Source organism: Gimesia sp., assembly GCF_040219335.1.
Taxonomy (GTDB): domain Bacteria; phylum Planctomycetota; class Planctomycetia; order Planctomycetales; family Planctomycetaceae; genus Gimesia.
The window spans coordinates 57,672-288,357 of the sequence record NZ_JAVJSQ010000005.1; the positions used below are offsets into that span (position 1 = coordinate 57,672).

The window sequence follows — 230,686 nt, forward strand, 5'->3', positions numbered from 1 at the left end:
TATTATACCTGTTAACCGAAACAGAGGTTCTAGTCTGGGCTATGACTCTTGAGAGCAGAGCTTGTTGGCAGTGATCTGCATCTAAAATGCACCGCATCACAGGTTGTCTTTTGTAAATTGTTAACAATATATTGTCAAATAAAAAGCTGGTACGTAATTCACTTTCAAAGAATTCAATGTTGGAATGTGTAAATAAAAATATATATGGCAATATGTATATTTTGGTCGTGCGTGAATGACAAATCAGGTCAGATTAGAGAATCGCAACCCAGGCGAGAGTCGATGTCTATAAATTTAGACACTATGACGGAAGTTGAGAAAAGTGTTTATATTATTGTATTTACGTTGGGAAAATTATTGATCCCAGAGGGTATTTGATTCGTTATTGACAGATAGGAGCGGTTTGTGTTCAAATAAACTTGTAGGGTTCGTAAGAACAGTTTTCTGCTTATTTCAGAAAAACCTTCCAATTTTCTGATCATTTTCAGGAAGATTGTCCGGTTACATTCCTATATGACTGTAGAGGGTGTTATTCATTTTTGTGAAAACAAAATGAACTAATCACGAAAGACACGGGCTCACTTGCTTACTAAGCACACATTGTAGGGGACTAGTGCCTGCTTCCTATCTTGTGTTGTGAGCTCGTGTTTTTCTATTTCGTGACGCTTACACTTCCCCAGCCGTTTTAGAGAACGCTCAATAGAGAATATTCTCCGGCGTCTGAACATGTCCGCAGTGCACTGAGGGGAGCATCAATATTTCACCATTTTCACGCTTGAGCTGCGCGCACCAGGCCCAGTCATGGGCAGGAGAATCTCGGTAGTGGCTACGCCAGTATTTAGGCGTGCGATCTTTCCAGTACATCAGGCAACCTGTACCACAATAGTCGACCGACGTGATTTTGTCGCCCAGTTCTTTAAAAGCTTTGACGATATGTTCTTCATCAAAATAACCGCCGACAAACTGTGACTCGACATGCCGACTGCGGTAGCAGCCTGAGACTGCATTCGGCGGAATCCAGCCTGTCATCAGGTTTTCCGATAGCTCTTTTCCAGCTTCGAGCGGGACCAGAATGTCGTCTTCTATGATCCAGTGGATCTCGCCTTGCATTTCTGCTTTGAGTCGATTGCAGGCATGGGCCATGAACTGGGCCACTTTGTTTCTTCTGTCCCGTTCAGTTGTGTAGTGATATTTAACAGGGTGTGGTACGACTCTGATTGATTCAAAAATATTGAGATAGCGGTAGGCTTCTCTTCTGATTTGTTCGAGTGTTCGCGGGTCGTTGGAGTTGTCCAGGAGAACCAGTTCAACCGGCTCCTGTGTGTTGATCAGTTTGACTGCCTGGGAAACCGCCGATATCCACTGGGGAAAGTAGTCGACCAGACGCCCGCTGATGATCGACCCGACACTGAGTCGGGTGCAGATCTGTCTCATGCGGGGGAGCATCGATTCCTGGCGTTCCTCTTTTTTGGTTTGAATGTTGGCAGACCAGGATCCGGGGTGTTGGCGGTAGAGCAGCACAGCCTGACTTTTCGCTGGTGTACCCAGGCGAGCACCGCGGAGGGCCAGGTCCCAGTCCCACATGGTGTTGATTTTATTGCGCCAGCCGCCTGCGGTTTCGAACGCGTGGCGATTCCATAAAGCAGAGGTGTTCACAAAATTTCGTAACCACAGACGTCCTTCGTCCCATTCCGGAGCATCCCAGAATGTTGAAAAATTGCCAAACGCTTCGGCCGAACCGTATACGAAGGGAGTTTGGGGAGTAATGGTGTCCAGATGCTTCTGGACATAGTCTGTCTGCAGAACGTCATCACCATCCAGGAACAACAGGTAATCACCTTTAGCAAATGAGGCTCCGCGATTCCGTGCGTCACAAACTCCTCGGTGAAACTGCGAGCGAATCACCTTCAGCCCCTGATCCTGGTATCGACTGGCAATTTTGAGGGAGTTATCAAAACTGCAGTCGTCAACATAGATGACTTCACATTCCACACTTTGATTCAATGCAGACTCGATTGCTTCTGCCAGAAATGGTCCATTGTTCCGCGCTGCGATTACGATACTGACCAGACTCTGTTCCGGATTTGCCTGGAATTTTGTCTGATTTTCCAATTGTTCCACGCGCGCAGATTTTGGCCAGACTGCATTACCTACCATTGATTTAGCCCTTTTGAATAAGAATCTGAATACACAAACCAGATTGAAGTATTCAGAAGGGGACCGGAGGGTCAAGATAAAGATTCCGGTTTAAAAGGCCAGATGGTGATCTTGTATAAGGTGGTGCTGCAAGGAGTTTACAGCTGAACAAGGTGGTTTCAGAGATGGAAGTTTAGTATGAAAGGACAGTCGCATTATGCAAACTGTCTTTTATTTCCTGAAAACCAGCTTCCGTGACCTTCGACTGTTTCAGGTGAAGCTTATCCATGCTGTGCAGTTGTTTGAGTGCAGGTACCGAGGCGTCAGAAGTGTTGGTGTCTTCCAGGTTCAACCAGTTCAGAGCGGGATTGGTTTTAAGAAACTGCAGGCCTTCATCGGAAACGTTCAGGCGAGCCAGGTTGACCGATAACAGATTATGGAGATCGCCGAGATGCTGCACACCCTGGTCTGTCAATTTGGGGTTTTTGTGAATTGAGAGATTGGTAAGATTTTTCAGGCTGCTGACAACTGCCAGATCAGCATCCGTAATTCCTGTGCTATGCAGGTCCAGTTTCATTAGAGAGAGCATACCTTCCAGTGGCTGCAGCGATCCGGCAGTGATCCGGCAATTGAACAAGTTTAGCTCTTCCAGTCTAGAGAGACCTTTGAGGGGAGCCAGCAGTTCGGGAGTGATCGACTGGGGTTTGAAATCAATTCGTATGATTGAAAAATCGCGATTGGGGAGCGACTCAATCTGATTGATGGGGCTGTTTTCACCTGAGATCCAAAGCTCGCAGCGATGATTCAGGAACCAGACTGCAGCTTTTCTTTCCAGTTCCGCATTAATCGCAGGTAGAAGCACTGGAGCGATACCGGCAGTTTGGGGAGTCTGGTTGTCCGCCGTTGTGGGGGGGACTTCGGGTTTATTGAGCCAGATCAGTGCACCAGCCACTCCCAGTGCACAGGCGATGAAAATGGATGAACTAGCCATTCTCTTTCGAACAGGTGCGGATTCTCCCAACTGTCTGTATTGAGTGGTTGCCGTTTGCTGCAGTGCTTCGATTGCAGGGGAGAGCCTTGCATTTGTGCATAATTGTTTCAGTTCCTGAGACTCTGTGAACCGGGTTTCCGAGGATTCGCTGAGTGGTAGCTCCGATCGCTGATACAGAAAGTGATCGAGGATCTCCACAACTTCTGCCATTGTCTGAATCCGCTCTTCCGGATCTTTTTTCATCATGGACTGAAAAAGATCTTCAATTTCAGGGGGTATGTTCGGAATGGGAACTCGCAGATGTGGTGGTGGGGTCTCGCGATGAGCAATAATCGTTTCGAGTTGTGATGTCTTCTTGAACGGGGGCCGGCCAGTAAGCATCTGATAGAAAGCGCAGCCCAGGCTGTAAATGTCTGCACGCTGGTCAATATTTTTGACGTTTTGTGCCTGCTCCGGGGCCATGTAATAGACACTGCCCATGATGCAGTTGCTGTCGGTCAGATCGCTGCATTCCCCCTGCTTCAGTCCGGCCAGTCCGAGGTCAAGAATCTTAACCTGACCGTCGGAGGTCAGAAACAGATTGGAGGGCTTGATATCTCTGTGGATCAGTTGATGGTTGTGGATGTACTGCAGACCATTTGCCACCTGCCTCAGGATGTAACAGGCGGATGAGAGAGGGATCTTTTTTTCCGCATTCAGGATGGATTTAACATCGTGGCCGTCCAGGTACTCCATCACCAGAAAGCAGGTCCCGTCGATCTCTCCCGCATCGGTAGCTTTGACAATATTGGCGTGGTCCAGGCTGCCGATCACTTCCATTTCCCGGTAAAATCGTTGAACCTGGGTCTCGTCATCGACGCGATTATTCAGGATCAGTTTTACAACGACCTGTTTTTTGAGATGGGAATGTGACGCACGGTAGACGGCTCCCATGCCTCCTTTCCCAATCTGTTCAATGAGATTGTAATTCCCAATGGTTCTGATGGGGGTTTCATCCGGCAGGGGTAATGTCGATGTCGCATTGGCAGCCGGCTGGTCCGATGCCTTGTTGCTGCCACTTCCCGATTGATGAATGGAAGAAAATGTAGAGCGAAAAAGTTTGTCTATCCGTTCGTCGGTAAATGCGTGTTTCTCTGCGGGCTCATCCTGGGTCTGTTGTCGATGACAGTTATGCCAGACTTTGAGCTCATCGTCTTCTGACTGGATCTCAATTCGTTTCTGGCAACTGCCACACTCGTTGAGGTGCTCAGAATAGCGCTGTAAATCTTCGCCATTCAGGTCATGTACCAGGTATTGGTGGATTTGATTATCCGAGAGGCAATTTTCCATGAAGAACTCAAGATCTGCTTACTTCTGGAATACGACGCTATCAAAGGAAAGACGTTTGATTTCCTCTTTCAGTTTCTGTTGAACCAGGAATTTGGCTTTATAAATCCAGTTCGAATCAACATCCAATTCTACCGCTGCTGCTTTGGTAGGGGAATCCTGAATCCAGGTGAGTTCAAAAGCACGCCAGGTTTTCTCGTCAAATTGCGGGCGAATCGTCTGCAATGCGGTTTCATAGATATGGCTGCAGAATTCATCAGACCAGACACCATCAATTTCGCCGGGGTGCTTGTTAATGAACTCTTCCAGTTCACTTTTTCCCGTCTGGTGTTGAACCCGCTGGTTCTTTTTCCAGAACCGGCAAATTTCATGGTAAGTGACCGTGCCCAGCCACGATCGAAAACGGCCCAGCTTTCTGTTGTACTCGAATGAGTTCAGGGATGTGCTGATCTGGCGAAAGACCTCCTGACAAACATCCTCGGCATCGGCGTCATTCAGCCGTTTTTTTCGGCAGTAATTGTAGATCAGGGGGCCGTAGATTTTTACAAACTCCCGCCATGCCTCCGCATCCGTATGCAGGCGGACACGATTCAGGAGCGTGATATGTGTCGAAGGCCATTCAGTGCCGTAGTTCATTTGATGGCGTTCCTTACCGATCACCTTACAACCTCAGCAATATCAGAGGCTAAACGCTGATTGCAATCGATTGGTCATTGCAGGAAGTCAACTAAGTTCAGGAAGGCTGAAGTATTAGAGATACATTATTCAATGTACTCAAACTGCTTAAGGAATGGAATAAAATTATCCAGTAGTAATCAGACAATCCAGTATTATCTGGAGTTCATAAAAATCTCTGAATATGATCGCCAGAACTGGCGCATACCTTCCCCTGTTAATATTACTACCTTTAAAAAAGAGATCTGATTCAGAGAATTCAGATTATTGGCAAAAAAGTCAAAACTTGTGCAGGCATCGGCTATGCATAGCTTGCTAAGCAAGTACGGAACTCCTGACTCCCACATTGTTTAGGGGGGGAGGACCGTTTCGAGATGTGAGAACAAATCTGACCAGGCCCGAATGTTAAGTCAGGAGATTTGACATTGCCTGGAAAGTGACGGCAGCTTTACAATACGAACCGCAAAGCAGGTCAATTGAATTCTAATTGGCGGGAACCAGCGAGGTCCGTGCCTTTTCGAGAAGCCGGGACAGTTCATTCAGTTCATTTTTACTTAAATGACCGATCAATTTGCGGTGCAATTCGAGATCCGGTTCATCAATCTGCTTGAGCAGTTTGAGTGCTTTCGGTGTGATTTCAATATAAACCACACGCCGGTCTTCCGTGCAGCGTTTGCGTTTGACCAGATCCTGAGCCTGCAGGCGATCCAGTAACCCGGTGATGGCGGGAACGACCTGTACCATTCGACTGGCAATTTCCAGTGAAGGCATGGGTTTACCTTCTCCGCGTAGAATGCGTAAAACATTATACTGAGAAGGGGTTAAGCCAAATTCCCGGAACAGCTTACCGAACTGGTTATGAAAAATATCGCTGGTTCGCAGGATATTTAAAATGGCTGCCTGTTCCAGGGAATCGAAAGGTTGCTTCTTTTTTAGCTCTTCTTGCAGATTGCTTTGCGCCATTTTTAGCCCTGATGTATGAGATGGAATCCGGCCATTTTATGGGTAAGTATTTGAGGCGTCAATAGCCTCTTATCGACTATCATTGATCTTATTCCAGTTAGAATTTCTCTAATCAAATTCCTGATTCTTCTAAAGCAATGATGAGATGAAGCAGATTCCTTCTAGTGTTGTGCCTTCAGTCGAAACTCAGTCGGAGTACAGCCCTCATGCTGTTTGATGATCACACTCAGGTAGGCGGCACTGGAGAATCCAGACATGGCTGCAATCTGTTCGAGCGTGAAATCAGTGTCAATCAGCAATTGTCTGGCGCGCCGGAGACGTTCTTCCGCGATGATCTGGTGCGGCGTTTTTCCCACCAGTCTGGTAAAGCGACGTTCCAGAGAACGCCGTGCCAGATTGACGTGGCGGGCAATCAGTGAAACACTGATTTTTCCACACGCATTGTGCCTGATAAATTCGAGTGCTGCTGCGATTGCGGGGTCATCGACGGCGATGGTATCAGTGGAGCGGCGGGGAATCAGCAGGCGGGGAGGAACCAGGATAGTTGAATCTGCGGTCTGTTCTCCTTTCATCAGGCGATCAAGCAGCGCTGCAGCCTGGTAACCAACGGCTTTCGCCTGATGGGCGATACTCGTCAGCGGAGGATCGACTGCCTCACAGAAGACATCGTCGTCGTCAACACCCACGACAGCTACCTGTTCCGGTACCGCGATGTTACGCCGGCGACAGGCATCCAGGACACAGAGCGCGCGCAGATCGTGAGCGGCCATCAGGCCGACAGGCTTGGGAAGCGATTCCAGCCAGTCGCCCAGGTCCTCTTGTCCTCCGTTCCAGCTTTCTACGAATCTCCTGCGGGAAAGCGGGGAGTAAATTTCACAACTGGCACCCTGTTGCGCTGCCTGTTCAGCGAATGCCTGTTGCCGACGAAGAGACCAGTTGGCCCGTTCAACACCCACAAAGGCAAAATTTCTGAGATGCCGATCCTGTAAATGTTCGAATGCAATCCGGGCCAGAGCTGTATCATCAGAGTAAACGCCGGGCAGACCCAGGTTGGGGATCTGCTGCAGAGTGTCGACTACGGGGACATTGGCTGCTGACAGTCGCTCTGCCATCTGACGGGAACGGACGCGGGCAATGATGCCATCTCCCTCCCAGCCATTCAGCCAGTCGGGTAAAGACGTCTCCGGTCCCCATTCATCAATGTAGACTGACCAGGGGCCATGGGTGCGTGAATAGCTCGAGATTCCCTGCAGAATTTCTCTGCCGAATGTTTTTGATGTTTCTATGAATATCGCCACCTGGGGGGCGGTACGGTTCTGCATTACTGAATTCCGGTGTCGCAAAATTGAAAGTGAATGACGCATCACTGGATTGATTACGCCTCTCTGCCGAGGTTACACTGAAGTGATTATTCGATAATAAAGATTTTTAAAAAATGAGAACAGCCTGGAATCACTGGAATTGATTCAATCAAAATCAATACCTGCGCTTGTCATCCAGACTGTTTTCCAGAACAGGACCCCAGCTCATGCACGCCTTTCGCCTCTTAACGACGGCAGTGGTCTTCAGTATTTCTTTTTCAATCGGTCACGCTGAAAAAACGAAAACATTTTCAGTGGGGATCGCCAAAGTCGATATCACTCCTGAGTATCCGGTCCCCTTAAGTGGTTATGCCGCTCGAGGATCGAAGCCGATCAATCAGGTGGAACAGCATTTATGGGCACGCGCCGTTGCTGTTGAGGATCAACAGGGTAAGCCACGTGTGCTGATCACTGTGGATAACTGTGGCGTTCCCGCTGAGTTGACGAAACAGGTTGTCGCGAATCTGAAAGATAAATATGAAATGACGCCATCCGGCGTTGTGATCTGTTCGACACACACCCATTCGGCCCCTATGCTAACTGACGTACTGCCGAACCTGTTCACGAAAGATCTGACCAAAGAGGAGCAGGCAGTGATTGCCCGCTATACTCAGGAGTTGGCTGAGAAACTGACTGAGGTTGCAAAGCAGGCGATTCAGGATTCCCGTCCCGCCCACCTGGAATGGGGAACTGGAACAGCCACCTTCGCCAAAAACCGCAGACAGATTACCGGGCCCGTCGATTACGAGGTGCCGATTCTGGTCGTGAAAAGTCCGGAGGATAAGCGTCGCGCGATTCTGGTGAGCTATGCCTGTCACTGTACTACATTAGGACCGGTCCCATTCATGTCGGGGGACTGGGCCGGATGTGCTGTCGAAGGGATCGAAACCGATTTCCCGGGGTGCATGGCAATGGTGGCCATTGGTTGTGGAGCCGATCAGAATCCCAAAGTCCGTGGTGACGATCAGGGAGCTGCCCGGGTGAATGGGCGGGGACTCGCCGATGGTGTCAAGCAGCGGTTGAAGACGAGTCTGACACCGATTACCGGCAGCCTGACCACACACAGCCAGGAAGTGAAGCTCCCGTTGGCGACTCTGCCGACAGAGGAAGAGTGGAAATCGCTGGCACAAAAGCCTGGGATCACGGGCTACCACGCTCAGAAAAATCTGAAACGACTGGCACAGGGCGAGGCTTTAATTGACGAGATCGACTATCCGGTGAAATCCTGGGTGTTCGGCGACGACCTGGCAATGGTGTTTCTTGGTGGAGAGGTGGTCGTCGATTACTCACTGGCGATCAAGAGTAAGTATGGAGAGAAAGTCTGGGTCTCTTCTTATGCGAATGATGTTCCCTGTTACATTCCGTCCGAACGCGTCCTGCAAGAAGGAGGCTACGAGGGGCGGAATGCGATGGTCTGGTATGACAAGCCGGGTCCGTTTGCACCGGGACTGGAAGGGAAAATACTCAAGACTGTGGCCGCTCAGATTCCCGCTGACTATAAGCCTGCGGAAGATGTCAGCCGAACAGGTGGGAAACGACCTCTGACTCCGGAAGAATCGATTTCCCGGATGAATTACGCAGATGACCTGCAGGTCGATGTGGTGGCCGCCGAGCCGCTGGTAGTCGATCCGGTGGCAGTGGAGTTCGGACCGGATGGAAAACTGTGGGTGGTAGAAATGCGAGACTATCCACAGGGGATGGACGGCAATCTCAAACCGGGGGGTGTGGTCAAATTTCTGGAAGACCTCGATCAGGACGGGACCTACGATAAATCAACTGTGTTTCTGGAGGGGCTGCCGTTTCCCACCGGGCTGATGGTCTGGAAGAACGGGCTGCTGGTCTGTACTGCTCCCGATGTGATTTATGCGGAAGACACTGATGGCGACGGGAAAGCAGACATCAACCGCAAGGTGCTCACCGGTTTTGCAACCCACAACTATCAGGCACGAGTCAACAGTCTGGCACCGGGCCTGGATAACTGGGTCTATGCTTCCGGGGGGCTTTTTGGCGGGATCATCAAATCGTTCAACGGTCAGACCGTTAATGTAACCAACCGTGATTTTCGCTTTCATCCTGAGACGGGAGAACTGGAGCCGGTCAGTGGACGAACCCAGCAGGGGCGTGTCCGCGATGACTGGGGAGACTGGTTTGGTTGTCGGAATGGCAGTCTGTGTGTGCATTATCCCGTGGATGAAGCTTACTATCGTAAAAATCCGTATGTGGTTTCACCGCCGGCTGAAGTGGCCGTGCCCCGCGGTGATGACGCCAGTCAGTTGTATCCGGTCGGGGAACTGGTTCAGTTTCACCTCAGTGGACAACGCGGCCGACCGACGTCTGCCTGTGGACTGGGGCTCTATCGCGATGTCGCACTGGGCGATCCCTTTTATGAAAATGCGTTTGTCTGTGAGCCAGTAAATCAACTGGTGCATCGTCGCGTTTTGAAACCTGAGGGAGTGACATTCGCCGGCTACCGGGCGAAAGAAGAGCAGGGACGTGAATTTCTGACATCGACCGATAACTGGTTTCGTCCCGTTCAAATGCGAACGGCTCCCGATGGCTCGCTGTATATCGTCGACATGTACCGTTATCTGATTGAGCATCCTAAATTTCTCTCCCCGGAGTCCGTACAGAAACTGAATGTCCGCGCGGGGGAGACACGGGGGCGGATCTATCGTGTGACACGCAAGGGGCAACAGCTTAAATCCATTCCGGATCTGAAGCAGCTCAGTGCTGCGAAGGTCGCAGGTTTGATGGAAAGCAAGAATGGTACTCTGCGTGATATGGTGCAGCAGGAACTTCGCTTACGCGGAGATCAGAGTGCTGTTCCTGTCTTGAAACAGATCGCAGCAAAGGCCGAGTTTCCTGCCTCACGCCTGCAGGCATTGTGCACACTGGATGCGTTACAGGGACTTGATCCGGAATTGTTACAACCGCGGATTAGCGATGCTCATCCGGGAGTTCGCCGCGAAGCGATTCGACTGTCGGAACCGTTTTTGAATAAATCGTCTCCGCTGGCTGAAGCGGTACTGGCACAGGCGAAGCGGGAGCAGGATCCGTCTGTGATTCTGCAACTGGCTTACTCTCTTGGTGATTTAAAAGGCGATGCCGCGACGGCAGCGTTATTAAAATTGATGCAGCAGCATGCCGACAGTGTTTATATTCGCTCTGCAGTACTGACGAGTTTTGAACCGAGCCGGCTGGCATCCGCAATCGCATCACTTTTGCCTCAGGTGACAGCCAATCCGAAGATGCTGCCGGTACTCAATGCACTGACCGATATGGCAATCGCTTCGAAACACCCCAAGGTGTTGAATGACCTGGCTGTCCATCTGACCGCGCATGCTGCCGAAAGTCAGCAGATTCCGAGTTGGGAATGGAACCTGCTTGCTCAGTTACTGCAGTCGCCTCAGGTGAAACAGCAGGGCCATTCGGATGCATTTCAGGAACAGATCTCGGCTTTGAGTCTGCGTGCCCGTGAGCTGGTATCTGATGGCGATCAGTCCCCGGAGGAACGGGTAAACTCCCTGAAGTTTGTATTAAGCCTGAAACAGAATCAGAAGGACCTCGAATTTGTTGCCGATCTGCTCTCTCCGCAGACACCATTGAAGCTGCAGATTGCTGCATTGAGAAACCTGATCGCCACCCAGAATCCAGAGGCTCTGGAACTGGTGTTTGAAAACTGGAAGCAGTTCACGCCTTCTATTCAGGCAGAAGTTCTGAATCAGTTACTCCTGCGGGAATCGACGACTCAGGCACTGCTGAAACAGGTTGAACAGAAGCAGGTGCAACCGGCCCAGATTGATCTGACGAATCAACAGCGATTGCTCGAGCATAAGAATTCCAAGATTAAAAAGCATGCCCAGAAACTGTTTTCCGCGGCCAGTAGTGCCAGTCGGGAACAGGTGCTGAAGCAGTATCAGTCGGTTGATCTAAAACAGGGAAACCTGGAACGAGGGCGGCAGGTCTTTGAAAAGCAGTGTGCCAGCTGTCATCGCCTGGATGGCAAAGGACATGTGGTCGGTCCTGACCTGGCGGCGCTGACGGATCAATCCAAGTCATTTTTGCTGACCTCGATTCTGGATCCGAATAAAGCTGTCGATGGTCGTTATGCTTCCTATCTGGCGGTAACGGAAGATGGAAAACTTAATACGGGGATTCTGGTTTCTGAGCAAAGCAACAGTATCACGCTGAAAGCGCAGCAGGGAAAAGTGCTGACGATTCTGAGAGCCCAGATTGACGAGTTGATCAATTCAGGCAAGTCACTTATGCCCGAGGGACTGGAACGGGAAATTCCTCCCGCAGCAATGGCGGATCTAATTGTCTATCTCCAGGAACACAGTGCCCCCGTGAGCTACAAGTACGCGGGAGCGGTGACCCCGGATGCCAGTTATCCCGATGATGCACAGAAGCCGAAGCTGGTCGATCGGATGAACGGAACTCCCAAATTCAACGACGGCCAATGGGTCGGGTTCCGCTTCGCTGGCGAGCAGCCGCAGCCGCGAATTGAACTGGATCTGGGGAAAAAGATGCCTCTGCAGTCATTGCGGATCGTGTATGGCGTCAATCATGAACCGGGATCAATTCATGCTCCGCGATCAGTGCGGGTTTCCTTCAGCAACAACGGGCGTGAGTTTGGTAATCCGGTACAGTTTTCGGATTTCGATAACCACCCGGATGGACTGGGGCTGTATGAAATTGATCGACGCGTGATCGAAATCACGTTCCCGAAACAACGGGGGCGGTTCGTACGCATCGATTTTCAAAGTGCGGGTCGCTGGCTGTTTCTTTCCGAAATCTCGCTGGCCAGCACCGCTACCAGCGATCAGTATCAGGCGGTATCCGTTACACCCGGTGCTGCAGAACAGGCTGCACCTGAAGTCGATCCGGTGGCCCGAATCAAGTCTCTGGTGGCGGATGTTAAAGTCGGTACCCCCGATGAATATCGCAACATTCCCGATATCTGGAGACAGGCGATTGCTGCCGGAAAACGAAATCAGGCGGATGAACTGCATCGGTTGCTGGCTGCTTCACTGCCGGACTTCGGGCAGTCGCTGGAGTGCTGGCAGGCCGTGGTGATAGGCGGCGGTGTAATCAACGGGATCACCATCGCCGGCGACTGGCCACGAACGAAAATCGAAAACATTCTCAAAGCTACTCCTCCGCTGGAAGTTCGTTGGAAGCAGTCGCTGCATGCTGCAGTCAAGATGGCCGATGATCCCAAAATCAAATCGGGTACCCGCTATGATGCACTGCGCATGGTGGCCATGCTCGACTACGAGAAATGTCAGCAGCAGTTGAAACGTTACCTGATGGATGCGAAGCAGGCCGAATTGCAGATGGGAGCCGTCAGTGGGCTGGGCGACATCAATACCCCGGAAGCGGCTCAGGATCTGATCACCGCGCTGCCGAAATTGACTCCGCGGAATCAGAAACTTGCGGTCGAGGCTCTCGTCAGAACAGAGGCCCGCACGTTGATGCTACTGCAGGCGCTGGAGAAAAAAGAGCTGACTGCCAAACTGGTGGATGCCGCAGTTCAGCAGCAGCTGAAAATGTCAGATAATACCGAGATTCAGAAACGGGCACAGACCGTCTTTCCCTGACGGTCTGTGAAAGGGGCTCTTTACTTCGACAGTAAGACGTCGAGGATACCACGACAGAAATCAGGGAGGTCACCGGGGCGACGACTGCAGACAAAGTGTCGGTCCACGACAACCGATGCGTCTTCCCAGATAGCGCCGGCATTGACGAGGTCGTCTTTGATTCCGGGAGAACCGGTGACTTTGACACCCTGATAGATGCCAGCAGAGATCGGCATCCAGCCACCGTGGCAGATGGCTGCGATCAGTTTTTCGCTTTCATGGAATTCCTGCAGGAGTGAAAGTACCTTTTCATAGCGGCGGAGCTTATCGGGCATCCAGCCGCCGGCACAGATCACCCCCTGGTAATCGCTGGACGAAATGCTCTCAATGGTGGCTTCCGATTCTGCCGGATAGCCATGCTTACCCAGGTAGGTCTGATTGGCTTCCAGTCCCGCCATGGTTGTCTCTGCGCCCGCTTCTTCGAGACGGAGCTTCGGGTACCAGAGTTCGAGGTCTTCGTAGTCCGCTCCTACGAACAGTAGAAACTTCTGTCCGGCGAGGGGGAGTGAATCAGTCATGTAATATCCTTTAAGGTTTTGAGGTTAATATTAAAAATGAGGTTGGCTATCTCATGCGGCCGGCCAGAAGAATCCGAAAATGAGTCCGACGATAACCGCATACAGAATCGATTCGATGATATGTCCAGTGATACGATTGTGGAACCAGATCGCATGCTGCACGATAGCAGAGAGAAACGTCAGTAACGCAGCCAGGGCGAAAAAGCGAAAGACGACTGCGAATTCTGCACCCGGCGAGAGCACCAGCGTCGCGAGGCAGGCCAGCGCAAAGCTGATTACGAGAAAGTAAAGAAACGTCAGCCCCAGGTTTCGACCCATATTGACTTTATCAAACAGGGTGATAATTCCACGGGGCCCCTGTTCCCACTTCTGCTGGTAGGATTCGCTTTTCATCTCTTCGGGAGTTTTGCAGCCAGGGAACATGTAGCTGCCCCGGGGCAGGTTCAGACCACGCAACGCATCAAGGAACTCGTCTTCCTGTTCGATCTTAATCCAGTCTGATCGATGCAACTGGAAGACCATCCAGGACAGAAAGCTGGCAAAAAACAGTGCAACGGCAGATAACAGGACAGGTATCAGCAGACTTGCTACCATGTGTTCAACTCCCGAATGTTACAGGAAAAGAGATGCTGGATCGATTCGGTCTCATGATAAAAATTCAGGACCGGCATTCCTAGTACCTCAACGAAGATTCGTAGCCACATTAATGAAGATCATCAGAAAGGATCAGCATGTCTCAATTCATTGAACGCCCCGTCGTTGTAGAAGCCGCCGGTAATAAGCCCAAGCAGATTGAAGAGTTTGTAGGGAGAGTGAATACGGGAGATGACGCAATCAGCATCGCCCGTATGGTTTCTCCCGGTGGCTGGGTTGAACCGGCTCAGACACCCGATTTTCGGGAAATGACCGTGGTTTTGAAAGGCGCGCTGCAGGTTGAGACGCGTGAGGGAGTCTTTGTAGTGAAAGCAGGACAGGGGATTGTACTGGAGCCCGGCGAGTGGGTTCGTTACAGTACACCTGGCGCGGAAGGAGCCGAATATATCGCGGTTTGCACGCCCGCTTTTTCGCCCGATACCGTCCATCGCGACGAGGTGTCCTGAAACATTTAGAGCAAAGCAGGAGTTAAGCTGATGCAGTCAGGCTCGAATACTATTCAGGAACTGGTACCGCTGCTGTTTGTCGAAGATATCACGCATTCCGTCTCCTTTTATCGGGATCAACTCGGTTTCGAGATGACGCTGAACTGGGAACCGGAGGGGAAACTGTCCTGGTGCCGGCTGGAACGGGACGGCGTGGCTCTGATGCTGCAACTGGCTTGCCCGGATGAAGACGGGACCACTGAGGAACGGAGCAAAGGGATCGGTTTCTTCTTTCTGTGTGAAGATGCACATGCCATGTATGAGGAACTGCGTGGCAAGGGGCTGGAACTGGATCCGCCCAAAGTCGCTTTCTACGGAATGAACCAGCTGTTTCTGAAAGATCCCGATGGTTATGAGCTCTGTTTTCAGAATCCGGTTCCTGAAAGAATGGCAGAATAAATCGAACACCGTGTGAAATCAGGAGTAGTTACTCACGCTCAAACAGATTCGTCAGCCAGACCACCTGGTAAGGTTTGAGAGTCAGTTCTGCTCTGAGGTTGGAATAAATTTCGCCGCTGATCAAGTCGATCCAGGAATCGGTGCCGATCAGGTTGATCTCTGAGAGTGGCAGGATCTGTTCGGTATTTGACACATTGTTCAGCGCGAAAATACTCTGCTGTCGATCCATACTCTGTCGCCAGAAAGCAAAGACGGCATCCCCCAGATGTAAAGTGAACTGGGTCGCGTTGGGATGGAACGCGGGCTGACGTCTGCGAACCTGAAGTAGATGGCAGAGTCCCTGGAAGACATGGGCGTGTGAGAAATTTTCATCGGCCAGAACCGCCTGTAATTGTTCATAGTCCCAGCGGTGCCGGTTGATGGAGCGGTTGTGCCCCGTGCGTTCGACGCCCTCCTGGTCGTTATGGGTCCCCAGAAAGCTGTGAATGTAAAGGGCAGGAATGCCTTCCAGTGCAATCATGATGGCATGCGCACAGAGGAAGCGGGGGATCTGCCATTCATCTTCTCCGTCGAGTGTGCCTTTCATGGCGTCAAACAGAGAGATGTTGATCTCGTAAGGTCGCATGCCTCCTCCCGGAAGGGAGCGCATTGAAATGCGACCGCCGAACTGCTCCATCATGGTGACCATCTGGTTGATCTCTTCATCGTCCATCAGGCCTTCTGCCGGTCGCAGGCCGATTCCATCGTGAGAGGCGATGAAGTTCAGATAAGTCGTACCATGCAGTGCAGGGGGCATACTCATCATCCAGGTCTTCAGATGCTGACAGCTGCCACAGAGCATGGCGTTGACCAGCAGTGGGGGCAGTGAGAAATTATAGATGGCATGGGCTTCGTTCGAGTTTCCGAAATAAGCCAGATTTTCGCGATTGGGAATATTGGTTTCGGTGAGAATCATGGCCTGGGGGGAGACAAACTGGATCAGGGTTCTCAGCAGGCGGACGATTTCATGGGTTTCCGGCAGGCTGAGGCAGGTGGTTCCTGCGACTTTCCAGATGAACGCGATCGCATCGAGGCGAAAGATCTGCACGCCATGATCCAGATAGAGTTTGACAATCTTCACCACTTCTTTGAGTAGCAGGGGCTCTGCGAAGTTCAGGTCAATCTGATCGTGACTGAAGGTGCACCAGACGTATCGAGGTCCTTCCGGCGTATCGATGCGCTGCAGCAGTTCATTAGTGCGGGGGCGAACGACATCAGCCAGGTCGTCGTCCGGACTGGCGCAGAAGAAAAAGTCCCTGCCAGGAAATTCGCCACGCTTAAACTGTTGAAACCATTCGCTCTGACTCGAACAATGATTGATGACCAGGTCCGACATTAACTCGAATTTCTCCGCGATGGCATTGATGTCTTCCCAGTCACCGAGGCTGGGATTTACCTGATGATAATCGATCACCGAAAAACCATCGTCCGAGCTATACGGAAAGAAGGGGAGAATATGAATGCCATTGATTGTATTGCTGAGATATTTGTCCGAGAAATGGAGCAGAGTCTGCAAGGGAGGCTCGTTTTCTGCCAGCAGACTGTCGCCGTAAGTGATCATGACGACGTTCCGCTGGTCCCAGTGATTCTGATGCGTTTCCGGTGTCTGACATTGCCCGTCCGGGCACATGATGTCGATTAGATCCTGGGCAAACGCTGCATGGTCCAACTCGGGATAAATGATCTTGAGATGGTTCTCGACCATGAAACGGTATTCACTGATGGCAGAGTGCGCGACAGGTTCAGTCATCGGTTCAGGCAAACTCCCGGTAATCATCGTCGACGGCGGTACACAAACGGGTAAAGATGTCGGGAACCGCGCTCTGAACGCGGTTCCAACTGGGGATAAACGGCGTTTCCATGGGGTTATCCAGGAAGTGGATCCCCGCTTTTAACACATTTTCTGCAAACAGCTCAACGGCTTTTTCCTCGTTATGAACATCCAGTGCGAGTCCATTGATGATGGCATCGTTGCGGTAGGTCTCAATAAAGTCCAGCGCGATCCGGTAGTAGGTTGCCTTGATGGAACGGAAGGTTTCCGTGGAGAAGACCACGCCATTGGTGGCAAGTTTGCGGAAGATCCCTTTCGAAATATCGATGGACATTTTAGAAAGCCCCGCCTGCGCGTCATCGACCGAGAGTTGCTGATGTTTGTGATCATAGCGGTCAGCGATATCAACCTGGCACAAGCGGTTTGTCGAGTAGTTACGTTTGACTTCCGAGAGGACACCGATTTCCAGCCCCCAGTCACTGGGAATACGAATGTCGTTGATCACATCGGTACGGAACGAGAACTCCCCGGCCAGCGGGTATCGGTAACTGTCGAGATATTCAAGATAATCCAGCGAGCCCAGAATTTTCTTCAAAGCGCGGAGCAGGGGAGTCACCAGCAGCCGGGTAACGCGACCATTCATTTTGTTTTCCGCCACGCGGGCATAATAGCCTTTGCAGAACTGGTAGTTGAAGCTCGGGTTGGCGACGGGATAGATCAGGCGTGCGAGCATGCTGCGATCATAGGTCAGAATATCGCAGTCGTGCAGTGCGACAGATGACGCATTCCCCTGTGCGAGGACATACCCGAGGCAGAACCAGACGTTGCAGCCTTTTCCGAGTTCGTTGGGTGCCAGTCCCTGGTTCTGCAGCAGCGTGTTGACTTCCTGAAGGCGGGGGCCGTCATTCCAGAGAATGCGATGTTTCTGAGGCAGGCGGCTGAAGAACTGGATCGCATGTTTGTATTGATTTTCGTCGGCCCGATCGAGGCCAATCACAATTTCCTGCAGATAATTAACCTGTGCGAGTTCCGTGACTATTTTATCGAGGGCCGGTCCTTCCAGTTCGCTGTAGAGACAGGGAAGTACCAGGCTCATCGGGCGGACTTCTGAAAACTGGAGCAGTTCCGCCTCCATCTCTTCCAGCGATCGGGAAGAGAGATTATGCAGGGTCGTAATAATTCCGTTTTGGTAGAAGTCTCCCATACCAGATCTCCATGATCAATGTTTGAGCGCAACAACACGGGATGATCAGATTTGTTCGTCATCCAGTATTTGGGTCAACGCAGTGGCCCAGCCTTGTGGACCGGTTTCGTCAGTGATTATGACCGCAGACTGCTGTTCAAGATCAGGAGGTTCATGATGGGAAGAGCGCACAATGACCGCGATGTCTGCTGTTTTCAGCATGGCCACATCATTCTGACTGTCACCCAGCGCCACAAATCGAGGCACACGTTGATCAGCCGATGCAAACCAGTTGCGAAACCATTGCAGACATTTTCCTTTGTCACACGCACCAATCACATGCACAAACCGGCCGCCACGCAGCAGCCGTAGACCATGATTGGCAATCAGTGCTTCAAACTTACGCAATTGATGTGCCGAGTCCTGCCAAATCAGGGGTTCGGAGAATTCACGGGTCATAGCCCGTCGGGCTGCACTTTCCGATAATCCCGTATATTCAATGACTTCAGCGACTTCCATATCTGCAAATCCGGTAAACAGGAATTTTTCCTCGGTCCGGAATTTTTGAATCAAAGTCAGAATTTCGGTGCGTGCTGCCCCCAGAATGTGCACCTGGTCTCCTGAATTTTGAGCAGAGTTCTCCGTCAGGAAGTCCGTAGGCAGATAAATCGCTGATCCATTTTCCACAACATAGGGATCTGAATTTTCCAGTTCATTACGCAAACTCATCAGCTCCGCTGCCGTTTTGCTGGTATTGAGCATCAGTGGAATTCCCGATGCCTTGAGACGTTCCATCACAGGGATCGCGGGTGCATAGGAATAGGTGTCGTGATCCAACAGGGTGCCGTCCAGGTCAGTCATGATGACCAGAGGCGGAGTTTGAGTGGGTTGATGGGGAGTATGAGCGTGCATAACTAGTGAATGATTCAAAAAGACAGGTGTAAGAGTTCAAGGGGGAGCGCAATGATCACGAAAAATCATCGTTCACGATCATAGCAGGATTAGTATAGTCAAACAAACTGGCTGAATTTGCAGGGAGTTCGTTCCACAAAAGTCTTCCTCTCTTCTACTGAGTTTTCAGAGTGATTCGGAGTTGCTACACTGAAATGAGTAATTACTTTAAGAAGTTCACAAATTCGCAAGCTAATCTTTCTAGTGGTGATCGCTCATGCTGAGATCGTTAATAACGTTCGGACTCGTACTGATTTTCCTTTCGTCTCCCTTCGTTGCAGGGGCCGCTGAACCGGCCAGTCAAGATTTACAGGAGCCCTGGCAGTCGCAGTACACAAAGGAAAACGCGACCGGCAAGCATGTGCTGGGGTTATGGACCTTTGATGGGAAAAAGCCCGGCGCAGATCTTTCAGGACATAAACTGGACGCCACTTTTGATGGGGCTGAGATTGAACCACAGGGACGGTTCGGAGCCGCGATGCGTTCCTTTCCCGGTTTTCCTGTGATTGACAAGCGTCACTGGGCAATGGTGCCGGACTCGCCGCATCTCTCGCCACGCGGTGCCTTCACCCTGGAGATGTGGATCAAGCCTGAAAAAGATATCGAGAAAGCTGCGACTGCCTATCTGCTGGATAAGAAATATGTGAGTGACACCGATTACCAGCTGGTATTTACTTCGGCAGGTCGTACTGGCTCGCGTACTTTAAAGGCAGTTCTGGGGTTCGGCAACAAATCTGAGACCTGGTTTTCGAACCCAATGCAGCTCGAGCCCGAGACCTGGTATCACGTAGTCTTTCAGTACAATGGCGCGGGACGTGGTCGGTTTCTGATTAACGGGATTCCCTGGGGGGAAAAGACCGTCAATGATGTCGGAGCGGTTGCAGCCGGTTCCCGCTATCTGACGATTGGCGATCGAACCGGAAGTAATTACGGTGGCTTTCCGGGTCTGATCGATCAGGTGCGGATCAGTGAAGGGGAACTGGAATTTCGTCCCGTCCGTTTCGAACGCATTTCAGAGCGGTCCTGTTTTGTCCGCATGGAACCCGAACGGACACTCGATTTTGAAGTTACGAATCTGCAGCGAAAGCTCTTGCCGGAAGCGACAGTCACCTGGACTCTCAACGGACTGGTGCAGGGGACATCGACTTTAAAAAATCTGGAACCGGGGCAACCCCGCAAGGTTTCCTTCCCCTTAAATACCGCTTTACGGCCTGATAAATATGAACTGAAAGCAGAATTGAAGACAGCAAAGACGACGGGTACAACAGCCGAAGCTTCGTTTCCCATTCAGATCGTCTCCCGTCCTCTGCCAGACCGATTCCCGGTCGTAATGTGGGGAGCCGGGATCAATGAAATTGATCGACTGAAAGAAATTGGTTTCACGCATGCGGCTGGTGTGCGGGCGAATTATTCGAAGATCTGGCAGGCTGGTAAGCCGATACTGGCCGATGACAAAGAACAGGTCCAGACCCTGCGTGAAGGATTGGATCGAGGGTTGGCAAACGGGGTTTCCTTTTATGCAGGACTCTCTCCCGGAGCCTGGTTGCGGAGCCAGGAGAAATTACAACGTGTCAGCCGGGAGGGGACGCACCATGACAGCCGGGAAGATATCTGCCCGTTGTTTCCAGAGATCAAAGAGTTCTGTTACAACGTGGGCGTTTCGGTTGCCGAAACTTACGGAGATTATCCTGCCTACGATTCAGCGCTGTTGCATACCGAGGTTCGCGGACATTCGCGCCCCTGTTTTCACGAGCATGACAAGGCAGCATTCCGTAAATATGCCGGGATTGATATTCCCGCCGAAGCGGGACCGCCACGTGGTGTGGATTATAAAAAACTGAAAGGCTTCCCGTCGGACCGGGTCATCAAAGACGACAATCCGCTGTATGTCTATTACAAGTGGCACTGGAAGACCGGAGATGGCTGGAACGAGTTGAACAGCGATCTGGAGCGGGGACTGAACTCGACCGACGACAAGATCTGGACCTGGTACGATCCCGCGATGCGGGTAGCGAGTGTGTTTGGTTCAGGGGGGACTGTCGATTATCTCTCGCACTGGACTTATACCTATCCCGATCCGATTCGCATTAACGTGGTGCTGGATGAACTGTTCGCCATGGCCCGTGGTTCCAGCAAGCATCAGGATGTGATGAAGATGACACAGATCATCTGGTATCGTTCACAGACCGCCCCACAGCCGAAGAAGACCGACAAAGACACTCCGCCTTTGGCGAGTTGGGAGCGGGAGCAGCCGGACGCACCCTTTATTACGATCGCCCCGATGCAGTTACGCGAGGCGTTCTGGGCCAAGATTTCGCGTCCGATCAAAGGCATCATGTATCATGGCTGGCAGTCACTGGTACCCACCGAGTCGACCAGCGGTTATCGTTATACCAATCCTCAGACGCAGCATGAACTCAAACGGTTGATTCATGATGTGGTACAGCCTCTGGGACCTGCACTGAAGCAGATTCCCGCTCCCCGTAATGACATTGCATACTATGAAAGTTTTGCCGCCCAGGTCTTTGCGCGACGGGGAACGTATGGCTGGAACGGTTACTGGCTGGGTGATGCCCATCAGATGCTGCAGTGGGCTGGATTACAGACCGATGTGGTCTTCGACGAATCGATTCAACGGAATGGACTGGATCAATATAAAGTATTGTTCATGATGGATTGTGATGTCGTGACCGAATCCATTCTAAAGGAGATCAAAGCCTTCCAGCAGCGGGGAGGCATCGTGGTTGCCGACGAGCATGTCGCTCCAGGAGTAAAGCCGGACCTGGTCATCACTTCCTACAGAAGGACCGGAAATGCGGAGCAGGACAAACAGGAACTGCAGAAGAAAGCATCGGAACTGCGTCAGTCCCTCGCTGGTAAATACGAGCGGTACCTGGATTCGTCGAATCCGGACGTGATTCCTTACTGTCGTCGAGGTAAGGCTGCGGACTACCTGTTTGTGGTCAATGATCGACGTGAGTTTGGCGACTATGTGGGCCAGCATGGACGCGTTATGGAAAACGGTTTGCCTGCCGAGTCAACGCTGACTCTGAATCGCCCCTCCGGTCACATGTATGACCTGGTACGTCACCAGCCGGTGTCTGTGAAGCAGAAAACTGGTAAGCAGACAGCAGCCATTCAACTGGCACCGGGAGCCGGAGGAATTTACCTGGTAACCGATCAGCCTGTTTCTGGTGTGACCGTGAAGGTGCCTGAAAAACTCAAACGGGGTGAAAGTGGCACCGTATCCCTCAGTGTCGTCGACCCGCAGGGGCAGCAGGTGTCGGCAGTGATCCCGGTCGAGGTTTCGATCGAAGATGCCGAGGGACGCCTGGCCGAGTTTTCCGGTTACCGGGCTTTGGTCGACGGGAAACAGGATTTCCAGATTCAGATTGCTCCCAATGACAAAGCTGGAATCTGGTGTGTCCGCGTCAAAGAACTGGCCTCGGGAAAGAGCACCTCTACCTTTTTCCGGGTGAGCGATGACTATTCAGCTGTGAAACCGCACGGGCGGAATATCAAAGGCTTCAATCCAGAACAGCCCGCCGGCTAAGCTCAGCCTGAAAAGGCAGGGAGCATTGGTGTCATGCCTCCCTGCCACACTCCTTTCTTATAGAACATTCTGTTCCCTGAAATACGGGCGGACAGGTTCTCTGCTGCGCCGATTCACAGGTATTCCCTCGATTCAGAGCCTTTCTGAAAATTAGTTTTCTTGATGTAACTCACATTTCGAATTCACGAAACATTAATCTGAAAAATTATTTGTGTGCTTTACCCCTCGCTCGTCGGGGCTTTTTTTTTGCGAATTTCTGTGAGTGTATTTTCTTCATTTGCTCACAGATTCTTAATAAATCAGCTCTAAGATGGCTTCCAAATCTGATGTGATTTCAAACGCGTCAGGTTTAGTTTTCCGCGGGAAGTTGTCTTTGGTCGAGTGGACTGCAAGTCGCTTTCTCCTTCCTCACAAAACTGTTTCGGTGCACTGAAATGGCTTTGGTGTAAATTCCATATGTCACAAGTTACCTCGACAACATATTTACCAGAGGCAGTTTCAGAGTCTTCTGCAGCTGTGACGGGCCAGTTCCGTGAATCGTTGCGATCCGCCTGGCTGGTCGATCCTAAATATGATCTGTTGTTTCTCGTTAACCTGGGCTGGCCTCTGCTCGTACTGCTGCAGTGGTGGGGCGGACTGGAAATTCAGAGCGGGATCAGCTTCTGGCAGGTCTATTTCATTACAACGCCGCACCGCTGGATTACGCCGGCTTTGCTGTTCATGGAACGCGATCGCCTGGAAGCGAATCGCAACAAATACATCCTCATCACCGTCTGTCTGCTGACGATCCCGCTGGCGGTCAAGATTTCCACCGGAGCGCTGACCTGCCTGTTGACCATTGATTATATCTGGAACGCGTGGCACTTCGCTGCTCAGCATCATGGGATCTACAGCATCTATGGTCGGAAGACGGGGGGGATATCTCCTCGACGGTCGCGTATCGATAAATGGCTGATGCGGAGTTTTCTGCTGTATGTCACGTTGCGGATCGCCAGTTGGGCTTCTTGGGGCAGTTCGACACCGGGGTGGGGAATCCTCGATTCTCTGTTTGCGACAATCCCGATCGGAATGATGTTGCGTGAATTCTGGCAGTTGCGGGCCCAGACTGTGGGCCGCTGTCTGTATTTTACGAGTGTGATGACGCTTTACCTGGCAATGCTGGGGGCAGTGGTGGCCCGAAGTCCCATGATGCTGCTGGTGTTGACCACGGCCTCTGCTCTGTTTCATTCGATTGAATATCTGGCGATCGTCAGTTGGGCCGTTGACCGGACGAACCAATCTGGAATATCAACGACCGAGCTGTTTAAACGACTCATGCCTCGCTGGGGAATGATTCTGGCGGTCTTCATAGTCATTCTGGGGATGGGGGCCTGGCTGATGCAGACCCATCTGATGGAACTCTGGCTGACCGCAAACCTGATCATGGCCTTTCTGCATTATGCCTATGATGGTCTGATCTGGAAATCACGGAAGGCGGGAACTGCATGAATGCACGTCAGTCCAAGCCACAGAATCTGAATGAGAATTCCATGTCTGATCTGATCAAATATAACTCCGTTCCCGACAGAACTGTTCCGATAGTCGCAGGGCTGTTTATTGCCTGTCTGGCAGGTTGGTGGGCACAGAGCATCCGCAACTCAGGTGGACTGAGCCTGCCTTATGCACGGGCCGACATCACGATTGTCAACTTTCTCTGTATGCTGCCACTGGCGATTGTGGTGACAGAGTGGATGCAGGGCGTACTCAAATACCACAGTCCGGGGCTCTTTAAGATTGTGAACCTGATCGTGCTGACCGGGACCGCCGGGATTCTCGTTTTTCTCTTCAGCAGCAGCCATGTCAGCGTAGCGCTTAGTGAATACGATGCCTGGGAATCATTTATTCTGAGGCCCGTGATCGCATTCTGGCTGATTCTGTCGTTGATCCTGCTGGCAGGCAGGTTCTTCCGGACGGAAGTCCCGCAAGGTTCCGTGCGGGCGGGCAAACTCGTGTGGAGCACGGTCTGTTTGACGGCATTGTTGGTTCCCGTGTTTTATATTCAGTCCCGCGTGGATGAAATGGTGCAACAGGTAGACGAATATCTGGGCAGCGGTCGACTGGGTGATGCCCGGCAGGTTGTACGCGAGGTCTGCATTCTTTCTCCCTGGGGCAAGATTGGAGGACAGCCTGCTGACGATGTAGCACGCGACCTGGATCATGACTGCTTTGGTGTAGAGCGTAGCCTGGCATACATGAACCAGCAGACATCCCACAATGAAGAGTCGACCTACCATCGTGCCCGGTTGCTGGCCATCCTCGGGGAGGATCAGGCAGCCATTGATCTACTGTTACCCTGGTATGACAAATCCACGGTCAGCCCGCTGACCAGCCAGTTGCTCGGCAACCTCTATCAGCAGCAGCATCATTGGGCCGAAAGTCAGCAGGCATATCGCCGGGCATTACAGGCGTGGCAAAAGTTACCAGCTTCCGAACAGCAGCAGGCAGGCATCGTAGCCGCCTGGAAAGGGATTGCATTTGCTGAACGAAAACGAGGGAACTATGAAGCAGCAGAAACTGCGTATCTATCGGCGTTGTCGCTGGCTCCCACAGCGGACCAGCACTTTCTTCTCGCGCAATATTACGAAGATACGCAACAGACAGCGAAAGCACGAGAATACGCTCATCAGGCGATGGCACTTGATGCGACTCGCTACGGGCAGTCTGGGCAGAAACTGATTACCTCGTTGCAGCAGCAACACTTTGGCTGTCTGCAGGTCTGGCGGAATGGAGAGTTTTAACCAGAGTTACTTCTGAAAATCCAAAAACTAATTTATTACTGAATCCAATCGATTCAGTGCAGTCTGATTTGAGATCGTTTGAGATGTTTTACAGAGTCCGGAAACAGACCCGGTGCTGAGATTATGTTCTTATTGTTCTCAAAATTTTCTTTATTTAAGTAAGAAGGAGAGTCTTACAATGCAACTTCAACAATCGCAGAAACAGTCGAGTCAGCACTGTCGTCGCGGTTTCACCCTCATCGAACTGCTGGTGGTGATTGCGATCATTGCCATCCTGATTGCTCTGTTGCTCCCAGCGGTACAGCAGGCACGTGAGGCAGCCCGGCGGTCTCAGTGCAAAAATAACCTGAAGCAGTATGGACTGGCGTTGCACAATCACCTGGATACCCACGGTGCCTTTCCACCAGGTTATGTCTGTTTTGACGAATCTGGAAATCGCTGGCAGACGGGGGGGTGGCAGAACGGTCAAAACGAATTCGGATTTCACTGGCTGGTCATGCTGCTGCCTTACATGGAGCAACCCGGTTTGTGGGATCAGATTACCACTTGTGCGGATGACCGAAAAGGAACCACACATAATCCCTGGGATCACTGTGAAGCGCTCGCTCCAGCACATGTGGGACGGGAGCGTTTGCCTTCGTTTAGTCACTGTCCTTCAACGCCCAAGGACAGAACACAATTCAGTGATGGAAGTTATGGACTCGAAGCCTTGGCCAAGGGAAACAGTTATGCTGCCAGTTGGGGTAGCGGAAATATGCTTTCCTGGGAAAGCCGCAGTACAAAAGGGGCATTCGGATGTTTCTTCACAGATCAAAATAATGTGAACAGTTCGGGTGACTTCTTTCAGCATGGTACTGGTATGACTGACAGTGATTTCAAGGATGGTATGAGTAATACCGTCGCTGTCAGTGAGGTCCTGGGGGCGGAAGGATCCAGCACTGATATTCGTGGTGTCTGGCTTTCACCTGCCATGGGGGCCACGATATTTTCAGCCTTTAATAATCCCAACGCACGTGTAAATGATATCATCGCTGCTTGTGATACGAGCATTTCCGTTACAGGAAGTCCTCATATGAATTGTACTGAGGATCGGTCGACACCTGATGTTTATGCTGCTGCTCGAAGCTATCATACTGGTGGTGTGAACGCTTTGATGGCGGATGGAGCAGTGCGATTCGTCAGCGACAATGTTGACAATGCCAATATCTGGCGACCATTGAATACACTTCGCAATGGTGAAACGATTGGTGATTTTTAATTAACGTGAGCTTCAGAGTACGCCGCAGGCATCCGGTGCCTGTGGCGTTCTTATTTTTAAAGAGAAGATCGATAAGAGAGTCAAACATGAAATACTGGATTGTATGTCTAATGGTTGTTGTACTGACTGGTTGTGGTGGAGAGGAAGACACCTCGATCACGGTGGAACAGGAAGTCTATGCCAACGTTGTGGCCCTGGGCGATGCCAGTGGTGATGAAGCAATGTTTCAGGCAGCATTTGTCTCTGGAGCGGTACCGGAAAACCGTCAGGATTACGGAAAATATGCTTATGAGGTTGATGGAACTGCAGAAATCAACGGTGATCAAGCTACAGTACCTGTGAAAATCATTGGAGGAATTTTTTCCTCGCAGGGCGGTGACAGCTCATCGAAAAAGAAAACTGATGAAAAGTCGGAAACGAAAATGACCTGGAAACTGCAGCGTGAAGGGGAAGAGTGGAAACTCAAAGAAGCGCCCCTGCCAGGTTAAGCAATCGCTGTGACGCGTTACTTTCGACGGCAAAGCCATCTCGATTTTTCGGGGCACTGGTCGGGGTACTGACCATGCTGATGCTGTTCCCGGGCTGTTCTGACAGTGGTCAGCCCGGGAAGCAGGCATCCAGACGCACATCACAGGTAGATTCTCAAGAAGAAGACCAACCGGTTAGCCTGCCTCCAGCAGAGTCCTGGCAGCGTTTTATTGCTACCAACTTCGCCGGCGATCAGGCGTGTGCGAAATGCCATCGTAAAGAGTATGACGCGCATCAGCGTTCCGGTCATTCTCATACTGCGATCAAGATGGCAGAGAGTCCTCTGGCGAAACGTCTGGCGGAGATCGGTTCTTATCAGGATTCCCGTCGTGATCAGAAGTGGTCCTTCGAGCTGGATCAGGGAAAATTTCTGGTTAAAGATGAGACCCATCCCACCATGCCTGCACTGGCAGTGACCTGGCTGTTAGGCTCGGGGGCGCATGCTCAGACCGCGATTGCCGTTGAAGCACGCCGCAGACAGGGAGTGGAACTCCGCTGGTCCTGGCTGGCCAGTCAAAACGGACCGGGACTGACTCCGGATCACGAACAGTACGATCAATTCAATCGCAACAGTATCGAATGTTTTGGACGTCCGATGAATGCGGCCGACGTACTGGCCTGCCTGGGATGCCATATGACAGTGGGGCCTCCGCCCGGAGCACCGCTGAGAACTGAGTTTTTTTTACCCAATGTCGGGTGTGAACGCTGTCATGGACCGCGGCAGAAGCATGTCGAACTGGCGCAGCAGGGACGGGGAAATGAAATCAAACCGCTGATCAATTACCGCAACGCGGAAGAGTACATCGCAGCTTGCGCAGAGTGTCATCGCGATGCCAGCGATCTGACCGGGCAGGAGCAGCCGCATGAACTGGTACGGTTCCAGCCTTACGGTCTGAAGCAGAGTGCCTGTTATCTGAAATCTGAAGGCAAACTGTCGTGCGCAAATTGTCATGATCCACACGATGCGACATCACATGATCGGGCGTTGTACCGCAAACAGTGTCAGTCCTGTCACCAGGCAACAGAGTCCAGCATCTGCCCGATCCAGCCCCAGGGAGATTGTATCGAGTGCCACATGCCGGCAGTCGAATGGACCGCTGGCATTAAGTTCCATGATCACTGGATTCGGAAGCCGGAAAATCGCTCCCAGGCTGAATAAGTTCAACCAATGATATCTTTCCGATGGGAGACGTAGTCCCAGACGACGTAGCGGTCGAGGTCGCGGCCGGCGGTGAAGAAGACGCGGCCCTGGGTGGCTTCGGCCAGGCGGTGGGCGAACTGGATGTCTTCACTGGACTGGGACCAACTGGGAATCAGGAAAATATTGATTGTGATACCCTCGCGATGGCAGAGGTAGGCTTCCCGCATGGTAGCTGATTCGGTCTGCGGATCAGGTGGGTAGAGCAGGTAGAGCTGTTCCCCTTCGAAGTGCGCGGTGGGCAGGCCGTCGGTGATCAGAATGATCTGTTTGTTGGGCGTGTCCTGTAATGCCAGGAAGTTCCGCGAAAGCTGCAGGCCGTGTTGGATGTTGGTGAAGTGCGGCGGGATAATCGACTCGCTGATCTTCTCATCGCTCATGTCGACCTTCAGACGGACGACGGGATCGAAAATAGTAACCGGTTTGGGCATCATCTCGGCGATTTCACCGACCGTGCGCGGCTTGGCGAACGTGTACATCTCGATGAATTGCAGATAGTCACCCGGGAATTCCCCGTGGATCAATGCTTCGAGTGCCAGTCCCATCTGCTTGACGTTGACGTACTGGCCTTCGTAGCGCATGGAGCCGCTCATGTCCATGAGCACGGTAGTCGCGCACTTGGGCGTATTGCGTGTTTTATGGATGACCAGATCGTCTGATTTCAGGCGGATTGGGAGCCCCGGTCCGTCTCTGAGAATGGCATTGGTGAAGGACTGGGTGATGTCCATGTTAGAGACCGAATCACCAAATTCGTAGGGTTTGGTGCTGGGCATTTCTACCGCACCTTCGCCAACCACAGGACCCGTATGGCGGCCGGTACGAGAGGCCTGCAGATCGCTGAAGATTCGTTCCAGGATACGGCTTTGAAATAGGCGATAGGCTTTGGGGGTCAGGCGGAATTGCCCTTTTGAGAATTCCAGTCCCTGTTGATCAGCCATCTCACGCAGCATGTCGCGGACCTGTTTCTGGATCGCTTCCAGCGTTTCCATGTCGCCGGGCTGTGTGAATTCGGAGAGGGCCTCCATGTCGATGATCGCGATCTGGGCCGTCTCGCGGGCTTCTTCCAGCTGTTTCAGTAATTCATCGATCTTTTCGAGTTCAGCTTTGATCTCGAGGGCTTCCGGAATTGTCAGCGAGGTCCGTCCGGTGAAATGGTAGTTGGCGGCGAGTTCGTCGATTTCGTACTTGTTGCCCAGCCGGTCCACCAACTGGACCAGTCCCTTGGAGAAGGGGCTCTGGTCGTCATTGATTCGGTACCAGAGTCGTTCCAGATCGTAGATCTGTTCTTCCCGAACTGCCTGTCGATAGTAGTCTTTGTACTTCCGCGGCGGTTGGATCTGTTTCGCGTAATCGTGATAACTGCGGCGGACTTTCTTACGGACGCCGTCGGTTTCGTAGGTTTCGAGGATTTTACGTTTCCGTTCCTCCAGCATGGCCAGCAGGGCATCAAGACTCGGCCCGAGGCCGGCAATCTGGCTGGGATCGAGGCGAATGGCGCGGGCCAGTTCTTCCTCGGTCAGTTCCCGCATCGATCCATAATACATCATGTGATTCAACGCGGGGGATACCAGGTCCGGGGGCGGCTGCATCGGGTCGGGGATGCGTTTAGGATCATACTTCTGGTAAGTATGAATAATACCGCCGGTCAGTCGTTTGTCTGTCATAGTCGTGTCTCGATCTCTCTGACGAGAGCCAGGGGCTGATCAGGTCTCATAAGTGATGCGGCCATGATCCTGCGAACGCGAAATTTTACTGTTGGCGTAGAGTCCTGCGAGAATAAACTCAATGCAGGACGCGCGGACGGCTTCATCTCCCGAGGCATTGACCTCAAACGCTTTGTCCCAGATCGGGGGAACGCGTTTCAGACGTTCTGCGTACTGGGAAGAGGGAAGCATGTCACCCACTTCGATTTTAATTCCCTGGGAAAAGATCTCACTGATCTCCGCGAGGCCATGTTCGACGATGTATTCCTGAAAGACATCCTGGATGGCCTGGGCAATGATGGAATCGAGCACCTGACGCTCCGACATCTGGTTGGCGCCCATCAGGTCGAGTTCCAGTTTCCCCAGTGAGGATGAGTAGAGGTGGCCCAGATCGCTGATGCGGGGTACAGCCGGCTTTTCATTGAGCACCGCACCCCGGCGGCGGGCGGAAGCGATCATCATCCGATAGTTGGCAATACTGAAGCGTGCACTCACGCCGGAATCGTGGTCGACATATTTTGAGGCGCGGGCAGCGACGGAGATCTGTTCGATAATTTCACGCATGAAGTAGGGAACGACCACGGGGACATCTCCCTCCAGATCGACATTGGCTTCCTGTTCCATGATTTCAATTCCCAGGCTGCGTTCCCGGGGATAATGAGTATGAACAACCGAGCCGATACGGTCCTTCAACTGGGGTATGACTTTCCCACTGCGGTTGAAGGTCGAGGGGTTAGATGAGAACAGAATCAGCATGTCGAGGTCGAAGCGAATGGGATAGCCGCGGATCTGCACATCCCGTTCTTCGAGGATGTTAAACAGGCCGACCTGGACCAGTTCATCGAGTTCAGGTAGTTCGTTCATGGCAAAAATGCCCCGGTGCATGCGGGGGATCAGGCCGAAGTGCAGTGCACTTTCTGCAGACATGCTTTCTCCATGTGCCAGTTTAGCGGGATCAATTTCGCCGATCACGTCAGCAAACTTGGTACCGGGGGCCAGACGTTCTGCATAGCGGTCTTCACGCGACCACCAGGCAATGGGCACATCGTGATCCGGGGTATTCGCCAGAAATTTACGTCCGATACTGGTGATGGGTTGATAAGGATCGTCGTGCACAGGCGACTCAGGCAGATCGAGATAGGGGATCTCAGGGTCCAGAAACCGGACCAGTTGTCGCATGATGCGGCTTTTAGCCTGACCCTTTTCACCCAGAAAGAGCATGTCATGCTCAGAGAGCAGGGCCAGAACGATGTCGGGGATGACAGTATCATCATAGCCGACAATGCCGGGGAACAGTTCCTCCCCCTGTTGCAGGACCTGCATCAGGTTGTCGTATATTTCTCGTTTTACTGTTTTACTTTTCCAGCCGCTTTCGCGGAGTTCCGCCAGATTGGTGGGACGACTCATGTAGAAATCTCGTTATGTTTTGAGGCTGAATGCGGTTTGAGGGATGCGCTGCTTTGATGTTAGTGAGTTTTGAAATCAGCCTGGTGTGTTGGCAATGAACTGGCCGTTTCAAGCTCTCACTCAATCATAGACAAAATTAGCGTTCAGACTATAGTGTGTTTGTTCACTTTTGCAGTTTCCGGGTAAGTCGATGGATTCTTGTCAGGATTCTCCCGACAGGGCTGCGTTTTCAATCGGGGTCAGCGAGGCGATAATCCGGGCAACGGTTCCCTGTCCTCGTGTGGACTCGAGACGGAATTTTCCGTTGATGAGTGAGAGCCGGAATTCAATATTGCTCAGGCCAATGCCGCTGGCATCGGAAATCTGGTGATCGAGCTGTTCTGTATCGAAGCCTACTCCCTGATCGGAGACGACAATCTCAATTTTGTTCTCAGGCAGCAGGCTCATGCAGACACGTGCTTCGGTGGTTTCAGAATGCTTGACGACGTTAAACAGCAGTTCGCGAATGCATTCATATAAGGCGACTTTGATTGTATCTTGTTGTGGTTCCGCCTGGCGGTCGAGGTCGAGTATGACGTTCAGGTTGTAGCGTTCCTGCATGTTGTGTGACAGCCATTCCAGTGCAGTGACCAGGCCTTCTTCGTGCAGAACGACCGGGTTGAGTTCCGCGGTCAGGGAACGTGTGATTTCAATTCCCTGGTTGAGCAGTTCATCGGCGCGGGTTAAAGTCTGGCGGATGAATTCATCAGTAGTGTCATTTTTCGCGATATCCAGGTGGATGCGGACTCCTACGAGAACCTGCTGGAGGTGGTCATGGAGGATGTCTGCCAGTTGTCGTCGTTCCTGCTGGGCTGCGACGGCGACGGCTCGGGTTAGATCGGCCTGTTTCTGTTCCGCCTGTTTCCGTTCACTGATATCCCCAATGATCCCGGCGAAGAGGCCGAACTGGGGCAGGTCTGTAACGGAGATCTCGATGGGAAACAGGCTGCCGTCACGTCGTCGCGCCATCAGTTCCCGACGCGAACCAATGATCGAGGCCTGTCCTGTTTCCAGGTAACGGGTGAGATACCGGTCATGCACAGCCCGGATGGCATCGGGAGTGAGCACGCTGACGTTCTGGTTGATGATTTCATGTGCCTGGTAGCCAAACATTTTTTCTGCAGCCGGGTTGAACGATTGAATCAGACCGCTGCGATTGATGGTGATGACCGCCTCGATGGCGGTTTCCACGATCGCTTTGAGTTCCGCCTGGGTCTGCAGGAGTTCGCTGGAAACACTTTGACTCTGCAGGATCCTTTTAATCGAGGACCGAAACAGATCCGGATCGATGGGTTTGACAAAATAATCGGCGACACCGGTACGAAAGGCGAGAATCATGTTTTCGATGCGGGTCCGGGAAGTGATGACCAGCAGCTCGGCTGACGGGGCCAGTTGTTTTAATCGGGGGAGCACTTCTTCGATGCTGCCATCAGGCAGGTCGTGTTCCAGTATGATCAGAAAATAATCCGACCACCGTTTACGGTCGAAGAGTTGAGCTACTGTCTCTGCTATATCAACCGGATAACCGTCTTCTGCAAGAATCTGCAGCAGACTGTCGCGGGATGAGGGATCGGGTTCGACCAGCAGAATCGGCGATCCCTGGGGCTGGAGAGCGGCTCCTGCTGACATGCTGGATTCCTGTTTCAAGGGGCCTCCTGTTCGGTATCAAACTCTATTCTACGGTAACCGTTCCCCAGATGTGTGTAAAGAATCTGTGAAGAAGATTGCATGTGCATTTAACGACCTGGGGGTTTCCCCCAGCCCAGAATGGTCAGTTTTCCGATTACCGCTGATTACAGAGTTTTGTAATGTACCCGCTACAGGATGTGTTATGCTCTGGCTCGTTTCGTCCTGGCGAGTGGGGAGAACAAGAAAAACAGTCAGCCATCGGGCCTGAACCTGACTGATTTCGCTTTTCTCTGAGAGTCTCAGGCAGGGATGTGAGTAACTAAGGAAATTCGTGCCTTTGTCACACTCTCTTGAGAGGAAAGATATTATGCGAACGACAGGTAGTTGGCCACAGCCGGCTGATTTGACGCAACGGTCACGCTTTCACAACAATCCGGAAATGACGGAGCGAGTCGAATACGACCTGAGCGAGATTGCCGGACTGGAGAATCAGCAGATTCAAAAGATGAGTCATCAGGAACTGGAAGGAGTTGTTAGCGCAACACGCTCGATGGTCCTGAATATACGCTGTCCCAACCGACTGTCTCATTTTGATCAGTCTACTCTTAAACGACTGGTTTATCTGGCCCGTTACTGCTGCCAGAACCAGCGCGCCCGTACTCCATTTTCAGGGAATGAAAGCCATGCTTGTCTTAACACGCAAAAAAAATGAAGAGATTTGTATCAATGATGATATCGTGTTGACTGTGCTGCGGATTCAAGGAGGGAAAGTCAGGATCGGGATTAAATGCCCTGAGAAAATTCCAATTCGCCGCAGTGAAGTGCAGGTGGAAATGCTGGGTGAAGTTGAATGTCTGTTAGAAGAGCACCTGGTAACGGCTGAGCACCTGGTTGTCTGAAGTCCGAGGTGGTTCAGTTTCAGGACAGTGTAGCTTACGCAATATTACTGAAGATCATGATGCTGCTCGGACGAATTAGAGCCGGGCGAGATCAGTTATAAAACCTTCTCTGCAGGAGCATGAACATGGCGACTTCACCGGAATTAAAAGGGACAGCGATGCGGGCGGATCAGTCGGTTCCAGAGTTGAGCAAATTCCCGGGCAGGGCTCCTTTCGGGAACCTGAGAAGCGAGCTGGAGAATCTGCTGAAATTGATGTCCGGCGAGAGAGGAGATGCTACTGCTGGTTTTAATGCCGCCCTGGACATTTCGGAAACGGAAGATGCTGTCGAAGTTCGCATGGACGTGCCGGGTATCGAGCCTGATGAAATCGAAGTGGAAGTCGCTGGAGAGCGGTTAAGAATTACAGGCGAGCGGAAAGCGGAGAAAGAAGAAACAGGCAAGACCTGGCATCGGGTGGAACGTTCTGTCGGCAGTTTTGCACGATCGATTCAGCTACCCTGTGAAGTCGAAAGCGAGCATATAGAAGCACACTGTGATCAGGGCGTGTTAACGATCATGTTGCCTAAATCACAATTTAATAAGCCACGTAAAATTCAGGTGAAACCCAAATCCTGAAGTGAATCCATAATACGTTCCAGGACTCAATCGACAAACTAAGGAGGGCAGCGTGAAACTGCAGGGAGATATAAAATCAGAATTGTTTTCCCATTCGGATCATCAACTCGTAGCACAGGTGAAACGTGTTCTGCAGTCTTCGGGCTATGCTCCCCTGGCTAAAGTCAGGGTGTTCGCTGAGGAAGGGAAAGTCTGTCTCGAAGGAGAAGTCCCGACCTATTTCATGAAACAACTGGCCCAGACACGTGTACTGCCAATTGAGGGCGTCAGACGACTGACGAATGAACTCAGTGTGGACCGCCAGTACCACCATTTTATCTGAGCAATCTCAGCGGAGCCTCTGCCTGCTCCGCCAGGCAGGCATCAGTCACTTTGTAAGCTCCTGACTTCACCCGGGAGTTTGTAGCGTGACTGTTTTCATTTAATGCGAGACCACTGTCAGATCTCACTGCAGCGTCTCTGGTCAGAGCTGTAGAAGCTCAAAGAGGGGAGCCTGGGGCAGAGAGAGCAGAAACAGGAATCGCAGCTCTTTATCGGCCTGTTCAATTTCCAGTGAATCGTGCATGGCAGGCCCCTGTTCGACAGGTAGCAGAGCCGCTTTCCAGTCGACTTTCCCGGGTTCATAATGGAAGAGGTTTTCATATCCCAGTTCGCCGAGTCGTTGCAGAGCCTGGCTGGCGATCGGACATTCAAAGTTCATTCCATAAATGACGATGGTTTGTGATTTGTCCGGGCAAAGTGCAGATACTTCACTGTCAAAACGATGGTCGAACGGTGCATTGATGGCTCCCCTGAGGTGATAATCCCGGTAAGAATCCTGGGGTAGTACATCCAGAAGCAGCAAGCGGGGGCAAGATGCCAATAGTTGCTGAAGATCATTTCTACCAATCGTGGTCATGGCCTGCATTCTTTACTCTTGAAAACTCTCTTGGCGGTTGAGCTCATGCTGAGATGGCAATGCGCTCGGACCCTTAGTTATCTTCGGACTGTGATTATTTTAATCCAGGCCCGGGCTGTCGTGCTATCAGGCAATCAGAGGGATATGTCTGGGGGGAACTTCCGACGCTGCCATCAGGAATTACCCCAGGCAGATTTCCCGAAGATCTGCAACAACAAGGGGAAGTGAAAGTAAAGACGCCTGTATCTGCAGAAAAATTCTGCCTGTCGTGGAAGAACTATTTCTTTTCCAGAACCCATTGAATCGCATTGCGGATCAATTCCGTAGCATTATCGAGATTCAGCTTGTGTTTGATATTTTCCCGATAGGTTTCGACGGTTTTGGGGCTCAGGTTCAGTTTTTCGGCGATCTGGCGTGTCGTTTCTCCCAGGCCGATCTGTTCGAACACTTCCAGTTCGCGATCTGATAGCGTTTCTATGGGAGACTCTTCGCTGTAATTCTCTGATCCGATGGAACGGCAGATCATGCGTTCCGTAATTTCGGAACTGAGAAAGACTTTTCCCGAGAGAACCCGGTGGATGGCGGTGACCAGTTGTTCGGGCGCCTGCTGCTTATTGACAAAGCCCAGGGCACCGGCTCGGATACAGCGTTCGGCAAACAGGTTTTCGTCATGCATGGAGACGGCGAGCATTTTGATTTGCTTGAACTGAGCCTTGATGTCTTTGATGAGCTCCAGCCCGCTGCCATCTTTCAGGGAAATATCGACGATCACCAGATCGGGTGGATCATTCATAATCTGATTCAGGGCGACGGATTTACTGTCAGCCTCAGCACAGACCTGCAGATTAACTTCACGTTCGATCAAGCGGGAGTAGCCCTCCCTGACAATCGGATGATCATCCACAATCATGATCCGGGTTTTTGACTGAGTCGTATTTTCCATTCAGAGGCCCCTGATTCCCAGTTGGCTGACCAGAAAACCGTCTGCGACAGGTTGTGGAACCGTTCGTTTTCAATACAGACGATCTGGTGTCAGACATAAATTATACAATCTCGAAAACTGCTTCGATAGATCATCCCTGGTTTCTATCCTGCGATTTCGTTGTCTGCTAAAATGGCTGATACTACTACTTTTTCGTACAGTCCCGTGCATCAGTCGTGAAAATATTCTGAATATAGCTTTATCGCGGCGAGAGAAGGCGAGGCATCCGATTTGAGTTTACTCAGGTTTTCAGTCCGAAGAGAAAGCAAGGCTGATGAGTGTCTACCAGGAACTGGGAGTGGAACCGATCATCAATGCCTGTGGCAGTGTGACCCGACTGGGGGGCGCGCCAATGCCCGCAGAGGTGCTTAAGGCGTTTCACCAGGGGGCACAAGAGTGGGTGCCGTTGGAACAGCTACAGGCCGCTGCGTCTAAAAAGATTGCCGCCCAGACCGGAACCGAAGCGGGACTGGTGACCTCCGGTGCCGCGGGCGCTTTGACGCTGGGGACCGCGGCGATTCTGGCAGGGCACGATCTCAGGCGGATAGAACAGCTGCCTCACTGTGATGAATTTCCTCATGAATTCATCATCGCACGGGAACAGCGCAGTGGCTACGATCATGCGATTCGGGCGGCAGGAGCCCGGCTGGTCGAGGTTGGTTTCAATGAGATCGTTTCGAATGCGGGAGTCCGGCGGACAGAGGCCTGGGAATATGCAGCGGCGATTACAGAGCGGACTGCGGGCATCGTCTATGTGCATGCAGCGGACTCTGCGCCGGGGTTGAGTGAAGTGGTCCAGGTGGCGCACGAACATGGATTGCCCGTAATCGTTGATGCCGCCGGGGAACTGCCGCCGCGAGAGAATCTGCGGGAGATCGCGGCGACCGGAGCCGACCTTGTCGCCTTCAGTGGGGGAAAGGCGATTCGCGGACCACAGTCCACTGGGCTATTGTGTGGTAAACGCGACCCGATCTCTTCTGCGGCTCTACAGATGCTGGACATGGACGATCATTATGAACTCTGGTCGCCGGCGGAAGGGCTGATTGATGGCTCCCAACTGAAAGGTCTGCCACGGCATGGGATTGGCAGAGCGCTCAAGGTCTCTAAGGAAGAGATTATCGCAGTCCTGACGGCCCTCGATCTATTTGCCTCCGGGGCGTACGACGCGCAGAACCTGGAATATCGCAGCTGGTTAGAAAAAGTGGCAGAGGAAGTAGAGATAGCCGATGTTCGTGCTTCGTGTTACCTGGTGATTCCGGAAAACCCACAGCGCTGGCCGATCCTGGAAATTCAGGTGGAGGACAGTGATGCCTTTGAGGTCTGCCGCAAGTTACGCGAAGGAAAGCCGCCGATTTACGTCGGACACGCGCGTCTGCACGAAGGAATTCTGACGATCAATCCGTTGTGCCTGCAGGCTGAGCAGGTCAGCGTTCTGGCCCGGAGACTGTGCGAAGAACTGACATAAGATGAGGGGTAAATTCACTCATGTCTTCTGGTTCGCATACGGCCAGCGGACTGCTTCGTAGTCGATGGCCAGTTGCGGTGTTTCTATGCGTTTGCCCCCTGCTGCCAGACTATGCATGACCGTGTCCAGAATCCCGGTGGTGAGCAGTGTACGCTCGACCGGGTAAGCGGGCTGGCCTGTGTGAATCATGTGCTCAATGGCCTTCAGCAGGTAAGCGAAGTGCCCGAACGGGGGATCCAGTTCAAGCTTGATCCAGGTGGCCCGCGGCTGGTTCTCACCCTTCAATTTGATGGCGACAGCATAGTGCCGCCCGAGTCGGTTGACCATCGCGACGGTACTTTTTAACCCATCCTGATGTTCCAGGAAGTAGAAGGCACTGTCGTCTTTGAGAATCTCCTCCCACTTGCCTTTCGCGACATTAGGAATCACGGCCAGGGCGGCTTTAAGCATTTCGCGATTCCATTTTCCTGCCTGTTCAGCTTCCCAGATCTGTTTGCCCTGTGCGGTTTCGACTGCAGTGACGCCGGTAGAGCCCTGACGATGTTCGATCAGGCACTGCTGTGCTTCCAGGGCGTGAAAGCCGTGCGCTTCGAAATTACCGCGGCCGATCGTCAGTACCGATTCGATTTCGCAATTTTCCGGGAGCGTCAGTGTAGGGTGTCGCCAGGCGACCGGCAGTGAGGAGCCTGCCATCAGGGGAAAGTCCATCCTGCGCGACGTGTCGACCATGGCTTTCGCATCCTGCCAGCGATAGCCGAGATGCTTGTCGTTGTAGACAGGGACCGATTTACCGCACTTTTTGAACGTGGCGGTGGTTGCGTCGAAGAACTGCTTACGGGGATACATGTGCTGTTTCGTGGTGGGGGTGTAAGGGTAGTCACCATGCTCGCCAACGATTAAGACCCCCGCTACCTGTACCTGCTTTGTCCCCAGTGTGATTGCTTCCTCGATCGTGTTTGTGATGGGAAATCCATATTTCCGTGACAGGGCGCGACTCATGTCTCGCTGGGGAACCTGATCGGTATAAAGGGCCGCCAGTTTTAGATCGGGGCCCGGACCTCCCTGTTGCTGGAATCCTTCCAGGATTTTGCCTACCAGGACATCGGCGTGTGAGTTGGGCGTGTATTCGGTCACAATGGCTGCGACTGGCAACTGCGGGCGTGATTTCGTTTCCGCAGCGAAGGTATTATCTGAGAGGAGCAGGGGGAGTGATGTTGCTGATGCCTGTTGCAGCCAGACACGGCGATTCATGAGAGTCATGGCGGACCTCCTGAAATCTGGTTTGCAGAGGGTGGATCACTCTGAGGCGGAGTGATGGGGATGGATCAAGGATGGTTTATATTAACTATGGCGGATTCACTACAGGTATGCAAGGTCAGTCGAGAAATCCAAGTGCCTTATGTTGTCGTGTCTGACGTTTCTAAAGCAACAGTGTCTGAAAACGTACAGTGACTCACAGTCACTGGCTTCTGGAGTAATATCCCCGGGTTTTCGTTTCGTATGCGGGGTGCTAAAATAGCAGTATGAACAGTCAAAAAATGATCCAGAGTCTGGAAGAGCTTGAGTTTGATAACCAGTTTACACGTGCGCTGCCCGCGGACCCTGAGTCGAAGAATTTTCGCAGGCAGGTGAGCGAGGCCTGTTATTCGCGAGTGTCTCCCACCAGCGTCCGGGAGCCGCAGCTTGTGGCTCATTCACGAGAGATGGCTGAGGTCCTGGGGCTTTCGCCAGAAGCGGTTGAGTCGCCGGAATTTGCTCAGGTCTTTGCCGGGAATAAGCTGCTGCAGGGAATGGACCCGTTTGCCATGTGTTACGGCGGACACCAGTTCGGTAACTGGGCCGGTCAGTTGGGGGATGGACGAGCGATTAATCTGGGTGAGGTGGTCAACCTGCAGGGGGAGCACTGGACGCTGCAACTGAAAGGAGCGGGCCCGACTCCCTATTCCCGCATGGCAGATGGGCTGGCGGTGCTGAGGTCATCGGTGCGCGAGTTTCTGTGCAGCGAAGCCATGCATCACCTGGGAGTGCCTACCACGCGGGCACTCAGCCTGGTACTCACCGGCGAAGAGGTACAGCGGGACATGTTTTATGACGGCAATCCCCAGATGGAGCCCGGGGCGGTGGTCTGTCGCGTCGCGCCATCCTTTCTACGGTTCGGCAATTACCAGTTATTTGCCGCACGAGGCGAAATAGAGACGCTGAAAAAACTGGTGGACTATACGATTCAAACCGATTTCCCCGGTCTCGGAGATCCGGGACGAGATACTTACCTGGCCTGGTTTGAGGAAGTCTGCCGCCGGACCGCGGATATGATCATTCACTGGATGCGCGTCGGTTTCGTACATGGCGTGATGAACACAGATAACATGTCGGTCCTGGGGTTGACCATCGATTACGGCCCATATGGCTGGCTGGAAGACTTCGATCCAAACTGGACGCCGAATACCACCGATGCTTCAGGCCGGCGCTATCGCTTCGGTAACCAGCCGCAGATTGCACTATGGAACCTGGTGCAGTTTGCGAATGCACTCTATCCACTGATCGAAGAAGTCGAACCGCTGCAAGAGGCTTTGGATCAATATGCTGACCGCTTCCAGGCAGGTTGGCAGCAGATGATGGTTGAGAAACTCGGGCTGACTTCGTTTCAGGCCGACGATGATGTGCCGTTGATCGAATCCTTGCAGGAAGTCCTGCAACTGGTGGAAACCGACATGACGATTTTCTTCCGTAAACTGGCACTGTTGGAGACAGACGCGGATCTGGACGATGAGACGCTGCTCGCTCCACTTCGGGATGCTTATTATGCTTCCGAAAAAGTAACCGGCGACATTCAGAAGCAAATCTGCGACTGGTTGCGGCGTTATCAAAATCGCCTGCAACAGGATGGAACCGAATCAGCAGAACGCCGTATACGGATGAATCAGATCAATCCGAAGTATGTGTTACGGAATTACCTCGCACAGCTGGCCATCGACAAAGCCGAAGAGGGGGATTTCTCTCTGGTCAATGAATTACTGGATGTGTTGCGTCATCCATATGATGAACAGCCCGGTCGCGAACTGTTTGCGGAGAAACGACCGGAGTGGGCGCGGAATCGTCCCGGCTGTTCGATGCTGTCCTGCAGTTCCTGATCGCTCAGGCGTTTTCGCCTTTTACTACCGGGGGAAGTGACTCGCCCACAGGAACGAATTTCATCGAGATGGAATTCACGCAGTGCCGGGTATTTTTGTCGGTCATTCGCTCGCCGAGGAAGACGTGTCCCAGGTGCCCCCCGCAGTTATGGCAGACGATTTCGGTACGCATGCCATCGGGGTCGGGGAAGCGATCGACGGCGTCGGGCAGTTCCTCATCGAAACTCGGCCAGCCGCAGTGGCTCTCGAATTTATCGGCACTCTGGTAGAGTGGGGCGTTGCAGCGTCGGCAGATGAAGGTGCCTTCCGCTTTGAGATCGGTGTATTCTCCCACAAACGGACGTTCCGTCCCCTTGTGCAGAATGACGTATTCTTCTTCGGGAGTCAGTTTATTATATGCGGGTTCAGAAGACATGAGATCCTTCCTGTCTGATGATAGCTGGTCAAAGTCGTGTCAGCAGAGCGGCGATTGAGATAAAATGGAATTTATACCGTTCGGGATTGTCTGCCAGTAGTTGTTCAATTCGCTGATATATTTTATCGACGATCTGTTCTGCAACCAACTCTGCAGGCAAGGCTGCTGCCAGTACGGGCTCTGTAAATGCCCGCAGGAAGCCGGTATAGCTTTTCGCCCAGGCTTTGCGATCTCCCGTACGAGCGAATTCGTCATTAAACGGGACCGGGGCATCGATGTCGGCGAGGTGTTCTATCCGAAATGCAGATGACAGCTCCGGTACCTGTTCGATGGGGGCGGCCAGTTCCTGTGTGCTGCGATAGTAGGCCGGGAACAGAAAGTCTTCGTAGAACGTCTTTGGTAACAGATCAGCTTCCACGAAATCAAGCAGGGCGTCACTCAGCACATCGCAGATCCCATGACCTGTAGAGTGGTTCTCATTACGTCCGAAGACCTGTACCAGCAGTTTACCACCGGGGACCAGTTCTGCAGCCCGGGCAGCATAAAACTCACACAGATCTTGATGCGCCTGTTGCTGGAAAGGCTGCAGTTCCTCAAGGGTGACCGAGACTCCCTCTCGAGACGCGCGAGGATTAGGTTGCATTGCCAGAACGAAGTGAGGAAGTCGCTCTTGCGGCTTAGTGTCAAAAAAGCCGATGGCATTGAACGTGGTTGCCACGTGCAGATTGCGAGGCGGCACCAGCCTGCCGAAAGCTGAGCCACCTATGGCTGCGGTATAGACATCGGGGGCGGTGAGGGCTGGGTTCTGTTCGGGAAACAGATTCAGGAACAGCTGGTTGAAGTCATTGGTGGGTAGATCATCGAACAGGGCCCAGACGGGAAGGTCTGTGTGTTGTCGTAAGGCAGCCACAATTCGGTTCATCGTGTAAATGGCGTTCGCGCCTTCCGAGGATCCGATATCGAGTATGTTCCAACTGGACTGGCTTTCCGCAGGGGTGGGCAGGTCGGCGATCGCCGCTTCCAGCCAGGGGAGAAACGAATCCGAAGCGGAACGCTGTTCGCGAGAGTTGGCATCATAATAGCCGCCCCCTTTCATTCCGGTTGTCGCTGGCATCGGCTGATCTCCTGGCTGAGGGGATGATTGTGAAACTCAGAATGGTCCTTTCAGTTTATCTCAGGCAGAATTCAGAATCCATCGCCAGCCGGCCGGTATTGGGATGATTAACTGAGACCTAAATCATTTCCCCCGTAGTGACTTTCGGGGCTGGAAGTGTACAGAATTGAAAATGTGAATGATGTTTAAAAAGGGGCTCTCAGTCTTCGAAACAAAAGATTTTTTTGACGATTGAGAGTCGGAATGGTAAATTATTCACTATGACAGCGAGTATTCTTATTTCATTTCTCTTTGATTGGTCGCGCTGAAAAAACAGGAGTTGCCTACGGAACATCAATCAATCCAGTAACAGGGCGATCGCCTTTCTGCAGTTCGTTCGCCCGCTAAAGGAGTTTTTATGAACAGAAAACAGACAAGCCTTGTGGTCGATGGTGCATTAGAAGAGATTTCCGCACTGGAATATATTCTGCTTGGCGACTTATTGGATTTACTGGATGAAGCAGATGGCGATGCCGCCGCCTGGAAATGGATCTCGAAAGTGCTCGACACGCTTTTGTCCGCGATGCCTCGCGAATTCGAGTTACAGGACGAAGGTGGCTACCTGGAAGAGGTACTGGAAGAACAGCCGAACTGGCAGGGGCAGGTCAGAGACCTTTACCGGGAACGCTGTGAGCTCCTGCGGAAGCTGAATCAGCTGCGGACCCGGATGCGTGATTCTCAGCCTTTGCAGAAAATGCAACAGATCGCCAGTGAATTGCGCGATGAACTACGCGACTGGATTACCAGCTACATCGCTCACCAGCGACACGAACGCCGGATTGTTCAGGACGCGTTCAACAGCGATTTCGGTGTTGGCGATTGAGTAAGGGACCGCTATTCTGCATTTTCCTCAAGTAATTTGCAGGACGAAGAGCGTTGCCAGGATAACGACAGGCAGGAACAGAGCTCCGGCGATGGCGATCCCCATACCGGAGTATCGTTCCGGTGTCAGGCGTATGTCGCGCGCCGCCAGTCCAGCGCAGACGATGCTCAGAAAGCCGATGATGGCAAACCACGCGTACGTGAATGACTCTCCGCGCGGAGCCAGCGGAGTGAAGATCAGCAGCAATCCTGCGACAGGCAGGAGCAAGGCGGTCATCGCTAACGGGTGTCGTCTACTCTGCGTAGTTTTTAGTAGTGAATCTGCAGCAGCTGTCGTTTCATCCCTGTCTCGATAAGCAGTGGGATCATCCAGTTCGGCAATAATCGCACTGATGTCCTGTCTCTCAGGTTGAGTCCCTGTGCGTTCCCAGGCCATCTCCAGAACCTGGGCTTCGACTTCATCACATATATTTTGGCGTTCAGAACGCGAGATTCCAGTTTCCGCCAGTACCTGTTCGATTGCGTCCAGGTACTCATCCAGTGGACTGCGAACTTCATCGGGCAGCTTGGACTGTGTGTGATTCATTCCGGTTCTCCTTCAGCTAATTGACTGACGGCGTTTCCCATTAACTGCCACTGACTCAGCATCGACTGTAGACGTTTCTGACCGGTCGCCGTGAGTTTGTAATAACGGCGGGGTGGTCCCGAGGGGGATGGGGCCGCACGGACACTGACAAACTTTTCGCGCTTCAAGCGGGCCAGGAGCGGATAGACGGTCGATTCGGTGAGTGCCAGTCCTTCAATGTGGTTAATCCGCTGCAGCAACTCGTAACCGTAGGCTTCTCCCTGGCGGAGCGCTGCCAGAACTGTCAGTTCCGTAACCCCTTTCCGTAACTGGCTCATCCAACTCTGCATACTGATTCTTCCTGAACAGGACTACCTTCTAATCAGGTATATCATAATGCGATGTAGTGGTGTGTCAAGAAATATTCTTGAGTGGCACTGGAAAAGTGAGTTCAGAGGATGAAGTGAGCGGAATTCAGTTAACCGAAATCATAGACGAAGACTTCGATTCCGGCGGCGCAGAGGGTTTGCTGGATCAGGGGTTCGATCTGATTCCACTTGCCGCCGGCCAGTCCGCAGCCGATGCGGGGCATGTGGACCGAGGCGGAGAGTTCTCCCGCTTTGTCAGCGACTGTCGCCAGGCACTGTTCAATGGCTGGATAGCGGACCGGGGGACCTTTACTGCCTGTCTTCATGCCGCGCTGACCGATCATGTTGGCGATCCAGATGTATTTCTCGACATTCACAAACTGCACTTCGCCCAAACCGAAACTGTTCTTGGCGCGTTCACGGTACCACAGGCGGTATTCGGCTTCTGGTTCCGGCCAGCGTTTACTGATTGCCAGTACGAAGCCTTTACCCCAACCGCCCAGATCATTGCAGATGTGGGCAATGATCTTGTTGCCCTTCGATTGCGGCTGGGTGGCATCTCCCTGCAGGTAAGTGATTTTGGTCACGGTTTCGATTTCTGGTCACAGATGGTGCCGGGCAGGTCGATGTTATACTTTTTGAGCAGCTTCGCATATTCTCCGCTCTGACAGAGTTTCTGCAGGCCGGCGTTGAAGGCATCCCGCACGGAGGGCTCTTCGAAGTTCGCTTTGAAATACGTGGTCTGCGGGAAAATGGCATGGTATTCGACTTCGTCCAGCTTGTGGCCGGTGGCCTGACTGATGGCGTTGAAGATCGCTTTGTCGATGACGATGACGACGGCTTTATCTTCCCAGAACTGTTTGACCTGCTGACCCTGATCGGCGACTTCGACATAGTTCTTTCGCTGGGGGGCGTCCGGTGAGAACATTTTTTCGAATTCCGGACCGAGTTCGCGGTACGCATCCTGCCAGGTGAGAACTTTGTGATCGGCCAGATCGGCGACCTTTTCGATTTTAAGTTTCGCTGATTTTTTCGTGATCGCGGCGTTGGTGAAGTCGATGAAATTATCTGAGTAGAAAATGCCTTCCACGTCTTTGAACTGCTGTACGCCCAAAGCGAGGTCGGCCTGATCTTCGGCGACCGCGGCCTGCAGTTTCGCGTAGGGCATCTGAATGAAGTTGAGCTTGTAGTCGGGCAGCGCCTGGGTGGCGATATCGACCTCGATGCCTATTGTGGCGTTCTTCATCACGTAGGGAGCGATGTCTGTGCTGATGGCGACGTTCAACTGCTGTTTTTCTGAGCCGGCATCTGGCTCAGGAATGATTTCGGTCTCCGCGGTGATACCTGGTTCTTCTGCCTGGGGCGCAGGCGTTGATTTTTGACAGGCGGTCAGGCACATCGCGAGCAGCGTCAAACCAGCGGCAGTAGACAGTCGGCATCCATTCATCTTTGTTTCTCCTGAGTGAAGGGGGATTTTGCTGGAGTATAATGCGTCATGACCGTTCACTCAACAGGCAGTTATCTGACTCTGGGATTCCCTTCAAATCTGTTCGCCCAGAAAGACGGGTTCGCGGTGGTAGCCGGTCATGACCTGGTAGTAGTGTGAGGCGGGTTGCAGGAGCAGGTAGACAGAGGGCTGTTCCCGCTGGTCGTGGATCAGGACGCCCTGGAGGCCTTCGCGGATCAGAAACCAGACACCCCGCTCAAGTCCGAAGTTGGCCAGGATTTCGACCGGCTCCGGGTGATACTGGGCCCAGGCGCCCGACTGGAGCGTGGCGACATCGCACCACCAAGCAAGGGGGGCGCTGCTGTTACGCTGACGATTGCCCCAGGGGAGGATGTGCAGTTCCCCCTGGTAAAAGACGGGGAGCAGTGGCTGGCGGTGTCGTTGCAGGAACAGGATTTCCTTGTCGGCGGTTTCCGAACGCTGAATGACACGTTCTTCCAGTTGAAAGCGGCGGATCAGTTTGCGGGGGATTTCGCGCCAGGCCAGGGTGATTGCAGTACACATCAGAAGCACATCTTTCCTGAAATGTCACAGATGTCATAGTTGTGAGTCGTGTCGTGGTAGATTTCATGCAGGGGCAGTGTTTCGGCACTGCGGATCGCGAAGCGGCCCAGTTTCTGGTTGATGTTGCGTTTGATCTGATCCAGGGGACTCTGGGCGTCTTCGAAGAAGAGCGATTTTTGAATCCGGTCCCGCCAGACCAGGTTTTCAGCGATGATGTGCATGTGGCTGACGAGGTGCTCTTGCGGGGCGGCGGCCAGCATGGGCATTACGGCGTCATAAATGGTGCGAAAGGAGGCGGAGGGGACGGCCAGCGGCGTGCGTCCGAGCCAGAGCGCGGTCTTGTTGGCGTCGATCTGCAGGCTGATGTGCCGGGCGTAGACACGGTGATGGTCGAGGGCTTCAATCAGGCGTTCAATATTCCGCACGGCCCAGGCGCGGATGCGTTCGGGATCGCTGGTCTTGCCGCCACAGGAACCGCCGCGGGCAATTGCTTTGTGGGGAGGCCGACTGGTCTGGATCGGCGTGACGGAGTCGCCACGCAACTCCCACCAGAGGGCTTCACCTTTGATGGTCAGCAGATCGCGGATCAGCAGCCGGTCTGCCTGGTGGAAATCCCAGCAGGTGTGAATGTTGCGGTCCTGCAATTTGCGTTCGCTCCGCCGGCCGATGCCACAGAGTTCGCCGACCGGTTGGGAGCGCAGGAAGACTTCGCAATTCTCCCTGTCGACGATGCGCACGCCGAATGGTTTGGCGGCATCGCTGCCCAGTTTGGCCAGAGCCCGGGAAGGGGCAATGCCGATAGAAACGGGGACGCCCACTTCATCCTGGACGAGCGTCTGCAGGGCCCGGGTGGCTTCCTGCAGGGGGAGTTGAAAGTAGCGCTGAAGTTCGCCGGCGTCGAAAAACATTTCGTCGATGCTGTAGTATTCGACGCGGGGACTGACCATTTTGAGCAGGTCCAGCAGGCGACGGGAGATGACTTCGTACCAGCGGAAATCCCGTTTGACAAAGACGGCGTGGGGACAGAGTTTCTTGGCTTCCCAGATGGGGTGCCCGGTCTTAACGCCGTAGGATTTGAGTTCATAGCTCTTGGCGATGACGCAGGCTCCCTGGTTGCCCAGGACGCCACAGGGAACGCCGCGCAGTGTGTAAGATCTTACTCTTTCACAGCTTACGTAGAAGCAGTCCGAATCAATATGTCCAATCAAAGTCGTGCCCATGCGGGCATGGTATCAGAGCTTTCATGGAATACTACTGAACAGTATTTTGGATTTGCCAGGCCGGGGCCGGAGCTCAGCCATGATGGGATTCAAAGGTTTCCGCAGACGCCAGATTCCAGAGTTTGCTGTAAACGGGGTAAGGGCAGTCCTCGAGCAGCTCTCCCGGTTTGAGGAAGTCGAAGGCTTCATAATAGGAGAGAACTTCGGTCCGTTTCGGGCGGAGATAGATGTGCCAGGGTCGTAATTCGTTGGGATGGTCCAGGCCGGCAGCCGCGATGACTTCGGTCAGGGCTTCCATCGTATTGTGATGGAAATTGTAGGCACGTTCGCTCTTATCCGGTACGACGAGTGCCCGCTGGCGTCCCTTGTCCTGGGTGGCGACGCCGACCGGACATTCGTTGGTGTGGCAGGCCTGTGCCTGAATACAGCCGACGGACATCATGAAACCGCGGGCGGAGTTGCACCAGTCAGCACCGATGGCCAGGCAGCGGGCCAGTGTGAAAGCGGAACTGACTTTGCCAGCGGCAGCGATTTTGATTTTATCGCGGAGATTGCAGCCGACGAGGGCATTGTGCACGAAAATCAGCCCGGTCTTTAAGGGCATACCCATGTTATCGGAAAATTCCAGCGGGGCGGCCCCGGTGCCCCCTTCGCCGCCATCAACGGTGATGAAATCGGGCAGGATACCGGTCTGCATCATGGCTTTGCAGATAGCGAGGAATTCACTGGGATGTCCGATACAGAGTTTGAAGCCGACCGGCTTCCCTCCGGAGAGTTCCCTTAACTGCGCGATGTATTCACACAGGCCGATAGGCGTTGAATAAGTGGAGTGGCCGGGAGGTGAGATACAGTCTTCCCCCATGGGAACTTTACGGGTCGAGGCGATCTCGGGGGTGATTTTGGCAGCGGGGAGCACGCCCCCATGACCGGGTTTGGCACCCTGCGAGATTTTAATCTCAATCATTTTGATGGTTTCATGAGCCGCCTGTTCCTGGAACAGATCGGGGTTGAAGGTGCCGTCATGATTCCGGCAGCCGAAATATCCGGTTCCGATCTGCCAGACAAGGTCGCCGCCCGGCTTCAGGTGATACGGGCTCACGCCCCCTTCGCCGGTGCAGTGGTAGAAATTCCCTTTTTTGGCGCCCGCGTTCAGAGCCATAATTGCATTCGCGGAAAGGGCGCCGAAGCTCATAGCAGAGATATTCAGAATGGAGCAGGAGTAAGGCTGCTTACACTCCGGTCCACCGACGGTCGTGCGAAACAGTTCTTTGGAACGGGGACGCGGCGCCATGGAGTGATTGAGCCACTCGTATTCATCACCGTAGACGTCGAGTTCGGTGCCGAATGGTTTGAGACCATCGATGTTTTTGGAGCGTTCGTAAATCAGGGAGCGATCATCGTTGTTGAAAGGACGGCCATCGATATTGCTTTCGATAAAGTACTGGTGTATTTCCGGTCGGATCATTTCGAACAGGAACCGCAGGTGTGCCATGATCGGATAGTTGCGGGTGATGCTGTGTCGGGTCTGGACCAGGTCCCAGACTCCCAGCAGGGAGAGGGGCGCCAGAACGAGCAGCGGCCAGAAAAACCAGTCATCAACGGCGAGGCCCAGAATAAAAAACAGCAGGGTCAGCAGCACAGACAGGATGAAAGCCGAGTATCTCATGTGATTGACCAGTCAGAAACGAGAACAGTGGTGTCGAAATATTGATGAATGCAATCCGCGGCTGATCAGGGAGAGTCCCCGTTCAGGATGGGTTGATCCTGGTCTACTCCCCGGGTTAACAGGAAATCTACAATCAGGTGGAGCTCATCGGAGCTGATAGAGCTGGCAAACGCCGGCATGTTATGCCCACCGTTGTTGATGCGAATGATCAAATCATCGCGGGTGAGCAGCTTGCCGATTTCGGTGAGCTCGGGACCTCGATGACCGCCGTATCCACTGATGTCATGACAGTACAGACAGCCTTTGATATGCATCAGCTTCGCCCCTTCCATCAGAGGGCCCTGATCGGTGCCGACAACGGAAGCCGGCAATTCCTTCACGCCGAAATCGGGTGACCAGGGCTTTTTGTAACCGTAAATGGTAAGTACCAGAAAAGCCACCGAACCGAAGATCACGGTTCCCCCGGCCCAGGGACGTTTGGAAGGTGCCCGGTGTCCTTTGTTGGAGATCATGGGCAGGAAGAACAGTCCCAGGAAACCGAGAATCGGCACACCGAGAATGACCCAGGTTTCCAGTTTAGGCGGCAGAAGCGAGAGCACGGCGAAGTACCAGAGGAAGTACCAGTCGGGGAGTGGGTTCGCGTTGATACTGCTCGGGTTTGGTGGCGGATCGAGTGTCGGCGGACCGAGAAACAGGGAGCAGCCCAGGATGATACCCACGATGATGGTGGAGAAGATCATGTCCCGCCACATGGCGTCCGGCCAGAACGGAACCCCGGTTTTGTTGATGCGTTCTTCGTACTTTTCTTTATAGGTTTCCGGGTCGACCGGATCGTTGGCATCAGGCATTTCAGAGATGCCGTGCCGCATGATCAGCAGCATGTGCAGGCCGATGCCCGCGAAAATAATCGCCGGCATGATAAACACGTGCATGGCGAAGAAGCGGGTAATGGTCGAGCCACCTACCGTTTCTCCGCCCATGATGAAGTGTGCGATTGTAGGGCCGATGATGGGGGTTCTGCCTGCCATTTCTGCGGCCACGGTGACGGACCAGACCCCGTTGGCGTCCCAGCGGAGCAACTGTCCGGTGAAGGCCATGCCCAGCACGACAAACAGCAGGACCACGCCACTCATCCAGTTCATTTCCCGGGGATACTTGTAGGTGGCGTGCATATAGACCTGGATCATATGAATGACGGCCAGCATGACCATCGCGGAGGCACCGTAATAGTGCATGCCGCGCAAGAGGTTGCCCAGGGGAGCGGTGTTGGTGATATAGACGAGGCTTTCGTAAGTTTTTTCACCACCGGGAACATAGGCCATCGCCAGGCAGACCCCGGTGAAAACCTGCACCATGAACGCGCAGAGCGTTGCACTCCCGAAGATATACCACCAGCGGGCACTATCAGGGACCAGATGCACCATGAGCGGCACAATGTAATCGGAATACCCGATTCGATTGTCGATCCAGTTCCAGGTTCGCATCAGAGGATTCTTGCTCATTCAGCCGGCTACTCGCTTTTCAAAGGTGATTTCAAGTAATTTTGGTCAGCGTCAATGGTGTCGGCCCGGATTCAATTTCGACCTGACCATTATTGATGCGAACATTCAGTCGCTGCAGAGGCTCTGGTGGAGGACCAGCGGCGACGGTCCCGTCTTCGTAATACACGCCTCCGTGACAGGGGCACATAAACAGCCGGGGATCATCGACCCATCTGACGGGGCAACCCAGGTGCCGACAGTTAATCGAAAAGGCGATGAACTCGGTTTCACTGGCACGACGGATCCAGGCACCTTCTTTGGCCGTGATGCCTGCCCAGGGGACGGAAGAACTGTCCTCATACTGTACCAGCACAAACCCGCCGACTTTGAAGTCTTCCAGCTTGCCGACTTTCCGCCATTTCTGTTTGGGTTTGCGGAACACCGGTGCGAGTACGAAACCAATGCCGGGCAAAGCGATGATGACACCGATGACTGCAGAGAGGGCAATCGACAGCCGGGCCAGAAAGGTTCTGCGCTGTTGTTGCTGACAGCAGGGTGTTTCGTTTGTGGGCTGATCGCTGGTCAAGGTGTTTTACTCCATGTAGTGCGGATCTCATGCATCCAGGCCCAGATGGCGCCAAACATCATCAGGCCTCCGATCAGGGACATACTCCAGTGAGTGAGAATTCCCCAGAAGGCAAACATGATTCCCATGGACAACGCGGCAGGGGCATAGGTCGGTCGCAGTTCCGGTTCTTCCGTTTCGGTTTCTGTTTCCGCGGTTGTAGTCTCGTTCATCGATGTGCCTCCCTCAAGGAGCCTGTTGTGTCAGGTGCTGCCATAGGTTCCATGTCTGCATACCAGCGTCTGAGTGTGACCATGATGGCTGTCACATAGAGCGAGCAGGGGGGAACCCACATCAGCAGGCCACCCAGTTTCTGGTCGGTGGCTGGCGTCAGTCCCTGGTCGTAGAGCATGCTCAAAATTCCGATGCGATCGACGGGGTTGGCGAAGGCCGGGCAGACCGAGATGACGGTAAACGTGATATAGATTCCCAGGAGCGTACATCCCAGGCAAGCTGAGAACAGGTACAGGACAGCCTGTGCCGAGGGAAGATGAAAGCGTTTTACGGGAGAGAAGATGGGCCACCAGAATGCCAGACCGGCCAGCAGAAAAGTGGCGTCGCGGACAATTCCCAGTGAGTAGCTCTCAGTTGATGCACTGCAGAAAGAGGGGATGTGCCAGAACCACATCACACCCAGGCCACTGAGCCAGCCCAGAAAAGGTACCGAGAGCACATGGCCGATGCGGTTGAGTAGCGGATTCTGGAACAGGGTTTCCATCGCAGAGGATGGGAGACTGAGCAGGAGCAGTAGCGGAACAATCAGCAGCAGGGCCAGATGCTGGATGACATGTGCGCTGAACAGGTAACCGTCTGAAAGCACGCCGATCGGAGAGACATAGGCCAGTGCCAGCGTGAGCAGCGCCAGGGCAAAGCAGGCGATCTGTTTGCCTGACTGTCCGCCCAGGCAGACGAGGTACAGGCCGGTCAGGGCCAGTATCAGTAGCCAGATCGGCGAGTTCCATTTCCATAATTCGCTTGTCAGATCGAAGTATGAACTCATTGGAGAAGTCCCAGATAAATAATTCCAAAGACGGCAATCCAGACGACATCGACGAAATGCCAATAGACGCCGACGGCGGCGAACACGTTTGATTTCCGGGCCGTCAGGCTGCCTTTCAGGCCCAGGATCAGCATCACGATCAGGGCGATCACACCAGCAGTCACGTGGATACCATGGAAGCCGGTGACAGTGAAAAATGTGGCTGAAAACAGGTCGGTATTGATGGTGATGTTATCCATCAGGAGCCCCGTGTATTCCCAGGCCTGACCACAGAGGAAGGTGATGCCCAGCAGAATCGTCAGTCCCAGGGAGATATTGAATGCTTTCTGCATCCCTCGTTTGAGAAACCGCTCTGCAATCCAGAAGGTGACACTGCTGGAAATCAGGAACAGGCTGAAGATGCCCGTTCGCTTGACGTTCAGGACGGCAGAGGTGACTTCCTCTTCCGCACTGCGGGTATTGAAAACCACATAGGCGACCAGCAGCAGCAGGAAGAAGACCGCTTCCGAAGCGATAAATGCCCAGGCGGCGATCTTGGGAAGATTGCCGCGGCGGCCTTTGTCTTCGGGAGTGGTTTCTACTTTCCAGTCTGCACTTTCGGGATGATTCAGATCCCAGACGGGACGCCGGCTTTTAATTTCGGGAACTGTTTCGAAGTTCTCTGTGGGCGGAGGGGACGTGGTCGCCCATTCGAGGGTAAAGGCATCCCAGGGATTGTCGCCGGCGATTTTACCGCGCTTGAGACTCACGGCGATATTCCAGAGTAACACCAGCGTACCGACGGCCATGAAGACCGCTCCCAGGGAAGCGACGCCATTCAGCAGTGCCCAGCCGGGATTGTCTGCATAGGTATAAACACGACGGGGCATGCCCATCATGCCCAGGAAGTGCTGAACCATGAAGGTCATGTTGAACCCGATGACCCAGAGCCAGAACTGGGTGAGCCCCAGTCGCTCGTTGAGCATCCGGCCGGTCATTTTGGGGAACCAGTAATAGGTGGCAGAGAACAGGGCGAATACGAGGCCGCCAATCAATACGTAATGAAAGTGTGCGACGACGAAGTAGGTGTCGGTGAGCTGCCAGTCGATGGGGACCGCAGCGAACATGATGCCGGTCAATCCTCCGATCACAAACTGCAGCAGAAACGCGACAGCAAAGTGCAGCGATGTATTGAAATTGATTTCCCCGCCCCAGAGGGTGGCTGTCCAGTTAAAGACTTTAATGCCGGTGGGGATCGCGATGAGCAGCGAACCGACGGCAAAAAAGATGTCTGCATACATACCCAGGCCGACAGCGAACATGTGGTGCGCCCAGACCCCATATCCGAGGAGGACGATGGCCACAGAGGAAGCAGCGACGAAGGTATAACCATAGATGGGTTTGCGGGAGAAGACGGGGATGACTTCGCTGATCATACCGAAGCCGGGCAGAATCAGAATGTAGACTTCGGGGTGACCGAAGATCCAGAAGTAATGCTGCCAGAGTACCGCGGAACCGCCGCGACTGGGATCGAAGAAGGCAGATCCCAGCCAGCGATCGATGAGAAGCATGGCCAGGGCCGAGTTCAGTGCCGGCAGTGCGAGGATGATCAGGATCACCTGCATGAGCATCATCCAGACAAACAACGGGACCCGCTGCAGGCTCATGCCGGGCGCACGGAGGCTGATAATCGTGGCGAAGATGTTGATCGCCCCCGAAACGGAGCCAATGCCCATGAGTAGCAGGCCGATGATCCAGTAGTCAACTCCCTGCAGAGAACTGTAGGCTTTGGTGGAGAGGGGAACGTAGTTGAACCAGCCGGCGTTAGGGGCGGAACCCGTCAGAAAACTGAAGTGCAGCAGGGCCGCTCCGAAGAAAAAGATCCAGAAGCCGAACGAGTTCAGGCGTGGAAAGGCGACATCGCGGGCACCGATCATCAGGGGCACAAAATAATTGGCAAACCCTGTCAATACGGGCATGCCCACCAGGAAGACCATGGTGGTGCCATGCATCGTGAATAACTGGTTGAACATTTTCGGCCCAAGAAACGTGTTATTGGGCAGCGCAAGCTGAATTCGCATCAACAGGGCTTCGAAACCGCCGATCCCCAGGTAGAACACGGCAGTCAGGATGTACATGATGCCGATTTTTTTATGGTCTAGCGTACTGACCCAGTCGAGCAGCCGCGTGTAGTTCGCGGGGGACTCAAGGCTGGTATAGTCGGCTTGTTCAACAGATCCTGTCGTCACTTGAGTGTCTCCAGGTAGGCTACGAGTTGTTTAAGATTCTTTTCACTGAGCTTGAAGTTCGGCATTTTACAGCCGGGTTTGACCGCCTGGGGGTTTTTGAGCCAGAGGGTCAGGTTCTCAGTGGAGTTGGTCAGAACGCCTGAACCAATTTCGCTGCGCGTCGCAAAATGAGTCAGGTCGGGGCCGATCATCGCCTGGGCTGAGGTACCTGCGATCTTATGACACCGCGGACACGTTGCTTTGAAAAAGTATTCTCGACCAGCCGTGGCCAGGGGGGAGATCAGCGTTGTCGCTTCGGGTTTCTTTTGTTGTCCGGCGATCCACTTCTGGTATTCTTCTTCGCTCTCACCGATGACTAAGAAGTTCATCCAGGCATGCTGGGCACCACAGTATTCGGAGCAGCGGCCCTGGTAAGTGCCCGGCTTGCTGGCCTGGAGCCAGAGGTAGTTGTCACGTCCGGGGATGGCGTCAATCTTAGGGCCGAGCTGCGGGACCCAGAAGCTGTGGATTACGTCATCCGAGTTGATGCGGATGCGAAATTTCCGTTTGGGATCGGCAGGGATGTGAATTTCATTCGCGGAGATCACGCCCGCTTTGGGATACTCGACCTCCCACCACCACTGGTGTCCGGTGATAATCAGTTCGACATCCTGAACTTCCTCGGCGTTGTCTGCGCTCTGTGGTTTTACATCAGGTATGGCGTTGAGGGTGATGACCAGGTTCGCACTGATGGCGACCAGCCAGAGTACAATAATAACCGGGCCGATGACCCAGGCGATTTCTGCTTTTTCACTGCCAAAATTCTGATCGGGAAGCGTCTGGCGGCGGCGGCCTTTTGAAATGGCAATCAGGATCAGCCCAGTCACGATCGCAAAGATGACGGCACTGATCAATAAGACCTGAAGAAACAAGTTGTTGATTGCCTCTGCCTGTGGCGACGCGGGGTCAAGAACAGGAATCACAGAGTTCATAAACAATGCCTGGAATCTGATATGCTAAAGATGTCTGCTGCGTGATGAGGAGCGGCTAAGTCAGGTTGATGACTTAGTATAGTTCAATAGTGTGATTAATGAATGCGAATTGATCAATTTCTATTCTGAAAAAAAACGGAACTGCGGCCAAATCAAAGCTCGTGGAACCCAGACGGGCTATCTTATCCCAAGTGAAACAGGCAATGTTTAACGTTTCTTTATTTTTCTCTCCATCGTAATGAATACACGGTCGACTTTAACGTATCAGAGTTTTCGCAGGTTAGATTTCCTGTCGCTGTTAAAGATTCTCGGGTTCAATAAATGCAGATGCGATGATGTTTGAAAGCTGTACCAGTCGCCAGGGAGCACGCGAGCGGATCGCTGTTGTAAGTAGAACAGCAAAGCCGTCACGACGACGATCCATCCAGACCATGGTACCTGTCGCGCCGGTATGTCCGAAGACGCTGCGGTCGAGCAGGTTGCCCCAACTGCCACTCTGACCCGGATGATTTAATCTCCAGCCGAGCCCCCATGGTTGCGAGCGGCGGATTGATTCGGGCAGATCGGGATAGTCATCCAGGCGATTGGTCGTGGCCATCTCGACCATGGAGCGGGAGAGTAGTTGTGTTCCCTGGACCTCACCATAATTGAGCATGCACTGACAGATGACTGCCATATCTGCGGGAGAAGCGAACATACCTCCCCAGGGGACACCGAGATCCTGCCAGTATTTGCTGTTCCAGCCGAAATGAGAGCCAGCCTGGTACTCGGGCGTTTCGACCCGCACCAGTCGCTCACGGGGAAAATCGCCCCGTCCGAGCCAGGTGCTGTTGAGGCCCAGCGGTTTGATAATTTCATCGCGAACGTGCTGAGCGATGGTTTTGCGCGTGAGTCTCTGCACAATTTCAGCCACGATTAATGTACCCATGCTCTGATAGCTGAGTCCGGTGCCCGCAGGCTGGAACAGGGGAACCGTGTCATTGATGGCCCCGTTGATAAATTTATCCAGGGGGGCCAGTGACTGGCGGAGTTCCACATTGTTCGACAGCATATCAGGCATTCCCGAAGTGTGTGTGAACAGATGGTGGACCAGAATTGATTCTTTATGGTGCGCTGCGAAATCGGGGATGTAATGCGTGACTGGATTGGAGAGAACCAACTGGCCACGTTCCACGAGACGCAGGGCACTCATATAAACGACGGGTTTGGTAATCGATGCGAGCAGAAACATTCCATCCTGGCGAATCGGTTCTGCTTTTCTTTCCGGCCCCTGTTTGCCGAAGAACCTTGGTTCGACCATTTTTCCATGCCGACCGACGACAATGGCAGCGCCGGGAATATCGCCGGCGTCCGTCCATTCTGTCAGCAGTTGATGCGCCAGTTTGAGCCGTTCCGGATCCAGGTTCAGTTCCCGGGGTTCGGCGGTGGGGAGTGCAGTCATCAGCAGGTTCCTCTGAAAGCAGGGGGCGGGATTGACTCGAGCCAGCCAGTTCACGATGATCGATATTAGAGTCAGCGTCAAGTGAGAGAGGGGGCTGACTACTCTGAAGGCTCGCAATCTGATGAATTCACTTACTGAGGTTGACTGAACGATGAACCGGTGTCTGTCTATATTGTGTCTATGTTGTGTGCTGTTCTGGAACCTCACTGTGCAGGCCGCAGAATTGCCGGACAAGGATGGCACGGTGACTATCGCGACACAGGAATGGCCGTTTCAGCCGGGGCCGCGTGAAGTCAAAGTCTACATTTACTATCCCGGTAAAAGTCTGCAGCAGGTGAATAAAGAGACGGGGCTGATTCTCAACCTGCATAACTGGGGTGGGACGAATACTTCTGGAGCCGGCAATCCGAGTGTGCTGACTAAAGAACTCAATGTGATTGCGATCTCCGTGGACTATCTGCAGAGTGGTTCGTGGAAAGACCAGTCGGGAACTCCTTACGATTTCGGTTACCTGCAGGCCATCGATGCACTGCGAGCACTGGCGTTTGTCCTTCAGGGATTACAGGACAAGCAGATTCCGTTCAACGACAAGCGGATCTATGCGACCGGGGGATCGGGGGGCGGGAATGTCACCCTGATGTGTAATAAATTCGCACCGCATACTTTTACCGGCGTGGTTGATATCTGTGGCATGCCCCGGTTGAGTGATGACATCGCATACAATCTGCCCGGGGGGAGCAGCCTGAATGCCCGCTACAGCAAGGATCCGCATTCTCCCGACTACCTGACGCCCGGCGGCCAGGAGATTCGTTATCTGGGGAATCCACATCATCTGAAACTGATGAAAGCCCGGGGACATGAAACGAAAATTCTGATCATCCATGGCACCGGGGATACCACCTGCCCGTATGCAGACGCGCGGGACATGTTTCAGAATATGAAAGCAGCCGGCCTGGACGTTTCCGCGAAGTTTGTGACGGAGAACGATCTGGATGGCAAGATTTTCAAATCGATCGGGCATTCACTCGGCGATCGCACGCAGATGATTGTGCAACTGGGAGGAGAGTTTATCATCCCGGGACGACCCCAGTATCGATTGCGAAGTTCACCAACCGACTTTGAGCTGAAACAGGATGTGGTCTATCCCACGTCCGACGGTCGCTACGTGATTTCCTGGCAGAAGGGGATTCCTGAAGTTCGCTTCGAAGCCCAGTAGGTTCTCACCGTTGATGTGAGCCGAAAATGATCAGTCGGCTTCTCCCGGTTTGAAATCGATCAGGGCTTTGGGGGGCAGGGCCACGCGCAGGGCATTCAGTACGGCCAGAACGTCAATCACTTCCTGGCTGATCGCACCTGCAACCGGTGGGAGATAACCGGCGGCTGCCAGCAACATGCCCAGCATGCTCAACGCCATGCCGCCGATGGCACTCTGCAGGGCGATGCGACGCATGCGACGACTTATGTGCAGGAATTCGTCGATCTTCTGCAGCGAGCTGTCCATCACAATCACATCTGCAGCTTCCGTGGTGACATCGCTGTTCTGTCCGAAAGCGACGCCTACAGTTGCAGCGACGAGTGCCGGCGCGTCATTGATGCCGTCCCCCACGAAGATGGTATTCGCCTGGGCTGTTTCCTGGTTGACGATTTCGAGTTTCTGCTCGGGGCTCTGACTGAAATAGACCTCTTGAATTCCGACCTGTTCGGCCAGGTAGCGCACCTCCGATTCCCGGTCTCCTGAGACCAGCATGGTCCTGCCGAAGTGGTGCTTGGGGGAGAGGTGATTGATAAAGGAGAGGCCATCGGTGCGGGGCGTATCCCGAAACCGGTAGAGCCCCGCATATTGATTGTCGATCAGAATCACACATTCCAGCCCGCCGACCTGTTCGGGGAGCTGTGATTCCAGATCGGGGTATTGCTGAAGCAGTTTTTTGCGACTGGTGATCTCGACACTGTGGCCGTTGACCGTGCCTTTGAGGCCCTGTCCGGGAGGCTCGCTGATTTCGGTTGCCTCATGCACGACGGCCCGGGCCTCCTGCATGGCATCCAGAATGGCCTGGGAGAGCGGGTGTTTGGAAAAACGCTCGATACTGCCCACCAGGGAGAGGACTTCATCCGCATTCATGTTAGGCGCATAGATTTGTTCGGTGAGTTGCGGTTCGCCGTAGGTCAATGTGCCTGTTTTATCGAAGATGATCGTCCGACAGGTGTCTGCGGTCTCGAGGGATGTTGGATCCCGGACAATGATTGCCCGGCGTGCTGCCAGGGAGATTGAACCGATAATCGCGACCGGAATGGCAATCAACAGCGGGCAGGGGGTGGCAACAACCATCACCGCCAGGAAGCGGACCGGGTCGCCGGTCAACACCCAGGCTACGATGCCAATCAGAACCGCCAGCGGTGTGTACCAGGCTCCCAGTCGATCTGCCAGTCGTCGCATCCGGGGGCGGTGCTGTTCGGATGCCTGCATGACCTCCATGATTTTGGCATACCGCGAATCGATGGCCCGTTTCTCTGCGCGAACAATCAGGGCCGCTTCTCCATTGATTGCCCCGGAGAGGACCTGCGATCCCGGCGTCTTGGACATCATGTAGGGTTCCCCGGTGAGGTAAGATTCATCCATGACGCCGTGCCCTTCGAGCACGGTTCCGTCGATGGGACAGGTCTCATGGGGGAAGATCACGATCATATCGTTGATCTGAATCTGATCGAGAGCGATGTCGTCGATGCGGGAATCGGTTTTGCGATGTGCGATGGACGGCATGCGCCGGCTGAGAGCCTGGAGGACGGACGAGGCACTACGGACCGCGTAGGCTTCGAGGGCCTCACCTCCCGAGAGCATCAGCACCACCAGGGAACCGGCCAGGTACTCTCCCAGAATGACTGACACCACGATCGAGATCCCGGCCAGCAGGTCAGATCCGAATTCGCGATGGACCATTTTGACCAGCAGGCCCCAGACCAGAGGCGTGCCTCCCAGCAGCAGGACCGACCAGAGAGGGAGGTTCTGGGTTGTTTCCGGAACATTCCAGCCATAGCGCAGACAGAGGTAGACCACGATCATCAGAATCGTGAACAGCGCGATAACGGTTTCCAGTGATTTCCAGAGTGATGATCTCGAAGAGACAGAGGGGGAGTCTGACACTGAGGACCCTTTGATCTGTGATGAAGAATGCCCGCACAGCTCGGCGGATGTTGTGCTGCCAGTCAGCATGCATTATAGCAGCTCAGTGCGAGGCGGTCCTCTGAGTATCAGGGAAAAGTATGCTGGAAAGTCGAGGTTAAGGCAAAACCGTCGAGCTTCAGGCGATGACCATTTGTGCGATCAGTCCAAAGACAAAGCCGAGGACAGCGCCCAGGGAAGGTGCCCAGCGGCGTTCGAGTTTGGCCTGGGGGGCAATATCCTGAAATGTCAGATACAGAATACCACCGGCGGCGAAGAGCATGATCAGGCCGACCATTCGCGGAATGAGTGCCAGCAGATAGTATCCAATCAATCCCGAGATGGGGCCGAGCAGGACCAGTAGACAGAAACCAGGCAGAATGTATTTTTTCGTCATGGTGGTAGTACTGTTGAGTTCGCGAAAGGCATTAAAGCCTTCCGGCAGATTCTGCAGTCCGATGAGGATCGCCAGCAGGAGTCCGACGGATTCTCCATTGGTCGCGAAGGAAGCCCCCAATGCCAGGGATTCGGGAACAAAGTCGAGCAGCATCGCGATTAACTGAGAGGCTGAGTTTTTGTGAGTCGCCAGAATGCGGTCGACAACCATGAAGCAGACGCCGCCAAATAGAATCGCCGACGCTGCGATCAGGGGGGGCTGCTCGGAAATGCCCTCTGGTACGAGGACCAGGGCGACAGCCGCCAGCAGGACGCCTCCACCGAAGGCGATGATGGAGTGTCGAAATTCGACTTCCAGCCAGCGGGGATGAATCCGTTCGATCAGCGCGAGGAACCCCCCGATGGGAATCGTGATCCCGGCCAGAGTCGTTAATACAATCACTTCCAGTACGCCGCTCAAGGGCAGTCCTCGTGATGACCGTTCCGTGAAACGTTGAGGGAAAACAGATCAGATACCAGACAAGTGGCTGGCGTCTGAAACGTAGGCTATAGACTATACGGTTTCACGGTCATAAATCAACCAGATCATTCACAAGAAGGAAGATGTTCTTTACTGATGTGCTGACAAAAAAACAGCCCGGCTGAGAAACCGGGCTGTCGAATTTAATAGACTATGCTACATCAGCCTTATTCAGGCAGACGTCCGGACTCTACTTTCGGGAAGGGGCCGGTGCAGGCTTTCATGAAGGCGACCAGGTCTTTTTTGTCCTGGGCCGACAGGTTCAGTTTTTTGACCTTGTCACTCAACCAGGGGTTAGGTGTGCCCCCTTTGTTGTAGTGTTCCACGACTTCTTCCAGCGTCTCCAGCGATCCATCATGCATGTAAGGTGCACTTTGTTCGACGTTGCGAATCGTGGGAGTTTTGAAGGCACCTTTGTCTTTTTCCTGTTTGGTGACTTCGTAGCGACCGAGGTCCGGTTTATCTGCATCCATGCCGACGCCCAGGTTGTGGTATTTTTCATCGGCCAGGTTCGGACCCAGGTGACAGGCGGCGCAGTTGACTTCTTCGCTGAAGAACAGTTTCATACCGCGTTTGGCACTGTCTGACATGGGATGTTTTTTTGTCATCGCCAGGGCCGCTTCGTACTCTTCCTTGAAGTCTTCCAGATCTTCCTTATCAAGTTTGAGGAATGGTTTGAGCTGTTCCTGATAATCGAAGGGAGTCGGTCCGGTCACCACGGCACGTTCGAAAGCCGCGATTGCTTTACCGACATTGTCAATGTTGACGCCGTCTTTGAAGATTTTCTTGAACTGCATCTGGTAGCCGGGAATCTTCTTGATTGTTTTGACGGCGGTCTCGTGTGTGTTACCCATTTCGATCGGGTTAGCAATCGGACCGACGGCCTGTTCTTCCAGAGTGGCGGCGCGTCCATCCCAGAACTGAGGACCACTCAGAATCCGGTTGTAGCTGATGGGCGAGTTGCGGCCCCCTTCCTGATCCCGGATACCGATGCCGAACTGTGTGTGTCGTCCCCAGCCTTCATCGGGATGATGGCAGCTGGCACAGCTGATGGTGTTATCGGACGAGAGACGCTTGTCGAAATAGAGCTGGCGACCCAGTTCAACTTTGGCGCGGGTCAATGGGTTTTCAGTGAGGCCCTGAATTTGAGCCTGACCGGCACTGAGGCCGAGGGGGAGCGTGACTTCCAGAATCTGGTGATTCTCGGGATTGTCGAGCCATTCTTTGATTTCGGCTTTGGTTAACGGTCCTTTGCCGGGAATTCCCAAGGTGAGTTCATCTGTACCCAACTGCACTTTGTTTGATTTTTTTTCGGCAGCCTGTGCTGTTCCCGTCTGTGTGCAGGTCAGTCCTGCCAGCAGGGCAGTCGCCATGCTGATTTTAAGCAGGAGCGGGTAGCTTCGGTGTTCCGATACGTTCATTCGAGTCTCTTCCTTTCCGGGGGCATCCCGGTGATTTAAGTATAACCAGTAAAACGAAAGGGGCTGTTAAGGTATCTCGACGGCATCCTGATCATGACGCAGTCGGTGATTGAGACAGTAATATTGGTTGAGGAATGTTTCAGGTGGGGAAACACTTTTACATCATATATATAAAATTGTACGCATGCATGCAGGGGTTTTCAATTTGGAACCTGTCAGACGGGGAGGGTTTTGTGGAATTGATTTTTTTCTGAAAGTCATTTCAGTTCAGCTGACTTCTGCCGGACTCGTCTGCAGCAGGACCATTTCCCGGTATTTGCCATCAGTCTCCATGAGTGTCTCGTGTGTGCCGGTTTCGATGATGCGTCCCCCCTCAAAGACGACGATCCGATTCGCGTGGGTAATCGTGCTCAGGCGGTGGGCGATCACAAAACAGGTGCGATTTTGCATCAATGTGGCGAGACTGTCCTGAATCAGGCGTTCGCTTTCTGTATCCAGGTTACTGGTCGCTTCATCAAGAATTAACAGACGGGGATCCGCCAGAATCGCACGCGCGATGGCCAGACGCTGTCGTTGTCCGCCGCTCAGTTTGACACCCCGCTCACCAATGAGGGTCTGATAACCTTGTGGCAGTTGCCGGATAAATTCATCGGCATTCGCGACTTCCGCAGCGTGTTGGATTTCGGACAACTCCGCATGCCGATTGCCGTAACCGATATTTTCTGCAACGGAGCCATCAAACAGAAAGACGTCCTGTTCAACGACGCCGATCAGGTGCCGGTAGCTTTCTACATCGAGGTCTTTCAGATCCTGGCCATCGAGCTGCACCTGGCCCGATGTTGGATCGTAAAATCGGGCGACCAGATTGCAGAAGGTGGTTTTGCCCGCCCCACTGGGACCCACCAGTGCGATGGTTTCTCCGGGGGCGATATCAATCGAAATTTCCTCCAGGGCATATTGCAGTGAGCCGGGATATTGAAAATTCACATCCTGGAAAGTGACGCGGCCTTCCACCTCGCCCCGACTGATTTTTCTGGCGGTGGCTGATTCCATTTCGCGAGGCTCTTCGAGTAGATCGAGTACGCGATCCAGTCCAGAGAGGCTGTTCTGGAACTGGGCGGCACTTTGTGCAAGCATGGCCAGCGGACCGAGCAGCATCAGCAGGTAGGCCAGAAACATCACCAGATCGCCCAGGGTGAGTTCTCCCTGCAGCACCTGCCAGCCGCCGTAGAGGAGCAGGCAGGCCGAAGCGATCGGGATCAGGGTTTCCCAGACAATTTCAATCAGTCGCGACCACCACCAGGCGTAAAGTTCCTGGCGACCCATCAGGTGGTTGCCGCGCAGCACACGTGTGGTTTCAGATCGCTGTCGCCCGAAGGCACGCACGACGCGCATGCCACCAAAGGATTCGGTTGCCAGAGCATCGACGGCGACGCGCTGCTGGCGGACTTTACGGTGTTGCGGACGAATCCGACTGATCCAGGTACGATGTGTGAGGTAGACCAGCGGTACCAGAAACAGGGCGCCCAGTAACAGGCGCCAGTCGACCCAGGCGAGAATGATCAGGCTCCCCAGTAACTGGATGATGGCGCGACAGGGATTGTAAAGCATGCCGAAGACCAGTTCGCCGACACTGCCGGCATCTTCGCGGAGAATGCTGGTCGCACCACCTGACTTGAGTTCCTGAACGCGGTGCAGGGGGAGGCGGACTGCGTGCGCAAAGACGAGTTTGCGGACCTTCATTTGAATCAACTTGGTGATGCGGGTTGCATGCCAGCGTCCCCAGATCTGCAGCGCGATACGCACCATGGAAATCAGAATCACACCAACAGTGATTGTGACCAGCAGAGGCCAGGGTTTATGTGGGATCCACGAGGGGAGATCAACGGGCAGCGGTTTCTGATCGAGGACATAGTCGACCACGAATTTTGTGGCCGCAGGTGGGATTAACGCGAGCAGGGTTGCAATCGTCAATGTACCCAATGACAAAAGTACTGAGGCACGGTAGTTTTTCAGCAGTCCCAGAAAGCTGCGGACCAGATCCCAGGAGGAACGGTCACGGTTGGACGCCTGTTTCTGCAGGGCCTTGATCTGGGTTTCACGAAATTCCGTTTTATATTCTTCAAACTGCTGGCGACTGGTACGCGAATGTGTAGTCATGAATGCTCTTTAAGGGAAACGATCGCTGGAACGAAATCGCATTTCCGGAGAGGGTTATTGAGTGATAATTGCGGGTATCTATTATTATAGAGAGTTTTGACGGGGAACAAGCCATTATTCCAGTAGATTCGCGTACACTTGGATATGGAAAGGCTCGAATTCAATCGGACGGGGACGAACTGGCGGGGATCAGTAGTGTGGAGTCGTCAGTGTGTTATTTCCCGACCTGCAGCAGATCAGTGTTTGATCTGCAACAGGACAGGAGTGAGAACATTCGCAGGCTCAGTTGGTCTTTTTAGGTTTGTCATCGGTCAGCGGGAAATCGATGGTGTTGGGTTTGTCTGGTTCGACTTTGACCACAAGACCGGAGTTTTCGAGATCGCCGTACCATTCTGGAATGACAGACACGGGACCGGCATTGCCGTTGACGGCGTCTTCCGGTAGGCCGGAACCCCCTTCGCTGGTCATGGCGGTGATCATGACTTTGTATTCGCCGGGGATCACGCCATCCGATTCATCGAAGGTTCCCATGAAATAGTTGCCATCGCGGTCGATATTACCCTGTGCGGGTGGACCGCCACCGACGGGAATAAAGACCAGCGAGCCGATATGCAGCGGCTCTCCATTATAACTGACGCTGCCTGTGACCGGGGAACGCGCCGGATGGCCATCTCCACAACCCCAGACGGAGATCAGCAGGACTAACATGACGGCTTGAACGAAACGATTGCGAAATATTCTAAAGTTGAAAGGTACAGGTCTGGTGATCATCTGAAATACCCTGGTAGTAAAGTGAGGTGTGGTAGGCGTTGAATGAAACCAATTCCGGTCATGGTAAATTTCTCCCGGAAAGAACAGACGCCCTTTTCGGGAGAAAACCATTTCAGGTGGTTAGATCACCATTCACCAAGGACTTCACCATTGGCTCTGGTGCCGAGTCCTTTGAACAGTGCGAGATCGATATTCTGACTGATGAAGTGGACGGAGCCGTCACCCATCAGGAAGTGTGCTCCACCAACGTGGTAGCTGGTGTAAGGGGTGTGGTTGGTACCAAAACTTCCACGGTAGTTAATGGGGAACTGGATGTTCTTGCTGTCCAGCATCAGTCGTCTGGTGTCGGTGTACCAGTACATGCCCCAGGTCCAGGGTTGGATGCCGCCCCAGCCGGCTTTCATCGAAGCTGACCAGCCGTAGGAAGAGGACGATTCCCCCAGCAGAATCGTGTTGGTAGTCCCGTCTATGACATCGCGGAATCTGGTTTTGCTCTGTGGGAAAATCAGACCGGTATTGGCCCAGCGGTAGTTATTCGAGTCTGAAGGGTTGGTGACATCTTCAACACGACCGGCACAGGCGCGGTAGTGCAGGGCTCCGTGACTCACAATCCAGGGAAGGGTTGAATTCACGATATCGGGAGATCGATTGCCCAAGGCAGATGAAGGGCAGGCGAAAACGGGAATGGGTCCCCAGATTTCGTTCCGGCCATTATGCGGTGCGGTATCGATTCGCCAGGGAGCGAGTTCACTGATCGGGTTGGGGGAGAAGGCTTCCATGGCGTGCAGCCGGGTCGCCTCGTCAATGTAGGGGAAAATTTTAGGGGCCCAGCCCATATGGTAACCACCGCCCGGATAGGTGGGAGTGGGATGGCTGCCGTTGGGTAAGCAGCCGAAGGTGTCGTGGTAGTTGTGGAAGGCCAATCCCAGTTGCTTGAGATTGTTTTTGCACTGAGATCTGCGAGCCGCTTCCCGTGCCTGCTGAACAGCTGGTAAGAGTAAAGCAATCAAGATTGCGATAATTGCGATGACGACCAGAAGTTCAATTAATGTGAATGCTTTGCGTCTTAAGTGGGTGCCCATTGTTCATTTCCTTTAAAAAATATGATAAACGGAAATCGATTGATTGAGCGGCTGAATGTATTTAAGAGCGCGAGATAAAGGAGAGTTATTTAAGTAAATATCACTAATTAATAATAATTGAGTTAGTCTATGTGTCAATCTTTTTTCCCATGAGCAGAGGCAGCAGAGCGAGGGGGGAAGTGCATTTTTCAGGATGCCTTGAGGAAAACTGATCAGTTTGTACTGATGTTTTTTTCACTAGATCGAAGAATCAGAATTTCGTTGACAGACGATCCGTATTCTGAAGTGACAGAAGATGGTTTCTCTGGACCTGAGGGTGGGGCGTAAGTACCATGAATGAAGCCGAAGGGATTCCATCCGGCTGCCTCCGTTCAATCTCCTGCCTGAATCTCAATCTGCATTGATTATCATGCCTGGTTTCTTCAAATTTCTCATCGCGCTTTCAGCTTTTTTTCTGATGGGCACAGTCTGCCTTGCGGAAGATGAGGTGAATTTCAGCCGTGATGTGCTGCCGATCCTTTCGGATCGTTGTTTTCACTGTCATGGTCCCGATCCCACACATCGCGAAGCCGGTCTCAGGCTGGATCTGCGTGAAGCGGCAATTGAAGATCGAGACGGTACGACTGCGGTCGTTCCCGGGAAACCGGAGCAAAGCGAGTTACTGGCACGGATCAGTACTGATGATCAAGACCTGCTGATGCCGCCCGTGGACTCGCACCGCAAGCCGTTGACGAAGTCGCAGGTGGAGACGATCCGCAAGTGGATTGAACAGGGGGCGCAGTGGGGGCAGCACTGGTCGTTTGAGCCGCCCGCGAAGGCGAAATTCAGCGCGGAAGAAACAAAGCAGCATCCGGTCGATGTGCTGGTACAGCGGAAGCTGGCTGCGGAGGGTCTCACGCTCTCCCCGACTGCGGCAAAGCGAACTTTGATCCGTCGGGTCTCGTTTGATCTGACAGGGCTGCCTCCCACGCCGGCCGAAGTCGACGCGTTTGTGAATGATGATTCGCCGGAAGCGTATGCGAAACTGGTAGATCGTCTGCTGAAATCAAAGCATTACGGCGAGCGGATGGCGATGTGGTGGCTGGACCTGGCCCGCTATTCGGATACGGATGGGTTTCAACAGGATGCGACCCGCACGAACTGGCCCTGGCGAGACTGGGTAGTGCAGTCGTTCAATGAGAACAAGCCCTTCGATCAGTTTACGGTCGAGCAGTTTGCCGGCGATCTGCTGCCGAAGTCGACTCCCGAGCAGCAACTGGCGACCTGCTTTCATCGGAATCACATGACCAATGGTGAAGGGGGCCGCGACCCGGAAGAGTCGCGAATCGATTATGTCATCGACCGGGTAAATACTACGGGGACCGTCTGGCTGGGGCTGACGCTGGGCTGTTGCCAGTGTCATTCGCACAAATTCGATCCCATTTCGCAGGCCGATTATTACAGCCTGTTCGCCTTCTTCAACAGTATTGACGAGGACGGCAAAGCGGGGAGTCGGGCAAAGCCTTATCTGAAGTATAAATCACCGCTGGTGGAGCGGGCGATTAAAGAGGCGGAGCAGGTCGTGCAGGACCGGAAGCCGCTGGAAGCCGCGGCCCGCAAACAGGCGGAAGTAGAGTTCGAACCTTGGCTGGCGGAGCAGATCCAAAAAGTCAAACAACAGGATTTTCAGGCCTGGTATCAGCCGCAGATTATCGGGCTGGGTTCGGTGGAAGGCACTGTGTTGAAACAGGAAGCCGAGGGGGTTATCCAGACGAGCGGGCCCGTCCTGCGCCAGGATGACTATCGGCTGACTGCATCAACGAAGTTGCCCCGCATTACCGGTCTGCGGCTGGAAGTCTTTCCGCATCCATCGCACACGGATGGAAAATTATCCCGGGGGAAAACCGGTGAATTCATTCTGACCGATGTGAAACTGCAGGTGCGTCGCGAGGGGAGCTCCCAGTTACGCGACATCGAAATTGCCTCTGCGGTGGCGGATGTTGAAAAGTCAGCCAAAGGTCGCAACTACGGCAAAATCAAAGACACACTGGATGACGATCCCCGTAACGGCTGGACGACCGAGACGTACTCGGCCCGCCAGCAGCATACTGCGGTGTTTGCACTGGCGGAGCCGCTGGTGCTCGAGCCGGGGGAAGAACTGATCTTTGTGATGCTGCATCGCTCCACCGAGGGTGATGCGAACATTGGTCGGTTCCGACTGCTGCTGACTGATCAGCCGGGGCAGGCCGTGCGGTCGCTCGATCCGATGCCGCTGGAAGCACTGGCCAAGGCGAATGTGAAAGAGCCGGGCCAGCTGGATTCGAAATTGAGAAAGCGTCTGCTCGAGCAGTTCCTGGTGGATCATGCCGATTACCAGCGAAGGAAGGCGGAGCTGGACCGGGCGAATGCCCAGTTGGCACAGGTCAAAAAAGCGGCCGGGGAACTGTCGGTGATGGTGCTGGCCGAACGCAAAGAACCGCGAAAGACGTATGTGCTGGAGCGGGGCGTCTGGGACAAGCATGGTAAGGAGGTTTCCCGCTCGGTGCCGGAAGCGATCCTGCCCCTGCCTGCTGAGAAAACGAAAGACCGGCTGGACCTGGCACAGTGGCTGGTGGCGGAACAGAACCCGTTAACGGCGCGGGTGGTGGCGAACCATCTGTGGCAGCTCTGTTTCGGCACCGGACTGGTGCGGACGCCGGGCGACTTCGGTTTGCAGGGAGAGCCGCCTACACACCCGGAACTGCTGGACTGGCTGGCCGTGGAGCTAATGGAACACGACTGGGATCTGCAACACATTCTGAAACTGATCGTCACCAGCCGGACGTATCAGCAGCGGAGCGACGTCACGCCCGAGCTGCTGACCCGCGATCCCGAGAACCGCTTGCTGGCCCGCGGAGCTCGCTTCCGTTTGCCCAGCTGGATGATTCACGATGCGGCCCTGCAGGCCAGCGGACTGCTCAACCCGGCACAAGGGGGGCCGCCGGTGATGCCTTACCAGCCGCCGGGTGTCTGGGCCGAAATGTTCATGGGACGCTTTACGTATGAACCGAGCCAGGGAGCGGCGCAGTACCGCAGGAGCCTGTATGCGTTCTGGCGACGTTCGAGTGCGCCGACGTTTCTGTTCGACAGTGCCCAGCGGCGGGTCTGTGAAGTGCAGCCGCGGCGGACGAATACTCCGTTGCAGGCGTTGACCCTGTTGAACGATGTGACGATTCTGGAATCTTCACGTGAGCTGGCACGGACTGCGATTCAAGAGGAACAGACGCCGGCTGAGCGGATCGATTTCATTGCCCAGCGGATTCTGTCCCGTGTCCTGACTGCACGGGAGCAGACCGTGCTGGAACGCGAGTATGAGCAGTCACGCGATTATTATCAGAGTCATCCTGAGGCCGCGCTGGAACTACTTGATGTAGGACAGCCGCCAGCCACGAGCAAGGTGGCACCCGATGAGCTGGCGTCCTGGATGGTGGTTGCGAGCATGATCTTTAACCTGGATGAGGCGATTACCCATGAATGAGCCACTGGAACATTCGGCACTGGAAGTCTCCCGCCGCTATTTTCTGGGGCAGGGCGCAGGCGTTGGTCTGGGTGCGATGGCGCTGGGACTGCTGGAAGCGACACGCAGTCAGGCGGCTGAGAAGGCACCAGTGATTGGTCTGCCCGATCTGCCGCACAAGCCACCCAAAGCGAAGAACGTGATCTTCCTGACACAGTCGGGAGGGCCGTCGCAGATTGAACTGTTCGATTACAAACCCAACCTGATGAAGTGGGCGGGGAAGGAACTGCCCGAAAGCGTAAGAGGCGGTCAGCGACTGACGACGATGACCGCTAATCAGAAGCAGCTGATTATGCCTTCGCGGACGAAATTCAAACGCTATGGCGAGAGCGGGGCGACGCTGGGCGAGTGGCTGCCTTACCATGGTGAAGTGGCGGACGAGCTTTGCTTCATCAAGTCGATGAACACCGATCAGATCAATCATGCGCCGGCGATGACGAAGTTTCTGACCGGACATCAGCTGCCGGGGCGACCGTCAATCGGGGCCTGGTCGAGTTATGGACTGGGGAGCGAGAACCGGAATCTGCCTGACTACCTGGTGTTGATCTCTAAGATGAAGCGGCCCAGCGATCAGCCGTTGTATGATCATTACTGGGGCAGCGGATTTCTGCCGTCCCGTTACCAGGGGGTGAAGCTGCGAAACGCGAAAGAGCCGGTCTTGTATCTGCGCGATCCGGACGGGATGCCGCGTCCGATTCGGCGGGGGATGCTGGACGGCATTGCGGAACTGAATCAGATGCGGCTCGAGCAGACCGGGGATCCCGAAATTGAAACCCGGATCCGGCAATACGAAATGGCGTGGCGGATGCAATCGAGTATTCCCGAGCTGAATGATTTGAGCGACGAGCCGGAATCGACGTTTGAGCTGTATGGTCCCGATTCACGTCGGCCCGGCAGTTACGCGGCCAACTGTGTGCTGGCACGGCGGTTGATCGAGCGGGGCGTGCGGTTCGTGCAGCTGTTTCACCCGGACTGGGATCATCACAGCCGTCTCGGATCCTGGTGCGTGGCCCGCTGTCGGGATACCGACCAGGCGAGTGCCGCTTTGGTGAAAGATCTCAAGCAGCGCGGTCTACTGGATGAGACCCTGGTGATCTGGGGCGGTGAGTTCGGCCGCGGTGTGGCGGGGCAGGGAAAATGGGACAGCCCCGAAGGGGGCCGCGACCATCATCCGCGGTGCTTCACAACCTGGCTGGCCGGGGGGGGAGTCAAGCCGGGGATGACCTACGGCATGACCGATGAATTCAGTTACAACGTGGCCGAGAATCCGGTGCATGTTCGCGATCTGCATGCGACTGTACTGCATCTGCTGGGGATTGATCACGAGCGATTTACGTATCGACATCAGGGACTAGATTTTAAACTGACGGGCGTTGAACCGTCCAGAATTGTTGAGGAGATACTGGTATGAGGCGGTGGGCGCTGCTGTCATTATTTGTTGCAGGCATGATTTGTGGGCTGGTGAGTGCTGTTGAGGCACGCGAGCCGGATGCGGTGATTGATATCTGGCCCGGGATGGCGCCGGGCGAAACGACTAAGAATACCGGGGAAAAACTGCCGCGACGGGAGAATGAAAATCCGCCGGCAACCCGCGTTAAAAATATTACGCGACCGCAGCTGTTTCTCTATCAGCCACCGGCGGGCAAACGGAACGGGTCGGCAGTGCTGATCTTTCCCGGCGGAGGCTATAACTACGTGGTCGCTGACAAAGAGGGATCAGAGACGGCCCAGTGGTTAAATTCGATGGGGATCACGGCGTTTGTGGTGCACTATCGAACCAAGCCTGGCAAGACTCCCCCCGAGCGGGCGAACGAAAAACTGCCGGCATTTTCTGAACGTCCTCTACAGGACGGGCAGCGGGCATTGAGCCTGGTGCGCGAGCGGGCCAAAGAGTGGGATCTGAAACCAGACCAGATTGGCGTGATCGGTTTTTCGGCAGGCGGTCAGGCGGCGGCGCTGGTGACGTCCCGGTTTGACGAACGGGCGTATCCGGCACAGGATGCGACCGACAAAGTTTCGTGTCGGCCGGACTTCAGCCTGTTGATTTATCCATGGCGGCTGATGGATGACAAGACCGGGAAACTGAATGAAGTTTTCACGGTTTCGAAAAAGACACCACCGGTGTTCATGGCTCACGCCCATGACGACCACGCGACACCGCTGAGCAGCATTCTGTATTATACGGCTCTCAAAAATAACGGCGTCGGGGCTGAACTGCACATCTATGAAACGGGCGGTCACGGTTACGGGATGCGTCCGGTGGCCGATTCGAATGTCGACAGCTGGACCGACCGCGCCGCAGACTGGCTGCGGCTGCGGAAACTGGCTTCGCCGGAATGTGATTAATCTTCGCTTAATCTTTTAAGGGAGCTGACTCGCAGTTCTTCAAGGCGAGCAGCGTGTAGGCGGTGACCAGGTTGGGGGCTCCTTCAAACCAGCGATTGGATTTGGAGTTGACCCAACTGCCATTGTCCTGCTGCAGGGTAAACAGGTGATCGGCGAGTTCCTTGCGCCAGTCGTGTGTTTTGCCTGTGCTGTCTTTGACCTGCGCGAGGTCGGCGGTGTCGAGTGCTTTGGCAAACAGCTGGTAATAGTAGTAGAGACCGTTGTCGCCCATCCCGGGATTGTTCTGGACGGTGTAGTTTTTTTGAATCCAGTCCAAGGCAGCTTTGACGCGGGGATCTTTGGGAGTCAAGCCCGCGTAGATCATGCTTTTGAGACCGGCATAGGTCATGCTGCCGTATGAGCGGAGGCCTTCGTCCTGTGTTTTGCCGGAAGGGGACGATCCGCCGGCGGCGACCGTGTAATAGAAGCCTCCATCGTTGATCTTCGCGGCAGCCGGTGAGGTGTTATATTCGCTTTCCAGGTTCTGACAACGGGAGACGAAGGTCAGTGCTTTTTGAATCGCGGGGTCATCGTCTTTGGCACCGGCGGCTTTGAGGGCCTGGATCATGAAGGCAGTGTTGGAGAGGTCGGGGCGACCGCCGTCGGGGCTGTAGCCTGCACCGCCGTAGGAGAGATCGCTGGGTTTCACATCTTTGCTTTCGTCGAATTGCAGACTGCGGAGGAATTTTCCGGCCTTGTTGATCTGCTCGTCATATTTGCCCGATTTGTTGGCGGCCTGCAGGGTCATCAGGGCGATGGCGGTTTCATAGCCAGCGTGATTGCTGCGAGCCGAACAGATGCGACCATCTTCCTGACAGAAAGCAGACAACCGGTTGAGTGCTTTGGCGACGGTGGGATCGTCGAGGGGGACGCCCGATTCAATGAGCGCGGTGGTGACCAGGGCGGAGATGCCGGCGGCTTCGCTGAAGGTCCAGGTTCCATCTTCGTTCTGGGAGTTCTTGAGGAACGTGATCGCTTTGTCACGGGACACTTTGAGTCGCGCCGGCTCCGGTCCGGCCGCCATGACCAGGCTGGTACTGAAGCTGAGGACACCGATTAACATCACTCGAAGAAAACCGACCATTTGATACTCCTGAAAGTTGAAAGAAATTTTGACGACTCATGAGCTGCATAATGCGGGAGCCGCAAAATGTGTTCCGGTTTCCCTCAAGTCTACGGCTGGTCAATCGGCGGGGAAACCCATTCTCTGAAGAGAAAAGGTGATTTGAGGTGTGGAAAATATCGGCGCAGGTGTCGCAAAAACCGTCAGGTGTGTGATATCAGATCAGGAGTTGAGAATCTGTTTGACCACGTGTCCGTGCACATCGGTAAGACGGAAGTCCCGTCCTGCGTGGCGGTAAGTGAGTTGTTCGTGGTCGAGTCCCATGATGTGCAGGATGGTGGCATGGAAGTCGTGGATGTGGACCAGGTCTTTCACAACGTAGTTACCGATGTCGTCGGATTCGCCGTGAATCACGCCGCCACGTACATTTCCGCCGGCCAGCCAGCAGGAGAACGCGTTGGGGTGATGCGTGCGGGATTTGGTTCCTTTGCCATCCTGGGCCCAGGGGGAGCGGCCGAATTCGGTGCAGAAGACGAGCAGGGTTTCTTCGAACAGGCCCCGCTGTTTGAGGTCGGTGATCAGGGCGGCGATGGGCTGATCGACGCGGCGGGCGTATTTTTCGTGCGAGGCCATGTCGCGGTGCGCGGCATCCCAGTTGTCCCGGCAGGCACCGACGGCGTCGATGATTTCGACAAAGCGGACACCCCGTTCGATGAGACGGCGGGCCATGATGCACTGGGCCGCATAGCTGGCCTGGTCTCCCTGTTCGGCTCCGTAGAGTTCGAGTGTTGACTTGGATTCCCGGGAGAGGTCGAGTGCTTCGGGGGCCTGGCGCTGGAGACCGGAGGCGGCTTTGAAGGTACTCATGCGACCGGAAAGCTTGGGATCGTGATCGCGGCGATCCAGGTGCCGCTGATTCAGTTTCTGCAGCAAGGAGAGTTCGAGCTGCTGGCGGGAATGCGACGTGGGAGATTTGAGATAGGGAATCGGATCGTTGCCGGGCATGACGCGGACGCCGGTGTTGACTGCGGGGAGGAAGTTGGCATCCCACAGCTGGGGTCCATTGTAGGGGCGATGCTCGGAGATAACGACGTGTGACGGGAGGTTCGGGTTGAATGATTTCAAGCCGTAACTCAGCCAGGCCCCCATGCCGGGCATGGCTGCGGTGGTGCTGCCGGTATGCAGCTGCAGGGTGGCTTCGCCGTGGTCGCGATGATCGCAGTTCATGGAGCGGATCAATGCGACTTCGTGCATCTGTTTGCGGATCTCGGGGAAGAGGTCGCTGACTTCGGTGCCGCACTCCCGGTTGGGGCGGAATTTCCAGAGTGGGGCTTTGAGATAGCGTTCTACTTTGGGCTGACTGGAGACGGCGGCTTTGTTTTCGTTGCCGATCGACTGGTCGTGCCGTTTGGTGAGTTCGGGTTTGGGGTCGAAGGTGTCGACATGCGAGTAGCCCCCGGACATGTAGAGCATGATTACGTGCTTTGCGCGGGGCCGGTGGTGCGGGGCCGCGAGTTCGGCAGGCAATACGCGCGGAAGCCAGAGACCTGCGGACGTTCCCAGGCCGGCTTGCAGAAGCTGTCGTCGTGAGATCAATGCGGAATCGGACATACTGCGTTCCTGGTGGATTGCGGGGTCAGTCAATAAAAAAGAACTCGTTACTGGTGAGCAGAACTTTGGCCAGTCCGGTCCAGGCGGAAGGGGCCTCTGTTGCTGAATCCTGCGTTTGTTCGGCTGCCAGTTGTGCCTGATACATTTTGAGAAACTCAAGGGCGTCTGCCTGTTCGGATTTGGTGGGGCTGCGACCGTAGGCCAGCTGCCAGGCGAGTTCCACCTGTTCTGCAGGTGTCGAATATGTCTGTTCGATACGCTGAGCCAGGGCTTCTGCCTGTTGGGGCACGAAGGGGGCATTCAACAGGTAGAGTGCCTGGGTGGGCAGATGCGAACTGTGCCGACTGCCCGAGGTTTCGTTGGTTTCGGGACCGTTAAAGCGACCCAGGAAGGGATGCTTGTAGAGTCGCTGCGTCATCAGGTAGACGCTGCGTTTGTTGGTCTCAAAAACTTCGTGGAAGGGACCGTTGAGGCTGTAGCCTTTTTTATGCCAGGGGGTGAACGGGTGCGGGCCGCCCTGTTCGCGATCGAGTTCGCCGGAGACGAAGAGCATGGCATCGCGGATGGATTCGGCGTCGAGGCGGCGGCGGGTGTGTTTCCAGAGGTAGACGTTGTCTGGATCGCGGCGGCTGTTTTCCGGCTGGTCCCGGCTGTCGAGGCGATAGGCGCGGGTCAGCATGATCTGTCGATGCAGGGCTTTGAGCGACCACTGGTGTGCGATCAGTTGACTGGCCAGGTAATCGAGCAGTTCTGGATGCGAGGGGGCTTCACCGAGGACGCCGAAATTATCGACGGTTTTGACGAGACCCTGTCCGAAGTGATGATACCAGAGCCGGTTGACGATCACGCGGGCGGTCAAGGGGTGTTCCGGATCGGTCAGCCAGCGGGCCAGTTCGAGGCGTCCCGAGTGCTGTTTGTCGAGATCCGGTTTTGATTCCGAGATGACGCTGATGAACTGGCGGGGGACAACATCTCCCTGGTTCTCCGGATCGCCGCGGCGGTGCAGACGGCTGTGATGCGGTTTGCCGTCGATGACAGCGTAGAGCATCTCCACGGGGGGCTGCTTGACCAGGCGGGCCTTTTCCTGTTTAAGCCAGGGGAGGCCGTGCAGCATGAGTTCGCGAAACTTCCCTTGTTTGGTATTGAGGAGTTTCTGCCGACGGGCTTCCAGTTTGTCGAATGGTTTACCAGCCTGTTTCGCCTGTTTGATTTTTGCGGCGACCTCTTCGTATTCCTTGAGAGTGGGTTTGAGCCAGGGGCGGAAGTGATTGCGGATCTGGTGTTGATAGTGGCTGAGCAGTTTCCAGTAGTCGTTGATTTTCTGTTGTGAACCGGGCGTGTTTTCTGCAGAGACCAGTTGCGTGGGAGAGGGCTGATTCGAGGCGCCCATGCTGGGGTAGAGTGTGCTTTCGAAGATGCCGTAGAGTCCGTAGTAGTCGGTGGCGAGCATCGGATCGAATTTATGATCGTGACAGCGGGCGCATTTGAGCGTGACACCCATGAGTCCGCGGCCGATGGTATCGATGGTGTCGTCGATGGTGAGGTGCTGATCATCAAAACGAGAGTTGCCGAACCGGCGGGAGAGGGCGATGAAGCCGGTAGCGATTTTGAGCTGTCGGGCTCGGGCCGGATCGGATTCCTGTGTGGAGAGGATATCGCCGGCGAGCTGGGCGGTGAGAAACTGATCGTAGGGGAGATCGGCGTTGAGAGAGTCGATGACCCAGTTGCGGTAGAGGTAGGCACCAGGGATCGGGAAATCGCCGACGTCTCCCTGGGTGTCTGCGTAGCGGGCGACATCCAGCCAGTGGCGGCCCCAGCGTTCCCCATACGCGGGAGAGGCGAGCAGGCGATCGACGACAGTGGCGAACGCGGTTTCGTCTGCAGCGGGGTCGTTGAGGAAGTCTGTGATTTCCTGTGGCGTGGGCGGCAGGCCGGTGAGATCGAAGGTCGCCCGGCGGATCAGTGTTCTGCGGTCGGCCAGGGGCACGGGCGTCAGTTGTTCTGTTTGCAGGCGAGCATAGATGAGACGATCGATGGCGGTGTTGGACCAGTCTGCATTTTCAATTGTGGGTGATGTGACTTCCTGGCGGGGCAGGAAGCACCAGTGGCTGGTGGTCAGTTTTTCGGCTGACTTTGCGTCAGTGTTGGGGCGTGTTTTCGTCTGTTCTCGAGGCCAGGGAGCGCCCCAGGCGATCCAGCGTTTGAAGTGATTCAGTGTTTCGGCATTGAGCCGCTCTTCCGCATCCGGGGGCATTTTCAGTTCTTTGTGGGTGCGCTGGATGGATTGAAAGAGCAGGCTGGCCTGTGGGTTGCCGGGGACGATGGCAGGGCCGAAGTCGCCCCCTTTGAGCAGATCGGCGCGGGATTGGAGGGCGAGCGGACTTTCTGCGTCTGCATCGCCGGTGTGGCAGTCGGAACATTTTTCGATCAGGGTCGGGCGGATATGCAGTTCGAAGAATTCGAGTTGCTGGTCGCGGGAGGGGGCCGGTTCCGCTGCGGAGAGCGAACTGCACAGCAGGAGTAAGGTGGCTATGGTCACGATGCTGGCAGTCTGAAGTCGATTCTGTTTCGTCATCGTCGAACCCTTCAAGGGATGGATTCAATATCTGATCAGCCGCGCTTAATGCCGGCTTTTTTGAAAGCAGGGGCGATATTCTGATAGCAGGTCTTCGCAGCCGCGACGGGATCGTAGCCGGGTTGTTTGAAGACCATGCCGCTGACTTCGCAGCAGATGTCTCCGCGGTAGCCACCTGCAACAGCAAGTTTGAGCAGGCGGACGTAATCGATGTCGCCGCTTTCGCCGGGGAGGACGAAGCGGGCTTTGTTGTCTTTGAGGACGGTGTCTTTAATCTGGATGAAGCTGGTGTAGGGGAGCATGGTTTTCAGCGAATCTTCCAGGGAGATGTCGCGGTGCGTGAAATGGCTGTAGTCATAGTTGAGGCGGATCCAGGGGCTGTTGATCTGTTCGACGAGCCAGACGCCCTGTTCGGGGCGATCAACGACTCCGCCCCGGTGGGGCTTGACAGCGATGACCGTTTGTGTGCTTTCCGCGATCTGAGCCCAGCCTTTGAGGTTGTCGCGCATTTCCTCTTTGCGGTCTTCCCATTTGCCGCTGCCCGCGGTGGTTTCGATGAGCGGGGGCTGATCGGGTTTGAGGTCATGTCCCAACTGGGCGGCCCGTTTGAGACGCTCGAGGATCGGTTTCTGACTGGCAGGAGAGCCGGTGAGATCACAGTGCTCCATCAGCGAGGTCAGTTTGAGGCCGGTCTCGTCGAGCTTGCCGGCGATTGCCTTTCTGCGCTGCGGATTGAGTTTGAGCGGTGTGGCGTCCCAGGCGTCCATCAGGCAGAGTTCGGTGGAGTCGTAGCCAATGTCTGCGACGGTCTGCAGGGCCTGTTCGGTTTGCATCTTAGGCATGCCGTAGAGACTGAAGCCGAGGGTGAGCGTCGGCGGTGCTGTTTTAACGGCGAAAACTGGCGACAGGCCGGGTAGTGCCAGGCAGGCGGCACTGGTGGAGGAGAGAAACTGACGACGGGACATAGACTGCATGCAAGCTGCTCCTGAGGCGGGGAGTGAGTTCTGATCGAGATCCGTAGTGGGTTTACATATAGGCGGATCTTTATCATAGCAGCAAACAGCTGGCTAAACCATCACTATTCCGCTTTCTCACCGGACATTTTCATGAAGCCGGAGTCGTATTCAGGGGCTGAGGAAATCGGCTTCTTTGAGCTTAAGACGGACGGGCCCCTGCATGGTGGTGACCCAGAGTTCGCCGGGATGGGCTTCGAAGACATAGGGGTAGGAGACACGGTTTTCGCGTTTCTGTCCTGGGGGAGTCAGATCACGGGCTATGACAGTAGGCTTGCTCCAGGATTGACATTCATCGTCGGAGAAAGCGAGTGACAGTTCTTCGCGGCGGCCTGTGCGTTTCTGGGGATCGCGGAAGCGGTTCCAGAGCATGACGATGCGGCCGCTGTCGAGTCGCTGCAGAATCGCGGGGGACGAACTGGCAGGAATTTTCGAGGGACGAATGGTACGCCAGGAAGCTCCTTCATCTTCAGAGAAGGCTTCCCAGAATCGGCCGAATTTGGTGCGGATCAGCTGGTAGATGCGCCCGTCTTTGAGTTCGACGATCGTCCCTTCCATGGCGCCATCGTGATCGCCGGAACCGCCGAGGTCAATCATGTTGCTGTGTTTCCAGGTCTCGCCTTCATCGTCAGAGTAATAGGTGTGCGAGACATGCCTGCCGGGATTGGCGATGGACTGGGAGACGACGACGATGATGCGGCCTGATTTGGTCTGGATCATGCTGCGTACGGCACCGCACCAGCCGTGGTCCTGCAGGATCTGAGGTGTGTGCCAGGTTTTTCCGTTATCGGTGCTGCGGATGACGTAAACGGGGAGGTAGCAGTCGGGCTGCGGGCCTCCCAGTTTGTCGTTCCAGTTGAATTTGCGTTCGGCCAGATTCATGCAGACGAGGAGGATCGTCCCTTTGCGGGTCTGGATCAGTGCGCGTTCGTTGCTGGTGTGAAACTTTTCCGGTTCGGCGTAGAGGGGCGTGGCCTGCCAGGTCTTCCCCTCGTCCTCACTGATCAGCGACTGTTTGGTGTCGGGAGCGAGGATGTTGCCATCCGTCAGACGGATGAAGGGACCGAGATGCTTGTGGGGCAGTCTGCTGGTCTGGGGGTGATTCCATTCCTCGGCATGTGCTGATGAAAGAACGAGCAGGAGAGCGGTGAGGAGCAGGGGGATTGTTCGTCGTTGTTGCATGTCTGACACCTGACTAGTGAGTGAGCCTGTTTCAGTTTTTCAGATCGAAGTCGAGAACCAGGGGGTCGCCGCCCGCTTCAATGTCGGCTTCGAGTTCTGAATTTTTATGGTATTTATCGGGAACAGGGATGGCGGGTTTTGTGGCGGCGTCGATTTCTCCCAGTGACATACCGGTGGTATCGGCGGGAACGATGGGTGTGCCTTTGATTTCGACACGCTGTTTACCCAGGGGGACGCCACCTTTGTTGGTGACTTCATATTTTCCGTCCCTGATTTTGGCAGCTGCGATTGGTCCTTCGGGCAGCGGACGAAAGCGGATTACGCCCCCTTCGAGGGGGGCGCCATCCAGGGTGACGGTACCTGTGACAACGCGGCGGTCGGGGGCATCGCTGATCCCCCCGCAGCCGACCAGCAGTAAGAGAGCCGGTAAGAGCAATAACCCTTTTGCGGGCATGGTAAACTCCTTGAAACAATGGAGGCTGACGCGGAAGCCTGCACGAATATTCTGAATGCAATCATCGAATGAATGAGCGTCGAGAATTAATATTCGCCAACAACTTCACCACCGGCCCGGGTCGTGAGTGCGGTGAGCGTTCCCTGGTCAATGTTTTCGGAGAGGAAATGCACCGAACCATCGCCGAACACAAAGTGGCAGCCGCCTACGTGATAGCTGGAGAAGCCCTGTGGTCGGAACGCAAAAGAGCCGCCCCCGGGAACGGTGTCGATACTGTTGATGCCGTTACTGGTATCGAAGACATCGTAGCCGGTGTAGGAGTTTCCATTGAGGCCACTCGAAGCGAGCGAGCCTGTGATTTCACCCACCACGAGCGTGTTGCTGGAGCCATCGATGATGTCGCGCATTCTGACTTTCGAGATGGCGTAGAGGACTCCGTTACCGACTGAAGTGGGCCGCACGCCGGAACCGCTGTTACATTTCCAACTGACGGAATCGGCAACGCCGCCCATGTCGGTACGGGGCATGCCGTTTGGGAGTGCGCCTGCGAAAGCACCGTTTTTGTTGACGATGGTGTCAGGCTGCGGATTGCTGGGACAGAGGAACGGCACCACGGGGTTGAGACAGGTGGTGTTAGAGAAATTCGCGGGGACAAAGGGAGTCGGCCCGGAGAAGTTCAGGTTGTTGTAGATATTGGCCTGATCGAGGTAGGGCAGGATACGGGTGCCCCAGGAAAACATGTGGGCGCCGGAGTAACCACTGCAGCCCCCACTGATGCCGGCCCCGATGGGAAAGACAGTGTACGTGTCGTGATAGTTCTGCAGAGCGAGCCCAACCTGTTTGAAGTTGTTTTTGCAGGACGATCTGCGGGCTGCTTCACGAGCCTGCTGAACCGCGGGCAGGAGCAAAGCGATCAGGATGGCGATAATGGCAATCACGACCAGAAGTTCAATCAGCGTAAATCCACGAGCTTTCATCTTGGAATGGAAACGGAACATGGAAGCATCTCCCAAAATAAACGCAAAAAAATAAATGCTATGATCACCCTTGCACACAGGTGCATAGATAACAGATTCAGGAATATAGATAAAAAACTGCTGCAGTCCCGGGGCTGACCGGAACGCACCGGATCAGAACTGGTTCTGTTGCCAAATCAATTGTTCGAGATTCAGGTAATTTATGTTATTTGCCTGAGGCGTTTAATTTGTCGTGGATTCTTTACTGGGCGCCTTTAATTGCGGCTTCAAGTGTTCTGTCAAGTATTTCGTAGCCAGGTCGACATCGCGGTCGGCGATGGCATTGGCAATCTGTTCGTGTTCATGCAACCCACTTTCCCGGGGCGGACATCCATAGACATCGCCTGCGTGAAAGTAGTCGAGCAGTACGCCATGGAACTGTTGCACAAAGTTTCCATGTGAGGCACCCAGAATGGTTTCGTGGAACAGGCAGTCCAGTTCCTTGTAGGCTTTGCTGGTTCCCTGGGGATCTTCGTCCAGGTTCCGCATGACCCGTTTCATTTCTGCTACGATGGTCTGCAGGCGGATGATTTCTTCGGTGGAGATCGATTCGACAGCCAGGGCGATGGAGCCGATTTCAATCACGGCCCGCAACTGTTGCAGTTCGCGCCAGCCGTCTGCACTGGCGACCTGGGGAACCAGGGCATTACGGAGCACGGTGGAGAAGTTATCTGCTTCGCCGACACAGAGCCCGAGTCCCTGTCTGCCGACGACCACTCCCAGACCGCGGAGTGAGCCGACTGCCTCCCGGACGACGGTTCGTGAAACGCCGAATTCACTGGCCAGATCAGCTTCGGTTCCCAGACGAGTTCCGGGAGCGAGACGATCATTGCGGATCCTGGCGCACAGCTGTTCTGCGAGCTCTGCACTTAAGGTTCGAGAGTCGGAACCGATGACCGGAGAATCACTCTGCAGTGTGTTCATGCAACGAATATCCTGTGAGCGCGACAATGAATGTCAGAAATGATGGCGTTTCAACGCGTGGCTCGAGCGGCCGTACACGAAGAACATCACAGATTTCCGTATGTCTGTCATGGCATCTGCCATAGACTAATGTAATATAAATATTTAGATTGTATGACAATCTGATTTATTATCATATAACCCGATATTTACTCGTCAAGACAATTCTGATCTTTTGCTCAAGAATGCTCATGTTTACGAAGTACCTCTGGTAAGGTAGGCCTTTGTTACAGGGACTGTTATTTCAAGTGGAATCGAGACTGACTTACCAGGGAAATCGAAATGGATGTTGAGCCGTTTACGTTGGGCGAGGGGGAGACCCCGCTGGTGCGATCGCAGCGGATCGGACCTGCTGTGGGGCTGGAGCATTTATATTTCAAACTGGAGACGGTGAATCCGACCGGTTCATATAAAGATCGTTTTGCGGCAGCCGCGATCAACGAGATGCTGTCGCAGGGGAAGCGACGGGTGGTGACCTGTTCGAGCGGAAATGCAGGTTCGGCCCTGGCAGCTTACAGTGCCGCTGCGGGACTGGAATGTGAGGTCGCGGTCTTCATCGGCGCTCCCGAAAATAAACTGAAACAGATGCTGGCCTACGGTGCCCGTGTCTGGAGGATTGAAGGCTTTGGTGCTGATCCGGAAATCAGCCGCGCCACGTTCAAATGTCTCAAACAGATCGGGGCTGCCGCTGATGCGGCGCTGCAGGTGAGCAGTTATCAGTTCAACCCGGTGGGCATGGCGGGAGTCGAAGTGATTGGACACGAGCTGGTCACGCAGGCGGCTGCTTTCAACCGATCGATTGATCATGTTGTCTGCTGTGCAGGCGGCGGAGGTCTGCTGCTGGCGGTCTATCGTGGTTTAAAGACGGCGCTCGAAGGAAAGGAACAAGTCGATTTCCCGGCGATCCACTGTGTTCAGCCCGCGGGGAATAATACGATTGCCGGCCCGTTGCGAGAAGGAAGCAGTCTGGCCCGGTCCTGTGAAAGTACGACCGCGGTGGGAGGTCTGCAGGTGGCGAACGTGCTGGATGGTCACGAGGTGATTCGCGTCTGCAGAGAGACCGGAGGCAACGGTTACCTGGTTGCCGATGATTACATTTTTGAGGTACAGGCCCGCCTGGCGCGCGAGGAGGGCATTTTCTGTGAACCGGCGGCAGCCGTTTCGCTGGCAGGTGTATTACGTGCAGTGGCGCAGGGAGAAATCGCTGCGGATGAAATGGTGGTCTGTCTGATTACCGGTACCGGTTTCAAGGACCAGTGTGCCATCGATCGGATGCTGTCTGATACGACATGTTCCGTGATCAGCCTGTCGGAATTCCAAAAACAAAGTTTGTAAATTCTTAACAAGGGAAGCAGTTACAATATGACCAGTTCGATCAAAATGATTACCGCCCTGGGGACTCCGTTGACTCCGGAAGAAGACCTGCACGTGGAAGGGCTGGAAGCCCATCTACAGGATCAGCTGGACCACGGTATAAACGGTTTCCTGGTTGCGGGAACGATGGGGCTGATGCAGCTCTTGAAGGAGAGTACCTATCGCGATCTGGTTGCCCGGAGTGTGACATGTAACGCCGGTCGGGCGGAACTGCTGGTGGGCGTTGGCGATACGAGCTACGTGCGGACGCTGGAGCGGATTCGGATGGTGGAAGAGTATGACATCGACGGCGTCGTCGCACTGGCTCCCTTTTTCATCAAGTACAGTCAGTCTGATCTGATCGATTATTATCAGTCGCTGGCAGATGCGAGTTCCCGCCCCCTGTTTCTGTATGACTTGCCGCAGACGACGGGGACCAAACTGGAAGTGGCGACCGTGCTGCAGCTGGCACAGCATCCGAACATTCACGGCATTAAGTGTTCCGATCACTTTGTGACGATCCGCCCGGTGCTGGATGCGATTGGTGATGAATTTCGCGTGATCGTCGCCCAGCCAACCCTGATGGATGTGCTGCTGCGTGCGGGCGTTCGCGAGCATCTGGACGGGATTTATGGCGTTGTGCCAGAGTGGATCGCGGCGATGGTGACCGCGACAGAAGCGGAAGACTGGGAGACTCTGGCGGCAGTTCAGCAGGATCTTTCTGCCTTACTCACACTGCTGCAGACGTTTTCTGCGCCGCTGTTTTCCTCGGTGACCGCATTACTGAACCGGCGGGGGATTCCCGGCAATTTTGCGCCGCGGCCCATGCGTCCCATCACGGAGGCAGAAGAGGCAGCCCTGTTTGAACTGCCCCTGGTGAAAAAGATGTTTGCCGGTAAAACGGTCACTGCAGCGGAGTGAAAGCACGTCTGAGGAAGACAGGTCACTCGACCTGTTTGACGAGCTTGTTTACGGTTTCTGAAATGAGATCTTCCGTCTGTTCGGACCAGCGGTAAGCGGGGCGGCCGTATTCATACAGGTTTGAGCCCCCCTCGTAACCTCCTTCGAGCCAGACCCGTTTGGATGGGATGTAGGAGATCATGTCGTCAGCATATCCGCAGACCCAGGTGCCCGGGCCGAACTCGCGTTTGAAACGGAGTGAATAATCGACGACGGTTTCGGCGCCCATGCCAATCATGAGAGTTTCCTTACCCAGCCGCCAGGCATGAATCGGATAGGGATAGGCTGAGGGGAAGGTCTCTCCCTGATCCAGTTTTTTCAGGAGCCGTTTGGCCCACCTTTGTTTGATGGCACTTCCGCTTTTGGTATCCGCTTCGAGGTCGGCGCGGGTGACGACTTTGAGGTAGGGGAGATCAACATAAGTGAAAGCGGTTTTTAAACCGGGGGAAACGTTCTGCAACGGCTGCTTTAAGGCTTCTTCGACGGCGACTGCCAGCATGTGTCCGTATTTTTCACAGAGCTCGACTTTCCGACGGGGGAGCGGGTTCTGATCACCGCCGCAGGTGTTGACGAACATGGCCAGCGTGCCGGGATGATTTTTTTCGATCTCCAGTTGTGCGAAGCCGGGATAGTCGCCACAGATTTTGGTGAAGCTGAGCGTCGTGGGATGACAGGCATAGCCGAACAGGACGGCCGCGAGCTGGCCATCGGGGCGGGTGACGGTCAGGATGGGAACGTCGTGATCGACGGGGCCCACGAGTGCCTTGCCTGCTTTGAGCAGATTGGGAATGTCGGCTTCACGGTTGTTACGGCGATTGACGGCGAACGTAGTGTGTCCGTTGCCTTGCTTGAGTGTTGCGGGGGCGAGATTATCGAGTGCCTCGCCGATCATGGCGACGGTTTTCTCGACCATACGATCCGTGTACTCGGCGACGGTTTTGTCCTGCTCCGGCGTGGTGGGATAGTAATCGTAAAGGTCGTCTCCCAGTCGGGGCCCACAGTGATTATGCGAGAAGGTAAACATGATCTGGCGGCGTTCCAGGTCAAACTTCGTTTTAATTTTTTTGAAGACGCGATCGCTCATGCTTTTGGGGACGCCCTGGAAATCGCTGGTGATCAGCACGGCCCGCTCACCGCCTGGTGCTTCGAGTGCGAGGGCTTTCATCCAGATGTCATGCAGCTTGCCATCGGGGGCCCGTTTGGAGCCGTAGCCTGCCAGCCAGACATCGGTTTCGGGAGTGATTTTGGCCTTGGCTAAACCGGCGTGCCATTGTTCTGCAGCCGTGAGACTTGTCGTGCTCAGAAGAAACAGAACACTGAAGGCGAACAGAAACGAACGTCGGGGCAGGTGGAGTGTGCGGGAGAGCAAGGTCAGGCCGGGCATGGTGCTGCTTTCTGTGTGCGTGAAACAGGAGCTCTTCGTGAATCGATTAAATTCTAATGTATGTTTATAAATTGTAAATCGCAAGGGGATTCGAAGGATCAGAGCGAATGAGGTCGCCAGAAGCATCTGTAAAGAAAATAATGCTGGGACTGGGAGGACGCGCGTTGAGAGGCGTGTGAGAGAACGTCAGCGCGTGACGGAGGTCGACTTGCGGGCGAGTCGCGCGGCGATCTGAGGAATCAGAACGTTGCGGTCAATCGGCTTGGTCAGGCAGTCATCAAAGCCGACGCTCAGGCAGCGTTCGAGTTCGCCCGTGAGTGCATGCGCGGTGAGTGCGACGATGGGACCGGTGTAACCTGCGTCGCGGAGGGCAATGGTCGCCTGGTAGCCGTCGAGGACGGGCATCTGCAGATCCATCAGGATCAGGTCGAAAGGGGATTCCGATTGCAGGGCCATGTCGACACCCTGCTGTCCGTTCGCGGCAATCGTGATCTCGGCACCAGCACGGTTGAGCAGGAAGCGGATCAGCCGCTGGTTGTCGAGGTTGTCTTCCACCACCAGAATGCGCCCCTGCAGTCTACTGTTGGCAGAGAAAGAGCGGGGATCGGGTAGATCGAGTTCTCCTGCCTCCTGTGAAGACAGCATGCGGACCTGAGTCAACGGGCCGGTGGCGATCGCAAAAGTGAATTCGCTGTGCTCTGAGGCATCCTGTTCCAGGCGGATTTCGCCCTGCAGGAGTTCTGCAATGCGGCTGATGATCGTAAAACCTGAGCCTGCTTTGCTGCGCTTGCCTGTCGGCGTTGCGGCTGCCTGACGAAAAGGTTGAAAGACGTGCTGGCGCTGATCGGTGGGAATACCCATGCCGGTGTCGCTGACACGGAAGCAGAAGGCCTGCTGTGACGGCTCGCAACTGAGTGTGAGTCGGATGTGTCCCTCGGTGGTCAGTTTGAGTGCATTGGTCAACAGGTTGACCAGCGCCTGTTTCAGGAGTGTGGGATCGGTTTGTATGGTTTCCGGAACAGTGCCTTCGATTTCCAGATGAATCGTATTATTCAACGCGCGGGCCTGTTCGGATAACTGGTCGACGACTTCGCGTCCGATCTGGATGGGATTGACCTGCAACTGTTCGATTTCGAGAAGTCCCGATTCCAGCCGGGAGAGTTCCAGGATTTCATTGATGACATCCAGCAGGTAGTTGCTGTTACGCCGGATGGTTTTGACGGCTCGATTCTGATCTTCATCCGAAAGGGCTTCGTTCTGCAACAGTTCCGTGAAACCCAGGATGGCGGTCATCGGCGTACGGATTTCATGACTCATGTAAGCCAGGAATTCGCAGCGGGCGCGTGTTGCAGCGGCAGCGACTGCTTGTGCCTGCTTCAGTTCTTTACGCGTCGCCTGCAGTTCCCGACGCAACCGGGCCGTCTCTGTTTCCTCTGTAGTGGATGCATCCGGGTGGGGCTGTTGAGGGACGACTGGCAGGCGGGAGGGCACGGGGTTGTTTTGAGGAGCGAAGGCCTCGCGGAATGTCTCCCGCACCGACTCTTCGAGTCTGTTGAGGATCTGCGAGACTTGAGTGTGTGATAAATCGGGTCTAGGCATTCCCGCGTGACTCCACTGGTTGAGCGAGCGGGCCAGTACCGCTGCCGCATCAAGCTCTCTGAAGTTTGAGATCCTGATGCATGTCTTTTTCAAAACGGTTTGAATGTCAGGGTTTCTTCGTTATCGGTCGTCGTTGGTCAGGCGCGAACCTGATTTTTCAGAGTCTGAGAGACACACAGGGATTTAAGGGAAAAACCTGTTACTTCAGTGAGTGGTTTCCAGCAGCCTGATCGCCTTGACCGATTCTGGCTGCTTTTGATCGAAGGTGACTGAATGTAGTGTCCGAATGGACCGTTTTGCACATCTTTGGAATGCAGATTCAGAGGAAGTTTTCTGACTTTGATTTTATGAATCGAATCGAAATCAACGTAATAAGTCTGCAGGAAATATTCAGCGTGAGCAGGGAGGAGATTCAATTCAAACTGATTTCTGATTAGTAAAGGAAGTTGTTAATTGTCTGTAAGTGGTGAATGTGTGGTGAACATCGACTGTTTTTTATGAATTCCGGTTCGAATTAAAGGATGTATAGATTGCCCACGCGTCAAGTTTACATAAAATTCACATGGCTTTTACGAAGAATACATTCTTCGAGATCTTCTGAGTGCGTCGGTTTTCCAACGATACCCGCCTCTCTCCGATCACGGTTCCTCCCCGGGTGAAGCGCTCATATCGAACCATTATTCTATCATTCCGTACTGCCCGGTACGGATTCATCACAATCTTAACAGTGTAAGGGGTCCAAACTATGCACTCAAAGATGCAAACAAAACGAGGTTTTACTTTGATTGAATTGCTGGTGGTCATTGCGATCATCGCGATTCTGATCGCGCTCTTACTGCCCGCGGTGCAACAGGCACGCGAGGCTGCTCGCCGCAGTACCTGCAAGAATAATCTGAAGCAGCTCGGACTGGCGATGCACAACTATCACGATACGCACCGCACATTCCCTCCGGGAGCCGTCTGGTATGGTATCGGTTCCGCTCCGGAAGATGGACGTCACGCTGACTGGGGGACGACCTGGGTGGTTCAGATTCTGCCGTTCATGGATCAGGCCAACCTGTACAACAATTACAACATGTCTCTGAAGGCCCGCAGTGCGAATGCAAGTTCCACAGACAGTGTACTGCGAGCCAAGATTCCCAGCCTGATTTGTCCTTCTCAGCCGGGCGTGGATCGTTCCAACCTGACCCAGGACTTCAATGGATTTTCTAAGATCACTTATGCTGCCTCTGTCGGAGCCGGATCAACGATGACCCGTTCGGACTACACGAACCCGAACCGCCGTGGCTTTTTCAGTGCAGTTGCCCAGAATGGTGCCAAAATCCGCGACGTCACCGATGGTTCGTCCAACTCAATCATGTTGAGCGAAATTGTGGTTGGCATCAGCACTGGTGACGATAAAGGCGCCTGGGGCTGGTGTACCGGGGCTCTGTTCGCAGGACGGAACAACAACGGGATTCTGACCCCCAACGCGAAAGTTTACGACGCGACTCCTTATTCCGCTAACAACACTTCCGATAACAACTTTAACCGTCGGAATAATCCCGACCGAACCGGGACTCTTTCCGGCCAGGCGGCACGCAGTTTCCATGTCGGTGGCGTACATGCTACAATGGGAGACGGTGCTGTGCGTTTCCTTTCAGAAAACATCGATCAGACGACTTACCTGAATCTGCTGTCGATTGCAGATGGTAACGTAGTTGGTGAATTCTAAACGATTCGCGATCACGAATTCGTAAACACAAACAGCTCCAATGAATTTAATTGGAGCTGTTTTTTTAATTCAGATGACAAAGGCTTAGACAAATGAAAATCAGTATTGGTATCGGCAGACAACTGCTCTGCTGCCTGGCATTGTTTCTCTTCACTGTATCGCTCGCAGGCTGTGGTGGTCCGCCCTCTACGCCTCCTCCCAGCGATACGGAAAAAAGCGAAATGGTGCAGAAATCCATTGATGAATTCATTGCCTCTGCCAAAAAACAGCCCAAAGCGGCGGCACAGAAACTGTCGATTCTGATGGAATCGCTGGAATCGTATGCTACCGAATTCGAAGGCCCTTACATCGAGTTGCGGGACGAAGCAAAGAAACTGCAGGAGCTGTATCAGAGTTCTGCAGCGAAAGATAAGATCGCAGCCCAACTGGAGGTGCTCAAGCAGAAGGCGAGCTCACTCTCTGGTGGAGGGGCTGCTGAGTAATCGGCATTTGATGTGAAATCAAACAGACTGATCCGCTGATCGCATTCTGGAGACAGAGATGTGATCAGCGGATTTTTTTACGTCTATTTGATGGTCAGAGATTTAAGGCTGCCGTTCTGTGAAAAATCCGGTCCGAACTGGAGAGCTGCCGTGATCTGCAGATCGGGATAGCCAGCGACGGAAATCCGTGGCGGCGTTGTATAGCCGGAGCCGGCGCGCGTGATTTTGAAACCAGTCACCTTACCATCTTTGATGACGGCGGTTGCTGTCGCGGGCGTTCGTTTCCAGACTTCTCCGTTGTGGGGTTGATAGCGGTAGTAGTTGGAGACTTCGTCCAGTCGCTCATTGGTGATGCCGTATTTTCCCAGGGCCGCCAGCAGGACCTCTTTGTTGGCGCGGGCCCGGGATTCCGTGGGGGCACCGTTGCGGGCCAGACGGACGTTGCTGAATGCATCTCGAAAGACCTGGGGCTCGACACCCAGGGCAGCAGCGATCAGGTTCACAGGGCGACCATGATCGCGGGGATCGGTTTCGTAGCCTCCCTCGATGATTACGGTGCCTGCGGGGACGTTCTCGGAAACAGCAGGGGGAAGTGGCGCGTCAATGTGATCACGATCGGGACGGGGCGGGCGCGGAGAATTCTCGCGTGGGAAATTTTCTCGTGGGGAATTTTCTCTGGGCGGACCGTGGTGAGGGCGTCCTTCGTGATGGTTGCGATCGGAGGACGGACCCGGGCGACCTTGCTCGCGACGGTCACGTTCATGTCGATCATGTCCGTGGCGCGGGCGGTCATGATGGGCGTCTGGTCGTTCTCCCCGCTGCGGGGGGCCATGATGTCCGGGACGTTCTGCATGTTGATGTCTGCCGCGCTCCATGGGGGGCGGTCCGTGACGATCATCGCGTCGATGTCCCTGATCTTCTAGAGGGCGGGGAGGACGGGGAAGTTCTTCCCGGGTCAGGCTGCCATCCTGATCGCGGTCGAGATTCTTGAGGGCGACTGCGGACTGATCCATTTCGTTGGTGGAGATGCGGCCATCCTGGTCGGTATCGAACAGGACCATAAAGGGATCGGGGGGAGGACCTCCCGGGCAATGACAGTCACGATCTCCTCTGCCACGTGGATGTTGAGATGAGACGCCCGTAGTAATTAATCCCGCGACAGCGACAAACGCAATGAGGTATTTCATCAGCATGGCTCTCCCGTTATGAGTGAAGGGACTCAATTCAGCACGATTTCAGCAATCACTGCAACGGAATTGCATAGAAAACGGCCCGATGCAGGAATTAACGGAGCGGTGGGGAGATGACTACCGATTTTTTCGAAGGAAATGAAATTAATGGAAGGAGTGTGAACTTCGTGGCAGGTGGAGCCCTCTTGAAAGAGTGATTCAACTGACTGAGATTTAAGTCGATCAAAATTTGTGTAGAAGCGCCCTGATATGGAAAAAGAACGTCTGGAATGGTTGAAACAGGTCGAGGACTGGCTGTTGACGGAGGAAGCTCAATGTGGACAGGATGCGCTGGTCGAAAGAGAGAGATTGTTTGTGGCATTGAAAACCCTCAATTACGAGTGGGATTACCTTCTCGATGCTTACGGATCGGCAAGTGAAGTACCTGTCCTATTATTGAAGTTAACCAGCGATAATCCCGAGGTCCGTGAGAGAGCCATTTTAACGCTCTATACGACCGTCTTTCATCAAGGGATGAGGACCCTGTCCGCAGTTTATGTTGTGTCTTTTCTGTTTTATTTACTGCTATCAGAGAAGGTTCACTCGAAAGAGGAGATCATTGATTATCTGGTCCGCCTGGCGATTGGATACCCGGAAGAGTCACTGCCTGAGGGGGTGGATCCGGCTGCGATGCGGCAGGCTGCAGATGATGCTGAACAGGGTATGACTCGCGAGCAGCGTGGTGCCTATCTATATGAATATTACAGCCTACGGGTTGAAGTCCAATGTTATCAGGAAGTATTCAGGCAACTGGATATCCTGATGCCACTTACACATGATCCTGATCCCAAAATCAGGAAGAGCGCCATTTTTGCGCTGGCCTGGTTTCCGGAACAGGCTGAGCAGTCTCTCATCCATATTCTGGATCAACTGGAATCGGAAACGGAAGATGCTGCGGTTGCCAATGCAATTCTGGCTGCCGGGTTACTGATCTTTCAGGCAGGGCTCAGCCCTGAGCTGTTGAAACTGGAGAAGTATCGAGGCGAAGCATTCGGTCCACTGGTGCGGATGGCCGTTGCCATTGTTCAGGGGCGATTCTCTCTGAACAGGGAGTCTATCGATCTCCTCTTAGCTTCATTATGCGAAGCAGATCAGCTTAATCAATTTCATCGGGAAGACATCCAGTTTTATGATGGCTGGTTTGTAAGCTACGTCATCGAGATCCTGACCTGTGGTACTGTTGATTCTCAGAAAGAGGTCGTCCTGTCGCTGTGTGATCGAATCGGTACATACCAGAAGATTGAATCGAGTTCAGTTCGGTATGCCATCCTCGATTTGTTGAATCAAGTACAGGATGACGTCTATTCTGAAAATATAAATCTCCTGGTGGCATGTGGCTTTCCCGAACAGAAAGCAGATCTGTTTAAATTAAACTGAACTGGAAGTAGTCCGGGCAAAATTCATTCACTGCCTTCCAGAGCGAACCAGGCCTGCATCTGGTAGGAGCAGTTACACTGGGACGAGCCGTCGGGAACGAGGACCAGGCCGCCGGCCGGGATGGCGTTGATGTAACAACCCAGGCGGATGCCGCCGAAGTTTTCGACGCCGGCTTTGCGGGTCAGGTCGACGTACCCGAGTGTGGCGGAGCGGAAGACCATCAGGTGTTTGCTGGCAGAGATCTGGCCGCAGCCATAGGAGCGTTCGAAGCTGAAGGAGATCGGTTTTCCGGTCTTCAGTTCCCAGGCACCTCCCTGGGCAAAGATTTTGTCGCCGTTGATGATCGGATGCGATTGATACTCGGCTGCGATATCCCAGATCCGTTTTCCCGTTTTGGCATCGACGGCAGCGAGTCGCCCGCCGACTTCGGAAGGGAGTCGGAAGAATTTGTGCCGGATGCCCTGGTAGAACATCAGCAGGATGTCGTGGTCTGCGGAGAGTGCCAGCTGGGTGCCGAAGATTTCCTGATCGTCTTCCCAGAGGTCAGCCCCGGTTTTGGCCTGGAAGGCTTTCAACTTGCCCTTGCGGTGTGCGTCTTCCGGAGAGGGAGGGTTGGGGCGACCGTTGCGGCGGGCCTGTTTGACGTGGTCCGCTTTGGCGATTTCCCGATCGACGAGAAAGACGCTGTTGTTGCCAATGGTGATTGCGTTGTTGCGGATCGAGTACTCAGGCTGGTAGGTCCAGAGAATGTTCCCGGTTTTGGCATCGGCGGCGAAAAACAGAACCGATTCATTACGGAGGCTGATGCCTTCATAGCGGGGACTGGTGTGATGCGCGTCATTGCTTACGGTGCCATAGATCACGCCGTCATGGTACGCGAGATAGCCCCAGTTCTGGTTCGGATCGTCGCGACTGACGGGAGTGGAGATCTTGCGGACCAGCTTCCCGGTCTTCAGTTCGATCTGATGGCAGAAGGTGTCTTTGTAGACGAAGGCATAGTCGCCCCCGAGGCAGAAGTTGCTGCCGACCTCGGCCGTGCTGACATCATGATGAATGCCATTCATGTCGGTCAGGTTGTTTCTGAGCTGATATTTCCAGAGCGTATGCCCGTTATAGGCGTCGAGTCCACACAGACCGTGCAGACCGCCGACGACCATGACGCCGCGACTCACGAGTGGGGCAGGGCCCTGTCCGTGCCGGTTGGGGATCTGGAAGTCGACATCGCGATACCAGTACATGCGGAGCGGCCCTTTGACGATTTCATCTTTGGAATTCACCGTATTCGTGGAATCAGAGTACTGGTGTGTCCAACTGCCGGCCCCTTTGAGATCGTCTTTGGTTTCCAGCTGCAGGTTCTCAACGGAACCCCAGCAGAGCTGACCGCCGAAAGGACGTTGAATCCGACGGGCTTCTTTGAGGAGAGCCGGAGAGACATCCTGATTCAGCGCAGCCGAGCAGATGACGAGGTTCGCGAAGTTCTTTGAATAAGGGACCTGTTTGGGATCAGCCAGGTGCACGGCGACCCTCGAACCGTAGAGACCCGCTTCCGCGAGGCGTTCACGGGCCTGCTGGGCTTGGTCTGGATCCGCCATGACGACGTAAATCTGAAAGTCGGACTGGCGGGCCAGTTCGAGGGCGAGGTCCGCGTTGGTAGCGCCCAGGTCGACACAAATTCCGGTGGAGACGTTGGTCTTCTCACAGATGGCTTGGGCTGCCTGCTGGTAGAGTGGGCTGGTGGTGACGGGCGATTGTGGCTGTGCTTCGACCGTTTCCGGTGGCTGTGCGTTGGCGAAACAACAGATGACTCCCTGATCGGTGCTGGCAATGAGGCATTCATCAGAGGCAGCCAGGCCACGGACGGTGCCTTCGATTTCATGCGACCACCAGGTATTGGCCTGGCCTTTGAAGTCGACGCCGGTGACCTTGTTGTGCGAACCACAGTACGCGTCATTGCCGGCGATGATGACATCGGTGATCGTATAATTCAGGGGGATGAGTCGTTTTTCTTTGAGGCTTCTGATCGAGATCGGCTTGCCTTTGCGGTCATTGGTTTTGGTGTCGATCCATGTGCTGTAAACGAGTGACTGTCCACTGCCGCGGAGAACGCCCTGGGGAGTCGCCGCGATGGGGCCGGTTCCGGTCTGTTGTGACAGGTCGCCTGTCAGCTGGTCGAACAGGCAGCCCGCGTTCGCGAAGAACCGGTCAGCCAGCATGACTTCCGAGCCGCCGCGCTGCTGATTTTTCTGCAGATGGTAATAGCGAAATTCGCCGGTCGCCCGATCAAAGGCGGCGGGGACGGCGCGTCCGGTGGGCATGAAGATCTGGTCCTGGCTGGCAGCGAGATAGCCTTGTGATGAGACGCCGCTTTTGGCACTCGCACCGCCGTGCGGCTGATTCATGAGGCGTTGCCCGGAGTTCTGATTGCTCCAGGTAACGTTGCCGGTTTCCGCGTCGAGGGCATACAGGTAAACGCCATCGGAGGGCCAGACCCCGGCTGCAAAATAGACCTGATCCCCGAGGACGACCGGGCCGCCTCGGGCCGGCCAGTGTGAGATCAGTCGATCGTTACCCATAATGAATTTTCGTTCGGGGCCGCCCCGTTTTTTCCAGAGCAGCGAACCGTCTTCAACATTCAATGCATACAGGCAGCCATCATCGCTGGCGACGAAGACACGATCTTTCCAGGCAGCGGGAGCAAAGCGAATTGGCCCTTCTGTAAAGAATTTCCATTTGAGCTGACCGCTTTTGAGATCGAGGGCGTACAACTGGTCGTCGGTAGAACTGCCGAAGAGGACCGTCTGTTTGACCACGATGGGCTGAAAGACTTCGTCAAAGGTAATGCGGGTATGCGTGGGCCAGGCGGGAGTGGGGGGCTGGGGAGTGCGAAACGTCCACTGCAGCTCCATGCGATTGGGTAGAGGTTCCTCTGTCGATCCGCTGCGGGCGGCATCACCGCGATACTGGGGCCAGTCGGCGAGAATGAACTCAGGCGCACAGACAAATACGAATAGAAACAGTAAGACCGGCGGGAATTTCATGGAGCGCCTCTGAGCGACTGGTTGGGTGTGAATATCGGTGTGGGTTGATGTGTTTATGGTAAACCATCAAAGAGCCATTGTCACCGAAACGGTCACTCATTTGTCTGATTTCTCAGAAGGCGTAGCAGGTTACCCTCACTCCTGTGTGGCGGATTTCTGTTTTAGATCATGGTTTAAGATCTGCTGGAGTGGGATCGTTCGATAACGCAGTCCTCCCGGTCCATAATAGACCAGATGCAGGGTGTCATCACGGAAGTCCATGCTGGCATAACAGTAGGAGCCTTTGGAATTGTCTTCAATGTTGATCAGTTTTTCCCAGGTGGTGCCATCATCGTAGGACAGCCCGAGTGTGAGAGGCGTGCGCGGTCCCTGGTGGTCGGCTCCGGGGACGACCGCATTATTCCAGATCAGAATCAATGGTGCCTTTTCACCAGGAATCCGTTGTAACAGCATGGGGGCTTCGGGATGCACGATGTCGGTCTTCTCTGCCGGACTCCAGGTCTGTCCGCCATCCTGGCTGAATGAGCGGTACATGCGTGTGGTTTGAGTGCGAATCAGCATCAGAATCCGTCCGTCAGAGAGTTGTTCGATTTCCGGTTCCATTGCACCCCGGAGCGGACAGTCGACCTGGTTATCAGAGCGATGCCAGGTCTGCCCTTCGTCATCAGAATAGTAACTGAAAGAAACAAAGTGCTCGTCTTTCTGCCAGGCACTGGGAGAACCATAGGCGGCCAGCAGGATGCGTCCCGATTTCAGCCGGATTGCGGCAGAATTCACCGCGAAGATCAGCCCCTGTTTACCATGCGAGAGTTGCTTCGGTTCGCTCCACGATGCTCCCAGGTCTGTCGATTCTTTGTACCAGAGATTGGCAAACCGATTGCTGTCGATACGGATATAGATCAGCAGGATTTTGCCACTCGTCGTTTTGACAAGGCTGGCTGACATCACATTCATTTTGCCGATATTTTCCTGCACGGTTTGCGGGGGGGACCAGGTTTTGCCGCCGTCATCCGAATGAATCTCGACGAGGCGGGCAGGATCGTGGTCGTTGCCGGTCCCGTGATACCACTGCGTGTAAACCAGCAGCAGACGCCCGTTGTCGAGCGTCAGCAGACTGCCTTCCCCGTGTCGCGGGAGTTCTTTCGTCGCTTTGACAAGCAGTCGTGATTCGGCGCGGCTGAGACTGCTGAACTGAATCTCTCCGCCGAGAATAAAGGCCAGGATCAGACAGAGTCCGTAAAGGGAAGTAGAACGAGGCATGAATCGCTTCTTTCAGTTAAAGTGATAATCCTGTTGAATTTCGCCATTGCCGGTTTGCACCTGCAGCACTTCGATTTCAGACTGCGTGTTGAATTGTTCCGGCAGAATCTGTTCCCGTTCCGGGGAGTCTGCGGTTTTATCTCCCGGCAGGCCGGAGCCACCACGATAAGCATAGATTTCCACCTGGTATGTCCCGGCCTTGACTGCGTTACGTTCGGTGAACTGATAGCGTCCCGATTTAATTTGCGTGGTGCGGGCCGGTGCCTGGGTTCCAGTCGCAGGTGAGAGACGAATTACTCCGTCCAGAATCGGCTGTCCCTTGTAGGTGACTTCTCCGGCAACAGAAGTAAAATCCTGCCCGCCTGTCTTGCTTCCACAACTCGACAGCAGCAGGCAACAGACGCTTAAGATAAAAAAGTTCTGCATGGTCAGGCATCAAATCAATAACGAGAGGGTTAACAACGGATGGCGATGAATACGAGAAACGACCTGTGTTGAGCCGGGAAGATCAGAATTCTCCCACGACTTCACTTCCGGCCCGTGTGGTCAGGCTTTGTAACGTTCCCAGGTCAATATTTTCTGAAAGGAAGCGGACCGCGCCATCAGCCAGTAAAAAATGACAGCCTCCGGTGTGGTAACTCGCCGGGCCGGTGAAGTCATCGCCGTTCCAGTTCCAGCCGGAGAGCAGGGGAAAGTTGGCATTGATCCCGCTACGGACTCCGATGCCGCCTCCGCCGTAGGCACCCCAGGTGAAAAGTTCGTGGGAACCGGGAGTATCGCCCACGGTTTCCGAGAACGCGAGGGTATTGCTGGATCCGTCGAGAATATCTCGGAACCTGGTTTTCGAGTTGCGGTAGAACATGCCGTCCTTATTGAAACCGACTGCATCCTGTCCATCCCGCGCGGGGTTCCCGTCTTTACCACTGTGTGCGACCGGTTGATAATGGCTGCCCCAGGAGTCGTTGGGGCCTCCGGCGCCGGTCCAGTTCTGTCCTTCATCCTGCGGGTTACTGGGACAGATGAAGACGTTGATTTTCTGCTGGGTGACAGGCGCATTTGCGGCTGAGTTGAAGGCAGACAGAAAATTAAACTGGTTGTAAACATTGGTCTGATCGAGGAAGGGAAGAAGCATGGTGGCACACATGTGCGAACCGAAGTTCTGGGGCGCCGAGTTGGAATTATCAGCAAAGCTGCGGCCGAAGGGGAACATGCTGTGCGAATCGTGGTAGTTATGCAGCGCCAGTCCGATCTGCTTCAGATTGTTTTTGCAGGTACTGCGGCGCGCCGATTCCCGGGCCTGCTGAACCGCAGGCAGGAGCAGGGCGATCAGAATGGCGATGATGGCTATTACCACCAGGAGTTCGATCAGCGTGAATCCGTCGCGTCGTATAGGGGAGTTTTTACTTGTTGACATCGGAAAATCTCCAGAAACAGATCAACAGGGACAGGAATGAGACGCTCTTCAGAATATACCCGGCAATAGAAGGTAGATATATTATGATATATCATTATGATGGTTTGATATATTTTCAATATCAAAATGAAAAAATGAGTCCGATTTCGGAAAATTGCTTCTCGAACGAGGCGCAGCAGGTGCCGGGAAAAGAGCATAGGGAAGTGAAACTTCCGAGGAGAATCAGCAGTGGGCAGTCGTCTGCTGTTCTCGCGGTATTTCTTGTGGAGACACCGAAAACCGGAACCAGCGAATGACGCTCACGCACTGTTCATAACACCAGAAGGTGACGAAGAGGTCTCCGTCGGGCAGCCGGCTGATGTGTGGCGCGCCGAACTTGAGAGCAGCAAACGTTTCCGACATATTTACGCTCGTGTGCGTCATGCCTTCCAGCAGATTGTGTCCCCAGAGCGGCTGCTGATCGAGATTGGTCCAGTGCCCCTGTTCGTCAATCCGGGACAGGCAGGCCCACAGGCCGGGGTGATCCATGCGGCGGTAAATATTCAGCAGACTGCCGTCCTCCAGCAGACAGGGGGTCAGTGTCTGGCCTGTCAGTTGCGTCGAAGCGGGAGACGACCAGGTCGCCCCCCCGTCATCACTGAGCGCGTACTGGTTAGGGAGATCCTGGCCGCTGGCTTCATCATAGCACCAGGCAACCGAGAGCAGTCTGTCGTCCGGGATTTCAATCACCTTCGATTCCCAGAAGATGAGGTTGTTCTGCGGACTGTGCATGATATCCAGGTAGCCACTCCAGTTTTCTCCCTGATCGTTGGAAACGAAGGCCAACTGTCGATTGCCGTTGGGTAGTTGTCCCTCCCAGTCGCGCCAGGTGGAGGTAGACCAGATCCAGCGGCCATCTCTGAGTTCTGTAATGGGGCTGCACATTTCGAATTCCGGACCCGCAAGCGGCGTAGAGACCGGCTCCGGATTGTTCCAGGTCTGCCCCTGATCGATGGAACGCAGCAGGAGTAGCTCTGAGGGAACCATACCCAGGGTTTCGGGGTTGCAGAGACCTTCCTCAGTCCGTCCGGTCCGGTCAAACCGGACCAGGTTTGCGATGATTTCCCCGCTTTTTGTGATCGAAAGACGTCCGAATGTGGAAGTGTCATGCCCGGGGACGGCGGTCTCCAGTGGTCCCAGTTGTTCCCAGGTCGCGCCCTGATCCTGTGAGCGGGAGAGGTACGGCTGCAGGTTGACGGCTTCAAAGGCTTCCCCCAGCATGTACATGGCGAGCAGGGAACCGTCGGGCAGGACAACAACCGAGGGAAAATATGCGTGTACGCTGTGGACGTGCGGTTTGGGGTTTTTAAACAGCAGTCCGGTTTCGAGATGTTCAAGTTGCATGTTTTCCCCGTTCCTGTTTCCGCATGAATGCCAGCACGTCACGCCGACCGGCCTGAATCTGTTCGCTCATGATCTGCCGGGCCTGTTCCGGATTTCGCTTTTTTAACGCATCCAGAAGCTGTTCTTTTCCAAGACACGTCTCCTCGGCACTGGCAGGTGTGATGATCTTGTGCTTCAACTGTCTCAGTGCATAAAAGATGTCGGTGATCGTCCGCTGGTCCTGGATGACTTTTTTCAGCAACCGATTGCGGGAGGCTTCGATCAGAATCTCATGGAATTCGGTCTCCAGATCGACCCAGCGGTTGAACTGGGCCGGTGTGGTATGTCTGGCCTGACGTTCCTGGAGGTCGGCGGTGATCTCGCGCAGATCATCGATGATGAACTGCAGGTCTTCCAGTTGCGACTGGGAGATGAACTGTGCTGCTTCGCCGGCAGCGAAGCTTTCCAGCAGGTCGCGGAGGACATAGAGTTCGTCGAGGTCTTCGCGGCTGATCTCTCGCACAAATGCCCCGGAGCCCTGAATGTGTTCGACGAGTCCTTCTGAAGCCAGACGGCAGATCGCTTCCCGCACTGGAATGGCACTCACGCCCAGTTCCTCCGCCAGTTTGCGGTTCACCAGACGGGTTCCGGGAGCGAGGACGTTCTGTTCCATCTGCTGCCTGATATACTGATAAGATTGTTCGGTCAGATTTTTAGAGGCGTCTTCCATCGGGCGTTGGTATCTGCAGCTGTTGAGATCGGAAAAATGTAAAACAGAACGCTTTTAATATATCGTGATATATCGAGGGCGTCAAGTTTTGGTTTTTCCCCGGAAGCTGGGAGTCCCTGATCGACTTCAGGCAGGATGCGGACAGGGAAAGCGCGGACCGGCCGACACTTTCCCTGTTGTGCATTGTAACGCAGATAGATCTGGAGCATCAATAATTATTTCTTCAGCCACAGATCGGCCATGTAGATGGCGGTGATCGTTTTGCCGTCCTTGTCTTTTTCATGGCTGGAGTACCAGGAAATTACGGCATGATCCGGCGAGAGGACCAATATGCCCGGATACGAGTTGTCGCCGCCACTGGGGAGCGTGGCGAATTCGTGCAGCTGATTGTCTATGAACCAGTAGAGCGAAGTGACATACTTGCCGTCCTTGCGCTGACGTCCGCCGACGAGGTAACGGTCGCCCCATTTGGCGAGCAGGGGGCCGCCGATGTAGCGGTCGAGCTGTTTACGGTCCCAGTGGTCGAAGGGAGGTCGGGAACGCATGACCCAGGCGGGGTTGGATCCGCTGCGACCGATGGCCAGCAGGTCGCCGTTCTTTTCGAACAGGAAGGCGGTTTCGTCGCCCTGGCGTTCGTTGAACAGGCTGGCGGTTTTCCAGACCAGGCCGTCGTCACTTTCCAGGATGGCGGTTTCGATCAGTTCGCGTCCCTGGTCATCTTTGGCGAAGTGACGGATGCGGCGTCCGCAGAGATAAGCTTTGCCGTCATAGGCGGCGGCCCGCCAGATGTAATGGCCGTAGGTGCCTTCCAGCATGATCGGTTTCGACCACTCTTTACCGTCGGCCGACCAGACGGCGTAGCCCAGGTGTTCGTTGATGGTGCGGGTTTTGGGAGCGGAGTCGCCACAGTACCAGGTGCCGGTATAGACGAAGAGTTTGTCTTTGAAGATCAGGAAGTGCGGATCGCGGACATCGCGTTTGGGGACGGAGAATTCATCGACCTGTTTCCAGGTTTTGGTGTCGTCGCTCTGCATGATCAGAATGCGGGAGGTCGGAAACAGCATGTGGCCGCCCGGGCAGGTGCGGAAGGTGAGGTAGTACTTGCCTTTGAATTCGATCATGTCGGTGAAGGCATTGTGTTCGCCGTTATCGAAGACCTGGCGGACATTGGTGACTTCCACGGCGGGCAGATCATTATCACTGCCTGCAGACAGTGATGCAGGGGAATTTAGAAGACTGCCGAGCAGGGCCAGGATGGTCAGGAATGAGGGGGCGAGTTGCTGCATGTTGTCGAACCTCGTCAGAAAAAGTTTCAGGTGGTTTCCGGTGGTGTGAGTAACAGGTATTTCAGATGCGAACGCAGTACGGAGCGGGCCCGTTCGACATCGCGGTCTTTGATGGCGTCGACCAGTTCAAAGTGCTGCCAGATGATGCGCTGGTTGATTTCCTCGGCCAGCACGGGGGTTTCCCGGGCGGGGTAGGAATTTTCAAACAGGGTCGCCAGCAGTTTCTGCATGTCGGCAATGATCGGAGAGCCGGACATTTCCAGGATCAGTCCGTGGAACTGACGCTCGACCTCGATGCGTTGGGGCCGGTCTTCGGGAGTGCCGGCGGTCTGCTGGAATTCTTCGGCGAGTGCCGCCAGTTGTGTGATCTGTTCCTCGCTGGCATTTTTGATGGCCAGTTCAATCGCACCCACCTCCAGGGCGTAACGGAAATGGGCCAGGTCGGCCAGTTTTTCCGGTGACCGCGCCAGCGAGGGGAGGCAGTTGGCCCAGACTTCGACCGGGTCGGGGTGGCGGACAATCAACCCTTTCCGCTTGCGGCCTTCGAGCAGACCCAGGGCACAGAGCCGATTGACGGCTTCGCGGGCAATCCGCCGGGAGACGTTGTATTCTTCAGCCAGTTCGGCTTCGGTAAGAAAGAAATCGCCGTCGGTGAACTCGGCGGACTGGATGCGATGCCGAATACGTTCGGAGAGATCCAGAGCCAGTGAGTTGGGCGATTCTTTGTTGATAAGTGTCATTACAGTGTCTAGTTTTGGGGGAAAAATCTTGAATAATGACAATTGGCGATTATTATATGACATTTAATGGGCGTGTCAAATTCAAAGGATGAAATTTACGATGTCGATACTGGAACCGCATTTTCTGGAGACTGAGATCCTCGTGGCCGGGGGAGGCATGGCGGGGTGCTGCTGTGCGATTGCCGCGGCGCGATGTGGGGCACGCGTGATTCTCTGCCAGGATCGCGGGGTGCTGGGGGGGAATGCATCGAGCGAAGTGCGGATGCATATTGTCGGAGCGAACGGCACGGGGCACTTTGATCGGGGAGCGGAACTGGAGACGGAAGCCCGCGAAGGAGGGATCATCGAAGAGTTGCGGCTGGAGAACTGTGTGCGGAATCCGCAGCGGTCGGCGTCGATGTTTGATCTGATTCTGTATGAGAAGTGCCGGGCCGAAGCGAATCTGACGTTGCTGCTGAATACCTGTGTGACCGGTGTGCGGCTGGAAGGGGAGCGGATCACGCAGGCGATCGCCGAACGGCAGAGTACGGAAGACCGCTTTACGATTGATGCGTCGATTTTCATCGACTGTACCGGCGATGGTCGTCTGGCGGCGGAAGCCGGGGCGCTGTTCATGGAGGGCCGCGAAGGGCAGGATGATTACCGGGAAACGCTGGCTCCCGTTAAGGCGGACAACGAGCGGCTGGGATCGACCATTCTGATGCAGGCCCGAAAACATACGCGGCCGATGCCGTTTGTGGCTTCCGACTGGGCACGCCGATTCACCAAGGATGAACTCAAGCTGCGACTGTATGCGACGCCGGGTGAAGAGGAGCCGACGCACGAGTACGGATACTGGTGGGCCGAGTGGGGTGGCACGCTGGATACGATCAAGGAGAATGAAACGATCCGCGACGAACTGCTGTCGATTGTGCTGGGGATCTGGGATCACGTAAAGAACGGACCGCCGGGCACACCAGCGGGGGACGATCCTTTCGAGGCGGCTCACTGGGCGCTGGACTGGTTCGGTTTTCTGCCGGGCAAGCGGGAGAGTCGACGGTTCATCGGACAGCATGTGTTGACGGAGCAGGACCTGCTTGCGTCGCGTGACTTTCCGGATGCGATTGCCTATGGCGGCTGGTCACTGGATCTGCACCCTCCCGCAGGAATCGATGCGGCGGAGGAGGAGCCGTGCCGACAGCATCCGGTGCCGCACTTATATAATGTGCCGCTGACGGCCTGTGTTTCGGGGAATCGGAGTAACCTGATGTTTGCGGGTCGGAATCTTTCCGCGACGCACGTGGCGTTTTCGTCGACCCGTGTGATGGCGACCTGCGCGGTGATCGGGCAGGGAGTGGGGACGGCGGCGGCGTGCGCGGTGCACCGAAAGTTGAGTCCCGCGGAGCTGAGTTCCCATACCGAGATAATGTTAGAGATTCAGCAGCGGTTGTTACGCGATGATGCGTACCTGGTGGGGATTCGCAGTGCAGATGAGAATGACCTCGCGCGGTCGGCCCGGATTTCTGCCAGCAGTGAGCAGCCGGGATTCGGGGCGACGGAAGTGGTTTCGGGGCAGACACGGAGTGTGCAGGGAGAACGGGGCGCACCGCCCGAGCGGGCTCTGCCGGGCGGTCATCGCTGGATGTCGGATCCGGCTGCGGGACTACCGGCGACGCTGCTGCTGGAGTGGGAGACGCCGATCACGGTGCGTGAGGTTCAGCTGATTTTTGATACGGGCCTGCATCGGCATCTGACACTGAGTCAGCATGACGGATATACGTCGCGGATGTTGTGGGGACAGGCGCAGCCGGAAACGGTGCGGGCTTATGCGATTGAGGTGTTTGACGGGCATGACTGGCAGACCGTAGTGACTGTGGAAGGGAACTGGCAGCGCCGCCGGTTGCATCAGGTCGATGTGGCAGGAGTGTCTCAACTGCGGCTGGTGATAACGGGGACGAACGGTGCGGAGCAGGCACGGGTATGTGAGATCAGGGTGTATTGAATTGGGAATTCAAGATACGATTTTTACTACCACGAAAGACACGAAAAGCACGAAATGGGTCTTGTGTAAGTGCTGGCGAGATAAAGTGGGTACGAATTTAAGAAAACCGAACCGTGGGTGGTATCGGATGTAATCCGATATTGCCGGAGGCAACAGGAGGTCGCAGTGTGCGTGTGGTGCGTGGATGTGCCTTTTATAGGGGATGGAGTTGGTAGCTCTGTAGTGAATTGATCTGGTGAGCTGGGACCTCCTGCTCGCTGCGCTCGGCCCGAATTACATTCGGGCTTACCCATGATGTTTTAATAACTCAGGAAAATATGATGATATCGGGACGGTGCTTGAACAGACTGATGCGAGCTGGTCTGGTGGTGGGAGTCTGGTTGTCTGTTTCTGTAGTGAAGGCCGCAGAGCTGGAAACAGCAGAACTCTATCCGCGGATTGAAGTGGTTTCGTTTGAGAGTACGAGTCTCAAACAGCGGAAGCGGGCTGTGATAGTGCTGCCGGAAAACTGGCGGTCGATCAAACCTGCGGAGCGGCGGACGCTGGTCATTCTGCATGGGCGGGGGCGGCATGAGCGGTCGCTGGTGGATGACAAAGTGATTCGTCAGCAGCTGCTGGATTCAGGACTGTTTGTGATTCTGCCGGACGGCGATGACGGCTGGTACATCAATTCATCCGTACGCAAACAGGATGTGTACGAGACGTACCTGGAAGAGGTGCTGACGAAGATGGCGAACGCGTATGACCTGCCCGAACAGGGGGCGCAGTGGGCGATCGCGGGCTGGTCGATGGGCGGGTATGGCTGTGTGCGGTTTGCCGAACGGCATCCTGGTCGGTTTGCGGCGGTGAGTTCAATGATCGGGCTGCTCGATTTTCCCCGCAATGGTCTGCCGGCGGGACAGTCTTACAAAGTGCCCGTGGAGCGGTTTGGTGCTGATGAAGTTGAATGGAACAAGTTCAATCCGTTGAATCAGGCGGAGAAACTGCGCGGGGTATCGCTGTTGATTATCACCGCGGACCAGGCGTTTGACCGGACGATGAACGAGCATTTTCGTGACCGGCTGACTGCGCTGGAGATTCCTCACCAATATGTGGAGCTCAAAGGGGGGCACACGTTTCCCGTGGTGCGGGCGGCGATTCCGCTGGTTCTGGCGCATACGCAACGCGTGCTACTACGGAAGACGCGAAATTGATGCTGCCGCGAAAGACACGGAATTTTTTCTACCACGAAAGGCACGAAAGACACGAAAAAATTGCTGGTGTGGGGAGATCAATAAAAGAGTATTCCATGGGTGGTATCGGATGTAATCCGATATTGCCGCAGGCAACAGGAGGTCGCAGTGAATGCGATCTGTAGAGTGCGTGTTCCTCAAGCTCTTTTGATCAGCCAAGTGGGTTACTCTGTTGTGAATTGATCTCGTGAGCTGGGACCTCCTGCTCGCTGCGCTCGGCCCGAATTGTATTCGGGCGCACCCGTCATGTTTAAAAATCATCATCATCCCGTCTCAGGTTCCGGTTACGGTACCAGAGTCCGATAGCGAAGATTGCTATCACGATCACAAAGAAAAATTTGAGGAGGTTAGTGAAAAGCTTGTAGGGCTTTTTTCTGGTTTCGGGGATGGGCGGTTTATACGAAGACTCTGGCGTTTGTGATTCTCCAATGAATTCGAACGCGTCAAAGATCAGGTTGCGATTTTCTTTGTCGTCTAACTGATCACCGGGAAGGTTCAGGAATAGTGTGTAGATCTTTTGATGGGCAGCAAAAGTACGCGCAACAGTAAAGGAGTCCTCAGCCTTGATTTTTAGTAAATATTGATAACAGGGGACATCTTTAAAGACGATGAGTTTTCCACTCATGAATTTGACGGGATCTTCTTCCCGATAGGAGTTACGGATCTGAGCGATTGTGGAATCGTCGAGTTTTGCATCGTCCGGAGCATCCCGCGCTAAAAGCACCAGACTGATACCGGTGCCGTTCCTGCACTCAGCCAGAAAATTCGGAGGCAGTTCCTTCTCAGACCAGGTGAAAAAAGGATCTGGCAGCCTCAGACGACAGGAATAAGCGGGGAATTCTTTGACCCCAGGCGTTGTGTCCGGCTCTAACTGAAGAACAAAACAGGAGATTGCGGCGAGTGTATAGAGCATGATCTGCTTTCAGAAGTTTTTTTCTGATCCTACATAACTGGTTTTGAGTTCGAAACAGAAATCAGTATAAGATAAGAGAAGTTTTATTGATTGAGTCACTCAAATTCAGTTCCAACCTTGTATCCCCTGCCTGTGAGTCCTGCCGTGAAAAAGATTGCTGTGTTATTTGCCTTTGTTTTGCTCTGTCTCCCTCCAGTGCTGGTGGTGGCCGATAATGTTTTGCCGATGATTAATCTGTTGCAGAATCCCGGGTTTCAGTTACGCAAGACCGCTGATCCGGAACCGGGGCGTTCGATACTCTGCTGGAATACGGATCGCTGGGTGGATGTGATCGGCGGAACGGCAGAGGACAAATCCAATCTCAACACATCAGCGAAAGCGGTGGAGATTCTGCCGGGTAAACGGATCTGGCAGTTTGCGACGCTGCCGGAACTGGGGCTCAAGGGCGGGAATGCAGTCAGTCTGTCAGTCAACGGGTATCAGGAACAGAGCGGGGCACTCAAGGCGCGGCTCTGTCTGATGCTGATTGAAAGTGCCGACGGGCAGTGGTCGCCGGCGGACTTCGGAATGCCCGACAAGCGGACGTTTGCGAAGCACGGGCGAGGAGAGCTCGTACGCTCGCCGCAGTTGGAGGCTTCGTCTGAGGAGACGCAAAAAGAATTTCAGTTGCAGTTAAACGGACTCAAGATCGATCCCCGGTTTAAAGAACAGCGCGAATCGGATGCTGCGTTTCGCAATGTGGTGGGCGTGCTGGTCGAGTTTGTGAATGATTCTGACAAGCGGGTCTGGATTCAGTCTCCCGCACTGGTCAAAGGGGAGACTGCCGCGAAGACAGCACCGACCACGTCCCGCGCACTGCCCGAACTGTATCAGAAGATTCCCCGCACGATGCAGAAGCTGAGTACGGGACAGCCGATTTCGATCCTGACGCTGGGGTCGAGCATCGACCGGGGGAGTGCCAATCCGCGGCTCTATTTTTATGACGAAGATCCCGCGAGCCCGCACTATAAGGAACCGCTGATCGAAGCCCGACCGGGTACGCCGGCCGCGATGAAACGGCTTATCGCAGAGCGGATGGGACGGCCCGATCTGCAGGATTATGTGGGCTGGTCGCAGCACTATTTCATGTATACGGGACGGCTGCGACAGGAACTGCTGCGGAAGTATCATTATCCTGTCGACAGGATGCTGCTCAACGTAATGGCCTGCGATGGATCGTCGATTGGCGAATCGCACAGCGGCTTCAAAGCTTATGCGGAACTGGAACTGTCGCCCAACCCGAATGAGAACGGGCACCCGACCGGGAAGTCCTGGCAGGAACTGTATCCGGCGCTGTTTGAAAACGGAAACAAGCCGGGACCGGACCTGGTGATCTTCGGGCACGGGCATAACGAGCATATCGACCGACCGGATGAAATCGCCGCCTATGAAGGAGCGATCCGCTGGTTTCAACGTCATTATCCCGGCGTCGAGTTTGTCTCCTGCATGTGGATTCGGGATAAAGGCTCTGCCAATTCGATGACGGAGCCGATGCAGGAGCTGTGCGCCTATTACGAAATTCCGTTCGTGGACATGGGGCAGTTGATCATCGATCTCAAAGCGACGACCAATTATTATGCGATGGCCCCCGATGGCGGGCATCCCGCCGCCGGCAGTCATTACCTGTGGTTCAAACAGCTGGAGCAGGTGTTCGAGATGCCGGCGGAAGCCACACTGCAGGGAGTGCCGCAAAAACAGTTGCCGCCGCGGATGAATGGGTATGCGCGGAACTGGGAAGGGACCATGGTCCGGTTTCAAAAAGACAGCCCGCGGCTTGTAGACGGGCGGATGATGATCCTGGAAGACGCCGCGTTCAATCTGTGGGCGGATAACAAACGGGAGATGATGCAACTGCTGATCGATGGTCAGCCGGCAGAGCATGCGGGGCATGGTCGCCACAGTTTCTCAGTTCCCAATCCGCGGAATTCGACGTTCGTGCATGGACGGCTGACACGCGGGGATCGGCACATCATCGAGATTCCGAATCCGAGTGCACGACTGAGTGTCGTGGATTGTAAGGTGGGATTGAAGCGTCGTTTCTATGGCGCGGATGCGCAGGGCTGGCAGGGGAAGTCTGCGGTAGAGGAGTTCGAATCGATGTGGGGCGCTCCGTATGGGGAAAAGGCGTTCCAACTGCAGCCGGGAGAGACGCTGGAGATTGAAGTGGAGGTGGATGAGCTGTCGATCGCCTGGCTGGATGATCCGGCAGGCGGGACGCTGGTGGCGGAGGTGGACGGCAAGCAGGCCTGGTCACAGCCGACGAATCAGCCGTTTACCGATTCGCAGGAGCGGAACCATTTTATTGAGAACCGTCGCGGCGTGTTGGGGCTGCCGTTCGGGAAGCATCGGATTCGGTTGCAGGCGGAAGGGAAGCCGGTGCGGGTGATTGGGGTGTTTGGTTATGATGGGCGGTAGGGACCACTAAGGGGGCGAAAAATACTACTGCGAAAGGCTTGGGTTTTTTTCTACCACGAAAAGCACGAAAGACACGAAAAGGGTTTCAGGCAGGAGTGCGTGTGAGAAAGTGGGTGGTATCGGATGTAATTCGGTATTGCCGGAGGCAACAGGAAATTGATAATAAATTGAACGACCATTTTTGATTCACGGTATGAAATAATATCAGACCGAGCAGCCCATGAAACGAATGTATAAAATTCGGCTACTGACAATGGAACTCTGTGTGGCATTGCTCTCAATAGTTTTCATCTGGGCTATGTTGTGGGGGTTGTATTATCTATTGATGCTGTGGTATGCGATTATTGATTTCTGCTACTGGATTGGATTCGAATACTTCAGTTTCAGGGTTTGATTTTATGAGGCATCGTGCTGCCGGATCTGATTCCGTGTTGATGCAGACGAAAAGTTGAGCGGGCTCTTCGATTCCTGTGCTCTCAATTGGGGATCACTGTTATGAATTGTTCTCGTGAGCTGTGACCTCTTGCTCGCTGCGCTCGGCACGGATTGCATCCGTGCCCACCCTCTAAGATGCTTGTCTGATCTGGTTCCATTGAGCGGGGAAATGAACTCGTTCGCCGTGAGGCGGGCGGGCACGTGGGCACCGCCCCTACGTTTGAGTTGAGGAGCGGTCTTTCTCAGTTGGGTGGTTTCTCTGTCAGTTTCCTGCTCGCTGCGCTCGGCCCGAATTTTATTCGGGCTTACCCGTTTCTGTTGCGTATGTTCAATCTCTGCAGTGCTTTATGTTCTTTTATGCCTGCTCGGTTTGATGAATAAATATCTTTTTATCAGAAACTGCGTTAGATTGGGGATGGTTGATCTAATGAACTGATACAGGATGTTTTGAATCGACCTGACTTGCGCGCGGAAGGGCCTTTGTTTTGACGAATCGTGATCTGGATGAGGAATATGTGGCGTTGATTGCCGGGAGCCAGCCTGTGTTGCGGGGGCTGCTGGTGGCGCTGATTCGTCGGGCGGCCGATGTGGATGATGTGCTGCAGGAGACGAATACCGTCCTGTGGCGGAAGCGGGATGAGTATGACCCGGAGCGGGTGTTTCTGCCCTGGGCGTGCCGGATTGCTCAGCTGCAGGCGCTGGCCTTTTTCAAGCGGGTGCGGAACGACGGTCAGGCGGTGCTGGAAGAATGGACGCTGGAGCAGATCGCGGCTGCGACGACGCGGCGGGCGATCGAGGCGAAATCGCATACGGAGGCGTTGACGCACTGTATGGAAAAGCTGCCGAGTTCGCATCGACAACTGGTGGAGAGCCGGTATCGGGATGCGGTACCCGTGAATCAGATCGCTGCGGATGAGGGGCGGTCGGCGGATGCGGTTTCGATGACCCTGTATCGCATTCGCAAAACACTGATGGAGTGCATCCAGAAGACGATGGCCCGGGAGGCGCAGACATGAATTCCCCCGACGATGCTTTGCGGAATGAACTGGCGCGGCTGACCAGCCGGTTGATGGCGGATGAGCTGACGACCGATGAGGATGCGCGGCTGACCGAGATATTAAATGATCATCCGGAGCTGATCGAAGAATACACGGACCAGCTGCACCTGGATCAGCTATTGAGCACGAACCTGTATGCGTCGGTGCCGGACGGGATTAGCCTGGAGACGCTGGAAGCGGATGCGGTGACTGAGGACGCGCCTGTGGTGGTGAAAGCCACGGCTGCGGGAGCCGCGGGGAGTGGCTTCGGTTATCTGGCGCAGGTATCTGTGGTCGTCGTGCTGCTGATTCTGGTGGGGAGCTTTGTCTGGTTCCGGGGAAACGGAGAGACGAACTTACCTGAGGAGCCGGTGGTGGTCACTCCCGAACCGCTGATTGAGCTGCCTCGTTATGTGGGGATGCTGCTGGATACAGAGGATGCGGTCTGGGAAGACGAGCAACTGGGGGATGACATCGCTTATGGAACCCGGTTTACCGCGGGGAAGCAGCTGTGGCTGAAATCGGGGATTGCCCGGATTCGCTTTGAAAGCGGGGCGGGCGTGGTGCTGGAAGGTCCCGCACAGATTGAGCTGAATTCGTCCATGAATGCGAAGTTGAACTATGGCAAGCTGGCCGCCTATGTGCCTGACGAAGCGCATGGGTTTACCGTCGATACGCCGAAGATGGAGATTGTCGATCAGGGGACGCGGTTCGGGACGGTCGTCGATCCGCTCGGGAAGGCCGAAGTGCATGTGTTTGAGGGGGAAGTCGATATCAAACCCAAGGCGCAGGCAGAGCAACCCCGTAATCTGAAAGCGAGCCAGGCGGTGCTGTTCACACGCGGGAATGCACAGGGGGCCGACATCCGGGTGACGCCGACCAAGTTTGCAGATGTGCCGACGCCGGAACAGCTGATTGCGGCGAAATCGGGAAACTATCCGCCGTTAGAAGCAGTACCCTTTGAAGCGGAAGCACCCTTCAATGAATTCGCGCTGCTGCACATCAATACGGCATTACCCAAAAACATTCTGGCAGGGGAAGCATTCGAGTACCGAGCGACTTCTTTGTCAGAGCAGACCGGGGGCGTGGGCTTCGGTCATGAGGGCTGGTGGGCTGATCCGAATTTTACGCGGCTGATGGTTCCCGAACAGCGTCTGCAGTGGGGCGCACTGGAGGGGGGACCGATGGTATTGCAATCCCGCGGTCATCATCATGCCTATCCTTCGCTGGCACATCGCATGGCCCGCAAACTGGCAGAACCGCTCACCGAAGACTTCTATTTCAGTCTGCTGGTGAAGTACGAAGGGCTGGACAAGAATGATTTCTTTGCACTCTGGTTCGACGATGTGGCGGGCGGCAAGGGGAGCAGCCATTCGCGGGTGCCCAACTTCGGCTTGAAAGAGAAACAGTTCTTTACCCGTTTCGAGGTGAACAAGGAAGGCTTTTCCAGGGAACTGATCGACGGGGAATGTTTTCTGCTGGTGGGGCGTGTGATGAAAGATCAGTCGTCTGATTTCAATCGCCTGGAATTCTGGGTGAATCCGGACGGTGATCGGAGCGCGAATCCGGATGCCGTGGTGCAGCAGGAAACAGGGGCGAAGCCGTTAAAAGAGATCAACGTCGTGGGAATGCGGATTGGACAGTACACGGAAGTTTCTGATTCCCTGTTCGTGGATCGACTGGTACTGGGGAAGACTTTTGCATCAGTGACACAACCTGTAGAGAATTGAACGCGGATTTTGACTCAAGAGGATTGAAGGCAGGATGATACATCGGGCTCAGACATCGAATCGAGTATACAGGCACCTGGTAACGGCGCTGTTGGTTTGCGGGTTGCTGTTCTGTTCTGCACGAGCGTTTGCCGAGGAAACTCCGCGGCTGGCACACGGGCTGGTCAACCCGCAGATAGATTCCGTGAAACGGGATCAGAAAGGGTTCGGCTGGAACGGGGGGTGGGTGCTTTCGAATCGTCACCCGGCACTGTTTGTGGATGCGAAGCCGAAGCAGGCTTCCGGTTCCGTGATTCAGCATGAGGCGTTGATTCAGGGATCGGTAGAGCGGAACAACCCTTTGCGGAGGGAGTTGAAGGAGACGTACCAGGATCAGGAGCTGTTTCTGCGGTTTCGTTTCCGGTATGCGGCGGATCAGAAGCCGCGCGATGAAGGGGAGTTTTTCGTCTTCTGGCTGGATCGGTATGAGGGTTCGGACAAGGCCGTGCATGCGAATCATGTTCCGAATATCGGCGTGCATATTGCCTCCAGCGGTCCCCAGAAGGGGAAGGTCGTGTTCATGGTGCGGATTGGTTCACAGCAGACGGCCTGGAGTTCGGTGGAACTGGAACGCGACCGGGATTACGTGGTTGTGGGGCGGCTGTCGAAGCCGGAAAAATCGTTGCGGGCCGGGTTCACGCGATTTGATTTGTGGGTGGATCCGAAGCCGGACGAACTGGGTGAGCCGGTGGCATCGACCGTGAATCCACAGAGTGTGAACGCCGTGCGGTGGGTCGGTTTTGCGACCGGTTACAAGACGGAACTGGAAGACCGGATCTACGTGAGTGACCTGGTGCTGAGCCGGACGTGGAACGATGTGCTGGATCTTTCACCCGGGCAGATCCCGAAACTGGCGGGCAAGAAAAAGACGGCGTGGTCGAAGCCGGTGAACTTTGAGAAAGAGATTTACCCGCTGCTCGAGTCGCGGTGTTTCAACTGTCATGCAGGGACGAATCCGGATTCCGGGTATCGGCTGGATGTGCATGAGGAACTGCTGGGCTTCAGTACGGGAGAGACGCTGATTGTGCCGGGGGACAGCGAACAGAGCAAGCTGATCGAACTCGTCTCCACACAGGTGGCGGAAACGCGGATGCCTCCCGTCGATGCGGGCGCGGCTTTGAAGAAAGAGGAGATTGCGAAGCTGCGGGCGTGGATCGACCAGGGGGCGAAGTGGGATTATGCATTGCTGCCAACACCGAAGACGGAATCGGATCACTGGGCGTTTCAACTGGTAAAACGTCCCGAAGTGCCGCAGGTGAAGAGCAGTAAGCCGATTCGGACGGCGGTCGACGCATTCCTGGCGCGGGCCTGGAATAAAGCAGGGATCACGCCGGTTCCCGAAGCGGACCGGGGGACGTTGATCCGTCGGTTGTACCTGGATCTGACGGGGCTGCCGCCGAGTGCGGAGGAGATTGAGGCGTTCGAATATAATACTGATCCCCGGGCGTATGAGAAACTGGTGGAGCGGCTGCTGGCATCTCCCCATTATGGCGAACGCTGGGCGCGATACTGGCTGGATCTGACGCGGTGGGCCGAGAGTCACGGGTATCAGCATGATCTGCCGCGACCTTATGCGTGGCGGTATCGGGATTATGTGATCGAGAGTTTTAATGCAGACAAGCCTTATGATGTATTCCTCAAGGAGCAGCTGGCGGGGGATGAGCTGACGCCTTACGCGGACGAGCATGTGATCGCGACCGGTTTTCTGGCTTCGGCCCGGATCAGCGGGAACAATATGGACAAGGCGGCGCAGCGGAACGATGTGCTGGTGGACATTGTGAATGTGACGAGCAGTGCGCTGCTGGGGCTGACGCTGGAATGTGCCCAGTGTCATAATCATAAGTTCGATCCCTTGACACAGCGGGACTACTATCGGCTGCAGGGATTCTTTGTGAACGGCCAGCTGGGGAATCTGTCGCTCAAAGGGGATGGGCTGCCGAACCCGACCGAAATGAATGTCTGGATGCCGAAAGGTACGTATGATTTTTATCAGCGCGAGGCGAAGAAGCTGATCAACCGCAAGCGATTCGCGCATACGAAGGAGCCGCATACGTGGGGTTATTATTCGCCGTTGACCGGACAGGCAGAGATCGAGCGGCTGCCGGTGGTGAACCGGGACCCGATTCCGTATTCCGCGGAACAGCTGAAGCAGACGAAGTCGCAGATTTTGATTCGCGGGGATGTGCATAAGCGGGGACCGGAAGTGGGCAAGGGCTGGCCGGCGGTACTGGGGGCGACGACGAGTGGTTCGGATCAACTGTCGCGGACGGCACTGGCGGAGTGGCTGACGGATCGGAAGAATCCGCTGGTTTCACGGGTCTGGGTGAACCGGTTATGGCAGTATCACTTCGGGCGGGGACTGGTGGCGACGCCCAGCGATTTTGGCGTGCAGGGGGAACCGCCTTCGCATCCGGAGCTGCTGGACTGGCTGGCCTCGGAGCTGATGGAACAGGGGTGGAGTACGAAGCAGATTCACCGTGAGATTGTGCTGTCTTCCGCGTATCGGCAGCAGCGGTCATTCAACGAAGCGAACCTGAAACGGGACCCGGAGAACCGGCTGCTGTGGAGCTGGCCGCGACGTCGACTGGAAGCGGAAGTGATCCGGGATTCGATTCTGTGTGCGACGGGAGAACTGAAACCGGAGGTAGGGGGACCGAGCGTGCCCCAGGAGCGGGAAGAGCAGGATCTGCGGCGGACGATTTATCTGTTCCAGCGGCGGAGCGAAATGCCGTCGGTGATGGCGATGTTCGATGCGCCGGACAGTGTGACCAGCTGTTCGCGACGGCAGGTCTCAACGGTGGCACTGCAGCCGCTGTTTATGTTGAACAGCCAGTTCATGGATCGGCGGGCGCAGGTGCTGGCGGAGAAGATCACAAAGGATGTAGGCGAGGATCACGGGCAGCAGGTGACTCAAGCGTTTCTGCGTGTGCTGGGACGTAAGCCGAATGCGCAGGAGCGGCTACGGTCGCTGGTCTTCTTTGAAGGTGAAGAGACTGCGGATGCGGCGCCCCGGCGGCTTTCGATGTTGTGTCATGCGTTAATGAATCTCAACGAGTTTATGTATATTCCCTGAAGGCGAGGGCTTTGATGTTGTTTGATCCGCAGAATGTGAGTCATGGTTTTTCCACGTCGCCTGTGAGCCGACGGGCGATGCTGGAGCAGAGCGTGCTGGGCATGGGAGCGGTCGGTCTGGCGGCGCTGCTGGCGGACGAGGGACTGCTTGAGGCCTCAGAGGGAACACAGGCGGTGACCGGACAGAGTCATTTTCCAGCGACGGCGAAAAGCGTGATCTTTCTGTTCATGTCGGGAGCGCCGAGCCAGGTGGATACGTTCGATCCGAAGCCGCTGCTGACGAAGCTGGAGGGAGAGCCGGTCCCGGCGAGCATTGCGGCCCGGGTGCCCAACATTCCGCGGGCGGGGCTGGGTTCGAAGCTGATGGCGTCGCCTTTTACGTTCAAGAATTATGGGGAGAGCGGGATTCCTGTGTCGAACATGTTCCCCGAGACGGCGAAGATGATCGATGAGATCTGCGTGCTGCGGTCGGTGAATCATCGGGTGCCCGTGCATGGTCCCGGGGAATGTATCGCGCTGACCGGGTCGGCGGTAGGGGACCGGCCCAGCCTGGGAGCGTGGATGACGTACGGCCTGGGGAGTGAGAGCTGCGATCTGCCGGGGTTTATTTCGATGCTGTCGAACAGCACCGGGCCGGCACCGCAGACGCCGGGCTGGGGGAACGGGTTTCTGCCTTCGCGTTACCAGGGGACCCTGGTGGACGGCAAGCGGGGGATTCCGTATACGAAGATGCCCGTCGGTTATTCTCATGCCAACCGGCGCGAGCAGCTGGATTTCATCAAATGGATGAACGAAGCGCATCTGCAGCAGCTGGGGCAGGATTCGGAACTGGAGGCGCGGATTGCCTCGTATGAGCTCGGGTTTCGGCTGCAGACATCAGCGCCGGAGGTGTTCGATCTCAAGAGTGAATCGGCAGAGACGGCGGAGCTGTATGGCCTGGATGACAAGGAGACGGCGGAGTTCGGCAGGCACTGTCTGATTGCACGGCGACTCGTGGAGCGGGGCGTGCGGGTGGTACAGTTGCGGAATGGAGGCTGGGACGCGCATGGGGCGATCAAGGCGAATCACACGAAACGCTCCAAAGCGACGGACCGGCCGGTGGCGGCGCTCTTGAGAGATCTGAAGCAGCGGGGTCTGCTGGATGAGACGCTGGTGGTCTGGGGAGGCGAGTTTGGACGGACGCCGACGACGGAAGGGAATACGAAAGGAGACCGGCGGGGCCGCGATCATCTGCCGACAACGTATTGCATGTGGATGGCTGGCGGCGGCGTGAAGGGGGGGCAGATTATCGGTCAGACGGATGAGCTGGGTTATACGCCAGTGGAACAGCCGATGTCGCCCGCGGACCTGCATGCGACGCTGTTACACGCTTTGGGGCTGGATCAGCATAAGCTTGTCTATCGGCATAATAACCGAAAGGAAATTGCGACGGTGCTGGGTGGGGAAGTGGTGAGTGAGGTGTTTGGGTAGACCGTGAATCGCTCGAAAATTTCTACCACGAAAGAGACGAAAGACACGAAAATTTTGCTGATGCAGGTTGGTGGCGTTGCGGGAGCGGATGTGGGTGGTACCGGATGTAATCCGGTATTGCCGTAGGCAACAGGAGGTTGCAGGTCAGACGATGTAAAGAGTACACGTTCCTCAACCTAATTTAATTTGGTTGGTGTCTCTTTTGTGTATTGATCTAGTGAGCTGCGACCTCTTGCTCGCTGCGCTCGGCCCGAATTGCATTCGGGCTTACCCGATGTTTTTTCGAGTTTTGGTTGGCGGGTTGAATGCTGGTTTTTCAGCACTGTCGGGCAAGCCGACAGATGGTACCCGGCGTGGAGTCGTTTGACTAGGTGTCGATCTCTTGTTGCTCGTTTTGTGTCAGGTATTCTGCTAGTGGTGAATCGGGGCTGGCCAGTTCGCAAACCAGGGTTCGGAAACGATTCATATCCGCAAGGTACATGGGAAGCCAAATTTTGTTTGAACGACTGTGAAGTATCGCCGTTTTAAGCCCAAACAGATAGTTGCACGGTCGCACATTCTCTATTTCACTCCATGTTTGCTCTCGATAGAACCCCCAAAAGTCATGGCCTCCAATTCGATCCTGATACACGCTTACCTTAAAGTATGCGACTAGAAGGGCTGATAGAGACGCTGCAGCGACTGCCATTCCAATAAAAATCACCAGAATTGCGATCAGAGTACCAGCAAAATGCATGTTTTCAACACCGCAATCCACTGCATCTGCAATCACAATCAATAGAAATCCCAGAAGATCCCAGGCCATCACCACAAGGTACATACGCTTGAATGACAGTTTGAATCTGGCGATGGGTTTCTCTTTCATCAGCCCTTTTCCCAAGAGATGTCTCGATTTTCCGAGACTTGATGGTCAGTATATACTTTAGCCATGCCTCATCGCTCAAGCAAGAAAAACGCAAACTGGGGAAGTGGTGAGTGAGTTGTTTGGGGAGACTGTGAATCGCTCGAAAATTTCTACCTCGAAAGAGACGAAAGTTTTGCTACCACGAAATTCACGAAAGACACGAAAATTTTGCTGATGCAGGTTGGTGGCGTTGCGGGAGCGGATGTGGGTGGTACCGGATGTAATCCGGTATTGCCGGAGGCAACAGGAGGTTGCGGGGCAGACATTGTGAAGAGCACGCGTTCCTCAAGCTAAGTTGAATTAGTTGGTGATTCTGTCGTGAATTGCTCTGGTGAGCTGGGACCTCTTGCTCGCTGCGCTCGGCCCGAATTGCATTCGGGCCCACCCCTGGTTTAACTTTGATTGGTTCCTGGGGAATCTTTAGATCTTCGAAAACGGCGTCTAGCGCCTTGCCGCTCATTTTTTTATAGATCGAACTTGATGCCCTGGGCTAAGGGGAGTTCGGTGGAGTAGTTGATCGTGTTGGTGGCGCGGCGCATGTAGGCTTTCCAGGCGTCGGAGCCGGATTCGCGACCGCCGCCGGTCTCTTTTTCGCCTCCAAATGCGCCGCCGATTTCTGCGCCGCTGGGACCGACGTTGACATTTGCGATGCCGCAATCAGAGCCGGCGGGGGAGAGGAACTGTTCCGCCTGGCGGATGTCGTTGGTCATGATGGAGGAGGAGAGTCCCTGGGGAACCCCGTTATGCACGGCGATGGCTTCGTTCAGATCTGTGTAGCGGATGACGTACAGAATGGGGGCGAAGGTTTCCTGACGGACGATTTCGGTCTGGCCGGGCATCTCGACGATGGCGGGGTGGACGTAACAGCCACCTGCGGGGACATCTTGCATAATCGGGTTACCGAAATGGACGGTGCCTCCCTGTTCCTCGGCGGTGCGGAGGGCTGTTTGCATGGCGTCGAGCGAACGCTGATCGACGAGCGGGCCGACGAGCGTTCCTGCATCGAGGGGGGTGCCGATCGGTAATTTGGCGTAAGCTTTCTTGAGCGACGCGAGGAGTTTGTCGGCGATGCTGTGGTGGACGATCAGGCGACGCAGCGACGTGCAGCGTTGGCCACAAGTCCCCACGGCAGAGAAGAGGGCTGAGCGGACCGTCATTTCGAGGTCGGCGGATTCGGTGACGATCATCGCGTTGTTGCCGCCCAGTTCGAGCAGACTTAATCCCAGCCGACCGGCAACCGTGGAGGCGACAGCGCGTCCCATGGGTACCGAGCCGGTGGCTGAGATCAACGGGAGATCGGGGTGTGCGGCGAGCGCCTGTCCGACGTCGGCACCGCCAATGAGCAGGCTGGAGATACCGTCTGGGGCTTCGGGGAAGCCGCGGGCGACGTTGTTGACAATCTGCTGACAGGCGATGGAACAGAGCGGCGTTTTTTCCGAAGGCTTCCAGACGACCGGGTCGCCGCAGACGAACGCGAGCATCGCATTCCAGGACCAGACGGCGACCGGGAAGTTGAAGGCACTGATCACACCGATCGGTCCGAGCGGGTGCCACTGTTCCATCAGGCGATGGCCGGGGCGTTCGCTGGCGATGGTTTTGCCGTAGAGCTGACGGCTCTGCCCGACGGCGAAGTCGCAGATGTCGATCATTTCCTGTACTTCGCCGAGGGCTTCCTGCGTGATTTTGCCGGCTTCCCAGCTGACGATGGCGGCGAGGTCGGCCTTGTGTTCGCGCAGGGCGTTGCCAATCAGCCGCACGAATTCGCCGCGGCGGGGGGCGGGGACGTTGCGCCAGGTCCGGAAAGCGGATTGGGCGGTGGCGACCACCGTGTCGACGTCACTCGGCGTGGCCTGGGTGAGTGTAACGAGCGTCGAGCCGTCGATGGGGGACTTGCCCGTCAGTGCTTCACCGGCGCCTGCCTGCCACGTATTTCCGACGGCAACGGCGACGGGATGATCGTTGACGCCGATCCGCTTGAGAACTTCCTGTATCGGATGAGTCATATTGAGCCTCACTTGCTGAATGAATTAGTCCAGGGCAAAGGTTTCTGTTTCGTAAAACTGTCCGAAGCGGTTCTGGATGAACTTTTCGAACGGGATCTGTTCCTGTCGGATCAGACCGGTGCCTTCCAGCTGTTTCTGTTGAATCATGTCGAAGACGGCACAGACGCCTGCTCCAGTGGTGAGTTGAATGGCGCTCCAGATTTCGCCGTTGATTTCCTGTGCATACATCTTACGCAGGTCACTCTTTTCAACGAACTGTCCGTTGCGGTGCCCGCGGACGGTGCAGAAGACGATAACCACGTCCTGGAAGGTGACGGGAATCGAGTGTTCCATCACATCCTTGAGCAGATCGCGGCGTTCATTGAGTCTCAGGTCCTGCAGGAGGAACTTCATGAGTTCACGATGGCCGGGATAGCGAATCGTTTTGTAATTCAATTCACGGACCTTGCCATCCATGGTGTCACAGAGCGTACCGAGTCCGCCTGACGTGTTGAAGGCTTCGTAGACGTTGCCATCAAGTGTGAACTGCTCCAGTCCTTCGAGAGGGAGGTGATTTTTAATCTTGCGATTGTGAATCACTTCGCAGGTGTTGCAGTACTCATTGATCAGGCCGTCGGTTGACCAGGTCAGGTTGTAGGCGAGCGCGTTGGTGGGCCGCTGGGGGAGGGCCCCCACGCGCATGCGGACGGTATCGATTTCGTCGAACCAGTCCATCACGTGTTTGGTGACGATGGTGACGAAGCCGGGGGCCAGGCCGGACTGGGGGAGAAAGACCTGACCCTCGGCGGCACCGTCGGCAATTTCTTTAACGGCGGCCGTTGTCTGACGATCTTCTGTGAGGTCGAAATAGTTGATGCCCGCTTCAAGTGCAGCGCGGGCGACATAGGGATTCTCCCGGAAGCTGAGCGCCGAGATGACTGCAGTGCAGCCCTGCATGAGGTGCACCAGTTCCTCGTGCGACTCAGCGTTGAGGACGCGTGTTTCGACTGAGGGAATCCGTTTCTGTATATGGTCTAAAGCGGCGGGAACGCGGTCGGCGACGCGGACATGATAGTCGCCCGATCTGCTGAGCAGAGTGGCAATCATGCGGCCGATCTTTCCCGCGCCGATGAGCAGGATTGTTTGAGACATCGCAGGTCCTCCTGTGTAGAATTCATGATGTGAGAAGTGATTTGAAAGACCTCACTATAGATTATATACGTGGAAAATCGGTTTTCTGATTGAGTTTCTGTTTTCGCAGGTTTTGACGTATTAATTTATAGAGACGCCACTTGACTCTAACATAAGTGGTAGAAATTAAAAAACATTGGAGATAAACCATGTCCAGCAAGCAGCTTACAGTTTATGACTGGGAACGGTATCCGGAAACGGCCCGCTTGATTGATGAGCGGATTGATGTGTTTTGTCAGAAGTCCGCCGATATTCAACAGTTTGCCCATGACCTCCAGACCCGCACGGGAACCCGGCTCAGGGACTGGGTGGATCACCTGGAAGTGGAGTGGTCTGATGCGCTGGCCAATGAACTGGTTGCGTTGGGCTATGAGCCGGTGATGGATGCGGATCGTCCGTTGTATCATCATCCGGCGGCGATGTTTCCGGCGGTGAAGGCGGCTGAGTCGGCGGTCGAACGTTTGTTTGTCCGCGTCGACAGTGTGGCTGATTTTCTGCTGGTGCAGCAGCGCGACCTGGACATGCCGATTGAAGGTGACGTGGGGTCCGCGGTGCGACAACGGATCGCTTTTGCTGGTGAGGGGGTTGAGCTGCATGTCATCGAGAGGCACGGTTGCCCGGTGACGTGTACGACACCGCCGGCCACTCCGGATCTGAAGAAACTGGCCGCCCATGCGGAAGCGCTGCGGTTACGGAAGCGGGACTTCGCGGAAGCGAGTTCAGGGTTCGCGCATGCGGCTTTGCTGATCAAGTCGTCGATTGCGGATCTGGGTGTGGACCGGACGTGTGATCTGTTCTTTGCCGGCGAACGGGATTACTGGCAGCAGCGGAATCTGGCGGCACGGATTCAGAAAGCCCGCCAGGATGCCATGGGTATGGGCTGGGCGAATCACGATCATCATACGTATCGTTCGAGCCGTAAGTATTTCCAGAGCCTGATTGGGATCTTCGAACTCTTGGGTTTCAATCTGCGTGAACGGTTTTATGCTGGCAAGGAAGCGGGCTGGGGTGCCCAGGTGATTGAGCAGCCTCACGCGCGGATCACAATTTTTGCGCATGTGGATCTCTCGGCCGAAGAGGTATCGCAGGACTTTGCACACGAGCCGTTCCAGGAACGGAGTGAGCTGGGGACGGTGGGACTCTGGTGCCGACTGCATGGGGAAGCGTTTCTGGAGGCGGGCATGCATCACCTGGAATGCCAGTTCGACTTCGACGCCGCGCGGGACCAGCTGGCGGAAGAGGAGGACGTGAAAACGATGAAGCCCTTTACCGATCTGCCACATTTGCGTCAGGCGTTTACGGCAGGGGAAATCTGGCCGGTGCAAGAGAGCCGGATTCAGTCGCTGCTGAATGACGGACTGATCTCGGCTGAAGAGGCGGACAAGTTCCGCGAGAAAGGGGCCATCGGTTCGCACCTCGAAATTCTGCAACGGGAAGAAGGATTCAAAGGATTTAACCAGACGGGGATTAATGACATTATTCTGGAGACGAACCCGTTGAAGCAGCAGGCTTGATGGTACCACGAATCGCACGAATTTTTTTGCTACCACGGCCAGCACGAAAGACACGAAAATTATGCTGGCGCAGGTTAGTTGCGTTACCGGAGCGGATGTGGGTGGTACCGGATATAATCCGGTATTGCCGAAGGCAACAGGAAATTGTCAAGGTAGAGGTGCGAACTGGTAATTCTCTTTCCGACCTCAGTTCAGAATGGTTTTGAGAACAAACTAACTGTTACTTGGTTGGTGGCAACACTGTCAGTTTCTTGCTCGCTGCGCTCGGCCCGAATTGCATTTGGGCTTACCCGGGGAGGGGCGAAACAGTGCTGGGGCAGAGTGTGAAATCGTGTTGTTCGATTATTCTTCAAAATTAACCGGTGTGACCATAAACAGGGTTACGGTCTCTGACTCGTCATTAGTGTTCGAGACTGTTTTCACCACCAGCGTTTCACCGAGATTCATTTCTGCCTTGGTGCTGACGCGTCGCACTGTCAGACCGGGGACCGTGGTGCCGTTGACCTGGACCGCGTTTGCAAAGTCCGGTTCTGAGATCTCAGGAGAGAAACGGAGCAGGATTTTACCATTCTCCAGCAGAACCAGATCGACTTTGCAGATGACGCCAAATTCTCTCCATTCGACTGTGGGCTGCTTGTCACCTGCCGGGACTGGGATCGGAAATTCGCCGCCACTTTTAAAGGTCGCTGGTTTCCCTGGCCTCGTCACAATCTGCGGACTGGCGTGGACCAGCTTGATTTTTCCTTCGCGTTTCAGCTTCGCGAAGACCGATTCGGCATTGCTGTAAATTGCGACTCCTGATTGAACCTGATTCAAAGGCTTCGCTGCTGCTGCAAATTCTTCTGCAGCGTCCGGGGTGAGTTCCAGAATACAACAGCGGCATAAAATCTGAGCCGACGTTCCCACCAGCTGTTGCAGTTGTTTTGCCTGTGTCTCCAATTCCGCCTGTTTCTGGCGAATGCGTTGTTTGATCTGCAGGGAGAGTTCCCGCAATTTCTCTGCTTCTGTTTTCAGGCCCGCCGCCTGCAGTTGTTCTGTTGCCAGGCGAAGATGATCGAGGGCTGCTGGCCGCTGATTAGTTTCAGGGGTGACCTGTTTCAGCAGACCCGGACGTTCCTGCGGATCAGCAGCCAGGCAAACCGTACCCAAACAGAGCAGACAGGCAAAAACAATGCGACCAAGAACCGGCATCCTGAACCTCCTTGAAATTGGACGAGCAACGGGAGGCTGGATGCTATCAGTTCTTTACAAATTGTGTCAATGTGATCTGCAACTGGACTGTCGTGTGTTAATTGCTACCACGAAAGGCACAAAAGACACGAAAATTATGCTGACGCAGGTTGGTGATTCTGTTGTGAATTGCTCTGGTGAGCTGGGACCTCTTGCTCGCTGCGATCGGCACGGATTACATCCGCGCCCACCCGGGGTTGGGGGCTTGCTATCGTTCCTTTGGAAGTGTGGTTCTGATTTGTTATTCGCCAGGCGGGCGGGCACATGGTGCCGCCCCTGTTTTTTTAGACTTCCGGTAGAACCCAGGGTTTGCGCCATTCTTCTCGGCCGCGGAGCTGGTTGGCGGCGTCGTCGTTTTTGAAGGTTTCGGTTTCGGGATCGAGAGTCAGGGTGCGGCCGATGCGGGCGGCGATGTTGCCGGCGTGGCAGAGGATGGAGGCCGGGTGACCTACCGTTTCCAGATCGCAGGCCGGTTTGCTGCGGGTCTTGATGCAGTCGAGGAAGTTGGCCACGTGCGGGCCGGCGTCACTGTCCCCTTTGACTTCCTTGATCAGCTTGCCGCGCTCACCGTACACGCGCCAGCGACTGTTGCCGATGGTCATGTGGGCTTTATCGCCGTAGATGACGGCGCCTTCTGATTCGCCGTGATAATGGTAGGGGGCCCAGATCCGCATTTCGTAGGTGAGGATCTTGGGCGTATCGCTCTGGTATTCGTAGGTGACCTGCAGAGTGTCGGGCCATTCCTGCATGTCGTCGAAGTACCATTTGCCGCCGGTCGCGGAAATTTTGGAGGGGAGCGAAATCGCGGCGTCACCCTGTGCTTCACAAGCGGCGTTGAGCGCGGCGAAGGCCATGTCGAGACGATGTACGCCGTCGTTGCCCAGGTCGCCGGTGCCGTAATCGTGGAACCAGCGCCAGCGGCCGTGGAAGCGGTTTTTATTGAAGGGGCGTTTTTTGGCAGGGCCGAGCCACATGTCGTAATCGACGGTGTCGGGGGGCGTGCTGTCGGGCGGGTAGCCGATGTTTCCCTGCCGGGTGCTTTCCCAGGCTTTGGCGACGAGGCAGCGACCGAGGGCACCGCTGCGGATGTAGGCGAGGGCGGACTTCAGGCGTTCGGTGGAACGGTGCTGCGAGCCCAATTGCACGACGCGGTTGTGTTTTTTCATGGCGGCGACCATCCGCTGGCCTTCGACGATGTTGTGGCCGTCCGGCTTTTCGACGTAGACATCTTTGCCAGCCTGGCAGGCGAGGATCGTGGGGATGGCGTGCCAGTGATCGGGAGTGCCGACCACGATGGCGTCGAGACTGTTGTCGTCGAGCAGGTGGCGGAAATCGCGGATGACTTCAGGTTTCTTTCCCTGCAGTTTGGTGACGGTGTCCACGGTGTTGCCGAGGCGGGCGGAATCGATCTCGGCGATGGTGACGATTTCGGCCTGGGAGTTTTCCGCGAAGTGACGGTTGAGAGCGGCAGCACGGCCGCCGGCACCGATCACGCCGACGCGGATGCGTTCGCTGGCGGCGGCTTTAGCAACCTGATCCAGGGAGAGGGTGGCCAGCCCGGCGGCTGAACCCTGTAGAAACGTCCTGCGGTCCATGGTGTGTGCTCCTGACTGGTGAGACACGGTGGTGGGAGACGGATAAACGAACTTTTATTATAGGAAGCAGGGATTCGAGAGCAAAAGAAAACTGGGAGATAGGTTTTTTTCTACCACGAACGGCACGAAAAGCACGAAAGTCTGCTGACGCAGGTTGGTTGTGTTACGGGAGCGGATGTGGGTGGTACCGGATGTAATCCGGTATTGCCGGAGGCAACAGGATGTCGCAGGGTAAACGATGTGAAGAGTACGCGTTCCTCAAGGTAAATTAATTTAGTTGGTGGCTCTGTTATGAAGTGATCTCATGAGTTGGGGCATCCTGCTCGCTGCACTTAGTCTTTCCCGCCTGCCTGTGGTTTGCAGATCAGCGGTAGGTTAAAATGAAATCAGTGATTTTTTGATGGCTGACTATGATACCATGGCCAAGACTGTGATACCATGGCCAAGACTGTTGAGTGATTTGAGAGCGGAGGCAGGGCGGTGATCCAAACGAATAAACTGGTTGCTTGCCAAATTGGGATACTGATCATCATTGTGGTCTCTTTTGTGACCTGCAGTCTGATGATTTTTCAGGGGATTACAGAACTGGCGCTTGTCGGGTTTTTGGGAATCTTTCTTTTCCTGCCAAGATTGCCTCGCATAATCTTTATTCCCTGGGGGGGGGACAATGCTTCCGCATACGTCACTGAATCGTTTTGAAGATCCTCTGGAAAAACTGGCTCTCATATTATTTTATCTCATTCTGGTCCTGAAAGCAGTGCACTATTTCTGCTTTAGCTGAATGGGGATATTCAGAGCAGTGAGTAATTGAATCAATTCATGAAAGCGTTTCAACCGGTATGTATTGATCGGCCTGAGTGGGCCAGGGAACCCGATGTCTGGCTGGACCGGATCAGGTTGCGCGATTATCAGCTGTTGCAGTCTCATCGCTCCTCGATTCTCAAGCTGGTCCAGAATGAAGTGGCTCAATACTTGAATACAGACGATCTGGTATTTTTTGATCCGGCTGATGGTTTTCCGGTCCTGCCACGAATGACCGGTGAGTATTATATCTCCGATGAATCCTACTCGGGAAATGTCGGACCATACTGGTTTGAGATTCGCATTCAGACTCACTTTCTGGAACGCCAATGGATGGATGGTCAAACGGATTTCGATTATCTGGGCCTGGAAGTTTGTCTGCGATATGATCCGGAAAAAGATGAGTTGGAAAGCCTGGGAATTAATTCTTCAGCGATTTAAGAGCCGGACATTATTTAGATTGCGAGTTTATTTCTTTGCTTGCTGACTCTACTGTAAAATGGTTGATGGAAAGACTCCTTATATTGCATTCCAAGTGACTGGTTTCTATGGCAATTCCGCGCATCTATGCCGACTTTAATAAACTGGATCGGGATCGAAATGCGATCCTGGTTTGTGCCGGGACATGGCGGGATCTGGAAGAACAGGGGTTACAGTTTTCTCGCGGAATGAAAGTCATCTTAAGTCAGCCGGATGATATCGATGAAGCTGGTAATCCGGATTTTCTGGAAACGCCTGCGGTGATCGACTACGACCAGGAACATCAGTACTGGATCGGACGGTTTGACTGGGATGAACTTGAATATCGATCCGTGAAAGAAAAGAGACTGCCGGATTCTACTTGAGTAATCGGTATGCGGTACCTCCTGGTGATCCGGTTGCGGATGAGGTTTTCAAATGTTTGAATGGGCCGGGCTCTCAGTTATGAATGGATCTGGTGAACTGGGACCTCTTGCTCGCTGTGCTCGGCCCGAATTGCATTCGGGCTTACCCGGTGGGAGGGGGATCTCAAATTCACTGTCGGGCAAGCCGACAGATGGCACCCGGTGGAAATTTTCTACCACGAAAAGCACGAAAGACACGAAAAAATTACTGGTAGGAGTACCAGAGATAAAGTGGGTGATACCGGATGTAATCCGGTATTGCCGGAGGCAACGGGAGGTCGCAGGACAAACGATGTGAAGAGTATGCGTTCCTCAAGGTAAATTAATTTAGTTGGTGGCTCTGTTATTCATTGATCTGGTGAGCTGGGACCTCCTGCTCGCTGCGCTCAGCACGGATTTCATCCGCGCCCACCCGGTTTGATCGTGGAATACGTGAAGGTTTTACTACCACGAAAGACACGAAAGGCACGAAAAAATGCTAATGCAGGTTGGTTGTGTTGTGGGAGCGGATGGGGGTGGTACCGGATGTAATCTGGTATTGCCGGAGGCAACAGGAGGTTGCAGGGCAAACGATGTGAAGAGTACGCGTTCCTCAGGGTAAGTTAATTTAGTTCATGGTTCTGTTATGAATTGATCTCGTGAGTTGGGACCTTCTGCTCGCTGCGCTCGGCACGGATTACATCCGCGCCCACCCGGTTTGATCGTGGAATACGTGAAAGTTTTACTACCACGAAAGACACGAAAAGCACGAAAAAATGCTAATGCAGGTTGGTTGTGTTATGGGAGCGGATGTGGGTGGTACCAGATGTAATCCGGTATTGTTGGAGGCAACAGGAAGTCGCAGGGCAAACGATGTGAAGAGTATGCGTTCCTCAAGGTAAATTAATTTAGTACATGGCTCTGTTATGAAGTGATCTCATGAGTTGGGGCATCCTGCTCGCTGCGCTTGGTCTTACCCGCCTGCTGGAGGATCTCGATTTCATTGTCGGGCAAGCCGGCAGATGGCACCCGACGTTACCGCGAACCTGCTGGGGTCGTCGGGTGGAGTTGATTCGATCAAAGGAGGACCAGCAGCAGAATGATCAGCAGGATCAGGCCCAGTCCGCCGCTGGGTCCGTAACCCCAGCTACGACTGTATCCCCAGGTGGGGAGTGCACCGATGATAAACAGAATCAGAACGATCAGAAGTATGGTCTCCAACATGATGTGGTTCCTTTGCTAAACGCACCACAGCCTTCAACGGTCAATTGGCTGTTTTCTTGAACGGCTTCGATTTATTGTTGAATCGAATAAGGCAGCTTGCGTGCCGAGGAAGGAAAAATGAGCCGAGAATATTGAAACGGGACGGGAAACCGTTGGCACAACGGGAGATCCGGCAGGGCTTTTTTTGAGATTTCCATTTTTAGTGATGCGTAGTGTGCGGGGAAACGGCGTCTGTCTGCGGGCTGGTGAACCCGACTGATCGGCGAACCGCCAGTGGAGGATTGCTGGCTCGGTTGGAGAAGATGTGTTTCCAAGGGAATCGGAATACAGTTGGTTGCTCTGTTGTGAATTGATCTGGTGAGCTGGGACCTCCTGCTCGCTGCGCTCGGCACGGATTGCATTCGCGCCCACCCGGTGGGAACCCGAAATGGATTCGAATTTTACTACCACGAAATTCACGAAAGGCACGAAAATCTGCTGACGCAGGTTGGTTGTGTTGTGGGAGCGGATGGGGGTGGTACCGGATGCAATCCGGTATTGCCGGAGGCAACAAGAGGTCGCAGGGCAAACGATGTGAAGAGTATGCGTTCCTCAAGGTAAATTAATTTAGTTGGTGGCTCTGTTGTGAATTGACCTCATGATCTGGGACCTCTTGCTCGCTGCGCTCGGCACGGATTTCATCCGCGCCCACCCGGTTGGATCGTGGAATACGTGAAATTTATTTACTACCACGAAAGACACGAAAGGCACGAAATACTTTCTGATGCCGATTGGCATTGGTGGTTGTTTCTCTACCTTACTGCTGCTGAGCCGATGGGTATGATTGTTGGATTCGGATCCAGTGGTCCGTTGGAAATGGGTTTGTGAGTTGCGAGGCGGGCGGGCACGTGGGCACCGCCCCTGCGTTTGTGGTGTAGTGCGGTTTTTCTAAGTTGGGTGTTTGCTCTTTCCGTTTCCTGCTCGCTGTGCTCGGCCCGCAGGTATTCGGGTTTATCCTTGATTTGGGGACTCTGGTTTTGGTTGTGGTTTATTGTGTTGATGATTTTGTTCAATGGCGTGTGGGGGTCAAGAGGAAATCGTGGATTGAGTGTGGGGTGAGATGTGTTGAGTTTGCAGTGAGTCTGTGTCGAACTGCGTTGAGTGTGCTGTGAGATGATTTGAAAATGGACGAGACATTGCGAACCTGTGATTTTTGTTCTGGTGAAAAACTGGAAAATTCGACGCCGATTCAGGTGCATCTGGGTCAGTTGTGGTCCGTGTTCCAGTGCACGCATCACCCGCCTCGCGCGCGAAGCACAATTGCACAAGAATATGATTCGGAGAGTGACGATCAAGTCCAGTTTATACAGCAAGTACATCTGGTCTTCAGTGGTGGGCAGGCTGAACTGAGAGCATGGTCAGCAGGAGACAATGCAGACCTTTGAATCGTTGAAAATGGAATTCGCTTCTTGTCTGTTTTTTGAAGTCTTGTTTATTTATTTCGTTAATAAAAAGCGGGGACTGTGGAATTGCAGGGAATGGGAAGTTGTGTGGGTGAAATTCCAGTCTGGAAGGGGAAAGAAAGGGAATTTTCGGGAGGAATACGAGTAAAAGTATCAAAATGCGTTGTTATTTAGTTCATCGAGTGCCTGTGGGGGTTTATAATCGACGATGATTGAAATTCAGGCCATTTTAACGTCTCTCCATCCCTCCAGGTCTGAATCAATCCATCAGAGTCTGCTTTCCCAAAGCGTATTGAGTGCGTTCATCATTAAAAGCTTCGAGAAGGAGAACTCCCTTGCGTTCTTTCCTGATTTCCTCCTGCCTGACACTCCTCGTTACTTCTGCTGTGCTGGTGACGGATTCCCGTGCCGCTGACAAGGTGTCTGTAACGAAGGTCTCACCACTGGCGGGCATTGAATTTTTTGAAAACAAGATCCGCCCGGTACTGGTGGAGCACTGTTACGATTGCCATTCGGGGGAACCTGATCCGGAGAGTGCATCGTTTGTGCTGGACAGTCGCGCGGGGATGTTGCAGGGGGGCGATTCCGGGAAAGCGGTGGTGCCTGGCAATGTCAAACAGAGTCTGATTCTACAGGCGCTGGAACACGATCCCGATTTTTACGCGATGCCGCCGGATGAGAAGTTGCCTGCAGCAGTGATTGCCGACTTCCGGAAATGGATTCAGATGGGGGCACCCGATCCGCGGAAGGGGGGGGATGTGCCCGCCCGTGCAAAGGTCGCCGCTGATGAGGGATTTGATTTTGACAAGGAGCGCGAGTTCTGGTCGTTTCGTCCGTTGACCCGTCCCGAGGTTCCGAAAGTCAAACAACAGGAGTGGCCACGGAATGACATCGACTGCTTCATTCTGAATCGGCTGGAAGCGAAGTCGATGCAGCCGGCAGCAGCAGCGGACAGACAGACGCTGGTGCGGCGGGTTTATTTTGATCTGACGGGACTGCCTCCGACGCCGCAACAGATTCAGGAGTTTGTGAACGATCCATCGCCGCAGGCGTATGAGCATCTGGTCGATCGGCTGCTGGATTCACCCCGTTTCGGGGAGACATGGGGGCGTCACTGGCTGGACCTGGCCCGCTATGCGGATTCGAACGGGCTGGATATTAACCTCACGTTTTACAATGCGTGGCGGTACCGGGATTACGTCATCCAGGCGTTCAACGAAGATAAGCCGTACGATGAGTTCATTCGCGAGCAGATTGCCGGCGATCTGTTGCCTTACGAGAACGATGCAGAGCGGACGCGGAACATTGTGGCGACTGGTTTCCTGGTGATGGGCGCAAAAATGCTCAGCGAGCGGGATAAAGAGAAGCTGCGGATGGATGTGGTCGATGAGCAGATCGATGTGACGGGCCGGGCGTTTATGGGAATGACGCTGGGATGTGCCCGCTGTCACGATCATAAGTTCGATCCGATTCCGATGACCGATTATTACGCACTGGCGGGGATCTTCCGCAGTACGGAGACGGTGCACGGCAATCGTCTGAATAACCAGTTCGTCTCGGGCTGGATGACGCGGCCGCTGCCGATCAAGCCGGAACATGCGGCTGCGATCAAGAAACATGAAGCCGACCTGGCGAAACTGGAAACCGAGTTGAAGGACGATGCGGAAGCCTTAAAGAAACTGCAGGGCGGAACCCCACAGCAGACCAAGCTGGAAGCACTGGCGGGGATTGTTGTCGATGATGCTCAGGCGCAGAAGACCGGGGCCTGGAAGGAATCGACCTATTCGAAGAACTACCTGGGTGTCGGTTATGTGCATGATCTGAATGAAGGGCAGGGGAAGAAGTCGATTCGATTCACTCCTGATCTGCCGGCTGCCGGGAAGTATGAAGTTCGCTTTGCCTTTCCGGGAAGCAGAGGTCGCTCGAAACGGGTGCCGGTGACGATTCATTCGTTACAGGGTTTAAAGACCATCTACATCGATCAGACGAAGTCGGGTCCGATTGATGGGATCTTCACTTCGCTGGGAACATTCGAATTTGCCGCCGGTGATGCGGGCTTTGTGGAGATCTCGAACAAAGAGTCTTTGGGGTACGTTGTCGTCGATGCCATGCAGTTCCTGCCCCAATTCAAGTTGCCGAAACAGCGGGAGGTGCTGGTGGCGCAGAAGCCGACAGACGGGGCTGCCGCAGCGGCACATGAGAAAAAAGTTGAAGCCCTGCAGGTCCGTGTGCAGAAGTTGAAAGCGGACCTTAAGAAGTTGAAAGAGAACGCACCGCCGCCCGCACCGATGGCGCTGGCGGTGGGTGAGCAGCCAGACCCTGCGGATTATCGGATTGCCCGGCGGGGGAATATTCACCAGTTGGGTGATAAGGTTGATCGAGGCTTCCTGACGATTGCGACTTTGAAAGAGCAGCCTGCGGTGAGTCCGAAACAGAGTGGACGCCTGGAACTGGCGGAGTGGCTGAGCCGTTCGCAGAATCCGCTGACGAGCCGGGTGATGGTGAACCGGATCTGGAAGCATCTGTTTGGCAACGGTCTGGTGCGGAGCGTCGATAACTTCGGTCACCTGGGTGAGCAGCCAACGCATCCGGAACTTCTGGACTACCTCGCGCAGCGGTTCGTCTCGGAAGGCTGGTCGATGAAGACGCTGATTCGCGAGATCATGGTGAGCAGTGCTTACCGGATGAGTTCGGACTTCAGTGCAGAACAGTATCAGAAAGATCCGGGTAACCACCTGGTGTGGCGGATGAACCGCAGACGGTTGTCGGCCGAGAGCATTCGTGATGCGGTGCTGACGGTTTCCGGGAAACTGGATCTGACAATGGGTGGTTCGGTGGTCTCGCATTATCCGGAGCAGGCGATCAACCCGAACAGCAATAAGAAGGTGGGAGCGAATCCGAGCGAGTTTCGTCGGAGCGTTTATCTGCCAATCGTGCGGGGGAGTGTGCCTTCCGCGCTGACCGTGTTTGATTTTCCCGCCCCGGAAATGCTGGTGGGGAATCGATCGGTCACCACGGTGCCGGCCCAGGCGCTGTTTATGATGAACAGCCCATTTGTGATCTCGCAGGCGGAAGCGACTGCCGAGCGGATTTTGAAAGACGAGCAGCAGAGTGATCGCGAGCGGGTCTCACAATTGTACCTGACCTGCCTGGGACGCGAGGCGAATGCGAAAGAGCAGGCCGAGGCGCTGCAGTACATCGATTCGCTGTTCGGACTGAATCTGAAAGAGAATGACGACAAGAGTCAGGCCCGTCAGAAAGCGTGGGCTTCGTACTGTCAGATTCTGTTTGCTTCGACCGAGTTTCGCTTTTTGAATTAGACTGACAACGGAAACCGGAGTTTCGAGTTGGTTTACTGTTATAGAGAGAGTTGGATTGGCTATGGATTCACTGAATTTCTCCCGACGTCAGATGTTGAAGTCTTCGGCTTGCGGTTTCGGATATATGGCCCTGGCGGGGTTGAGTGCGGAAGCAGCGCTCAAGAGTCAGTCGCCGCTGGCATCGAAGGAGCCGCATTTTGCACCGCGGGCGAAGCGGGTGATCTTTCTGTTTATGCACGGCGGTCCGAGCCACGTGGATACGTTCGACTATAAGCCCCGGTTGAACAAAGAGGATGGCCAGCGGCTGCCTTTCAAGGCGGCGAAGAACATCGAGAAGTCATCGCAGGAAAATCTGCGGCTGATGAAGTCTCCCTGGAAGTTCAAGCAGCGGGGAGAGAGCGGCCTGTGGATTTCGGAACTGTTTGATAACGTGGCGGAGCACGCCGACGATTTGTGCGTGATCAACTCGATGCACACCAACGGCCAGTCGCACGGGCAGGCGGTGATGAAGCTGCATACCGGTTCGGACAGCCTGGTGCGTCCGTCGGTCGGTTCATGGATGGTGTATGGACTGGGGACCGAGAACAACAATCTGCCGGGGTTCATTTCGATCTGTCCTTCGCGGGGACATGGGGGCGTGCGGAATTACGGGAGCGCGTTTCTGCCTGCGGTTTTCCAGGGAACGGCGATTGGCGATGCGGATACCAAAGCCAAAGAGGCACAGATCAAGTTTCTGGCTAACAACAGCACCTCGCCTCTCGAGCAGCGGAAACAGCTGTCACTGCTGCAGACGATGAACGAACGACATCTGAAAGAGGTCAAAGTCGATAATGAAATCGAAGGGGTGATTAACTCTTACGAGCTTGCTTTCCGGATGCAGTCGGAAGTGCCCACGCTGATGGATTTGAGTGCCGAGACGAAAGAGACGCACGCGTTATATGGGATCGATGACAAGACGACGGAGAACTTCGGGCGTCAGTGTCTGATGGCACGACGGTTCGCCGAGGCGGGCGTGCGTTACATCGAAGTCGCGCTGGGGAACAATCGCTGGGATCAGCACAGCGGACTCAAGAGTGGACACGAACGGAACTCGCAACAGGTCGACAAGCCGATCGCCGGTCTGCTGGCGGATCTGAAGCAGCGAGGGTTACTGGAAGATACGCTGGTCGTCTGGGGCGGTGAATTCGGCCGGACCCCGATTGCCCAGGGTAAGAACGGCCGCGATCATAATCCGCAGGGTTACACGATGTGGCTGGCGGGAGCCGGGGTGAAGAAGGGGCATGTGCACGGGGCGACTGACGAGTATGGATACTACGCGACCCGGGACAAGGTGCATATCCACGATCTGCATGCGACGCTGCTGCACCTGATGGGCATGGATCATAAGCGGCTGACCTACCGTTATGCGGGCCGCGACTTCCGCCTGACGGATGTGTACGGCGAAGTTGTACATGAGATTATGACCAGCTAAACAGGACAGATCGCAGGAGGGAACCTGATTGTTCTGAAGACTATCCACAGGGAAAGGATTCCTGCGATGTTTCTCGATTCTGTTCAAAAGCCCTTAAACCGAAAGCGTTTAAGGGGTTCTGAAGACGCTTGTGCCCCCGCTGTGGGTGGTTGCAGAATTTTGCTGGAATCGGTACAATCCTTTGCTTTGGTGGGCTTTGCGCGCAACTCGTTGTCAATTCTTGAGATATGTGCCTGTTGCGGATCTGTAAAGTGCTGAATTCCAGTCTAAAGAACTTTGAAAACCTGAAGAATTATAATGGCTGACAACAACGACGCGCTGGTCGAAACCGCGGTAGAGAGTATGGCAGCTGCCACAACCCTTGCCGAACTGGATGAGGTGCGTGTCCAGTACCTGGGAAAAAAGGGAAAACTGAGAGCCCTGCAGGCCGAACTGAAATCGCTGTCTCCCGAGGAGAAGCGTGAGTTCGGGAAGATGCTCAACAGCGTCAAAGAACGAATTCAGGGGGCCTTGAACGATCGCAAAGAGGCTCTGGAAGCCAGCGAGAAATCGGGGCCGGACCTCGAGATGGTCGATGTGACACTGCCCGGCGTTCGAACGCTGCCGGGGCACCGCCATCCGCTGATTGCGACGATGGAAGAGGTGAAATCGATTCTGCTCGGACTGGGTTTTCGCTACGACGATTACCCGGAAGTCGAATCGGAGTTCTTCAACTTTGATGCCTTGAACACACCCGACTGGCATCCCGCGCGGGACATGCACGACTCGTTTTACACCACCAAGGGGAACGTGCTGCGAACCCATACTTCGGCGTTCCAGACACGGGCGATGAAACAGTTCGGTCCGCCACCCTTGCGGGCGATGACCTCGGGACGCTGTTACCGGCGGGACGAGATCGATGCGTCGCACTTCCCGATTTTCCATCAGCTGGATGTAATCGCCATTGATGAGAATATCAGTTTTGCGGACCTGAAATGGGTATTGTACCAAGTGGCCAGCAGTCTATTTGGTGACGACGTACAGCTCCGGTTCCGCCCGAGTTATTTCCCGTTCACCACGCCGAGCGCGGAAGTGGATGTGATGTTCAACGGGAATTGGCTGGAGATTCTGGGGGCGGGGATGATTCGTCCCGAAGTCCTGGAAGCCGGCGGTGTCGACCCCGAGAAATGGCAGGGCTTTGCCTTTGGCCTGGGGCTGGACCGGATGGCGATGATCCGGCACGGCATTACTGACATCCGCTACATGTATGAAAACGAAGAAGCGTTTTTACGTCAGTTCTAATCATTCTTTCGGAACATTCACTGACGTGATTTTTCTGGCATAGAGAGAAAACGATGCACATTAATACTGGTTGGTTGCGCGATTACCTGTCGGCGGATTGCAAAGAGAGCGAACTGCTGGATGCCCTGATGACGGTCGGGCTGGAAATCGAAGAAGAACATCACCTGGGCCAGGCACTGGCGCCCATCCGGATCGGTTTTATCCGGGAGAAGAAGCCGCTGGCCGGTGCAGATCATCTGTTCGAATGCCAGGTGGAAATCGAAAAAGGGAAACTGATTACCATTGTCTGTGCGACCGCGCATCCGGTGGAAGTGGGCTGGGGCGTGCCCGTGGCGGTGGCTGGTACGAAGCTGCCAAGTGGAGCCCTGATTTCCGAAGGCAAGATCAAAGGAACATTGTCCCAGGGGATGATCTGCCTGGACGGTGAGATGGGACTGATTGCCCGTTCGACGGGGCTGCAGGTCTTCGAAGACGAAGCGACGCTGGGAGCCAGTCTGCCGTCAGTCGCTCCGATTGAAGAATCGCTGGTGGAAGTCTCGGTACTGCCGAATCGTCCCGACTGCCTGGGAATGATTGGTGTGGCCCGCGAAGTGGCTGCCGTCCTGGACATGGAATTGAAATATCCGAGTGCCCGTGAATTGAGTTCTACGGGTGCGGGTGATGCGGTGGCTGTTGAGATTGCCGACGATTCACTCTGCTCACGTTATACATGCCAGGTATTTGACGGCGTCCATGTGCGGAAGTCGCCTCACTGGCTGCAGAGCCGGTTGCAGACGGCCGGTCTGCGTGCGATCAACAACGTGGTCGACATCACCAACTTCGTGATGCTGGAATGGGGACAGCCGCTGCATGCTTTCGATTTTGACAGCCTGAAAGGGAACAAGATCGAAGTCCGCCGGATTAAAGAGGGCGAAACCCTGAAACTGCTGGATGAGACAGAGATCGATGCCAAAGAGCAGCCGCTGGTGATTGCCGATGGTGAGAAGCCGATCGCGCTGGCTGGCATCATGGGAGGCTCAGACTCGCAGACGACCGCTGAGTCGAAACGGATTCTGCTGGAGTCGGCCTGTTTCGATCCGGTCTGCATCCGGACTTCGTCCCGCAAGCTGAAGATCAGCACGGATTCTTCCTATCGTTTCGAGCGGGGAACCGATCCGAACGGGATGCTGAGCGGCGCGTTCAACCGGGCTGCAGAGCTGCTGCAGGATCCGGAACTCTCTGGAGCTAAGCCGGCTTCGCCCGTGACGGACAGTTACCCGAATGTCAAACAGCCTACACAGTTTCCCCTGGATGCACCACGCATTTCAAAAATCCTAGGTGCCGAGATTACAAATCAGCAGATTACGGACTGTCTGTCCAAGCTGGAAATGACGCACGACGATAAGACCATTTCGGTGCCGACCTGGCGGGTGGATGTGAATAACCCGGTGGTGCTGGCCGAGGATGTGGCCCGGCTGTTGCGTTATGACAGTATCGTGATGAAGCCGATGGTGGCGACTACGACCAAGGGGCGATATTCCGAAGCGGATACGCTGCGAAGCAAAATTGCGAGCTTCCTGGCCGGAAACGGATTCCTGGAAAGCCGGACACCGCCGCTGACGACCGAGCAGACCGCGCTGGCGTTCAGCCAGTGGCCGGGCGAATCGATTCAGGTGCAGAACCCGATTTCCAAAGAGATGACGACGCTGCGTCAGAGTCTGGTGGGCAGCCTGGTGGAAGTCGCGGAGCGAAATGCCCGCCGCGGAGCCAGCAGCTTCCGCTTCTTCGAAATCGACCGGACCTTCCGCGAGAACAATTCTGAAAACGATGAGCGGTGGATGGTCGGCGGTGTACTGGGCGGGCCGATCAATGACGCTGCCTGGATTGCCCGGGAGAGCGAGATCGACTTCCTGCGTGCCAAGGGGCTGCTGGAAAACCTGCTGGCACATCTGGAAGTCGAGCAGGTCACCTACACCAATGAAGAGCCGGCCCTGGGGTACCGGGTGGAAGAGTTCGCCGTGATTTCACATGACGGCGAGCGGATTGGAGCCCTGGGGCGCATCGATCTGGGGGCCCTGGGAATCAAAGACCGGGCACGCGTGCCCCTGTATGGTTTCGAGCTGGATATCTCGACGCTGCTGAAGGGTAGAGGGCCGGCCCGGATGTTCGCCGGTCTGGCACGAACCCAGGTGATTGCCCGTGATATTTCGATTCTGGTACCCGTCGATCTGCCTTACCTGGAGATCGAGCGGTCGCTGGAGAATGCCTTCGCTGCGGCTGTGGAGAATCTGGAGACAGAACCCCGCAAGGAGAGCGACGGGCATATCAGCCTGCAGCCAAAGCTGGAGAGCGTGATCTGCATCGATACCTTCGTCGGTGAGAGCGTGGGAGAGGGGGCGAAGAGCCTGACGATCCGGATGCTGTTCCGCGATGCGAACCATACGCTGACCTCGGGTGAAGCGCAGCAGCTGATGGACTTTGTCGTGAAGCAGCTGCAGTCCGAACATGGAGCAGTCCAGCGGTAACGTTCGCTGCTGCCGCAGATGCAATCGATCGAATTCAAAGCACACCTCAACGGTTTGGGGTGTGCTTTTTCGTTGGGGGAGAGCGAATCTTTCACTGAACAGGATGCCCTTTACTGGTTCGCGGCAACGGGTATAACTGGTTGTCATCCTGAGCGGTGGAGCTCATTAATTTCCCGTCATTTCTGCTGAATGGCGACCGGCTGTCTCATCAGAGCGGACTGAGGTAGATTCCGGCAATTTCAGAAAGTGCCGAAGATCTTTCAGACTGTGGTTGAAAGTGCATCTGGAATAGATTATATATTATATATAATCAGTTTGCTGTCAGGCTGATCCTTCCGACCCAAGCCTCATTCCCGTGTAATCAATCAAGCGCCTAAGTATTGTCAGTTACATTACAAGCGTGCCAGGATGCTGAGCCATGAGACGACTGTTGCTGTTGGCATTTGGATTCTTCTGCCTCGTTTCTGCGGTCGAGAAACGCACGCTGATCGCGGCGGAAGCGGACCTGAAGCAGGCTGAATTCTTCGAGAAACGGATTCGTCCGTTGCTGATTGCCGAGTGTTATGACTGCCACAGTGAGGATTCGGTTGAGAGCGGGTTGCGGGTCGATTCGCTTTCAGGATTGATACGAGGGGGCGAGCGGGGACCTGCCCTGGTGCCGGGCAAGCCGAAAGAGAGCCTGCTGATCAGCGCGGTTCAGCACAGCGGTCAGCTGCATATGCCTCTGAAAGATAAGCTGAGCCAGAAGGCGATTGCCGATCTGATTCAATGGGTTGAGGCAGGCGCTTACTGGCCAAACGCGAAACCGATCTCGGAAATCCGCAAAGAAGCCGCGGGGGAGACGGGGCCGCTGTTTACGGAAGCAGAGCAGGATTTCTGGGCCTTTCAACCGCCGCGGGAACCAGCGGTGCCACAAACTCGGAACCTGGAGTGGGCACAGCAGTCGCTGGATCAGTTTGTACTGGCGCGCCTGGAACAGGCGGACGCGGAACCGGCCTCACGCGCGGATAAGCGGACGCTGATCAGGCGGGCGACGTTCGATCTGATCGGCCTGCCTCCGACGAATAAGGAAGTCGAAGCATTTCTGGCCGACGATTCACCGGATGCGTTTGCGAAAGTGATTGACCGTCTGCTGGCATCACCGCGCTATGGTGAGCGCTGGGGGCGGCACTGGCTGGACGTGGCACGCTATGCCGATTCGAACGGTCTCGATGAAAACCTGTCGTACGCGAACGCGTTTCGCTATCGGGATTACGTGATCGCCGCCTTCAATCAGGATAAGCCTTTCGATCAGTTTGTACAGGAACAGCTGGCGGGGGACATTCTTGCGAATCAACCGGGGGCGGAAAACCGTCCCGAGAAAATCACTGCGACCGGATTCCTGTCGATCGGGGCCAAGATGCTGGCCGAAGATGACCAGGTCAAAATGCAGATGGATATCATTGACGAACAGCTGGATACGGTGGGGCGGACTTTCATGGGGCTGACCCTGGGGTGTGCCCGCTGTCATTCGCATAAGTTCGATCCAATTCCGATAGAAGATTACTACTCGCTGGCGGGGATCTTCAAAAGCACGAAGACGATGGAGAACTTCAAGGTGGTCGCCCGCTGGCAGGAACAGATGCTGGCCAGTCCGGAAGAGATCCAGACACTGGAGCAGCAGCAACAGCAGATCGCGAAGCTGGATGCTGAGATCAAGCAGATCGTGAAACAGGCCGATGAACGGTTTCTGAATGCGGCGCGAAAGCGGTCCCGCGATTATCTGCTGGCGTCTGCGATTAAAAACTATCACGATCGACTGTTGAAATCGACTGGGCCGATTGGTGCCGACCCCGGTGCTTATAAGTCTCAAGCGGCAATCGTGGTCGAAGCAGAAAACTTTCAGACCGGTAACGTGAAGAAAGCGACAACCGGGTACGGCGAGGGAATTGGGGTCATCTACAACAAGGGGACGCTGCCCAACATTGCCGAGTATGAAATTGAGGTCCCGAAAGCCGGCCGCTATCAGTTGGAAATTCGCTATGCGGCGGCTCAGTCCCGGCCGGTGGAACTTTCGATCAACGGTGAGCTGGTCAAGAAAGATGCGGCCAGCGCGGTGACCGGCAGCTGGTATCCCAAGTCGCAAGAGTGGAAGGTGGAAGGTTTCTATGCATTGAAGCAGGGGAAGAACCGGGTGCGGCTGGAGAGCAAGATCCCCTTTCCGCACATTGATAAGCTATTGATTGCGGAGCCCCGCACCGCGACAGAGCAGCCCGGAGGAGTGCTGGCTGAGATCCCGGTTCCGGAGAATCTGGTTTCAAGTCTGACGTTGCAGTGGGCCTCATTGATCAAGAAGTCTACCGAAGATCCGGATTCGCCGTTTGCTATCTGGAATCATCTGATTCAAAAAGGATCGGTGCCCGAAACGTTGAGTCCCAAATGGGAACGCTTCAGTGGATTGAATGAACTTCCGGAGAAAGAGCGGATTTTGAAAGCCGCTGCGCTTTACGGGGATCTGTTCGAGGAAGTGCTGGCAGAGTGGGAGGCTTATCAGAAAACGGATGCCGGGAAACAGGCGCAGGGACTGCCTGACCCACAGCGGGAAAAGCTGTGGCAGATGCTGACCAATGCGAATTCCCTGTTTGCCTTGCCTTCAGATCGGGAGACCTGGTATGCAGAGTCGGCTCAAAAGAAACTGACAGCCCGGCGTGAGCAGAAGAAAAAACAGGAAGCGGCTTTACCCGTCTACCCGACAGCGATGTCGGTCTCCGAGCAGAAGCCGGAAAACCTGAAAGTGCATTTGCGGGGCAGCCATTTCACGCTGGGGAAAGAGGTTCCCCGACAGTTCCTGCAGATCATTGAGGGCGAAGAGCAGACCCCCATCGATGACCAGCACAGCGGTCGCCTGCAGCTGGCAGAGTGGCTGACCAGCGGTTCGCATCCGCTGACGGCCCGCGTGATGGTGAACCGGATCTGGCGATGGCACTTTGGTGACGGCCTGGTCAGAACGCCGGACAACTTCGGAAAACTGGGAGAACGTCCCACTCATCCGGAACTGCTGGACTGGCTGGCGGTGCAGTTTGTGAAACAGGGCTGGTCGATCAAAGAGATGCATCGACTGATCATGCTTTCGTCGACGTATCAGATGAGCTCCGAATACAACCCGGAGCTGGCAGCACGTGATCCCCAGAACCGCCTGCTGTGGCGGGTGAACCGCAAGCGTCTGGAAGCAGAGGCGATCCGGGATTCGATTCTGAAGGTATGCGGCAATCTCGACCTGGAGATGGGCGGTTCGATGCTGGGGGTTGAGAACCGGAAGTATGTCACGAGTACGCGTAACGTCAATCCGGTGATGTATCAGACCAACCGGCGCTCGGTTTATCTGCCGATTGTGAGAAGTGCTTTGTATGAAGTTTTGCAGGCCTTTGATTTTGCCGATCCGAGTGTGCTGTCCGGGAACCGGGTGCACACGACGGTCGCACCGCAGGCGTTATTCATGATGAACAGTGATTTTATCATGCAGCAGACCAGCGACTTCGCGGAGCAGGTGCTGCACGAGACGCACCTGGATCGGGCGGGGAAGGTCAAGCTGCTATACGAGCGGGTTTTCAGTCGACCAGCGAGCGAGTTAGAAGTGATGCGGGCTCTGGCGTACCTGGATCAGTACCGGCAGGAACTGGAGCCGCTGGAAATGACACCGGAAGAGCAGGAGCACCGGAGCTGGCAGAGTCTGTGCCGGGTGCTGATTTCTTCGAACGAGTTTCTGTTTGTGGATTGAGGGAAAATATCGCGGGAATGAAGATTCCCTCCGTATGAAATGGAACGAGATATGAATCACGGAAACCATCATCAGGGACCGGCCAGGATCTCGCGGCGGGAAATGCTGCGGCGGAGTTCAGCCGGGTTTGGCAGTCTGGCACTGGCGGGGCTGCTGGGGAGCGAAAGTCAGGCGGCCGGAACGTCGCTGGCTCAGCAGCCGCACTTCGCGCCCAAAGCCAAACGCGTGATCTTTCTGTTCATGCACGGCGGTCCTTCGCACATGGATACGTTCGATTATAAACCCCAACTGCAGAAAGACAGCGGGAAGCCGCTCCCCTTTGATAAGCCCAGGATTTTTTCAGCCCAGACGGGCAACCTGCTCGGCTCTCCCTGGAAGTTTAAGCAGCATGGCGAGAGCGGCGCCTGGGTGAGCGAACTGTTTCCGCATGTGGCGGGCTGCGTGGACGACCTGTGTATTATCAACTCGATGTATGGTTCGAATTCGCGGCACGGCGGGGCGTTGCTCGAGCTGCACACCGGGAGCGACACGTTTGTGCGTCCGAGTATGGGGTCGTGGATTACTTACGGACTGGGATCGGAGAACCAGGATCTGCCCGGCTTCATCACGGTCTGTCCGACGCTGACGCATGGGGGGGTGAATGCCTACAGCTCGTCGTTTCTGCCGGCCGATTACCAGGGGACGCCGATCGGTAATGCGAGTATTCCTGCGGACAAGGCACTGATTCCGTTTATCAAAAACAAGAGCGGTGTGCCGCTGGCGACGCAACGGATGGAACTCAATTTTCTGCAGCAGATGAACCGGGAGCACCTGAGCGAAGCGGGTCCTGATGCGGCGTTGGAGGGGCGGATCAACTCGTTCGAACTGGCGTACCGGATGCAGACGACGGCCCCGGAACTGCAGGACATCAGTGATGAGTCAGAAGCGACCCAGAAGATGTATGGACTGGGTAACGACGTGACGAAAAACTTCGGACGGCAGTGTCTGATGGCGCGGCGGTTCGCGGAGCGGGGCGTACGGTTCGTGCAGATTACGCATAGTTACAAGTGGGATCAGCATTCCGGATTGAAGACCGCGTTGCCACGAAACTGTCAGGAAGTGGATCAGCCGATTGCGGCCCTGATTAAAGATCTGAAATCACGGGGTCTGCTGGAAGACACGCTGGTGCTCTGGGGAGGCGAGTTTGGTCGGACCCCTGTGAGCCAGGGGGCAGACGGCCGGGACCATAACCCGCAGGGCTACACCATGTGGCTGGCCGGGGGCGGAATCAAAGGGGGCCTGCAGTACGGTGCCACGGACGACTATGGTTATTACGCCGTGAAGGACAAGATTCACGTGCATGATCTGCACGCCACGATGCTGCATCTGCTGGGCCTGGATCATAAACGGCTGACGTACAAATTTGCCGGACGGGACTTCCGGCTGACAGACATTCATGGCGAGGTGATGTACGACCTGTTTGCCTGAGAACGTTTCGCGTCCCGGTTGATGCGGGGCACAAAGTGATAGACGAGGTGTGTTTTGCCACAGATTGAAGTTGAAAGTGCGTTGGTCGATGCGACACAGTTGAAGCGGTTCTGTCTGCAACTGCTGACCGAGGCGGATCTGCATCCGGAAGAAGCGGAGCTGGTGGCAGACTCGCTGGTGGAATCGAATCTGCGCGGCATCGATTCGCATGGTGTAGCGCGGCTGCCGCACTACCTGGAGCGGATCAGGCAGCAAAGCATTAAGGCTCGCCCGACGATGCAGTGGGAGCCACTGGGCGAGGCCGTAGGCCGGGTTGACGGCGATCATGGACTGGGCCAACTGGCGATGGTGAAAGCTGCTGACCATGCGGTTGAGCTGGCGCGGGGCTCTGGTGCCGGCTGGGTTTCGATCTGTAATTCTTCGCATTGCGGTGCGCTGGCTTATTATGGTTTGCGGATTGCCCGGGAGGGAATGATCGGCTTTGTGTTTACGCACGTCGATCCGATGGTCACGCCCCATGGTTCAGCGGAGCCCTTCTGTGGGACGAACCCGGTCTGCATTACGGCACCCGGAAAATATGAGCAGTCGTTGTGCCTGGATATGGCGACGAGTATCACGCCCTGGAATACGGTGGCCAATGCTGCGACGGAAGGGGTTTCGATTCCGAGCGGCTGGGCCCTGGATGCCAACGGAGAGGGGACGACCGATCCGAATCAAGTCGCTGCTCTGTTTCCCTTTGGCGGGTTTAAAGGTTCCGGTCTGGGGCTGTTGATTGACGTGCTCTGTGCGCTGCTGGGCGGTGCACCGATTGGGCCGGATATCCCGAAAATGTATGGCGATCTTTCCCAGCGACGGTTACTGGGCGGCCTGGTGGGAGCGATTGACATCAGCCGGTTTACGGATGTGTCCGGATTCCAGGATCGCATTGCCGAGATCATTCAGCGCTGGGGGGCTTTGAAACCCCTGACAACCGGGGAGAAGGTCTTGTATCCCGGTGAGCCAGAAGCTTTGAAGCGGGAAGAGCGTCTGCAGACGGGGATTCCCGTGGGGCTCAAATTAATCACACAGTTCAACGCACTGGCAGAACAACGTGGATTGCAGCCATTAGAAGTGGAGACTTCTGTCGCTGAGGAATGCACTTCCGCAGTGACATCCTCAACGACGGAATCGGTGAGCTGAGAGTGCCCGTTTACTCTTTAGACTCTGCGGGCTGTTTGAGCATTTCATCAATGTAAGGGATGATGTGTTTATCGTAAGTGAAACCCTCTTTCCCGTATTCCTGTTTTTCATTATCGAAGCGTTTGGCCAGCTTCCCATCGGGGCCATAAACGTAGGCTGCGGGGATTGAGGCGAGATCAATTTTCTCATACAGATCCATGTCAGGAGTGCTGGAGATGATGTTGATGATCTCCGCATTGTGTTTGGTGTAGAACTCCATCAGCTCCTCCTTGTTAGATTCGGGGGGGGAGTCCTTACTGCCATCGTAATTCATGTTGTAGGAAACACAGACGACCTTTTCCGGGTATTTTTTCTGCAGTTCGACGAGGTGAGGGAACTCGGCGATGCAGGGCTCGCACCAGGTGGACCAGAGGTCAACGACCACGACTTTTCCTTTTTGTTTCTGAACGAATTCCTGTACCTGATCCCAGTTGGCGATTTCCGCGGTTACTCCGTTCTCTGCGAACGTCTGGGCTCCAGGGATGGCAGGGGCCGGTGATTCTGTTTTTGCAACAGCGGTTTCAGCAGCAGGTGTCTCCTCCGGTGTGGAATCTGCGGTCGGCGTTTCCTGGCTGCAGGCGGAGAGAAGGGCGAGTGAGATCGCGAATACAAGCGGTTTGAATGACATGCGTCAGATCTTTCGTGGTGTGTGAATTAAGTGTCGTGGGGCGTCTATTTGTTAACTTTCACCAGTCCGGCGGCTTCTGCCTGCGGGACCGGATCTTCATAGGGGAGGGCTTTCAGAAACTCGATGAGGTCAGCCCGTTCCTGTTTGGAGAGCTGGCTGGTAACGCCGTGCTGGTCGTCATGGTTATAGACGGTCAGGACTTCCTCGAGGGTCTGTGCTTTTCCGTGGGACAGATAGGGAGCGGTGCGATAGACGCCCAGCAGAGTAGGGGTGTCATATTCGGGCCCCATCAGTTCGCCGGGGTTATCGATGGCGGTGCCCACGTTGTGCCGAATGATTTTATCGGTGGGATTCGAATCGGAATAGAAGGGGCCGGAATGACAGGTGGCGCACTTCGTCTGTTTCGAAAAGAAGAGCTCACGTCCCCGTTGGGCAGCCGGGCTGAGCCCCTGTTTGGCGTAAGGGCTGAGAGTGAATTCGTGTGTGTTGGAATAGGCGGCCATCGCATCCAATGCCTGGGAAAGTCCTTTGTTGGGAGCTTTGAGGGAATCATTGATTCTGCCAGTGACCAGTCCCCGTCCCTGCATCAGAGGGCCGCGGATGGTGTGCTCGAAATCCTGGACTTCATCCCGGTCGGCAGACCAGTGAATTGGATGAGTCCAGGCCATGCCAGCCAGAGATTGAGTGTTCCGCAAGCCTTCGGGGTTGTGCCAGGTTTTGCCGTCAGGTTGTCCATCGGGATGACAGCTGGCGCAGGAGATCCAGAGGCGGCTCGACATGGGCTGTAGGGCGGTATAGAACAGACGTTTGCCGAGGAGTACTTCTTCGCTGTGTGGATTCTCGGTGACAGCGATCGTGGCTCGTCTTTGCAGTGTATTTGTATCGTAGGCGACGATGTTAAAGTCGAGTGCGTTGTAAATGTAAAATGTTTTTCCATCGGGCGCGACGCGGACCCCGCGGGGATTATGTCCCAGATTCAGCCGGGCCCGGAATGTCAGTTCGCGGTAGTCGTCGTCGATGACATTGCAGACGAACATGTCGTCGGTGCCGGCGAAGACAACGAAGAAGGTTTTGCCGTCGGGGGTAATCGCGGTGTCCCAGGGGTTGGAAGTTACCCGGGCTCCCTGGAAGGAGTCCATGGGAATCTTCTTGCGGCGTGAGCCATCGGCGGGTTTGGTATCTACGATGGTGACGATGGGAAAGATCGAGCCGGCACCGTGGGCAACGGTAATTCGCGAGCGAATGTGTGGCAGATACGCTTTGGCCCGTCGGGGGTGCAGGGTGATCTGACGAGCGAGATTGTCTGTGCTGCCGCCTTCCCATTCATCGATGGTCTTGCCGGTTTTTGCGTCAGTCTGACGGACCAGTGCGGTGTAGTACTCGGTAGAAAACAGGCTCTGGTCATCGTTGGAAATCGCCAGGCCTTTAACATGCTGGCCTACTGAAAACTCGTTGCTGACGCTTTGGGTTTTCGTATTGATCTCTACGATGCGGCCCGGATAATCCAGGGTCACGTAGACCTTGTCGCCTGTTGAAGTGGAGACGATGCCGTAGGGTTCATCAAAGACTTCTGTCTGTCCGAGTTGTTTGCCGGTATCTGCATCAAGGAAGACCACGACGTCATCATCGTAGACGGCGGTCGCTATCTTGTGTGTGTCACCCAGAAAGGTGACGCCTTCAGGGTGTCGGCCGACTTTGATTTCATGTACTTTTTTGTTTTTGTCCAGGTCGATGATCGATACCGTTTCGCTGTCTCGGTTCGAGCAGGCAAGCAGTTTGCCGTCAGTCGAAATGTCGAGCAGGCTGCTGGAACTGCCGGCGAGTGTTGGCCGGGGGGCGAAACTCAACAGTGTAAGTATAAGAGGCAGGGTAAAGCGAACGTACCTGGCACAGAGAAACATGGAGACCCCTTTAACAAATGTGAGGATTCGTTCCGGGCGGGAGAAGGCAGGAATTATAAACCCCGCTCACCCGGAAGGGTAAGCGGGGTCAGCTCATTCAATAATCGGTTCTTCCGGAGCCTTATTTCAGGATCTTGGAAGTTTCGTTGACGAGAGTATCGATTTTGTCTTTGGACAGATCACCCTTCTTGAAAGCGTGATTGACTTTGACTTTGCTGTTAACCCACATCAGTACGGTGATGTCGGCGTCTTTGGAAATCTTGTAAGAAGACGGACCGGCCTGACCTTCGAAGTTGGTCAGCGGTGTGTTTTTGATCTTCTTGCTGTCAGCAATTTTCTTCAGCTCAGAGCTGGACTTGTCGGCATCGTCGGTCAGATGCACAACGAAGGCAGCCATTTTCTTGTCGCGGTTTTGGCCAACTTTTTCGTCGATTTTTGCGATCAGTTCCTGAACGTTGCCGTCCATTTCCCGAGCGAAGATGTTGACGACAGGACGTCCGCCGTACTGGCAGCGATAGCACAGAGACTTTCCAGCATTGGGGCCGGTGCAGTCGTTAACTGTGTAGGCGCCGACACGGCTGCCAACTTCGATTCCGGATTTAACTTCTGCTGCAGTGCTGACAGAACCAGCTGCAACGAGCATCAATGCGACTGTAAGTGAAAGCAGTCTCTTCATGTATTTCTCCTCGTTTTCCAATGCTTGAAAAAAAAAATGTGTCCCTGCCAATGCAGGCGATACGTCACGACTGACGTATGCGGTAATTTTAAATTTTGCTCAATCGGAGTGCAAATGAACGGCCAATTTTTCTATTTGTCTCAAAAACACTCCTTCATCAATTCTTCACTTCAACCCCCGTCTGACGCTGTCATTTCAGGGGCGTTCCCAGATCGCTGGCAGTTTGTGGGATGCTTCTCCGTAGGTCTGGGACACGATAAATCCACTGGCCTGCGACGTGTAAAATATCCGTCCGTTGGAGACAACGGCTCCCAGACATTCCCGCGAATCGATGGCGGGGCCCGTCGAGACCAGCTTGCCTCCATCAGACAAATCGATCATGTCCATATTGGCGCCGAGCACATAGGGTTCGGAGAGGGTAAACCGACAGCACGCATAGTTGTGGCCGATGCTGCTGACGACTTTGCCTGTTTTATGGTCGAAGACATTTCCTTTGCCGCGGAGGGCGTTGGAGAAAATGTAATCTTTGCCAACGGTCACCACGTTGAGTGCAGAGGTAACGGCATCAGACTGCCAGACCAGAGAGCCATCTTTGGCATCCAGGCACCAGACGAAACGGTCCTGGGTACTTTCATTGGCGCGATTATAGCCGCCGATATAAACCCGGCCGTCGCGGGCACTCAGCGTACATTTCGAAGTGACATAATACTTATTGGTCAGCCAGATCACTTCACCTGTTTTGGGATCCAGGCAGGCGGTGATGCCATTATTTTCAACGGGCAAGCCACGACGTCTGCGTTGACTGCTGGCATAACCGAAGAAGGTCGAGTAATACAGCTTGCCGTCCAGAATGGCGATTCCACAGTCGTTGCCGCCGCGTCCGTAGTCGGAGAAATCTTTTTCCCAGACGACTTTGCCGGTATCCAGATCCCAGGCCCAGATGCGGGGACGGTGATCTTTGGGGTAGTAGGGGTTGTCGTTGGAATAGATCCAGCTCATTACTTCGCGACCGTCGGTAGTTTCAACCGGTTTGCCGCCGAAGGTGAAGGCTTTCTCGGTTCCCTGGGGGGCATACTCTCCAGAGCCGGAAGCATAGATGGCGATGTTACCGTGTACCACGGGCGGGAACTGGCGGCTCCAACTGGGAGATCCGGTAAAGGGGGCTTCCCAGAGCATCTCTCCGGTAGCGGCATCAAGACAACGCATGCGGGATTTTTTGATCCCTGCCTGTGGAATCAGCAGCTTCTCATTGATATAGAGCGGGGAAGTAAAGGAGAGATAAACGTCGGGCCAATAACGTCTCCAGAGCAGACGTCCGGTGTCCTGTTCGTAAGCAATGATCTGGCCTTCGGCGGTGTGGGTATAAAGACGCCCCCCGCCACAGACGGGCAGATGTTTGACTGTTCCTTCCAGACGTCGAGCCCAGCGCATTCTCAAGGGGGGCTTCAAACCCTGTTCGTTGGCGTTAGTGCCCCCGAAGTCGCCGTAATTGGTGTACCAGTTAAACTGGGGATCTGCCAGCGGGCCAGTGAGGGGGCTGCGGATTTTCCAGACCAGCAGGTCCCGGTCGGGCAGGGGAGTCTGTTCGGTTGGGGTTTTACCATCGGCCTGCAGGACGTAGAGATATCCATCTTCGCAGGGGACGTAGATTTTCTGATCGGCGACCGCAACCGAAGCGGTGATCGGGGCGTCGAATGCGGTGCTGAACGTGACAGCGTCTCCACCGGCAAGAGGGACAACATAGAGTTTTCCGTCCAGGCCCCCGTAGATTGCATATTTCTCAGTCAGGACCGGAGAGGCAACCGAGGGGGCTTCGCAGAGAACTTCTGTAGATTCGTCATCGAGTTTGTGGCGGCACAGACCGAGTCCCGCTTCGGGGCGGACACGGTAGACATCATTTCCCCGAATACTAACGGAGGCAAAACTCAGCAGACCGGGATCCCGAATCGAGGTCTGAGTTCCTTTGACGTAGTCGGCTTCGATTTTTCCGTCTTTCAGTCGCATGACTTCAACACGGCCCGCATTATCACGGCGATGCCATTGCACGAAGACGTTGCCAGCTTCATCGGCACTCTGCCCAAAAGTCGCCGGGTACTCCGAGCCAGCGTACTTGGGGATTTCGCCTACCACCTGCAAACGGGGTGCCGTTCCTGTGTCTTCCAGGAAAATGGTGCGACCACCGGCGGGAACGACGATGCTGTTTCCGGTAAGACAGATATCACGCGAGCAGACAAAGTGATCGCGCCAGGTGACGCGGTCTTTACGGTGTTTGAGCCAATCTGCGCCACTCCAACGGTTGCCGTCGAAGTCCACGACTTCTTTAACGAAGTCCCAGGTCCAGACGACGTCACCTGCCGGTTTGACGGCATAGACCTGCGCACCAAGCGTCGCGAAGTAAACGCGATCACCTTTAACAGCGGGGGCGGAAAAAATTGGTTCCTGGCAATCGATCTCTTTAACGACCGATCCGTCATTGACATTCAAGATGTAATAGTAGCCTGCGGTGGTACCGACGTGGAGATAGTCATCAATGACTGCAGGCGAAGCGACATTATTACAGTTGCCTGCGCCGCCGCGGGTGGCGAATTTCCAAATGACTTCGTTGGACTTCGTATCGATGGCGAAGATAACCCCAGAGCCATCGATCACGAAGACTTTGTTGTGGCTGACGACCGGGGAGGTAAACAGGGCATCGGTCAGAGGGATCGCGGCTGTGAGTGAGAGTGGCGTTTCAATTTTGCGGTCAGCGACATTGCCAGAATGAGTGGGAGTCCCTTTCAGCTGCAGCCAGTCTTCTGCCTTAAGCGTAGTTGTCGTGCAGACGATCAGCACCAGGCAGATACGAAGCGGAAGTAGACAACAGCTGGCGGCGGCTCTTATCATTTTCAGTCTTTCTCAGGCTGCAACAATGAGGATCAAGAGGGGGACTCACGAGGCAAACTGTCGGCAAGTTAACAGATAACACTGGTCTGGCTGGTCATTCAGGTAGGATTTGATAACGGGTTTTGCCAGATGGTCTGTATTCGATCATAGGCAGGAAAAATCAGGGAGTCTACAATTTTTCTTCAAATTCAGCAGATTTCTGAATGTTCTTTACAAGGCAAAAAAAACGGCTTCCCGAGAGGAAGCCGTTTGCTGGTTTCAGTTGGAAGGCCCTGATTTAGAGCAGTTTCAGTACCGGATCCCCATCGTGGGCCACCTTGAAGGGGCGACCGTTGGGGGAGAAGATTTCCTTGTCGATGGGAAGTCCCAAGGCAGTGGCGATGGTGGCATTGAAGTCAGCCGGAAGTACGCCGTCCGTTTCGACACTTTGTCCACCTTTATCCGATTTACCGTAGAACTGACCACCCTTGATACCGCCACCCATCAGGGCTGCTGAGAAGACGCCCGGGTGATGGTCACGGCCGGCATTCTGGTTGATCACCGGGGTTCGACCGAATTCGGTGGTGAGCACAACGAGGGTCTCGTCGAGCAGGCCGCGGTCGGAGAGATCCTGAAGCAGATTCCCGAGTGCTTTGTCAAGGATACCTGTTTTGTTGGGCAGGATGTTATCATCATAGATGTCACGGTGCATGTCCCATCCACCGAAGGTGACTTCAACGCAGCGGACATTGTTTTCCACGAGACGACGGGCCAGCATACAACCCTGTCCGAAGGAATTGCGACCATAGCGGTCCCGGTCTTCGGCTTTTTCTTCATTCAGGTCGAATGCTTTCAACTCATCGCTGGACAGCAGGTTTGTTGCCTGCGAATAGAAGTCGGTGTAAGCGACCACGCTTTCGTTCTTGAACTTCTTCTGAAACTTCTGATCGAACTTGTTGATCAAATTCATACGTTTTTCGAAGGAGTTATCTGAGAGATACGAAGGAGCGTCAGTATTTTCCAGTCCCCGGTTGGGATCGCCAATCGGTAGCGGGCTGAAAGAAGGATCGAAGAAACCGGCGCTGGGGTGCCGAGCCGGCGAACTGATGAGCACGGTATCCGGCAGGTTCTTGTTTTGACGTCCATTGAATTTCTGAATCCAGGGACCCATGCTGGGGTGTCGGGTCGACGCGATTTCCTTGTAGCTGGTCCGCATCAGGTATTCCCCGGGGCCATGGGCTCCGGTCTCTGTGTACATGGAGTTGATGACGGCCATCTTGTCGAAATTTTCTGCCAGGGTCGGCAGGTGTTCGGAAATCTGGGCACCGGCTACGTTGGTTTTGATACCCTTGGTTTCTCCCTGGTTCTTGTGACCCGGTTTCAGGTCGAAAGTATCCAGGTGAGTCATGGCGCCAGCCATGTAGAGATAGATCAGGCGTTTGGCTTTGCCACCTTTACCCTGAGTCTTGTCACCTTTTTTCTTGGCGGGAGCTGCGTTTACGATGTTATTAAACATCGGAAGCACGCTGACTCCCAGCGCGGATTTGGCCGCGTATTCAAGAAACTGCCGACGTCCCTGTCCATCCAGTTTTGAGAGTAAGTCTCGCATAAGTATGCCTTCGATTTATTTAAAAGTTGATTTTGTATTGAGTCAAAACCGCGCCAGGCTGTGCTGGCGCGGTGGAAGTTTTTTTACTGAATGAACAGGAACTCGCGGGTATTCACGAGTGCCCAGATCACGTTTCCGTAACCGGCGGCACCGTTGGTCTCGATTTCCTCCATCGCGAGTTTGAGTTCATCGCTGTCGGGGTAACGATTCAGAATCGTCATGAAGACCACTTCGATCCCTTCCTTGAGCGATTTCGACTCAATCACGTTGTTGTAAATCGTAGAGCCTTTTTCGAGCATCATGTGGGTCACCGGACCGTTGAACATGAACAGGACCTGTGGTACAGAACCGCTATCGGAGGAGGCTGAAATCAGTTCGCGATCCGACTGGCCGAACGTACGCAGGAAGTGGCTGGGAGAAACGGGAGACGGCAGTTCCGAGGCCCGTGCCAGCAACTGACCTTTGTACTTGTACTTCTTTTCCCGTTTGTAACGGGTGCGGTCAATCTCTTCCCGTTTCTGTTCATCTGCGTCGAGGACTTCCCGGGCAGAAGCCTTGTTCAGATCGACAGAAATGATTTCCGTTTCCATTTCCGCAGGCAGTTCGCGGTATTCTTCCGGTTTAACGACAGCCAGGGTCAGGAAGGAATCCCAAGCCTGCTCTGCAGTCATCCGACGCAGTACCGGGCCGGGGAAGTGGTAGTACTCGCTGAGCGGTACGTCTTCCGTGGAAGCCTGCCGCTGATAGGTTTTCGTATTGTACAGAATTCGCAGGTACTCTTTCATGTCGAAGTTGAGTCGTTTCATCTCAGCTTCGAGATGCTTCATCAGTTCGGGGTTCTCTGCGACGGTATCGTCCATCATGTCATCGACGGGTTCGATCTGTCCGCGTCCAAAGGACTGTTTCCAGAGCCGGTTGGCAATGGTCTTGGCAAAACGTGGATTGTTCTTGGAAACCATCCAGCGGGCGAAGGCTTCGCGGGGAGTTTCTCCCGGTTTCACTACAACGGCTTCACCGAAGATCGTTTTCGGCTCAACAACCGATTTTGGTTTGGCATCGCTGTAGGCGTAGTCGTGTGGCAGACGAATCTTGCGATTGGCCTGGTCGTTCACGACCATCATATTGACCCGGATCATGCGGTTGAATCGCCCCTGTTTGCGGCGGCGTTCTTTTTCATCCTGATCAAGGTCCTGGTATTCTTTACGGAGACGACGATTGGGATCGCCATCCATGTAGTAGCGTTTATCACCGCCGCTGGCACGTGTGGACGTTCCAAAGGTGAAAGCGGCCATTTCGTAAAATTCTTTCTGCTTCCAGCGATCGAAGGGGTGATCGTGGCACTGAGCACAACCAATGCGGGTTCCCAGGAAAATCCGAACGGTGTTATTCATGTTATCCAGGGGCATACCGGAATCACGCTGCATGTAGCCGGTGGCGGGGTTTTCCCAGATCAAACCTTCGGCGGTGATCATTTCGGAAACCATTTTGTCCCAGGGCTTGTTTTCGGCCAGAGACTGTTTGATCCACTGCCGGTAGGGAGCACCGTCAACGTTATTGTTCAAACGGTCGGTATACCGCAGAACGTCAGCCCAGTAATTGTAGTAGTGACTGGCGTAGCCATCGCTGTCCAGTAGACGGTCGATGAGCCGCTGGCGTTTCTCGGGATGGCGCGATGCGAGGAAGTACTTGGTTTCCCGGTAGGTGGGAATGGTGCCCGTAATATCCAGATAGATGCGACGCAGAAACTGAGCGTCGTCAGTCATGGAGTTGGGTTTGACGTTGTATTTCTTATAGTTGGCTTCAACCAGGCGATCGATTTCCTCAGCAGACCGCAGGGCTGTCGCCTGTTTTGTGGGATCGACGGGTTTCGACTTGACCATGAAACGCGGCGGCAGCGGTTCTTCTTTTTTCTCTGCCGGTTTCTTTCTGACGGGCTTTCTACGCGGGGCAGCTTCCGAATCGGGCAGGCTGGTAACGACCAGTACTGCCAATACCACAAGACAACTTGCACTCAGCTTACCATACCACGCAAAACCTGCGCGGTTACGGACTTGTTCTCCTGACATACAAAACTCCCAGAGTCGTTCCATGATTTGTTTCAGAGATGACAGAAAACCAGAGATATGGCGATGTGATTCATCTGGTTTGATACCTCATATTTTATACAACTCGCATTAGCCAAGACTAATGCTAACCGGCTTTTTTTGGCTCAACTCCCGAAGAATTCATATTCGGGAACGGTACAAAAGGTAACTGTACTTCCCGGTACTATTTCAGCTGAGTTCCGTCAGTTTGATCTGTACCGCTTGTAGGGTCTCAACAAGACCAGCGACAGGTTGCGGACGGGGTCGCAGAGAGCTAACACTCCGGCATAGATATTTAACCGCTTGAGGTCAGTGAATCTCATTCGATATTTTGAAAATTTCAGCATGTAAGCACTACCGCGCGTCAGCCATTTGAGGACCAGGGAACAGGAAGAGTAAGTCTTGCCTTTCCAGGTAGTCCCCGTGTTTGCTTGATTCAAACGCGCAGTCTGGTACATTGGAACCTCATCCAGACTGGTCAGCGTGCTCAGACCCGAAACCCTCAGATCATCAGCCAGGAGCAGTATTCGTGAGATGTTTTCCCAGGAGCGTGGTGTTACAGACCCTGGTCTGTCTGTGCCTTTTTCTATCAGTTTCCCAGCGTACGCTCTGTGCGGCCGATGTCCCTCAACACCCGAATATTGTTGTCGTACTGGTGGACGATCTGCGGTGGGACGAACTGGGATGTATGGGGCATCCGTTTGTCAGAACACCTCACATTGACCGAATCGCCCGGGAAGGGGCCCGCTTTCGCAACGCATTCTGTTCGACGCCCCTTTGTTCGCCGGTCCGAGCCTGCCTGTTAACGGGGCGGTATACTCACAATCATGGCATTCTGGATAATATCAATCGGAGCGAACACAGCCATACGCTCAAAACGTTTCCCCAGACACTGCAGAAGGCGGGTTACCAGACAGCCTATGTGGGCAAGTGGCACATGGGGAATGACGACACGGCCCGCCCCGGCTTTGATTACTGGGTAAGCATGAAAGGGCAGGGGACATCATTCGACCCGATTTTGAATATCAATGGAGAGCGGAAACAGTTTGACGGACACACAACGGATGTACTGAATCAGAAGGCGAATGAATTTCTGGAGCAGAATCAGGACAAGCCATTCTGTCTGTACATCGCCCAGAAAGCACTTCATCCCGAGCTGACACAGCGGGACGATGGAAGTATTACCGATCCCTCCGCGGCGAAGTTCATGCCGGCGAAGCGACACGAAAACCTTTACAGCGATGCCGCGATTCCCCGTCGTTTAAATGTGCTGGACGACCTGGAAGGAAAGACGGCGTTACAGAGAAAGATTTCCGGTTTGCCCCCTCTCAGTCAGAAGACGGGGACCAGTGATGATGTCATCCGGGATCGTCTGCGGATGCTGGCCGGCATCGATGAGGGGGTGGGCATGTTGCTGGATCTGCTGGAGAAACAGGGACGCCTGGATCAGACCGTGTTTGTCTTCACCAGTGATCATGGTTACTGGTATGGAGAGCATGGTTTGAGTGTGGAGCGGCGGCTGCCTTACGAAGAAGGAATCCGCGTGCCACTGCTGGTCCGGTTTCCTCCCCTGATCAAAGCCGGAACACTGGTAGATGAGTTTGCTGTGAGTGTTGACCTGGCTCCCACGATGGTAGATCTGGCTCACGTAAAGTCAGATCAAAAATATGATGGACGCAGTCTGGTACCTCTGCTCAAGGGAGAGCACCCAACTGACTGGCGCAAATCCATTCTGGTCGAGTACAACAGCGATACGGTCTTTCCCCGACTGGACCGCATGGGGTACAAGGCAGTACGCACCCCTCACTGGAAGTTGATTCAGTTCAATGAGCTGGAAGGGATGGACGAACTGTATGATGTGCAGAACGATCCCTACGAGTTCAAAAATGTGATCGATCAGCCGGAAAACGAAAATGTGGTCAAGCAACTGCAGGCAGAGCTGAAACGTCTGATGCAGTAGCAGAGAATTCTCCCCCACAAGCGGAACTGCGCTCTGATTTCCAGTTTTTCGCGGAGTTCCGCAAATCCTTCCTTCAATCTTCCCTGCAGGTCGCTCTATAATGAGCGACAGCGAATAAATTAAATAAGTTAATATATTGTCCCGCCTCAGTGATTTAAACAGGATTTGATTATGCCCTCCCTCCGCGTCTCTCCCCATCTTTCTCGGAACTTCTCGCTGATTTTGTTCCTGTGTGTGCTTGTTGGGTTTGTCAGCAGTCTGACTCTAACTGCAAATTCGGCAGATAAAAGTGCTTCCCCCAAGAAGGTCGACTACGCGGCAGAGATGAAACGGATTCCTCCGCGGGCTCCAAAGGATGCGTTGAAGTCATTTAAGATTCATCCTGATTTCAAAATCGAACTGGTGGCCGCTGAGCCATTGCTGCGTGATCCGGTTGCCATGTGTTTTGATGCCCGGGGAAGGGCATACGTGGTGGAAATGCCCGAATACAACGACGCTCACAAGGAAGGTTACAGCTCTGTCAAACTGCTGGAAGATACGGACGGTGATGGCGTCTTCGATAAAAGTTCTCCGTTTCTGACAGATGTCACTTTGCCGACCGCAGTCTTCTGTTACCAGGGGGGCGTATTTGTCGGCGCACCACCTTATGTCTATTACTGCAAAGATACGAATGGCGACGGGAAGGCTGACGTGCGGGAAGTCGTCATGGAAGGCTTTGGGCGGGACAAAGGGGATGAGGGGATGATCAACTCCTTCCGCTGGGGAATGGATAACCGTATTTACTTCTCAACGGGCATCGATGGCGGAATGGTTACCGTGGCTGCGGAAGGACCAGAGAAACAATTTAATACCAAGGGACGGGGCGTGATCCTCGATCCTGCAACGCGTAAGATTGAACTCACAACAGGCGGCGGACAGCATGGGATGAGCCTGGGAATCTGGAACCGGGCCTTTGTCTGTGCCAACAGTGTGCCGATGCAGGTGCTGATGTACGATGACCGCTATATCGCCCGCAACCCCTACCTGGCACCACCGCCGGCTCCGGTGAATATTGCTCCCGGCGGAAAGTTCACCAAGCTGATGCGCATCAGTCAGATCGAGCCCTGGCGAATTTTGCGGACCCGTCTCCGGGCAGCCAGCGAGCGCGGGGATTCTGAAGGCGGAAAGCCCTCGGGCTTTTTCACTGCAGCGACCGGGATTACCGCCTATCGGGGCGATGCCTGGCCCTTAGAGTATCAGGGAAATTTGTTTGTCGGTGAACCCGCTAATAATCTTGTCTATCGAGCTGCGCCCAAACCCGATGGTTTGTCGCTGGTGGCTCCGCGTGCCGACCAGGATGCTGAATTTCTGGCCTCTACCGATGTCTGGTTTCGACCGGTGCAGTTTGAAAATGGCCCGGATGGTGCCTTGTACGTATTGGACATGTATCGTGAGCTGATCGAAGGGGCTCCCTTCATTCCGGAAGAGATACTTAAGCACATCGATCCCATCGGCGGGCAGGACAAGGGACGCATCTATCGGATCGTGCCTAAGAACTTTCAGCGCCCCGCTCTATCTGATTTGACGAAACTGTCATCAAAGGAACTCGTGGCACTGCTCGACAGCGATAACGGCTGGACGCGCGATACCGCACAGCGGCTGATCTACGAGCGTCAGGACACGTCGGTTGTTCCTGATCTGAAACAACTGGCGGCAGCTTCCAGGAAGCCGGTAACCCGCGCGACTGCACTCTGGTCATTACAGGGCTTAAAGTCTCTCGATGCGAAAACTTTATTGCAGAGGATGCATGATAATGATCCCCAGGTGAGCATTCAGTGCCTGCGGATCGCGGAACAGCTTGCTGAGGATCACTTGATTCAACAGGCTATGGTTTCCCTGGCTGGTCATGTCTCACTGGATGTGCGCTACCAGGCTGCATTCTCGCTTGGAGCCATCCACACCAGAGCCCGCAATCAGGCGTTGGCGGGTCTGCTTGCTCGTGAAATTGATAACAAGTGGATGCGGATGGCTGTGCATAGTTCGCTGAACCGAGGGGCTGGAGAAGTATTTTCAATACTGGCGAAGAGCTCTGTCACGCTCAATAATAAAAACGGTCAGGCATTTCTTAATGATCTGGCTACCCAGATCGGTGCCCAGTCTGACGTGGAGAACGTTAAGCTGTTGATGGGGGCTCTGGAAAGCTTGCCCCAGTCCCAGCAGAAGTTGGCACAGCAGTCATTTCGTAATCTGCTTTCCCGGGCATCCGCATCAACAAAACAGGTGCTGGCAAACTCGAAAAGCGAATATACGGCTCAACTGTTATCGGGGATGATGAAGTCGACCATTGAGCAGGCGACCAACTCGAAACTGCCTGTAAAGACCCGCGTTGAGGCCATTCCCACTTTGAGTATTGGAAGCCCTGATGAAACCTTACCGGTTTTCGAGGAGCTGCTGTCAGTCCAGCAGCCGCTCCCGATTCGCCAGAAAGCAATCACCACGTTAGGGCTGGTGAATGATGAGCGGGTGCCGGAACTGCTGGTAGAAGCCTGGCCTGGTCTGAGCCCGCAATTACGCATGAGTGCAGTCGAAACACTGTTCTCCCGCCAGCCGTGGCAGGTCGCCTTACTGGATGCGGTCAAAGCAGGTGATATCAACTCCGGTGATATCAGTCCCGAACGCGTTCAACTCCTGAAAAGCAGTCAGGACAAAGCGATCAAAAAACGGGCGACCGACCTCTTTCAGAATCAGCGACTGACGGGTCGCTCGGATGTGATCAAGCAGTATCAGTCTTCGCTGAAACTTAAAGGTGATCCCGCCAACGGTAAGCTGGTCTTCAAGAAAAACTGTGCTGCCTGTCATCGTCTGGAGAATGTAGGCGTGCAACTGGGGGCAGACCTCAAGGCGATCAAGGACCGCGGGACCGAAGCCGTACTGCTGAATATTCTAGATCCCAACCGTGAAGTAAAGCCACAATATGTGACTTACCTGCTGGTTACCACTCAGGGGCGGACCATTACTGGTCTGATCAAGGCAGAGAATGCAAACAGCATTACGATCGCCCGGGCAGATGGTACCAGCGATACTGTTCTGCGGATCGACATCGATGAACTGATCAGCTCGAAGCTCTCGTTCATGCCTGAAGGCCTGGAAAAGCAGATCGATCAACAGCAGATGGCAGACCTGCTGGCGTACCTGAATTCGATCAGGTAAGTCAAAATGTCGGCTGGTCAAAAACGCCTTACCCGACTTAATGGTCTTGTTTATCAACTTGCTGTTGAGGAACAGTTTCTGGATTAAGCTGAGGGATCAGTCTGCGCCTCTGTCAGGTAATTTCCCAAAATTTGCCTGCGTCGCCGCTTGTCAAAGAGTTCGCTCAATCTAAGGTACCGGTAGTTCGGGAATTGCAGTGGCCACTCATTCTCTCCGGATGCTCAGGTAACAGAGTTGACAATCTCCAGACAATTAAGGAGTCGTTCTGATGAATCTCTTCGTTAAGCAGTGCGCGGCGCTGGCCACCGCCTTCACTGTCATGATTTCGGCCAATTTCACGCACGCCGCTGAAAACAAAAACATCGTTGAAACCGCTGTCGAAGCCGGTTCATTCAAGACGCTGGCGACGGCCCTTACTGAAGCAGATCTCGTAAAAGCACTTGAAGGTAAGGGGCCATTTACCGTCTTCGCTCCGACTGATGAAGCTTTCAGCAAGCTGCCACCGGGAACGGTAGAAACTCTCCTCAAGCCGGAAAATAAATCCAAGCTTGTTGACATTCTGACCTACCATGTTGTCTCGGGTGAAGTGCCTGCAGCCAAGGTTGTGAAGTTAACCGGAGCTGAAACTTTAAATGGTCAGCGAGTCGACATCATGACTAAAGATGGTTCAGTCATGGTCGACGGGGCAACTGTCATCAAGGCTGATATCAAATGTTCCAATGGGATCATCCATGTGATCGATCAGGTAATCTTGCCCGCAGACAAGAATCTCGTGGAGACTGCTTCGGCCGCTGGTAAGTTTAACACACTGCTGACAGCTGCTACCAAAGCTGGTTTGGCAGGGGTTTTGGCAGAGAAAGGGCCTTTCACAGTGTTTGCTCCAACAGATGAGGCATTCGCTAAACTTCCGGAAGGCACGATTGAATCATTATTGAAGCCGGAAAATAAGAAGAAACTGGCTGATATTCTCAAATACCACGTCATTGCTGGTCGTGTGTATTCAGACAAAGCCCTGACCGCAGGCGAAGCGAAAACGCTGCAGGGGCAGAAGGTGAAGATTAGTGCCAGTAGTGGTGTCGCGAAAGTGAATCAGGCTAAAATCCTCAAGACAGATATCGATGCCTCTAACGGTGTGATTCATGTGATTGACGCTGTGATTCTGCCGCCAGAAGGTAAGAAAGTGACAGCTCGTGAAGCTTGTCACCAGATTCGCGAGACCGTTGCTCAGGGGGCTCACTTATACAACTGCGGTCACTACCAGCAGTCAGCGAAACTGTATCGGAAGACAATGCAGTCGATGTTGCAGGATGTGGATGGAATGCCGTCTGATGTCAGTCATCAGATGCACCAGGCGTTAACCTCCTCCAAAAGCATGCATTGTGCTTCGCAGCAGGCCTGGACTCTGCGAAATGCTTTAGACCATGCCTACGCACGGATGTCTGCACTGTAAGTGGTTCCTGGTCAACTTCAGTGAGGTGCTCCCGTGGTCTGTGAAACGTTCCGGACCGCGGGAGAGTTTTTTATTAATCGCCACTTTGAGAACTCAGTCGATATTTGAAATCAGCGCCTGAATGGATGGTTCCAGTTTGCCGGAACGAAACATGGAGACAATCGCCAGGTGTTCATAATAGACCTTCATGGGGTCATTCGGCTTCTGAAAGCCTTCCAGAAAATGCCGCCGCAAGCGGGAGACGAGCGTCAGCCAGATGGTCATCAGACCCTGTTCCGGGGAGCGGGCGACAATCGACTGATGGAATTTGATGTCCAGTTCGGTCAGTTGCAGGAAGTCCTGGTTTTCACAAGCGGCTTTCATCTCAGTGAGCAGGGCTTCCCACTCCGCAAAATCTTCGTTTTTCAGATCATCAAAGATGGATCGGAGAGCGAAGGTTTCCACGGTCTGTCTGAGTGGAATCACAAGTTCCTGCATGGATTTGGATGAGGAAGGTGCCACCCGCATTCCACAGTTGGGTTTGGACTCCACCATGCCTTCATGAGCCAACTGCTTCAGGGCCTCGCGAATCGGAGCCCGACTCACCTCGAAACGCTCTGCCAGACTCACTTCACGTAAGGCGGCGCCCTCTTCGATGCGTCCGGTAATGATTTCCATTCGCAGTTGATCAGCGATGCTGGCTGACGGGTTCGATGTCAGTTCTACCTGGCTCATGGATCAGTTCCATTTCGGTCTGGTGGTCGAAGTAGGTGCTCAATGGGGTGTATTGTATACAAAAACAGTGGGAGAAACTAGAAAGTTCACCTGCGGAATAACGAGAATGTCTCACACAATTCAGGTCATGGGCCTGATTGCGATGTTTTGTCTCTTTGTTGGATTGTATACAAAGTGTGCTCCTCAGGCTTGACTCGACAGTACAGAGCCAACAGACTGGAAATGAAGGACTTTCTGCCTGTGGGAGACGAATCAGGCAGACGGTTCTACGCTCGACCCCTGCTGAAAATGGAGATTTCAAGATGCCCTCTGCTGTTCGTCCCCAAGCTGCTTCTCGCATTCGTGGTTCCCTGGTATGGTCACTGCTCCTGGTTTTGCCTGGTCTGCTGATGGATTATGGCATTTCCCAATCAGCTGAAAAACAGGCGACGCAAACCGGCAATCGACTGGTCTATCTGGATCAGGACGATCCCTACTATGTGTCACTCAATTTTCCCAAACTGACGACCCCTCAGTGGTACGGCGATAAAGAAGTCAAGGCGGTTTGCGTGCTGGCGATCGACGACATGCGCGATGTCCAGAAGTACGAAACCTACCTGCGACCGATCCTGGAGCGACTGAAAGAGATCAACGGTCGGGCCGGAGTCAGCATCATGACCTGCCGCGTCGATCCAAAAGATCCCCACCTGCAGAAGTGGATTCAGGAAGGGGTGAGTATTGATGTGCATACTTACGATCATCCCTGTCCGTTGTTGAAAGATCGAGATTTTGAGAAGGCCAAAGGGACCGTTGAACGGTGCATCGATCTCTTGAACCAGATTCCCAACAGTCAACCAGTGGCGTACCGTATGCCGTGCTGTGATTCACTCAACACAGTCAGCCCCCGCTTCTTTAGTGAAATCTTCAATCAGACTACCCCCGAGGGGAACTTTCTGCAGATCGATACTTCGGTCTTTCAGGTATTTACGGATCAGGATCCGGACCTGCCTAAGGAACTCGTTACCGATCCAAACGGGCAGGGGAGAATCGAAAAATACGTTCCCACAGATCGAGGGTTCGTGAATACGATTTTCAATTACCCCTATCCTTATCCCATCTCGAGGCTCTGCTGGGAGTTTTCCTGTGTGACTCCCAGTGACTGGTCAGCCCAGCATCGTCAAAAGCCCTTTAATCCACTGACGGTTCGCGACTGGACTGCCGTGCTTGATGCAACCGTGGTCAAAGAAGGGACGTTTAATCTTGTATTCCATCCGCACGGCTGGATCAGCAATGAGCAGATCATCAAACTGATTGATCATGCCGTTCAGAAGCATGGATCCGCGGTGCAGTTTCTTTCTTTCCAGGAAGTATTGGAGCGAATGAATCGGCATCTGCTGGCGGGACAACCGCTGCGTAATCAGCAGGGAGCCGACAATGGCGTGCGTCTGCTGGATCTGAATGCAGATGGATTCATGGATGTGATCATCGGCAATGAGCAGGTTCAGAAAACCCGTATCTGGAATCCCCGGCAGCAGGCCTGGAGCGAAACCGGATTTCCCACTCGACTCGTGGCTGCTCCGGATGCCAGGGGAAATCAGGCGATTCGGGGACGGTTCGGAGTTCTAAACGAACAGGTAATCCTGTTGACCCTGACGCCGGAAGTCTCCGCGGCCTGGAAATTTGATGGCAAAACCTGGCAGCCTGCTACCGAGTTACTGGCTGGTTTACCCGAGGGGCAGGACGCATTGTTCACACTAAAAGCAGGCCAGGATCAGGGGCTCCGACTGCGGGATCTGAATCATGATGGTCAGTGTGAACTGCTCGTTTCCAATCCCGGACAGAATGCAATCTACACATGGTCTCCAAAAGATACCTCTTGGAAGAAATTACCCTGGTCTCTTCCTGATTCTGCGTCGATCGTCGACGAACAGGGCCGCGATGCGGGACTCCGTTTTGTCGATATCAATGAAGACGGCTTTGAAGACATGCTGTTTTCGAACGAGAATCACGCTGCACTCTACCTGTTCGCTTCGCTTAAGTCAGGCTGGAAGAAAGTCTTTGATGAGGATCGGGCTGACGACGGGGGACCAGTGCCGATGATTTCGCGCAAGGGAACCAATAACGGAGCCTGGTTCCATTCGAAGCATCTTTGGGTGCAGAACGAAGATACCGCCAAAATGAAACACCTGGTGGCGGGCAAGTCGTTTGAGGAATTACTGGAGGAGCAGGGACCTCAGCCTAAAGATCCGGATGCGGCTCTGAAGACAATTCAGGTCAAACCCGGATTTCATGTGGAACTGGTGGCGTCTGAACCACTGGTGAAGGACCCGGTCGCATTTGACTGGGGGCCCGATGGAAAACTCTGGGTGGCAGAAATGGCTGACTACCCGCTGGGGGTGAATGAATCAGGTACGTTCGATGGACGAATTCGTTTTCTGGAAGATACGGACGGAGATGGTAAGTACGACCGATCGACTGTCTTTCTGGAAGGCGTGGGTTATCCCACGGGAGTGATGGCCTGGCGAAAAGGAGCGATTATCACAACCGCTCCTGAAGTTTTCTATGCGGAAGATACTGATGGCGATGGCAAAGCTGATCACCGCGAATCCCTGGTGACCGGGTTTGCAGAGGGGAACCAGCAGCACCGGGTAAATGGTCTGCGCTGGGGCCTGGATAACTGGGTGTATCTGGCCAATGGTGATTCCGGTGGGGATCTGTTGTCTGTCAAGACAGGAGAAAAACTGAAATTCGGCCGTCGGGATTTACGAATCAAACCTGATACCGGTCAGATGGATCCGCAGTCGGGGCAGACCCAATTCGGTCGTGAACGGGATGACTGGGGGAACTGGTTTGGCAGCAATAACAGTAACCCCGCTTTTCATTATGCATTGGCAGATCATTATCTCCGTCGTAATAAAAACCTGATTGCTCCTGATGCGAAGGTGCAGGTCTCAATTCGTCCCGGGGCGGCAACGATTTTTCCAGTCAGTCGCACACAGGTTCGTTTTAATGACTTCAATAAGGTCAATCGGATCACCTCTGCCTGCGGTCTTTGTTTTTATCGCGATGATCTACTGGGGGAGGAGTTCACGGGGAACTCCTTTATCTGTGAGCCGGTACATAACCTGGTACATCGCGAAATAGTGAAATCGAAAGGGACGACCTTTACCAGCCAGCGGGCACAGAGCGAACAGGATTCCGAATTTCTGGCATCAACAGACAACTGGTTTCGCCCTGTAATGGCCCGCACAGGACCAGACGGTGCGCTCTGGGTGGCCGACATGTATCGGCATGTCATTGAACATCCGCAATGGATTCCCAAAGAGATGCAGGAAAAACTGGACCTGCGCGCCGGAAAGGAACAGGGGCGGATTTACCGGATCGTTCCAGATAAGGCATCCGTACGAACGTTACCCCGTCTCGATCAGCTTTCCCCCTCTGATCTGGTTCACCAACTGGAAAGCCCGAATGGGACACTGCGTGATATGGTTCAGCAGTTGATTGTGACACGCAGCGACAAGTCTGTTGTCCCTGATCTGAAGCAGATGGTTAAGCAGGGAAAATCGCCGGCCGCGCGTCTGCATGCACTTTGTACGCTCGATGGACTGGACGCGATCACCGAAGATGTTCTCCTGGCGGCACTGGCTGACAAACACCCTGGAGTCCGCCGCCATGCGATTCGCCTGAGCGAGCCATTTCTGAATGAGTCACCTGAACTGGGGGATCGTGTGCTGACATTGGTCGGGGATGTTGATCTGCAGGCGCAGATGCAGTTGGCTTACTCACTCGGAGAATGGAATTCAGCCAAGGCGGGATCAGCCCTGGCTCGTCTGGCTATGGCACACGATCAGGATGTTTTTCTGCGGACAGCGATCTTGAGTTCCGTAGTACCACATCTGGATTCCTTTACCGCCACTCTGTTTGAAGAATTACAGGGGAAGCAGCCACCGTTACAGATTCTGAATTCTCTGGTAATCATGGCGATGTCCGCTGATCAGCAGGATGTGCTCGCAGATATTTATGAGCGAGTTGCACAGTCAGGGAAAAAACAACGTTGGCAGACCTGGCAGTTCGAGGTGATGGCAACGTTATTGCAGTCCCTGGCTCGCAAAAATCAGAGCCTGCCCCAATATGCAGGGAAAGCCAGCCCCCGACTGCAGAAGATACTGGAACAACTCAAGCCACTGTTTCAAGCGGCACGAACGATCGCCGCTAATGAAACAGCAACAGTCAGTTTACGCAGGCAGGTCCTGCCACTGCTTGGACATGGTTTTGCGCAGCAGGCTGAAGATCTGGTACTGTTGTCTGAGATGTTATCGCCTCGAAATCCGCGGATCATACAGAGTGCCGCTGTGGCAGCGCTCTCACAACGAGGCAATTCGCAGACAACAGAACTTATGCTGGCACGTTGGAAAAACTATGGCCCGGGTTTACGCTCTGAAGTGTTGAGCTCCCTGCTAAGTCACAAGGCAGGAGTGCAGTCTGTTCTGGAAGGATTGAAAGACAAAACAATCTCTGCAGCGGACATCGATGCTTCGAGTCGACAGCTGTTGTTGAATAACAAGGATCAGCAAGTCCGACAACAGGCTGAGAAGCTGCTGGCTGCTTCACTTGATTCTAATCGTGCCAGGGTCGTCAAAGAGCACGCTGAGGTGGTCTCACTGTCTGGAAACACTGAAGCGGGGCATCAGGTGTTTGTGAAACGCTGTGCTGTCTGTCACCAGCTCAACAATGAGGGCAAGCCAATCGGTCCAGATCTGACAGCCCTGACAGACAAATCGCCTCAGGCCATGCTGACGGCGATTCTGGATCCGAATCGTGCCGTGGAGAATAAATACATCAGCTATCTGGCTGTAACCGAAGACGGACTGACATTTAACGGATTGCTGGCGTCCGAGAGTGGCGAGAGCATTACGCTGGTGCAAAGTGATGGCAAGACGAAGACGCTGCTCCGCACTGATCTGGAAGAGCTGATCAGTACCGGAAAGTCACTGATGCCCGAGGGGTTGGAAAAGGATATGACGCCTCAGAATCTCGCGGATGTGATCGCGTATTTGAGTTCAACAAAATTACCCAGAAAAACATTTCCGGGCAACGAACCGGCTGTCGTTGTCGCGGAAGCTTTGCGCGGCGACTACTTTTTGACCCCTCAGCTGGCAGAAATCTATGGTTCTACTCTCAAGTTTGAGAGCAAGTATAAGAATCTCGGATACTGGCAAAGTGAGAATGACCGGGCAGTCTGGATGCTCGATGTCCCTCAATCAGGCGCGTATGACGTCTATCTGGAATTTGCCTGCCCTCCCGGGCCAGCCGGTAATCGTCTTTTACTGGAAACAGGGGGAGAACAGCTATTCTGGACTGTGCCCTCCACGGGAACCTGGGATGTCTATCAGAATCGCAGAATTGGCACCATTACTCTGCCTGCCGGAAAGACCCGCCTGACGGTTCAGAGCCAAGGCAAAATTAACAATGCCTTACTCGACCTGAAAACCGTCCGTCTGCGCGTCTCCAGCAGGTAATCACGTGTGGTCTGATTCCCGAATAAGCATCACTCTGATTCGCAGAGTGTTGCGATCGCAGGGGTTATACGGAATGTGCCAGCTCCTAATTTACGCGCTGACAGTGCCTGGAAATACAAGCTAATTCACAAAAACTCAGTGAAAAACAGATGGCATCTCCAACATTCTGCCGTTATTGGGGGTAGAAAAGAGGTGCTGAGACTGCACATTCCTTCGGGTCACTGAGTTTTCGTGAATAATCATCTGAGAATAAAAAAAATCGATTGCGTAAATTTTTTTTATGAACGATGATTCTGTATATCTATCAAGATCTCCTTGATATTCGCTGATCCTGATCTGATCAAAAGAATATGTCGGGTGGCGGGCACCCCCGTGGGGTTACTTTTAGTCGTAACCAAATGATTGAGGCTTATGGTCTCAGGAAATTAGAACCGTGTCGGACGAAGGTTTTAAAGATCCCCTGGATGGTGAAGAAACTGTGGACGAATTTCCTCCGGTCAATGTAGATGAAGAAGAGACTGTCGATCAGTTTCCCCCCATTGATATCAAGGAAATCGACAAAACTGTCATCGGTGTCGACAGTGCCGCCAGTAAATCTGCTCAGCAGATGGGAGGCCCCTCCGCAGAGAAAGCAGCTGCCTGGATTGGCAGGAAACTGGGAAAATATGAAATTACCGGTTTCCTGGGTCAGGGCGGTATGGGGGTCGTCTATCGTGCTTACGATGATACCATCGGCCGCGAAGTCGCCATCAAGCTTCTGCCGGCTGAATTAGCCTCCGATAAAAATATGCTGGAACGGTTTCTGGCTGAAGCCCGGGCTGCCGGTCGCTTGACGCATCCTCATATTGTCTCGATTCACGATATCGGGCAGGAAGGGGATGTCCATTATATCGTCATGGAACTGATGACCGGTGGCAGCACCGACGATCATCTGGAGACTATCGGCCCCTATTCACCCCTTCAGGCAACACGCATTATTGCTGATGCCTGTGAAGGTCTGATGGTGGCTCATACTTCGGGGCTGGTACACCGGGACATCAAACCCGGGAATCTTTTGCAGTCCCGGCATGGCACGATCAAGGTCGCTGACTTTGGTCTGGCGAAACGGGTTGTTCAACAGTCACACCAACTGACTCAGGACGGGCAACTCATCGGGACGCCTTACTTCATGAGCCCCGAACAATGTGAGTCTAAACCAGTCGATTTACGCAGTGATATCTATTCCCTGGGCGCAACTTACTACACTCTACTGACGGGCGATCATCCCTACGAAGACGCGGGCAGCATCGTACAGATTATGTATGCTCACTGTCATGCCGATCTGCTGGATCCTCGGAATGTCAACGCACAGATCCCGGAAAAATGTGCCGCCATCGTGCAGAAATCCATGGCGAAGAAACCGGAAGATCGCTATCAGTCCGCCCAGGAAATGCTGGTTGATCTGAAAGCGATCACGGCCAATTCCGAGAAGTACGGCGATACCACTGTCCTCAGCCAGGCAGAACTGGACCGGTCACATGCAAAGCCCCAGGAGTCTGGTGGCTGGCGGAAAAACGTATTCAATGGTGTCGTGTTCCTGGTAACCTTTTTACTTTTGACACTGGTTCCGTGGTATTTCTGGAACGGAAATCAAAATCAGGAAGCGGGAAAATCGGTCGCACCCCAGGCAAATGTCGGACCTTCCGGAGAGGGAGTAACAGCAGATAAAATTCTGCTGGGAACCTCGACAGCTATGACCGGAGCCAACAAGGAACTGGGCAATAACATGGTCATGGGGATGCAGGCCTGTTTCAAGCGAGTCAACGATGAAGGAGGCATTGGGGGGCGCCAGATTGAACTCGTGGTCAAAGACGACGGGTATGAACCCGATCAGGCCCTCGCAAACATGCAGCACTTGTTTGAAGAAGATCAGGTTTTCGCGGTAATTGGAAATGTGGGAACTCCTACAGCGAGAGCATCGGTCCCGTATGCGAATGAGCATCAGCATCTGTTCTTCGCTCCTTTTACCGGTGCACAGGCCCTCCGCCGTGATCCACCTGATCGTTATGTATTCAACCTGCGAGCCAGTTATGCCGATGAAACTGCATCCATGGTGCATTACTTTGTTGAGAAGCAGCGCATTGCTCCTGATAAGATCGCAGTCTTTGCACAGAACGATTCATTTGGCGATGATGGCTTCGCCGGCGTAGCCAAGGCACTGGAGAAGTATAAGATCCAGCCGGAAAATATTCTTCGCGTAGGCTATGACCGGAATACAACTCAGATCACCGATGCGGTCGAGCAGATTGTCCAGAATCAGAACCGGGTAGAGGCACTGATTATGGTAGCGACATTCAAGCCAGCCGCACTGATGGTTCAGCAGCTCAAAGATCGCAAGCTGAAGATCCAGACCGCAGCTGTCTCGTTTGTCGGTAGTGAACTGCTGGCCCAACAGTTCAAAGAAATGGGGGCCAAATATGCAGAGGGCGTAATCGTCACTCAGGTTGTCCCCTACTATCTTTCTAGTGCAACAGGGGTCTTACGCTATCGCGATTCTCTGAAAAAGTATTACCCGCTTTCCAAACCAGGATTCGTATCGCTGGAGGGATATCTGGCAGCTGAATGTCTGGTTGAAGGTTTGAAAAAACTACAGGCGTCAGGAAAGGCGGTCTCGACGGAGAATCTGATTGACGCCCTGGAGCAGATCAAGAATCTGGATCTGGGGATTGGGCCGATCATCAATTTCGGTCCCTCACGTCATCAGGCTTCAGATCGGGTCTGGGGGACAGTCTTGGGAAAAGACGCTCGCTATCAGGAGCTGGAACTGGAATAGGCTACCCGCCGCTGGTGCGAGGGAACTACGAGGCTTTGCGAAATCGTCTGTTTTTTCAGTAGTCCTGCTCACTGTCAGAGCGTTATCAGCTCTACGGGCCCGCTTATGATCTTGTTTTCTCCCCACTTGTGTGTCATAAGTGACCTGCCAGAAAGCAGATAAGCCATTTCAATGTCTTAGTTTTGGCTGAATCTGTGCCCCACAGTCTCATTCTTTGAATCCCCGTATCATGGGCCGATTTGAATCGAGGCTAAAAAGCAACTCCGGACGCTCGTGAAGGTTCATCATGAATACTGAGCTATTAACGCAAAGAATCGGCACTGCTGGGACTCACTCGGGATACTGTACGCTTGAGGAACTGGCAACTCAATTTGTGGATGAATATCGTCGCTGGCTGAATCCCTCGATCGATGACTATGCCGATAGCTATCCAGAATATGCTACAGAAATCCGGGAGAGTTTTCCTGTTCTGATTGCGATGGAAGAATGGAAGGGGAATCAGGAAATCGACTGTCTTAAACAGCAGTCAGCTGATTGTCTGAAGCTGAGGCAACTTGGAAACTGCAAGTTGATTCGCGAGATGAGTCGCAGTCGCACCGCCCTGTTTTTCGAGGCAGTGCAGGGAGCACAAAGACGACCGGTGGCTGTAAAGTTGATGCCCTGGAAATCGGAATTGACGCCGCGCTGGCGGGACCGGTTCAAACGGGAAGCCCATCTGACATTTCGCTTGCAGCATAAAAATATTATATCCATCTACAGTACCGGAGAAGACCAGGGTTATTCTTACGCTGTGCTGCAGCAGGTACAGGGAATTGGTCTCAATCAGGTAATCGCCTGTTTCTCTGGTTCTGCTTCGTCTTTAACGGGGGACCGGGATGAATCACAGCAAAATATGCGACAGATACAGGCTGTAACACATGCATTAGACATTGATCGCTGGCGGGTATCGGCGTCGATCGCACTTCAGTTATCTAATGCGTTACGCTACGCTCACAATCATGGGGTATTGCACAATGATTTTCGCCCGGAGAATGTTCTGGTGAATGCAGACTGGGACTGTTGGTTGACCGGGTTCGCCCTCCCTCAGTTTGCAGAAGGGGCATTGAAACAACAGCAGACTCTGACCTTACGCAATCAGTCTCCTGATCGCTTAAATGGCGTAGTCAACGAACAGAGTGATTTGTACTCTCTGGGAATGACTCTTTACGAATTAGTGACAGGTATCCCGGCTTTTAGTGCCCGAAGCAGCAGTGAGTTGATTGAACTGATCATGCATTCGGAACCCGCAAGACCCTGTGAACTGGTTAAAGATATTCCAACAGATTTTGAAAACATCATCTTGAACTGCATCTCCCCTGTCGCCCAGCGGTATCAGTCAGCAGACGAGTTAAGCATTGATCTGGTACGTTTTCTCAATGGGAAAAGCGTGCGGCGTCGCTTGAGTCGACGGTCCACTATGTGGGGGAAATGGTCCCGCTTCTGGGGTAAGTCAAAAGATTCGTCAGGTTAGGAAAGTTCTAACGAGGCGGACGTCGGCCATTGTTTTGACCGGGGCCGCCCGCCCGAGGAGGGCGACGTTCATGAGGTGGACCGTGACCGGGTCTGCCTGGGCCTGGTCCAGGGCCGCCACGATTCGGCTCAGGATGATTCTCTCGAAAATTATCCAGATTCAATTCGGGAAACTGCTGCTCGAATTCTTTCTCATATTCATCGAACTTATTCCACATCAGCCAGCTGTCGACATCAGAGCCGGTCTGATGGTAGAGCAGTGCCAGTTCCTCAGAGGCGTCGATGATCCCAGCCAGCTGTTTGGGAGGACCAGGCTGTTTTTTCCAGGCGGGTTCCAGAATCTGGAGTGCATGCTTATAAAGCGTGATCGCTTCCTCGGTGTTTCCTTTCTTGCCGACGATCATCGCCAGTTCGAGTTCAAATTTAGCCAGCCACTGATTGTGCTCTGCTGATTCAGGAAACTGTTCTGCCAGTTCTTTTTGTAATCGCAGTGCCGTTCGCAGAGACAGTTCTGCCGTATCATGAGACTGACGAGTATCAATTTCCGGTGAATGATTTCTCGTGAGAATATCCATCGCATGTGCCAGTTTATTGTGCGAATGAATCAGCGAGATTTTGTACTCGGGAATGGTTGGAGAATCAGTGACCAGTTGAGTCGCATGTTGAATGGCGTTCTTTAAACGTGAAATCACTGTCTCGGTGATATCGCTTGCATGGGCATTGCGAAGTTCGACACGTTCATAGGATTTCACCAGGGCATGCCGATAGTCGGAGATGTTAGGGTGCTCTTTAACCAGATTTTCCAGAATGCTGTATATGCGTGCCTGCTTGAGACGGTCCGATTCTGATTGAGGAATCTGGTCCGGAATCTGTTCCTGGAGACAGAGTGCCAGCAGATAGCGATATTCGGGTCGGGTCTGGTCTGAGGCAATCAACTGTTCCAGAATGTCGATGGCCTGCTGTAATTGAGCCGCGTTGGGGTTCTGATCAGGCTTGAGACGTCGTTTGGGACTCCGATAGTTACCGCTTTGGATTGCCTCGGGGCGGGATTGGCGGGCATTTAAAAAGTACGTACGTGCCAGTTCAAAACGCAGGTCAGACTGATCCTGGTTTTGTGCGATCGCTGTCTCCAGTAATTTGCGAGCAGTTTCGTGAGACGTTTTGGATTCGGAAAGCTGGTCCAGATGACTGTGAATTCGACCAATTTCATTATATAGAGTCGCGATCGTCAACGTTTTAGCTTCACTAAAATCCTGCTGGTATAGTTCCAGCGATCTCTGATAGGCAGCCAGAGCAGCCTGGAAATCACCCAGCCGTCGATGGATATCGCCGACTTTATGCTGCGCGTTGGCCGCTTTGAGTCGAAATTCCTGTTGCGATCCAGTCGACTTTGCCAGCTCCTCGTAGAATGGAATCATGCCCGCAAGAAGATCTGCGGATTCGCGGGAGAGCACTGGCTCAGAGTAATCCGCGGGAGCGCTGGTCGTTTCAGAAGAATGAATCCGACTCGGTACAAAGCGGTCGAAGACACGGTCGAGGGTGGCCGTGGCCAGTTGCGCTGAAGCTTCTGCCTTTTTCCTCTCGCGACGTTCTCGTTCAAATCCGACAGCCAGTGTCACACCCAGCAGAAGCAGTAAACTGAATGCGATCCCGGAGAGACTGGCAATTGCTGGATTCCGACAGCTCCAGCGCCAGAGGTGTTCCAGTAGATGGACTCGTCTGGCGCGAATGGGACGGTTCTCCAGGAAGAGATTAAGATCCTCTGCCAGCTCACTCGCTTTCTGATAACGGTGTTTTGTATCGGGAGCGATGGCTTTGAGAATAATCGTTTCCAGATCACGGGGGATGGTTGGATCGATACGGCGCAGGGAGGTGATCGCGCCCTGCGTGATCTTCTCGATCATCTCATGGCGGCTGGTGCGTTCAATCGCAAATTGCCGGGTCAACAGTTCGTAGAGAGTGATTCCCAGTCCATAAATGTCACTCTGGCGGCAGGTGTCTCCGCGAAACATTTCGGGGGCCATATAGCCCAGTGTGCCGGCGATGTCTGTGGATTTACTCAGATCATTCTGTTCTGCGACCCGCGCCAGACCGAAGTCTGTGATACAGAGCAGGCCGTCATAATCCAGAAGCAGATTGCCGGGCTTAATATCCCGGTGCAGTATTCCACGGTCATGTGCATATTGCAGTGCGCTTGCAACTTGAATTCCCAGAGCAGCGATTTTGTAGGGAGAATCAACATATTTTTCGAATTCCAGGTCAGCGACTTTGTTTTCCGTTTTAAGTGTTAAGTCATTCGAACCGCTGTCACTGGAAGAACAGATGACTGTTTCCTCACCGCTAAGTGAGATCGTCGCACCAGGAGACTTGTTCGTTTTGAGACCTCTACCGGCAACTGTAGCGACAATTTTCTGAGTCAGTTCATCCAGGCCGATACCTTCGATCAGTTGCATAACGTAATAATGAAAGCCGCCATTCTCACCGACACCATAGACGGGAACAATGTTGGTATGGTGCAGAGAAGCTGTCAGTTCGGCTTCACGTTGAAAGCGTTTAAGCTGTTTTTCATCCAGCAGCAGATGTCGCGGGAGTAATTTTAAGGCAACCCGTCGATTCAATGATTGCTGGATGGCCTCATAGACAACGCCCATACCTCCACGACCGATTTCCCGGACAATTTGAAAATCCCCTAATTGCTCGGGAACCGAAGCACCTAACGAGACTTTGCTGGGAGCGGGCTCTGCATACTTACCCCCTTCCAGTGCTGCGATCGCGGGAAAGAACTCTTCAATTTCAGCGGAGAGCTCGGGATATTGATGACGATATTCCGCTACCGTGGGATGCTCACCCAGTCGGATCCGCGCAATAAACTCTTCCGCCAGCTGTTCCAGGTCTGCTGGTCCGGGAGGCCTCAGGTTCTTAATCGAGCGATCTGATTCGGGGGATAGCATTGCCCAATGTCCTGTCGATTACCATCTACGATGAGACAGATAAAGATAGTCTGATCATTCAATAATACCGGGTATTTGTACCAGAATGGAGCGCAATCTGGTTAATGCTCTGAAATATCTCATGCTGGCTGTCTTAGGTTCGATTTCGAGTACTTCGGAAGCCTCCAGATTGGACAGTTCTTCAAAATGTCTCAGGACCAGAATCTCCCGGTCGATTTCGTTCATACTTTCCAGGGCTTCATGTAACTGTTGGGCCAGCTCTTCTTTGAGGGCTGCCTGACTGGGGGAAGTTAAATCTCCCAGGAGAACATCTGCGATCTGAAACGAGGTCGAAGCAGAAAAGACTCGTCGTTTCTGCTTCGCTTCGCGGCGGACATCACGCTTTTGTGCACCAAGATGCCGACGATGTACGTCGATCAATGTCTGACCGACGATGGTCCGCAGCCAGATAAAAAACGTTGTGGCCGGATCGTTAAGATAATGTTCAATCCGGGTGGCAGCATCCAGGTAGGCTTCCTGCAGAATATCATCTGCATCAACACGTCCGAGCAGACGATGATCGAGACGAAAATTGACAATTCGCCATAACCGATCGCGGTAGCGGTCATATTCGTTCGCTAAAACACCCTCCGGATTTTCTTTCAGCCGTTCCAGAAATTCCTGGAGGTCTTCCTGCTCTTCCAACAAAAATCTGTCCTCCCGAATAGTAACTGTTTAATCTGAGGCCTGATTCTAGTCGAATGCTTCCCGAAACAACAAGTCGCGTCTCAGATTCGAAGAGAGGGATTACAACAATCCCACAGGCCTCGGGGGGCAATGAGCAGACGAGAGGCGATCCGTAACTCTTACGAATGATTCAAGCTGTTTGACGGATAACATTTAGAACTTTGCCAGAAATTCAACTCGGGCTCCGGAACCGACGCCCCGGGATTCCTGTTTGGAAACAAAGCTGTCCAGCAGCATGATCCAGTGCTGTCCGATCGCTTTCTGATAACGGATCCCACCAGCAATCGCACCATTGTTGGGCCCTTCCGTATTCTTACGGCCCCCGATTTCAAATATCAGCTGCTGTCTGGTTTTATCGTAAAACAACTGATATCCCAGGCTTCCACCCGCGGCATTCGTTGCCTGGTTACTCAACGCAGCTCCGTATTGACCGAGGCCTGATGCGGCATACAAAATTCCCACTTGTCCCAACGGCCCCCCAGCCAGTGTCCCTCGCGCGGGAGATGTAAACTGGTCTATTGCCAGAAAGGCATTGAAGTAAACCAGATCATTGGAGTGATGTGGTGTCAGTGAGATCTGGCTGAACAGCAACTCCCCCTGTCCAGAAGCGGTGGTTGCACCTTCGTGGGGAAACGATGCCTGTACATGAAAGGAAGTGTTATAGGTATTGTGATACCCGTGCAGCCGCTGGATGGAACTGATCCCAAAAGCGGTGTTGCTTCCGAATTGCTGATTGCTGGAATGAACAGTGGCGACGTCCGCGTTGATGGTCTGGGCGGACGTCAGCGATGTGAAAGCTGTCATTCACTGGATTCGACGGGAACCGATTTCACATCCGTTTTGAGATCTCAATTCTTCACGAGAGACAAAGCAGGTATCTCCTGGGAAATTGTCGACGATCCACAACAGGTCTGTACCAGTGGATTTCGGTCAGTCGCAAGTCCTGTGCCACCTGTCATAATCAAACGACTAAAATCCAGAGCTGTCTCCAATGTCATCATTATCACGTTCACGGTAACGGAAAGAGACAGCCCTAATGATAGCAGACTTATTGATCATGGTTGTTGTGGCCCTGGCTCACTAACTGCAGGCGTCTCTAAAATTCCCTGATTCTGCTGTTGCTGTTGCTGTTGCTGTTGCTGGTGCTGGTGCTGGTGCTTAGCCTTGCTGTCGATATCCGTTTTCATCTTGAGTTCTCCACTCATTGCAACCTCCTGGTCACCCATATCGAGAAATCGAGCAACGATGACCGTCATGTTGTCTGTCCCATCGCAGTCCTGAGCCTGATTGATCAATTGAATACAGGTTTCATCGGCCATTAAGCCCCCGCTTAGAATTTCTGTTAGTGAACTTTCAGGAACCTGTCTGGTGAGGCCATCAGTGCAGAGAAGCAGCGTGTCTCCCGTTTTCATCTCTGTTTGGGTTATTTGCGGATTGATTTCTCCATTGGGATCTCCTCCGATTACATTGTAAGGCATTTCCTGCCAGACCTCGGGGATTTCTCCCACCCCCAAAGCTCCCCGGTTAACTAACCGTTCGGTGAGGTTGTGATCCTGCGTGATCCGTGTTAGATGAGAGTCTCGGTAGAGATAGCAGCGATTGTGACCCACGTGCACAATGTTAAGTACAGGCCAGATGAGGTATCCCAGAGTCAGTGTCACTTCCATTCCCAGCCGCTCAGGAAGTTCCTTGATATCAGACTCAATTCGTTCCTGACACAGTCGAACTGCGTTAAGGCATTCTTGTTGGATCTGAAGAGCTGCCTCTGAATCACACTCTAGAAACCAGGGCATTTCGTTTAAAAAATAGCGAATCAGATCATCGGAAACGAGTCGACTTGCGAACTCGCCAGTTCCTGAATCTCCCATACCATCTGAGACCAGTAATAATTTGGCTAACGAGTTTCCATATAAACGGGAGTAATTATCCAGGCTCAGGCTGTTTGCGTGTAACCGCATTGATTTCTCCAGATCTGCTATCAGAAACTGATCCTGATTAACGGTCTGACGAGAACCGATCTTGGATAAACCAAAGCAGTCCATCTTACCACTCATTCTGTTTCTCCTGTTATAAGGCAGATAACTTTGTCGCTCCGGAGCCTGGAGTACATTCTGAGGGGATAATCAGGGAATATGCCGAATCGACGTCAGTATCGAATTCAGCAGACCATCCGATTGCAGACCTTTTTATTGTTAGAAGCACATCGCATTCCTAATCGCTCGCCTTCAACAGATCTACTGTAAATGGATTGCGGAGTAGAGCTAAGTGCTGCCCAGCTTTAAAGCTAAGTACCTTAAGGAATGGATGTTTCCTGATAAACAGGATACATGTACGGACGAAAAGCCTGGTTTCTGGCTGATTGAGGGAGTTTCAACATGAAGATTGATCGATCTAGAGACAATCTGGCTTACAGGCGACCAATTCTCCATGAATTCGGTGAAGACTTGTTTTGCATTCTCATGTAAGAGGGAGACACGCTATCTGGCAGAAGACCACTGCAAATTCAGTCCGTATCTGTAAATAGAGATGATACTCAATGGACGTATTCATTACTTTTCGGACTATGGCACACCACTTGCGACACTTTGAATTCAGGATATTGTTTCAAGAAAACAGTTCAGCAGAATTTGATTACAATTCTAAGGAGCGAGATATGGTTACTCGAGAAGAAATACGCGGTCATTGGAATGAATTGAGAGGTCAGATTGAAAAACACTGGAATCAACTGAGCCCTCACGATCTGGATGGAGTCGAAGGAGAGACTGATCAGTTGGTGGGAAAAATCCAACAAAAAACCGGACAGGCTTCTACTGAAATTCGACAGGAGCTGGATTGTATCGTCGACGATATGTCCAAGTCAGCTGCCCGTGCTACCGAAAAGCTGGGGGAAAACTTTGAGAACACGGTCGATAAAACTAAAGAACAGTTTCAGCATGCCTCCGAAGCGGCTCGCGCACAATATGAGCACTTAAATGAATCCATGCACAAAGGGTACCAGCAGGCGGAACAGACTCTGAGAAAAAATCCAGTAGAATCGGTTGCGGTTGCTTTTGGGACTGGTCTGATCGCAGGAGTTATTGTGAGTCTGGTCTGGCGTCGTTAAGAACCACGGTCCTATGCAGTAGTCAAACCATCCAATTGACATCAGGAGGTAAGGATGATTCATCAATACGATGATCTTGAGATACGCTCACAGCAGAGAGCGAAGTCCGTAACCGACAAAGTTGAGCAGGAGTCTGCTTCCGGTATGTGCCAGTATGTTGAAGAACAGCCCGTAAAATCAGTTTTTATTGGTTTAGGCGCAGGTCTTGGAGCAGGTCTGTTACTGGGCGCCCTCTTCAGGGAATCAACCAGATATCTCTATCATGAACCTGGTATCGCTGAACGGGTTGGTAATCAAGTTAAAGATTCCTTGTCTGAGATCTTTCCCAGTTCGTTAAAAAGTCATTTCAGATCCTGAGGCACGAAACTAGTCGCAGACTGTAAGCTTTAACTGAGGGGGGAGTGATGAATCACGGGGGGCCAGGTCGCAGTGCGGAAGAGATCAGCCACTCCATGAAGCGGTTGCGGAATGAGCTTGATGGCGATGTGCATCAAATCAAGCAAAGTGCTGCGACCCTTTCTGACTGGCAGTATTATATCAGGAACTATCCTTGGATGAGTCTGGGAGGTGCAGCGTTAATTGGTTATCTGCTTGTGCCTAAAAGGCTAGAGATCCAGAGCCCCGATGCTGAAACGATCGAAAAACTGGCCCGTAAGAACCGGCTGGTTGTCGAGAATCAGCCTCGGAAACATGCTTCCAGAGGGGGGCTACAGACAGTTGCCTCGTTTGTAACCCGATTGCTTGTAAAAGCAGCTACCGCACAGTTAATGCACCATTTTGCCAATGGTATTGCATCACAAGAGCCAGCAAGTTCCTTTGCCGACTCGGAAAGCAGTTCTAACGGGGCAGGTGAGCATTTCAGCAGAATTATGGGCGATAGAGATTAAATTGAGGGCGTTACAAATGTTAAAATATCAGTTGTATGATTCCAGATTATCAAAACATCCATTGAGAGATGTTACATCAACTACGTGGAGATCCGGTAATCCAGTTGATAATGATTCTGCCTTAAATGGTGCAGATTCAGCTATTCGTCGACAGATTTCCAAACATCCAGCAATTGCACTCAATGTAGGTATTGCTACAGGATTCCTCCTGGGATGGCTGGTGAAGCGATGATACGTAACAGCATGAATAATCAGTCGCCAGATATAAGAGGTGGATTCGGCGATCTGATAGCAGATTTGATTTCACTTAGTGAACTCCAGATTGAACTTTTAACCATTGATTCCCGCGATGCCCTGCGCAAATCTATCTACCCTTTAATCCTGCTCTGCCTGGGTTTAGGCTTGATCGTTGGCGCCTTTCCCGTGATGTTGTTTGGCATGTCCTGGTGGCTTAGTGAGGTCACCAGTCTCAGTCTGGCGGGGAGTTGTCTGATTATGGCTCTGTTGTCGTTGGCTGGGGCTGGATTACTTTTCTATCTGGCCCGAAATGGGCTGGTCCACAGTCTGGGATATTTCAAACGAACTCGAGACGAGCTACGCAGTAATACGCAGTGGATAAAGAAAATTCTTTCTGAGAAGCAGTGTTATCATCAGACGTCAACCAGGTGATGCAGAAGTCTGTATTACGCTTTAGTTAAGGATAGACATTATGAATATGAACGCCACCAAAACTCAAAATGCTTCAGACTATAATCAGAATCGTTCTCCGGTCACCGGCGAGTTACCCAGGCAAGGTGAGCCATTAAATCCCTCTGACGATTTCATTGAATACGTTTCGGCTTACGCCCGCCAGAAACCCGGCACTGCAGCTCTATGGTGCTTCGGAGTAGGGTTTATTCTGGGCTGGAAGCTTAAGCCCTGGTAAGAATGACTCTTCGCTTTGAGGGCTATCCCAAACAGGGGCTCGTTCAAAAAATTTAATCTTGCCGGGGGTATGGTTCTAAGATCGCACTTGCCCCCGGCTTTCTAAATGACTCGACTCCCAGTATTTGTAGACAGATGGGAGTAACATCAGTTAACCGAAGGTGCTCTGGTAATTCAAAGTCAGAAGGCAAACCGGCGGCTATCAAGGGAGCCGTCGAGTCCAGGCAGTGCAAGGATCCGTGTGAACCAGAGGGGTTACATTTCAGATCTGGCAGACAAAACTCCTTCCCGAGTCGGGCAGTAATCCATATATTTCCAGTCTGCTGTGAGAAGCATGTTGCAATTCGCTCAAAGGCATTGGGGTACGTTTCAAATGTGATCAAACCGTCGGAATCGACTTTAGCATCAACGGCTTCCAGATTGCCTTCCCAGAGCCAGGGGGTCCCATAGCAGTCCACTCCATCTCGTTTCTTCTTTACAGCTGGCTTGAATACCAGTTGCCCCCGGTCACTGGTAACGACGTGGAAGCCTGGCTGTTTACTTCCGTTTAGTCCATGGTCATCATCACACCAGATGACTTGATCGATATCCAGGCACTTCAGCAGACATTGAATCACATCACGTCGATGCTCCCAGATTCCGGACTGCAAATAGATCTGGGCAGATCGCATGTTAGGACAGACCATTAATTCTTCAGAGTTACTCCAGGGTTTACCCGCTGTCACAAGTTGAAACTCCTGAAGAACTTCATTCAGGTCAACTCCAGAGTCAGCATCCAGATCGCTTTGCGAATGATCACCTGTGATCAGGATGGCAAATTCTTCCAGAAAACGCGTGATTCCGCCCTCAGATTCGATCAGGGAGCCCAGAGTTTCATCAATAGCCTGGAGAATGTCGACTGCGTAAGTCGGACCTTTCTCATGACTGACAAAATCATTATTGGGGAAATAGGCCAGAGTGAAATCCGAGAAACACTTCTGCTCGCTCAGAGCGAGCAGGTAGTCAGCCGTGGTATCGTCGTGAAATCCAAATCGATAGGAGACTCCACCGCGAGCAGAGGGCAGGGATCCATAGAGGGCAGTAGAGACAAAATCACCCAAAAACATTGTATGGGGACCCTGCATACTTTCGGCCAGTTCCACGCCCGGTGCCAGTTTTAGCAATAGTGGTGTTGTGGTTTCGTGTGTAACAGTACCTCGATACCACATATAATTGATGACTGCATCGGACAACGAGCCATGCTGTTCTATCAGCTCAAAGATCGTGGGGACCAGAAGGCGTTCCATATTCAGTTTGATCTGAAAATCGTTGAGATACTCTCCCATCCCCTCGTTCATGATGGCTGTCAGGTCGGATCCAAAAAAGGCAACTTCATCCTTGGTCCGGTCATACCAGTAGGCGCCGGAAATTCCGTGTTCAAACGGGTATGCTCCTGTGGCTATCGTGCAGGTTGCAGCGGGCGTGATCGAGGGGAAAATGGAAGTACATTCCGAGCGAAATACTCCCTGATCTGTCAACTTGGACAGATTCGGAAGCCAGCCCTGTTCCAGTGCGGGTTGGACAACACGTGTTGCCAGGGCATCGATGACGATAAGTAGAACTTTTTTTTTCATTTCTGGACTGTCTTTCCATCCATTTCAGCTGGAGCCTCTGTCTGCAGTATATCATTCTCTTCTACAGGTTGAGACTAGTTTTTCGTTCCGTCAAGAGTAATCGAAGTCAGAATAAATTAAGTGCAACTGAAATGCCGTTTCATTAAAAATGAACAGTATTGTGAGTAATATCAGGTTAGATTTCAGGCTGTCTCAGCGGCAAATTTTAAATTTAATTCGTCGGGTATGGCTTCTAATTAGATGTTCTGCTCTAATATGCTCTAGTTCCAATCATAGTCTGAATGAACTTACTGTTTAGCGGGCCATAAAAGCAGGATTCACAGTAATGATCATGGAATCTCTTCAGATTCTCATTGCACATAGTAATCAAAAAACTCTGTCAATTATCAATAACGCGGTTTTAACGCTCGGTCATAAAGTGGTCGATACTGTTGAAACAGGCGAGGCGCTGGTAAAATTTAGTGAGTCCCACCGACCCGATCTGGTGATAAGTGGTGTCAGGATGCCGGACCTTGATGGGATCCGGGCACTGACACTCATCGGCTCAGAAACTCCGGTACCCGGAATCATCGTCACTCCCAAAAGTGATCTGGAACTGGTAGAGACTGCGGCACTGGATCATATCATGGCCTGGCTGGTGGAACCAATTCGGACTGTTGATCTGGCACCAGCTATTCTGCTGGTTCATCGCCGCGCTCAGGAATTTGCGGAACTTCGTAAAGAAAATCATGATTTACGTACGGCCCTGGTAGATCGGAAAACTATCGAACAAGCTAAGGGAATTCTGATGAAATCTGCAGGTCTGGATGAAGGGGAAGCCTTCAAAAGGTTGCAGAAAATGGCATCGCGCAAACGAATTCGCTTGATTGAAATGGCGCAGGCTGTCATCCACGCAGAAGATGCCATCGATCTTAAGTAAGTTGTTTTCCTGATCCTCATTTACCTCGAAATGAGATCAGGCTGAGCACAGCTACAAAAAGCGAGGCCCCGATAATTGACCATAGAATCGGAAACGGTTGATCGCCAAATTGAACCGTCAGTAATTCCGGTAATCCCAGCCCCTTCGACATCCAACTTCCCAGTAAGGCACCAATGAAACCGAGTGCGATCGATGTCAGGCAACCCCCGCGAGAGTAACCTGCCAGAGATTGTCCTATGCCTCCACAAATGGCAGCGACAATCAGCAATATGAGCAGTTCAAAGATTCCCATAGTTTTGTTTCCTTTTAAGTGCTTCAGTCAAAGTGTGCTGGCATCTTCAAGTTTCATGACTGCTTGTCCTGATCCAGGATTTCCGATAACTGCCGATACTTTGAACGGAAAGTTTCAAGATCTTGTTTTACAATATGCTGGTCGACGTACGCAGTCTGGAGTGCTTCAGCTTCACCACGGATGGCATGAATATCGTCAGGGCGACTGGCATGATTGGTGATTTCAGTCAGTGCTTTCAGTATAGTCAGAGAGACGGCAGTGCTGCTGGCACCATATTCACGAATCTGTCCAAATGACTGAATCAATACTTCGGGAAAATCATCTGCCTCTGTGATCAGAACCCTCGCGACTGAATCATCGTCGCGACGAATCCGCACCGGTACTGACCGTTCAACCAGACGTCCCAATGCCCCTCCGAGTCTGTCGATACAGCTCATCGCTGTAAAAGGATCGTTAATGCCTGGTGACAGGGCTCGCAGTGCAATCTCAACCAGTTCGCGAGCGGCATATCCCACATCCTGACGCGGAGTTCGTCGAGGGCCGACAATAATGACGCGATTCACCGAATTGATATAAGATGTAGTCATGTCCTCCGTCTTTTCTGTATCCCGTGGCAACCAGATCCGGGCCAGCAGCTTTTCCCGAGTCACGAAGTCCCCCGGTTTGCATAGAAGCTCAACGACGCCTTCAACTTCACATGCCAGGGAAACCAGGCTTTCACCATCAATTCCCTCGATATAACCTTCCGCTTGAGATGCGACTGTAATGTTGTTATCGCTTAACTCTGCACGAAGGTCCTCAATGCTGAGTCTGGATTCTTCTTCATCGGGACGTTCACCGATCCGTTCCGGAAATAGTCGATCTACGGCGAGATCCAGGTCGCGTGCTACCGCAGTGACGATTGTGGGAGCCTGAATGGCTGTCGCAACATGGTGGATAAACAGGATTAACATCCCCATACAGATTAATCCCAGAATTAATCCAACGGCCGTACCCAACTGTGGAGTGAAGACATCCGTACCATTTTTACCTTCGCGAACGGTCTGAAGCACGAGCATGCAATACAGGCTCGTTCCCACATACTGACCGATGACAAGGTCTGCGATACTGTCGCTCATGACGTTACGCACGAGTCTTGAGCCGAACTGTGAGGAAGCAATCGACAGAGTTAAAACCGTGATTGAAAAGACGACGCCGGCCAGTGCAATCGTGGCACCTGCCACTGAGGAAAGAGTAGACCGAGCTGCTTCTGCTGTGGTTGAAAACCAACTCAGTTCTCTGTTAGAGCTGGCAATCATCTCATCCAGCTGACATGTCCCCATTGCAAGTGCAATTGCGAATAATGACATAATTGAAGGGACAAACCAGAAACTGCTGCGAAAGGAATCCCATAAATTTGCCAGACGTGCTCTCATAAGTTGGAAGAACTCCTCAGAAGGATTAGCCTGCCGTGTCTATTTTCATTTATTGGCAGATCGGTTTAGCGTCAATTTCTATAAATAATATTCTAAGGTGCTGGTTTGGAGTTGTGACAGTAAAAAAAACGCTGCAGTCGACAAATCGACGGCTGCAGCGTCAGTTTCTAAACCAGATTGTCTGGTTCAGTTGTGGACTTGATTCAGCTATCAATGCCCACTTTCATACCCTGGTCTTTTTGTTTTTTAACAAACAGGAACTGTTCGATGAGAGATTTCCGGTAGACAGGATCTGTAAAATCCGGCCAGTGATCCCGGTCAAATCCCTGAATCTTCGTGAGCTGGTGATTAGACATCTTCAGTACCAGATTCTGCTGATTATCATTTTTCAAGTTGGACTTCACCTGTAACGCCTGGAAAGGAACTGCAAAAAGCTTGTTTCCATTGGTGGTATGATCATTCAGAGAGGCAATAATATAACGTGCTTTGCGATGAGCCGTATCTAGAATGATCTCTTCCACTTTGCCAATTTGATGATCTTCTGCATTTAGAACTTTTAAGTTTAAAAGCTGATTGGCCCGGATGACCGCATTTGATGGTGGTACTTCCTGATCACGATGGACCTTGTAGCGAAGATCAAGTTTTTTGAGGAATTCCTGGTCTGCAAAATCTGGCCAGTGATCCTGCTTAAATCCTGCTGCTCCATCAAGCTGTTCCTGACTCACTTCCAGCAGAAATCGATGATCTTGTTTGCAATTATTATTCGGCAAAACTGTTAATGCCTCGAAGGGGACGGCAAACATTTTATTTCCGAACCCCAGAAAACCGCCATAGGTTACCGCAGCGTATCGGATTTTGCCGTTCTTTGAATCGAGAACAAAATCATTGATCTCTCCAATATCCTGTTGTTTCAGATTCGTAATACCTTTATTTAAAACTGATCCGGCCCTGAGGAATGTGCAGTCTTTCGTAAGTGGTTTACTGATCTTTCCTTGACTGTCCGAATGGTCCACTTTCGGGAAATTGGATTTATTCTGAGCGTGGCCACTTCCGGTCAATAAAACTGATCCGATAATGATGGCGATCGCTCCAGTGATCACTGTGACGGGCTTCATGATATTTCTCCCTGGACTAACCTGGTACTGAGCTGATCTCGGAGTACTCGAAATCTCTGAAACCAATTCAGTTAAAATGGCCCTACTGTCGGAGAACAACTTTCCAGGCTTAGTTCGTATTAAATATCAGCCAGGTGGAAAGTGTACCCCGACAGGATCACTGCTGTTTTTGATATGGCCCGCCATGCATCAGCAGTGACATGACGATTCAAATTGGTTTACCTGCTCCTCGGCTTCATCTTTTGCGATGCCGTAGTGCTCTTGGATTTTGCCGACCAGTTCATCTCGTTTTCCATCAATCTGGTCGAGTTCATCATCAGTCAGTTCTCCCCATTTCCGTTTGGCCTGACCTTTGATCTGTTTCCATTTTCCTTGTAGAGTGTCACTATTCATCTCAAATTCCTCCAATTTCTAATTTTTGAAACATCTGGCGAAATACATACTTCGCCGATTAAGAACGAGTCACCTTCCTATTCTTTTTTATTGAGCTCGACTCCAACCGAGCCATCACTTTTGTCTCGCTCGATTTCGAGCTCGCCGGATGGGGTTTCCACATCCAGAACTTTTTCTTTTTGTTCACACCCGGCCAGGGTGAATGATGAGTAAACCATCAGCATCAGAGCCAATGTGTTTAAACTAATTTTAAAAATTGAAATTTTCATGAGATTCATCCTTCTAAATGTAGATGCCTCAGTTTCGATGCGCGCAGTGGTAGCCACTCGAGCACACAGGGGTTAAGCAAAAGTTGCTTACAAGCATTCAGACGCAGTTAGAATCACCAGTAAGTGGGTCTTCCATAAAAGTCATAAAGCTGAACTTCATAAGCGCGGTTGACAGGTAGTCGCGGATCATAAACTGGCGCATCACTAACCTGTTCTTCTGTCAGATCGACGTGAGCTTTTTTATCCTCCCACGTAAAATGCGTGATCCAGTCGAATGCGATAATTACTTTTTTGCCAGGCAACCAGTTTTGAGTATCGATCACCAGATACCGCATGGTCCAGCTTTCGGTATCTACAATCAGATCATCTATATGGCCTAACGTTCCTTCCATACACTGAATGTGATAACCAATAACCTCTTTTACGCTACGTAGGTGAGGGTTTCCGTCCAACTCCACAACCTGTGTTTGAGATGAGTGATGATCCAGACCGGAGTCGGAATGCCCCCAATACATAGGCCAGTTGAAGTGAGACGAGAGTGCGACTTCCTTCTGCCGGGACACAGGAAGGTCGTCCTCCAACGCCGGAGAAGTTTCGATATTCTCCTTGGATAAGACTGTTGGCAATTCACGTGTATCAAGATTTGGCTGATCAATGGCTACTGGGGAAACCAGTACTTTTCGCCCCGGCAGCCAGTTTCCCGTGTCGATTACAAGATAACGGACGATATTAGACTCATCATCAAAAAGAAAGTCTTTAACGGTACCGCACTCGCCGTCTGTGGCCAGCACGTGATATCCATTAAGTTCATTGGTACTGCGAAACATTTGTGTCTCCTTTCCTGACTCTACCTGTAGTCGGAAAGCAGATGGCGTGCCAAATCTGGTCAAATCATTGGGTGGCACATGAGTATGTTTGGATTCCATAGAGGATTCTCGCTGTTTTTTAGAGATATCAGGATTTAAAAATAATTCCTGATGTGTTCCGTTTGCCTGCGCAAAACTAATTTAAATTTTGTTCTATCGACTGCTGGCAAACCGGACTGCTTGAAGAACAGCCAGATTTGAGATGGACCGGTCGAGCGATAAAAAAAGCCCTGCAGCGCAGTAATGTAATGCGCTGCAGGGCTGTCATAGGCCTGCTTATGATGTGTCTTTTGGACAAATCTTCTCTATTCCCAGTCTAACAAGACTGAGTCGTGAGTCAATCCACTAAAGTTTAGTATTAGACAGATCTCAATTTGATTGTCTTGTCTAGGCTCACCTCACGCTTCAGTACAGGACTGAAAAGTAATTCATACTACACAAGGATGAGCCCAACTATTTGATTCGGACAAAAGAGTGCTATAATGGTTTTAAATTTCAGCTGAAATGGATCCTCTGTGAGGCTTTCTGGTCTCGAGAGATGGGAATTCATTCCCTGAAATATGGGCCAGACAACACTTTAGTCATTAGAAAAGCAGGGCTAGGGCTGACTGGATTTAATAAATACTGAGTCCATCCGTATTTTGTTCAAATCGATCCCCATCATTCTTGCTGACAATGGAATAATAAAAGATGCCAGAAGCACTAGTGGTTGATGATGATCGTACTATCCGCGAGATGGTACGCAGTTCTCTGAGTAAAATTAACGTTGATATCATCCAGGCAGGTACTGCTCAGGAAGCGCTTGAGGCAATCAAAACTGGTTCTCCGGAAGTGGTACTGCTTGATATCATGCTGCCGGTCGTGTCCGGACTGGATGTGTTTCGAGAAATTCGTGAGTTGGATCGCAGGCTGCCAGTGCTCTTCATTACCTCTTCCAGTGAAAGCAATGTTGCGATTGAAGCAATGCAGCTGGGAGCGTTTGACTATCTGCCTAAACCATTGGATCTTCCCAAGCTGAACGATCTGGTTTTGAAAGCGATCGAAAACAGGCGATTGATGAATATTCCTGTGGCCCTGCCTGTGGGAGGAAAGAAACGGAGTAGCGGAGATCAGTTTGTCGGTCGCAGTCCACAGATGCTGGAAGTCTTCAAGTCCATCGGACGTGTCGCCTCGGAAAATGTTAATGTACTGATTCGTGGTGAAAGTGGTACCGGGAAAGAGCTCGTCGCCAGAGCCATTTACCAGCATAGCCCTCGCTCTGAGGAATGCTTTATGGCGGTAAACTGCGCAGCTCTGACAGAAACTCTGCTGGAAAGCGAACTTTTTGGCTATGAAAAAGGAGCTTTTACAGGCGCTGATCGACAGCGAATTGGTAAATTTGAGCAATGTAATGGCGGTACAATCTTTCTGGATGAAGTGGGGGACATGTCACAGCTCACCCAGGGGAAAGTACTGCGGCTGTTGCAGGAACAGAAGTTCGAACGCGTAGGTGGCAATAAGACGATTGAAACAGACGTACGTATTATTGCTGCAACTAATCGAAACCTGGAACAGATGGTGAAAGACGGCACGTTTCGAGAAGACCTCTTTTATCGTCTGAATGGAATGACTATCTCGCTACCTCCTCTCCGGCTACGAGGAAACGACATCGCTTTGCTGGTTGAACACTATCTCAACGAAGCGTGTTACGAAATGGGGCGGACCGAGATTGAGGGGATTTCCTCTGAAGCCCTGGACCAGTTGTTACAATATCGCTGGCCAGGGAATGTGCGTGAATTGCAGAGCGTAGTGCGTCAATCTCTCTTGAACAGCACCAGTCCGGTAATCGTTCCCTCTTTTCTTCCTGATGAAGTATCCAGTCAATTTAGATCAACTCCCGAAGTTTTCCAATCAGAAGATCCCCTGGACGAAGACCCGGCATTGCCGCTCTCAGATCTTCAACTGTTTGTCGATCAGAGGCTTGCAGCGCAAACCAAAGACCTGTACAGCGAGACTCTGGAAACGATGGAGCGTTATCTCTTAACCCGTGTTCTAAATGAAACAGGGGGAAATCAGACCCGCGCTGCAGAGATCTTGGGGATCACGCGAGGCAAAATTCGTGATCGTATCGCGCAATTTGGAATTTCCCTCGAGAAGACAGTCAGCATTGATGAGAATGGCAGTTAACTCCTGCCATAAGCAGATTGACTTCAATGAGACCTGGCGCAGGTTCTGATAAGGCTGTTAAATTCTCAAGCAGCCTGATTACTCCCCTTTCAAAAGCGGTGGTCGCTGACCAATCACGATATCCATTGAACAGATCGATTATCGACCGCTTTCTCGCTCTCCACATACTCTATTCAACAGACAGTCTAAAATTGCATGAGGTTAACCGACTGCAAATTAGGGACTTAAGTGGAAAATTGTTTTGTGGACTAACTCTGGCATAGCACTTGCTTATTCAACATTTATCGCAACAACGCGATTGAAAATGTGAAAAGTAAATTATCTGAGCCAGGAATTTTACCTGGTCGGTTGGCACCGGCAGATTAAGCGGAGAGCCTAACCGGATCAGAAGCAAAATTCTGGTTTCGAAAATTGGCCTGGATTCTGAAAGGGTATCACCATGTTAAGTTGGGCATTGATGTTTCTGATTATTGCACTGATTGCGGGACTGTTTGGGTTTGGACTGGTTGGTGGCATGGCCTATGGTGCAGCTAAAATCTGCTTCTTCATCTTCCTCGTGCTGGCGATTTTCAGTTTGTTGACCGGTCGACGGGTTCCGACTGACTAGTTCCTGAACAGGTATTTAAAACAGTCGATTAATAATCTGCTGGAGCACTCAACCGACGGCATGTTTACGAATGTGTCGTCGGTTCGTGCGCTATGGTAGTTCCCGGTAGTGTAGTTCCCGGTAGTAGTGAGAGGCCAGGAGAAAAGAGCTGTGCGAAATTCAACTGTAATTATCTTGATCATCGTAGCTGTAGTTGCGATGGCCTTTGGGGGCTGGATTTCATTTAATGATAGCGGGGAGAAAGCCAGCTTCACAATTCACAAGGAGAAAATTAAGCAGGATACTGAATCTGCAGTAGAGCAGGGAGAAAAGCTTGTGAATAAGGCGACAAGTAAAAGTCAGGAGTTGATTCATCAGGGGGCTCAGGGCCAGTCAGCAAGTGAAAATGTATCTGACACAGAGGAAACTGAGCCTGCTGCCTCCCCTTAAAATTTCAGTGTAAAAATTCAAAGTCTTCAATTCGCACTTTCATAGTCAACACAACTCATCTTTTAGAATCTAAGCAGGCTTCTCGACTGATAAATGTCTGAAGATGATCCATTTCAACTTCACCTCACCAATTTAGTAGAATATGCGTCTGGAATTTGATAACTTCATTTGAAGTCCACTTCCCTGGTTTATCGTTTTGAATCAATCGAAAAATGCTATGAAAGTATAAGCTACGCATGGTTCCTTCCTCGTCGAATGAGAATGTCCCCAATTCAGCACTCTGGGCTTCTGATGAACAATTGCAGAAGATTATCGATTCTGCTCTGGATGCTGTCATTACGATGGATATGGAAGGGCTGGTAGTTGACTGGAATCGACGTGCGGAAGAGATCTTTGGCTGGTCTTACGATGAAGCAGTGGGGAATCCTCTGGTTGATCTGATCATTCCGGAGCAGTATCGTCTGCAACACCTCGACGGTCTGAGACTTTTTAAATCGACAGGCAAGGGGCGAGTCATCAACCAGAAGCTGGAGCTAACCGCTCTCAGGCGGAATGGTCACGAGTTTCCTGTGGAACTGATGGTTACCAAAGTCGACTGGAAAGAGCAGACGATATTTAATGCTTTTGTTCGTGATGTCTCGGATCGCAAAGAAGCGGAACAGTTAATTGCACGGGAAAAGCTTGAGGCTGCGCTTCTGCAACAGGCCAGTTTTGCTTCATCGACCATTGATGCACTGGAAGATGCCTTAAGAATCTGTGTCGCTAATCTCGGCGAAATTTCCGGCTGGCCTGTCGGGCATGCATTCCTCATGAATCAAAATGGAACCCAACTCGTTTCTTCGCGGATCTGGCATTTTTCCAATCGAGATAATTTTCGATCGCTGGATGAGGCCTCCCAGCAGCTCAGTATTTCACGTGGCGAGGATTTGCCCGGACAAGTCTGGCAACGCGGTGAACCGGTCTGGATTACAGATATTGAGCATGATCAATCGCTTCACTCCCCTCGCGACTTCTCGTCACTGGGGGTCCGCTCTGCATTTGGATTTCCCGTGAAACTCGATGGCGAGGTTATTGCAGTCGTAGAATTCTTTAATACGCGGCTGACAACCCCTGATCTGAATCTATTGGCACTGGCACGTGGCGTAGGAAACCTGATCCGCCATGTTATTGAACGTGTGCAATGGCAGGAAGAACGGACTCGACTGGCCGCGATCGTAGAGTCTTCAGGAGACGCCATCATCGGCAAGGCGCCCGATGGCACAATCACTTCCTGGAATAAAGGTGCTGAAGAAATTTATGGCTGGCTGGCGGATGAAGTTATCGGCGAGACAGTGTCAGTTTTATTGCCCCCCGGGATGGCTCGTGAGGAATCAGAGATTCTGGAAGCAATGAAGACGGGACGTCGCCTCGATCAATTTCAGACACGACGGGTGAGAAAAGATGGTTCGATCATCGATGTTTCCATATCCGTTTCACCAATCCGTGGAATGGATAACCAGATTGTAGGAACTTCGGCCATTGAGCGAGATATCACTGCACGCCGACGACGAGAAGAGGAGCTCAGCAAGGCACGCGATGAAGCAGAGCAGGCAACCCGCACACAAAGTGAGTTTCTGGCAAACGTCAGTCACGAGCTGAGGACACCCATGAACGCGATTCTGGGAATGCTTGAACTGACTCTTCAGGAAGACTTAACTCCGTTAAAACGGGACTACCTGCAGACAGCAAAAGACTCCGCCGACTCACTGTTGCTTCTGGTAAATGACATTCTGGATTTCTCACGACTTGAGGCGGGTCGCTTTGAGCTGGAGCCCGTTGCCTTCAATTTGAGAGAACTTATTGATGAGGCAATCAAAACGCTCTCTCTCCGCGCCTGTGAAAAAGGGCTGGAGGTAATCTGTCGCATTGATCGGCGTGTGCCGGCGCGCGTCATAGGAGATCCGGTCAGGTTGAGACAGATTTTAACTAACCTGGCAGGTAACGCGATAAAATTTACCGAACAGGGTGAAGTCGTTGTTGATGTCAAGTTTATCGAAGAATCAGTCTATTCTCCTGCAGATGGTCGATCTGCGATTGAACCGATCATCGGCAAACATACTGAAAAACAAGTACTTCTGGAATTCAGTGTGTCGGATACCGGCATCGGTATTGCACCGGAAGATCAAGAGCGGATCTTTGCTCCATTTGCTCAAGCGGATGCTTCTACAACCAGACATTATTCAGGAACTGGCTTGGGACTGGCAATTTGTCACGAACTAATCAGCCTCATGAAAGGCCAGATGAAACTGAAAAGTGATCTGGGACAAGGTAGCCGGTTTTCATTTCAGGTCGTATTCCCGGTTGCTGATCCGGAAGAAATAGAATTCTCAGGAGAGAAGTCGCGCGTATCTGAGTTAAAAGATCTTCCCGTACTGGTGGTAGACGACAACCAGACGAATCGTCTTATTTTAGAGGAAATGTTGTCTAACTGGTCAATGTCTCCCACCCCTGTAGAATCCGCGAAAGAAGCATTACAACATCTCAACTCAATCCAGGAAACTGAGACAGAGTATCCTCTGGTAATCGTTGATGCGCTGATGCCCGAAACCGATGGTTTTATGCTGCTTGAGAAAGCTCGGGAAGAGGGGCTGCTTGATACGGCCACTATTTTGATGCTTTCATCAGCAGATCATCAGATATTCGGAGAGCGGTGTCAGGGGCTCGATATCTCGGCATTTCTGGAAAAGCCAATTTCCCAGTCTGATTTACTAGATGCCATTATGACCGCATTAAAAGGACCACAACTCGAGAGAAATGGTGTTGTGCAGATTAGCGAGACCAAACAGTCACTGCGTATCCTGGTAGCGGAAGATACACCTGCTAATCAGAAAGTGATTACAGCAATACTCAAGAAGAGGGGGCACCAGTGTGTCATCGCCAATAACGGACGCGAGGCTGTGGAATGGGTACGCAATGATACCTTCGACGTCGTATTAATGGATGTGCAGATGCCAACCATGGATGGTCTGCAGGCGACAAGAATGATTCGCGAATATGAAGAGGAGTCCGATGAGCATATCCCGATTATCGCGATGACTGCTTATGCTATGCGGGGTGATCGTGATAAGTGTATCTCTGCAGGGATGGATAATTATATCTCGAAGCCAATCGATGCCCCCAAGCTCATCAGGCTGCTGGAGCGTCTGGCGTCAAAATACCCGCGCCAGTCTAATCTTAACTCTACGATTACCAGAGAAGAGTCAGGCTCCCCTGCTGATCCATCAGGCAGGAAATCGGAACAGACTCTAGCTGATTCCTCAGGTATAGTTTCAACTCAGCCTGTAATGGATATGAAGGCTGCACTGGACCGTGTGGGGAATGATCCCGATCTACTGAACTCGATGGTCGGATATTTTTTTGAGGATGCACCTGGCTTGGTTCAAGAGATCTCGAAACAGAATCAGTCGGGAGATGCAGATGAACTCGCGCGTGCAGCACATAGTCTTAAAGGGCTCTGCGCCAACTTTAATGCAGATGCGGCAGCAGGAGCTGCGAAGGTGATCGAAGAGATGGGGCTTCAGGGAGATTTGCAAGGGGTCCCCGATGCAATTCCTGCCTTGGAATTGGAAATTGAACGTCTCACCAGTGAATTGACGAAATGGCGATCAGAACTCTGATCTCACTTGTCGGATTTACAGGTAATCTGTCTTACTTCCTCATTGATCGCTGAGCTGGCATCTTGTTCGCTGATCGTCCACGTCGAGATCCTCCATTGTCGTAACTCCCTGCTGTTCCCCAGGTAGAGAACCCTTGATCTGTTTTGGTATGAGAAGTGCATATTAGATCCTGAAATAGATAACCTGATTTTCAGGCCCCATTTTGAAAGGATCAATTCAATGTCTACTCATGTCGAACACCAGGTTGCACCTAATCAATCAGTCGTTGCGGATATTCTCCGAATTATTCTTGCTGTTCTCCTGCCACCTGTTGGCGTCTTGTTACAGGTCGGGTTGGGAATGCATTTCTGGTTGAATATTGTTCTCACATTATGTGGTTACATTCCCGGGCTGGTTCATGCAATCTGGGTCATCGCCCGTAAATAAGTTCCCATACTCAATCAACTGCTTCAATTTCGCTTATTATATGAGGAATTATGTTTGCCATTGTTTCACTGATCGTAATCGTGGTGGTTTCAATTATTGTTGTCAGAGTGGCAACGGTTGCGTTATCACTGACCGGGCTCTCAAACCAGTTAGCTCGCTTCCAGGCCAGATCTGCATTTACCAGTACTGGTTTTACGACCAGTGAAACTGAAAAAGTAATGCGACACCCGGTTCGCCGAAAAATCATTATGACGTTAATGATTCTGGGAAACGCGGGAATCGTTACAGCAATTTCTTCTTTGATTGTCTCGTTTGTCGGAGCCGAATCCAGCGGTGGACTATGGCTTCGAATTGCCTTGCTCGCTGTCGGTCTCTCGGCACTTTGGGTACTGTCTTATAGCGACTGGGTTGACCACCGTATGTCTGAATTTATTCAACGCGCGCTACAGCGATGGACTGATCTGGAAATTCGAGACTACGCCGGTCTGTTACACCTGACTGGGGAATACATCGTCGTGGAACTGAATGTGAACGCGAACGACTGGCTGGCCGAGTCGAGTTTAAACGAGTTGAAGCTTAATGATGAAGGTGTTCTTGTTCTCGGGATTGAAAAAGAGGATGCGTCCTATATAGGTGCGCCGCGCGGCGATACGCAACTTGAAGTAAACGATCAGGTGTTGTTGTATGGCAAGGCAAGTGTATTGAAAAACCTTGATGAGCGTCGACGTGGTGCCGCTGGGAACTGGGAACACCACAAAGCCGTGGATGACCAGAAACGATCTGAGGAACAGGAAGCTGTTGTCTCATAATCCTTCAATTATTGTTTAGCAGTAATGCTGTGGTTTATTGATCTGCTTGGTAAATAGAAAGCAGACCAGTCTGATATAGCAGTGCAAACTCCTGATTGTGGTTTCCTGAGAGAACGGCGATGGGATCTGTATTATTGAGATTGACATCGTTAATGAGTTGCAATTGTCTTTGCTGAGTCTTATAGATCTCCAGAGCATTACTGCCAGCAACGATCAGGTTTCCATTTCGTTGAAAAGCAGTACAGGGATTATCCAGACCTTCTCCGAAGTTGAATGTCGTATCTGATCCAAATCCGTCCCAGATTAAGGTGCCCCCCTGATCAAATGTCAGCGCGATCCGAATTTGGGTATTTGGATAAGACGCAGTCATCGAGCGAATTCGTCGATGAAAATTATCAAATTCAGCCCCCTGGGGATCAACAATTCCCAGATATGAGCCTACCCCAATATACAGCTTGTTTCGTCGTTCTAGACAGGGGATCGGAAATTGAATTGCCCCCTCCTCAAGCTCAAGATCCAGGGGTAGTGGGATTGAATGACTGGAGATCAAATGGTTTTCTCTATTATAGGTACTTGTCAGCAGAAGATCTCTTTGAATGGCCAGGTTCCAGGAGATTCCATCAAGTGAACCTGCTGTCGCCCCCAGAATAATATGTGGTAATCCGTTGAAATCACCTGCTGTCAATCTGCAGGGAAAGTGGTCCGACTCTGATAAAGCCTGGGACTGGAACTGATCGCGGGCTGTCAGGACTCTCATATAAAGCTGGTGTTCCGGAGAAGTGGTTTTAGGAATCAACAGGATGGGGAAATCGTGAGTTTCACCTGGATTCAGTGACCAACTCAGGCGGGAGGGGACGTGAGAGCCGTCCCACAGGCTGCGTTCTAGAACCAGTCGAGAGGTCTGAGGATTAATTCCTGCTGCATAGATTATTTCACCAATGGTGATTGCTGTCTGCCATTCAACGTCACTGGACAGTTCAATCGTTCTAGCCAGTTGGACTGATTTACCGGGGCTTTTACGTTTAACAGGTTTACGTGATGTATTTTTCTGTTGAAGATACCGTTCGGTATCCCGCTGCAGTAGTTTGTCTGAGGGAACCAGTTTACCGAGTTCCGTAACCAGTGCCTGGCGTTGTGTCAGGTCGGCATGATTCAGGCTTCGAGAGATCAGGATTCTCGCTTTTTCTTCAGCATGTCCATTTACCATTCGATCGGGGTACGTGGAACGTGTTTGTGCCAGAAATTCAATCAGTGGAAGTCTACTACTGAGGGGAAGATTCGTTTCCGATAGTTCATCGATTTTTTCTTGAGCCTCCTGATGTAAGCCATGTCTGGAATAAATTTCGAACAAATGATCAAGGCAGAGTCGGGACTGCGAAGAATGAGGCCAGCCCGATTCCAGTTCTGCGATTGCCTCATCAGTGGCTTTGATTTTATCTTCTAATATTCGAGCAGCCTGTGTCGGAAGCTGTTGCTGATGCAGTTGATTTGCTGCCCGGCGGTATGCTTTAATCGCTTCCTCTTCCTGGTCTAATTTTCGATGCAAATCGCCTACTGTTTCATATTCTTTGAGTTCTCCATATTCGGCGATTGCTTCAGTCCAGAGACCGCCTTCAACGAGGCATTCGGCAGCAGAGCGAGGTTGGTTAAGCTTGTCCTTGTAAAGAACGGCAGCCTCGCGCCACTGGCGACCAGATTTGAGTGTTTGTGCGGCAGCGCTATAATCTCCCAACAAGTGGGCATAGATGTAAGCTGACCGTCTGTATCGTCCAAGTTGGACTTCCCGGGTTGCTAATTCCCGATAGCGGTTCATTAATTCCAGTTGAGTTTCATAAGGAATATCCCAGAAGTCAGCGGCTCCTCCCGATCCCATGCTGGTGAAATCGACATTCAGGTCACGCCTGGAGAGGGTATCTCCGGGAGGGGCAACACCTCGATGACCGGGATCGCCTCCCATGGGCAGTGCATATTTAAGTCCTTCATCAGGATTATTACCCAGCAGGTTGAGCAGGCGTTTAATCTCTCGGTTGCGTTTGGACTGATCCGGCCTGAACGCAGAAAAAAGTTGTTTTCCAGCCCAGTTCTCCAAATGATTAATCCAGTTTGGGGCTCCCTGATTGCGCGTAGGTACCTTGCTCGTAAATGATAGGATCGCCTTGGCAAACAGTGCATTCGGAAGCTTGAGCGGATTCGGAAGACTGTCGAACACAGATTCATCTGGATTTTTAGGAAGCTTCTTCAGAGAATCCTGGTCCGAACCAATCTCTTTTTCTTCCTCTTCAAATAACGTCTCCAGACTGGGAAACTGAATCAGGGAGATCGTATGCAGCTGTGATGAGATTGCTATTCCGGGAACTGCATAATCCCAGTCAGAATTCTGAGAAATAGAGGACTGAAAAAAATCCGCAACTGTTAATTCATCCTGCTGTTCACAAGCAACCAAGCCCACTGCCGGATGCCAGATCCAGGTATAAGGGGGGCTCAGCAGGTTTTCCAGTTCCTGTAGTGAAACTACTGGTTGCAGCGAAGCTTCAACCGGTAGATAAAGACGTGATGCCATCTGCCCATAGGGCACTCCCTGCCGTGACCGAATCTTCTGATCCGAAACGGCCAGCAGACCACATGGCCTCCGGCTCTGATTTGACTCAGGAATCAAATACAGCTTGAGCGACATTTGAGGGACATCCCATCGGCTGATCTCATTGATCCATGCTTCAGGACGATTGCCCGGCAGAAACCAGGCTGTCGTTTCTCTAACAGGTTTCGGATGATATTGTAACTGGACGGTAGCCGTGTTCATCTCAGGTGCTCTCCGAATTTTTTGATCGCTGCATCAAAGATCGGTTGGGGACTGGAACATTCGTTTTCACCACAGAAATATGCATCGCCCCAGAAGCGTCCATCATTGCACCAGCCTGATGTTTTACCCTCTACCAGGCAGAGAGATACTTCAGGAATATTGATGTCTGCACTTTTGAGATGCAGCATACCTCGAGAATCCAGGAAAGCCTGTGAACCATCATCCCATGTAGCGACAGATAATTGACATCCCAGATCCCTGTTATGTTTGACCTGTTTAAAGGTTTTCAGTCGTCGTTGATCGCTGGATGAGATTCGGGAACCCTGCAGCATGATATACTTCAGATCCGGGTGATACGAAACTCGTAATGTTGACTGTTTTGTCGTTTTCAAAACCAGTTCACCTGATTCCGTTACCAGAATCCCCATAAACTTTTTGCGAATGTTTCGGCCGGAGTTCTTCCAGTGCGCCGGCTGATCTATCCATTTCTGAATGTCTGGCCGGGCAGGTTTCAATTCGGCCTGCATGCTATACAGATTGAGAACACATCTGTCCCAACTGAAAGTGTTGTCCAGTTTGATCGCAACAATCTGCCCATCGGTGGAGATATCCTCGCTTGAGACTGACTCGACTTTCACAGAATCCATGATCGGAATCGTTTTCAGTTCTTCACGGGCGGGAAAATAGATCTTACCTCCTTTCCACAGGATGCAGACAGGCCCAATATCAGGGTCACGTTCAAAAATGGTGACCACATCGTTTGGATTGACAGTTCCCAGATTGAATTCGGTCATCACAGGCTGTCCCCGAGATATATCAAAGGAGAGCGCGAGCCACTGGCTCCGATCGAGTGTGTGGAAAAAACGGTCACAGGCCAGAATCAAGTCAGAAGAATAATGTGAGGAACCAACGCGTTCGCCCGTAGCAGGATCGATGGCGATAATGGTATTGAATGTTTCATTGATCAGAAACAGGAAGCCGTGATGGGCGCAGATCGCGGTGAATTCCATCTGCTTCAGCTCAATGGGAGTATGTGTGACACTTTTCTGTTCCAGGTCTATGTGTACCAGCTGAAGTTCTGAATTCTGAAGGTCACCTGTGAGCAGCGAAATTCTTCCCTGATCAGGAATCCCTGTTTTCCAGCAGATATTCCTGCCTTTTAACTGGGGAATTCCAAATGCCAGTAACTGGGCTCCCGTATGTGATTTGGGCCAGTACAACAGAAGACCGGAATCTGTAACACCAATCTGTCCATAACCGGGAACCCACCAGGTGACCTGTTTGTTCTGCTGGAATGAGTACGCGAGATTCAATGGAAAAGGATGAGTGGCAAAGATGGCCGGTAAACCTTCAAAACCCTCCTGTCTTAAGAGGGGGGCAATCGTTGTAGAAGCCGTATCAAACAGGCTTTCCAGATCAAGTTCCAGATCACATACGATTTTATTACCCCGTAAACTTTTCTCGATCAACTGGAAGTGACCGTCTCGTTTGACAGTGGCGATGTGTAGAATGTCCAGTTCAACTGTTCGTAGTGCAGTCTGAAATTCCGGGTCATGCCAGACATCCTCAGTGATTAATAGGACCGGTTCCGAATTGGATTCTACTTCTTCGAGCTGCTTGAGAAAATCAGGTAAAGCGAATGCCGGATGCAGATGGCTGTCCAGGGCCTGTAGCAGTTCTTCAAGCCCTGCACGAGACGCCAGGTCTACAGTTTCGAGTCGTTTCTGAAATGCCCGGAACGCTCTGAATTCAGTCTGTTGATCAGTAGAAGCAGCCAGGGCCATCGAAACTGCAGCCAGATAGACACGCGGAATGCCCCAGGTACGAATTCCACAGTCGATGAGCAAAGTCCTGCACCGTTGTGGTGGATGTGGTGATGCTTCCCTGCGCAGATAGAGGGCTTCATTCACTGCGATCCGCACAGTTAAAGTTAAGTCATCATTGGCGAGTTCACTGAGCAGTAAGCGATCAAGGGGACCACGATTGCAGATATCAGAAACACCGCCATGTGCCAGGTCTTCCGGCTCTGCAACTGGCCGGGGAATGGATATTGCTGCTAAGAGGTTCTGAGCCAGCCTGGCCAGGCCACTGTGTTCCCGATCTTCTTTCAATTCAGCGATGAGTTGTCGTACCTGATCTGCAAAGGGGATGTCCAGCGCATCCGGGAGAGGCAATTCATCCAATCCGATAGTCTTGCGCAGCCGTAATTTTTCCGCATCAAGCTGTTCCAGTCCGGTGAGGAAATGACTGACTTCCTTGAGCGTCAATCGCTGGGAGAGGTTGCCTTGAATACTCTCAAATATCGGGTCAAAGATGACCTCTTCCAGTCCTGAGGAGACTTCTTCGACGATGGCTCGTGCCAGTTCAGGAGACGTCCTTTGGCTTGAGAAATCAAATACGCATTCCGCAATGAGTGCTTTACCCTGCGTCCGGGAACGCAGTTCACCAGGCAATTGCTGGACTTTTCTGAGACCTCGTTCCAGGATTCCCTGAGTGGATGAGAGAGCTTCCGTTCTGGAAACGACAGGGGAAAGCGAGGCGAAATCTTTGACCTGTGCTTCAAGCCGTTCCAGGTCATGAATCGGATCTCGCATCCCTGCCAGCAGAATCAATAACAGGTCTAATGGAGGCAGCCCCTGCGGAGCAAGGTGCGAAAGAATTTTCTCCAGTTCCTGTCGAAACAGGATTGTACTTCCATCTTGCCAGGCAATCACTTCTCCAGCATCAGTCCACTTCCAGAATGCGTCCCGGGAAGGGATGAGGTATTTGCGAATATCTTTGCTGAAGTCACTCATGAAGATAAGTATTCCCAATCACACAGGATCAGAGGACGAATTGTTATCAAACCGCTGAAGTGTCAATCTGACAGAGGAACGTGTTAATGGAGTGAACTGGTCCGCGCGAATCAACTCGCGTGACTGATCCGCATGAAGTAAAACAACATCACCCGGATTAAGCTTGAACAGTGACTGTAGAACATCGACATCCACCTGCGGAGACCATGCCCATCCTGCAGCGACAGCGATGCCCTTTAGTTCACAGAAAAAAAATCCTTCAATTGAGGGCAGAGGAGAACCCCGAAGAATGGTCCGTTGCTGACTGTCGACCGCGTATTGCAATGGTTTTAATCGGATCTGCGAATCGCAATCAACCAGTTTTTTTAATTTGACAAGCGTTGTCAGCAATATATTCGCCGTCAGATTCTGTTGACTGCGCACCAGCTCAAACGAGATACGGTCGTCTGTCTTTCCAGCCAGGGCGGGAGCCTGCAGTTGTATGGTTAACCATTCCGGAAGTGGCAGCCATTCCGTTTCAGGCAGATAGCCCAAGGGAACATGGCGACCGGCGGGAATGAGTTGAGCGTCTTTTTGCAGATCAAAAAGCTCACTGTCGGGAATCGATCGCAGTATTCGTGTTAAGTTCTCATCCAGCGTTGAACCACGGAGCCAGATTTCCTGGTCCAGAACGCTGGCCTGAATCTGTTTTTCCAGGCGGAGTGAGCTCAGCGATTTCAATTGCTCTGCAGGGAGACGCAGTACCCACTGTGTTGTCATTGATCTGTCCGGAATGAACTAATTTTGATCGAATCGCCGACTTAATCTGAAAGCGAATGCAGTTGTTCACGCAGTTTATCGATTTTTTCAGTAAGAAACGTTTTCTGTTGATCCGATTCTACCCACTGGCAACGCGACGCAAGCAGGGTAACCTGATCCTGTAACTGAGCTCGTTCGATCTCTGTGAGGCTATCGTCATGGCAGCGTTGTTCCAGTTGCTCGATATCACGAACCAGTAATTCGGGGTCAGGAACGTCTGCGGAACGTGAACGTGGATGCCCTGACTGTTTTTCCGTTTCATCCGCCTGGTCAATGGCATCATTTACCAGCGAGGCCAGGATTTCAATCTGCTCTTCCGTATGCCAGATGGAACGGAGAATCCAGAAATCGGTACGGTTAACTTTGAGTCTTCCGGACAGAATCGCACTGGCAGCCAGCAGACGCTGTAGTTTAACAGCGCGGCGGTCCGAGACATCAATTCCTGCTTTCCGCATGCGATGAATCAACGCGACATAATCAGACTGGACCTGACTGAAGTCTGCCTGCGCGAGGCTGTATTGCAAGCTGCGAATCTCGTCAATGGAGATGGTCCCCTGTGTCTGTTCACGTATGACGTCCATTTTCCAGCCAGCCATCAATACCTGTGACAACTGATCGGGTTCGACATTATCACAACGTACGCGGACCAGAAAACGGTCAAACAACGCTCCCAGTGCACTATCCTCGGGCAGGTGATTACTGGCTCCGACTACCATCAGGGTCGGCAGTGCCCTCGTTTCACGTCCCCTTCGGAAGACACGTTCATTGAGTACCATCAACAGACTGTTCAGAATTGCGCTATTGGCATTGAGCAACTCATCCAGGAATACAAAAGTGGCCTCCGGCAACATCCCCTCAGTATTGGTGATCAATTCACCTTCACGGAGTTTGCGAATATCAAAAGGTCCGAAAATCTCGTTGGGTTCGGTAAATCGAGTGAGGAGATAGTCAAAGATATTGCCTTCAATCCGTCGAGATAAATCCTGCACCAGCGCACTTTTAGCAGTTCCGGGGGGGCCCAGCAAAAAAAGGTTCTCACGTGCTACCAGGCAGATGCCGAGCAGATCAATGATTTCATCTTTACCCACAAATGTTTGTTTCATGGGGGATAGAATCGTATCTTTCAGCTTTTGGCTGAGTGCCAACTCTTCAGTCTGCGGCTCAGTTGTCTGGTCCATCTTGCTGTTTTATTTCATGTTGGATGTGATTGTGGATATTGGGCGCAAGTTCAGGATACATTCCCCAGGATGCCTCAACAAGTGTTCTGACGCGAGGGTCAGCCAGGCGTGAGACATCGTTTCTTGCCAGGATGCGGTCGCAATAAAGTCGGAGCAGTCCGGGACAATCTACGAAACCCTCAATCGGGAATGGCACAGCAATCTCTTTTATTCCGATAGACGATAAAGGCCAGCGGTTCGCCCAGTCATTCAGATGTTTCAGTAGCGGGTCATTTTCCATCATTGATTTTGAAAGGCGAAACAGATCAGGCAGGAACCGGAATACCAGATCGACTGCATAATGAGACTCAGGTGTATCAGGGAAATTCTGTATCACGTTTAATTTTTCATCGAGCTGCTGAGAAGGCGCATTGCGCAGAACGACGAATTGACAGGCACGATAAAATAATACTGCGGCTTGTTCAGCCAGGGTGATATCAAGGGAGGGGATCTCTCGAGGCAATTCCAGTCGATACAGTTTCTCAAAATTGCTGATGACTTCTCTCGCATCCAGGAGTTCCTCTTCTTGAAGTGGTTCGATTTCTGGAACCAGAACATGTCCATCATCAAACAGCGATTCGAGAAATGTCGGAAAGGAAGACATATGGAAAGATCTGCCTGTCGTCAGGATGCGATATCAGTATATCGGATTGAAAATGTAAGATTCATCTTAAAATAGACAATGCAGAGATGGATGTATAGTGAGAAGTTCGACGAATCATTAACGAACTGAATCAGAAACGTTACTCACACTGAATTGTGATAATTGAACTTTACTGATACCGATTCCACTCTGGTTTTCTATAATAACTGGACAACAGATAAACCAGTCAGGATCAGACTTATCTTGACAGAACAATAAGGTTTAACGAAGATCCATCTCAATTAAATACTATTAAAATAGTAGTATTTTTATATTCATGAAGAGTCACACGGAAACGCGATTGTAAGCGCGTCAGAAATTCAGAGGGATTATGAATTTACAGATTCGGCAACGCGAGCCGGAATTGATGGACCAACCGGGACTTAGTGATGCTGAGCATGGCAGTGCACTTACAGGCTTGAGTCGCGTTAACTGGTTCAGCCGCAGTAGTTCCATCTTCTGGGGACCTCTGTCAAAGCTGGCTCAGACAATTGATCAGAGACCCGTGAAGATCCTGGATATTGCCAGCGGAGGGGGTGATGTCAGCATCGATCTGGCAATACGCGCCCGGCAGGCGGGACTGAATATTGAAATCTCCGGGTGTGATATCAGCGAATATGCCGTCAGCCATGCGACCGAAAGGGCTCAACAGAAAGGATTGGAGAAGATCCATTTTTTCCAGAGTGATATTTTCCAGGAACCTGCAGAACGTAAATACGATCTTGTGATGTGTTCTCTATTTCTGCATCATCTTGATGAACTCCAGGCGGTACAGCTTATGCAATGGATGTCAGAGTCAACAAGGCATTTATTGTTGATTAATGATCTGCGCAGAACCCGACTGGGGTACTGGCTGGCCTGGTGTGGCTGTCGTTTATTAACGCGTTCGCCAATTGTACACACGGATGGTCCTGTTTCCGTCGCGGCGGCCTTTTCAATTGACGAGACAGAACAGTTGGCCCGACAGGCGGGCTTAAACCAGATTCACATTTCCCGACACTGGCCTCAAAGATTTCTGCTGGAGTGGAGTCGGGTATGACTGCTCTAAAGTCAATCAGTATCGCGGATGCGAGCAGGCAAGAGTGGGATATTCTTATTATTGGTGCCGGACCTGCGGGTACTGTAGCGGCTCATCAGGCAGCCAGGGCAGGACTCAAAACACTTCTCGTCGAAAAAAAAGTATTTCCACGTTACAAAGTCTGTGGTGGTTGTCTCAATCAGAGAGCTGTGAATGCGTTGCAGGAAGCAGGTTTGGCAGCAGCCCTCGATGAACTCGATGCCGTTCCTCTGGATCAGTTTGAAATGCGTTACCAGGGACGGGCCTTAAGAATTCCCCTGCCCGGAGGACTGGCAGTCTCCCGTTTCGCATTGGACCTGCAACTGGTTCGAATGGCTCAGAAGTCGGGAGTGAGTTTTCTTGCTGAGACGAAGGCACTGGTATGTAATGATGCAATTCCTGGTCTAACTCGCAAAGTTGATTTATTTCAGCAGGGAGCATTATGTGGTGTGGCCCGAGCGAGAGTTGTATTAGTGGCGGATGGACTTGGTCATCCCAGCCTGAAACAATGCGGAGAGTTCGAAAGTAAGATTTCTCAAGATTCTCGAATTGGTGCAGGAGTCATCTTGCCCGGTGATCAAATCTCAGATTATCCTGCGGGCACGATTCATATGGCAATTCACAGGCATGGCTATGTGGGGCTGGCACGTGTAGAAGCGGGGCAACTGAATGTGGCCTCTGCCATTGATCGTAAATTTATGAAACAACAGCAGAGTCCAACTGCCGCAGTTCTCAATATCATGGAAGAGTCAGGGTTTCCTGTTCCTCCGGTGATGAGAAGTATGAATCTCAAAGGGACAATTCCCTTGACCAGGAAAACGGTGAGGCCTGCCTCCCATCGGCTGTTACTGGTGGGTGATGCTGCCGGATATCTGGAGCCATTTACCGGAGAAGGGATGTCAAATGCGATATCAGAAGGGATTGCTGCTGTGCATATCGCGTCGAACGGATTGCAGGACTGGGATCAATCTCTCGAACAGCAGTGGTTGCACACGCATCAGACTTTGACTGAGGGACGCTCACACTGGTGCCGCTATCTGTCTCAGCTTTTACGCTCTCCAGCAGCAATCAACGTTGGGCTGCGGTTATTTCGCTGGTTTCCAAATATGGCCCGGCCCATCGTCGCCAGCTTAAATCATTAAATCGCAATTCTTGCGAGATCGAGTAATACAGATGAGTTTTGAAATCCTTGGAATTGGAACAGTCAATCCCTTACATTCAATCGAGCAGATTGAAGCCGCCTCACATGCGGAGGCACTCAGCTGTTCGGCGGAATCAACAGAACAGCAAAGACGGTTACTGCCAGTTCTGTATCGAAGAGCCGGTGTTAAAACCCGGCACAGTGTCGTGCTGGAGAGCAGCACCAATGGTGAGATGGCACAACAGAGTTTCTATCCTCCCGCAGAATCAGAGTCTGATCAGGGGCCAACGACATCACAGCGTATGCAGGCGTATGAAGCGAATGCCGCTTCCCTGGCCGTTTCAGCCGTGGAAGCAGCGTTGCAGAAAAGTCAGGTAACCCCTGGTGAGATTACCCAACTGATCACGGTTTCGTGCAGTGGATTCAGCGCCCCCGGTTTTGATATTGCTCTGGTCAGAGAACTGGGCCTGCCCGCAGATGTGTCTCGTACACACGTCGGATTTATGGGCTGTCATGGTGCACTAAACGGGTTGCGGATTGCCAAGGCTTTTACAGACAATGATCCCCGGGCAAGAGTTCTGGTCTGTGCGGTTGAATTGTGCAGCCTGCATCAGCAGTACGGCTGGTGTCCGGATAAAATTGTAGCGAATGCGTTGTTTGCGGATGGTGCTGCGGCGGTTGTGGGAAAGCAAGCTTCTGGGGAACCTGCTGATCGTTGGCAGCTGATCGCATCCGGATCAACGATCGTACCAGACTCCGAAGAGATGATGAGCTGGCGCATCGGCGACAATGGATTTGAAATGACACTCTCCCCTCGCATCCCGGATCTGATCCATGAAAATCTGCGTCCCTGGCTCAAGCGATGGTTACTTCAGCAGGGAATGAACATTGAAGATGTGGGTAGTTGGGCGATTCATCCCGGCGGCCCTCGCATTCTGAGTGCGGTCGCGGAAACAGTCGGTTTTGAGGAATCTCTGCTAAGTCCTTCTCGAGAAGTTCTGGCACGTTATGGAAACATGTCTTCTCCTACCGTGCTGTTTATTCTCAAAAAACTCCAGGCAGAACAGGCACGCTTACCCTGTGTCATGCTGGGCTTTGGTCCTGGACTGACCATTGAAGCCGCTTTAATTAATGATTGTGATCTGTCTCAGGCTTAAGCTCAAAGCATCGTCCCAGAGGGCTTAAAAGCAGAGCTGGCAGGACGATCAAATCTCCCAGCAGGGCCATCATCAACAGTCCCGCCATCATCCAGGCAAATCGGGATGTAGGTACAAAACTGCTCAGTGCAAACACAAGCAGGCCGAGGCCGCAGATCAGTGATGTCTGAATCATCGCCTTTCCGCAGTGGCGATAAGCATAGAGCACTGATTCCCGGGACGAATGCCCCGCATCCAAATGGCGGCGGAAAAAGGTCAGATAGTGCAGGGTATCATCGACGGCGATACCGAGTGCCACACTGGCTGTCATTACAGATCCGATATCGACAGCGACGGACAGCCAACCCAGAAGTCCGAAGATCATCAACGGTGGAAACACGTTGGAGACCATGGATACTAACCCCGCAGAAAGTCCGCCTTGAACAATCGTCATGACAACCGCAATGATCAAAAAGGCAAACAGAAAGCTTTTAAACAGATCCTGCATTAACTGCCGTTGAATTTCGTGGACCAGAGGCATGATGCCGGTCTGTTGTGTTTTTACGCCTGCAGGAATCGTCTCAAACTTTGTAATCAGCGCTGATTCTACATGTGTTCCTATCTGTTCCAGGCACGCATTATAGTCCACATCGTTGAGTGCGCTGACATACGCAGTAATTCGGAACAGATGCTTGCCGTCTATTTCTTTCAGATATCCTGCATTCATAAACTGAGGTCTGAAACGTGTCAGTGCTTCATTGAGCTGGTACTGAAATAATTCATCCGATAGATTCTCCGGACGGGGAAATCGGGGGGCAAATGACATGGTGGAGATCGTACGGTTGACCATGCTGGTCTTACGCAGGCTGCGTTCGATATCCCAGACCATCAGTAACTGTTCACGAAACGTCAGGTCCACGTCAGGTGAGCAGGTCAAAACCACTTCGATCGGGACGAGTGAGCCGACATGATCTTCCAGCCAGCCATAGTCATTCAGTATTTTGCTGTTCTCAGAAAATAGTGTTTCGATACGCACGGAAGCAGAGATTCGGGAAATTCCCAGACTGGCTCCCAGCATCGCGAGCAGAGCCAGACAGACAATCACGGTATGGTTTCTTTTTAAAATTGTTGTCAGAAAGTACCAGATGTCGTGTCGATCTTCCTCGCAGTCTTCCGTTTCAGATGTCGATTTCGCAGGCCGTTTGAGAGGCCAGACAGTGAAGACTCCCGGAATCAGGCTTAACAGCAGTCCTGTAGTAATCAGCACACCACAGGCGGCGTAACCGCCGAACAGTCGAATCGGTGTCAGCCCGCTGACGAGCAGAGAAGCCAGTCCAATTGCAGTCGTCCCTGCAGAGAGCAGACAGGGCAGCCAGCCAACCTGAAAAGCATACGCAGCAGGACTGGTAATCTGCGGGTCTTTGACTGCATCAAAGTAATAGTTGACCAGATGAATCCCACCCGCGACTGCGAGTACCTGAATTAACGGGGGGAGCACGATCAACAGTGCAGTGATACTTTCTCCACTGTAATGAATCAATGCCAGTGTAATACCCTGGGCCAGAAGTGACAGACCAAAGACGAGCAGCGCCGCGCGGAGTGAACGCAGGCAGATCCAGCAGATTAACAAGACCATCAAGGTTGAGGGGAGGACAAACCTGTCCATGGAATCTTTGCTGGCCAGGTCAATTTCCAGTCCATCTATGATGGGACCTGCAAGATAACATTCTTCCGCCGAAACATGACAAAGTGTTTCCAGGGCAGATCGGATATCGCTTACCAGCTCTTTTCGTTTAAGCAGGCCATCTGACGTGAAACTCACAACAATACAGGTTGTTTCATGGTCTTTTCCAATGAAAGTCCCATCCAGTCGATGGTGAACTTCCCGATCATTCAGACGCATGGCAGGGGAGCTTAAAGAGAGGTATATCTCTTTGCCGGAGATCACGCGTTCAAAGTACCATTGTCCAGAATCATCCTTAAAAACGGCATCTGTGCGTAGGGCGGATACAAACTGGTCCAGATCCGGATTGTCCAGCGTACAATCTTTCCAGCTGATGATTACGGTATCTGCATTGCCGAACTGTTCCCGGAATCGATCATAGTCTGCCCGGGCAGGGAAAGATCCATCGACCCAGTCCAGCGGAGAATTGACTTTGGTCTGAAGTGCTTGAAAAGCCCCATAGCCGACGAAAGGCAGCAGTATCAGTACATAGATGACCAGCAACCAGAATCGTTTACGATGAATCGACATGTCGCTGATGCTTTTAACAGTGGGAGAGTGAAACGCAGGGGGGTTGAAGAAGTAATGATAGCTCAAGTTGTCTGTAGAGGAGTTTTTTCAATTGGTTTTACGGATGCAACTTTTGTCTTCCGCTTTCCGAGGGGACCAAAAAAGATGAAGGGATAGCCGGGTACTCTGGATTGATAGTCACGGTACGGTTTTCCAATATAGAAACTGAGACGTTCATCTTTCAGATAACTTCCGATGAATATATAGGTCGTCCAGATTCCAGTCAGAACAGCGCGATCCAGAGTCATCAAAGGTGTGAACCAGAGTAAGCCCATGAAACTCAGGTAAACCGGATGCCGCAGGCAGCAGTAGAGACTACGTGGTTGAAAATCCCTTCTGGGCAGCGGTTGTTTTCTCAGCCAGTACCACCATTGAGTGAGACCGGTCTGATAGCCCAGACCGGTCAGGTTGAGACTATAGAGCAGCGTAAGCCACGATCCATAAAAGCCAGCTGTCATCAGCCAACCTCCCCAACCTGACAGATTCCAGATTTCTATCGGGCTGCTGCGCCAGCAGAATGCCGTTAACAGGATGCCCACACAAGTTTGCACACAAAACAGGCTACCATAGAATTGTGAGGGAAGCCTGCGTGTGATTGCAGTGCGTATGCCCGGATAGAGCAGCAGACTGTGTCCGACCGCGAACTGGATAGCCAGCAGTGCATCAATGGCCAGAGAGCCATTTGCGTGATGACTGAAGTCTTCTTTCAGAAACCAGAACAGGTACCAGACTGTGATCAGGAACAACAATTGTGTTGCGATCCCGAATACAATACCAACGAAACGTCGCATCCCTGCTTCCTCGAGGTCGTTATTAAATTATTTCGCTTCTGGTTTGCTGGCAACGAAGCATCCATACTGCATTGCACCGGTCTCGTATGCCTTAAGAATGGTTTCGAACCGATCCAGAAACATAACGGTATTTTGATCGATGAGTTTCGCCAGCCAGCGAACTTTTGTTTTTTTGACCCGTTGATGACAGATTTCCCAGGTCTGGCTGACGCGATTGGTCCAGTTATGGAAATCATCAAATTCCAGACCAGACTGCTCTATCCAGGATTGATAATCAGCGGCGTTCCCCAGTGAAGGGCAGAAGAACCCTTCACAGACATCGTAGACGTTTTGTTTTGCCTCATCGGTGTCTAATTCTTCGCCGGCCAACCAGGCACAGATAATCATCCTTCCTCCCGGTCTGAGCCAGGAGGCTGCTTTCTGGAAAAAGGCTGGTTTATCAAACAGGTGTTCTGTGCACTCGATGCTCCAGATGACATCAAATGATTCTGCAGGGAATTCTGCTGTCTCAGCATCCTGACAGAGGAAGCGGGTACGACTGGATTGCCCGCGAAAAAATGCTTCCAGGCTGGCCCAGCGTCTTTGAATGGGACTGAGTGTGATCCCCGTGACATTACACTTGAATGCCTGCGACAGAAACATGGATGAACCTCCCATACCACAGCCGACATCAAGCAGGTCCTGACCATCCTGAATCGGTATCAGTTCAGCCATCGTTTCCGTCAACTGCTGTTGCGCCTGGGCTGGTGCGCGGTATCTGTCCTGATGATTCTCTGAATTCGCAAGTTCTTCATTCCAAAGTCCATGATGGATATGACGTCCCCAGAGCAGACGATAGAACAACGTTGACAAATTGTAGTGACTGCGAATCACTTTCTTCTCTACCGTGGGGCAACTAATCATTCTGTCTTACCGTATTAACTGTGTTGTCGCGAAAGAAAGTTAAGGATCCATGTTATCTGGCCACGTCAATTTCACCATATATTTTTAATTGATCTGTAACGCCGACTGCGCCAAAAGCCTTACTGAAGGGAGTGATTCCATAGTGCGACTGTAAAATGGAGAAGTTGCCTCGCAGGTGATAGGAGTCTTTTTTCTCTGTCACTTCTGCGACAATGTTCATTTTTCGTGCCACTCCGTGCAATGTGAACTTACCGCTTAGCTGGTAGAGCGGTTTGCCGGAACTTGATTTCTGTTGCAGCGGAAGTGCCGAATTGACTTCGAATGTGGCTGTCGGATATTTCTGCACATCGAGCACGGAACTACCTAGCATATTGGCATTCACATCTTTCTGGGTCGATGCAGATGTGGTACCGCTTAAGCCGATATATTGCCTTGCTTGAGCAGTATCTGCCCGCCAGGTTGTCATATCGAAAATAATTTCACCCGCATTGCTGCGGACTCCGAGGTTCAAGGAACCCGATTTAATTTTACCTTCCACGGCATGCTCATGTCCAAAACCGGTTTTTCCCACATATGTGTAAACGCGGCTGGAAGATGTATCGATACTACCTGTTGGAACCGGGGACTGTGAGACTGAGTTTCGTGACAGGTGCTGGATTACCCCTGTCAGGACTTCTCCCTGAGAACTGCGAGCGGAAATGATCCAGATCAGGCAACAGCTCAAGCTAATGGAAATCAACCACTTCTGTTTTTTATCGAGAATTGTCATCAGTCAATCCTTGTCTGTGTACTTATGTCAGTAGTGCAGAGAGGCGGATGTCTTACCAAAGCCTCCAATTTGCGGCGAAAAGTAACAACTATTGATATAGTAGTAAAGGCCGGTTTGGAAAATTCATAAAGACCCTCGCTGAAATTCTCTGATTGATGTTTGGGTGGGGAGCCGGAAGACTGGTTTTAACTGAGCTTTAGAGTCGTTAAACTCTGTTCAGAAAATAAACTGACTTTCTTCTGTATTGGGTTAATCTGTGAAAGACTATCGGCTGACGCCTTATGAACTGGAACTGATGGATGTGATCTGGGATCTCGGAGAGGCCAGCGTCCAGGATGTTTGTGATGCATTACCACGGGATCTGGCCTATACAACCGTGATGACGACCCTCAGTCTTCTGGTACAAAAAAAGAAAGTCTTGAAAAGAGTCAAAAACGGCCGTGCTTATATCTATCAACCCGTGGTCTCGCGAGAAGAAGTCTCACGCTCGATGCTCGGCCAGATCAAGCAGGTGTTGCTGAAAGACTCGCTGCCGAGCCTCATGTTAAATCTTCTGGAAGAAGAGAATATTTCAGCAGACGATATCAACGCTCTCAAAGAGGCAATCAGGAAGCTGGAAAATCAGTAACCTGCCCCTTGCTGATGATATCTCATCAGCAGGCTGATCAAGCTGACTCCCTGCCTTAACAGGAGTGGGGCTGCACAACGAGAGAAAAGTAATCCATCTCTATAACAGCCAGGCCGGGCGTACTATCTACGGCTCTTCTCTCGCTATCTCATTCATTCCACCAATTCACTCTATGAATGGTTAAACAGACAACCTGGATATCGCATGACCAGGCAATGATTACGATTCTTGAAAATATATGCACGATATTGCGTCTGAACTGCAAAGAGTTGCATGGAATCGTTGTCTCATACTGCTCACCTCCGAACTCATTGGCTGGAAGAATCGCAGTCAGCTAAATGAATTTGTATGTTTTTATTACTGATATTTCAGGCTTTCACTGAATCTTTCTATTTTCAGTGAAAGAATTTTTGCTGCGCCGGTATGCCTCTTGCAAGTAGAGGCAGTTAATGTCAGATCGGGAAGACTGACATACTTTCGATTTTCAATTATCGGTATCAAATACTAATAGATAGATCTGAATCGGGTAGTCTCTGGATGGTGTGCCCTGACCATCTGGGAGCGTTTGTAGACAGGGTAAGTGTAAGGCGAACCAGCTACCCGTTTTCAGGAGACAAATAAAATGGATTCCACATCATTGTCAAATACCTGTCAGTGCGTGAAAGAATCACTGAACCATGGAAATATGGAATTTGTGGAAACACTGCGCTGCGAGCAACAGTTACTGGAGGAAGCTTTAAGCAGGGGCGACACTTCTGCCACTACAAGCCCTGAAGAATACAAACAGAGTTATATCGAGCAGTTAGGGGCTCTGGGAGAAATTCCACCACAAACTCCTCGTGCCGCTGTTTTAGCCTGCTCTGATGCTCGTGTCCCTGTTCTGGATATTTTTAATCAACGTCCCAATGAGGTTTATGAAATCCAGTTAGCAGGAAATGTGGCTTCTGCGGAATGTCTGGGGAGTCTGGCACACGCAGTTGAATATCTACCGACGCTTGAGGGAGTTGTTGTGCTGGGACACACTGGTTGCGATGCAGTATCTGTAGCCGTAGATCAGTTTCTTTCTCCGCGACCGGAAATTACTGCAGCAGACAGCTCAATCCGATCCCTTGTTAATTCCATCATGCCGTCCATCGAAATTGCTGCATCAGCTCTGGGGAAGAAGACGCGATTCCTTTCTGGAAGTGTGCCCCGCTTCACGCTTGACCGTAATAAGCTGATCAAAACCGTGGTGTTTGTGAATGCTGCAGCGATGGCCTGGAAAATTCAGGAATTTGTGAACAGGCTGCAACGTGTTGTCCCGGTCTGGTATGGCATCTACGATCTGGCATCCTGTCGAATTCTGCATGTGGACCTGGAACGTCGCGATGGCTCTCTGCTATTCGGTCTGGGAAATGCTCCCGGTGTGATTGACCTCGACGATGTCGCCAGCAGTATGGCTCAGTATCTCTCAAAAATGGATAACTTCGATGCTGCCAGATTCTCGACAAAATCACTCGGGCCGCAGGCAAAATCTACCTGGGATACCCTTTCGATGAGGGAGCGAACTGCAAAAACATAAAACGATGTGATGTTAGAGTACGGCTCAAAAACTTCACCAATGAATGAGTGGACTGGAAGCCGGACGACTCTCCATTTCGTTCATTTTATGCCTCAGCCACTCATTCATTTAAAACCATGTTGTTGTAAAGACCATTGAGTAATTAAGAAGAATCAGAGATTGATTCTGGTTCAATTATGTTTCTACTTGCGGAGTAAAACAGTTGGAAGATTATGGTCGTCGAAAAACTGTTTTGTTTCGCAAGATAAGAGGAGTCGTGTTCCGTCGTGCTGGTTCCTGAGTTAATCAGTTGCGCATTACCAATGCCCACGCAAGTGGGGGGTTCAGTCTTGTTCCTCGACTGGATATTTCGTAGTTTGCCGGTCACCTTCATGTGCTTACTTTGGCGGGTAGCTAGCATGATGGGTGGCTGGCGACTACGTGCTTAATCTGGGAGTCTGAACTTCGCGGCGGACACGTTCCTGTTATCTCAAGAAAAGCAGCCCTGTAGATTACTTACAGGGCTGCTTTTTCTATTTCTGCAGATGTTTTTAAACTCTGCCCTGAGACCAGATAATAATACCCAGACGTTGTCCACTCTTTTTAAATCAGACCGAGAGGACGGGGCTTCCGCAGTATCGAGAATTCAATAGGACGACTAGAATTACGATTACATTTACTAGTGGATGGTTATCGGGATGCAGTGTTAGTCCAGAGGAGTAGCTTGTGAGCAAGCTAAATCATTGCGTTCGAAGAAATGAATCGCTAATGAGCCTAAGACATCAGCGGCAGCATTTTGTTCAAGCGATATGAATCAGAAAAAGAGCTGGTTCAAGATAAACCAGCTCGAGAAGAAATGTTCTGTGTGAGTGAACCAGGTCTCAGTTATTCAGGCTGTGGTTGTGATACTCTGGACACGCAGGAATAATCAAAAATCAACCTGTGCACGAAGAGCAAAGATATCTGCATTCGAATTATTCACGACAGGTCCGTAAACGGCTGGACTGCTGTGAAGGAATGAATGAATATAGTTGAATTGAAATTTTGTGAACTGATTCAGATACCAGTTCAGGCCCAATGTTAAATCGGTCATTCGACCACCCTGGATTGATTTGTCATTCAAGTCAATATACGACCAGCGTCCTGCAACTTCCCACGCGCCACAGCCTCCATCGCGATTGAAGGGATCGAGTGGTTTGACGCGTCCAAAAACACCCCCCTTGCGGTTATAAGCCCGAGATTCTCCCGTCAGGAAATAGCCGAAATGAGCGTACGCTCCAGAAAAGTTGTCGACCTCGCCATTTCTCTGTTGCACGATGGAATACAGGACTTCTGATTGTGCATAAAATGATCCAATCGCATATGCGAGTTCAGCATCGAACAGGTGATAGTCTTGTGCTGAAATCAACCCCGTGTCTACAAAGGGAGGCACGGCACTCGGAACTCCAACGGGAACATTGGATCCGCCCGCCTCTGTCACGAAGACTTCGGGCTGGTTACGGTATTGAATCAGATTATTGGCTGGATTGGCATAACTATAGTCTGCCCCGATATGGACCAGCCCGTTTCCATCTCCATTATCAACGAGGAGATGGGTCAGTCGAGTGGCGAGTCCATAACCGCCGCTGTCACCGATATTCCCACCATAAGGGCCCGTTGGATATCGGAATCCTGAAATGGCGTAGGTTGACCGTTCGTCTTCTGTATTTCCGAAGTACATGGCACCAATCTGTCGGAATGGAAGAAAAGCGAAAGGGAGTGCACGTTCCAGGAATGTCAGCTCTTTTACACTGGTTAATGCATCCATACCTATCGGTTGACGGTATTGACCGACGCGTACCGTATTTCCCCCCAGGACGTCTCGCACTTCCAGCCAGACATCCATGAATGAAGGGCGACCGGGAAAAGCGAAGTCCATTTCAAGCATGTAGCCTATATTTTCCCAGGCATCCCCAGTCGCAGCCAGACGGGCACGACGAAAATCAGTTCCGTTTTGAACATCTCCCACAGCCTGTATGTTTTTACTGTCCTGGCTGAACCAGACAGCATCTGCCTGGAAGAAGCCAGTGAGTCTGACTGTTGGGAAATCCTGCGGAGTATTTGAGTCTCCGAACAGGTAGGAAGGCAGATCGGAATCGTATTCATCCGGAGCATCCATCATGGGATCCGTTGCGGGCGGGGCGAGATTCTGAACGGTCATGATCTGCTGCGACTTTAACTCATCGATCTGTCGCTGAAGATCTTGAAGCTGAGATGTGAGGTTTTCGTTTGTTCCCTGTACCTCAGGCAACTCGGCTTGAGTAGGGGAGACAAAAAAAACAAACAGGCCAGCTATCGCGACGATCCATATTGAGAGGCGACGGAAGATGTGCGTAGGTTGTTTGTCCGCAAAAATTCGCAATGGAAAAGCGGATTCTGTCCCTGAATATTGATTCTTGAGCATAGCTGAGATTCCAATAAGGGCCATTTGATTGGGGGGGATATTTAGCCGTCTGGCATTAAACAGACCAGTTCAATTTTGATTTGGATTGCGATTTGCATTCCATTGAATTTAAAGGCGGCAGGATATGTAAACTTTTCCTTTTAAATTGATTTTCCCCTCTAGAGAACCATTTTGTTCCAGCAAAAATTCGATGTAGGAATTTGTTGAAGGAAGGTATTCTGCAATGTCCTGCAGTGGGCCTGCAATAAGCTGCACATAAATGGACGGATTCAGACGAGGGATGAATTTAATTGAGAAAATCTTATAAACTGAATATAATGCCTTATGAGAAAATTGATTGCGTTAACACATCGAGCAGCAAACGATTCCGCCAGCCCTTCCTCGGTGCACCTGTAAGTAAAACTAGTCTTGTTTCAGTTCTTTCCGGATGTTTTTGTCTGGAAATTTAGCCGGGGCCGGAGTTCAACGGATGTTTCATGTTTACGAAACGCGGGTCAGCCGCGGTTTTCAACTGGCAATCGGGGGGCTGGCTTTACTGAGCCTTACCGGTCTGGTGGTGACGCTCTGGATTCTGGTCGATTTCCACCACGAGCAGGAAATCGTTGCTAAAATCATTCGTCATCTGCCCGACAGCGACCTGGCAGTTGCTCGGGAACTGGCGGGGGAACTGCGATTTCAGTCGCAATTATCGATTCTGTTGTTTCTCAACATTATTGTGACCGCAATTGCTCTAGTTCTGTTGGTGCGAGCTTATCTCAACAGTGAGCGATCTCTCCGTGAAGTCAAAGTGATGGCCAGTGACGTTCTGGCTAGTATGGATCAGGGTGTATTGACGACGGACCGAGATGAGATCATCACAAGTATCAATCCCCGCGGACGCGAATTATTGAGCCTGGAAGAACCTGTCATTGGTCGCCCGCTCTCTGATGTGGGGGTCGAACATACGCTCTTATGCGTGATCTGCAGCCATGTGAATGCACATCATTCGCCCGTGCGGGACTGTGATTATACGATCAATCGTGATGGTCATGAACAGACTCTCAGGGCGGGTTGTAGTCTGTTGCGGAATGAACGCCAGGAAGAGCTGGGTACTGTGCTCCACGTTCGTGACGTGACGGAACGCGCTTTAATGGAACAACGCTTACGTCGCATGGAGCGCTATGCAGGTCTGGGTTCTCTCGCAACCGGGCTGCAGCATGAAATCAAAAATCCACTGAGTGCACTATCACTCCATGTGCAACTTCTTGAAGAGGCTCTGGAGTCTCAGAATCGATCAGACGAAATCGATGAAATGCTGGAAGTCATTCAAACCGAAGTCAAGCGACTGACTTCAGTACTCGAAGGGTTTCGTGATTATGCTTCGATGTCTGAACCAGGACGATCCCGTGTTGATTTAACCGCATTAATCAATAAACTGGTCCGCTTCATCAGACCACAGGCTGAGCAGCAGAAAGTGAAAGTAGAGGTGAAGCTGCCGCAGGAAAAGCCTCCAGAGATCATGGCTGATTCCGTTCACATCGATCAGGTACTTCTGAATCTGGCACTCAATGCTATACAAGCGATGCCGGGAGGCGGGGTACTGACGATCGGTCTTAATCAGGAGGGGGACTGGTTGCGAATCAGCATTACCGATACCGGGAAAGGAATCCCTGCCGAACTGCGTGAGCGAATATTTGACCCTTACTTCACGACGCGGCACGAAGGGACCGGCATGGGACTTGCACTATGTGAGAAGATTGTACGACAACACGATGGAACAATCGATTTCAACACGGGTCCGAGTGGCACCACGTTCTCAGTTTTATTGCCAGCAAGTGGGACAGCATGAATACAGACGGTTTTGGAATTTTAATCATTGATGATGAGCCCAACATTCGCTCCGGGCTTGCCAAGGGGTTAGCGAAAGAGGCGGATGTTCTGGAGACAGCCCAGGATGCTGAGGAAGGTCTCGTTAAATTTCGTGAAGGGACTTATCAACTGGTCATCGCCGATGTGCGCTTACCGGGTGAAATGGATGGGCTGGAACTGATTGAACAGATCCTCCGCAGCAGTCCCCAGACAACAACCATCGTGATCACCGCCCATGGTACCGTTGAGACGGCAGTCAAATCGATGCGGCTGGGGGCATTTGATTTTATTACCAAACCGCTGGATCTCGATTTGATTCGACATCAGGTCCGTAAGGCCCGCGAACACTATCGGTTGCAGATTGAAAACCGTGAATTGCGTAATCGTCTGGTTAACGCTGGAGAAGTTTCCAATATCATTGGTAACTGTGCGGCCATGCATGATGTGTTCCAGCAGATTCGCCAGGTGGCGGCCACTGATGCTACGATTCTGATTCAGGGAGAAAGTGGTACTGGAAAAGAGTTGATTGCCAGGGCTGTCCATGATTTGAGTAATCGGAGTAGTGGCCCATTCGTGGCTGTCAATCTGGGAGCAATGCCGGAAACGCTGCTGGAGAGTGAACTCTTCGGTCATGAAAAAGGATCTTTCAGCGGAGCGACGCGACAGAAGCCCGGTTGTTTTGAACAGGCACAGGGAGGTTCTCTGTTCCTGGATGAAGTGACAGAAATGCCTGCCAAAAGTCAGGTCGATCTGCTCCGTGTGCTGGAAACTCAACAATATATGAGAGTTGGAGGAGAAGAGGTTCTCACCAGTGATGCTCGCATCATTTCAGCCACGAACAAAGCCGTCGAGCCCTTGATCGAAGATGGAACCTTCCGTGAGGATCTGTTTTATCGCCTGAATGTCATTCCCATTCATATCCCCGCACTGCGTGAGCGTCGCGATGATATTCCTTTGTTGATTGAGCATTTTCTGACACATTTCTGCCAGCGGCATAATCGACCGTTGAAGACTGTTTCACCAGAGGCCATGCGCATATTCGTAACCGCTCGCTGGCCCGGAAATGTGCGTCAGTTGCGGAACGTCATCGAAAGATTGGTAGTCACGCTGCCGGCAGATTTGATTGAAGCTCCGGATCTGCCGGTGGAGTTGAGTCCGACTCCTGCTTCTGATTCCGCGCATGTGAAGACACTGGCAGAGGTGACTGAGGACGCTGAAAAAGAAGCGATTACGACAGCACTCGCAGCCTGCGACTATCATCGTGAAAAGACGGCCAAGCTGCTGGGGGTCAGTGTGCGTACGCTGCACTACAAAATGAGTCGTTACGGCCTGCATTAAGAATGCGTTTATCAACTCCCTTGTTTGAGCTGGATCCCCGTTGGCGGGGGCCAGTCTCTGTCAGCTTTCAGGCCAGAATCTCTGTGATAACTCGGGGTTCGTTGCCGACACCTGTGAGGCGTTCTTTGAGTCCATTGCGTTCGATGAAAAGCTCTTCGTGATTCAGACCAAGCAGGTGCAGCATCGTGGCGTGCCAGTCGGGAACACTGACCCGGTTTTCCACGGCGGCGAATCCCAGTTCATCGGTTTCACCTAGAATCAGGCCCCGTTTCACACCGCCCCCTGCCATCCAGGTGCAAAGCGCGTTTTTATTATGATCGCGGCCTGATTTGCGTGCATCTTTATCGGGGGACAATTGCGCTATCGGGAGCCGACCCATTTCTCCCCCCCACATCACCAGGGTCTCATCCAGCAGTCCGCGCTGCTTGAGATCCTGTAGAAGTGCTGCAACTGGTTTATCTGTTCTCTGGCAGGCTGATTTCAAGCTGGAGGCAATCGCATTATGTGAGTCCCAGATCTGGCTATTGATAAACAGCTGAATAAAACGAACGCCACGTTCAATAAGCCGGCGTGCAATCAGGCAGCGACGTCCGTAAGATTCTGTAACCGGCTGATCAATCCCGTACATTCTCTGTGTCTCAGCCGTTTCCTGGGAAAGATCAAGTGCATCGGAGGCGGCAATCTGCATGCGGGCGGCCAGGGCATAGGTTGAAAGTCGTGCTTCGAGTTGACGCTGGTGTTGATGTCGACGCTGGTGAATCTGGTCCAGACGCGAAATCAGATTCCGTTCCAATTCTGAAACTGCCGGTGGGTGCTCAAATTCCGGTTTCAGATTCAAGACAGGTGAACCGGTTGCACGAAAACGGGTTCCCTGGTGTTGCGCAGGTAGAAAACCCGCCTGCCAGTTTTCGATTCCGTTAACGGGCAGTCCCAGTGGATCATCCAGTACAACATAAGCGGGCAGGTTATGGTTCTCACTTCCCAGTCCATAGGAGACCCAGGCACCCAGGGCAGGGTGACCAGTAAATTCGCTGCCTGACTGAATTTTGTAAAGTGCCGGCTCATGTGTCAGATTGGTCGTATACATTGAACGAATCATCGTGATATCGTCGACCTGTTTCGCCAGGTGAGGCATAACATCAGAGACCCACATTCCCGATTCACCGTGCTGGGCGAATTGGAACGGACTCTTCATTAAAGCTCCTGCACGTTCGGGAAATTCGACTTCGCCTGCGATCTGTTTGAAATGTTCTTTGCCGTGCAGTTTGTCGAGCATCGGTTTCGGGTCAAACAGGTCCATCTGGCTGGGTCCGCCATTCATAAACAGATGAATGACAGATTTGGCCCGAGGTCTGTGGTGAGGAACTGATAATGATTGATGTTTTTTCGTTTCAGAAGCTGTAGACTCGGCATACAGGTCCTGCTGCAGGAGCCAGGTTAACGCAGCGCCCTGAAGTCCCGTTGCGACTTGCTCGAAAAAACTGCGTCTGTTTACATGATTTTCGATCAGGTGTTCCTGTTTCATGTCTGACATTCGTTTTCTGAAATATTCAGTATGGGGTTTTCTGATTCAATTGATGTATTGGAATTCAGCCAGATTGAATATCGCGTGACAGTAACTGCTCAATGCTTTTTGTATGCTGGTTGAGGAGCTCTGCTTATCTTTCAGTTGAGTATTCCACTTTTCTTCCAGCAACTGAAGCGTTTCCAGTCCGATTCTGGTTTCCTCAGGATCTGGTTCTCGGCCCAGTGCTCTCAGGTAGATTTGCTGGACCTGTTGCTCCCTGTCGTCACCAACAGTGTTTTGAATATTTCCAGCTAAGTAGACCGCAAGCTGGTGGATCATCTCGTTATTCATGAGATGCAATGCCTGAGGAGCCACCAGCGATTCCCCACGCTGAATACAATTCGGTCCCATTTGAGGGAAATCAAAGTTTTCCAGTAAGGTGGGGATTTTGGTGCGACGCTGTAAAACGTAGATACTTCTGCGCCATCCAGCTTTACCCCGCCGGGATGTCACCAGACCATCGGCGCGTGCCTCAACCGGATCAGCTGGTCCGAACGGGGTTTCGTCCAACTGGCCGCAGATTGCCAGAAGAGAATCACGGAGAACCTCCGCTTCCATTCGTTTGAGTGGCATTCGGGATAGGAGGCTTCCGTTTGGGTCGAGCCGGGCCGCTTCATCGGAAATGTCAGAAGACTGCCGATAAGTACTGGATGTGACCATCAGCTTGTGGATGGACTTCATACTCCAGTTCTGTTGAACGAATTCGGTTGCCAGCCAGTCAAGGAGTTCCGGGTGAGTCGGGCGCTCTCCTGCACGGCCAAAGTTTCCAGGTGTATTGACGATACCCCGTCCAAAATGATGTAGCCAGATTCGATTGACTATCACCCGTGCTGTCAGGGGGTGATCGGGTTGAGTCAGCCAGCGGGCGAAGAGCAGTCGACGACCGATGGGCTTTCCATCAGGAGATACTTGATCAAATTTAATTGATTCAACCGCACTGGTTAAGACAGCAGGCACACCTGGTTCGACTGGTCGACCCGGTGTGAGATAGTTTCCTCGTTTATAGATATAGGTGGGCGATGGAGACTCTCGGGACCAGAGGGCGCGAATCCGAGGGGCTGGCCAGTGTTGATCCTTCAGGGCGGCGATCCGTTTTTTAACTTCTGTAGTTTTCTGTTGATAGTCTGGTTTAGTCGGATCTAACTGGGTAAGTTTTTTTTGTAGTAGCCCCTGTTGTCGAGACAGCTGGCGTTCGTGTTCCTGATATTTCTGATGTTCTTCCTGGCTGACATGAGACAGGGTACGAGGGCCCTGTGATTTTAACCAGTCATGTTCATCATACGCCGCCTTGAAAATAGCCGTCAGGCGGTAGTAGTCGCTTTGCGGAATCGGGTCGAATTTATGCGAGTGGCAGCGGGCGCATTTGATGGTCAACCCCATGACGGCTGAGCCCAGGATCTGAATTTCATCTGAGATGACTTCAAGTCGATCCGGTACGAAATTGGTGATGTTGGCGAAGGTTCTGTCGGGAGCTGTACGCAAAAAACCGGTGGCTACCAGGCAGTCATAGACTTCTGGTGTGATATTTCCGGACTGGTAATCGACAAGTTCGTCGCCGGCGATCTGTTCCTGCAGGAATCGTGAATAGGGTTTATCTTCATTCAATGCGCGGATCACGTAGTCACGATAGCGATACATGTGAGGACGCAGCTTGTCTTCATTTTGCGCCCCTTCCGAATCTGCATAACCGACGACGTCCAACCAGTGTCTGGCCCAGCGCTCACCATAACGGGGGGAGGCCAGCAGGCGGTCAACCAGGTTTTCATAGGACTGGGGATCATCATCGTTTAAAAACTGGTCGATTTCTCCCGGAGTGGGTGGCAGCCCAGTTAAATCAATCGACAGACGACGGATCAGCGTGCGTTTGTCTGCTGGAGGAGCTAATGTAAGCCCCTTGTCCTCGAGCTTTTTTATAATGAATGCATCAATGGGATTCTGCACTCGGTGCTGCTGTTTGACATGAGGGGGCTCAACTTGAATCGGAGGCTGAAAAGACCAGAATTGGCGATCCTCTTCGCTGACGAGAGTCTCTGATTCCGTCATCGCAGAATCATTAACCTCGGGGAGCCCCAACTGAATCCACTGGGAGAGTCGCTCCAGCTCATTCGCCTCCATAGGTTTGACACTGACAGAGACCAGTTTCCGCCTGGGAGGCATCTCGGCGGCTTTAATACGTTGAATCAGCAGACTCGCTTCTGGATTCCCCGAAACGACTACCGGGCCGGATTTGCCTCCCTTCATAATGGACTGCCTGGTCCTCAGGTCCAGACCCGCCTCCTGGCGGCGGCCACCGTGGCAGGCAACACAGCGGAGATGAAGCAGAGGGATGATATCATGTTGTGTTACCGCTGGTATGGCTTTGACGGATTCCCTGAAATGGGCTCCTGTCTGAATCCATGCGCGGATTGTCTCGCGCTCTGCTGCGCTGAGACGATCTTTTTCTTCCGGAGGCATTTCATCAGCCTCGATCATCTGGAATAACAGGCTTTCATCAACAGCGTCTCCTTGCAGGATGCGTCCTGATTCGCTGCCTTTGAGTATCCCCCTGGGAGTGCTGAGATCCAGCCCCGCTTTTTTTTCGCTGGGACCATGACAGCGCACGCATTTATTATTCAGAATGGCGCGAACACGGTTTTCGTAGAGGATCGGGGAATCAGGTTCTGCTGCATGGCAGAGACTGTGAGCACTAACCAGAAACAGCAACATCAATCCTGTTGAGATGGCTGTTGGTCGAGAAGGCATGCAGGATATTTTGATCAGCGGTAGAGAGGGCATGTCGAGATGCTCCAAAAATCTATGAACGCTGCTGTAAGACTATAGTGTAGTTTTGCTCATTTAAGAGACAAATACAAGTCCCAGATGAACGCAGCAGACAGACTGCCATAGCAGATGGCACAGACAATCAGAGCAGCACGCCGCCAGATGGGGGGCTTAAGTTGTTGTGGCAGGAGTTTTGTATTGATAATCAGGATCTGAATCGCTGCAACAGCCAGGACAGGACCTGCTACAGCGCCCAGGATTTTAAACAGTGAAATAGCGTGTCCCCAGTGTACGGCAAACAAACCCCAGACTGTGGCAATCATCAGAAACAGATAATAGAGCCGACTGACATTCATCTTACGTCGTTCCCGCAACTGGGGGCTGGCTACCCAGACGATATCCGTCACCGTTCGGATGAGCACATCGGTGTTACTGAGGTGAGTTGACATCAGCACCCAGAATCCGTTCAACAGGGCCAACCACCAGAAACCAGTCCAGAGTTGTTCTGCCATGAAACGTGCCTGAAATGCTCCCGCAGCCAGATGCTCCATATTGGTGTTTTCCGGTATGACAGCGGTTGCGAGATTCACATTCAGGAACATGCCCACCAGGCAACCCAGCCCCCAGAGCCAGACCTGGTCTGCGGAGACGTATTTCCACCAGGAACGCCAGTGATTCAGGTTTTCCTCAGTGAGGGGAAACACTTTTCCGACTGGCGAGAGCTGCATTTCACTGTGGCTGAAAGCACTGGTAATCGATCCAACTTTGGCGCCCATGCCGAAGCCTTTATCGCGATACCAGTTGGTTATTACCAGATTCCCGATGCCCCCGGAGCCAGCTGTTGCTGCAAACGTGGCTAAAAGAAGCGGATCCAGGTTGGCAGGAAGCGAGCCAAACTGGACAAATCCGGAGAGTGTTTTTAACCAGTGTGAGAAGGGAACAAACAGCAGGTTGACGGTAATCAGAAAGGAAAAGATGAAGGTAATCATCACCCAGGAAAAGTACTCAAGCATCCGCTCAATTGTTTTTCCTGAGAGTAGAATAGCTACCGTAATTGCAATTACCAGGTATGTCAGCAGATGAAGTGACGTCGCATCTCCGTCACCCGCTATCCGACCCGCAAATGTCGCGAAGAGGACTGAGGCGCATCCGGCTGCCAGAGCCGGCACTCCCAGTTGCGCTACGGTAGCAAAGATGTAGCCACTCGCCCAGAACTTAGATCCGGGACGCAAACGCATGATACCTACCAGAATGGGTTCTCCGGTATAGAGTGTGTAACGAATTGCCTCCAGATTAAATAAAAGCTGAAGAGCAATCGCGACTGTTGCAATCCAGAGAATACTCATACCGTATTTGACAGTAATCGTAGGACCAATCAGCCACTCGCCACCACCAATGGAACCAGCGAGCAGGATGGCCCCCGGGCCGATCGTACGAAACAGATTGCGAATCGAAAAAGGAGGTGGGGCTGGTAGATCCTCTTCGCTCCAGGGAGCGAGATCGCCAGTGATCCTTGCAGATTGAGGACTAATGATGTTGCTCATTTCAGTCTCGCTGATACCCTCAGTGCTTTGTTTCCGTGTTTTCAATATGGCATGACTCTAACAGATTGTTAAACATCAGCAAGATTTTATTTGATTCCTGTGTGGCGCGGAGTCTCAATTTGAAGTTCGCGCCTGGTTGTCGGTCTTGTGATTTGCCATAATGATCACAGGCAAAGAATTGTCTTTTGAGTCAGTTAATAAAACAGGGCATCAGTTTTATGAAACATTCGATTATTGTTGCAGGTGTTTGTGGGCTCTTGTTCGGTGCGGGACTCTTTGCAGCCGAACCCCAAACGAAGTCGATAAATCAAATCGAGCGTATGGAAAAGATTGCCGATCTGGCACTGGTCCCGCCTGCTTTGAATACGTCTCCACTACCTGAATATGGCTACGATAAGCTCGATTACGGCATGACGATTGGGATTGAACGTACCCCAGGAGGGCGTCTCTGGGCCTGCTGGGTAGCTGGTGGCGATAGTCCTAAGGCGTTTTTTGTGCTGGCGACAAGTGATGATGATGGAGAGACCTGGTCACAACCCCGTTTGGTCCTCGATTCACATTCAACTGATTTGCCCATGGATCGCAGTATTCTAGTAGGAAATCTCTGGACCGATCCGGAAGGACGTTTGTGGCTGATATTTGATCAGTCAATGCACATGTTTGACGGGAGAGCTGGGGTCTGGGCCACCGTTTGTGATAACCCTGATGCAGTCGTACCGGTCTGGTCTGTACCGCGTCGTATCTGGCATGGGGTCACACTGAATAAACCAACGGTACTCTCCAATGGAGAATGGATGCTGCCGATTTCCCTCGATCAGCGGGAAGGTTTCGGTCCTTTCAAGGGATGTTTTAAAGAACTGGATCCTGTGCGAGGCGCAAATGTGTTTGTATCCACTGATAAAGGGTCAACCTGGAAACGCAGGGGAGCCGCCCGGTTTCCCAATCCGGACTGGCACGAACACATGATCGTCGAACGTAAAGACGGTACTCTCTGGATGCTGGCCCGAACCAGTAAAGGCATCATGCAGACAACATCCCGGGATGGTGGACGGACTTGGGCGAAGCCTTCTTTACCTCCCCAGATCAAACAGCCGAATGCCCGCTTTCATATCCGCCGGCTAGACTCCGGGCGACTGCTGTTAATCAAGCATGGTGACAAAATTGATGCCCACAAAGGTCGGGTTCAATTGAGTGCCTGGTTATCAGAGGATGACGGCATGACCTGGCAAGGGGGGCTGGTGCTGGATGAACGGAAGGGAATTTCCTATCCCGATGGATTTCAGGCACCGAATGGAACAATTTATATTTCGTATGATCGGAACCGTTCCACAGACGGAGAAATCTTGCTGGCCCGCTTTACTGAGCAGGATATCATGACTCGCAAACTGAACGGGCCGAAATCCCGACTCAAGATGCTGATCAGCCGGGCGACTCCTTCCGGTAAGTCAAAAGATGACTAACCCTGTTGGCTGGACGTTGCAAACTCAAAATTCTTGAGCCGCTCAAGTCTGTATTTGAAAATCCGTTCGACATCGCCTTGCACAAAAAGGCGATTGATGAGAGCACCTCCATAGACGGAGTAAGTCACATGGTCCCTGGCCAGCGTACCATCGGTCTGTTCTTCAAATGTGTGTAGATGCCTCCACAGGCGATAGGGGCCCTTCAGTTGTGTATCGACAAACCGGACTCCGGGGACCCATTCAGTGATTTCTGTCTTCCAGCGAAGCGGGATTCCGTGCAGCTTGAGTTGATAGTCAATTAAGGCACCAGCCTGCATCTCAATCGGCCCGGGGCTGATGATTTTGAAATTCAGCCAGGGGGGAGTAATGGTTTCAAGATTCTCAGGTTGCGCAAAAAAGTCGAAAACATCCTTGATGGGGCAGGGGATGAAGATCTCAGTTTCCAGTTCATAATTCCCCGAGGGATTTCTTCTGATATTCAGCATGTCTGTAGTGATCCTGCCAGGCTTGTCGACTTGAAGACAAAAAATGATGTTTCAGGGATTGAAATACGCCGTCAGCCGACTATCAAACTGACAGTAAAATACCCAAGCATACATAGTGATTATTGTCCTGAGTGGTAAAAAGAGTAGGGTTCTATTATCAGATTTGTTGAATCCCCCTTCTGGAAATGCTGAACTCACATAATATTCCTGGCACACTGTGATTTAAAAATTGGAAGAAGTTATGTCTGTTACTGTTGGCGATGCACAAAACTATGTGATACTGGGATCAACTGGATCCGTAGGATCTGAACTCAGCCGACGCCTGGTCAAAGCAGGACATAAAGTGATGCTGGGGGGGCGAGATCAGGAGAAACTGAACCAATTATCCACGGAACTGGATTCTCCTAAATGCAGAATTGAAGCCTCTGAGCCACAGACCATTGATGAATGCCTGAAACAGGCAGAAGCGAATTTTGGATGTGTCGATGGCGTTGTGAACTGCATTGGTTCTGTGTTATTGAAACCCGCTCACCTGACCTCAGACGAAGAATGGGCTCAAACACTTTCCGTGAATCTGACATCCGCTTTCATCACAGTTCGGAGTGCCGCTCAGGTCATGCGCAAGAATGGTGGCTCGGTTGTTTTGATCTCATCCGCTGCAGCCAGAGCTGGAATCGCAAACCATGAAGCCATTGCTGCTGCCAAAGCAGGTATTATCGGGTTAACCCTGTCCGCAGCTGCCACCTATGCCAGTCGAGGGATTCGAGTCAATGCGGTGGCTCCCGGTCTGGTCAAATCGAATATGACTCGCCATTTATGGGAATCAGAAGCAGCGGAAGCGACTTCGATTTCGATGCATGCCCTGGATCGACTGGGGGAACCAGCTGATGTCGCTTCACTGATAGAATGGCTGGTGAGTCCGGAGAACAGTTGGATGACGGGTCAGATTCTGGGTATCGATGGTGGGTTGGCTTCTGTGATTCCACGACCTCGACAGAAGAGTGGTTGAAAAAAATGCCTGACAAGAATTTAGGTTCCTGTCAGGCTTTTTATATATTGAAACGTTTGTCAAAAGACTCAAGGAGCCAGTTGATGTTCGCCATCTGCAAAGTCCTGGTGGCAGGCATTGCAGTTCTTCAGCATGGCCTCGTAATGCTTGCGGGCAACTTTGAAGTCTCTGGCTTTTGCTGCTTTGTAAAGCAGTCCACCTTCTTCACGAACATTCACGCTGTGCGTATTCCAGCTGGCGCCGTTATCTTTCGGCTCATGCAGAAGCAATAAATTCCCACCTTCAGCCAGGATAAGGGCATCTGATTTGATGGATTTCCAGGCCTTACGGTTTTCAGGTTCTGCCGCGATGGACTGCTTGAGCCGTTTGTAGGTCGGCTGGAAGACATATTCCATGAATTCGTGCATATCGGGTTCAACGGGCACACCCGCTTGCGATTTCTTCGAATCTGGTCCCGCGAGAGTCTGTGTTGACTGTGACCATACCAGGGCGGTTCCCAACCCCAATAGAACAATAGATCCGATTAACGATTTTCGATTAATTTGATGCATTTGATTCTCTCTAAATTTAAATGAAACGATATTTCAGATGGGATATTACATTTCCTGCAGACTTAATCTGACAGAATCCAAAAATAACAGACTGACTCTGAGTAAAGCGATGTTAGATCAATTGAACATTCAGTTGCATAAAGAGGGGGCAGCCGATTTCTGAAAGGTGATGAATCAGGATTGATGTAGGCTGACTTGCTGAATTGCCATCCAGGTTACAAAGGATTCGCCTCAGGCTACCCGATTCGAATTGATTTTGCTGATGGAGTTGTTTCTTACAAGTAGCTTCACTTTCTTCTACTGCAGGAAATGTATTAATTAAACCTGAAATGGGCAGTGGCAGGGATGAATGGGAGTGCCAGCTTCTGAGAAGAGGGGGAGCGTGGTCGCATGCATGGTAAAGTCGTAGATGGGTGGCGAGCTCAATATCAGTCATCCCCTGGTGTGAATGCCCACCCGGGAGAGGAAAACATATGGAAAGCAGAATCAATGCAATTATCAAAATTCTGCTGGGGACGTAGGTCATACATTCCGCCTGATAGGTTTCTGTAAATCGTTCGAGTTTATTTCTCAGGTGACATTTTTTTCAGGTTAAATTTTAATTATCCCTTTCGCTGATCACAACTGATTCCCCCTTGCACTTTGTGAGATTCAATTAGCAAAGAGGGGGCTGACAGAGGTTCCTTCTGCCGTTCTATGATCATCAAAGACTGGTGTACTTTATTGAAGGCATGGTATAATCAGGATGTTTTGGTAGGATTAGAGTAATGTTTAATTCGACCTTTGGAGAATATTGATTTTCTTAAGAACAGCATCAGGAGGCAGATCAATGACAGTCAACGAAAGTCAACTCACAGACTGGATTTCTCAGCTCGACAGCTCTGATGGAGAGACCAGACAGTCAGCGCGTCATCAACTGGTTCAAGCGGGAGCGGATGCGGTCCCGGCTTTGATCAAGGCACTGAATCATTCTTCCGAGACTATGCGCTGGGAGGCAGCCAAGGCATTGGGGGAAATCAGAGACCCTGTTGCTGTCGAACCATTGATCGAGATCCTGGCAGATGACGACAGTGTGCGGTTCGTTGCTGCCTCCGCTTTGATTGGGATGAGTAATGATTCTGTGCCTCCCCTCTTACGGGCATTGATTAATGAACCAGCCCGGTTCCGGGACGGTGGTTGTTTTGTGTTGCATCACCTGGCATCAGATGACGAAAAACTACGTGAGCCGTTGACCCCTGTGGTTGAAGCGCTGATGTCGCTTGATTCGTCTCTGCTGGTTCCAGTTGAATCCGAAAAGGCTCTTTCAAAGCTTAAATAGCCTGTTCGATTTATCAATTCCCGCACCTTCATTTCAGAAGGTCTGCCTGTGAAATGTTCTTTCTGCAGAAAGAAACGGTCAGAACAGGATCTGCTAACCCCCAGGATGCAGATCCTGGCGACGGTTTGCTTTCTGTTTTTCTTAACTGCAAAACCCGGGCAGGCGAACGATCCAAATCCTTTTTTACCAACCGGTGTGGAAGATCGTGGTTGGCCTGATGTTCGGGGCGCTGATTTTGATGCACATTCTCCGGAAATAAATCTGGCGGACAGCTGGCCTGAAGAGGGACCTCCCGTTCTGTGGGTTAAAGAACTGGGACAGGGATATTCTGCTTTCGTCGCCCAGGGGAATCGCGTTTATACCCAGGCCCAGACTTTACAGGGACAATACGTATATTGTCTGGAAGCAAAAACGGGAAAAACGATCTGGCAGTACCGTTATGACTGGCCCTATGAACTAACTGGCGTTTATCCCGGACCAAGGGCGACCCCCACGCTGGCTGATGGAAAGGTCCTCTTTGCGGCCCCCAGTGGACTCATCGGCTGTCTGGATGCAAAACGGGGGAAACTGATCTGGTCCCGAAATGTACTGGAAGATTTTCACGGTACGGGGGGAGACGGATTTGGTTATGCCTGTTCGCCGACAGTCGTGGACCAATTGGCCATCTTACCTGTGGGCGGGCCAGACGCCAGTCTGGTAGCCCTGAATCTCAACGATGGGAAGACCGTCTGGCAGGCAGGCAATCGACCTGCCAGTTACTGTCCAGCATTTCCGATTGAACGTAAGGGGCAAAAACTGGTGGTGGGTTATCTGGAGAACGCCCTGGTTATCCATGATCTGCAGACAGGAGAGCTGCTGCTTGAGCATGAGTTATCCGAAGGGTATGACGAG

The 230,686-nt window shown here is 52.9% G+C and carries 169 protein-coding genes (1 of these 169 running past the window's edge); 72 read left to right on the forward strand and 97 right to left on the reverse strand.

The features are described from left to right. Positions 1-696 precede the first annotated feature (696 nt). From RID21_RS04330 to RID21_RS04350, 5 genes are all read right to left on the reverse strand, one after another. Positions 697-2,121, reverse strand: a complete 1,425-nt coding sequence (locus RID21_RS04330) for a glycosyltransferase family 2 protein (RefSeq protein ID WP_350187336.1) — start codon at positions 2,119-2,121, stop codon at positions 697-699. A gap of 208 nt (positions 2,122-2,329) precedes the next feature. Beyond that, a complete protein-coding gene (locus RID21_RS04335; protein ID WP_350187337.1) occupies positions 2,330-4,456 on the reverse strand; it encodes a protein kinase domain-containing protein in 2,127 nt (708 codons plus the stop codon). Between the two features lie 18 nt (positions 4,457-4,474). Continuing rightward, entirely contained in the window at positions 4,475-5,089 is a 615-nt protein-coding gene (locus RID21_RS04340; RefSeq protein ID WP_350187338.1) for an RNA polymerase sigma factor, read from the reverse strand. 522 nt (positions 5,090-5,611) lie between these two features. Beyond that, entirely contained in the window at positions 5,612-6,091 is a 480-nt protein-coding gene (locus tag RID21_RS04345) for a MarR family winged helix-turn-helix transcriptional regulator (RefSeq protein WP_145181450.1), read from the reverse strand. Positions 6,092-6,252: 161 nt separating this feature from the next. Next, positions 6,253-7,413, reverse strand: coding sequence for an AraC family transcriptional regulator (locus RID21_RS04350; RefSeq protein ID WP_350187339.1), 1,161 nt, complete (start codon positions 7,411-7,413; stop codon positions 6,253-6,255). A 206-nt stretch (positions 7,414-7,619) separates the two neighbouring features. Here RID21_RS04350 and RID21_RS04355 point away from each other — a divergent pair, with 206 nt between their 5' ends. Continuing rightward, positions 7,620-13,052: a neutral/alkaline non-lysosomal ceramidase N-terminal domain-containing protein gene (locus tag RID21_RS04355; protein ID WP_350187340.1), complete on the forward strand. Its 5,433-nt coding sequence runs from the start codon at positions 7,620-7,622 to the stop codon at positions 13,050-13,052. A 20-nt stretch (positions 13,053-13,072) separates the two neighbouring features. Here the strand turns inward: RID21_RS04355 and RID21_RS04360 are convergent, their stop codons facing one another. Together RID21_RS04360 and RID21_RS04365 are read right to left on the reverse strand one after the other, a co-directional pair. Then, entirely contained in the window at positions 13,073-13,609 is a 537-nt protein-coding gene (locus tag RID21_RS04360; RefSeq protein ID WP_350187341.1) for a type 1 glutamine amidotransferase domain-containing protein, read from the reverse strand. A 51-nt stretch (positions 13,610-13,660) separates the two neighbouring features. After that, complete coding sequence (locus RID21_RS04365) at positions 13,661-14,203, reverse strand: hypothetical protein (RefSeq protein WP_350187342.1); 543 nt, start codon at positions 14,201-14,203, stop codon at positions 13,661-13,663. A gap of 137 nt (positions 14,204-14,340) precedes the next feature. On the opposite strand from RID21_RS04365, the gene RID21_RS04370 reads away from it, so the two are divergent. Beyond that, complete coding sequence (locus RID21_RS04370) at positions 14,341-14,709, forward strand: cupin domain-containing protein (protein ID WP_350187343.1); 369 nt, start codon at positions 14,341-14,343, stop codon at positions 14,707-14,709. A gap of 30 nt (positions 14,710-14,739) precedes the next feature. Beyond that, positions 14,740-15,147 (forward strand): VOC family protein, encoded by a 408-nt coding sequence (locus tag RID21_RS04375; RefSeq protein WP_350187344.1) that lies wholly within the window; start codon positions 14,740-14,742, stop codon positions 15,145-15,147. A 28-nt stretch (positions 15,148-15,175) separates the two neighbouring features. On the opposite strand, the gene RID21_RS04380 is transcribed toward RID21_RS04375, so the two are convergent. From RID21_RS04380 to RID21_RS04390, 3 genes are read right to left on the reverse strand one after another with little or no spacing between them, the layout of a single operon-like run. Then, complete coding sequence (locus RID21_RS04380; RefSeq protein WP_350187345.1) at positions 15,176-16,936, reverse strand: sugar phosphorylase; 1,761 nt, start codon at positions 16,934-16,936, stop codon at positions 15,176-15,178. Positions 16,937-16,940: 4 nt separating this feature from the next. Further along, complete coding sequence (locus RID21_RS04385; protein WP_350187346.1) at positions 16,941-18,161, reverse strand: glycosyltransferase family protein; 1,221 nt, start codon at positions 18,159-18,161, stop codon at positions 16,941-16,943. Positions 18,162-18,206: 45 nt separating this feature from the next. Continuing rightward, positions 18,207-19,052 (reverse strand): HAD-IIB family hydrolase, encoded by an 846-nt coding sequence (locus RID21_RS04390; protein ID WP_350187347.1) that lies wholly within the window; start codon positions 19,050-19,052, stop codon positions 18,207-18,209. A gap of 256 nt (positions 19,053-19,308) precedes the next feature. Here RID21_RS04390 and RID21_RS04395 point away from each other — a divergent pair, with 256 nt between their 5' ends. The 6 genes from RID21_RS04395 to RID21_RS04420 all read left to right on the forward strand — a co-directional run bounded on the left by RID21_RS04395 (position 19,309) and on the right by RID21_RS04420 (position 28,366). Further along, entirely contained in the window at positions 19,309-22,644 is a 3,336-nt protein-coding gene (locus RID21_RS04395; RefSeq protein ID WP_350187348.1) for a LamG-like jellyroll fold domain-containing protein, read from the forward strand. Positions 22,645-23,100: 456 nt separating this feature from the next. Then, positions 23,101-24,132, forward strand: a complete 1,032-nt coding sequence (locus RID21_RS04400; RefSeq protein ID WP_350187349.1) for a hypothetical protein — start codon at positions 23,101-23,103, stop codon at positions 24,130-24,132. After that, the gene (locus RID21_RS04405) at positions 24,129-25,421 is read left to right on the forward strand and encodes a tetratricopeptide repeat protein (protein WP_350187350.1); all 1,293 of its coding nucleotides are present in this window, start codon (positions 24,129-24,131) and stop codon (positions 25,419-25,421) included. Before RID21_RS04400 ends, RID21_RS04405 begins: the two co-directional genes overlap by 4 nt. Positions 25,422-25,599: 178 nt before the next feature. Continuing rightward, positions 25,600-26,679 carry a DUF1559 domain-containing protein gene (locus tag RID21_RS04410; protein ID WP_350187351.1) on the forward strand — a complete coding sequence of 360 codons (1,080 nt, stop codon included), beginning with the start codon at positions 25,600-25,602 and terminating at the stop codon, positions 26,677-26,679. An 86-nt stretch (positions 26,680-26,765) separates the two neighbouring features. Then, positions 26,766-27,167 carry a hypothetical protein gene (locus RID21_RS04415; protein WP_350187352.1) on the forward strand — a complete coding sequence of 134 codons (402 nt, stop codon included), beginning with the start codon at positions 26,766-26,768 and terminating at the stop codon, positions 27,165-27,167. Positions 27,168-27,241: 74 nt separating this feature from the next. Beyond that, positions 27,242-28,366, forward strand: coding sequence for a multiheme c-type cytochrome (locus RID21_RS04420; RefSeq protein WP_350187353.1), 1,125 nt, complete (start codon positions 27,242-27,244; stop codon positions 28,364-28,366). Positions 28,367-28,368: 2 nt separating this feature from the next. On the opposite strand, the gene RID21_RS04425 is transcribed toward RID21_RS04420, so the two are convergent. From RID21_RS04425 to RID21_RS04435, 3 genes are all read right to left on the reverse strand, one after another. Further along, positions 28,369-30,069 carry a vWA domain-containing protein gene (locus RID21_RS04425; protein ID WP_350187354.1) on the reverse strand — a complete coding sequence of 567 codons (1,701 nt, stop codon included), beginning with the start codon at positions 30,067-30,069 and terminating at the stop codon, positions 28,369-28,371. A 39-nt stretch (positions 30,070-30,108) separates the two neighbouring features. Continuing rightward, positions 30,109-31,515 (reverse strand): magnesium chelatase ATPase subunit I, encoded by a 1,407-nt coding sequence (locus RID21_RS04430; RefSeq protein ID WP_350187355.1) that lies wholly within the window; start codon positions 31,513-31,515, stop codon positions 30,109-30,111. A gap of 201 nt (positions 31,516-31,716) precedes the next feature. Continuing rightward, positions 31,717-33,183, reverse strand: a complete 1,467-nt coding sequence (locus tag RID21_RS04435) for a PAS domain S-box protein (RefSeq protein WP_350187356.1) — start codon at positions 33,181-33,183, stop codon at positions 31,717-31,719. Between the two features lie 367 nt (positions 33,184-33,550). Between RID21_RS04435 and RID21_RS04440 the strand changes: the two genes are divergently transcribed. The 4 genes from RID21_RS04440 to RID21_RS04455 all read left to right on the forward strand — a co-directional run bounded on the left by RID21_RS04440 (position 33,551) and on the right by RID21_RS04455 (position 35,021). Next, positions 33,551-33,895: a hypothetical protein gene (locus RID21_RS04440; protein ID WP_350187357.1), complete on the forward strand. Its 345-nt coding sequence runs from the start codon at positions 33,551-33,553 to the stop codon at positions 33,893-33,895. Continuing rightward, a complete protein-coding gene (locus tag RID21_RS04445; RefSeq protein WP_350187358.1) occupies positions 33,867-34,082 on the forward strand; it encodes a carbon storage regulator in 216 nt (71 codons plus the stop codon). The genes RID21_RS04440 and RID21_RS04445 overlap by 29 nt, the downstream gene beginning before the upstream one ends. 125 nt (positions 34,083-34,207) lie before the next feature. Beyond that, a complete protein-coding gene (locus RID21_RS04450) occupies positions 34,208-34,699 on the forward strand; it encodes an Hsp20/alpha crystallin family protein (protein ID WP_350187359.1) in 492 nt (163 codons plus the stop codon). A gap of 52 nt (positions 34,700-34,751) precedes the next feature. Continuing rightward, on the forward strand, positions 34,752-35,021 hold the full coding sequence (locus tag RID21_RS04455) for a BON domain-containing protein (protein WP_350187360.1): 270 nt from the start codon (positions 34,752-34,754) through the stop codon (positions 35,019-35,021). A 141-nt stretch (positions 35,022-35,162) separates the two neighbouring features. Here RID21_RS04455 and RID21_RS04460 read toward each other — a convergent pair whose 3' ends face one another. Continuing rightward, positions 35,163-35,606, reverse strand: a complete 444-nt coding sequence (locus tag RID21_RS04460; protein WP_350187361.1) for a rhodanese-like domain-containing protein — start codon at positions 35,604-35,606, stop codon at positions 35,163-35,165. Positions 35,607-35,874: 268 nt separating this feature from the next. Continuing rightward, positions 35,875-36,540 (reverse strand): response regulator, encoded by a 666-nt coding sequence (locus tag RID21_RS04465; RefSeq protein WP_350187362.1) that lies wholly within the window; start codon positions 36,538-36,540, stop codon positions 35,875-35,877. 313 nt (positions 36,541-36,853) lie between these two features. Between RID21_RS04465 and RID21_RS04470 the strand changes: the two genes are divergently transcribed. After that, on the forward strand, positions 36,854-38,044 hold the full coding sequence (locus RID21_RS04470; RefSeq protein ID WP_350187363.1) for an aminotransferase class V-fold PLP-dependent enzyme: 1,191 nt from the start codon (positions 36,854-36,856) through the stop codon (positions 38,042-38,044). An 18-nt stretch (positions 38,045-38,062) separates the two neighbouring features. Here RID21_RS04470 and RID21_RS04475 read toward each other — a convergent pair whose 3' ends face one another. Continuing rightward, positions 38,063-39,304, reverse strand: a complete 1,242-nt coding sequence (locus RID21_RS04475; protein ID WP_350187364.1) for a hypothetical protein — start codon at positions 39,302-39,304, stop codon at positions 38,063-38,065. A 263-nt stretch (positions 39,305-39,567) separates the two neighbouring features. Between RID21_RS04475 and RID21_RS04480 the strand changes: the two genes are divergently transcribed. Continuing rightward, a complete protein-coding gene (locus RID21_RS04480) occupies positions 39,568-41,175 on the forward strand; it encodes a protein adenylyltransferase SelO (RefSeq protein ID WP_350187365.1) in 1,608 nt (535 codons plus the stop codon). Positions 41,176-41,179: 4 nt separating this feature from the next. Here RID21_RS04480 and RID21_RS04485 read toward each other — a convergent pair whose 3' ends face one another. Together RID21_RS04485 and RID21_RS04490 are read right to left on the reverse strand one after the other, a co-directional pair. Further along, complete coding sequence (locus RID21_RS04485) at positions 41,180-41,590, reverse strand: methionine-R-sulfoxide reductase (RefSeq protein WP_350187366.1); 411 nt, start codon at positions 41,588-41,590, stop codon at positions 41,180-41,182. 28 nt (positions 41,591-41,618) lie between these two features. Further along, entirely contained in the window at positions 41,619-42,704 is a 1,086-nt protein-coding gene (locus RID21_RS04490) for a class I SAM-dependent methyltransferase (RefSeq protein ID WP_350187367.1), read from the reverse strand. 397 nt (positions 42,705-43,101) lie between these two features. Here RID21_RS04490 and RID21_RS04495 point away from each other — a divergent pair, with 397 nt between their 5' ends. Continuing rightward, positions 43,102-43,566, forward strand: a complete 465-nt coding sequence (locus RID21_RS04495; RefSeq protein WP_149336972.1) for a hypothetical protein — start codon at positions 43,102-43,104, stop codon at positions 43,564-43,566. 27 nt (positions 43,567-43,593) lie between these two features. Here the strand turns inward: RID21_RS04495 and RID21_RS04500 are convergent, their stop codons facing one another. From RID21_RS04500 to RID21_RS04565, 14 genes are all read right to left on the reverse strand, one after another. Next, positions 43,594-44,151 (reverse strand): hypothetical protein, encoded by a 558-nt coding sequence (locus RID21_RS04500; RefSeq protein WP_350187368.1) that lies wholly within the window; start codon positions 44,149-44,151, stop codon positions 43,594-43,596. Next, complete coding sequence (locus RID21_RS04505; protein WP_350187369.1) at positions 44,148-44,480, reverse strand: PadR family transcriptional regulator; 333 nt, start codon at positions 44,478-44,480, stop codon at positions 44,148-44,150. The genes RID21_RS04500 and RID21_RS04505 overlap by 4 nt, the downstream gene beginning before the upstream one ends. Before the next feature lie 128 nt (positions 44,481-44,608). After that, positions 44,609-45,085 carry a macro domain-containing protein gene (locus RID21_RS04510; RefSeq protein ID WP_350187370.1) on the reverse strand — a complete coding sequence of 159 codons (477 nt, stop codon included), beginning with the start codon at positions 45,083-45,085 and terminating at the stop codon, positions 44,609-44,611. After that, the gene (locus RID21_RS04515) at positions 45,082-45,945 is read right to left on the reverse strand and encodes a substrate-binding periplasmic protein (RefSeq protein ID WP_350187371.1); all 864 of its coding nucleotides are present in this window, start codon (positions 45,943-45,945) and stop codon (positions 45,082-45,084) included. Before RID21_RS04515 ends, RID21_RS04510 begins: the two co-directional genes overlap by 4 nt. Before the next feature lie 93 nt (positions 45,946-46,038). Next, positions 46,039-46,509 carry a hypothetical protein gene (locus RID21_RS04520; protein WP_145037996.1) on the reverse strand — a complete coding sequence of 157 codons (471 nt, stop codon included), beginning with the start codon at positions 46,507-46,509 and terminating at the stop codon, positions 46,039-46,041. Continuing rightward, entirely contained in the window at positions 46,509-47,729 is a 1,221-nt protein-coding gene (locus RID21_RS04525) for a DNA polymerase Y family protein (protein WP_350187372.1), read from the reverse strand. Before RID21_RS04525 ends, RID21_RS04520 begins: the two co-directional genes overlap by 1 nt. 73 nt (positions 47,730-47,802) lie before the next feature. Then, entirely contained in the window at positions 47,803-49,395 is a 1,593-nt protein-coding gene (locus RID21_RS04530) for an FMN-binding glutamate synthase family protein (RefSeq protein WP_350187373.1), read from the reverse strand. 65 nt (positions 49,396-49,460) lie between these two features. Continuing rightward, complete coding sequence (locus tag RID21_RS04535) at positions 49,461-50,897, reverse strand: cytochrome b N-terminal domain-containing protein (RefSeq protein ID WP_350187374.1); 1,437 nt, start codon at positions 50,895-50,897, stop codon at positions 49,461-49,463. Positions 50,898-50,928: 31 nt separating this feature from the next. Continuing rightward, a complete protein-coding gene (locus tag RID21_RS04540; protein WP_350187375.1) occupies positions 50,929-51,462 on the reverse strand; it encodes a QcrA and Rieske domain-containing protein in 534 nt (177 codons plus the stop codon). Then, a complete protein-coding gene (locus tag RID21_RS04545) occupies positions 51,459-51,674 on the reverse strand; it encodes a hypothetical protein (RefSeq protein WP_145038004.1) in 216 nt (71 codons plus the stop codon). The genes RID21_RS04540 and RID21_RS04545 overlap by 4 nt, the downstream gene beginning before the upstream one ends. After that, positions 51,671-52,501, reverse strand: coding sequence for a cytochrome c oxidase assembly protein (locus tag RID21_RS04550; protein ID WP_350187376.1), 831 nt, complete (start codon positions 52,499-52,501; stop codon positions 51,671-51,673). The genes RID21_RS04545 and RID21_RS04550 overlap by 4 nt, the downstream gene beginning before the upstream one ends. Further along, complete coding sequence (ctaD, locus tag RID21_RS04555) at positions 52,498-54,729, reverse strand: cytochrome c oxidase subunit I (RefSeq protein WP_350187377.1); 2,232 nt, start codon at positions 54,727-54,729, stop codon at positions 52,498-52,500. Before ctaD ends, RID21_RS04550 begins: the two co-directional genes overlap by 4 nt. Next, positions 54,726-55,700 carry a cytochrome c oxidase subunit II gene (gene coxB, locus RID21_RS04560; RefSeq protein WP_350187378.1) on the reverse strand — a complete coding sequence of 325 codons (975 nt, stop codon included), beginning with the start codon at positions 55,698-55,700 and terminating at the stop codon, positions 54,726-54,728. The genes ctaD and coxB overlap by 4 nt, the downstream gene beginning before the upstream one ends. A gap of 298 nt (positions 55,701-55,998) precedes the next feature. After that, positions 55,999-57,141, reverse strand: a complete 1,143-nt coding sequence (locus RID21_RS04565) for a serine hydrolase domain-containing protein (RefSeq protein WP_350187379.1) — start codon at positions 57,139-57,141, stop codon at positions 55,999-56,001. Positions 57,142-57,349: 208 nt separating this feature from the next. Between RID21_RS04565 and RID21_RS04570 the strand changes: the two genes are divergently transcribed. After that, positions 57,350-58,357 carry an alpha/beta hydrolase family protein gene (locus tag RID21_RS04570; RefSeq protein ID WP_350187380.1) on the forward strand — a complete coding sequence of 336 codons (1,008 nt, stop codon included), beginning with the start codon at positions 57,350-57,352 and terminating at the stop codon, positions 58,355-58,357. 30 nt (positions 58,358-58,387) lie between these two features. On the opposite strand, the gene RID21_RS04575 is transcribed toward RID21_RS04570, so the two are convergent. The 6 genes from RID21_RS04575 to RID21_RS04600 form a co-directional block, all read right to left on the reverse strand. Then, entirely contained in the window at positions 58,388-60,202 is a 1,815-nt protein-coding gene (locus RID21_RS04575; protein WP_350187767.1) for a heavy metal translocating P-type ATPase, read from the reverse strand. Positions 60,203-60,440: 238 nt separating this feature from the next. Next, on the reverse strand, positions 60,441-61,157 hold the full coding sequence (locus tag RID21_RS04580) for a ZIP family metal transporter (RefSeq protein ID WP_350187381.1): 717 nt from the start codon (positions 61,155-61,157) through the stop codon (positions 60,441-60,443). A gap of 227 nt (positions 61,158-61,384) precedes the next feature. Next, positions 61,385-62,638, reverse strand: coding sequence for a cytochrome-c peroxidase (locus tag RID21_RS04585; RefSeq protein ID WP_350187382.1), 1,254 nt, complete (start codon positions 62,636-62,638; stop codon positions 61,385-61,387). 267 nt (positions 62,639-62,905) lie between these two features. Further along, a complete protein-coding gene (locus tag RID21_RS04590) occupies positions 62,906-64,798 on the reverse strand; it encodes an ABC transporter ATP-binding protein (protein ID WP_350187383.1) in 1,893 nt (630 codons plus the stop codon). A 282-nt stretch (positions 64,799-65,080) separates the two neighbouring features. Further along, positions 65,081-65,506, reverse strand: a complete 426-nt coding sequence (locus tag RID21_RS04595) for a hypothetical protein (RefSeq protein ID WP_350187384.1) — start codon at positions 65,504-65,506, stop codon at positions 65,081-65,083. Between the two features lie 188 nt (positions 65,507-65,694). Then, entirely contained in the window at positions 65,695-66,651 is a 957-nt protein-coding gene (locus RID21_RS04600) for a DUF1559 domain-containing protein (RefSeq protein WP_350187385.1), read from the reverse strand. Between the two features lie 487 nt (positions 66,652-67,138). Here RID21_RS04600 and RID21_RS04605 point away from each other — a divergent pair, with 487 nt between their 5' ends. Genes RID21_RS04605 through RID21_RS04615 form a run of 3 tightly spaced genes read left to right on the forward strand, consistent with a single transcriptional unit; the run spans position 67,139 to position 72,532 of the window. Continuing rightward, positions 67,139-70,147, forward strand: a complete 3,009-nt coding sequence (locus tag RID21_RS04605) for a PSD1 and planctomycete cytochrome C domain-containing protein (protein WP_350187386.1) — start codon at positions 67,139-67,141, stop codon at positions 70,145-70,147. Beyond that, on the forward strand, positions 70,140-71,597 hold the full coding sequence (locus RID21_RS04610) for a DUF1501 domain-containing protein (protein ID WP_350187387.1): 1,458 nt from the start codon (positions 70,140-70,142) through the stop codon (positions 71,595-71,597). The genes RID21_RS04605 and RID21_RS04610 overlap by 8 nt, the downstream gene beginning before the upstream one ends. Then, entirely contained in the window at positions 71,594-72,532 is a 939-nt protein-coding gene (locus tag RID21_RS04615; RefSeq protein ID WP_350187388.1) for an alpha/beta hydrolase, read from the forward strand. The genes RID21_RS04610 and RID21_RS04615 overlap by 4 nt, the downstream gene beginning before the upstream one ends. Positions 72,533-72,539: 7 nt before the next feature. Here the strand turns inward: RID21_RS04615 and RID21_RS04620 are convergent, their stop codons facing one another. The 8 genes from RID21_RS04620 to RID21_RS04655 all read right to left on the reverse strand — a co-directional run bounded on the left by RID21_RS04620 (position 72,540) and on the right by RID21_RS04655 (position 82,409). After that, positions 72,540-73,655, reverse strand: coding sequence for a prenyltransferase/squalene oxidase repeat-containing protein (locus RID21_RS04620; protein WP_350187389.1), 1,116 nt, complete (start codon positions 73,653-73,655; stop codon positions 72,540-72,542). 201 nt (positions 73,656-73,856) lie between these two features. Then, the gene (locus RID21_RS04625; protein ID WP_350187390.1) at positions 73,857-75,245 is read right to left on the reverse strand and encodes a DUF1501 domain-containing protein; all 1,389 of its coding nucleotides are present in this window, start codon (positions 75,243-75,245) and stop codon (positions 73,857-73,859) included. Positions 75,246-75,270: 25 nt separating this feature from the next. Beyond that, entirely contained in the window at positions 75,271-77,820 is a 2,550-nt protein-coding gene (locus tag RID21_RS04630) for a PSD1 and planctomycete cytochrome C domain-containing protein (RefSeq protein WP_350187391.1), read from the reverse strand. Between the two features lie 35 nt (positions 77,821-77,855). Continuing rightward, positions 77,856-78,794, reverse strand: a complete 939-nt coding sequence (locus RID21_RS04635; protein WP_350187392.1) for a sugar phosphate isomerase/epimerase family protein — start codon at positions 78,792-78,794, stop codon at positions 77,856-77,858. Between the two features lie 150 nt (positions 78,795-78,944). Next, on the reverse strand, positions 78,945-80,015 hold the full coding sequence (locus RID21_RS04640) for a sialidase family protein (protein WP_350187393.1): 1,071 nt from the start codon (positions 80,013-80,015) through the stop codon (positions 78,945-78,947). A 31-nt stretch (positions 80,016-80,046) separates the two neighbouring features. Further along, positions 80,047-80,469, reverse strand: coding sequence for a hypothetical protein (locus RID21_RS04645; RefSeq protein WP_350187394.1), 423 nt, complete (start codon positions 80,467-80,469; stop codon positions 80,047-80,049). Between the two features lie 86 nt (positions 80,470-80,555). Then, entirely contained in the window at positions 80,556-81,467 is a 912-nt protein-coding gene (locus RID21_RS04650) for a DUF1559 domain-containing protein (RefSeq protein WP_350187395.1), read from the reverse strand. Between the two features lie 201 nt (positions 81,468-81,668). Beyond that, entirely contained in the window at positions 81,669-82,409 is a 741-nt protein-coding gene (locus RID21_RS04655) for a FadR/GntR family transcriptional regulator (protein ID WP_155363560.1), read from the reverse strand. A gap of 321 nt (positions 82,410-82,730) precedes the next feature. On the opposite strand from RID21_RS04655, the gene RID21_RS04660 reads away from it, so the two are divergent. Together RID21_RS04660 and RID21_RS04665 are read left to right on the forward strand one after the other, a co-directional pair. Next, complete coding sequence (locus RID21_RS04660) at positions 82,731-83,783, forward strand: pyridoxal-phosphate dependent enzyme (RefSeq protein WP_350187396.1); 1,053 nt, start codon at positions 82,731-82,733, stop codon at positions 83,781-83,783. A 27-nt stretch (positions 83,784-83,810) separates the two neighbouring features. After that, on the forward strand, positions 83,811-84,722 hold the full coding sequence (locus RID21_RS04665; RefSeq protein ID WP_350187397.1) for a dihydrodipicolinate synthase family protein: 912 nt from the start codon (positions 83,811-83,813) through the stop codon (positions 84,720-84,722). A gap of 22 nt (positions 84,723-84,744) precedes the next feature. Here the strand turns inward: RID21_RS04665 and RID21_RS04670 are convergent, their stop codons facing one another. Beyond that, a complete protein-coding gene (locus RID21_RS04670; protein WP_350187398.1) occupies positions 84,745-86,145 on the reverse strand; it encodes a neutral/alkaline non-lysosomal ceramidase N-terminal domain-containing protein in 1,401 nt (466 codons plus the stop codon). Positions 86,146-86,331: 186 nt separating this feature from the next. Then, the gene (locus RID21_RS04675) at positions 86,332-87,744 is read right to left on the reverse strand and encodes a response regulator (RefSeq protein ID WP_350187399.1); all 1,413 of its coding nucleotides are present in this window, start codon (positions 87,742-87,744) and stop codon (positions 86,332-86,334) included. Positions 87,745-88,501: 757 nt separating this feature from the next. Between RID21_RS04675 and RID21_RS04680 the strand changes: the two genes are divergently transcribed. Together RID21_RS04680 and RID21_RS04685 are read left to right on the forward strand one after the other, a co-directional pair. Beyond that, entirely contained in the window at positions 88,502-89,458 is a 957-nt protein-coding gene (locus RID21_RS04680) for a DUF1559 domain-containing protein (RefSeq protein ID WP_350187400.1), read from the forward strand. A 92-nt stretch (positions 89,459-89,550) separates the two neighbouring features. Further along, positions 89,551-89,940, forward strand: a complete 390-nt coding sequence (locus tag RID21_RS04685) for a hypothetical protein (RefSeq protein ID WP_350187401.1) — start codon at positions 89,551-89,553, stop codon at positions 89,938-89,940. A gap of 83 nt (positions 89,941-90,023) precedes the next feature. Here the strand turns inward: RID21_RS04685 and RID21_RS04690 are convergent, their stop codons facing one another. Then, positions 90,024-91,127, reverse strand: a complete 1,104-nt coding sequence (locus RID21_RS04690; protein ID WP_350187402.1) for an EF-hand domain-containing protein — start codon at positions 91,125-91,127, stop codon at positions 90,024-90,026. 252 nt (positions 91,128-91,379) lie between these two features. Between RID21_RS04690 and RID21_RS04695 the strand changes: the two genes are divergently transcribed. Continuing rightward, positions 91,380-92,546 (forward strand): hypothetical protein, encoded by a 1,167-nt coding sequence (locus tag RID21_RS04695; RefSeq protein ID WP_350187403.1) that lies wholly within the window; start codon positions 91,380-91,382, stop codon positions 92,544-92,546. Between the two features lie 23 nt (positions 92,547-92,569). On the opposite strand, the gene RID21_RS04700 is transcribed toward RID21_RS04695, so the two are convergent. From RID21_RS04700 to RID21_RS04735, 8 genes are all read right to left on the reverse strand, one after another. After that, positions 92,570-95,584, reverse strand: coding sequence for an outer membrane protein assembly factor BamB family protein (locus RID21_RS04700; RefSeq protein ID WP_350187404.1), 3,015 nt, complete (start codon positions 95,582-95,584; stop codon positions 92,570-92,572). A gap of 135 nt (positions 95,585-95,719) precedes the next feature. Further along, positions 95,720-96,844: a sialidase family protein gene (locus tag RID21_RS04705; RefSeq protein ID WP_350187405.1), complete on the reverse strand. Its 1,125-nt coding sequence runs from the start codon at positions 96,842-96,844 to the stop codon at positions 95,720-95,722. 12 nt (positions 96,845-96,856) lie between these two features. Then, positions 96,857-97,270 (reverse strand): hypothetical protein, encoded by a 414-nt coding sequence (locus tag RID21_RS04710; RefSeq protein ID WP_350187406.1) that lies wholly within the window; start codon positions 97,268-97,270, stop codon positions 96,857-96,859. Between the two features lie 82 nt (positions 97,271-97,352). Then, positions 97,353-98,258 (reverse strand): DUF1559 domain-containing protein, encoded by a 906-nt coding sequence (locus tag RID21_RS04715; RefSeq protein WP_145181527.1) that lies wholly within the window; start codon positions 98,256-98,258, stop codon positions 97,353-97,355. A 222-nt stretch (positions 98,259-98,480) separates the two neighbouring features. Further along, positions 98,481-99,641 carry a sialidase family protein gene (locus RID21_RS04720; RefSeq protein ID WP_350187407.1) on the reverse strand — a complete coding sequence of 387 codons (1,161 nt, stop codon included), beginning with the start codon at positions 99,639-99,641 and terminating at the stop codon, positions 98,481-98,483. Further along, positions 99,631-100,350 (reverse strand): GntR family transcriptional regulator, encoded by a 720-nt coding sequence (locus RID21_RS04725; RefSeq protein ID WP_350187408.1) that lies wholly within the window; start codon positions 100,348-100,350, stop codon positions 99,631-99,633. The genes RID21_RS04720 and RID21_RS04725 overlap by 11 nt, the downstream gene beginning before the upstream one ends. 215 nt (positions 100,351-100,565) lie before the next feature. Next, complete coding sequence (locus RID21_RS04730; RefSeq protein ID WP_350187409.1) at positions 100,566-101,636, reverse strand: hypothetical protein; 1,071 nt, start codon at positions 101,634-101,636, stop codon at positions 100,566-100,568. 26 nt (positions 101,637-101,662) lie between these two features. Then, positions 101,663-102,376 (reverse strand): FadR/GntR family transcriptional regulator, encoded by a 714-nt coding sequence (locus tag RID21_RS04735; RefSeq protein WP_350187410.1) that lies wholly within the window; start codon positions 102,374-102,376, stop codon positions 101,663-101,665. A 100-nt stretch (positions 102,377-102,476) separates the two neighbouring features. Here RID21_RS04735 and RID21_RS04740 point away from each other — a divergent pair, with 100 nt between their 5' ends. Both RID21_RS04740 and RID21_RS04745 read left to right on the forward strand, forming a co-directional pair. Beyond that, positions 102,477-104,357: an FAD-dependent oxidoreductase gene (locus tag RID21_RS04740; protein ID WP_350187411.1), complete on the forward strand. Its 1,881-nt coding sequence runs from the start codon at positions 102,477-102,479 to the stop codon at positions 104,355-104,357. Positions 104,358-104,707: 350 nt separating this feature from the next. Beyond that, positions 104,708-105,550: an alpha/beta hydrolase gene (locus RID21_RS04745; protein WP_350187412.1), complete on the forward strand. Its 843-nt coding sequence runs from the start codon at positions 104,708-104,710 to the stop codon at positions 105,548-105,550. Positions 105,551-105,839: 289 nt separating this feature from the next. Here the strand turns inward: RID21_RS04745 and RID21_RS04750 are convergent, their stop codons facing one another. Further along, positions 105,840-106,502: a hypothetical protein gene (locus RID21_RS04750; RefSeq protein ID WP_350187413.1), complete on the reverse strand. Its 663-nt coding sequence runs from the start codon at positions 106,500-106,502 to the stop codon at positions 105,840-105,842. A gap of 144 nt (positions 106,503-106,646) precedes the next feature. Here RID21_RS04750 and RID21_RS04755 point away from each other — a divergent pair, with 144 nt between their 5' ends. From RID21_RS04755 to RID21_RS04780, 6 genes are all read left to right on the forward strand, one after another. After that, a complete protein-coding gene (locus tag RID21_RS04755; RefSeq protein ID WP_350187414.1) occupies positions 106,647-108,956 on the forward strand; it encodes an SGNH/GDSL hydrolase family protein in 2,310 nt (769 codons plus the stop codon). A gap of 920 nt (positions 108,957-109,876) precedes the next feature. Then, entirely contained in the window at positions 109,877-110,407 is a 531-nt protein-coding gene (locus RID21_RS04760) for a sigma-70 family RNA polymerase sigma factor (protein ID WP_350187415.1), read from the forward strand. After that, the gene (locus RID21_RS04765) at positions 110,404-112,158 is read left to right on the forward strand and encodes a FecR domain-containing protein (RefSeq protein WP_350187416.1); all 1,755 of its coding nucleotides are present in this window, start codon (positions 110,404-110,406) and stop codon (positions 112,156-112,158) included. Before RID21_RS04760 ends, RID21_RS04765 begins: the two co-directional genes overlap by 4 nt. Before the next feature lie 34 nt (positions 112,159-112,192). Beyond that, positions 112,193-115,270, forward strand: coding sequence for a PSD1 and planctomycete cytochrome C domain-containing protein (locus RID21_RS04770; RefSeq protein ID WP_350187417.1), 3,078 nt, complete (start codon positions 112,193-112,195; stop codon positions 115,268-115,270). 14 nt (positions 115,271-115,284) lie between these two features. Next, positions 115,285-116,739, forward strand: coding sequence for a DUF1501 domain-containing protein (locus tag RID21_RS04775; RefSeq protein ID WP_350187418.1), 1,455 nt, complete (start codon positions 115,285-115,287; stop codon positions 116,737-116,739). Between the two features lie 3 nt (positions 116,740-116,742). After that, entirely contained in the window at positions 116,743-116,865 is a 123-nt protein-coding gene (locus tag RID21_RS04780) for a hypothetical protein (RefSeq protein ID WP_350187419.1), read from the forward strand. A 241-nt stretch (positions 116,866-117,106) separates the two neighbouring features. Here RID21_RS04780 and RID21_RS04785 read toward each other — a convergent pair whose 3' ends face one another. From RID21_RS04785 to RID21_RS04795, 3 genes are all read right to left on the reverse strand, one after another. Continuing rightward, on the reverse strand, positions 117,107-117,604 hold the full coding sequence (locus tag RID21_RS04785) for a hypothetical protein (RefSeq protein WP_350187420.1): 498 nt from the start codon (positions 117,602-117,604) through the stop codon (positions 117,107-117,109). 503 nt (positions 117,605-118,107) lie between these two features. Next, positions 118,108-119,646, reverse strand: coding sequence for an L-piperidine-6-carboxylate dehydrogenase (amaB, locus tag RID21_RS04790; protein WP_350187421.1), 1,539 nt, complete (start codon positions 119,644-119,646; stop codon positions 118,108-118,110). A gap of 24 nt (positions 119,647-119,670) precedes the next feature. Next, entirely contained in the window at positions 119,671-120,777 is a 1,107-nt protein-coding gene (locus RID21_RS04795) for a saccharopine dehydrogenase family protein (protein WP_350187422.1), read from the reverse strand. A gap of 188 nt (positions 120,778-120,965) precedes the next feature. Between RID21_RS04795 and RID21_RS04800 the strand changes: the two genes are divergently transcribed. Further along, positions 120,966-122,330 carry a hypothetical protein gene (locus RID21_RS04800; RefSeq protein ID WP_350187423.1) on the forward strand — a complete coding sequence of 455 codons (1,365 nt, stop codon included), beginning with the start codon at positions 120,966-120,968 and terminating at the stop codon, positions 122,328-122,330. Positions 122,331-122,672: 342 nt separating this feature from the next. Here RID21_RS04800 and RID21_RS04805 read toward each other — a convergent pair whose 3' ends face one another. After that, positions 122,673-123,521: a secretin GspD/PilQ domain-containing protein gene (locus RID21_RS04805; protein WP_350187424.1), complete on the reverse strand. Its 849-nt coding sequence runs from the start codon at positions 123,519-123,521 to the stop codon at positions 122,673-122,675. Positions 123,522-123,844: 323 nt separating this feature from the next. Then, positions 123,845-125,155: a Gfo/Idh/MocA family protein gene (locus RID21_RS04810; RefSeq protein ID WP_350187425.1), complete on the reverse strand. Its 1,311-nt coding sequence runs from the start codon at positions 125,153-125,155 to the stop codon at positions 123,845-123,847. Between the two features lie 819 nt (positions 125,156-125,974). Here RID21_RS04810 and RID21_RS04815 point away from each other — a divergent pair. After that, positions 125,975-126,397, forward strand: a complete 423-nt coding sequence (locus tag RID21_RS04815) for a hypothetical protein (RefSeq protein WP_350187426.1) — start codon at positions 125,975-125,977, stop codon at positions 126,395-126,397. Between the two features lie 107 nt (positions 126,398-126,504). Continuing rightward, positions 126,505-126,801, forward strand: coding sequence for a hypothetical protein (locus RID21_RS04820; protein WP_350187427.1), 297 nt, complete (start codon positions 126,505-126,507; stop codon positions 126,799-126,801). Between the two features lie 1,095 nt (positions 126,802-127,896). On the opposite strand, the gene RID21_RS04825 is transcribed toward RID21_RS04820, so the two are convergent. Next, the gene (locus RID21_RS04825) at positions 127,897-128,043 is read right to left on the reverse strand and encodes a DUF3309 family protein (RefSeq protein WP_145038113.1); all 147 of its coding nucleotides are present in this window, start codon (positions 128,041-128,043) and stop codon (positions 127,897-127,899) included. A 1,777-nt stretch (positions 128,044-129,820) separates the two neighbouring features. Between RID21_RS04825 and RID21_RS04830 the strand changes: the two genes are divergently transcribed. From RID21_RS04830 to RID21_RS04860, 7 genes are all read left to right on the forward strand, one after another. Beyond that, positions 129,821-132,805 carry a DUF1553 domain-containing protein gene (locus RID21_RS04830; RefSeq protein ID WP_350187428.1) on the forward strand — a complete coding sequence of 995 codons (2,985 nt, stop codon included), beginning with the start codon at positions 129,821-129,823 and terminating at the stop codon, positions 132,803-132,805. Between the two features lie 61 nt (positions 132,806-132,866). After that, the gene (locus tag RID21_RS04835; protein ID WP_350187429.1) at positions 132,867-134,276 is read left to right on the forward strand and encodes a DUF1501 domain-containing protein; all 1,410 of its coding nucleotides are present in this window, start codon (positions 132,867-132,869) and stop codon (positions 134,274-134,276) included. A 297-nt stretch (positions 134,277-134,573) separates the two neighbouring features. Beyond that, entirely contained in the window at positions 134,574-135,557 is a 984-nt protein-coding gene (gene pheS, locus RID21_RS04840; protein ID WP_350187430.1) for a phenylalanine--tRNA ligase subunit alpha, read from the forward strand. 53 nt (positions 135,558-135,610) lie between these two features. After that, positions 135,611-138,061 carry a phenylalanine--tRNA ligase subunit beta gene (gene pheT, locus RID21_RS04845; RefSeq protein WP_350187431.1) on the forward strand — a complete coding sequence of 817 codons (2,451 nt, stop codon included), beginning with the start codon at positions 135,611-135,613 and terminating at the stop codon, positions 138,059-138,061. A 418-nt stretch (positions 138,062-138,479) separates the two neighbouring features. Next, complete coding sequence (locus RID21_RS04850) at positions 138,480-141,818, forward strand: DUF1553 domain-containing protein (RefSeq protein ID WP_350187432.1); 3,339 nt, start codon at positions 138,480-138,482, stop codon at positions 141,816-141,818. A 51-nt stretch (positions 141,819-141,869) separates the two neighbouring features. Beyond that, positions 141,870-143,285, forward strand: a complete 1,416-nt coding sequence (locus RID21_RS04855; RefSeq protein WP_350187433.1) for a DUF1501 domain-containing protein — start codon at positions 141,870-141,872, stop codon at positions 143,283-143,285. A 54-nt stretch (positions 143,286-143,339) separates the two neighbouring features. After that, positions 143,340-144,464, forward strand: a complete 1,125-nt coding sequence (locus tag RID21_RS04860) for an Ldh family oxidoreductase (RefSeq protein WP_350187434.1) — start codon at positions 143,340-143,342, stop codon at positions 144,462-144,464. A gap of 10 nt (positions 144,465-144,474) precedes the next feature. Here the strand turns inward: RID21_RS04860 and RID21_RS04865 are convergent, their stop codons facing one another. From RID21_RS04865 to RID21_RS04890, 6 genes are all read right to left on the reverse strand, one after another. Continuing rightward, on the reverse strand, positions 144,475-145,131 hold the full coding sequence (locus RID21_RS04865) for a TlpA family protein disulfide reductase (RefSeq protein ID WP_350187435.1): 657 nt from the start codon (positions 145,129-145,131) through the stop codon (positions 144,475-144,477). Between the two features lie 44 nt (positions 145,132-145,175). Then, positions 145,176-147,032 (reverse strand): beta-propeller fold lactonase family protein, encoded by a 1,857-nt coding sequence (locus tag RID21_RS04870; protein WP_350187436.1) that lies wholly within the window; start codon positions 147,030-147,032, stop codon positions 145,176-145,178. A 121-nt stretch (positions 147,033-147,153) separates the two neighbouring features. Then, on the reverse strand, positions 147,154-147,708 hold the full coding sequence (locus RID21_RS04875) for a hypothetical protein (RefSeq protein ID WP_228030537.1): 555 nt from the start codon (positions 147,706-147,708) through the stop codon (positions 147,154-147,156). 195 nt (positions 147,709-147,903) lie between these two features. Beyond that, positions 147,904-150,591: an outer membrane protein assembly factor BamB family protein gene (locus RID21_RS04880; protein WP_350187437.1), complete on the reverse strand. Its 2,688-nt coding sequence runs from the start codon at positions 150,589-150,591 to the stop codon at positions 147,904-147,906. Between the two features lie 277 nt (positions 150,592-150,868). Continuing rightward, positions 150,869-152,179 (reverse strand): DUF1501 domain-containing protein, encoded by a 1,311-nt coding sequence (locus tag RID21_RS04885; RefSeq protein ID WP_145181597.1) that lies wholly within the window; start codon positions 152,177-152,179, stop codon positions 150,869-150,871. Between the two features lie 83 nt (positions 152,180-152,262). Next, on the reverse strand, positions 152,263-154,245 hold the full coding sequence (locus RID21_RS04890; RefSeq protein WP_350187438.1) for a DUF1549 and DUF1553 domain-containing protein: 1,983 nt from the start codon (positions 154,243-154,245) through the stop codon (positions 152,263-152,265). 571 nt (positions 154,246-154,816) lie between these two features. Between RID21_RS04890 and RID21_RS04895 the strand changes: the two genes are divergently transcribed. The 3 genes from RID21_RS04895 (at position 154,817) to RID21_RS04905 (ending at position 160,862) form a co-directional block, all read left to right on the forward strand. Further along, the gene (locus RID21_RS04895; protein ID WP_350187439.1) at positions 154,817-156,223 is read left to right on the forward strand and encodes a sulfatase family protein; all 1,407 of its coding nucleotides are present in this window, start codon (positions 154,817-154,819) and stop codon (positions 156,221-156,223) included. A gap of 171 nt (positions 156,224-156,394) precedes the next feature. Beyond that, positions 156,395-159,412 (forward strand): PVC-type heme-binding CxxCH protein, encoded by a 3,018-nt coding sequence (locus RID21_RS04900; RefSeq protein ID WP_350187440.1) that lies wholly within the window; start codon positions 156,395-156,397, stop codon positions 159,410-159,412. A 268-nt stretch (positions 159,413-159,680) separates the two neighbouring features. Further along, on the forward strand, positions 159,681-160,862 hold the full coding sequence (locus tag RID21_RS04905) for a fasciclin domain-containing protein (protein ID WP_350187441.1): 1,182 nt from the start codon (positions 159,681-159,683) through the stop codon (positions 160,860-160,862). Positions 160,863-160,955: 93 nt separating this feature from the next. Here RID21_RS04905 and RID21_RS04910 read toward each other — a convergent pair whose 3' ends face one another. Continuing rightward, entirely contained in the window at positions 160,956-161,576 is a 621-nt protein-coding gene (locus RID21_RS04910) for a GntR family transcriptional regulator (RefSeq protein ID WP_350187442.1), read from the reverse strand. Between the two features lie 302 nt (positions 161,577-161,878). Here RID21_RS04910 and RID21_RS04915 point away from each other — a divergent pair, with 302 nt between their 5' ends. From RID21_RS04915 to RID21_RS04925, 3 genes are all read left to right on the forward strand, one after another. Next, entirely contained in the window at positions 161,879-167,074 is a 5,196-nt protein-coding gene (locus RID21_RS04915; protein ID WP_350187443.1) for a PVC-type heme-binding CxxCH protein, read from the forward strand. A gap of 433 nt (positions 167,075-167,507) precedes the next feature. Next, positions 167,508-169,886 carry an ABC transporter substrate-binding protein gene (locus RID21_RS04920; RefSeq protein WP_350187444.1) on the forward strand — a complete coding sequence of 793 codons (2,379 nt, stop codon included), beginning with the start codon at positions 167,508-167,510 and terminating at the stop codon, positions 169,884-169,886. A gap of 286 nt (positions 169,887-170,172) precedes the next feature. Further along, positions 170,173-171,396, forward strand: a complete 1,224-nt coding sequence (locus tag RID21_RS04925) for a serine/threonine protein kinase (protein ID WP_350187445.1) — start codon at positions 170,173-170,175, stop codon at positions 171,394-171,396. Between the two features lie 7 nt (positions 171,397-171,403). Here the strand turns inward: RID21_RS04925 and RID21_RS04930 are convergent, their stop codons facing one another. The 4 genes from RID21_RS04930 to RID21_RS04945 all read right to left on the reverse strand — a co-directional run bounded on the left by RID21_RS04930 (position 171,404) and on the right by RID21_RS04945 (position 177,126). Beyond that, positions 171,404-174,346, reverse strand: a complete 2,943-nt coding sequence (locus RID21_RS04930; protein WP_350187446.1) for a protein kinase domain-containing protein — start codon at positions 174,344-174,346, stop codon at positions 171,404-171,406. Between the two features lie 54 nt (positions 174,347-174,400). Continuing rightward, entirely contained in the window at positions 174,401-175,033 is a 633-nt protein-coding gene (locus RID21_RS04935) for a sigma-70 family RNA polymerase sigma factor (protein WP_350187447.1), read from the reverse strand. 192 nt (positions 175,034-175,225) lie between these two features. Further along, the gene (locus RID21_RS04940) at positions 175,226-175,876 is read right to left on the reverse strand and encodes a hypothetical protein (RefSeq protein WP_350187448.1); all 651 of its coding nucleotides are present in this window, start codon (positions 175,874-175,876) and stop codon (positions 175,226-175,228) included. Between the two features lie 251 nt (positions 175,877-176,127). Next, a complete protein-coding gene (locus RID21_RS04945) occupies positions 176,128-177,126 on the reverse strand; it encodes a PP2C family protein-serine/threonine phosphatase (RefSeq protein ID WP_350187449.1) in 999 nt (332 codons plus the stop codon). A gap of 482 nt (positions 177,127-177,608) precedes the next feature. On the opposite strand from RID21_RS04945, the gene RID21_RS04950 reads away from it, so the two are divergent. From RID21_RS04950 to RID21_RS04970, 5 genes are all read left to right on the forward strand, one after another. Beyond that, the gene (locus tag RID21_RS04950) at positions 177,609-178,175 is read left to right on the forward strand and encodes a general stress protein CsbD (protein WP_350187450.1); all 567 of its coding nucleotides are present in this window, start codon (positions 177,609-177,611) and stop codon (positions 178,173-178,175) included. 54 nt (positions 178,176-178,229) lie between these two features. Continuing rightward, complete coding sequence (locus RID21_RS04955) at positions 178,230-178,532, forward strand: hypothetical protein (RefSeq protein WP_350187451.1); 303 nt, start codon at positions 178,230-178,232, stop codon at positions 178,530-178,532. 47 nt (positions 178,533-178,579) lie between these two features. After that, complete coding sequence (locus RID21_RS04960; RefSeq protein WP_350187452.1) at positions 178,580-179,062, forward strand: hypothetical protein; 483 nt, start codon at positions 178,580-178,582, stop codon at positions 179,060-179,062. Positions 179,063-179,275: 213 nt separating this feature from the next. Continuing rightward, a complete protein-coding gene (locus tag RID21_RS04965; RefSeq protein ID WP_350187453.1) occupies positions 179,276-179,731 on the forward strand; it encodes a phage holin family protein in 456 nt (151 codons plus the stop codon). Positions 179,732-179,771: 40 nt separating this feature from the next. Beyond that, positions 179,772-179,987: a hypothetical protein gene (locus RID21_RS04970; protein ID WP_350187454.1), complete on the forward strand. Its 216-nt coding sequence runs from the start codon at positions 179,772-179,774 to the stop codon at positions 179,985-179,987. Between the two features lie 52 nt (positions 179,988-180,039). On the opposite strand, the gene RID21_RS04975 is transcribed toward RID21_RS04970, so the two are convergent. Continuing rightward, positions 180,040-181,599, reverse strand: a complete 1,560-nt coding sequence (locus RID21_RS04975) for an alkaline phosphatase family protein (RefSeq protein ID WP_350187455.1) — start codon at positions 181,597-181,599, stop codon at positions 180,040-180,042. Positions 181,600-181,930: 331 nt separating this feature from the next. Here RID21_RS04975 and RID21_RS04980 point away from each other — a divergent pair, with 331 nt between their 5' ends. Further along, positions 181,931-182,518: an ANTAR domain-containing response regulator gene (locus tag RID21_RS04980; protein ID WP_350187768.1), complete on the forward strand. Its 588-nt coding sequence runs from the start codon at positions 181,931-181,933 to the stop codon at positions 182,516-182,518. 16 nt (positions 182,519-182,534) lie between these two features. On the opposite strand, the gene RID21_RS04985 is transcribed toward RID21_RS04980, so the two are convergent. From RID21_RS04985 to RID21_RS05010, 6 genes are all read right to left on the reverse strand, one after another. Continuing rightward, positions 182,535-182,810, reverse strand: a complete 276-nt coding sequence (locus RID21_RS04985; protein ID WP_145038191.1) for a GlsB/YeaQ/YmgE family stress response membrane protein — start codon at positions 182,808-182,810, stop codon at positions 182,535-182,537. 53 nt (positions 182,811-182,863) lie between these two features. Continuing rightward, positions 182,864-184,225, reverse strand: a complete 1,362-nt coding sequence (locus tag RID21_RS04990) for a DUF2254 domain-containing protein (protein ID WP_350187456.1) — start codon at positions 184,223-184,225, stop codon at positions 182,864-182,866. A 203-nt stretch (positions 184,226-184,428) separates the two neighbouring features. Further along, a complete protein-coding gene (locus tag RID21_RS04995) occupies positions 184,429-185,340 on the reverse strand; it encodes a PRC-barrel domain-containing protein (RefSeq protein WP_350187457.1) in 912 nt (303 codons plus the stop codon). 189 nt (positions 185,341-185,529) lie between these two features. Further along, positions 185,530-185,733 (reverse strand): CsbD family protein, encoded by a 204-nt coding sequence (locus RID21_RS05000; RefSeq protein ID WP_350187458.1) that lies wholly within the window; start codon positions 185,731-185,733, stop codon positions 185,530-185,532. A gap of 77 nt (positions 185,734-185,810) precedes the next feature. Beyond that, positions 185,811-186,002: a hypothetical protein gene (locus RID21_RS05005; RefSeq protein ID WP_350187459.1), complete on the reverse strand. Its 192-nt coding sequence runs from the start codon at positions 186,000-186,002 to the stop codon at positions 185,811-185,813. 113 nt (positions 186,003-186,115) lie between these two features. Then, positions 186,116-186,829, reverse strand: coding sequence for a PRC-barrel domain-containing protein (locus RID21_RS05010; protein WP_350187460.1), 714 nt, complete (start codon positions 186,827-186,829; stop codon positions 186,116-186,118). A gap of 729 nt (positions 186,830-187,558) precedes the next feature. On the opposite strand from RID21_RS05010, the gene RID21_RS05015 reads away from it, so the two are divergent. The 6 genes from RID21_RS05015 (at position 187,559) to RID21_RS05040 (ending at position 194,961) form a co-directional block, all read left to right on the forward strand. Next, on the forward strand, positions 187,559-189,034 hold the full coding sequence (locus tag RID21_RS05015; RefSeq protein WP_350187461.1) for a sigma-54-dependent transcriptional regulator: 1,476 nt from the start codon (positions 187,559-187,561) through the stop codon (positions 189,032-189,034). Positions 189,035-189,473: 439 nt separating this feature from the next. After that, entirely contained in the window at positions 189,474-189,641 is a 168-nt protein-coding gene (locus RID21_RS05020) for a DUF1328 domain-containing protein (RefSeq protein ID WP_145181643.1), read from the forward strand. 150 nt (positions 189,642-189,791) lie between these two features. Then, positions 189,792-190,070, forward strand: coding sequence for a hypothetical protein (locus RID21_RS05025; protein ID WP_350187462.1), 279 nt, complete (start codon positions 189,792-189,794; stop codon positions 190,068-190,070). 236 nt (positions 190,071-190,306) lie between these two features. Beyond that, positions 190,307-193,726 (forward strand): PAS domain S-box protein, encoded by a 3,420-nt coding sequence (locus tag RID21_RS05030; RefSeq protein ID WP_350187463.1) that lies wholly within the window; start codon positions 190,307-190,309, stop codon positions 193,724-193,726. Between the two features lie 219 nt (positions 193,727-193,945). Continuing rightward, a complete protein-coding gene (locus RID21_RS05035; protein WP_350187464.1) occupies positions 193,946-194,152 on the forward strand; it encodes a YqaE/Pmp3 family membrane protein in 207 nt (68 codons plus the stop codon). A 50-nt stretch (positions 194,153-194,202) separates the two neighbouring features. Then, on the forward strand, positions 194,203-194,961 hold the full coding sequence (locus RID21_RS05040) for a TrkA C-terminal domain-containing protein (protein WP_350187465.1): 759 nt from the start codon (positions 194,203-194,205) through the stop codon (positions 194,959-194,961). 34 nt (positions 194,962-194,995) lie between these two features. On the opposite strand, the gene RID21_RS05045 is transcribed toward RID21_RS05040, so the two are convergent. Genes RID21_RS05045 through RID21_RS05065 form a run of 5 tightly spaced genes read right to left on the reverse strand, consistent with a single transcriptional unit; the run spans position 194,996 to position 203,175 of the window. After that, a complete protein-coding gene (locus tag RID21_RS05045; RefSeq protein WP_350187467.1) occupies positions 194,996-197,761 on the reverse strand; it encodes a bpX3 domain-containing protein in 2,766 nt (921 codons plus the stop codon). Further along, complete coding sequence (locus tag RID21_RS05050; RefSeq protein WP_350187468.1) at positions 197,758-200,556, reverse strand: hypothetical protein; 2,799 nt, start codon at positions 200,554-200,556, stop codon at positions 197,758-197,760. The genes RID21_RS05045 and RID21_RS05050 overlap by 4 nt, the downstream gene beginning before the upstream one ends. An 18-nt stretch (positions 200,557-200,574) precedes the next feature. Beyond that, a complete protein-coding gene (locus RID21_RS05055; RefSeq protein ID WP_350187469.1) occupies positions 200,575-201,315 on the reverse strand; it encodes a hypothetical protein in 741 nt (246 codons plus the stop codon). A 41-nt stretch (positions 201,316-201,356) separates the two neighbouring features. Next, on the reverse strand, positions 201,357-202,532 hold the full coding sequence (locus tag RID21_RS05060; protein ID WP_350187470.1) for an AAA family ATPase: 1,176 nt from the start codon (positions 202,530-202,532) through the stop codon (positions 201,357-201,359). Continuing rightward, positions 202,516-203,175 carry a conflict system bpX4 domain-containing protein gene (locus RID21_RS05065; protein WP_350187471.1) on the reverse strand — a complete coding sequence of 220 codons (660 nt, stop codon included), beginning with the start codon at positions 203,173-203,175 and terminating at the stop codon, positions 202,516-202,518. Before RID21_RS05065 ends, RID21_RS05060 begins: the two co-directional genes overlap by 17 nt. 370 nt (positions 203,176-203,545) lie before the next feature. On the opposite strand from RID21_RS05065, the gene RID21_RS05070 reads away from it, so the two are divergent. From RID21_RS05070 to RID21_RS05080, 3 genes are read left to right on the forward strand one after another with little or no spacing between them, the layout of a single operon-like run. Then, positions 203,546-204,253: a methyltransferase domain-containing protein gene (locus RID21_RS05070; protein ID WP_350187473.1), complete on the forward strand. Its 708-nt coding sequence runs from the start codon at positions 203,546-203,548 to the stop codon at positions 204,251-204,253. Beyond that, a complete protein-coding gene (locus tag RID21_RS05075; protein ID WP_350187474.1) occupies positions 204,250-205,413 on the forward strand; it encodes an NAD(P)/FAD-dependent oxidoreductase in 1,164 nt (387 codons plus the stop codon). The genes RID21_RS05070 and RID21_RS05075 overlap by 4 nt, the downstream gene beginning before the upstream one ends. A 31-nt stretch (positions 205,414-205,444) precedes the next feature. Beyond that, the gene (locus RID21_RS05080) at positions 205,445-206,569 is read left to right on the forward strand and encodes a type III polyketide synthase (protein WP_350187476.1); all 1,125 of its coding nucleotides are present in this window, start codon (positions 205,445-205,447) and stop codon (positions 206,567-206,569) included. On the opposite strand, the gene RID21_RS05085 is transcribed toward RID21_RS05080, so the two are convergent. The 4 genes from RID21_RS05085 to RID21_RS05100 form a co-directional block, all read right to left on the reverse strand. Next, positions 206,541-208,802 (reverse strand): efflux RND transporter permease subunit, encoded by a 2,262-nt coding sequence (locus RID21_RS05085; RefSeq protein WP_350187477.1) that lies wholly within the window; start codon positions 208,800-208,802, stop codon positions 206,541-206,543. The two genes, RID21_RS05080 and RID21_RS05085, sit on opposite strands and share 29 nt — an antisense overlap. A 62-nt stretch (positions 208,803-208,864) precedes the next feature. Next, the gene (locus tag RID21_RS05090; RefSeq protein ID WP_350187478.1) at positions 208,865-209,632 is read right to left on the reverse strand and encodes a hypothetical protein; all 768 of its coding nucleotides are present in this window, start codon (positions 209,630-209,632) and stop codon (positions 208,865-208,867) included. Positions 209,633-209,659: 27 nt separating this feature from the next. Next, positions 209,660-210,535, reverse strand: coding sequence for an SAM-dependent methyltransferase (locus RID21_RS05095; protein ID WP_350187479.1), 876 nt, complete (start codon positions 210,533-210,535; stop codon positions 209,660-209,662). Positions 210,536-210,587: 52 nt separating this feature from the next. Continuing rightward, positions 210,588-211,304: a YceI family protein gene (locus tag RID21_RS05100; RefSeq protein WP_350187480.1), complete on the reverse strand. Its 717-nt coding sequence runs from the start codon at positions 211,302-211,304 to the stop codon at positions 210,588-210,590. A 256-nt stretch (positions 211,305-211,560) separates the two neighbouring features. On the opposite strand from RID21_RS05100, the gene RID21_RS05105 reads away from it, so the two are divergent. Both RID21_RS05105 and RID21_RS05110 read left to right on the forward strand, forming a co-directional pair. Then, positions 211,561-211,932: a BlaI/MecI/CopY family transcriptional regulator gene (locus RID21_RS05105; protein ID WP_350187481.1), complete on the forward strand. Its 372-nt coding sequence runs from the start codon at positions 211,561-211,563 to the stop codon at positions 211,930-211,932. A 622-nt stretch (positions 211,933-212,554) separates the two neighbouring features. Continuing rightward, a complete protein-coding gene (locus RID21_RS05110) occupies positions 212,555-213,493 on the forward strand; it encodes a carbonic anhydrase (protein ID WP_350187482.1) in 939 nt (312 codons plus the stop codon). A 907-nt stretch (positions 213,494-214,400) separates the two neighbouring features. Here RID21_RS05110 and RID21_RS05115 read toward each other — a convergent pair. Next, the gene (locus RID21_RS05115) at positions 214,401-215,672 is read right to left on the reverse strand and encodes an OprO/OprP family phosphate-selective porin (protein ID WP_350187483.1); all 1,272 of its coding nucleotides are present in this window, start codon (positions 215,670-215,672) and stop codon (positions 214,401-214,403) included. A gap of 712 nt (positions 215,673-216,384) precedes the next feature. On the opposite strand from RID21_RS05115, the gene RID21_RS05120 reads away from it, so the two are divergent. Together RID21_RS05120 and RID21_RS05125 are read left to right on the forward strand one after the other, a co-directional pair. Beyond that, positions 216,385-217,743, forward strand: a complete 1,359-nt coding sequence (locus RID21_RS05120) for a two-component system sensor histidine kinase NtrB (RefSeq protein ID WP_145439643.1) — start codon at positions 216,385-216,387, stop codon at positions 217,741-217,743. Continuing rightward, positions 217,740-219,101 (forward strand): sigma-54-dependent transcriptional regulator, encoded by a 1,362-nt coding sequence (locus tag RID21_RS05125; protein WP_350187485.1) that lies wholly within the window; start codon positions 217,740-217,742, stop codon positions 219,099-219,101. Before RID21_RS05120 ends, RID21_RS05125 begins: the two co-directional genes overlap by 4 nt. 67 nt (positions 219,102-219,168) lie before the next feature. On the opposite strand, the gene RID21_RS05130 is transcribed toward RID21_RS05125, so the two are convergent. From RID21_RS05130 to RID21_RS05140, 3 genes are all read right to left on the reverse strand, one after another. Then, a complete protein-coding gene (locus RID21_RS05130) occupies positions 219,169-220,635 on the reverse strand; it encodes a DUF1501 domain-containing protein (protein WP_350187486.1) in 1,467 nt (488 codons plus the stop codon). Positions 220,636-220,671: 36 nt separating this feature from the next. Continuing rightward, positions 220,672-223,410, reverse strand: coding sequence for a PSD1 and planctomycete cytochrome C domain-containing protein (locus RID21_RS05135; protein WP_350187487.1), 2,739 nt, complete (start codon positions 223,408-223,410; stop codon positions 220,672-220,674). An 89-nt stretch (positions 223,411-223,499) separates the two neighbouring features. Then, on the reverse strand, positions 223,500-224,972 hold the full coding sequence (locus RID21_RS05140; RefSeq protein ID WP_350187488.1) for an Nramp family divalent metal transporter: 1,473 nt from the start codon (positions 224,970-224,972) through the stop codon (positions 223,500-223,502). Between the two features lie 218 nt (positions 224,973-225,190). Here RID21_RS05140 and RID21_RS05145 point away from each other — a divergent pair, with 218 nt between their 5' ends. After that, entirely contained in the window at positions 225,191-226,432 is a 1,242-nt protein-coding gene (locus RID21_RS05145; protein ID WP_350187489.1) for a sialidase family protein, read from the forward strand. On the opposite strand, the gene RID21_RS05150 is transcribed toward RID21_RS05145, so the two are convergent. Then, entirely contained in the window at positions 226,429-226,917 is a 489-nt protein-coding gene (locus RID21_RS05150; RefSeq protein ID WP_350187490.1) for an SRPBCC family protein, read from the reverse strand. The two genes, RID21_RS05145 and RID21_RS05150, sit on opposite strands and share 4 nt — an antisense overlap. Before the next feature lie 241 nt (positions 226,918-227,158). Between RID21_RS05150 and RID21_RS05155 the strand changes: the two genes are divergently transcribed. Continuing rightward, positions 227,159-227,926, forward strand: coding sequence for an SDR family NAD(P)-dependent oxidoreductase (locus tag RID21_RS05155; RefSeq protein ID WP_350187492.1), 768 nt, complete (start codon positions 227,159-227,161; stop codon positions 227,924-227,926). 68 nt (positions 227,927-227,994) lie between these two features. Here the strand turns inward: RID21_RS05155 and RID21_RS05160 are convergent, their stop codons facing one another. Continuing rightward, complete coding sequence (locus RID21_RS05160) at positions 227,995-228,477, reverse strand: hypothetical protein (protein WP_350187493.1); 483 nt, start codon at positions 228,475-228,477, stop codon at positions 227,995-227,997. An 829-nt stretch (positions 228,478-229,306) separates the two neighbouring features. On the opposite strand from RID21_RS05160, the gene RID21_RS05165 reads away from it, so the two are divergent. Both RID21_RS05165 and RID21_RS05170 read left to right on the forward strand, forming a co-directional pair. Then, entirely contained in the window at positions 229,307-229,795 is a 489-nt protein-coding gene (locus RID21_RS05165; protein ID WP_350187494.1) for a HEAT repeat domain-containing protein, read from the forward strand. 48 nt (positions 229,796-229,843) lie between these two features. Beyond that, on the forward strand, positions 229,844-230,686 hold the 5' portion of the coding sequence (locus RID21_RS05170) for an outer membrane protein assembly factor BamB family protein (protein ID WP_350187496.1). The gene runs 1,200 nt beyond the window's last position; the window shows 843 of its 2,043 coding nt (coding positions 1-843); the start codon lies at positions 229,844-229,846; the stop codon falls past the right edge of the window.

Coding starts and splice junctions, on each gene's coding strand:
- RID21_RS04335 (WP_350187337.1), bottom strand. CDS start 4,456: ATGGAAAATTGCCTCTCGGATAATCAAATCCACCAATACCTGGTACAT.
- RID21_RS04340 (WP_350187338.1), bottom strand. CDS start 5,089: ATGAACTACGGCACTGAATGGCCTTCGACACATATCACGCTCCTGAAT.
- RID21_RS04345 (WP_145181450.1), bottom strand. CDS start 6,091: ATGGCGCAAAGCAATCTGCAAGAAGAGCTAAAAAAGAAGCAACCTTTC.
- RID21_RS04350 (WP_350187339.1), bottom strand. CDS start 7,413: ATGCAGAACCGTACCGCCCCCCAGGTGGCGATATTCATAGAAACATCA.
- RID21_RS04355 (WP_350187340.1), top strand. CDS start 7,620: ATGCACGCCTTTCGCCTCTTAACGACGGCAGTGGTCTTCAGTATTTCT.
- RID21_RS04360 (WP_350187341.1), bottom strand. CDS start 13,609: ATGACTGATTCACTCCCCCTCGCCGGACAGAAGTTTCTACTGTTCGTA.
- RID21_RS04365 (WP_350187342.1), bottom strand. CDS start 14,203: ATGGTAGCAAGTCTGCTGATACCTGTCCTGTTATCTGCCGTTGCACTG.
- RID21_RS04370 (WP_350187343.1), top strand. CDS start 14,341: ATGTCTCAATTCATTGAACGCCCCGTCGTTGTAGAAGCCGCCGGTAAT.
- RID21_RS04375 (WP_350187344.1), top strand. CDS start 14,740: ATGCAGTCAGGCTCGAATACTATTCAGGAACTGGTACCGCTGCTGTTT.
- RID21_RS04380 (WP_350187345.1), bottom strand. CDS start 16,936: ATGACTGAACCTGTCGCGCACTCTGCCATCAGTGAATACCGTTTCATG.
- RID21_RS04385 (WP_350187346.1), bottom strand. CDS start 18,161: ATGGGAGACTTCTACCAAAACGGAATTATTACGACCCTGCATAATCTC.
- RID21_RS04390 (WP_350187347.1), bottom strand. CDS start 19,052: ATGCACGCTCATACTCCCCATCAACCCACTCAAACTCCGCCTCTGGTC.
- RID21_RS04395 (WP_350187348.1), top strand. CDS start 19,309: ATGCTGAGATCGTTAATAACGTTCGGACTCGTACTGATTTTCCTTTCG.
- RID21_RS04400 (WP_350187349.1), top strand. CDS start 23,101: ATGTCACAAGTTACCTCGACAACATATTTACCAGAGGCAGTTTCAGAG.
- RID21_RS04405 (WP_350187350.1), top strand. CDS start 24,129: ATGAATGCACGTCAGTCCAAGCCACAGAATCTGAATGAGAATTCCATG.
- RID21_RS04410 (WP_350187351.1), top strand. CDS start 25,600: ATGCAACTTCAACAATCGCAGAAACAGTCGAGTCAGCACTGTCGTCGC.
- RID21_RS04415 (WP_350187352.1), top strand. CDS start 26,766: ATGAAATACTGGATTGTATGTCTAATGGTTGTTGTACTGACTGGTTGT.
- RID21_RS04420 (WP_350187353.1), top strand. CDS start 27,242: ATGCTGATGCTGTTCCCGGGCTGTTCTGACAGTGGTCAGCCCGGGAAG.
- RID21_RS04425 (WP_350187354.1), bottom strand. CDS start 30,069: ATGACAGACAAACGACTGACCGGCGGTATTATTCATACTTACCAGAAG.
- RID21_RS04430 (WP_350187355.1), bottom strand. CDS start 31,515: ATGAGTCGTCCCACCAATCTGGCGGAACTCCGCGAAAGCGGCTGGAAA.
- RID21_RS04435 (WP_350187356.1), bottom strand. CDS start 33,183: ATGTCAGCAGGAGCCGCTCTCCAGCCCCAGGGATCGCCGATTCTGCTG.
- RID21_RS04440 (WP_350187357.1), top strand. CDS start 33,551: ATGCGAACGACAGGTAGTTGGCCACAGCCGGCTGATTTGACGCAACGG.
- RID21_RS04445 (WP_350187358.1), top strand. CDS start 33,867: ATGCTTGTCTTAACACGCAAAAAAAATGAAGAGATTTGTATCAATGAT.
- RID21_RS04450 (WP_350187359.1), top strand. CDS start 34,208: ATGGCGACTTCACCGGAATTAAAAGGGACAGCGATGCGGGCGGATCAG.
- RID21_RS04460 (WP_350187361.1), bottom strand. CDS start 35,606: ATGCAGGCCATGACCACGATTGGTAGAAATGATCTTCAGCAACTATTG.
- RID21_RS04465 (WP_350187362.1), bottom strand. CDS start 36,540: ATGGAAAATACGACTCAGTCAAAAACCCGGATCATGATTGTGGATGAT.
- RID21_RS04470 (WP_350187363.1), top strand. CDS start 36,854: ATGAGTGTCTACCAGGAACTGGGAGTGGAACCGATCATCAATGCCTGT.
- RID21_RS04475 (WP_350187364.1), bottom strand. CDS start 39,304: ATGACTCTCATGAATCGCCGTGTCTGGCTGCAACAGGCATCAGCAACA.
- RID21_RS04480 (WP_350187365.1), top strand. CDS start 39,568: ATGAACAGTCAAAAAATGATCCAGAGTCTGGAAGAGCTTGAGTTTGAT.
- RID21_RS04485 (WP_350187366.1), bottom strand. CDS start 41,590: ATGTCTTCTGAACCCGCATATAATAAACTGACTCCCGAAGAAGAATAC.
- RID21_RS04490 (WP_350187367.1), bottom strand. CDS start 42,704: ATGCCAGCGACAACCGGAATGAAAGGGGGCGGCTATTATGATGCCAAC.
- RID21_RS04495 (WP_149336972.1), top strand. CDS start 43,102: ATGAACAGAAAACAGACAAGCCTTGTGGTCGATGGTGCATTAGAAGAG.
- RID21_RS04500 (WP_350187368.1), bottom strand. CDS start 44,151: ATGAATCACACACAGTCCAAGCTGCCCGATGAAGTTCGCAGTCCACTG.
- RID21_RS04505 (WP_350187369.1), bottom strand. CDS start 44,480: ATGCAGAGTTGGATGAGCCAGTTACGGAAAGGGGTTACGGAACTGACA.
- RID21_RS04515 (WP_350187371.1), bottom strand. CDS start 45,945: ATGAATGGATGCCGACTGTCTACTGCCGCTGGTTTGACGCTGCTCGCG.
- RID21_RS04520 (WP_145037996.1), bottom strand. CDS start 46,509: ATGTGTACTGCAATCACCCTGGCCTGGCGCGAAATCCCCCGCAAACTG.
- RID21_RS04525 (WP_350187372.1), bottom strand. CDS start 47,729: ATGGGCACGACTTTGATTGGACATATTGATTCGGACTGCTTCTACGTA.
- RID21_RS04530 (WP_350187373.1), bottom strand. CDS start 49,395: ATGAGATACTCGGCTTTCATCCTGTCTGTGCTGCTGACCCTGCTGTTT.
- RID21_RS04535 (WP_350187374.1), bottom strand. CDS start 50,897: ATGAGCAAGAATCCTCTGATGCGAACCTGGAACTGGATCGACAATCGA.
- RID21_RS04545 (WP_145038004.1), bottom strand. CDS start 51,674: ATGAACGAGACTACAACCGCGGAAACAGAAACCGAAACGGAAGAACCG.
- RID21_RS04550 (WP_350187376.1), bottom strand. CDS start 52,501: ATGAGTTCATACTTCGATCTGACAAGCGAATTATGGAAATGGAACTCG.
- coxB (WP_350187378.1), bottom strand. CDS start 55,700: ATGAACTCTGTGATTCCTGTTCTTGACCCCGCGTCGCCACAGGCAGAG.
- RID21_RS04565 (WP_350187379.1), bottom strand. CDS start 57,141: ATGACTGCACTCCCCACCGCCGAACCCCGGGAACTGAACCTGGATCCG.
- RID21_RS04575 (WP_350187767.1), bottom strand. CDS start 60,202: ATGATCGTGGTCTACCTCTGTCTGCGCTATGGCTGGAATGTTCCGGAA.
- RID21_RS04585 (WP_350187382.1), bottom strand. CDS start 62,638: ATGAACGTATCGGAACACCGAAGCTACCCGCTCCTGCTTAAAATCAGC.
- RID21_RS04590 (WP_350187383.1), bottom strand. CDS start 64,798: ATGACTACACATTCGCGTACCAGTCGCCAGCAGTTTGAAGAATATAAA.
- RID21_RS04595 (WP_350187384.1), bottom strand. CDS start 65,506: ATGTTAGTCCTGCTGATCTCCGTCTGGGGTTGTGGAGATGGCCATCCG.
- RID21_RS04600 (WP_350187385.1), bottom strand. CDS start 66,651: ATGGGCACCCACTTAAGACGCAAAGCATTCACATTAATTGAACTTCTG.
- RID21_RS04610 (WP_350187387.1), top strand. CDS start 70,140: ATGAATGAGCCACTGGAACATTCGGCACTGGAAGTCTCCCGCCGCTAT.
- RID21_RS04615 (WP_350187388.1), top strand. CDS start 71,594: ATGAGGCGGTGGGCGCTGCTGTCATTATTTGTTGCAGGCATGATTTGT.
- RID21_RS04620 (WP_350187389.1), bottom strand. CDS start 73,655: ATGGTCGGTTTTCTTCGAGTGATGTTAATCGGTGTCCTCAGCTTCAGT.
- RID21_RS04625 (WP_350187390.1), bottom strand. CDS start 75,245: ATGTCCGATTCCGCATTGATCTCACGACGACAGCTTCTGCAAGCCGGC.
- RID21_RS04630 (WP_350187391.1), bottom strand. CDS start 77,820: ATGACGAAACAGAATCGACTTCAGACTGCCAGCATCGTGACCATAGCC.
- RID21_RS04635 (WP_350187392.1), bottom strand. CDS start 78,794: ATGCAGTCTATGTCCCGTCGTCAGTTTCTCTCCTCCACCAGTGCCGCC.
- RID21_RS04640 (WP_350187393.1), bottom strand. CDS start 80,015: ATGCAACAACGACGAACAATCCCCCTGCTCCTCACCGCTCTCCTGCTC.
- RID21_RS04645 (WP_350187394.1), bottom strand. CDS start 80,469: ATGCCCGCAAAAGGGTTATTGCTCTTACCGGCTCTCTTACTGCTGGTC.
- RID21_RS04650 (WP_350187395.1), bottom strand. CDS start 81,467: ATGTTCCGTTTCCATTCCAAGATGAAAGCTCGTGGATTTACGCTGATT.
- RID21_RS04655 (WP_155363560.1), bottom strand. CDS start 82,409: ATGAACACACTGCAGAGTGATTCTCCGGTCATCGGTTCCGACTCTCGA.
- RID21_RS04660 (WP_350187396.1), top strand. CDS start 82,731: ATGGATGTTGAGCCGTTTACGTTGGGCGAGGGGGAGACCCCGCTGGTG.
- RID21_RS04665 (WP_350187397.1), top strand. CDS start 83,811: ATGACCAGTTCGATCAAAATGATTACCGCCCTGGGGACTCCGTTGACT.
- RID21_RS04670 (WP_350187398.1), bottom strand. CDS start 86,145: ATGCCCGGCCTGACCTTGCTCTCCCGCACACTCCACCTGCCCCGACGT.
- RID21_RS04675 (WP_350187399.1), bottom strand. CDS start 87,744: ATGCCTAGACCCGATTTATCACACACTCAAGTCTCGCAGATCCTCAAC.
- RID21_RS04680 (WP_350187400.1), top strand. CDS start 88,502: ATGCAAACAAAACGAGGTTTTACTTTGATTGAATTGCTGGTGGTCATT.
- RID21_RS04685 (WP_350187401.1), top strand. CDS start 89,551: ATGAAAATCAGTATTGGTATCGGCAGACAACTGCTCTGCTGCCTGGCA.
- RID21_RS04690 (WP_350187402.1), bottom strand. CDS start 91,127: ATGAAATACCTCATTGCGTTTGTCGCTGTCGCGGGATTAATTACTACG.
- RID21_RS04695 (WP_350187403.1), top strand. CDS start 91,380: ATGGAAAAAGAACGTCTGGAATGGTTGAAACAGGTCGAGGACTGGCTG.
- RID21_RS04700 (WP_350187404.1), bottom strand. CDS start 95,584: ATGAAATTCCCGCCGGTCTTACTGTTTCTATTCGTATTTGTCTGTGCG.
- RID21_RS04705 (WP_350187405.1), bottom strand. CDS start 96,844: ATGCCTCGTTCTACTTCCCTTTACGGACTCTGTCTGATCCTGGCCTTT.
- RID21_RS04710 (WP_350187406.1), bottom strand. CDS start 97,270: ATGCAGAACTTTTTTATCTTAAGCGTCTGTTGCCTGCTGCTGTCGAGT.
- RID21_RS04715 (WP_145181527.1), bottom strand. CDS start 98,258: ATGTCAACAAGTAAAAACTCCCCTATACGACGCGACGGATTCACGCTG.
- RID21_RS04720 (WP_350187407.1), bottom strand. CDS start 99,641: ATGCAACTTGAACATCTCGAAACCGGACTGCTGTTTAAAAACCCCAAA.
- RID21_RS04725 (WP_350187408.1), bottom strand. CDS start 100,350: ATGGAAGACGCCTCTAAAAATCTGACCGAACAATCTTATCAGTATATC.
- RID21_RS04730 (WP_350187409.1), bottom strand. CDS start 101,636: ATGCAGCAACTCGCCCCCTCATTCCTGACCATCCTGGCCCTGCTCGGC.
- RID21_RS04735 (WP_350187410.1), bottom strand. CDS start 102,376: ATGACACTTATCAACAAAGAATCGCCCAACTCACTGGCTCTGGATCTC.
- RID21_RS04740 (WP_350187411.1), top strand. CDS start 102,477: ATGTCGATACTGGAACCGCATTTTCTGGAGACTGAGATCCTCGTGGCC.
- RID21_RS04745 (WP_350187412.1), top strand. CDS start 104,708: ATGCGAGCTGGTCTGGTGGTGGGAGTCTGGTTGTCTGTTTCTGTAGTG.
- RID21_RS04750 (WP_350187413.1), bottom strand. CDS start 106,502: ATGCTCTATACACTCGCCGCAATCTCCTGTTTTGTTCTTCAGTTAGAG.
- RID21_RS04765 (WP_350187416.1), top strand. CDS start 110,404: ATGAATTCCCCCGACGATGCTTTGCGGAATGAACTGGCGCGGCTGACC.
- RID21_RS04770 (WP_350187417.1), top strand. CDS start 112,193: ATGATACATCGGGCTCAGACATCGAATCGAGTATACAGGCACCTGGTA.
- RID21_RS04775 (WP_350187418.1), top strand. CDS start 115,285: ATGTTGTTTGATCCGCAGAATGTGAGTCATGGTTTTTCCACGTCGCCT.
- RID21_RS04785 (WP_350187420.1), bottom strand. CDS start 117,604: ATGAAAGAGAAACCCATCGCCAGATTCAAACTGTCATTCAAGCGTATG.
- amaB (WP_350187421.1), bottom strand. CDS start 119,646: ATGACTCATCCGATACAGGAAGTTCTCAAGCGGATCGGCGTCAACGAT.
- RID21_RS04795 (WP_350187422.1), bottom strand. CDS start 120,777: ATGTCTCAAACAATCCTGCTCATCGGCGCGGGAAAGATCGGCCGCATG.
- RID21_RS04800 (WP_350187423.1), top strand. CDS start 120,966: ATGTCCAGCAAGCAGCTTACAGTTTATGACTGGGAACGGTATCCGGAA.
- RID21_RS04805 (WP_350187424.1), bottom strand. CDS start 123,521: ATGCCGGTTCTTGGTCGCATTGTTTTTGCCTGTCTGCTCTGTTTGGGT.
- RID21_RS04810 (WP_350187425.1), bottom strand. CDS start 125,155: ATGGACCGCAGGACGTTTCTACAGGGTTCAGCCGCCGGGCTGGCCACC.
- RID21_RS04815 (WP_350187426.1), top strand. CDS start 125,975: ATGAAAGCGTTTCAACCGGTATGTATTGATCGGCCTGAGTGGGCCAGG.
- RID21_RS04820 (WP_350187427.1), top strand. CDS start 126,505: ATGGCAATTCCGCGCATCTATGCCGACTTTAATAAACTGGATCGGGAT.
- RID21_RS04825 (WP_145038113.1), bottom strand. CDS start 128,043: ATGTTGGAGACCATACTTCTGATCGTTCTGATTCTGTTTATCATCGGT.
- RID21_RS04835 (WP_350187429.1), top strand. CDS start 132,867: ATGGATTCACTGAATTTCTCCCGACGTCAGATGTTGAAGTCTTCGGCT.
- pheS (WP_350187430.1), top strand. CDS start 134,574: ATGGCTGACAACAACGACGCGCTGGTCGAAACCGCGGTAGAGAGTATG.
- pheT (WP_350187431.1), top strand. CDS start 135,611: ATGCACATTAATACTGGTTGGTTGCGCGATTACCTGTCGGCGGATTGC.
- RID21_RS04850 (WP_350187432.1), top strand. CDS start 138,480: ATGAGACGACTGTTGCTGTTGGCATTTGGATTCTTCTGCCTCGTTTCT.
- RID21_RS04855 (WP_350187433.1), top strand. CDS start 141,870: ATGAATCACGGAAACCATCATCAGGGACCGGCCAGGATCTCGCGGCGG.
- RID21_RS04865 (WP_350187435.1), bottom strand. CDS start 145,131: ATGTCATTCAAACCGCTTGTATTCGCGATCTCACTCGCCCTTCTCTCC.
- RID21_RS04870 (WP_350187436.1), bottom strand. CDS start 147,032: ATGTTTCTCTGTGCCAGGTACGTTCGCTTTACCCTGCCTCTTATACTT.
- RID21_RS04875 (WP_228030537.1), bottom strand. CDS start 147,708: ATGAAGAGACTGCTTTCACTTACAGTCGCATTGATGCTCGTTGCAGCT.
- RID21_RS04880 (WP_350187437.1), bottom strand. CDS start 150,591: ATGATAAGAGCCGCCGCCAGCTGTTGTCTACTTCCGCTTCGTATCTGC.
- RID21_RS04885 (WP_145181597.1), bottom strand. CDS start 152,179: ATGCGAGACTTACTCTCAAAACTGGATGGACAGGGACGTCGGCAGTTT.
- RID21_RS04890 (WP_350187438.1), bottom strand. CDS start 154,245: ATGTCAGGAGAACAAGTCCGTAACCGCGCAGGTTTTGCGTGGTATGGT.
- RID21_RS04900 (WP_350187440.1), top strand. CDS start 156,395: ATGCCCTCCCTCCGCGTCTCTCCCCATCTTTCTCGGAACTTCTCGCTG.
- RID21_RS04905 (WP_350187441.1), top strand. CDS start 159,681: ATGAATCTCTTCGTTAAGCAGTGCGCGGCGCTGGCCACCGCCTTCACT.
- RID21_RS04910 (WP_350187442.1), bottom strand. CDS start 161,576: ATGAGCCAGGTAGAACTGACATCGAACCCGTCAGCCAGCATCGCTGAT.
- RID21_RS04915 (WP_350187443.1), top strand. CDS start 161,879: ATGCCCTCTGCTGTTCGTCCCCAAGCTGCTTCTCGCATTCGTGGTTCC.
- RID21_RS04925 (WP_350187445.1), top strand. CDS start 170,173: ATGAATACTGAGCTATTAACGCAAAGAATCGGCACTGCTGGGACTCAC.
- RID21_RS04930 (WP_350187446.1), bottom strand. CDS start 174,346: ATGCTATCCCCCGAATCAGATCGCTCGATTAAGAACCTGAGGCCTCCC.
- RID21_RS04940 (WP_350187448.1), bottom strand. CDS start 175,876: ATGACAGCTTTCACATCGCTGACGTCCGCCCAGACCATCAACGCGGAC.
- RID21_RS04945 (WP_350187449.1), bottom strand. CDS start 177,126: ATGAGTGGTAAGATGGACTGCTTTGGTTTATCCAAGATCGGTTCTCGT.
- RID21_RS04950 (WP_350187450.1), top strand. CDS start 177,609: ATGGACGTATTCATTACTTTTCGGACTATGGCACACCACTTGCGACAC.
- RID21_RS04955 (WP_350187451.1), top strand. CDS start 178,230: ATGATTCATCAATACGATGATCTTGAGATACGCTCACAGCAGAGAGCG.
- RID21_RS04960 (WP_350187452.1), top strand. CDS start 178,580: ATGAATCACGGGGGGCCAGGTCGCAGTGCGGAAGAGATCAGCCACTCC.
- RID21_RS04965 (WP_350187453.1), top strand. CDS start 179,276: ATGGCTGGTGAAGCGATGATACGTAACAGCATGAATAATCAGTCGCCA.
- RID21_RS04970 (WP_350187454.1), top strand. CDS start 179,772: ATGAATATGAACGCCACCAAAACTCAAAATGCTTCAGACTATAATCAG.
- RID21_RS04975 (WP_350187455.1), bottom strand. CDS start 181,599: ATGAAAAAAAAAGTTCTACTTATCGTCATCGATGCCCTGGCAACACGT.
- RID21_RS04980 (WP_350187768.1), top strand. CDS start 181,931: ATGGAATCTCTTCAGATTCTCATTGCACATAGTAATCAAAAAACTCTG.
- RID21_RS04985 (WP_145038191.1), bottom strand. CDS start 182,810: ATGGGAATCTTTGAACTGCTCATATTGCTGATTGTCGCTGCCATTTGT.
- RID21_RS04990 (WP_350187456.1), bottom strand. CDS start 184,225: ATGAGAGCACGTCTGGCAAATTTATGGGATTCCTTTCGCAGCAGTTTC.
- RID21_RS04995 (WP_350187457.1), bottom strand. CDS start 185,340: ATGAAGCCCGTCACAGTGATCACTGGAGCGATCGCCATCATTATCGGA.
- RID21_RS05000 (WP_350187458.1), bottom strand. CDS start 185,733: ATGAATAGTGACACTCTACAAGGAAAATGGAAACAGATCAAAGGTCAG.
- RID21_RS05005 (WP_350187459.1), bottom strand. CDS start 186,002: ATGAAAATTTCAATTTTTAAAATTAGTTTAAACACATTGGCTCTGATG.
- RID21_RS05010 (WP_350187460.1), bottom strand. CDS start 186,829: ATGTTTCGCAGTACCAATGAACTTAATGGATATCACGTGCTGGCCACA.
- RID21_RS05015 (WP_350187461.1), top strand. CDS start 187,559: ATGCCAGAAGCACTAGTGGTTGATGATGATCGTACTATCCGCGAGATG.
- RID21_RS05020 (WP_145181643.1), top strand. CDS start 189,474: ATGTTAAGTTGGGCATTGATGTTTCTGATTATTGCACTGATTGCGGGA.
- RID21_RS05030 (WP_350187463.1), top strand. CDS start 190,307: ATGGTTCCTTCCTCGTCGAATGAGAATGTCCCCAATTCAGCACTCTGG.
- RID21_RS05035 (WP_350187464.1), top strand. CDS start 193,946: ATGTCTACTCATGTCGAACACCAGGTTGCACCTAATCAATCAGTCGTT.
- RID21_RS05040 (WP_350187465.1), top strand. CDS start 194,203: ATGTTTGCCATTGTTTCACTGATCGTAATCGTGGTGGTTTCAATTATT.
- RID21_RS05045 (WP_350187467.1), bottom strand. CDS start 197,761: ATGAACACGGCTACCGTCCAGTTACAATATCATCCGAAACCTGTTAGA.
- RID21_RS05050 (WP_350187468.1), bottom strand. CDS start 200,556: ATGAGTGACTTCAGCAAAGATATTCGCAAATACCTCATCCCTTCCCGG.
- RID21_RS05055 (WP_350187469.1), bottom strand. CDS start 201,315: ATGACAACACAGTGGGTACTGCGTCTCCCTGCAGAGCAATTGAAATCG.
- RID21_RS05060 (WP_350187470.1), bottom strand. CDS start 202,532: ATGGACCAGACAACTGAGCCGCAGACTGAAGAGTTGGCACTCAGCCAA.
- RID21_RS05065 (WP_350187471.1), bottom strand. CDS start 203,175: ATGTCTTCCTTTCCGACATTTCTCGAATCGCTGTTTGATGATGGACAT.
- RID21_RS05070 (WP_350187473.1), top strand. CDS start 203,546: ATGAATTTACAGATTCGGCAACGCGAGCCGGAATTGATGGACCAACCG.
- RID21_RS05075 (WP_350187474.1), top strand. CDS start 204,250: ATGACTGCTCTAAAGTCAATCAGTATCGCGGATGCGAGCAGGCAAGAG.
- RID21_RS05080 (WP_350187476.1), top strand. CDS start 205,445: ATGAGTTTTGAAATCCTTGGAATTGGAACAGTCAATCCCTTACATTCA.
- RID21_RS05085 (WP_350187477.1), bottom strand. CDS start 208,802: ATGTCGATTCATCGTAAACGATTCTGGTTGCTGGTCATCTATGTACTG.
- RID21_RS05090 (WP_350187478.1), bottom strand. CDS start 209,632: ATGCGACGTTTCGTTGGTATTGTATTCGGGATCGCAACACAATTGTTG.
- RID21_RS05095 (WP_350187479.1), bottom strand. CDS start 210,535: ATGATTAGTTGCCCCACGGTAGAGAAGAAAGTGATTCGCAGTCACTAC.
- RID21_RS05100 (WP_350187480.1), bottom strand. CDS start 211,304: ATGACAATTCTCGATAAAAAACAGAAGTGGTTGATTTCCATTAGCTTG.
- RID21_RS05110 (WP_350187482.1), top strand. CDS start 212,555: ATGGATTCCACATCATTGTCAAATACCTGTCAGTGCGTGAAAGAATCA.
- RID21_RS05115 (WP_350187483.1), bottom strand. CDS start 215,672: ATGACCGTTCAGAATCTCGCCCCGCCCGCAACGGATCCCATGATGGAT.
- RID21_RS05120 (WP_145439643.1), top strand. CDS start 216,385: ATGTTTCATGTTTACGAAACGCGGGTCAGCCGCGGTTTTCAACTGGCA.
- RID21_RS05125 (WP_350187485.1), top strand. CDS start 217,740: ATGAATACAGACGGTTTTGGAATTTTAATCATTGATGATGAGCCCAAC.
- RID21_RS05130 (WP_350187486.1), bottom strand. CDS start 220,635: ATGTCAGACATGAAACAGGAACACCTGATCGAAAATCATGTAAACAGA.
- RID21_RS05135 (WP_350187487.1), bottom strand. CDS start 223,410: ATGCCTTCTCGACCAACAGCCATCTCAACAGGATTGATGTTGCTGTTT.
- RID21_RS05140 (WP_350187488.1), bottom strand. CDS start 224,972: ATGAGCAACATCATTAGTCCTCAATCTGCAAGGATCACTGGCGATCTC.
- RID21_RS05145 (WP_350187489.1), top strand. CDS start 225,191: ATGAAACATTCGATTATTGTTGCAGGTGTTTGTGGGCTCTTGTTCGGT.
- RID21_RS05150 (WP_350187490.1), bottom strand. CDS start 226,917: ATGCTGAATATCAGAAGAAATCCCTCGGGGAATTATGAACTGGAAACT.
- RID21_RS05155 (WP_350187492.1), top strand. CDS start 227,159: ATGTCTGTTACTGTTGGCGATGCACAAAACTATGTGATACTGGGATCA.
- RID21_RS05160 (WP_350187493.1), bottom strand. CDS start 228,477: ATGCATCAAATTAATCGAAAATCGTTAATCGGATCTATTGTTCTATTG.
- RID21_RS05165 (WP_350187494.1), top strand. CDS start 229,307: ATGACAGTCAACGAAAGTCAACTCACAGACTGGATTTCTCAGCTCGAC.